The following is a 230,686-nucleotide window of genomic DNA, read 5'->3' as shown; positions in this document are numbered from 1 at the left end:
CGTGGTGATCGTTCCGCAGTACATCCTGTTCTCCCAGATCGGATGGGTGAACACGTTCTGGCCGCTCATCGTTCCCAAGCTGCTGGCAACGGACGCGTTCTTCGTCTTCCTGATGGTCCAGTTCATCCGCGGTATTCCGAAGGAGCTTGACGAGGCTGCCAGGATCGACGGCGCCGGTCACCCGAGGATCTTCCTCCGCGTCATCCTTCCCTTGATGGTCCCGGCCCTGGCCACCACCACCATCTTCACGTTCATCTGGACGTGGAACGACTTCTTCAGCGCGCTGATCTACCTGACGGATCCGGACATGTTCACGGTTCCTGTTGCCCTCCGCGCGTTCGTGGACTCGCAGTCCGCCACCAGCTGGGGATCGCTGTTCGCGATGTCCATCGTGTCCCTGCTTCCCGTTTTCCTGGTGTTCCTGTTCGGCCAGCGGTTCCTGATCAAAGGCATCGCCACCACGGGCATCAAGTAGACCAATCAGGCGCCCCGCCTGCGGGGAGGGACCGGTATGCGCCGGCTCCTCCCATGCAATCCAGCCAGCAAGAAATACTTGTCACACAAGCTTGTGACTTATATCATAAATTCAATGAGAAAACGCTTTCTCACCACAGTGGATCAAAGAGGATCGGAGACTACAGTGCCGTTATTTCCAAAGGGTGGAGCAGTCGCCCGCGCAGCATCGCCGGAGACGCGCGCGCAGGAGCCCAAGGCCAGGAAGTCCGGGCGCAAACTTCGCGCCTCCGCCATTATCGCAGCCACGGCGGCAGCCGTCCTGGCCCTCAGCGCCTGTGGTGGAGGGTCGGAGGCCAAGAGTGCCGACGGCAAGGTGGAGCTTCGCTTCTCCTGGTGGGGAGGGGACAAGCGCGCACAGCTGACCCAGGAAGCCATCAAGGCCTTCGAAGCGGAGAACCCGAATATCACCATCAAGGCTGAATACGGCGACTGGTCCGGCTACTGGGACAAGCTCGCCACGCAGGTGGCGGCCAACGACGCCCCGGACATCATCCAGATGGACGAAAAGTACATCACCGAATACTCCAGCCGTGGCGCGTTGCTTGACCTCTCCAAGTACCAGATCGATACTTCCAAGCTCGATGAAGCGGCCCTGAATGCGGGCAAGGGTCCCAAGGGCCTCACCGGCATTGCCGCCGGCATCAACGCAGCAACCATCCTCGCGAACCCGGCCGTTTTCAAGGCCGCCGGCGTGGAGCTCCCGGATGACAAGACCTGGACCTGGGATGACTTCGAGCGCATCGCCGCCGAGGTTACCGAGAAGTCCCCCAAGGGCACCTACGGTGCAGCAGCCTACGGCACTGACGAAGCGTCGCTCGGCGTGTGGCTGCGCCAAAACGGCAAGTCCCTCTACACCGAAGACGGCAAGCTCGGCTTCGAGCCGTCCGACATCGCCGGCTACTGGGACAACCTGAAGAAGTTGAGCGAGAAGAAGGCTGTACCGTCGGCGTCGGAAATCATCGAAGCTGAAGCCGCGCCGCTTGACCAGAGCGGACTGGCAACCGGCAAGAACGGCATGGCCTTCTGGTGGTCCAACCAGCTGCCCGCCTTGGAGAAGGCTTCCGGCGGCGAACTGGAGATCCTCCGCTTCCCGTCCAAGACCGGCAGGGCTGAGGATGTTGGGCTCTGGTACAAGGCTTCACAGTTCTGGTCTGCCTCATCGCGGACCAAGCACCCCGAAGAGGCCGCCAAGTTCATCGACTTCCTGACCAACAACGTCAAGGCCGGCGAGATCCTCCTGGCTGACCGCGGTGTGTACCCGAACTCGGATGTCCGCGAGGCGATCAAGACCAAGCTGGCTCCCGCGGACACCAAGGTGGTGGACTTCATCAGCGAGATCCAGCCGGAGCTCGGTGAAGCTCCCGCCGCTCCGCCGAAGGGCGCCGGTGCCATCCAGGAGATCATCAAGCGCTACACCTCAGAGGTCCTGTTCAACAGGCTCTCCACCGAGGAAGCGGGCAAGAAGGCTTCGGATGAAATGAAGTCCGCGATCGGGGCCTAGCTCCACCGCATCCCTCAGCGCACTTCCCTCAGCGCCCCGGGTGAATCGTAAAGATTCGCCCGGGGCGCTTTCGCGTCCCCAGCCCCAACCAGGTCGCATTAGAGCGCGTTGAGAACGTTCAGAACGCGCCCTGCTGCGACCTGCTTGGGTCAGTCTTCGGCAATGACAGCCACGGCTCCGGCAGGCACAACGCCCGTGAAGCGCTGGCCGCCCAGCAACTCCACGCCGTCGGACTTCACCGCCACGTCCTCCCGGCTGTGGTTGATGGCGAACAGGAAGTTGCGGCCGTCCGCGGAGCGGCGGCGGACAAGCTCGACGGCGGCAGAAGCTTCCGCTGCCGAGGTCACCTTTGCCTCCTCCAGCAAGCGCGCGGTGAGTGCATCGACGCCGTCCGCATCCGGGAGGGTCGCGAGGTACCACGCCGAGCCGGCGCCCGTGGCCCGGCGTGTCACGGCAGGTACGCCCTCGAGCGGGTAGTGCGTGAACGTGGAAAGGACCTCGGTGGCTTCGAGCGCCTGTACCTGTTCGCTCCACACCGAGCCGGCAGTTCCATCGCTCAAGGTCACCGGCGTGCCGGGGAAGAGCGGGTGGAACTCCTCGGTCCGGATTCCCAGCAGTTCCCGGAACGCGCCCGGGTAGCCGCCCAACCGGATGTGATCGCGTTCGTCCACGATCCCGCTGAAGTAGCTGATGAGGACGGTTGCTCCGTCGCTTGCTGCGGCGGCGACGGACCCGGCGGCTTCGTCCGTAACCGAGTACAGCGTGCAAACGAGGATGAGGTCGTAACCGCCCAGGTCCGCGGAGGGGTGGACAAAGTCGACGGTCACGCCGCGGAGGTACAGGGCGCGGTGGAATGCCCGCATTGTGTCCAGGTATTTGACGCCTTGGCTGGGGTGCGAGTCGAGCTCGGAAGCCCACCAGGCCTCGTAATCGAAGACGATGGCAACGTGCGAATCAACGCGCGAACCCTTGACCGGCTCCAGTCTGCGCAGGGCGTCCCCGAGGTCCACCACGTTGCGCCAGACCTGGGTGTTGCGGCCGCCGTGCGGCACCATGGCCGAGTGGAATTTCTCCGAACCGGCCTTGCTTTGGCGCCATTGGAAGAACATGACGGCGTCCGCTCCGCGCGCGACGTGGGCCAGTGAGTTGCGCAGCATTTCGCCGGGCATCTTGGGTTGGTTGTAAGGCTGCCAGTTCACGGCCGACGTCGAATGTTCCATGAGGATCCATGGGTTGCCGCCGGCGACGCCGCGGGTCAGGTCGGCGCTGAAGGCGAGTTCGATTTCCCGTTCGGGATCGGCGGCCACCAGGTAGTGGTCGTTGGCGATGACATCCATGTCCTTGGCCCAGTCGAAGTAGTCCAGGGTTTTGGTTGCGCTGGAGACCATGAAGTTGGTGGTTGCCGGGACATCGGGGGTGACCTCGCGAAGAACAGCCAGCAGCTCGCGGTAGTAGTCCATGAAGGCCCGGGAGTTGAAGCGTGCGAAGTCCAGTTGCTGGCCCGGGTTGAGCGTGGTGGGGGCCAGGCCCGGCGGGATGATCTCGTCGAAGGATGCGTAGTGCTGGGACCAGAAGGCTGTGCCCCACGCTTCGTTCAACGCATCGATGCTGCCGTAGCGGCGCTCAAGCCACAGGCGGAAAGCGGCTGCATCCTCCTCGCCGTAGAACTCGCCGACGTGGCAGCCGAGTTCGTTGTCGACGTGCCACAGTGCCAGCGCCGGGTGGTCCTTGTAGCGTTCGGCGATGACCCGCGTCATGGTTGTGGCGTACCGGCGGTACACCGACGACGACGGCGAGTAGTGCCGTCGCGAGCCCCGTTCCAGCCGGGTTCCTTCCGCAGTGACGGGAAGGATTTCGGGATGCTTGCGGGCAAGCCATGCCGGGGGAGAAGCGGTGGCGGTGGCCAGGGCAACCTTGATGCCCGCGCCGTGGAGATTGTCCAGGACATCATCAAGCCACGCGAAGTCGTAATTGCCTTCGCTTGGCTCAAGGAGGCCCCAGGAAAAGATGGCAACGCTCAGCAGGTTGACGCCGGCCTCTTTCATCAGATCGATGTCTTCGAGCCGGACGTGTTCGGGCCACTGTTCGGGGTTGTAGTCACCGCCGTACCCAAGCCCGGGGACGCTGCTCCAAACGGACGGACCGCGTGGTGTTTCAGGTGAAAGCAAGGGGACTCCTTCGTCGATTCTGCGGTGCTGACAGGGATATGCGGGGCATGGTGCGGCCGGAAACCTGAAAACCACCCTTCTTGGAAAACGCTTGCCCAGATCTCCGATTGGGGCTATTGTATCGTTTCAGAAAGAGTGTAAGCGAGATCACTGCCACGTTGGACGGATCACATGGGGCTTGCACCGACTGAGCAAGGAGGCTCTCATGATCAACAGAAGGAATTTCCTCACCACGGTGGCCATGGGCGCGGCATCGGCTGCGTTCCTCGCCGCCTGCGGGCAGTCTTCGTCGGCGGGACAGACCGGTTCTGCCGAGAATCCGGTGACCATCACCTACACGTGGTGGGGCAACGACGACCGTGCGGAGCGCACCCGCAAGGCCATAGCGCTGTTCGAGTCCAAGAACCCGGACATCAAGGTCAACGGCAACTTCACCGACTTCAACGGGTACTGGCAAAAGCGTGCCACGGAAGCCGCAGGCGGCGGTTTGCCGGACGTCATGCAGTGGGATTTGTCCTACCTGCGCGACTACGGCCAGCGCAACCAGCTCCTGGACCTCAGCACGGTCAAGATCAACACCGATGCCTTTGACAAGTCCCTTCTTCCCTCCGGGCAGATCCGCGGCAAGACCTTCGGCATCCCCACCAGCACCAACGCCTTCGCCGTCTACTACGACCCCGCAAAGCTCAAGTCCCTGGGCATCGCGGAACCGGACGGCAGCTGGAACTACAAGGAATTCAACGCCTTCCTCACGGAGGTCGGTTCCAAGGGCAACGGCACGCTGTTCGGAGGTACCGACTACACCGGGGTGTGGTGGAACTTCAACATCTGGCTGCGTCAGAACAACATCCAGGCCTTCACCGATGAAGGCAAACTGGGCTTCTCCAAGGACGACCTGAAGAAGTGGTGGAACCTGGCCGCCGACCTCCGCGGCACCGGGGCCATTGTGGGCGAGGACAAGGTGACCCAGTTGCTGCCGAAGTCTCCCTTTGGCTCCAATGTCACGGCAACCGAGGTCACGTGGGACAACTTCATGGCCGGATACCTCGCTGACAGCGGCGCCAAGGAACTGAAACTGGTTCCTGTCCCGTCGGACGATCCGGACAACCTGGGGCTCTTCCTCAAGCCCTCCATGCTCATGGTTGCCAGCGCGAAGACCAAGTACAAGGACGCAGCCGCCCGCTTCATCGACTTCATGGTCAACGACCCCGAGGTGGGGCAGATCTTCAAGACCTCCCGCGGTGTTCCGGCGTCGAAGACCCAGCGCGACGGCACCACGTTCGAAGGCACGGACAAGCTGGTGGTGGATTACGAGAAGTCCATCGAGAAGTACCTCAAAGATGCTCCCGAGCCGCCGATCGTCGGTTTCGGCACCTTGGAGACTTCCTTCAAGCGCATCAGTTCTGAACTGAACTACGGCAAGCTGACCGTGGACAGTGCCGCAGACGCGTGGTTCAAGGAAGCCGAAGACCTCATCAAGCAGAACGCCTGATACAGGCTTTCCCCAACCAACGGACGTAACTCGTGACTCAAAGCCCAACCCTGAGCAGGCGCCCCCGGACGTCCGCCGCCCCGCAACCGCGCAAGTCGCGGCGGCGCGGCGCGGATGCCCGCGCCGGCTACACGTTCCTTTTGCCCTGGTTGCTCGGATTCATCGCCCTCACCGTAGGGCCCATGATTTCCTCGCTCTACCTCTCCTTTACCAACTACAACCTCTTCGAAGCTCCCAAGTGGATAGGTTTTGACAATTACGCCACCCTTTTCCAGGACGAGCGCTTCCTGCAATCGGTGGGAGTAACCCTGAGCTACGTGGTCTTCGGTACCCCGTTGAAGCTCGCAGCCGCTTTGGCGATCGCCATGCTGCTCAACAGCAAGCGCAAGGGCCAGGGCTTCTACCGTTCAGCGTTCTACGCTCCCTCCCTGATCGGCGCGTCGGTCTCGATCGCCATCGTCTGGAAAGCCATGTTCGGTGACTCGGGACCCGTGGATCAGGGGTTGTCCTTCTTCGGGATCAACCTGGGCGGCTGGGTGGGCAACCCTTCCATGACGATGCCCATGATGATCCTGCTCACCGTCTGGCAGTTCGGTGCTCCGATGGTTATCTTCCTGGCCGGCCTCAAGCAGATCCCGGCGGATCTCTATGAGGCAGCGTCCATGGACGGTGCCGGGCCGGTGCGGAAGTTCTTCAACATCACTTGGCCCATGCTGTCGCCGGTGATCTTCTTCAACCTGCTGATGGAAACCATCCACGCGTTCCAGATCTTCGCCTCGGCCTACATCATCTCCAACGGTGAAGGCGGGCCTGCCGGCTCCACCCTCTTCTACACGCTCTACCTTTACCTGCGCGGCTTCAGCGATTTCCGGATGGGCTACGCTTCGGCGATGGCCTGGCTCCTGGTGATCGTGGTCGGCGTGATCACGCTGATCTTCTTCAAGACGTCCAAGCAGTGGGTCCACTACAGCGGTGATTCAAAATGACAACAACGGCAACTCCCATGCAGTCGGCATCTGCGCCCGCACCGGCTCCCGCCTACAACCCAAAGTCGGAATCCGGAACGGCAAAGCGCGTCAAGAGCATCATCTTCCACGTTGTTGCCCTGGCGCTGGTAGCGATCGTGCTGTATCCGGCTTTGTGGATGATTGCCTCATCCTTCAAGCCCAATTCGGAGATCGGCGGCGGCAACACAGCCCTGTGGTCCGCCAACTTCAGCTTCGACAACTTCATCACCGCCATGGACGGGATCGGCGGGGTCAGCACGCTGACGTTCTTCACCAACTCGTTGGTCCTGGCCGTCGGGGCGGTGGTGGGGACCATCCTCTCCGCCAGTGTTTCCGCCTACGCGTTCGCCCGGATCAACTTCCCGGGGCGCGGCTTGTTCTTCGGCATGATGATTGCCACCCTTCTGCTGCCCTTCCACGTGGTGATCATTCCGCAGTACATCGTGTTCCAGCAGCTGGGACTGGTGGATACGTACGTGCCGTTGCTGATCGGCAAGTTCCTCGCAGCCGATGCCTTCTTCGTCTTCCTGATGGTGCAGTTCATGCGGAACCTGCCTGCTGAACTGGACGAAGCAGCGCGCATCGACGGTGCCGGGCATGTGCGGATCTTCGGCTCGATCATGCTCCCGCTGATGAAGCCGGCACTGATTTCCACGTCCATCTTCTCCTTCATCTGGAGCTGGAACGACTTCCTGGGTCCGCTGCTGTACCTCAACACCCCGGAAAAGTATCCGCTCCCGCTCGCCTTGCGGTTGTTCGTGGACCAGACACAGTCCTCCGACTACGGCGCAATGATTGCCATGTCGGTCCTCGCCCTGCTGCCGGTGCTGGTGTTCTTCCTGATCTTCCAGCGCTACATCGTCGAAGGCGTTTCAACCCAAGGCCTCAAGGGCTAGGAGAAGGCACATGAGCATCATGGACACCACTGGACAGTCTTCGGACAAGCCGGGCATCCCGGTCAACCGCTTTGCCCTCTTTTCCGAAGCCATCCTCGCCGGCGTCATAGTGCTCCTGTTGTCCCTGCCGTTGGTGACGTTGCCCGCGGCCTATGCTGCCGGCGTCGCGCACCTCGAGAGGCACCTCAGCGGCAGGGACGATTCCCTCAAGACCCTGTGGCGGAACTTCCGCCTGGCACTGCCCGGCAGCTGGAAGTTCGGGATCACGACGGCGGCAGCCGGCGTCGTGATTGTCCTGAACCTGCTGCTCGCACTGGTGGGGCAACTGCCGGGACGCTCGCTGATCCTGCCGGCGACAGTCGCGCTGGCCGCCGTGGGCGCCGTCCTGCTGCTGAGGATCGCCGCGGGTTGGAGCGGCCGGGAAGAGATTGCAGGCCGGGACCGCTGGGTAGCCGCGTACTCGAACGCCAAGGAAGAAATGCTGCGCGACTGGTCGGGCACGCTGTTGCTGCTTGCAGCGATGGGCATGGCCGTGGTGTTCGTGTGGATGCTTCAGGCGCTCTTTGTGATTGTCCCCGGAACGCTCGTCCTCGCCGCAGCCGCCATCAAGATCCGATCCCGCTCATAGGAGCTGACCCCAGCCTTGCCGCCGCGCCCGTTTTCCCAGCGCTTCACTTCCCGACGTCCTGCTCCAACCGATCCTGATCCGGAGACGTGGCACTACCCGCTCCGGCAGCACAACTACCGCATCTTCGTTGCACTGACGCTGGCCGGCAGCGGCGGCGTCTGGATGCAGCGGCTCGCGCAGGATTGGCTGGTCCTGCAACTGACCGGAAGCCCCGCAGCGGTGGGGCTGGCCGTGGCACTCCAATTCCTGCCCATGCTGGTGGTGGGTCCGCTCAGCGGCGTGCTGGTGGATCTCTTTCCCAAACGCCGGATCCTGTTGGCCTGCCAATCGGTGGCAACGGTGCTGGCAGCGGGACTGGCCGCTTGGAGCGCAACCGGCGGAACCGACGTCGGGGTTGTCTACGCCAGCTGCATCATCCTTGGCGTCACCACCGCCATCGACGGGCCTGCGCGGCAGGTCTTCGTCAACGAGGTAGTCGGGGACCGGGGCCTGCCCGCAGCGATCGGGCTCAACAGCGCCATAGGACAACTCGGCGCAATGCTGGGGCCCGCCCTTGCCGGCGTCGTGATCGCCCAGGCCGGACCGGCGGCGGCGTTTGCGGCCAATGCGGGTGTTGGGGTCGCGGTCCTGGTCATGATTGTGGCGATTCGTCCCGCAGAGTTGCACCATGGTGCCGACAACCACAACCCGCTCCCGCGCACCAACGGCAGGGGGCAGATCCTGGCCGGCTTCCATTTTGTGTGTGCCCGTCCGCCGCTCCTCCTCACCATGATCCTGGCCGGTCTGATGGGTGCGTTCGGAATGAACGGGCCCGTGGTGCTGGCCGCGTTCGCTGACCGGGTGTGGCACAGCGGGCCCGCGGGCTTCGGCCTCTTCAACACGGTCAGCGCCTTGGGAGCGTTGACGGGGGCGTTGCTGGCTACACGGATCAAACGCTTCGGCCGCAAGGGAATCGTGGCCAGCGCCGGACTGTTCGGCCTGTCCCAGTTGCTGGCAGCCTTGATGCCCACCCAGGAATCATTCGTTGTGATGCTGGTGGTGGTGGGCTTTATGACCCTGTTGTTCCTGACAAGTGCCGCTACTGCGGTGCAACTTGAGGCAGGATCACACGTCCGGGGCAGGGTGCTGGCACTGTACTTTCCCCTCCTGCTGGGTGGGCATGCCGTGGGCGGCTTGCTGGCCGGATGGCTGACGGAGGAGTTCGGCGTTCGCACCGGACTGGTGGTCACGGGCGGATTGGGGATGGCCTCCGCCGTGGTGGTTGCCGTGTTGCTGCGCAGGCGCTCGCGAGCCTAGGCGACCAAGCCTTCGATCTCCTCTGGCGTGAGCGTTCCATCGCTGATCCAGACTGTGATGGTGCGGCTCAGGCTCTGGCCTGCAGCGAGGTCCACCGGTGAATCCCAGGCCAAGGCTGAACCCACCGCCGGGTATTGGTTGAGGCGCACGAACCACGGATCCGTGGACTCGGCGGGCGCGCCGAACACCAGAGTCGCCGGGCCGCCGTCGAAATCCCCGGTCCACGCCAGCCACGGCGCCACCGTACCGTGCACGTCAGGTTCGCCCTCGGCTGTGGAGGAGAAGACGCGGGCCGAACCGTTGGCGGGCAACCGCCAGAAGAAACCGCCGTAGCCGCTGCCGGCGGCGCCGTGCGAGCCCGGGCTGCCCAAGGAGCAATCAACGACGCCGGTCAGTTCGGTCCGGATGTCCAGTCGCCACGTGCGGTGGTCAATGGAAGTACGTGCAAAGCTCCGTTCTTCCCGGAGGAGAGTGGAACCGTCCGCGGCGATCCATTGCAGGGCCAGCGTGGTCTTGTCCGGTCCTCGATCGATGCTTTGGATGGCGATCCGGCCGTGGTCCTCGAGGTCCACGTACCTGCCGGCGCTGCGACGGTAGCTGCGGCCGCCCCAAAAATTGGTGCCATTGACGTCCTGGAGGGCGAACCCGGCGCCGAGATGCCACGCGTGGTCCACGGGCATGTGGTCGGTAACAACTGTTCCCGCAAGCGTGGAGACCGGGTGCAGGTAGGGCCGCGGTGAGAGCTCGTTCCAGAGCGTTGAACCGCGTTGCAGGGAGGCCTCCGTGGAATCCGTGAACAGCGGCTCTGTGCCGGTCGAATCCCGGCAGGCCCAGGAGACCCCGAGCTCGGAGAACGTGGCGTGGGCTTTTGTGGCCCGTTCCAGGATCTCTTCGATCCCGGGAAGTACCGCGTGGGCCTGTTGGCCCGTTCCCACCCAGTTCACTGCATCGGACGGGATGGCGGTTGGTGGTTCAGCTGTTCGGATGGCTTCCAGGACCTTCATGAAGGCGCCGCTGTGATCCAGCGGGCTCAGGAGCGGGGTGCCTTCGGAAAGATGGCTCAGGAGGTTCTCCGTCAGGTCGTCCCGTCCGAACTCCCGTGTTGCTTCGCCGGCCTCGGTGTGGACGGTCACGCGGTCCTCGGTGTAGTGGAACACCGCGGTTCCTTCAGTGCCGTGCAGGGTGACGTACGGTTCCACCGATTCTGAAGCGCAGAGCGTCAGGGCACAGGTGATCGGCAGCCCCTGGATGGTGCGCATGCGGATCACGGAGGTGTCGTCCGCTTCAATGTCGTTGGCCCGGTAAAGGTCGGTATCCACCGACTCCAGGTCGGCTGCGGTGCGGGCCCCGGCGATCCGCAGTGCCGTGGCAATGGCGTGGGCCAACGGGTTGGTTGCAACGCCATCCACCACGTCCACGCCATCCAGGCTACGTTTTCCGGCCCATCGTGACCGGGCGTAGTAGGCCCGGTCGCGCACCCAGCGGCCGGTAGCCGATATCCCTTTGAGCCTGCCGATCGACGGGAAGTCTGCGGTTGCTTCACCCTTGGCGAGCTGCTCCAGCGCCTTGAGGGCGTGGGAGCCAAGGCTCTGGAAGCCGATCTGGACACTCTTGCCGGCTTTCCCGGCAGCCTCCTGCAGGTGGAGGAAGTCCTTCATGGAAGCAACGGGAGGTTTCTCAAGGTAGAGGTGGGCCGAGGAAGCCAGCACGGACAAAGCAAGTGGTGCATGGGTCTGGATGGGGGTGGCAACAATGACGATGTCCGGCCTGTGGTCCGCGGCCAGAAGTGTGTCCAGGTCCGGATAGACAGCCGTTGTGCCGGGCAGGGTGCCTGCGGCGGGCGGGTTGGGGTCGGCCACGGCAACGAGGTCCACCAGCTTTTCGCCGCTGAGCCGCTCCAGGTTGTGCAGGTGGTGTTCGCCGAATCCGTGGACGCCAACCAGTGCAACCCGGGCAGTTCCGGAGGAGGCGGCGGGCACCTTCACAGACGAGGTTGGCGAATCGGTTGACGGCGTGCCCATGGGTCTCCTCTGGCGGTTCACAACAGCGGGCTGGACGAGGGGCGGATGACGCCATCGCCACGTCCGGAGTTGGTTCGGGCCTTCAGGTTATCGCCTCGGTGCCGGTCGCGGCAAGCGCTTTCCCGTAGGCGACCCTTGGAGCTGCACTGAAGCGACCTAGAAGATGTAACGATTCAAACAAGCCCTTGACCGGCATAGCGGGACGCGGCTAGATTGCCTGAAACCGTTTACTTTGTGATGCCGCACACGCGGCTGCCAATTCTGCAACGATGGAGAAAGGGGGGGTTTCCATGCCGTCTGGCGGACTCGGATTCCGGGCTTACACCTTCTTCGACACACTTCTCTGGATCGCCTGCCTCAACATTTTCTGGCTCACTTTCACCCTTCTGGGCGGGGTGGTCCTGGGTGTAGGTCCAAGCACAGCGGCTGCGCACATTCTGGTGCGCGACCGGGTTCGAGGAAACGCGGCGCCGCTGCTGAAGCGATTTGCGCGCGAGTACTTCAAGAACTTCCTCAAAGGGAATCTGCTGGGCGTTCCGGTGCTGTTGGTTGCCGCTGCCTTGTTCCTGAACTGGAGCTACTTCTCGGCCGGCTGGGACCTTGGATCGCAGGTGGCATCCATGGCCGTTCTCCTGCTGGTCCTGTTCGCTGCGGGCGCCCTCTGCCACCTCTTCCCGATGTTTGCCCGCTACGAGCTGACCATTCCCCAGTACTTCCTGATGTCTTCGCGCTTCGCCATGCGCCACCTGGCCGGGACGGCCATCCTGCTCTTTATGACGGTGGCCGCCGCGTTCGCGTGCCGCCAGGTTCCGGGGCTCATTCCGTTCTTCGGGGTCGGCGCCTGGCTGTACGTCACGGGCTGGTTGTGCGACCGCTTCTTCACAGCCAATGACGACGCCGTTGCCCAGGGAAGCGCGGCCGCTGATGGTGCCGCTGAGGTGCTGGCGCCGCCGGCCGCTTCCGGAGCAGCGTCACGTGTGACCGCTGCCCGGCCGGCTCTTGTTGCCACCGCCACCGCCGTGCCGGCAAACAAGGAGGCCAGCCTTGCGTGACCTTGGTCCCGAAGTGCCGGTAATGCGGCCTGATTTGCACCGGGCCCTCGATGTCGCGTCTTGGGATGCCGTGGGTGCAGCTCCCTCGCCTGTCCCGCCTGGGCAAGCCATCCCCGGCCGGTCGCCAGGAGGGGATCTGAACACTCTGTCCGGCTCTGGCGGCGACATTAATGAAACGTATCAAATTTTGGTGAGTACGCAGCTGTGGACCATCAAACGGTTCCACGGCGGCCGAAGCCTGGAACTCCCGACGGACACCAACCCCGAAGAAGTGGAAAAGGAACATCATGAACCGTAGAAGATCAACGCTCGCAGCCGCCGTCGTTGTTTCCGCCGCACTGGCGCTGACCGCATGCGGCGGGGGTGAGCCCCAAGCCGCCGACATGAAGAGCATCAGCATCATGGCGCCATTCCTTGAGGCGCAGCCGCCTTCCTCCGACGGGGCTGTACAGAAGAAGCTCGAAGAGATGACCGGCAAGGACATCACTATCTCGTGGGCACCGAATGCCTCGTACGAAGACAAGATGAACATCACCCTGGCTTCCTCGGACATTCCACAGGTGCTGGTGGTCCAGAGCAAGTCCCCGGGCTTCGTGAAGAACGCCGAGGCCGGGGCGTTCTGGGACCTGACGGACAAACTCAAGGATTACCCCAACCTCAAGACCACCTTCCCTGAAGTCCAACAGAACGCAAGCGTCAACGGAAAGGTGTACGGGGTGTTCCGGGCCCGCAACCCGATCCGCGCGGCCGTGATGTTCCGGCAGGACTGGCTGGACAAAGTCGGCATGAAGGCTCCTGAAACGGTGGAAGACCTTTACAAAGTTGCCAAGGCCTTCACCGAACAGGATCCGGATGGCAACGGCCAGAATGACACCTACGGAATCACCATCCCCAAATGGGGATCGCTGGGCACCAACAGCCCCTACGACCTGATGGAAACCTGGTTTGGCGCAGGCAACCGCTGGACGGAACGGGACGGCAAGCTGGTCCCGAGCTTCGAAACGGACGAATTCCTCGAAGCCGACCGGTTCATCAAGAAGATGGTGGACGAGAAACTCATCAACCCGGATTTCGCCACCTTCGATCCCACCAAGTGGAACGAGCCGTTCTTCAACGGCAAGGGCGGAATCATCGTCGACGTCGACTCCCGGGTCAGCGTGCTGATCAACCTTTTCAAGCAGGCCAACCCTGCTGACTTCCAGAACAAAGTGGGCTTCGTGGGAAGCCTGAAGGGCCCGGACGGAGAACTGCACGCCCACCCCACGGACGGCTACTCGGGATTCCTGGCCATCCCCAAGTCCAGCGTCCGCACGGAAGCTGAGCTGGATAACGTCCTGAAGTTCCTGGACACCATGAACAGCAAGGAAGCGGCCGTGCTGTTGAACAACGGCATCGAAGGCGTCAACTTCACGGTCCAGGACAACCTCGCTGCCAAGATCACGCCGGAGACTCCGGAAGGCAAAGAAATCAACACCGACGTCAAGAGCTACTCACAGCTTGGCACCAACGTCACCGGCAACAACTTCTACGACGTCAAGCAGGCCTCCGAGTACGAACAAAAAGTGTTCGAAGACCGCCAGAACGTGATGGCCGAGGACCTCAAGAGCGCCGTCTACAACCCGGCCGCGGCCTTCGTCTCGCCAACCTACGTTGCCAAGGGCGCCCAGCTGGACAACATCGTTGCCGACGCCCGCATCAAGTACCTCGCCGGCCAGATCGATGAGCAGGGCCTGAAGGACGCCATCAAGCTGTGGAACACCAGCGGCGGTGACAAGGTCAAGGAAGAAATCAACAAGCTCTGGCAGGAAAACAAGAAGTGACAGCGCCCGTCGTTGAGACCAAAGCTCCGGGGCGGGCGGCCACGCAGCCGCCCGCCCCGGCGCGGCGGCGCGGTTTTGCCGTCCACTTCGCCCACTACAAGTGGCTCTACCTGCTCCTGCTCCCGGGGCTCCTGTACTTTGCGATCTTCCGGTACGGACCCATGTACGGGGTGTCCATCGCCTTCAAGGACTACGTTCCTTTCCTCGGCGTCAACGGCAGCCCCTGGGTGGGAACGCAGCATTTCCAGGACTTCTTCGCGAACCCTGACTTTCCCCGGCTGCTCGGCAACACGCTGATCCTTGCCTTCCTCAACCTGGGCATCGCGTTCCCGCTGACCATCGTGCTGGCGCTGCTGCTCAACGAAGTCCGGCTCAGCATCCTCAAGCGCACCGTCCAGACGCTCGTCTACATTCCGCACTTCCTGTCCTGGACCATCGTCGCGTCCCTGAGTTTCCTGTTGTTCGCGCTGGACATCGGCCCGCTCTTCCAGTTCGTCAACGGACTCTTCGGCACCAACGTGGACATCCTCTCCGATCCCAACTGGTTCCGGCCGCTGATCGTGCTCCAGGAAATCTGGAAGAACACCGGCTGGGGAACCATCATTTTCCTCGCCGCGCTGGCAACCGTTGACCAGGACCAGTACGAGGCCGCAATCATCGACGGCGCCGGCCGCTTCCGGCGTGTTTGGCACATCACCCTTCCCGGCATCCGGTCCACGGTGATCGTGATGCTCATCCTGGCCATCGGACAGATGCTCAACACCGGCTTCGAGCAGATCTACCTCATGACCAACGCACTCAACCGCAGTGTGGCCGATGTCTTCGATACCTACGTCTACTTTGTTGGCATCACCCAAGGCGCCTACAGCTATAGCACCGCCGTCGGGCTTTTCAAGTCGCTGGTGGGCATCGTGCTGATCTTCGGCACCAACTGGCTCTCAAAACGCTTCAACCAGAGCGGACTGTTCTAATGAAGATTCACAACACCCGAGGCGGGCGGATCTTCGACGCCGCCAACTACGTTTTCCTGTCCCTGGTGGGGATCGTCACCCTGCTGCCGTTCGTGTACGTCCTTGCCGGATCGTTCGCCTCCGAAGCGGAAATCACCAGGCGGCCGTTCTTCATCTGGCCTGAACAGTTCACGCTCGGTTCCTACGAGTACATCTTCTCCACGCCTGCGTTCACCAAGGCCCTGCTCACCACGGTGCTCGTGACCCTGGTGGGCACCCTGATCCAGCTCCTGCTGACGGTGACCATGGCCTACCCGCTGGCAAAGCGCGGACTCCGGGGCCGGAAGCTGATCCTTTCCCTGGTGGTCTTTGCCATGGTCTTCTCCGGCGGAATGATCCCCACCTTCCTTCTGGTCAAGGACCTCGGCCTCCTGAACACATACTGGGCGTTGATCCTGCCGGCAGCCATCAACCCGTTCAGCCTGATCATCATCAAGAACTTCTTCCAGGAGCTACCCGGAGAACTGGAGGAGTCCGCCAAGATGGACGGCGCTACGGAGATTGGAATTCTCTGGCGCATCCTGCTGCCGTTGTCCAAGCCCGTGCTGGCCACGTTTGCCCTGTTCTACGCCGTCGGGATCTGGAACGACTTCATGTCTCCGTTGCTGTACCTCAGCGACAACAGTATGTGGACCCTGCAGATGTACCTCCGGCAAGTGACGGCGGCGTCGGACCTCCTGGGTACCGGCAATGTGGACCCCACCTACATCCCGCCCGAGCAAGGCGTGAAATTCGCGGTGATCGTCGTGGCCACCCTGCCCATCCTTATCTTCTATCCCTTCCTCCAGAAGCACTTCGCCAAGGGAATGCTGATCGGCTCAGTGAAGGGCTGAGGCTCACAAGGCTCACACCAAAGGACAAACATGAAAATCCTCCTCGCGGGCGACTCCACAGTGGCGGCCTGCCCAAGTTACGAATACCCCATGAGCGGTTGGGGCGCCCACCTTGCGCCCGAAACCTACTGGTGGGCGGCCGTGCACAACTACGCCAAGGGCGGCGCCACTACGGAGTCGTTCCGCGAGGAAGGCCTCTGGCACCAGCTTCTCCATCAGACGGTCCAAGGCGACGTGGTCCTGATCCAGTTCGGACACAACGACCAGAAGCGCGCCCACCTCGCCGCCCGGACAGGCTACGCGGGGAACCTCCGGCGCATGGTTGCCGAGGTGCGTTCCAAGGGCGGGATTCCGATTTTGTGTACCCCGGTGGAACGACGGCATTTCGACGGCGGCGCCCTTCAGGAGACGCTCGGTGAGTATCCCGCCGTCGTGCGTGAACTCGGAGGCGAGCTGGGACTGGACGTCATCGACCTGAACCGCTGGACCCGCGCACTGTACCTGGAATTGGGGGAGGAGGGTTCCACGGAGCTGTTCTTCCACTTCGCACCCGGGGAGCATGCGCATTGGGTTGGCGGCCTCGAGGACAACACGCACTTTCATGAGAAGGGTGCGCGGTTGATCGCGGCTCACGTGGCGGGCGAACTGGAAACGCTCGGGTTTGGTCTGCCGGTGTCGTTGAGCGCAGGGGTGCAGGCTTGAGCGTCGCTACTGTTTACGGGAACAAGCTCAGGGGACCCGACGACGTTGCCGACTGGATCGCCGAGGGGCCGGTCCGGTTGGAAACATACGACGACGGTCCAGGCGACGACGGCGGTGCAGGCGACGACGGCGGGCCGGCGCTGCTGCTTTCGGGCGCGCTTGATCCTGAAGTCCGCGGCGACCATGCCCACTGGACGCTGTGGTGTCCCCGCGAATTGCCGGACCACGTCCGCATCACGTGGGAGTTCAAGCCGATCGAAGAACCGGGCTTGGCGATGGTGTTTTTGCGGCCCGCGGCCACGGTGGCGAAGACCTGTTTTCCTCGGCCCTCACTCCGCGCACCGGGTTCTATCCGCAGTACCACTCCGGCGACATCGACGCCCTTCATATCTCCTACTTCCGGCACAAGTACGCTTCCGAGCGCGCGTTCCGCACCTGCAACCTCCGGAAGAGCGCCGGATTCGAACTCGTGGCGCAGGGAGCCGATCCGCTCCCGCCGGCCGAGGATGCGGATGGCTTCTACCGCATGGAAGTGGTCAAGGACGGGCCGGAGGTCCTTTTCTCCATCAACGGTTTGTCCTTGTTCGCATGGTCGGACCCGGCGGCCGTGCCCTTGGGCGGAGGCTACTTCGGGATCCGCCAGATGGCTCCGCTCCGGGCCGCCTACCGGAACCTGATGGTCGGGCCCCTAAGTGACGGAGACCACGCTGCCATGACGTAGGATGTCCTCAAACTGCGCTACCACCAACCCCTCTCTCCTTGGAACGGACCATGCCTCTTTTCGACCTTCCCCTCGAACAGCTCCGCGACTACACCTCCAGCGCCGTCCAGCCGGCCGACCTCCAACCGTTCTGGGACCGGACCATTGAGGAAGCGCGCCAATTTTCCCTCGATGCCACCTTCGAGTCCGTCGACAACTACCTCGCCGTCATCGACACCTTTGACGTCACCTTCTCCGGCTTCGGCGGCCACCGGATCAAGGGCTGGCTGCACCTCCCCGCACACCTCCAGCCCGGGCAGCGCCTGCCCGTTGTGGTTGAGTTCATCGGCTACTCGGGTGGCCGGGGGCTGGCCAACCAGAACACACGCTGGGCGCAGGCCGGATACGCGCACTTCATCATGGACTCGCGCGGCCAGGGCTACGGCGGCGTTTCGGGCGATACCCCGGATCCCCATTCCTCTGCTGGGGACGTGGCCTATGCCGGCCTGATGACCCGCGGCATCCGGCACCAGGATGACTACTACTTCCGCCGTGTCTATGTTGACGCCTTCCGTGCCGTCGAAGCGGCACAGAGCCATCCCGCCGTCGACCCTTCCAAAGTGGTGCTGACGGGCATCAGCCAGGGCGGCGGCATCACCGTGGCCACCGCGGGGCTGGCAGCGGGAAGGCTCGACGGCGTTATCGCCGCCATGCCCGACGTCCCGTTCCTGCAGGACTTCCCGCGGGCCATCGACATTACTCCCCGCGGACCGTACCCGGAGATCGCCTCCTTCCTCGGCCGGCACCGGGACCGCTACGAGGCCATGCTCGCCGTGCTGAACTACTTCGACGGCGTGCACTTGGGGAGGGCCGCCACCGTTCCGGCCCTCTTCTCCGGCGCCCAAATGGACGACATTTGCCCGCCGTCCACTGTTTTTGCCGGCTACAACAACTACGGCCTTACCGGCGGTACCCCGGAAAAGGACATTGAGGTCTACCGTTTCAACAACCACGAGGGCGGGCAGGAACACCACTGGATCAAGCAGTTGCAGTTCCTGCGCAAACTTTTGTCATCATGACGGACGCGATTTGCCGGGGTTGATTCGCCGCGGTTATGGTGTGGCTATGACTAAGCGTTGGTATGCGTATTTTTCGTTGGCTCTGGAGGGGCCCGCGTCTAACTGACACGCATCCAACTTTCCTTCAGAGCCAACAGGGCAGAGATGATTCTCTGCCCTTCGCCATATCCGGCGGGTTCTGAAAAGGGGCCCGCTCCGCCACCGGAACAGGACCCAGAAAATGACCAGCATCGCCCACGAAACCGCTGCAGCCGCCCACCCCGTTGATGCCCTTGGCGCCGCGCAGCCCGCCACCTCCAACCTTCGGGTGGCCCGTTTCGAGCCCCTTCCGGCACCCCAGGACATCATCGCGGAGTTGCCGCTGGACGCCCGCTCGGCTGCCGTCGTCGACCGTGGCCGCGACGAAGTACGCGCCGTCATGGACGGCGTCGACGACCGGCTGCTGGTGATCGTGGGCCCCTGCTCCATCCATGACCCCAAGGCAGGCCTCGAATACGCCCGGCGGCTGGTCAGCCAGGCCGAGAAGCACAAGGAAGACCTGCTGATCGTCATGCGGACCTACTTCGAAAAGCCGCGCACCACCGTGGGGTGGAAGGGCCTCATCAACGATCCCCACCTGGACGGCAGCCATGACATCGCCTCCGGCCTCCGCGCAGCCCGCGGCTTCCTGAAGCAGGTCACTTCCTTGGGGTTGCCCACCGCCACGGAGTTCCTGGAACCCATCAGCCCGCAGTACATGGCTGACCTGGTTTCCTGGGGTGCCATCGGCGCGCGGACCACCGAAAGCCAGATCCACCGCCAGCTCGCCTCCGGACTGTCCATGCCCATCGGCTTCAAGAACGGTACCGACGGCGACCTCCAGGTAGCCATCGACGCTTGCGGCGCCGCTGCCGCCGAACAGGCCTTCCTGGGAATCGACGACGACGGCCGGGCGGCTTTGGTGGCAACCGCTGGAAACCCGGACACGCACGTGATTCTCCGCGGCGGACGCAAGGGCCCCAACTACTCGCAGGATGACGTGGCCCATGCCTCGGAAAAGCTCTCTTCGAAGGGCCTGAACCCCCGGCTGATCGTCGACGCAAGCCACGCCAACAGCGGGAAGAGCCACCACCGCCAGGCCGAAGTGGCGCTGGAGATCGGCGCCCAGCTGGAATCCGATCCGGCCACCCCCATCGCCGGCGTCATGCTGGAAAGCTTCCTGGTTGGCGGAGCGCAGAGCCTGGACGTCGCCAAGCAGCTCGCGGGGGAACAGGACCTCGTCTACGGCCAGAGCGTCACGGATGCTTGCATGGAGTGGGACGTTACTGCTTCCGTTCTGGAGCAGCTGGCGGCCTCGGCCCGGAAGCGTCGGCTGGCGTCGGGGGAGTAGGCGGGAAGTACAGTCCCACTTTTCCCAAAGTGCTTTCACATTGGCACCATCAGCCTCTAGAGTATCTAGACATGGTTGTTTGATGGCTCAGCATCGGCACACCGTTCTGCTGGGGGTGTCCTATTGTCTGAGAGCAAAGGAATATGGGAAATGTCCGCGGAGACTAACTTCTCGAACGCGCGTTTCATGACGGTGGCCGAAGTGGCCGACGTCCTGCGCGTTTCCAAAATGACCGTGTACCGCTTGGTTCACTCCGGAGAAATGCCGGCCGTCAGGTTCGGCCGTTCTTTCCGTGTCCCCGAGGAGGCCGTCGCACAGTACCTGAAAGGTGCTGTTGTGGACGGGCAAACCGAGACCGCCTGAGTGCCGATTGTCCGCACAGCGGGCCGTGGTCATCGGGTACCTCTGCGAAGCGGTACCCTGTTAAGGAACGTTTTACGTCATTGTAAGAATCTGTCAGTTGTACTGTCTGCTGCTTTGTCCGCGGATCCGTTCCAACAGACAGGACCTTCATCTAGTTTGTAAGGAACTTTCGTGGGTTCAGTTATTAAGAAGCGCCGCAAGCGTATGGCCAAGAAGAAGCACCGCAAGCTGCTTCGCAAGACTCGCCACCAGCGCCGCAATAAGAAGTAGAAATACTTCATCAAGCGTGAATGCCCGTTGCCTCCAAGGTAACGGGCATTTCTGCATCCCCGCCCCTCCTGCATCCCTCTGTCACCTCCCGCGCCCTTTAGGGTGCCCCTCTATCACCTCCCGCCGGTTTCGGGGTGTTCCTCTATCACCTCCCGCCGGTTGTGGGGGGTGTTCCTCTATCACGTTCCGCCCGTTTCCGGGCGTCGATCTATCACCTCCCGCCGGTTGTGGGGGGTGTTCCTCTATCACCCCCGGGCAAAGCCGGACTCGACCGAAGGGTCCATCCACGCCGTCCGCAGTGCCTTTTTGATCTGCTTCGTTGCAGAGACGAAGTCTTCTCCCGCGTCGTCTTTGTCGAATACCAAAACGGTCCATCCGGCCGCCCGAAAGGCTTTATCCCTGCGCATATCGCTGAGGATCTGTTCCTCCTCAAGGTGATGGCCGCCGTCGTACTGTATGGCGAGCCGGCGGGCCCTGAAGCCCAGGTCGGTAGTCGGCGAGAAGGGATCCCCTACCCGAAGTTTCACTTGGAGTTCAGGCTCCGGGAGGCCAGCATCGAGCATGGCGAGCCGAAGCCGCGTTTCCGGTGCCGAATCAGCGCCGACGCGCAAAAGCTCGAGGGCCTCACGCGCGCGGACGACGCCCTGCCTTCTGCGGTGACGGTCCAGCAGTGTGCGCAGTTCAGCGAGGGTTGTGTATGGAGCAGTTCGTCCTTCCAACTCCGGCCTCGGCACGCGTATGAGCTGATCTCCAACGCAGATGAGGTCGTATAACGGTAGTTGTGTGGCCAAGTCGAGCCACGTCCTCGAACGCGTGGTCATCCGAATTCCCTGCGTCTCTTCGACTTCACCGTCAAAGGCCAACACGGTATGTCCGACCACTCCTTTGCGGCGCACAGGCGGAAGCTTCCTGGGTTTGCTGAGGTGCAGTTCGTTGGAATCTGACAACCACGGCGGAAGGAAAAGTCCCTGTAATCTTGCGGCAGTAACGTGTGAAATCCATGCGCCCGGGCTGGCGGCGGACAACGACCGCGCTGCCGCTGCAAGGTCGAAATCCCACTCCACCGGTCGATAGAGGCCCCTGCTGACAGGATCGATGTCAGCTCGCCGCCATAGCTCGGTCTGTTGTAACCCCGCAGCTTTGGCTTCATTCAATGTAAAGGGCGCGTAAGGCAGTCTAGGGCTGATGAGAGAAGGCTTTTCCATAAAGGCATTGTTGCCGGAAAGCCTCGATGCCCGCAGAAGTTATCCACAGGTCGGCGGTCGATCTGACCGGGTGATAGAGGAAGCCGGAAAACCGGGCGGGAAGTGATAGAGGAGGCCGGAAAACCGGGCGGGAAGTGATAGAGGAAGCTGGGAAAGGCGGCGGGAGGTGATAGAGGATCAGCGGGGGGTGCGGAAGCGGCTGAATCCCCGCCACAATCCATAAACAGCCCCACCCACCGTAGCGGCTTTGAGGCCGAGGGTCGCCGCGCGGCGACCGGAGCGGAAGTCGTAGACCGGCCAGTTGTTCTCGCGGGCGTGCTTGCGAAGCCGGGAATCAGGATTGATCACCACGGGATGGCCCACCATGGTGAGGAGGGGGATGTCATTGGCGGAGTCGCTGTAGGCCCAGCAGTGCTCCAAATCCAGGCCTTCCCTTTCAGCGACCAGGCTGACGGCGACTGCTTTGGCCGGACCATGCAGAATGTCGCCCACCAAACGCCCGGTATACATACCGTCCTCGATCTCACCGACGGTACCCAAAGCGCCGGTCAGCCCAAGCCTGGTGGATATCACTGTGGCAACTTCGATAGGAGTTGCAGTAACCAGCCAGACGGGTCGACCAATTCGAAGATGCTGCTCCGCCAAGGCCTTGGTGCCGGGCCAAATCCTGGACTCGATCATTTCGTCGTAGACCTCTTCGCCAAGTGCTTTGATGTCATCGACAGTGATTCCTGCGGCGAGCGTTAAGGCCGAGTCCCGGACGGCATGGACATCATCCAGGTTTTCGCCACGCAATACGAATTTGAACTGTTTCCAGGCAAACCCCGCCGCCTGGGACAGCGTGAAGGCCCTTCGTTCGTACATTTTCCGGGCCACATGGAAGAGGCTCGCGCCCTTCATCAAGGTGTTGTCCACGTCGAAGAAAGCAGCCTCACCGGTATTCGACTGCGCTAGGGCAGCCGCGGCTATGGCGGCGTTATTCTCCTCGGGCATGCATTGAGTCTAGTCAATTGCCGCCGCCCCTCGCTGGGAGGCGCGTTCACGCCGCCCCGCGGGTGTGGGGTTAGCCAACAGAGGCTAACCCCAGATGGGGGAAGCGGGTGGGATGTGGGAGAGGGATGGTCGGGTGGGGGTGGGATGTGGGAGAGGGATGGTCGGGTGGGGGTGGGATGTGGCAGAGGGATGGTCGGGTGGGGGTGGGATGTGGGAGAGGGATGGTCGGGTGGGGTTAACGTGGAGGCATGGCTACTCCCGACGTCGTCCTCCTCACCAAAGCTGACTGCCACCTCTGCACGGCGGCCCGCGCCGCCGTCGAACGCGTGACCTCCGGGCTCGGAGTGGCGTGGACGGAGCAACGGATCGAGGATGATCCTGAGCTGCAGCAGAAGTACGCGGAGGAGATCCCGGTGGTCCTGGTGGACGGCGTGCAGCGGGATTTTTGGACCATCGACGAACAGCGGTTGATGCGGATTCTCAAGAAGGCCCTGGCGGCCTGAGCGGCAGCAACCGGGAGGTAACGGCTTTTGTTGAGCGTGGCCGGGGGCCATAGAGTTGAACAACAAAGTGACGCAATGGAGAAAACCGTGACTGCGCTGGAACCGTCCCCTGAAGCAACAACGGGGGACCATGAATCTGCCACGAAGCAGATCCCGCCCGCGGCTGTGGCCCGGATGACCCTCTACTTGCGCGCGCTGAACTCGCTTCTGGCTGAAGGCGTGGAGCGGGTCTCTTCGGAGGCCTTGGCTGAGGCTTCCGGTGTCAGCTCCTCCACCCTCCGCAAGGACCTGTCCTACGTGGGGTCTTACGGCACCCGGGGGGTGGGCTACGAGGTGCAGAATCTCAGCCGCCACATCGCCGCTGCCATGGGGCTGACGCACGACTGGAAGGTCGCGATTGTTGGTGCCGGTAACCTCGGCAAGGCGCTGGCCCGGTACGGAGGGTTCGAGTCCCGTGGCTTCGATGTTGTTGCCATTTTCGACGCCGATCCCATGGTGATCGGCAACGAGGTGGGCTGGCTGCGGGTCAGCGATGCCGCCGAGCTGGAACGCGTCTTGGAGCGGACCCACGCCAACATGGTGGTGTTGGCGCTCCCTGCAACAGTTGCCCAGCAAGTCTGCGACCGGGTTATCGCCGCGGGGATCCGTAGCATCCTGAGCTTCGCACCCGTGCTCCTTCAGGTCCCGCCGCACGTCAACCTGCGGAAAGTCGACATGGCCACCGAGCTGCAGATCCTGGCGTACCACGCACAACGGGCACAGACTCCGGGCGAGGCCGTTTAGCCCGCCGGGTCCGTGCCCGTCGTTGAAAGTTCACGGCCTCTGACCGTGAAGTGATGGCCTAGCGGCCGTAAGGGTTCTGGTACGGGTTGCCGAAGGCCTGCTGCTTACGGAAGTAGGGAGCAGTAGCCGGCAGGTAAAGCAACACCATCGCGGCAACGCCGAGCAGGATGGTGATGGTGCCCACGCCGATCTGGGTCAGGCCGAGAAGCGAAATCGCAGCGAAGACCGTGCCCAGGATGCGGGCCCAGTTCTTGCCCTTGCGGATCTTGAAGGCGACCAAGGCATACAGCCCGGCCATGATGAGCGAAATGATGACCACGAACGTGATGGCAACGCCAACGATGCTGCTCACCGAGATTTCGCTTCCGCTGGTGCCCTGCGCATCAAGGGCGTCCTGAATCATGGACTGGCCTTCGCTGGAGTTCAGCAGGGCGATGGTTATGGGGATGGAGATCAGGGTCAGGATGCCGGCAGCAAGGATCATCCAGAAGGAAACGTTGACCAGTTGGGGGACGCCGCTGGGACCGGGCTGCTGGCTGGGCCAGTTGGTGTCCTGCCCGTACTGCGGAGCAGCTTGGCCGTAAGGCGAACCCTGCTGCCCATACTGGGGAGCCTGCTGCCCGTACTGCGGTGCCTGTTGACCATACTGTGGGGCTTGCTGGCCATACTGCGGCGTCTGCTGACCGTACTGGGGAGCCGCCGGCTGCCCGTACTGCGGCGCCTGCGGCTGGGACTGCTGGCCGTACTGCGGTGTTGAGGGCTGGGACCCCTGCTGCTCGGGGCCGGAGTCGCCCGGGTTCGAGGGCGGGTAGGGAGGGTTGCTCATGGCATTCCTTTGCTTGTTCGACTGCTGGTACGGCTACCGGGGTCCACAAAATACCCTGCCCCCAGCATGGTTCTGAATCCACCGTACCCCGACCGTTTGGCGGTGGGGACGAGCACACGCTGGAATTTCCCGCGTGTGGATAAATCATCATGTGGGCGTACAAAGACCGCGGGAAATACGCCTTCGTGATGAAGGCCGCGGCCCCCAATAAGGGCCGCGGCCTTCCGCGCTTGAGCAACGCCCGACGGCGGAACTGGAGTCCGGCGCCGGTCATAACGCCCGACGGCGGAGCATCGGTTTGGTCAGGCAGTGCCCTTGACTGCCTTGAACCAAAGTTGCGAGTTGGGAAGCCACATGAGGACAACGGCTACGGCGCTGACAAGGAAGCCGAACCAGTTGCTGCCCAGCCCGGTGCTTGGACCGCCCATGTTGATGGATCCGAAGATGGCGAGCACCAGTGACACGGCGGCAATGGCGGTGAGCGCCAGGCGCGCCCATTCCTTGCCTTCCTTCATCTTCATGGCCAGCACCACTTGGGCTGCGGCCACGGCGAGGCTCACGAGGAGCAGTACCAGTGCTACGGCTGCCAGGGCCGGAATGAAGGCGAAGGCCGCGATGATGGCGAAAAGTCCGATCAGCCCGAACAGCAACCCAACCAGGCCCGAGATCACCCAGATGAAATAGGACACTTTCAGCTCGGTGGGCAGGCCTTGGGTCTTGAACATGCCGGAGAAGCCACCCTGGGGGAGGACATCGTTGAAGCTCCGGGGACCGTCGGTGGGCATTTCGAAGTGGAACCCGCCGGGCTGGCCCGCAGCAGGCTGCGAATACTGGCCCGGCTGTGAATACTGGCCGGGCTGGGACTGCTGACCCGGAGACTGATAACCCGGGGGCGGCTGGTAGCCCTGGGGAGGTTGGTAGCCCTGCGGAGGCTGGTAACCCGCAGGAGGAACATTGCCGGGCTGCGGAGGCTGGGCGCCGGGCTGCTGTGGCTGTGGTGCTTCGTCTGGGTTACTCATGGCATCACTCTAGACCGCAGGGTGTACGAAACATAGGAAATTCCGGACCAACGATTTGGGTAGATACGCGCAGGTCAGCCAGCTATTGGCCCGGCGAGTTCCGAGCATGCGGAAACGGCGCCTCCGCCCAGCCCCGTGGGGGCTCACCTGATGCGGTGAGGGGGAGACGCCGTTCCGTGGAAAAGCGGGGAAATCAGGCAGCGGCCGGTGCGATGAAGGCGAGTTCGAGGTTGATGGCAACCTTGTCGCTGACCAGGACGCCGCCGGCCTCGAGCACGGCGTTCCACGTGAGGCCGAAGTCCTTGCGGCTGATGGTGGTTTCGCCGGAGACGCCGGCGCGGGTGTTGCCGAACGGATCTACGGCCACGCCGTTGAACTCGGTCTCGATGGCAACTTCCTTGGTGACACCCTTGATGGTGAGATCGCCCACAAGATCGAAGCCGTCTCCGTTGGCCTTGACGTGGCGGGAGACGAAGGTGATCTCCGGGAACTTCTCCACGTCGAAGAAGTCCTCGCCCTTGACGTGGCCGTCGCGGTTGGCGTCACCGGAGTCGAAGCTGGCGGTCTGGATGGTGGCGGTCACCTTGGAGTCCGTGAGGGTTTCGCCGACCTCCAGTGTGGCGGATGCGTCCTTGAACTGGCCGCGAACCTTGCTGATACCGGCGTGACGTACGGTGAAAGCGATTTCGCTGTGGGAGTTGTCGAGGGTCCAAGTGCCGGTGGTGACGTTGGCGGGGAGGGTCATCATGGTGGTGCTCCTGTGTGGTGGAAGGGATAGTGCTTACCCGGCTGAACCTGATTACTTGAAGCATCAACCGAGCTTCGTATCCAGTATAAACATGCATATGCATCTTTTATTCCGCCTCGCCGGAACATTTTTGGAAAACTTTGAGTTCTACTAGCGGTAGAAGATTTCAGATCGCTCCGTATCTTTGAGAAACTGGTAAACATGCCCCACGCAACTGTCCATCTGCTCCGCCATGGTGAAGTCCATAATCCCGATGGCGTCCTGTATGGTCGGCTGCCCGAATTCCACCTCTCCGAACGGGGCAGGGACATGGCCCGCATGCTTGCCGAGCACTTCACGGCGCGTGCAGGAAACGGCGCGAGGATCGTCCATCTGGTGGCCTCGCCACTGACGCGCGCCCAGGAAACTGCCATGCCCACGGCGGAAGCACTTGGCCTGGAGATCACTACCGACCCGCGCATCATCGAGGCGGAGAACCACTTCGAGGGGCTCCACCCGACCAAGAGCGAGTTCCTGAAGCCCAAGCACTGGTACTACTTCCGCAATCCGTTGCGGCCTTCCTGGGGCGAACCGTACAAGGAACAGGCGGCCCGCGTGTTCGCCGCGGTCCAGGATGCCCGCCTGAAGGCCCTTGAACTGGGCGGTGAGGGAGCAGAAGCAATCCTCGTCAGCCACCAGCTGCCCATCTGGGCTACCCGCCTGTCCGCGGAGGGCCGGCCGTTGGCCCACGACCCCCGGAAGCGTGAATGCACCCTGACGTCGCTGACGTCGTTGGTGTTTGACGAAGACGGCAAGATCCTCCGCGTCGAGTACAGCGAGCCCGCGGCAGTCCTGCTGCCCGGTGCTGCCAGCACCCCGGGGGCATGAAAGCGAATCATGGATAAGAAGAACCTCACGCGCCGCAGTGCGCTCGCTGCCGGCGGCGTCCTCCTGGCAGGGCTCACCATGGGCCTCTCTGCCTGTGCCCAGGAGGATTCCCTTGCCGAACAGGCGCGCAAAGGCGACAACAAGAACTACGTTGCAGGCGACGGCTCCGTGACCGAGTTTGCCAAGGCTGACCGCAGTGCACCTGTGGCGCTCAAGGGAACCCTCTTTGACGGAACGGCCGTAACCCCGGACGTCCTCAAGGGAAAAGTCACGGTGCTGAACTTCTGGTTCGCCGCCTGCGCGCCCTGCCGGGTGGAAGCGCCGCAGCTCGAAGCGCTGCACCAGGAGTACAAGGACCAGGGCGTCCAGTTCTTCGGGGTCAACCTGCGTGACGAAAAAGCCACCGCCGAAGCGTTCGACAAGACCTTCAACGTCACCTACCCGAGCTTCAATGACAAGGACGGGGCGGTCCTGCTCTCCGTCTCCGGCATTGTTCCGCCCGGCGCCGTACCCACCACCCTGGTGCTGGACAAGGACGGCAAAGTTGCCTCCCGTGTGCTGGGCGAGATCGAAAAGAGCACGCTCAAGGCCCTGATCGCTTCAGCCGTGGCCGAGTAGTCCCATGAACAGTCCCTTCGCCGAAACCATCCTGAACGGATCGTTGCTGCTGGCCGTGCCGGTGGCTCTTTTGGCGGGCCTTGTCTCCTTTCTTTCCCCGTGCGTGCTGCCGCTCGTCCCGGGTTACCTTGGCTACGTCACCGGGCTGACCGGCGTCGACCTTCAACGGCAGCGGCGGGGCCGCATGCTGGCCGGGATCGGCCTGTTCGTGCTGGGCTTTTCGGTCATCTTCGTGCTCCTGGGCGGGGCGTTCGGCCAGCTGGGCACAGTGCTCACCGGCAGCCAAAACGCTTGGATCACCCAGCTCCTGGGGGTCCTGGTGATCATCATGGGCGTCGTGTTCATGGGCGGCTTCTCCTGGTTGCAGCGCGACGCGAAGATCCACGCCAAACCTCCCGCTGGCCTGTGGGGTGCTCCGTTGCTTGGGCTGACGTTCGGCCTGGGGTGGGCCCCGTGCATCGGACCGACGTATTCGGCCGTGCAGCTGCTGAGCCTTTCCGGAGGATCGTCCGCGGCGAAGGGTGCGCTGCTCGCCTTCGTTTACAGCCTGGGACTGGGGGTGCCGTTCCTGTTGATCGCGCTGGCCGTCCGGCGTGGCATGGGCGTGATGTCCTTCTTCCGCAAGCACCGCCTGGCCATCCAGCGGATCGGCGGCGGCATCCTGATTTTGCTTGGCATTCTCATGGCCACAGGAGTGTGGGGTCATTGGGTGACTGAGTTGCAGTACTGGTTCCAAACCGACGTGAAGTTGCCGATCTGATGAGCGAGTCCGTGAAATCCACCAAGAAGTCTCCCGCCGAAGGACCTGACGCAGGCAAGCTCCAGCAAGCAAAGTCGGACGCCGCGCTGCCCACGTTGGGTGTTGGCGGCATGCTCCGTTGGGCCTGGACGCAGCTCACCAGCATGCGGACGGCCCTGTTCCTGCTGCTCCTGCTTGCGGTTGCCGCAGTGCCCGGATCGCTGTTCCCGCAACGGCCCGCGAACCCCGCAGTGGTGACCGACTGGATCAAGAACAACCCGACGTCGGGCCCGTTCCTGGATGCTGTGCAGATGTTCGACGTCTACTCCTCGGCGTGGTTCTCGGCCATCTACCTGCTGTTGTTCATTTCGCTGATCGGTTGCGTCACGCCCCGGGCCATTGCGCACTACAAGGCCATGAAGTCCCAGCCCCCGCGTACGCCCAAGCGCCTGTCGCGGCTTCCGGAGTACGGCACGCTGGTGTTGGCCGCCGACGCCGGGATCCCGGCGTCGAAGGCCATCACCGATGCCGCCGGGGTTCTGAAGAAGCGCGGCTACCGCGTTGAGGTCAGGGACGCCGACGGCGATCTGCCGAGCCTGGGCGCCGAGCGCGGCTTCATGAAGGAAGTGGGAAACCTGATTTTCCACACGTCGCTGATCGGCGTGCTGGTGTCAGTGGCCATCGGCGGGCTGTTCGGCTACAGCGGTCAGCGCATCCTTGTGGAGGGCGACACGTTCGTCAACACCCTGGTGGGCTACGACCAGTTCTCCCCGGGCACCAACTTCCAGAGCGGCTGGCTGCAGCCGTACTCGGTCCGTCTGGACAAATTCCAAGCGACTTTTGACAGGGAATCGCCCCGGAAGACCGGCCAGCCGATCGACTACACGGCCGAGGTGACCACCAAGGAAAACACGGACGCTCCCGAGAAGAAGGAGATCCTCAAGGTCAACGACCCCATCTCCCTGGGCGGAACCAGCATGTACCTCACGGGTAACGGTTACGCTCCGGTGGTCACTGTCCGCGACGGCGAGGGCAATGTAGCGTTCCAAGGCCCGGTTACTGCCAAGGTCCAGGGCGACAACTACTACTCTTCGGTGGTCATCAAGGTTCCGGACGGCAAGCCGGACCAGTTGGGTTTCAACGGCTTCTTCCTGCCCACCGCGTTCGAAACGGAAGAAGGGATCTCCTTCAGTGCCGATCCCGCCCTGGCCAACCCCCAGCTCACCCTCGACTCGTACTACGGCGATCTGGGACTGGACAATGGTGTTCCCCAGAACGTCTTCGAGCTTGACGTCAGCGACCTCACCCAGTTGAACGGACGCAAGCTCGAGGCCGGCGGCATCACGCTTGTCCTGGGCCAGACCGCAACGCTCCCGGAGGGCAAGGGAAGCATCACTTTCGACAGCGTCAAGAAGTACGTCGGTGTGGACATCCACCACAACCCGGGCCAGCTGTACGCGTTGATCTTCGGCCTTCTGGCCGTTGCCGGCCTGGTGACCTCGCTTTACATCAGCCGCCGCCGCGTGTGGGTCCGGACCGGAACCCACCAGGACGGCCGCACCATGATCGAGTACGGCCTCCTGGCCCGCGGCGAAGACCACCGCCTGGCCGGCGAAGCAGCGGCCATCAGGGAACTCCTGGCCAACGAATGGCAGATATCCCCGCACCCCAGTGACACTCCCGACACCGTCTCTTCCACAACCCAGAAGGACCAGTAATGCCCGCTATCAACGAAACCCTGGGCCAGTACAGTGAGCTCTTCATGCTGTTGGCCGCCGGCACATACACTATTGCGTTCCTTGCTTTCCTCTGGGACCTGGCCAAGAGCAGCAAGACCCTGCGTGCCGTTGACCTGAAGGCGGCAGCGGGTTCGACGACGCAAAAGGTTGCCGTTGCGGCCGGCCGAATCGGCTTGGGTGCCTCCGACGCCGCAGGGCCGGCGGACCGTGGCGAGCGTCCGACGTCGGGCCCTACCGTTGCTGAGTCGACGGCAGCGGGCGACATGAAGTACGCAGGCGAACGCCGGGCTGCCGCCCGGGTGGGCGTAGCACTGACCGTCCTGGGTGTCCTCATCCACGGTGCCGGCGTCCTCACGCGTGCGCTGGGTGCCGGCCGCGTGCCGTGGGGCAACATGTACGAGTTCCTCACCACGGGTGCTTTCGTGGCGGTGGCGGTCTTCCTTATCGCGCTGATCCGCAGGGACCTCCGCTTCCTGGGCACGTTCGTGGTTGGCCTGGGCATCATCATGCTCGTTGCCGCGTCCGTGGCTTTCTGGACTCCCGTGGGCCACCTCGTTCCCGCGTTGCAGAGCTACTGGCTGATCATCCATGTGTCCATTGCGGTGCTGTCCTCTGCGCTGTTCACCCTGACGTTCGCGATGTCCGCGCTGCAGCTGCTCCAGTCCTACCGCCAGAAGAACCTGGCCGCAGGCCGCGCGGACAACCTGGCGTTCCTGCGCGTGGTCCCCAACGCCTTGAGCCTGGAGAACCTTTCCTACCGGATCAACACCGTGGCCTTTGTCGGCTGGACCTTCACCCTGATGTTCGGTGCCATCTGGGCCGAAAAGGCGTGGGGCCGTTTCTGGGGCTGGGACCCCAAGGAAGTGTGGACGTTCGTCATCTGGGTGGTCTACGCCGGCTACCTCCACGCCAGGGCAACCCGCGGCTGGACCGGAACGCGTGCTGCATGGTTGTCGATCGTGGGCTACGCCTGTGTGATCATCAACTTCACGCTGGTGAACACGGTCTTCAACGGCCTGCACTCGTACTCAGGCCTCTAAAGCCGTACCGCCCTGCCGGCCGAATGTTGGCCGGCAAAGCCGCGACCATGGCCTGATCTGGGCTTTCTCCATCGAGTCGACTATCAGTTGAAGAAAGCTCCAAGGAAGCTGTGAAAAGTGCTTTTGCCCGCCGCCGGGCAAGTGCTACCTTGTGTGAACCCCGCCTGTGAAGAAGACCGCATGCGCCATGCCCATGTTCTTTTCGAGGTAACTATGAGCTATGTTCTCGCCATTGACGTCGGGACGAGTTTTACCGCGGCAGCCATTTACAAGGAGGGGCAAGGTACCAACCTTGCCCCCGAGATACTCCCGTTGGGTTTGCACGGCAGTGCTGTGCCCTCGGTGCTCTACTATGCCGACGACGGCAGGGTACTGGTGGGCGAAGCCGCCGAGCGCCGGGGCCTGGACGACCCCCGGCGGATGGTCCGGGAATTCAAGAGACGCATTGGGGACTCCGTCCCGATCGCCGTCGGGGAAGCCTGGATGGCGCCCGAAGACGTTTATGCCACGATGGCCCGCTGGGTGGTGGACAAGGCCCGGGAGCGCGAAGGCGGTCCGGCGGATTCAGTAGTCATGACCCACCCGGCTGCTTGGGGCCAGCATCGGACATCCACGGTCCTTGCAGCCCTGAATATGGCCGGACTTCCGGAAGTCACGCTGATCAGCGAACCGGAGGCCGCAGCACTCCATTACGCGTCCCAAACCCGTGTGGAGGATGGCAGCACCATTGCCGTCTACGACCTCGGCGGTGGCACCTTCGACACCGCTGTGCTCCGCAAGGCAGGAGCAGGACGCTTTGAACTACTGGGCCATCCCGATGGCATTGAAACCCTTGGCGGCGCCGATTTCGACGCCGCTGTTTTGCGTCACGTTGTGACTCACCTAGGCGAAGCCGTCACGGGCCTGGCGCCCGAGGACCCTGCAACGCTCGCCGCACTCTCGCGCTTACGCCGTGAGTGCCGGGAAGCCAAGGAAGCACTGTCCCTGGACAGCGAAGCAAGCATCTCCGTCTCCCTCCCGGGAACCCAACAGTCCGTCCGCCTGGTCCGCGCCGAGTTTGAGGCGATGATCGAACCCCACATCCGTGACACCCTGGATGCCTTGGAACGCAGCTTGGCTGAGGTCCGGTTGCAGCCGGAGGACTTGAGCGTGGTGCTGCTCATTGGCGGTTCGTCCCGGGTGCCGCTGGTTGCTGAACTGATCTCGGTTGAACTGGAGCGGCCCATCGCCGTGGACGCCGATCCCAAAGCCTCCATTTGCCTGGGTGCCGCGCTTTCGCTGAAGGGCACCCCCGACGCCGAAGCCGCTGCGCTTGCGGCTGTGTCTGTGGCCCCCGCCCAGGAACAACGCGAGGTGCCGCTGGAAACAGTGCCGCGCCCCGACGTCGTGCGTGGACGCCCGGCGCTGGCTGCGCTGAAGGCCGCGGCAGCGGGCGGAGCCAAAGCAGGCCGACACGCTCCGCGTTCGCGCGTCCGCATGGCCGCGGCTGCTGCGGCGGCCGCCACCGTCCTGACCGTGGTGACCGCGACGGCGGCGCAAAGCCCGGACGTGCAGGCGCTCTTCGGCTCACAGGCCGCGGACGTGATGCGCGACGGCGGTGCCCAGGCAAGCGGCGCTCAACCAGCCGGTGCGCAAGGCGGAGCCCAAGCGAAGGGTCAGGCCAGCGGCGGCGGGGCCGTTCCTCCTGCCGCCAAGGCCGGAACAGGACTGGACGCAAGCGCCAAGGGCGCCGCTGCCAGAACGTCCGCTGGCACCGGTCAGGGCGCGAAGAAGTCCACCACCGGCCCAGGTGCCGGCAGCGCCGGAACGGGCAGCGGCACTGCGGCCGGCGCGACCAGCGGCAACGCGGGCGGAACCACGACGCCGGGGACCACCACACCGGGCAGCGGCACGGGAACTGCCACTCCGGGGACGTCAACGCCGTCGTCGCCCCCTGCCTCGGAACCGGGTGGTGCAGCCAGTGGTCCAACCCCGACCACCCCACCGACGCAGCCTCCTGTGACGGACCCGACGCAGCCGCCCGTGACGGACCCGACGCAGCCTCCTGTGACGGACCCGACGCAGCCGCCACCCACCACAACGCCCGAACCGGACCCCGTGGTCCCCACGCCCGAGCCCACCGTCCAAGCGCCGGAACCCCCTCCAGTGACGCAGGACCCAGCGCCGACGGAACCGACAACGGAACCGTCCGTGGCGCCTGTTCCACCTGCAACGAGCCCGAGCCAAGAACCCGCACCGTCCCCGGAGGTGTAGGCATGAGGGGCCAGGGAAACGCGGAAGCACCCTCGGAAGACAAGTCCCGCCCGGCGGCTGCCACGCTGCCGTCGGACGGGACCAAGCTGCCTTCGGACGGGACCACGCAGCTGGCTGCGGCGACCTCATCGGCGTCGACCGCCTTGCCGGGCGGGACCGCGGCGGTACGGGAGTTGCTCCTGGCGTTGTCCGCGGGATTCACCCTGCCATCGCCGCTTCCGGACAACCTAGAAGGACGCAGCGATCTTCCCGGGATCATTGATTCGGCGATCGATGCACAGCTCCTGATGCCTGACGGATCTGTAGTGGGCACGGTGCGGCATGCCCTGCTCACCAGCACTCCAGTCCCAACCATCCACGCCCTGCAACGGGAATTGGTGGATAAGTTGGCTGCAGAGGGCAGACCCTTGGGGGAGTTGGCCCGTGACCTGGCCAGGGGCGGGCTGCAGGACTCTCGCGTGGCAGCCGAACTGGAGGAAGCCGCGGACAACGTGCTGGAGACCGAGCCCGCCATGGCCGCAGCTCTCTACGCGGAGTCGGTGCTGGCTGGCGCCAAGGAAATGCCGAAAGCGGCCTGCCGGGCCCAGGCCGCAGCGGGCATCGGTGATCTGGACTCGGCCGGCCGTTTGATAGACCGGCTGCTCGCGCTGCCGGAACCGCCGGACGTCCGGCGGGGAGTGGACGTTGCCGCCTCGGTGTGGGCCCAGCGGGGCATGATGTCCCGAAGTGCCGATACCTACTCGTGGCTGGGGCCTGGGAAGACGGCTGCCTCGGTGCCCCTTGCAGCAATTGCCATGATCGGCTCCGGAGACACTGCCGGAGCGGAGGCCATGGTGGCCGATGGCGGTTCGCGCCGGTCCCCGACCCACTTGGCGGTGGCGTTATCCCTGGCAAGCGACGGCCTGCGCCAGACCCTGGGCCAAAAGCCGCACTTGGGGTTACCGTCCTTGATCAGGGCCTCGGACATGATGAACGCCGCGGGCACAGCCATTCCCCTGCCGGAGGCACCGGCAGTGCTGGCGGCCTTGTGCGCCCTGCACAGCGGAGAGACCGCGGTGGCCGCTTCCGTGCTCAAGGCAGCAGTCGCCGCCGGGCAGGGCGGAGACTCGATGCGGCCCCGGCTGTACCTGTTGCAGGCCTGGTGTGCCATGCAGCAGGACAACACGGACGATGCCCGCCTGGCCATCAACGAGGCCAACAAGGCCAATCACTGGGCCTTGGCGCCCCGGGAGGAATTCCTTCTGGCGGCCCTTGAACTGGGTTTGGCGCGCCGCGGCGGAGAAGTCCACGAGCTGGTCTTGGCATGGGACAGGGCGCGGGAAGCCATGATGCACGTCTCCGTTGACCTGTACAGCCTCCTGCCATGGGGCGAGGTGCTTGTTGCCGCTGCACGTTTACGGGAATCACATCGGGTTTCGCACTACCTGCACGGGGCCTGGGACTTGCTGGAGCGGCTCGGGAATCCGCCGCTGTGGTCGGTCCCTCTGCACTGGGCAGCCGTCCAGGCCGCGTTGCTGAGCGAGAGTCCGGCGGACCTTGCACCACATGCAGCGGCCTTGGTCAGGGCTTCGGAGCATAGCCACTACGCGGGTGTGCTTGCCGCCGGAGGCAAGGCCTGGGTATCGGTCCTGGCAGGCAGGTTCGCCGCGGCCGACGTCGAAACGGCCGCCCGTGGGTTGGCCGCCGTCGGAATGCCTTGGGAAGGGGCGCGCCTGGCCGGGCATGCGGCAGCCCGTGCCGATGAACGACGGGACATGGTCAAGCTTCTGGCCTGTGCCCGGGACATCCACCCGCAGGGTGGCCACGCACCCGCGGAGACTCATGAGGAATCTCCCGCCTCCACCGCGCCGGCGCCCGAGCCGAACGGTTTGAGTGCACGCGAAATCGAGGTGGCAAGACTCATGTTGGAGGGAAAGACCTACCGTGAAATCGGTGAGGCCATCTACATTTCGCCCCGCACCGCCGAACACCACGTGGCCAGGATGCGGCGCCGGTTAGGGGCCGAAAACCGCTCTGAGCTGCTGGTTCGCTTGCGGATCGCGCTGGGTGAGGGGCACCCGCCCGGGGAGTGAACCCCTGTGCCCCTAACGGAGCCCGGCCGAAATCCCCTAATGGTGGGGTGCCGGATAGGGGGACCGGACCCGATGCCCCGGGCATCCCCCCGGCCATACGTTGAATGCAAGCCCGGCAAAGGCGCCGGGCGTTTTCCATCACCACAGAATTTGAGGGAGCGTTCCAATGCCAACACTCGCACAACAGCTCGTACAGTTCCTGATGAGCCTGTTCAACAACCCCGACGCAGCAGATGAGTTCGTCCGCAACCCCGAAGCTGCGTTGTCAGCCGCCGGGCTGCGGGACGTTTCCTGCGCTGATGTGGATGCCGCCCGGCCCGTAGTCCTGGACTACGCACCCATCAACGCCCGTGCCTCCTTCGACCGTGAGTACAACACCGGCGGCAACCACGCCTCAACCGGTGGTGGCGGCGAGCACCACGCTCCCGGCGGCGGTGGCAACACCGGCGGCTGGGGCGGCCGCGATGACGATCACGACGGCGGACACGGCCACGGCGGTGGCGGCGGCTGGGGTGGTCGTGACGATGACGACCACGACGGCGGACACGGCCACGGCGGTGGCGGCGGCTGGGGTGGCCATGATGATGACGACCACGACGGCGGACACGGCCACGGCGGTGGCGGGGGACACAACGGCGGCGACTGGGACGATCACGCCCATGCAGTCCAGCAGTTGGTCCATGTGGTGAACAACTACTCCTACACCACCAACATCGACGACCGCGACACCATCACGGACCAGTCCGTGAACCAGAACATCTGGGCCGACGGCGACGTCACCCAGCTGTTCAACCAGGACGCAGTCATCGCTTCGGGTGACGGAGCCATTGCCGCCGGCGACGACGTCGAGAACTCGGGCAACACCACAACCACCACGACCACCACCACAACCACCAACAACACCGACGACCACTCGCTGAACATCACCAACGGTTCCGGCGAAGTGAACGTCGGCAACACCGAACTGGATGTGGAGATCGAGGATTCGTTCAACGACAACTCGGATCATTCGGTGACGAAGGACTCCTACAACACGGACAACTCCACCCACACGGACGATTCGTACAACACGGACGATTCCTACAACACGGACCTGGACGTGGATGTGGAGATCGAGGACTCCTTCAACACGGACAACTCCACGCACACGGACAATTCGAACAATTCAGTGAACGTCACGGACTCGTTCAACGAGACGGACAACTCCACCGAACTCGAAGTGGGAGACGTGGACGTGGAGGTCATCAACGACTCCATCGTGGTCCAGGACAACGAACTGGAAGTGGACAACTCCACAGAGTACGACGTGGAAGACGTCCAGCTCAACTACGATTCCACGGTGATCCAGGACAACGAGGTCGAACTCGAGTACACCAACGTTGAGGACAACACGGTCATTGCCGACAACGAACTCGACGTCGAATACAACGACATCGACGACTCGCTGGTGGTAGCCAAGAACGATGTGGAAATCGACTAATACCGGGAGCCAACCGGTTTAGAGGCCAGCAAGGAAAGGCCCCGGCAGTGCCCGGCAGGCGGGAAACCACCTGCCGGGCACTTTCGCCGGACATTCACATACTTGAGGTCGCAAACAAAGGATCAGCTGTGACGGAAACCGAACGCATGGCCACTTTGGTGGAACAGGGCATGGAATTGGTGGGGGCAGGGGAGAGGAACGACCTTCGACGCCGGCTGGAGCAGACCCGGCGTCGTTTGCTTGACCCCAGCGTCCGCGTGATCGTGGTGGGCGAGTTCAAGCAGGGCAAGAGCCAGCTCATCAATGCCTTGGTCAACGCTCCGGTTTGTCCGGTGGACGACGACGTCGCCACCTCCGTGCCCACCGTGGTGAAGCACGGGGACGCGCCATCGGCCTCGGTGTTGGTGGCCAAGGGCCCGCAAGCACCGGAACAGGACCCTGCCACCCAAGCTGCCCCTGCGGGAAGTGACCAGCTGGAACGCCGGCCGGTCAACATCAACGAACTTGCCGCGTACGTTTCGGAAGCCGGCAACCCCGGAAACGCCAAGAACCTTGCGGCAGCCGAAGTCGCGCTGCCCCGCCAACTCCTCGCAGGCGGACTGACCCTGGTGGATTCCCCCGGCGTGGGCGGCCTCGGTTCCAGCCACACGCTCACCACCCTCACCGCCTTGCCGTCGGCACACGCAGTGTTGTTCGTCTCCGACGCCTCCCAGGAATACACCGAACCCGAAATCCGGTTCCTTCGCCAGGCCATGCGCGTCAGCCCGAACGTCCTCGCAGCGCTCACCAAGACCGACCTGTATCCCAGCTGGCGGCAGATCGAGGCGCTCGACCGGCAGCACTTGTCCGAGGTAGGGCCCGGAATTCCCCTGTTCCCCGTATCCTCGGAGCTCAGGCTGCAGGCTGCGCGCTTGAAGGATAAGGAACTCAACGACGAGTCAGGCTTCCCGGCGCTCATCACGTCGCTTCGCAACGACGTCGTGGGCAAAGCCGCCACGCTCCGGCGTCGTTCTGTGGCGCAGGACCTGTTGACCGTCACCGAACACCTCAGGCTCTCCCTCCAATCCGAACTGTCAGCGCTGGAAAACCCTGAAGGCACCCCGCAGATGATCGCCGACCTACAGGCCGCCAAACAGGAAGCCGACGCGCTCAGGAAACGCTCCTCCCGCTGGCAGACCACCCTCAACGACGGAATCGGCGATCTCATAGCGGACATGGAGTACGACCTCAGGGACAGGCTCCGGCGCATCCAACGCGAAGCCGAGACCGCCATCGACCAAGGCGACCCGGGTCCGGCATGGGATCAGTTCACCGTCTGGCTGGAGCAAAGCACGGCTGCCGCCATCTCCGACACTTTCATTTGGACCAGCGAGCGCTCCCAGTGGCTTGCCTTCCAAGTCGCCGAACACTTCTCCGAGGAAGTGGTCGCGCTGCCCCTGACCAACGTCGCAGATACGGGCGGGGTACTGGATCCGGTCGGCGAAATGCCCACCATGGAAGACGGGCGCCTGGGACCGCTCCAGAAACTCCTCATCGGCATGCGCGGCTCGTACGGCGGGGTGCTGATGTTCGGCCTGCTGACGGGCATCTTCGGCATGGCCCTGATCAACCCGCTGTCCGTCGGGGCAGGGCTTATGCTCGGCAGGAAGGCCTACCGCGAAGAGAAGGAAGCACGGCTCAAACGACGCCAGGCCGAAGCGAAGACTCTGGTCCGGAAGCAAATCGACGACATCGTCTTCCAAGTGGGAAAGCAGCTGAAAGACCGTTTAAGGATGGTGCAGCGGGAAACCCGGGACCACTTCACCGAGATCGCTGACGAACACCACCGTTCCCTTACCGATTCCGTGGCCGCCGCGCAAAAGGCCGCCGCCACCTACGCGGTGGAACGCGACCTGCGCATGAAGGAGATCCGGACCCAGCTCAAGACGGTGGACGCCCTGCACCAGGCAGCTACGCAGCTGCAAGGAAGTGCCGCCGACGCGAGGCACCCCGCACCGGAGAAGCGGCCGGCCGCACCTGAACAGCAGCAGGCTTCCCAAGCCACCGCGGTGCGGGCCGGATGAATGGTCAGGTGGTAGCCGACGCCGCAGTGTTGCTGCAGCAGGCCAGGCAGATTTACGACGGCGACGCCCGGGCGCTCGCGGTCATCGACGACCTGGCGGACCGCCTGGACGGGCCGCTGCGCATTGCGGTGGCCGGCATGGTGAAGGCCGGTAAGTCCACGTTGCTCAACGCAGTCATCGGCGAGGAGATCGCACCCACCGACGCCGGTGAATGCACACGCATAGTTACTTGGTACCGGTACGGAGCAACACCCCGTGTGACGCTCCACCCCCTTGCGGGCGAGCCCCGCACCTTGCCGGTCACCAGGGAAGACGGCCGGCTGGTCTTTCAATTGGGGGACATCCAGGCGGAAGATGTTGACCGCCTGGTGGTTGACTGGCCGGCCGCCAGCCTCAGGGACCTCACCCTGATAGATACTCCCGGCATTGCCTCCCTCTCCCAGGACGTCTCCGGACGGTCAACGGCATTCCTTCTTCCGGAGAACGCGCCGTCGTCTGCCGATGCCGTCATTTATTTGATGAGGCACCTGCACGCCTCGGACGTGCGTTTCCTCGAGTCATTCAAGGACAACGCTGCCGGGAAGTCCGGGACCGTCAACGCCTTGGCCGTGCTCTCGCGAGCGGACGAGATCGGAGCGGGCCGGATCGACTCCCTGATATCGGCCGCTGTGATCGCCGACCGCTACAGTCGGGACCAGAACCTCAAGCCCTTGGCCCTGGGCGTCGTCCCGGTGGCAGGCCTCCTGGCCCAAAGCTCCAGAACCATGCGTCAAACCGACTTTGAGGTCATGGTTGCCTTGGCCGGAATGGACAAGGCCCAACGCGACAAAACCCTGCTGTCCGTGGACCGTTTTGTCCGTTCACCGGAACCCGCCGGTGTGGAACAAGGCGCCAAGGCTTCCCTGGTTGCGCGGTTTGGGTTGTTCGGGATCCGGCTCGGGGTGGCGCTGATCAATGGCGGCATCAGCGACCCCACCAACCTGGCCCACGAGCTTGCCCGGCGCAGCGGCTTGGGCCAACTGCTTCAAACGGTCGCCGCGCTCTTCCAGACGCGGGCCGAGGCACTCAAGGCCAGGGCCGCCGTCGTGGGTTTGGAAGCTTTGCTCCGCACTGCCGGGACGGCCGGCGCAGCAGCGAGCGGGGATGCCGCCCGGCTGCTCACGGCCATGGAACGGTTGCAGGCGGGCGCGCACGAATTCCGGGAACTGAAGCTGCTGGCAAAGCTGAGGACCGAAGGCGCGGGCCTCACTCCGGAGCTCGCCACCGAAGCCGAACGGCTGGTGGGTGGCCGCGGGACCCTGCCGGCTCACCGGCTGGGAGTCGCACAGGACGCGGACGACGACGCCATCAGCGAGGCTGCGCGGGCGAGCCTGAACCGTTGGCGGCTGATCGCCGAGAACCCGCTCACCGAGCCGTCAGCCCTGGATGCTTGCCGCGTGGTGATCCGCAGCTGCGAAGGGATGCTGGCGGCTATTCCGGCTGCTGCTCCCGCCCGCTCCTGAGCCACGCCGTTGTGGCGGGGAGGAAGAGCAGGATCAGTCCGGCCGCGGCCAAAATGTATTGGGCGGCCAGCAGCACGGTGGCCAGGACACCGTCGGAACCCGGCGCAACGACGAAGTCCGAGATGATCACGGTGACCACGGCGTGCAGCAGGACCAAGGGTGCCAGCGCCCATCGTGCCCAGCTCCTGCGCTTGAAGATAATCGCCAGGAGGACGGCCTCCATGGCGATCACCAGCGCCAGCATGCACAGGCTTCCCAGGAAAACGACGGCGGTGGCGCCCTCCAGTGACTCAGCGTCACCAGCCGGGACCATGCCTTCGATGACGCCCTTGAGCCGTTCGAAATGGGAGTTCCTGCCGAGGAAATCCGTCACGATCAACGCTGCTCCGGCAACGAAGCTTGCCACCCACAAGGAGCGCGACACCTTGGCCGGACCAGGTGCCTCCGTAGCAACGGCTATGGGCGGTGGTGCGGAGAGCGTTACACCGGGACGTGGCGGAGGCGCTGGTGTGGCCATATTACCTACTTCAGCTCGTCGGTATCATGGGGGTCCGGCTCGCCATGCTTGGCCTCACCGGTAGCAAAACCTTTGCCCTTGGGCCCGCCCGTTCCCTCCGGGCCCTTGGAATCCTTGAGCTTGCGCTCCTTGGCGTCGAGCTCGGCCTTGAGCTTCTTCAGCCGTTCTTCTTCTGCCTGGTTCCGCCGGCGGAGTTCGAGGTTGCGGAGGAACTCGGGATCGTCGTCGGGGGCCGTGGGGTAGCGGCGGACGGGTTGTGCCGAAGGCTTGCCGTAGGGGCGGCCGAAGATAAACCAGAGAATGGCGCCAAGCACAGGCAAGACGATCATGACCACGATCCAGGCCGGTTTGGAAATCCCGCGGGTGGCGTGGCGGTCCGTACGGATGACATCCACAAGGGCGTACACGAAGACAACAAGGACGACGACGACGCCAACAACCCGGAGCATGCACCAAGTCTAGTCGCCCGGAGCGGTTCGCTGGATCCCCTCCAAAGGCTGTGATCAGAGTGCAATGAATCGGGCGGCTAAACTTGAAGGGTGGCTTTCCTGAAGTATTCCCTGATCCGTTTGGCGCTTTTCGTGCCTCTGTTCGTCCTTTTCCTGTTTTTGGGGACCGGAGTGTTCCTGGCAGTGATCTTTGCCGGGCTGATCGCCTTTGCCATCAGCTACCTGTTCTTCCAGAAGCAGCGTGACGAGGCCACGGCGGCCATGCGTGAACGTTTCTCCGGGCGTGCCAAACCCATGCGCACTGCGGGCGAAGTGGACGATGCCGCTGCCGAGGATGGCCTGGTGGAGCAGAACCCGGACGTATCCATCAACACGGACAAGCGGCCCAACGCCTAAATCCGGGTGAGGATCAGTCCGAGCGAGAACAGCAGGCTGTAGCCGAGGTTGATCAGGCCGGTCTGCTTGAGCACCGGAATGAGGCTCTTGCGCTTCTTGCCGTTGATCATGAGCCAGGCCGGCATGAGGCAAGCGGGGATCAGCAGCAGCACAATCAGCATCCACGGCTTGGTGGGTGCCAGCACGATGACCAGCAGGATCGCCACACCGAGCATCAGCACGTAGCTTTCGCGGGCGTGGCGGTCACCCAGCCGGACAGCCAGGGTGCGCTTGCCGGCGGCGGTATCCGTGGGAATGTCCCGCACGTTGTTGGCCATCAGCAGGGCGCACGCAATCAGGCCGGTTCCGATCGCACCTACGACGGCGGCGAGGCTCACCTGCCCTGCCTGGGTGTAGGTGGTTCCGAGCGTAGCCACGAGCCCGAAGAACACGAAGACGAACACATCGCCCAGGCCCATGTAGCCATAGGGGTTCTTGCCCCCGGTGTAGCCCCAGGCGGCCAGGACGCAGCCGATGCCCACCAGGATCAGCCACCACGCCTGGGTGATGATCACCAGGATCAAACCGCACAGCATGGCCAGCCCGAACAGCCCGAACGCGGCCCACTTCACTTGCTCAGGCCTGGCAACGCCGGAACCTACCAGGCGCAGCGGCCCCACGCGTTCCTCATCGGTGCCGCGAATGCCATCGGAGTAGTCGTTGGCGTAGTTCACGCCGACCTGGAGCAGCAGAGCCACAAGTGCGGCGAGGATGGCGTTCGGCAGCTTGAATGCCTGGAGTTCAAACGCCGCCGCGGAGCCGATCAGGACCGGCGCGATCGCCGCGGGCAGTGTTCGGAGCCTGGCTCCTTGAATCCATTGTGCAGCTGTCGCCACGTGCAGTACCTCGTGTGTTTCGCTTTGATCTTCGGTAGGGACGAATCTGTCCTATTGTCCCTGATGCAGCCGGTTGAGCTGTTCGGTCATGGCCATCCGGTCCGGTTTCCCGTTCGGCAGCATGAGCAGTTTCTTCTCCACCAGCACTGTTTTGGGGCTGAGGACTCCCAGGGCTGACTCGCGGCGGCCAGTGAAGCCCTTGATGCCGGCGGGCGTCGGATCCTCCATGGCTACATACGCTGCCACCGCCTGGCCCCACTCGCGCGAGGGGACGCCGGCCACGAAAGCTGCCGTGACGCCGTCGAGCTCTTCGAGCTTGCTTTGGATGTACGCGGCGGAGGCCTTGACGCCTCCGGTGATGATGACGTCGTCGGCGCGGCCCAGCACGGTGAGCTTGCCGTCGTCGGAGAGTTCGCCGAGGTCGCCGGTGACGTACCAGCGGACGCCGTCCTCCTCGAAGAACACGTCCTTTGCGGGAGAGCCGCCGTCAAGGTAGCCGGCCGCCACCGTTTCGCCGCCCAGCAGGATGCGCCCTTCAAGTTCGCCGGCGCCGATCCGGACCTGGACGCCGTCCAGGGGCTCGCCGTCGTACACGCACCCGCCGCACGTCTCGGCGGAGCCGTAGGTGGTGACCACCTTCAAGCCCTCACTGTGGGCGGTCGCGAGCAGCTCGGCGGAAGCGGGGGCGCCGCCCAGCAGGATGGCGTTGAAACGGCGCAGCGCGGCCAGGGCTTCAGGGGCGGGGGAGTCGAGCAGGCGCTGCAGCTGCGTGGGCACCAACGACGTGAAGCGGACCTTGTCCGTCAGCTCCTGCGCGGCGGCCGTGAACGCCTCCGGGGTGAAGCCGCTGGACAGGTCCATCACCCACGGCCTGGTGCCCGCATACAGCGAACGCACCAGCACCTGCACCCCGGCCACATACTGGAGCGGAAGTGCCAGCAACCACTGGCCCTCGGCGCGCAGCGTAATGGCCGTGCCCACGGACGACGCCGCGAGCGCATCGACCGTGAGGACGGTCGCCTTGGGTGTCCCGGTGGAGCCAGAGGTGCGGACCACCACGGCAGCTTCCTCGACGCCGGTTTCCACGGGTACGGCGCTGGGCCGGCCGTCCGCGTCGGTGACGATTTCGACGGCGGGGCCCTCGCCATGGAGGGCAGCGGACAGGGCCTTCAGGATGGGATCGATGTCCATGCCGGTCCTAGAAGTAGTAGGGGAAGTTGGACCAGTCGGGGTCGCGTTTCTGCAGGAAGGCTTCCTTGCCCTCCACGGCCTCGTCCGTCATGTAGGCCAGGCGGGTGGCTTCACCGGCGAAGACCTGCTGGCCTGCCAGTCCGTCGTCGGCCAGGTTGAATGCGAACTTGAGCATGCGGATGGCCTGCGGGGACTGGCGGGCGATGTCCGCAGCGTACTCCAGGGCTACTTCTTCCAGCCGTTCGTGGTCCACCGCCTCGTTGACCGCGCCCATGCGCACCATGTCCTCGGCGGAGTATTCGCGGGCCAGGAAGAAGATCTCGCGCGCGGCTTTCTGGCCGATCTGGCGGGCCAGCAGCGCTGAGCCGTATCCGGCGTCGAAACTTCCTACCGTGGCGTCCGTCTGCTTGAACTTGCCGTGCTGGCGGGAGGCGATGGTGAGGTCGCTGACCACGTGGAGCGAGTGGCCGCCGCCGGCCGCCCAACCGTTGACGACGGCGATCACCACCTTGGGCATGGTGCGCATGAGGCGCTGGACTTCAAGGATGTGGAGCCGGCCGGCGCGGGCGGGGTCAATGCTTTCTTGCGTTTCACCTTCTGCATAGCGGTAACCGTCCCGGCCGCGGATCCGCTGGTCGCCGCCGGAACAGAACGAGTGTCCGCCGTCCTTGGGGGAGGGGCCGTTGCCGGTGAGCAGCACCGTTGCCACGTCGGGGGTCATGCGGGCGTGGTCCATGGCCCGGTACAGCTCATCCACGGTGCCGGGGCGGAACGCGTTGCGGACTTCGGGCCTGTTGAAGGCGATCCGGACGGTGGGGAGGTCCCTGATTCCGTCAGCCGTGCGCTCAACCTGCCGGTGGTACGTCATGTCCTTGAAGTCGTCGAAGCCGGAAACGGTGCGCCAGCGTGAGGGGTCAAAGACGTCGGAAACCTTGGCAGGGAGATCGTTGTTCACAGTCCGAGTCTAGTAACGCTCCTCAGCTGATGCAGAACTCGTTGCCTTCGGGGTCGGCCATGGTGTGCCACTCGTGCGGCCCCTGGCTGGCGGTCCACAGATGGGTGGCACCGCGCGCTTCCAGTTCCTTGCGGACCACGTCCTTGTCCCGGCCGTCCAGGCGCACGTCCCAGTGCACCCGGTTCTTGACGCTCTTCGGGTTCGGGTCCGTCTGGAAGAGGATCCGCCGGCCGGTCTTGGGATCCTTGTCCTCGGCCGGAACGATCGCGCAGCCTTCGGCCCACACCAGCTTGCCGTTGTGCGTGATGGTTTGGTCCTCGGTTGCATAGCCCTTCCGGATCATGGACCGGATGAAGTCCTCGTCCTGCGGCTCGACCGTCCATTCGAGGGTCTCGGCCCACCAATCGGCGAGCTCGTGCGGGTTCTTGCAGTCCACTACCACCTGGATGTTGAGTGTCATGTGCTCCAAGCTAATCCCGCTGCGGGTGGCCGGGTAGGACTTTGCGGTCACCTTCCGTCCGGGTTCCCCCAACTGGGTCGCATTTGTGCGCGTTTTCAGGGCTGTCATGTCTCATGACCTTGTAGACACTTCATGTCTCATGACTTCGTGGACGGTTGTTGTCTCACGACTGTGTGGACACTTCGTCTTGGGACTTTGTTTGTCGGCCTCTGCGGGGCGGGTACTTTGTTCGTTTCTTGCGGGTGCCTTGTGGGTCTGCGACGACTCCTGAGGGTTTTCCGTTGCCGACGTAGGTGGTTCCGTGCGGAGGTCTGGGGTGAGTGATGATCTCGGTGCCTTGTGCTCCGAAGAACATGATGGTGGTGTCGTCGTAGATGATGTGCACGGTGGTGCCGGTGTGTTCTTTGCCCATTTTGAAGTGGGTTCCTAGGATCGTCACGGACCCGTTCCGGTTCACTGTTCGGTGCGCGCTTTGCCTGTCCGTTGCGGGCGTGACTTGCTCAGGAACGGTTGGCGGGGGCGTTTTCGGGGTGGCGTTCCAGGCCTCATAGGGCGTCGTTCCCGCGGGTAGGCCTTGATGTTCGCGTTCGTTGTTGTAGTAGAGATCGAAAGCGTCGACCTGCAGTTGCAGGGCAGCCATTGAAGGGGCCGGGAGTTGCCTGTGCAGGTATCGGTGCAGGGTTTGGTGGAAGCGTTCGTTCTTGCCTTGGGTGGTGGGTTTGTAGGGTTTGCCCGTTATCGGTTCGATGCCTTTGGCTTTGAGGAACTCCACGAGGGCCCCGGTGCGGCCGCGGCGGGTGGGATTCAGTGCCGAGCCGTTGTCGGAAAGGAACTTCTGCGGTGCTCCGTGGCGTTCGATGGCCTGGGTAACGACGGCGATTGCGGCGGCGCTGGTTTCGCCGGGTGCGACCAGGGACGCCAGCGCCAAACGCGAATGATCATCGATGAGTTGGAAGATGGCTACCTTCTTGCCGCTGGCGAGCTGCCATTCGGTCGAGTCGATTTGCCAGCACGCGTTGGGTTGCGGATAGACGAACCTTTTGTAGGCGCTTCGAGGCTTCTTCCGCGGTTCGGGCATCACGACACCGGCCCGGGAAAAGATCCTGGCCACGGTGGCACGCGAGGGCGGTGTGAAGCCTTGTCGTGAGAGCTTCGCGATGACAGAAAGCGGACCGTGGTCCTGCCCGCTCTCCTGCAGTTCCGCCCGGGTACCGAGCAGCAACTCGATCATCGCCTGTGGGGTCAGGGCCGGCATGGTTCTTGGAATCGTGGGCTTTTTCTCCAATGCCTTCACCGGCCCCACCTCGGCAGCCGCCGCCCGGACCCGGTAGAACCAGGCCCGGGAGACATTGTGCTTCCTGCAGAACGCAGTAACCGCGCCTCTGGGCGAATCCTCGGACCACGTTGCCACAGCATGCCGGATCTTGATGTCCGGTTGGGGTTTGCTCATGCATAGCAGCAAACCCGCAAGCTAAGTGTCCACGATGTCCTGAGACAGAGTGTCTACGAAGTCATGAGACAGAACTGTCTATTAAGTCATGAGACTCCACACGCGTTTTCAGGGCTCAAAACGTGCACAAATGCGACCTGGTTGGGTGGTTTGGGGGTGCGGTCAGTTGGTGAGGAGTTCCGCGGGGATTGCGTAGATCAGCACCACGGCGAGGAGGTTCTTGGTCGCATGGACGAAGTAGGCGAACATGAGGTTCTTGCCCGTCCAGACGTAGACGCCCACCAGGACCACGGCCATGCCAAGGTACGGCGCCAGCGCAGACAACTCCAGGCCCTCGCGTCCGATTGTGTGGATCGATGCGAACACCACGGTGGAGATGGCGCAGCACACCCAGATGTTGACGTACTTGGACAATTTCCCGATCAACAAATGCCTGAAGAGGTATTCCTCGACGAACGGTCCCACCAGCACCAGCAACGGAACCATCAGCCAAGCGGGCACCTGCTGCAGCAGGCCTTGGATCCCCAGTTGGTTCTCGGAACTCTGCGCGGTCCCCAGCGCGGCCACCAGGAGCGCGGTGAGGATCAGCATCGCCACCACCGCCAACGGCACCATGCCCAGCGTGAACCACGGCCGCGTGCCCAGGATTTTGAGGTCGCGACCGGCCACCCGCCAGGCAGAGGCTACGGCGAAAAGCCCGACGGCGGCATAGAAGACCGCGTTGACCGCGTAGGACGCTGTGGCCGGCTCGGGAAACAGCTGAAGCATCAGCCGCTCGACGGACGCGCCGAAGAACGTGAAGTACAGGGTAAAGCCCACGTATGCGGCAACGGCGGCAGCGTCCAAGGCATTGAACCTGTAGAGCCTTGTCTGCGTGGAAATTGTGCCCATATGAACAGCCTAGCTTTGCCGCCCGCAACCGGGGGCCGCTACAATTTTCGGTATGCCTAACTTTCCGTTTCGACTCGCCAAAGTTGTCCGCCGTTTCGTTGCTTTCCTGGCCTCCATTGCCGTGGTGCTGGGGCTCTCGGCCTGCGGTGGCAACTCCACTGCGAGCAACTCAGACAAGCCCGTTGTACTCACCACCTTCACGGTCCTTGCAGATATTGCAAAGAACGTCGCCGGAGACAAACTGCAGGTGGAATCCATCACCAAGGCAGGCGCGGAAATCCACGGCTACGAGCCCACGCCCGGGGACATCCGCAAGGCGGCGCAAGCGGACCTCATTCTGGATAACGGGTTGAACCTGGAAGCCTGGTTCGCGCAGTTCGTCGAAGGCCTGGACGTTCCCCACGCCGTAGTCAGCGAGGGCGTGAAAGTCATGGACATTGGCGAAGACAGCTACCGCGGCAAGCCCAACCCGCATGCCTGGATGTCGCCGGACAACGTCCAGATCTACGCAAACAACATGGCCAAGGCCTTTGCCGGCCTGGCTCCGGGGCATGCCTCCGAATTCGAAGCCAACGCCAAGGCCTACAACTCCCGGCTGCAGGAAGTGAAAGACGAGATGGTGTCCAAGCTGTCCGTCCTGCCGGAAAACCACCGGGCACTGGTCACCTGCGAAGGGGCGTTCTCCTACCTGGCCCGGGACGCCGGCCTCAAAGAGGTCTACATCTGGGCCGTAAACGCTGAACAGCAAGCCACGCCGCAGCAAATCGCCCGGGCAATCGGGTTCGTCAAGGACAACCAGGTGCCCGCAGTCTTCTGCGAATCAACCGTGTCCGATGCACCCATGCAGCAAGTGGTGGGAGCCACCGGAGCGAAGTTCGGCGGAGTGCTGTACGTAGATTCACTGTCTGAAGCGGACGGCCCCGTGCCCACGTACCTGGACCTGATCCGGCACGACGCCAAGATCATCACCGAGGCCCTCACGGGAGGAACGGCATGAGCAGCCCGGCTATTGCTGTTGAAAACGTCACCGTCCACTACGGCGAGGTGCTCGCGCTGGACTCGGCATCGCTGACCCTGGAACGCTCCCGCATTTGCGGCCTCGTGGGCATGAACGGCTCGGGAAAGTCCACGCTGTTCAAGACCATCATGGGCATGGTCAAGCCGGACACCGGGCGGGTCCTGGTCAACGGCCACCCGCCGGCAAAGATCCGCAAAGAGGCGGGCATCGGTTACGTTCCACAAAGCGAAGAAGTGGACTGGGCCTTCCCGTTGTCCGTCCGCGACGTAGTGATGATGGGCCGCTACGGGCATCTGGGTTTCACGCGCCGGCCCCGCAAAGCCGACCGCGACGCCGTCGAGCACGCCTTGGAACGCGTGGAACTGGCTGACTTTGCCGACCGCCAAATCGGGCAACTGTCCGGCGGGCAGAAGAAACGCGCCTTCGTGGCCCGGGGCATTGCCCAGGACGCCACCATGATGCTGCTCGATGAACCGTTCGCCGGGGTGGACAAACGCTCCGAGGCCACCATCACCCGGCTGCTCAAGGAATTGGCCGCCGATGGCGCCACCATCCTGGTCTCCACCCACGATCTCCATGCGCTCCCGCAACTCTGCGACGAAGCAGTCCTCCTCATGCGCAAAGTACTGATGCACGGAAGTCCGGACGTGGTGCTGCAACCGGAAAACCTGGCCATGGCTTTCGGCCTCGACGTCATGAACAGGGGCTGAGATGGAATTCCTGCTCGAACCCCTCAGCTACGACTTCATGGTCCGTGCCCTCGCCACCACGGCCATCGCCGCAGTGGTGTGCGCCGTGCTCAGCTGCTGGCTGGTCCTCATCGGCTGGTCCCTCATGGGTGACGCCGTGTCCCATGCGGTGCTTCCCGGCGTCGTGCTGGCCTACATCGTGGGTGCGCCGTTCGCGCTGGGCGCTTTGGTGTTCGCGCTCTTGGCGGTGACCCTCATCGGCGTTGTGCGGAACACCAGCCGGGTCAAGGAGGATGCGGCGATCGGGATCGTCTTCACCTCACTCTTTGCCTTTGGCCTGGTGCTGATTTCCGTGACGCCCAGCCAAACCGACCTGAACCACATCATCTTCGGCAACCTGCTGGGCGTAAGCGTCCCGGACCTGATCCAAGTGGTCATTCTCGGGGCCGTCGCCTTCGCTATTTTGATCCTCAAGAGGCGGGACCTGACGCTCTACGCCTTCGACCCCACGCACGCCCACGCAATCGGCCTCTCGCCACGGCTGCTGGGCGCCCTCCTGCTGGGATTGCTCGCCCTGACCTCTGTGGTTGCGTTGCAGACCGTCGGCGTCGTCCTGGTGGTGGCGATGCTCATCATTCCCGGCTCCACGGCCTACCTGCTGACGGACCGTTTCAACCGGATGCTGGTCATTGCCCCCGTGATCTCCGTGGTGTGCTCCGTGGCGGGCATCTACCTGAGCTACTACCTGGACACCGCCTCGGGTGCCATGGTGGTGGTCACCCAAGGTGCGGTGTTCGCCGTCGTGTACTTGTTCAGCCCGCGGCAGGGGCTCATCGGAACCCGGCTCGCGAAAGCCCGGCGGAAGCGGGCACTGGCCGTCTAAGGCCTTGACGCGCCCGCTTCCCAGCGGGCAGTCTGGACCGATGAAGTCTTGAGAGCAGCCACTATCCGGCTGCATCCCCCGTACACCCATGGCCACCTGCCTGCTACGGACTCGCGAGGACACCTCATGACTGACCACCTGCACCTTTCCGGCGTCTCCCACGGCTACGGGGACCGCCAACTTTTTGATGCCGTCCACCTGGTGATCCCCCACGGCGAGCATGTTGCCGTCGTGGGCGAGAACGGTGCCGGTAAATCCACGCTGCTCCGCCTTCTGGCCGGGGTCGAAACGCCCGACGACGGCGAAGCGGGCTTCTCCGGCAACCCCGCCTACCGCGTGGGTTACCTCGCGCAGACACACGGGATGGCGGAGTCGCTGACCGTGGGGGACGCCATCGACGCCTCCCTTGGTGCGCTCCGTTCCCTCGAAGCGCACATTGCCGAACTGGAACGCGGACTGTCCGAGGCCGACACGGAGACGCTTGAGCTCTACGGCAGCCTGCAAACCGAATACCAGCTCCGCGAAGGGTACGCCGCCGAATCCCGGGTGGAAGCAGCGCTGGACAAGCTGGGGCTGGGAGGCGTGGACCGCCGTCGAACGCTTGGCTCCCTGTCCGGCGGCGAGCAAGAGCGGGTAGCGCTCGCCTGCCTGCTCGCCGACCCCGCAGAAGCCCTGCTCCTGGACGAGCCCACCAACCACCTCGACGCCACCGGCACCGCCTGGTTGGAGTCCCGGCTGGCTGCGCACCGGGGAACCGTGGTGGTTGTCTCCCACGACCGCGTCCTGCTGAAGAAAGTTGCCAGCACCATCATTGAGGTGGATGCTGATCGTCGCTCCGTGAACCGCTACGGAAACGGCTACGACGGCTACCTTCGCGAGAAAGCTGCCGAACGCGCCCGCTGGGCCCAACAGTATGAAGGCTGGGTGGACGCCATCGCCGCCGAACGGCTTCAAGCGGCCACCGTGGCGGACCGCATGGGCTACGGGCGCAGGCGGGACAAGGACAAGATGGCCTTCGGCTTCAAGAGCGGCACGTGGCAACGGGCGGCCGCGAGCAAAGTCCGCAACGCCCAGGAGCGGCTCCGGAGGCTCGAGGAAAACCCGGTGGACCGGCCTCCGGTACCTCTGAAGCTTGCCGCTCCCTTGGGCTCGGTGGCCGTGGACGTCTCCGAGCCGGCCCTGGAAGCCCGCGGCGTCAGCGTTCCGGGCCGTCTCCAGCCCACCGACCTGCGGGTGGAAGCCGGGCAGAAGGTCCTCATCACCGGCCCCAACGGTGCCGGCAAATCCACCCTGCTATCCGTTCTGGCCGGTGTCCTGGAACCAGCCTCCGGTTCCGTGGCTGCACCAGGCAGGGTCGGCTACCTGCAGCAGGAACTCGACGTGCCTTCCCGCCCGGAGCTGCGCCTGCTCCCGGCCTTTGCCGCCGGGCTGGGCGGCACCATCGATGACCATGCCGAGGACCTGTTGCGGCTGGGGCTGTTCCGTCCCGCGGAGTTCCATGTGCCGGTTGGAGGGCTCTCGGCCGGGCAGCAACGCCGGCTTGCCCTCGCCCGGATCCTGCTGGGCGGCTACGACACCATGATCGTGGACGAACCCACCAACCATCTGGCTCCCGTGTTGGTGGAGCAGTTGGAGGCGGCGCTCGCAACCTTTTCGGGGACCGTGGTGATCGTGAGCCACGACCGTGCGTTGGGTGAGTGGTTCGACCGGTGCGCGGCAGGTGCGGGTGGCGCCGGTGCGGCCGGAACGTGGGTCCGGTACGGCATGCGGGACGGCGGGTTGTTGTAGTGGTTCCTGCCCTGCTCAGGAGCCCATTTGTTGCCTTCGTCACGGGTGCCGCGTCACATGCCGTAAGATAGACGGGTTGCGCGAACGTTCGACGTTCTGCGGTCCACGTCACAGAACGGGATTCCCAAAGGGGAAATCTCCGAATTTCCTGTGCCTAAACCGCCCGTGCTCCGGCACCGGGCGCAGCCCCCTACAGCAAGACCCCAACCCACAAGGAAACAGCTGTGCCGCAAAGTACCCCCACAGACCTCAAGCCCACGGCCCCATCCACGGCCGCAGGCTCCACCCTCAGCGCAGAGGGTTACCAGAAGACGCTCAGCCGCCGTCACGTGACCATGATTGCCATGGGCGGCGCGATCGGCGTTGGCCTGTTCATGGGCGCAGGTGGCCGTTTGGCTTCCACCGGCCCGGCTCTGATCTTCTCCTACGCCATTGCCGGCGTCATCGCCTACCTCCTGATGCGCGCCTTGGGCGAACTCATCATGTACCGCCAGACCTCGGGCTCGTTCGTGAGCTACGCCGGTGAAATGTTCGGCAAGAAAGGCGCGTACCTGTCCGGTTGGATGTACTTCATCAACTGGGCCATGACCGGCATCGCGGAACTGATCGCGATCGGCCTCTACTTCCAGTTCTTCTTCCCGAATGTTCCGGTTGAACTCTCCGCCATCGCAGCGCTGGTGCTGCTGGTGGCCGTGAATCTGTTCAGCGTCAAGGCCTTCGGTGAATTCGAATTCTGGGCTTCCTGCCTCAAGGTCGCCGCGATCGTGATCTTCCTGGCTGTGGGCACCTTCATGGTGGTCACCAACGCACAAGTGGGCGACGGCAACGCTTCCGTAGCCAACCTCTTCCACTCCGACGGCGGGATGTTCCCCAAGGGCGGCCTGGTGATGATCCTCGTCCTGAACGCCGTGATCTTCGCCTACAACGCAATCGAGCTCGTGGGCATCACCGCAGGTGAGATGGAGAATCCGGAACGTGAAGTTCCCAAGGCGATCCGCGCCGTCGTCTTCCGCATTGTGGTCTTCTACGTCGGTTCCGTGACCCTGTTGGCCATGCTCCTCCCGTCCGACCAGTACGTAGCCGGCACGTCGCCGTTCGTCACCGTGTTCGGTCAGATGGGCCTGGGCTGGATGGGCGATGTGATGAACATGATCGTCATCACCGCAGCGCTTTCTTCCTGCAACTCCGGCCTGTACTCGATCGGCCGCATCTTCCGCACCATGGCCAACAACGGGCACGCTCCGCAGTGGCTGACCCGGATGTCCTCCCGTCACGTGCCGTTTGCGGCCATCCTGGCGATCGGCGGCGTGTACCTGGTGGGCATCCTCCTGAACATCTGGCTGGGTGGTTCGCACGCGTTCGACCTCGCGCTGAACACCGCTTCCATTGGCGTGATTTTCACATGGGGTTCGATCTTCGCGAGCCAGATCGCGCTGCGCAAGAAGCGCGGTAACGTGTCCTCCCTGCCCATGCCGGGCTCGCCCTGGACCAGCTGGATCGGCCTCGTGGCGCTGCTGGCCATTACGGTCCTGATCGGCTTCGACACCGTCACGGACAAGACCACCGGCGACGTCTTCCTGCTGGGCCTCTGGACCTTGGCCACCATTCCGTTCTTCGCAGTGGTGCTGTGGCTCGGTTGGCAGAAGGTCAAGAACAACCAGCCCAAGAGCGAGCTGTTCTCCTAAGTAACTGACTGGCAATAGGGGTTGCTCCGGAGCCTCAGAACAACCCCTATTGCCAGCTACTTGGGCGTCCACCCGCGCTCCTGCATCGCGGCCAGCACCTTGGACACAGCAGACCTTGCGTCGTTGCCCATGTGCCGTTTGGATATCCGCACCAAGTGCCAGCCCGCACGGCTGTAGTCTTCCTCGCGCTCTATGTCCCGGACAATCTGCGCGGGCTCTGAATGCCCCTCGCCTTCGTACTCAACGGCGACGCGCTGTTCGCGGTAGCCAAGGTCGGGTTCACGTACGACGCCGAAACCCAGTTCCGTGGGATGGTTGAGTTCCGGTTCGGGCAGCCCGGCCCGCTCAAGTGCCAGCCGGAGTCGCGTCTCGGGCGCTGAATCGGCGCCAACCCTGGCCTGTTCCAAAGCCAGGCGCGCCTTGCGGATTCCGGGTGTTCCCTTGTGCCGGTCAAGCATCTCTTCCAGCTCCTCACGTGTGCAGTACGGTTCGCTTCGGTCCTCGAAGGCCGGCCTCGGCCTCCTGAGCAGATGATCGGCCACGACTGTGATTTCATCGATGGTCATCCGTCGGGCGCAGTCGAGCCATGTGCGGGGACGGGTGGTGATGAGCAAGCCATTGAGGTTGGTGATTTCATCGTCGAAGAACTGGCCCACATGCCCTTTGACTCCCTTGCGCCGCGGGATGGCCATGGTGTCCGGGCGTGAGATGTGGATGGTGGTTTCATGGCTGCCGGGCAGGAAGCCCGGAAACGCCCACAAGACAAATGCCGTGGCGTGCGAGGCCGCCGAAAAGGGAGTGATCACCGTGAAAGGCCGAACGATCTTCGGCAGCCCGACTTCACCGTTCGGAGGGGCCCGAATGCCCCTGCTTGGTGCCCCAAGCGCGCGGTGCCTCCAGCGCTGACGCGAGACGCCGGCGTCGAGCGCTTCCTGCCATGTGAACGGAACTGACGACAGGGCTTCCGGCAGTGGTTGGGGGAGTCGCATCTCCTCATGCTGGCAAACCTTCCGTCAGCGCGGGACGTTATCCACAGCCTTCGCGCACGGAAGCCCAACTGACTGGCAATAGGGGTTGCTCTGGAGCCTCAGAACAACCCCTATTGCCAGTCAGTTGGGAGTGTCAGTGCCCGGGTCTAGGCTCGATGTATGGAACACACCACCACGCTGACCCAGCACATCAATGCGAGCCCGGAGAAGGTTTGGGCGGTCGTCTCTGACATTCCCGGTTCTGCCGCCACGCTGTCCGGCATCGATTCCGTCCAGATGCTCAGCGAGGGCCCGTACGGCGAAGGAACCCGCTGGAAAGAGACCCGCACCATGTTGGGCAAGCAGGAAACCGTGGAAATGTGGGTCGCGGAAGCCGATCCTCCGCGGAGCACAACGGTCAAGGCACACCAGGGCGGTGCCGCCTACACCACGCGCTTCAACCTTGCCGGGCGCGACGCCGGAACGGACCTTACGGTGACCTTCGGGGCAGAGGTCCTGAAGCCGACTTTCTTGAGCAAGGTGGGCATGGCCCTCTTCGGCAAGCTCGGCATGAGCTTCACGCGCAAGGCGTTGGGCAAGGACCTTGCCGAGATCGCTGCCAAGGCGGAGTCGCTCTGATGGCGGCCGGCAAGGTTGCTGCACCCAAGGTCCCTCCGGTGCGGTTGGATGAACTGCGCGACGACGACGCCCCGGACTTCCAGCGTGGCGAACGGTATGACGGGATCCGGTTCACCCGGGCCTCCGCGGACGGGGAAGAGCTGAGCGGAGCGGACTTCATCGAATGTGAATTCAACGGTGTCTCCTTCAATGAAGCCCAGCTGCGGGGAGCAACTTTCCGCGACTGCATCTTAGCCGAGCCGTTCGCCCCGGTTTTCCCGGCTGCGAGGACATCATGGCAGGACGTGGAGATCACCAATCCCAGGTGGGGCTCGGCCGAACTTTATGAGGGAAGTTGGCGCTCCGTCCGAATCGACGGCGGCAAGCTGGACTTCGTGAACCTGCGCGGCTCCAAGCTGGTGGACGTCCAGATCTCCGACTGCATCATCAATGAGCTGGACCTGGGCGGGGTCACGGGAACCCGGGTGGCCTTGAAGAACTGCACCATCGGAACATTGGACGTCACCGGGGCCAGGTTCAAGGATGTTGACCTTCGCACTTCGGAGTTCCGCGGGATCAACGGGTTGGCCGGCCTGACCGGGGCGGTCATCGATGACTACCAGCTGAACTTGATGGCTCCTTTGCTCGCCAGTCACCTTGGAATCCGTGTGATTTAAGGAGGTGTGAGGACCGTCATCTGTTGACCGGCCGCGCCGGCCGTGTAATCTTTATAGAACGAACGGTCGGTATATTATTCCGTGCCGGCCCCTTTCACTTCGCGAAGGATGTTCTCATGGTCGAGGCTTTTCTTGTTGGTGGCGCACGGACGCCGGTCGGACGCTATGGTGGGGCACTTTCCTCTGTCCGGCCCGACGACCTCGCCGCCCTGGTGGTCCGGGAAGCAGTGGAACGCGCCGGCGTCGACCCCGACTCCATTGACGAGGTAATCCTCGGCAACGCCAACGGCGCGGGAGAGGAAAACCGCAACGTGGCCCGCATGGCCACCATCCTTGCCGGACTTCCCCTCCACATCCCGGGCATTACGGTCAACCGGCTCTGCGCTTCAGGCCTCAGCGCGATCATCATGGCCAGCCAGATGATCAAGTCGGGGGCTGCGGACATCGTGGTTGCCGGTGGCGTTGAATCCATGAGCCGCGCCCCCTGGGTCCAGGAAAAGCCCGCGACGGCCTTCGCCAAGCCGGGCCAGATTTTCGATACCTCCATCGGCTGGCGCTTCGCCAACCGGCGCTTCACCAAGGGTGATCTCTCCCGCGACGGCAAGATGACGTACTCCATGCCGGAGACCGCGGAAGAAGTCGGGCGCGTGGACAACATCTCGCGTGAGGACGCCGACGCTTTCGCCGTCCGCTCCCACGAGCGTGCGCTGGCTGCTATTGCCGGCGGCCGTTTCAAGGAGGAGATCGTCCCGGTGACGGTCAAGACGCGCAAGTCCGAGACCGTCGTCGACACCGACGAAGGCCCCCGCGAAGGCACCACCATGGACGTCCTGGCCGGGCTGCGCCCCGTGGTCCCGGGCGGTTCGATCGTGACCGCAGGCAACTCCTCCACCCTCAACGACGGCGCCTCGGCCATCATCGTTGCCTCCGAGGCCGCCATCAAGAAGTTCGGCCTAACGCCGCGTGCCCGCATTATTGACGGTGCCTCCGCCGGCTGCGAACCGGAGATCATGGGCATCGGTCCCGTACCCGCCACGCAGAAAGTCCTCGCCCGCACCGGCCTTTCCGTGGAGCAGCTCGGCGCAGTGGAGCTCAACGAGGCCTTCGCCACGCAGTCGCTGGCGAGCATGCGCCGCCTCGGCCTGGATCCGGACATCGTCAATAACGACGGCGGTGCCATCAGTTTGGGCCACCCGCTCGGTTCCAGCGGCTCGCGTATTGCCATTACTTTGCTGGGCCGCATGGAGCGCGAGCTCGCCTCCCAGACCGGCCCGAAGCTTGGCCTGGCCACGATGTGCATCGGCGTCGGCCAAGGTACGGCAATGTTGCTGGAAGGCGTGTAATGGCCCTCAACAAGGAAGACTTCAGCACCCTTCTGCTCGAGGAACGCGAGGACCGGCTCACCGTCCTGCTGAACCGCCCGGAAGTCCGCAACGCGATCGACCAGAAGATGGTGGATGAGCTTCACGCGGTCTGCGCCGAGCTGGAAAAGAATCCCAAGATCCTGATCATCGCCGGAACCGACGGAGTCTTTGCCTCCGGCGCGGACATTGGCCAACTGCGCGAGCGGCGCCGGGACGATGCCCTTCAAGGGATCAACTCCACCATTTTCGCCCGGATCGCCAAGCTGCCCATGCCCGTCATCGCCGCGCTTGACGGCTATTGCCTGGGTGGGGGAGCCGAGCTGGCTTATGCCGCCGACTTCCGCATCGGCACTCCGAGCGTGCGCATCGGCAACCCGGAAACGGGTCTTGGCATCCTCGCCGCGGCAGGTGCCACCTGGCGGTTGAAGGAATTGGTGGGCGAACCGAAGGCGAAGGAGATCCTCCTGGCCGGTACGGTGCTCCGCGCCGAAGAGGCATTGCGGATCAACCTCATCACCGAGATCCACGAGGCCCCGGAGCTCATGGACGCAGCCCACAAACTGGCGGACCGCATCGGCCGGCAAGACCCCCTGGCTGTGCGGATCACCAAGTCGGTCTTCCACGCACCGGCCGAAGCACACCCCCTGATCGACACCCTGGCCCAAGGGATCCTGTTCGAATCCCAGGCCAAGTTCGATCGGATGCAGGCCTTCCTGGATAAGAAGTCCGCCAAGGCCAACGACGCCACCTCTCAGGACAGGAACCGGAAATGACAACAACACCCGCCATCCCGAACGTCGTCGGAGTCCTGGGCGGTGGCCGCATGGGCGCAGGTATTGCCCATGCCTTCCTCATCAAGGGTGCCACCGTCGTCGTGGTGGAACGTGACCACGAGGCCGCTGCCGGTGCGCACAACCGCGTGGCCGAGGCCGTAGCGAAGTCCGCTGCCCGGGGCACCCTCACGGACTCGCCGGAAGAGGTCCTCGCCCGGTTCAGCACTTCCACGGACTACGAGTCCTTCATTCACTGTGGTTTGGTGGTGGAGGCCGTTCCCGAGGACTACAACCTCAAAGTCACGGCGCTGCGGTCCGTTGAGGAGCACCTGTCCGCGGATGCCTTCCTGGCCTCCAACACGTCCTCCCTCTCCGTGACCGGACTGGGCCAGGAACTCCGCCGTCCCGCCAATTTCGTGGGCCTGCACTTCTTCAACCCCGTGCCGGCGTCCACCCTCATCGAAGTGGTCCTCGGCAAGGAAACCTCGCCCGAGCTTGCTGCCGCGGCGAAAAGCTGGACCGAGGCACTTGGCAAGACCGCCGTCGTCGTCAATGACGCCCCCGGGTTCGCGTCCTCGCGGCTGGGCGTGGCAATCGCACTCGAAGCGATGCGGATGGTCGAAGAAGGCGTGGCGTCCGCGGAGGACATCGACGCCGCCATGGTGCTTGGCTACAAGCACCCCACAGGCCCGCTGAAGACCACGGACATTGTTGGCCTGGACGTCAGGTTGGGGATCGCCGAGTACCTGCACTCCACCCTCGGTGACCGTTTTGCACCGCCGCAGATCCTTCGGGACAAGGTGGCGCGTGGGGAGTTGGGGCGCAAGAGCGGCAAGGGCTTCTTCGACTGGACGGACTAGCCCGGGCCCACCCAACTGAGTCGCAGTTGCGCGCGTTTAGAGCGCTCTAAACGCGCGCAACTGCGACCTGGTTGGGTCCGTTAGGCTGACCGAGTGACTGCGATTGAACCGATCACCCTTAGAGGCCACTTTGTAACCCTCGAGCCCCTCGACGCCTCCCATCACGACGGTCTGGTGGAGGCCGCCCGCGACGGCGAACTCTGGAAGCTCTGGTACACGTCCGTGCCAACGCCGGAGGGCATGGCCGCCGACATCGATCGGCGCCTTGCCCTCCAGGCAGCGGGTTCCATGCTGCCGTTCGCGACGCGGCTGAACAGTACCGGCAAGCTCATCGGCATGACGACGTACATGAACATTGACGCCGACACTCCGCGCGTCGAGATCGGGTCCACCTGGAACGCGGCCTCAGCCCACGGAACGGGCACCAACCCTGATTCCAAGCTCCTGTTGCTCCGGCACGCTTTTGAAACGTTGGGATGCCCCGCGGTCGAGTTCCGCACGCACTGGCTGAACCACCAGTCCCGTGAGGCGATCGCGCGCCTTGGGGCCAGGCAGGACGGCGTTTTGCGGAGCCACTCCCGCAGCAAGGACGGCGCCCTTCGCGACACAGTGGTGTTCTCCATCCTCGAACACGAATGGCCGGCGGTCAGGAACGGCCTGGAGTACCGGCTCTCCATGCACCTGGCCCCGAGGGGTTAGCTCTCAGGCCTAAACACGCGCCAAAGCCGCGAGATCTCACCCTTCGGCACGGCTAGCATGGCTTCCATGGATGGGAACGCCGCGGCAGGCCGCTTACAGGCCGTCGATTGGGACGGTGCGGTCAATGCTTGGCGCATTGCCGGGGACGTGTACCGGATGGGGCGCCACGAGTGGGTAACGGAGGCCGGCTGGCGCCAAATGTACGACGACGGCGTCCGCACCGTGATCGACCTCCGCGCCTCCCGCGAGCGGCGGCAACGCGACACCGATCCCCAGGTTCCGGACGACGCGAAGGCGCGGATCGCCGTCGTACATTGCCCTACGGAAGACCCGGACCACAGCGACTTCGGCACCACCTTTGGCCCCTACCTCAATGAGCCCGGACAGTACGCGGAGTACCTGGCAATGTTCGGGGACAAGATTGCCCGCGTGTTCAAAGCGATCGCTGCGTCTCCGGGCAAGGTGGTGGTGCATTGCTCGGCAGGGCGGGACCGGAGCGGCATGATCGCACTGATATTGCAGCGGCTGGCCGGCATTGAGGACGGAGAGATCCTGCGCGGCTACGAGCTTGCGGCCCGCGGTATCAATGAACGCCACCGGACCCACGGTGCGCCGCATGCCCATGATCCCTACCTTCCGGACCGGGATTTGGAAGAGCTGTTGGAGCGGCGGAGGGATGCCCTGCGCCGGTTCCTGGACGAGCTGGACGCGCGCGCATACCTTGCGGGGCACGGCGTAACGGAGCAGGAAATTTCGGCCCTTGTTGCGAAGCTCCATTCCTGGCCCCAGCGCGCTGCTAGCATGCAGGATTGATCAACATCCCCAACTGAATGGACGAGCCATGACCGCCCGCATCACCATCGTGACCCGTACCAAGAACAGGCCGGTCTTCCTGGCCCGCGCGTTGGACGACATCTTTGCCCAGACTTTCCAGGATTTCGAGTTGGTCATCGTCAACGACGGCGGCGACCCGGCCGCCGTCGAACATCTCACCTCGCAGCGCTCACAAGCTGAGCAGGCGCGTATCACCACGCTTCACCATGCTGAGTCTGTGGGGATGGAAGCGGCGTCGAATGCGGGAATCAAGGCCGGCACCGGCGAGTTTGTGGTGATCCATGATGACGATGATTTTTGGGCGCCCACTTTCCTGGAGCGAACCGTGAAGTTTTTGGATGACCCGGCGCATGCCTCGGACGCGGGAGTCATGGTGCGGACGGAAATTGTCATCGAGGAGGTTGCAGACGGCAGGATCGAGCCCGTCCGGCGTGAGATCTTCTGGGCCGACCTGCGTCAGATCACCCTTGCGGACATGCTCCGGATCAACCGCGCGGTACCCATTTCCTTCCTGTACCGCAGGAGTCTCCATGACGCGGTGGGGTATTACAACGAGGATCTTCCCGTGGTGGGGGACTGGGAATTCCACTTGCGCGTGCTGAGCCATTCCCGCGTGGGGTTCATCGATGGGGAACCGCTGGCGTTTTGGTCGCAGCGGCCGGAATCGGATGGGCATGACGGCAACAGCATTTTTGCCAAGGCGGCGGAGCATGCCCGTTACGATGCCCTGGTCCGTGACGATCATCTGCGGAACGAGGTTGCCCAGGGCGGCATGGGGACGGTGCTCTATTTGTCCCGCGTGCTGGCCGAACAGGAGGAACTCATCCGGGCACAGGAGCGGCGGCTCGATGAGACCGTTGCCAAGCTGGACCAGGTCCTGGGGCGGCTGGATGCCCTGAACCAGACGATCATTACCCGGACCAGCGTGGGGGAGTTCCTGAAGAAGCCACTGCTGTTGGCACGGAAGCTGGGCAGCCGGAGCTGATCCTTCTCTCACATCCCGCCGGGTTCTGAGCGTCCCTCTCTCACATCCCGCCGGGTTCTGAGCGTCCTTCTCTCACATCCCGCCGTGTTTCGGGCAACCCTCTATCACAATGCGCGCAAATTCCCGCTGTACTCTCCGGGGCATTCATGTAGTCTGTATATATTACCGAACGGCCGGTCAGTAATGTTGGTCCATCCGACATTCGACCGTGCCGCTTTCATGTGCCTCGGAAGGACCCGTCGACGATGACCACTACAGCAGTCGCCCCGGAAACCACAGACGTTGCCACCGTCCCCAGCTACGTTCAGGACGCGTGGTGGACCCCGGCGCCCGAAGCCAAGACCGTGCCCGTGCGTGATGCCAGCACCGGCGAAGTCCTGGCCAACGTGAGCACCGACGGCCTGGACCTTGCCGCCGTCGTGAACTACGGACGCACCACGGGCCAGGCGGAACTCGGCAAACTGACGTTCCACCAGCGCGCCCTCAAGCTCAAGGAGCTGGCCCAGTACCTGAACGGCCGCCGCGAAGAGCTCTACGCCCAGTCCTCGCAGTCCGGCGCCACCAAGATCGACAACATGATCGACATCGACGGCGGCATCGGCGTGCTCTTCACATTCGGTTCCAAGGGCCGGCGTGAACTGCCCAACTCGCAGGTGATCGTGGACGGTCCCATGGAGGTCCTGTCCAAGGACGGTTCGTTCGCCGGCGAGCACATCTATACCCGCATTCCCGGCGTAGCCGTCCAGATCAACGCTTTCAACTTCCCGGTCTGGGGGATGCTGGAGAAGTTCGCGCCGTCCTTCCTCGCCGGCGTGCCAACCATCGTCAAGCCGGCAACGCCCACGGGCTATGTCGCCGCGGCTGCCGTCAAGGCCCTCGTCGAATCCGGCATCCTTCCCGCAGGTTCGCTCCAGCTGATCTCCGGTTCTGCCCGCACGCTCCTGGACGAACTCGATTACCGCGACCTCGTGTCTTTCACCGGTTCCGCCGCAACGGCCAAGTCGCTGAAATCGCACCCTAACGTGGTGCAGGGCGGCGTCCGCTTCACCTCGGAGACGGACTCGCTGAACGCGGCCATCCTCGGCCCCGACGCCCTCCCCGGCACCCCCGAGTTCGACGCTTTCGTCAAGGCCGTCGTCACCGAGATGACCGTCAAGGCGGGCCAGAAGTGCACCGCCATCCGCCGCGTGCTCGTCCCCAAGGAGTTGACCTCCGAGGTCGCCGCAGCCATCGGCGCCCGCATCAACGAACGCGTTGTGGTCGGTGACCCGCGCGCCGAAGGCGTCACCATGGGCGCCCTCGCCTCGCTGGAGCAGCTCGCCGATGTTCGCGCGGCCGTCCAGTCAATGCTCGACGCCGGCGGTGAGCTTGCGTACGGAAGCCTCGACTCGCCGTCGGTCACCTCCGTCGGCGGCACCGTCGGCGTAGTGGAGGACGGCGCCTTCATGGCTCCGGTGCTCCTCAGCTGGGCTGACGCGGAAGCCGAAGAAGTCCACTCCCTCGAAGCCTTCGGACCCGTCTCCTCAGTGCTTGGCTACACCGACCTCGCCGACGCCGTGCGCCTCGCTGCCCGCGGTTCCGGCTCGCTGGTGGCCTCCGTGTGCACCAACGATCCCGCAGTGGCCCGCGAACTGGTTACCGGCATCGCAGCCCACCACGGCCGTGTCCACATGCTCAACCGCGAAGACGCACGCTCGTCCACCGGCCACGGTTCCCCCGTTCCGCACCTTGTCCACGGCGGTCCAGGCCGCGCAGGCGGCGGCGAAGAACTGGGCGGCATCCGCTCCGTGCTGCACCACATGCAGCGCACGGCCATCCAGGGTTCGCCGAACATGCTCACCGCCGTCACCGGCCAGTGGCACACCGGAGCCGACCGGAACTTCACCATCGAAACCGAGGGTGAGCACCCCTTCCGCAAGCACTTGTCCACCCTGCGGATCGGCGATGCTGTTCGTTCCGAGCTCCGCGAGGTCACGCTGGAGGACATCGCGGCCTTCGCAAACTCCACCGGCGATACCTTCTACGCGCACACCAACCAGGAAGCCGCCGAGGCCAACCCCTTCTTCCCGGGCATCGTGGCCCACGGCTACCTGCTCCTGAGCTGGGCTGCGGGTCTGTTCGTGGAGCCGGCTCCGGGTCCCGTCCTGGCCAACTACGGCCTGGAGAACCTGCGCTTCATCACACCGGTGGCCGCGGGTGACTCCATCCGGGTGACCCTGACCGCCAAGAAGATCACGCCGCGTGAAACGGACGAGTACGGCGAGGTTGCCTGGGATGCAGTCCTGACCAACCAGAACGACGACATCGTAGCCACCTACGACGTCCTCACCCTCGTGGAGAAGTAACCCTCTATCACTTCCCGCCGGGTTTGAGGGGTTCCTCTATCGCTTCCCGCCGGGTTTGAGGGGTTGCTCTATCACTTCCCGCCGGGTTTGAGGGGTTGCTCTATCACTTCCCACCGGGTTTGAGGGGTTGCTCTATCACTTCCCACCGCGAACGACGAAACGCTCTCCCAACAAGGAGAGCGTTTCGTCGTTAATCTTTATAGCTGGTATTCGGCCTGCTGCCCGAGCGTTTCGTGGATGCAGAGGATGTTGTTCTCCGTGTCCATAAACCAAGCGCATTTCTCGGCTTCAGTAGTGCAAATATGGTTTTCCGTCTTGAGGCCGGGCTCGTCATAGTCCTGGAATGAAACGCCCCTGGCTTCCATTTCAGCGACCAATCGCTCGATGTCGTGGACCTCAAAACTCAGTGCGGTATGGCTTGAGTGCATGCCATCCGTGATGGGCAGCAACTGCAGCATCGCGCCGCCGTCGTTGCCGAACAAATCATTTCCGTCCCAGGTTTTCCCACGGTGTGGCAGGCCGAGCTTTTCCGCGTAAAAAGCGTGCGCGCGGCTCATGTCATCGACGGGCAGGACAGTTGTGGCTGTGTTGAGGGCTAGTTGCATGATGGCCACCTCCTACGCTGAAAATCCTACGCTCGCAACGGCTCCGGAGACCTTACGAATTTCTGTCGCGTCCGGGGCGGGTCGGGAAATGATAGAGGGGCGCCGGGAAGGGGGCGGGAGGTGATAGAGGGGCGCCGGGAAGGGGGCGGGAGGTGATAGAGGGGCGCCGGGAAGGGGGCGGGAGGTGATAGAGGGGCGCCGGGAAGGGGGCGGGAGGTGATAGAGGGGCGCCGGGAAGGGGGCGGGAGGTGATAGAGGGGCGCCGGGAAGGGGGCGGGAGGTGATAGAGGGACGCCGGGAAAGGGGCGGGAGGTGATAGAGGGACGCCGGGAAAGGGGCGGGAGGTGATAGAGGGTCAGGCGGCGGCGTGGAGGCCGTCGAACGCCATGGTGATCACGTCATCCGCGAGCTTCTCCGGGGACAGCGAGCCGCCGGGCTTGTACCACTCCACGATCGAGTTAATGGTGCCGAACAGGAGCCTTGTGACCGTGCGGGGATCGATGTCCTGCCGCAGCGAACCGTCCTCGCGCGCAGCCGAGATGAGCGCAGCCACCTTATGGTCAAAGGCACGACGGCGTTCCAAGGCGTCGCGCTCAATGTCGGTGTTCCCGCGCAGGCGCAGGAGCAACGTGACGAAGGGGAGCCGTTCCACGAGCACTGCAATGGTTTGCCGCAGCACGAATTCCAAGCGGGCGTCGGCGGGGCCGGTCATGGCCTCGGGTTGCTCCAGGATGGCCTCCAGGCCGCCGAGGGCGTGGTCCAAGGCAAGCTTCAGGAGGTCGCCCTTGGAGGGGACGTGGTGGTAGATGGCCGACTTCGAGATTCCGAGGTTTTCGGCCAGGATGCCCATGGACGTTGCGTCGTACCCGTGGCGGTTGAAGACGTCGACGGCGATGCGGAGCACCGACTGCTGGTCGTAACCGGGCCGTCCGCGCTTGGAGGTTGTCTCAGTTGGCATGGTGGCATTTTCTCACGATCAGTGGGCGGACCTGTCAAACCGAAGACGCCCCGTGAAGTACCCGGGGCGTCACCGGGAAGACTAGGCCTTGGGGCGAAGGTCGTAGATGCGGCGGAGCTTGCCGTTGGAGCGTTCAAGTGAACCGGGCTCAACGACGTCCACTACGCACGATGACCCGACGTGAATCTTGATCTGCTCGCGCAAGGCGTGTGCCGCCGTCGTGCCTGCTTCAACCGGAACGTTCTCGCGGCGCTCGATCCGTACCGTCAGGGAGTCCATGCGCTTGCCTTCGGGCCGCGTGAGCTCGAGCTGGAAGTGCGGGCTGAGCTCCGGGATCCTCAAAGCGATTTCCTCGATCTGGGACGGGAACAGGTTCACGCCGCGGAGGATGATCATGTCGTCGCTGCGGCCGGTGATGCGTCCCATGCGGCGGTGGGCCGGACGGGCCGTGCCGGGGAGCAGGCGCGTGAGGTCCTTGGTGCGGTACCGGATGATCGGCAGCGCTTCCTTGGTCAGGGACGTGAAGACGAGCTCGCCCGGTTCGCCGTCACCCAGGACGCGCGTGTGGTCGAAGGGATCGATGATTTCGGGGCGGAAGTGGTCTTCCCAGATGTGGCAGCCGTCCTGGGTTTCCACGGCTTCGCCGGCGACGCCGGGGCCCATGACCTCGGAGAGCCCGTAGATGTCGCAGGCCTTGATGTCCATGGTGACTTCGAGCTCGCGGCGCATCTCCTCGGTCCACGGCTCGGCACCGAGGACGGCGTACTTGAGCGACGTCGACTTGGGGTCGATGCCCTGTTGGGCCATGGCGTCGGCGATGGTCAGCAAGTACGTGGGCGTGGCCAGGATGGCATCCGGCTCGAAGTCCTGGATGAGCTGGATCTGGCGCTCGGTCTGGCCGCCGGACATGGGAATGACGGTGCAGCCGAGGGCTTCGGCGCCGGCGTGTGCGCCGAGACCGCCCGTGAACAGGCCGTAGCCGTAAGCGTTGTGGACCTTCATGCCGGGGCGCACGCCCGAGGCACGCAGCGAGCGGGCAACCAGCGTAGCCCAGTTGGCGAGGTCGTTCTTGGTGTAGCCCACCACGGTGGGTCGGCCGGTGGTGCCGGAGCTCGCGTGGATGCGGGCAACCTGGTCTTGCGGGACGGCGAACATGCCGAACGGGTACTCCAGGCGGAGGTCTTCCTTGGTGGTGAAGGGGAACTTGCCAAGATCGCCCAGTTCGCGCAGATCGCTGGGGTGGACGCCGGCTTCGTCGAACTTGCGTTTGTAGAGCGGCACGCGGTCGTAGGCGTAGGCGACAGTGTGCTGGAGGCGGCTGAGCTGCAGGGCCTCGAGCTCGTCGCGGGAGATGGTTTCCTCGCGGTCCAGTCCGGGAACAGCGGCTGCCTCCGGGGTGGCTGTTGCGGCGACGGTGTTCTGTGTCATGGCTTCCTACTTCTTGGAGATGGTGCGGCTGCGGCCACGGAACTCTGCAATGAGTTCGCCGGGTTCGGTGATGGTGGGGGAGGAGGACTCGTCAGCCGCGTAGAGCTGGATGTCGTACAGGCCGCTGCGTCCCGTTGTGGCACGGCGGTTGGCGACGGCGGTGATCACCTGGCCTTCGAAGGCCGGCTTAATGAAATTGATGTCGACGCCGGATGCAACCGTGATGGTGGCGGCCTCCTCGGGCGTCGGGCTGGCCGGGTTGCAGGCCAGCGCGAAGGCGGTGTCACCGAAGGCGAAGATCATTCCGCCGTGTGCCATGCCGAAGCCGTTGAGCATTTCCTGGCGGAGCTTCATCCTGATGGTGGCGTGTCCGTCGTCGACCTTGAGGACCTCGATGCCCATCCATTCGGACGCATAGTCGTTCGTCAGGATGTGGTGCGAAGCACCGGAGAGGGTTGTTTCAACCATGCGTCATTGCCTCCAGCTTTATTTACCGAATGTTCATTAGGTAATCCCAGATCGCGCCACGTGTCAAGACTGGACAAAGCTCCAGGGCCTGAACTGGACATCCTTTCGGACCGGCACTGTAGCCTCGAAGACATGCCCGATATCGCGCTCCCGATCATCACCAAACGCCTCATCTTGCGGCGCTTCGAGGCCGAGGACCTGGAACGCTTCCACGCCTACCAGTCCCTCCCCGACACGGCGCGGTTCCTTTTGCGTCCGCCCCTGAGCAAGACCAAAGCCATGGAGGTGCTGGGGCGCTACGCGAACTTCGAATTCAAGCAGGAGGGCGACTGGGTCTGCCTGGCGATCGAGCGGCAGGATGAGCCTGGGCTGCTGGGCGAGGTGGTGCTCAAGTGGTTGGAAGGGCCGGGGCAGGCAGAGGTTGGCTGGATCCTGCATCCTGATGCGAGGGGCCAGGGAATCGCCACGGAAGCCGCGGAAGCCGTGCTGGACCTGGCCTTCGGACTCCTTGCCTTCCATCGCGTCGACGCCAAGCTGGACGCCCTCAACCACGGTTCCGCGGCGATCTGCGAGCGCATCGGCATGCGGCTGGAGGCGTCCCTCGTGGACATCTGGCACTACAAGGGGCAGTGGGCCACCGAGAACATCTACGCCATCCTCGACTCCGAGTGGCGTGCCCGGCGCAACGGCGAGTAGCCCCAAACCGGCGAGTAGCCCCAAACCGGCAGCCGGCAACCAAGCCGGCAGGCCGCCGTCGTGCTCCTAGTTGTAGTTCCCATGGAGGTTGTGAACAGCGTGGCGTGATGTAAAAGGCGAAAGCCTCCGGTATCGATTTGGGTTACCACACTCATCTCGACGCCAGGAGGCTCTCGTTGTCCTACGTTACCCATGCCAACGCCGATCTGACACCTAAGGCCAGGGCGAAGCTGGCCCGTTTGGTCGTTGAGGAGGGCTGGACGTTGCGCCGGGCCGCGGAACGTTTTCAATGCTCACCAGCGACGGCCAAGAAGTGGGTGGACCGCTACAGGGTCCGTGGTGAGGACGGCATGGCTGACGCGTCCTCCCGCCCGCGGCGGAGCCCGAAACGCACCCCCGTACGCACCGAACGCCGCATTGTGGGGTTGAGGTTCAATCGGCGGTGGGGACCGCACCGGATAGCGGCCCACCTGGGCTTGGCCCGCTCCACCGTCGGCAAGGTGCTGACCCGGTACCGGATGCCCCGGCTGGCCTGCCTGGATCAGGGCACCGGTCTGCCCGTTCGCACACCTGCACCGCAGCGCTACGAGCACGAGAACCCCGGAGACCTGATCCACGTGGACATCAAGAAGCTTGGGCGCATCCCCGACGGCGGCGGACACCGCGCCCTCGGACGCGCCAAGGGGCAGCGGAACCGCCGTGCCGGGACCGGTTATGCCTACCTGCATCATGCCGTCGATGACCACACCCGGCTCGCGTACTCCGAAATCCTCAACGACGAAAAGAAGGAAACGGCCGCCGCCTTCTGGCTGCGAGCCGCCGCATTCTTCGCCGCCCACGGCATCACCGTCAAAGCGGTGCTCACGGACAACGGGTCCTGCTACCGCTCCCGGACCTTCGCAGCAGCCCTGGGACCGCACCTCAAACACCGGCGCACCCGCCCCTACCGACCCCAAACCAACGGCAAGGTGGAACGCTTCAACCGCACCCTCGCCACCGAATGGGCCTACGCCCGGCCCTACACCTCAGAAACCGAGCGCGCCGCCACCTACCCGGCATGGCTCCACCATTACAATCATCACCGAACCCATACCGGCATCGGAGGCAAAACCCCCATCAGCCGCGTTCACAACCTCAGTGGGAATTACACCTAGTCCGCCACCGGCCAGGTCTTGTGGTGCCTGAGCTGCTCAGTGAGTACTTCCTCCGAGAGCGGCCTGCTGAAGTAGTACCCCTGCCCGCTGGTGCAGCCGATGCTGAGCAGGTACCGGGCCTGGTCCCCGGTCTCGATGCCCTCCCACACGGCGCCGAGCCCGCAGGCGCGGATGAGTTGCAGTACGGCCGCCAGCAGTGCGGGTTGGGCGGGATCGCTGCCGAGTGCGGAGAGCAGGGAACGGTCCACCTTGACGGCGTGGACGGGCAGCCGGCGGAGGTAGTCGATGGACGAGTAGCCGGTGCCGAAGTCGTCGATCTCCATGCCGACGCCGAGCCGTTCCAGGCTGCTGAGGGTGTACCGGTCGAGGTCGTTGCCTTGGATGACGGCGCTCTCGGTCAGCTCCAGGACCAGCAGCGTGGGGTCGAGCTTGGCTGTGGACAGCGCGTCCCGGACGTCCTCCACGAATTCGAGCCGCTGCAGGTCCGCGGCGGAGACGTTGATGCGCATGTTGAAGTTGTGGTGCGCTGTCAGGGGATCGTTGCGCCAGCGCTGCAACTGCTCGACGGCGGTGCGCAGCACCCAGCCGCCCAGGTCGGAGATGAGACCCGTTTCCTCGGCGATGGGAATGAACTCGTCCGGCATCACCATGCCGCGCGTGGGATGGTTCCAGCGGACCAGGGCTTCCACGCCCTCGATTTCGCGGGTGTCCAACCGGACGATGGGTTGGTAGAACAGCACCAGCTGGTTGCCGGCGATGGCTTCCTTGAGCTCGTTGACCAGCTGGTTCCTCAGCTGCCGGGCATGCAGCATGGCCGGTTGGAACGACTTGAGGCGGCCGCGGCCCTCGGCTTTGGACTCGTACATGGCAATGTCCGCTTCCATCATGATTTCCTGGGCGCTCTGCCCGGGTGCGGCCATGCGAAGGCCCATGCTCGCTCCGCAGCGCACGTGGTGTCCCTCGATTTCCAGGATGCCGTCGACGGCGGCAAGCACCCGGTTGCCGATCGATGCGGCAATCGCCGGGGTCACGTCGTGCAGGAGGATGGCGAATTCGTCCCCTCCCATGCGGGCGACGATGTCTTCGTCCCGCACTGCGCCGGTGATGCGCCCGGCCACTGTTTCGAGGACCTTGTCGCCGATGGTGTGGCCCAGGGAGTCGTTGATGCCTTTGAAGCCGTCCATGTCCAGCAGGAGGATGGCCGGGCGCTGCCCCTGTGCGGCGGCTTTCTCCTGGGCGTCGGTGAGGGCCGCGGTGAACGCTGAACGGTTGCTGAGGCCGGTGAGGGAATCCGTCATGGCCATGTGCTGCATCTCGCGGTGCGCCTCGTGCAATTGCCGCGTTCGAGCGGCGACCCGCTGCTCCAGTTCCGCGTAGGCGATCTGCAGGTCTTCGGCCAGGAGGTTGGTGCCCATGATGACGGCGTCGATCTCGTCCCGGGCGTCCGAGACTTCCATCCGGGCGTCAAGGTCGCCGGCAGCAAGCCTGACGATTCCGTCCAGGAGCTTGCCCAGCCGTGGGTCCTTCCCGGCTATTGAGTCCTCCTGCGGCACCTGGTCACCCCCTGTGTTGGCCGCCCCGATCTTTCGCAGCACTGCCAACATTATCGCGGAGGTAGTCATGCACGGCAGAACTGCGCTCGGGCAGGGCTGATTGGTCGAAGAGACTCGCGGACTTATCGAACACCGCCTCGGCATCGTCCAGCCGGCCCAGTGCCAGCAGGGTCCTGCCGAGGAGGAAGTGTGCTTCGGCGGCTGTCTGGGTGGCAAGGATGGAGGATTGTGCGCAGAGCGGCTCGAGGATGGCCAGGGCTTCCTGCATGTCCTGGTTGAGGTAGTTCCAGCGGGCGCGGACCAGGGACATCTCCAAGTGGTCCCGCTCGGAGCCGCCCACAATGTCTGTGGCCATCTCCGCCCGCTCGATGCAGCGCAGGGTGGCAGAGTCCAGGAGCTTGGCCTGAAGCCGCATCTCCGCCGAGGCCCGGTTGAACCGCGCCCACAGGTCCACGTCCTTGGAGGGGGACAGGCGTTCGGCCGCGAGGTCGTGGTACATCCCGCCGTCGGCAACCCTGTCCGCCAGGAACGCGACGTTGCCGATGACCCAATAGCCCTTGCCTGCAGTGTCTTCGTCAACATCGGCCAGCAGGGTTTCCAGCTGCAGGCATTCGCGCCAGGCGTCCTCAAGCAGCCTGCTTTCGGCCAACGCCGCGATGAGTGCGCGCTGGGCGAGGATCTGGACGTGCAGCAGATCGGGGTCGCCGGCGGCCAGCTTTGCGGAGTCCGAGGCCATGGCAGCAGCCTCGGCCAGGCGGCCCAGTCCCTGGAAGGCGACGGCCACCATGGTCCCGGCCTTCGCGCCGCGCTCGGAGGAGGTGGATGTGAGTTGGTGGTTGTTCAGCTCGGTTGCGAGCCGCAGGTATTCTTCGATGCTGCCTTGGTCCCGGCGGCATTCTGCTTGGAGGTAGAGCATTTCCCACCACGTGTCGTCATCCCCGGCGGCAGCGGCCAGGTCAGCGGCGTCACCGGCGAGCTCGAAAGCCTCGTCGAATTTTCGCTCTTTCCATTTGGCACGTGCATTGAGCCCTGCTACAACGTGTGATGCCAGGTGGGGACTCTGCATAAACCCATTATCCATGTCATTAGCATTGAAAAGCTCGTATAGTTTGCCCCGTGACATTGTTCAAGTCACACACTCAAATTCGCATCAGAACGAAAGGGCACAGCGGATGAAGAAATTTGCGGCAACCCTGCTCATGGCGGCAGTCCTGGCAGTTACAGGATTCGCTGCTCCGGCTAACGCCGAGCCGTCGCAGGACTCCACGGCAATCGGCTGGTGGCCGAACAGCGTCACCACCAAGACAAACACCACCAGCATCGGATGGTGGCCGAACTAAATTGGGGGGACGCCTGAAAAGGCCCCATGACGCAATTTGATGCCCCGGGTTGTTACCCGGGGCATCTGTTTTGTTTCGATATGTGTCGCGGATTAGTGACCCTCACCGTCAGGACCGGCCGGAGTGCTTGACTGGGCTGTCACACGCCGAGGCAGGGGTAAAAACCGACGACGGCGGCACTCACTTGTTGCTTACGGCCCGCCGACAGGGAGCTCAATGGACACCGTGGTCCCTGCCCCCAGGGTGGAATCAAGGTTCAGCCGCCCCATGTGCCTGCTGATGATGTCGTGCGCGATCGCCAGGCCCAGCCCGCTGCCGGGTACGGCCGCCGATGTTGCGTTTGATGCCCGGTAGAAGCGGGTGAAGATGTGGGGCAGGTCGTGTTCAGGGATGCCAAGGCCCGTGTCCGCCACGCGCACCAGTGCCGCGTGTCCGCCGTCGTCCGTTTCCTCCAGGACGCTGGTAATCCCGACCCGGCCACCCTCCGGGGTGAACTTGATGGCGTTGGCCACGATGTTGGTGAAGACCTGCTCGAGTTTGGCTTCGTCGGCGGTGACCTCGATGTCTTCGGAGGCTTCAACGTAGGAGATGTCCACGTGCCGGGACTCAGCCAGGGGCCGGAGCGTGGCGACAACAACCTGCAGCAGTTTGTCCACATCCACGGGTTTGAGGTCCAGGTTGCTGCCGTCCTGCATGGAGACCGTCAGCATGTCTTCAATCAGCCGCCGCAGCCGGTCCGAGTTCCGGGCAATGACGTCCAGCATTTTCTTGATGCCGTCGGGGACCGGGCCGCCTGAGCCGTCGCGGATCATGTCCAGGTAGGCGGTGATGGACGTCAGGGGAGTCCGGAGTTCGTGGTTGACGGTGGCCAGGAAGTCCGTCTTGGCCTTGTCCAGCTGCCTCAGCTGCTGCAGGACCCGTTGCTGGGCGCTGATGAGGTGGCCCTGGATGAGTCCGTGGGCAACGTTCCCGGCCACGTGCTGCATCAGTGAGAGTTCGGGGCGGGTCCAGTCATGGATCCGGTTCTCGGTGCACAGGAGGACCACGCCCAGCGCCGAGGCGCCTTCGCCAACCGGGAGGATGACCGTGGAGACGGGCTGCAGTTCCGGAGACCATTCGCGCAGGGCCTGGGTGATCCTGGAATCGGGCTCCTCGCGGTGGTCCAGGACTGTCATGGCGTCCGCTTCGGTCCACAGGCGGTTGGATAGCTCTGCGATGGCGTTCTCGCTGTTGCCGAGCTTGGCGGGAAGCTGTTTGGTGCCGGGGGCGTTCCACTGTGCCCGGATGGAGGGGACGCGCTCGTCACGGAATGTGGCGAACCAGACGTGGTCCACGCCCAACGCTTCGCCGAAACCCCGGACTACGTGGTCGGCAATGAGCTGGGGGTCGTTGGTTTCACGGATCGCGGCGGACACGTTGCGCAGGTTTTCCCGCAGGGCCTCCATGTGGTTGCGCGAGCGGGAGCGTTCCCTGGACCTGCCGATGAGGGTATTGACCCTGTGAACCAGCTCGTCCGGGCGGACGGGGTTGATGACGTAATCCACCACCCGCCACGCCTCTGCTTCCTCGAGGTCCACGGAATCCCCGGCGTTCAACAGCAGCAGGACGGGGATCCCGGGACTGCGCAGTCCGTGGGCGAGGGCGTTCTCCACCACCACGATCGAGGGGTGGTTGTGTTCGAGGCTGATGGCCAGTGAATCAGGGTTTGAAGCAGGGAAAACCTGGAAGCCGGCAGCGGTGAGGGCGGCCGACGTCGTCGTCAACCGTCCCACGTCCGAATCCAGCACCACGGCCGTGAGCGGAACGTGCTGTACTTCGGCTCCGTTGTGAACCACTGAGCCCCTTCCGTTACAACTTTTGTTCCACGGTTTTACCAGATGTTGCACACCTTATCAGCGCATCCGCAGGTCACGGCCCGGCATGGCCAAATGGGTCGCGTCCCGCCTCTTTACTTTGGGCACGCGCTCGGGAAGTGTTGATGTGTCGGGGGAGGAACCAGCGGTGCCCCGGTTACGGAACGTCGAGGAGCACGGTGGAGCAGGCAGCAGCATCCCAGGATTACCAGCCCGTTGATTTTGAACTTGAGTTGGAGGAACCGGGCATTCTCCGGCTGACGTGGCCCCGGGGAGCGAGCATCAAGGAACGGGACGCCCAGCGGGCCATGGACCGCGTGAACGAAATTTGCGGCAAGGACCGGCATCCGATGATCGTGGACATGGCCACCACCAACGATGTCACCCGCGGCGCCCGGTCCGTCTTCGCGAAACCGTGCCAGGCCTCGCGCATCGCATTGTGGGGGTCGTCGCCGGTGGACAGGGTAATCGCCAATTTTTTCATCGGCATCATGAAGCCCCCGTGCCCCACCAAATTTTTCACGGACGAAACAGAAGCCCTCAACTGGCTGATCAACGCGTAGGCGCCCATATATTGGAAGGATGCTGACTGCTTTCCGCAAGTACCTGCTGGTTCCGCGCCTCATCAGGCTGTCCTCCGGGGCGCCCAAGGACCCGCAGACCGCATGGGACCAATACTGGGGCAAGGTACGTTCCACGGGAGCCGACGGCGATGTCCTCTGGGATTCAGGCAACAGCCATGAGGCCGAGAGCTACCTGCCCAAACTTGCCTTGCTGGATGCGGACCTTCCGTTGGTGGACGTCGGCTGCGGCAACGGCAGCTTCACCCGCCACTTCGCCCCGCATTTCCCGCACGCTGTGGGCGTGGACTACTCGGCAAACGCCGTTGAGCGGGCGCGGCGCGAATCGCATGAGTGGCCGACGACGTCGTTCGCCGTTGCGGACCTCACGGCACCCGGCGCGTGGCGAACCGTAGGGACGGCGCTGGAAGAGGCGGGCTTCAGCGGAGACGCCAACGTGTTCATCCGCGGCGTGCTCCATGTCCTGGACCGGAAAGGCCGGGCTGCTTTGGCAGCGAACTTGCTGCCGGTCGTGGGCCGGCGAGGAACGGTGTTCCTCGCGGAAACCAACTTCCGCGGTACCCCCGTGGACTACGTCAGCCACCTTGGCGCGACGCGGCATTCCATTCCCGCGCCGCTGGAGTGGGCCATCCGTGGCCTCCCCATGCCCGGGCGCTTCGGTGCCGCTCAACGGCGCAAGGCGTTTCCGCCGTCGGACTGGGACCTGGTGGAGGAGGGGGCGGCGAACATCGAAACCCGGCCACTCAGCAACCCCGGGCGCCCGGACGTGATCCCCGGCTATTTCGCCATCCTCCGCCCCCACCAACGCAACTAGGTCGCATTTGTGCGCGTTTTGACGGCTCTAAACGCGCACAAATGCGACCCAGTTGGGTGCCGGGGAGACTTACTTGAGGCCGGCGCCGGGGAGGAGTTCCGTCGCGCCGAGGGAGTCCGCCACGAACGCGTAGTCCCACGCACGCTCACGCCACTGGACGTACCTGCCGGAGGCTCCGCCGTGCCCGCCATCCATCTCGATCTTCATCACGATCGGCTCTGAACCCGTGGACGTCGACCGCAGCGCCTGCACCCACTTGGCCGGCTCCACGTACAGCACACGGGTGTCGTTGAAAGAGGTCACAGCAGCGATCTTCGGGTAAGCCACGGACCGCACGTTTTCATACGGTGTGTAGGACTTCATGTACGCGTAGGCCTCGGGGTCGGTGATCGGGTTGCCCCATTCTTCCCATTCCAGCGCGGACAGCGGGAGGTCCGGATCCAGGATGGTGGTCAACGCATCCACGAACGGCACCTGGGCCACCACGGCCGCGTACTTCTCCGGCGCCATGTTCGCGACGGCGCCCATGAGAAGGCCGCCCGCCGAGCCACCCATTGCGGCAATGCGGTCAGGGGCAACCCAACCGGAGGAAGCCAACCAATCCGTGGCCGCGATGAAGTCCGTGAACGTGTTCTTCTTGGTGAGTTTCTTGCCGTCGTCGTACCAGTGCCGGCCCAGCTCTCCACCACCGCGGATGTGCGCAATCACCATGACGATCCCACGGTCCAGCAGGGACAACCGCGCCACGCCGAATCCGGGATCCATGCTCACTTCGTACGAGCCGTACCCGTACACCAGGCCGGCGCCCGTTCCGTCCTGCTTGACCGAAACGTGCCGCAGCACGGACAGCGGGACCCGGGTGCCGTCGTCGGCGGTCGCCCACTCACGGGTGGCGACGTAGTCGGCGGCGGAGTAGCCGCCCAGCACGGGGCTTTCCTTGCGCAGCAGGAGTTCACCGGCGGGAGCATCCGAAGTGGGCAGCACAAAGTCGTAAACCCGCGACGGCGTGAAGTAGGACGTGTAGCCGATCCGGATGACCGGAGCGTTGTAGTCGGAGCCGGAGACACCCGCGGTGTAGAGCTCCTCGTCGAATTCAGGCTCCACCGGGGTAGCCTGCTGCGGCGTCCCCAGCCCGGCGAGCGGCAGGACCTGCACGCGTTCAATGGTGTCCTTCCGGATGGACAGCACCAGGTGCGTGGCGGTCACGCCGGCGCCGTTGACGCGCACGTCGTCTGAATGTTCGACGACGGTACGCCAGTCCTGCCCGGACAGCGGCTTGGCCAGTTCTTCAGGAACCACCAGGCTCACCATGGAGTTGATGGCGTCCTTGTTGTGGGTGAGCAGGATGGTCTCGCGACCGTCCAGGAGGAAGGGCTCGGCCTCGTAGAGAAGGCGCTCGTCACGGGAGATGACGGTGGTCAGCCCGGCGTCGTAGTCGTCGAAGCGGAGCAGACGGGTTTCGCTGTACTCCGAGCAACCGATGCTGAGCACAAGGTGGCGCCTGTCAGAGGCGAGGTCGAAGCCCAACCACATGGCGACGTCGTCCTCCTGGTACACCACCTCATCCTCGGTGACGGGCGTCCCCAGGACGTGGGCCTTCACCTGGTAGGGGCGCCAGGATTCGTCCACCACCGTGTAGAAGAGGCGGGTTCCGTCGGGGGAGAAGGCCACGCCGTAGAAGACGTTCTCGATCACGTCCGGGAGGAGTTCGCCGGTGCGGAGGTCCTTGATGCGCAGCGTGAAGCGTTCGTCGCCGGCGTTGTCCACGGCGTAGGCGTAGAGGTTGCCGTCGATGGTGACGGCGGCACCGCCAACGCTGAAGAAGGGCTTGCCCTCGGCCTCGACGTTGCCGTCCAGGAGGATCTCCTCGCCGGCAAGGGAAACACCGGGTTCAACCGACGGCGGAGTCCAGTCCGCCACGCGGTCTCCCGTGTCCTGGGCGCGGACGCGGCACTGGATGGTGTATTCCTTGCCCTCCACGGAACGGCTGTAGTACCACCACCCGTCCTTGCGGCTGGGCACGGACAGGTCAGTTTCCTGGGTGCGGCCCTTGATCTCCTGGAAGATCGCTTCGCGCAACGGCTCCTGGTGTGCGGTCACAGCTTCCTGGTAGGCGTTCTCAGCCTTGAGGTGTTCAACCACCTCCGGGGATTCCTTGTCCCGGAGCCACTCGTAGTTGTCCACGAAGACGTCGCCGTGGTGTTCGCGACGGGTGGGGACACGCTTGGCAACAGGGGGTTGGGGTGAGGAAGCCGGGGCAGGAGCAGGCGCGGAAGAAGTGTGGCTCATGTGGCCACTCTATCGCCCAAGTAACTGGCAGTAGGGGTTGTTCCCAGCGCTCAGAACAACCCCTGCTGCCAGTCAGTTGGGGAAGGAACTACGGCTCGCTACCGTCACCCGGTTCCGGCCGGATGCCTTGGCTGCGTACAGGGCGAGGTCGGCATCCTTGAGGAGCTGCTCTGTGCCCGAACGGTGCCCCTCGGCATAGGAAGCCACTCCGGCGCTGATGGTGAGGACGCCGTCAGGATCACCCGTGTGCTCGATCTGCAGCGCGTGCACCGCCGAACGGATGCGCTCCATGACACCCTCCGCGCCGTCCGCGTCCTGCCCGTGCAGGAGCAGCAGGAACTCCTCGCCGCCAAACCTGTAAACGCCGTCGGTCTCCCGCACCGCCCCGGCAAGCGTCGAGGCGATGGCCACCAGCGCCGCATCACCGCCAGGGTGCCCGTACAGATCGTTGTAACTCTTGAAGTTGTCCACATCCACCATCGCCAAGCAGAAATCGTGGGGCTCGGTCCGGTCCTGCAGCTCCGCGAGATCCTCGGTGAGCTTGAGCCTGTTGTGCAGCTTGGTGAGGGGATCCGTGCGTGCCTGCTCGGTGAGCGCCGAACGGTAACGCGCGAGGTCCGCGTGCAGCGAGGTGATCCGTTGCGCGGCCAGCAGCCTGATCCGCAGGTTGAACGGGTCCAACGGCTTGGTGACGTAGTCGTCCGCCCCTGCCTCCATGCCGGCCAGCACATCATCCCGGGAACCGTGCGAGGTCACAAGGATCAGGTAGGTGTAGGAGTCATCCTCCGACTCCCGGATGGCCCGGCACAGGTCCAGGCCGTTCAAACCCGGCATCATCAGGTCCGTCACTACAGCCCCGGGCTGGTGCACCTGATACAGCTCCCAGGCTTCGTCGCCGTCCACCGCCACCACGCAATCGTGCCCGGCCTGCTCCACGGCGGCTTTGGTGATCATCCGGGAAATCAGGTCATCGTCCGCGATCAGGACTTTCATGGGGCTCCCAACAACGTGCGCCCGAGTTCGTCTTCCGCCCGGGCCAATTCTGCTTTCAATTCCTCAAACACGGGACGGCCCATCGGCTCCAACGGGGCCGAGCCGGACCCGCCCAGCTGTTCCAACCGCTTGGACAACGCCGACGCCCCCACAGCACCAATGCTGCCCGCGGCACCGGCCAGCTTGTGCGCCGCCGACCGGAGCAAGCCTGCGTCGTTGCGGGACAGAGCCTGGTCCAGGACGCCGAGCGCCCGGTCCGCCTCCTCCCGGAAAGCCGCGACGGCGTCGGGCAGCAGCCCGGGGCCGAGCTCGCGAAGCAATTGCACACGGTCCGGGTCAATGGCCGGAGCGGCGCTCGCCGGGGGTGTAGCGCCCGCCTGAGATGTAGCGCTCGCTTGGGATGTGGCGCTCGACGGCGTTGCTGCCGCCGGCTGCTGCGGGTCGCCGGCCAAGGCCTGCGGCACCCACTTGGCCAGGGTCTGCCCGAGCGTGTCCACGTCCACGGGCTTGCTGATGTAATCGTCCATGCCGGCGGCGAAACAGCGCTCGCGGTCCTCATCCAGGGCCCCGGCGGTCATGGCGATGATGGGGACGCGTCGCCCGGCGGCGTCGCGGGCCCGGATGGTGCGGGTTGCTTCGAATCCATCCATGACCGGCATGTGGCAGTCCATGAGGATGGCTGCGTAGTCCTGGGTGAGGGTGGCAGCAACGGCTTGTTCGCCGTCGTCGACGATGTCCACCTCGTAACCCAAACGGTTCGCCATGCCGCGGGCCACCAGCTGGTTGACCTCGTTGTCTTCGGCCACCAGGAGCCTGCCAAGGCTCCCGGCCGCCGGCCTGGGAGAAGCGGCCTTCGCGGGTGCCGGGCCTGGAGTCTTCCCGGCAATGAGCCGGAGCAGCCGGTTGTAGAACTCGGAGCTCCGGACCGGCTTGGTGAGGTATTCGCGGATGCCTGCGGAGGTGAGTTCGGCTTTCTCCACGCCCATGGTGGAGGTCAGCAGGATGATGCCCGGAGCGTGTGTGCCGTTGCCTTCCGACGTGAGTTGGCGGGCGAGCTGCAGGCCGTTGGTGTCCGGCATGCACATGTCCACCACTGCGAGGTCGTAGGGTGAATGGGCATTGGCCGCCGCGCGGTATTGTTCCAAAGCGGTCCTGGCGTCCGGCACAGCCACCGGGACCATGCCCCAACTGGCCAGCTGATTCTCCAGGACCAGGCGGTTGGTGGAGTTGTCGTCCACTACCAGGACCCGGCGGCCTGCCAACGACGCCGGAACCGCCGCGGTGTCCGCGGGGACCGGGCCGATCGGCAGCTCCAGCTCGAACCAGAACCGGCTGCCGGCGCCCTCCTCGCTGGCCAGGCCGATTTCACCGCCCATGACTTCCGTGAGCCGCCGGGAAATGGCCAGCCCCAGGCCGGTTCCGCCGTAGCGGCGCGTGGTGGACGCATCCGCCTGGGCGAAGGATTCGAAAAGCCGTTGGTGGTCCGCTTCGCTGATGCCGATTCCGGTGTCCCGGACTTGGAAGCGCAGGGAAGCTTCACCGTCGTGCTCCTCCAAGAGGGACACCTGGATCTCCACCTCACCGGAGGGGGTGAACTTCACGGCGTTGGAGGCAAGGTTCAGCAGGATCTGGCGGATGCGTCCGGAGTCGCCCATGAGCCGTGGCGGGACGTCCGGATGGCAGTAGGAGATGAGTTCCAGGTCCTTGCTCTGCGCCGCTTCGGCAACGAGTCCGGCCACCTCTTCCACCAGTGCCCGCGGATCGAACGCGGTGACGTCCAGGTCCACTTTGCCGGCTTCCAGCTTGGAGAAATCAAGGATGTCGTTGATGAGGGTGAGGAGGACCTCTCCGGCACCTTTCACGCCCTGTGCGTATTGGCGTTGGGCTTCGTTCAACTCGGTGTCCATCAGGAGGGACGTCAGCCCGATGACGGCGTTGAGCGGCGTGCGGATCTCGTGGCTCATGGTGGCGAGGAACTCGGACTTCAAGCGGCTGGCTTCCAACGCCGTCTCACGTGCACACAAGAGCTCGGCTTCGGCGGCCCTGCGTTCGGTGATGTCCCGGGAGATGGTGGCGGCGCCCCTGATCCCCGTGGCACTGCGGACAGGGGACATCGTGATGGAGACGGGAACAAGCGTCCCGTCCGAACGCCGCCGGGTGGATTCGTAGTTCTGCACTGTGCCTTGCGCCGCCGTGATGGCGAGGGCCTCGGCTTCCTCCTGGCGGAGTTCGGCGGGGATGAAGAAATCGCTCTTCCTGCCGATGGTTTCCGACGCCGGATAGCCGTAGATGCGCTCGGCGCCCGGGTTCCAGCTGGTGATGGTGCCGTCAGGGTCCTTGCCGATAATCGCGTCGCCGGAGGAGTTGACGATCGCCCCCAGCCCTTCCAGTTCGGCGGTGCGTTCGGCAACTTTGCTTTCGAGCTCACTGGTGAGCGTGACGTTCTCGACGACGATCAGCACCTGGCGCACGATGACGAAACTAATAGTCACCAAGCCAGTGATGACCAGGATCGGCTCAAAGCCGATGGCCCTGCTCCTGGAGAAGAACACGGCACTGAAAACCGGCAGGTAGGGGAGCAGTTCCAGCATCGCCGCGTAGGCACGGCCGTCCTTACGCACCTTGTCCGACGCCGGAACAAGGGGGCTGAGGGCAATCAACAGCAGGGCGGTCACCCAGCCGAAAACCAAGGGCGAGCCCGTGACGCCGGTGACGCCTTCAAGGGTGAAGCGCACATAGATCAGGTCCGTGCCGGCGAGGATCCAGAAGCCCACCCCGAGGCAAAGCCACGGCAGCCGCCTTCCGCGCACCGCCCGCATGGTCAGGACGATGACCACGGTCACCATGAACACGTCCGCTATGGGGTAAGCCATCTGGGTGGCCTGGGCGAAGGGGTCCTGGTTCGGAATTCCTGCCAAAGGTCCCAGGACGGCACTCCACGCTATGAAGAACGTGGAGCTTGCCACCACGCCGGCATCCAGGATGGTCCGTTTGAGGGAGAGCCGCCGGCCCTTCCCCCTCAACAGCAGGGTCAGCCCAATGGCTGCGGGCAGGGCATACCCGATGAAGCCGATGTCGGCGATGGAGGGGAAAGGGTAATCGTGGTTAAGCGTGACGCCGTTGACGGTCCAGATGAGCTGGCCGGCAGTCCACAAAGCCAGCCCGGCAACAACGAACCACCGGCCCGTGGCGTGGCCCCGGCGTCGCACGGCCGCCAGGGTGTGGGCAGTCAGGGCAGTAAGTGCGGCAGTCAGTATTGCCAGGTCGCCCAGCAATTGCGCCGTGGGAGAACCGATGCCGCTGGCGAGACCGGCCGACAGGAGCACAAAGCATAAAGCTGCGGCCGTCGAGAAGAGCCGGATTGTTCGTGCGGTGACTCTGCGCGACGGCAGAACTCCTTGCTTCACTCCCGCCACTGAACCCCTGCCTTCGACCGTGGCCCCACCCAAAAGCGAACAATGCGCGTACAGTCCGTTGCGCTGTGGTGATCATACGTGGGTGGGCCAGCTTCTTGTGGGAATATGCGTCAAGATGTTCCCGCCTACTTGGGTGTTGGCGTTCCCTGCAGCAACTTGGCTAGCTCAGCGTTGGACAGCTTGGCCCACGCTGTCTCGGAGGACCCCTGCAATGCCGCCTCCGGGCTTTGAGTTTGCACCCACCATTTGGCCTCGAACACGTATGGGCCAAACATCACGCGATCGCCCTTCTTGTACACGGTTTCGGCCGACCATACAGGGTAGGTGCCGGCAGGAGCTGTGACCTCTGGTTGCGGGCGATCCCCCGGGAGGACGGGGCCGATCAGCTGCCAGGGAGCTGCCGTGCCGGCAGCTACGGGGTTGTTGGGGACATCGTTCTTGGTCCACCACTTCGCTTCATACACATTGCCGTGCCACACTGTGCGGTCCGACTTTACGTAGGCGTTGGTAGGTGACCAGATGGGGTACGGGCTGGTGGCGGGATCGTCGACGACGGGCGCTGCGGTTGTAGTGGTTGTCGGCTCCGGAGCGGGTGACGTTGCGGTGCTGACGGAATCCCGTTCCGCGCCAAGGATGCTCGAGAACAAGCCACCTGACTGCGCCACGCCGCTGCAGGCATCTGAGACCACCGTCAGCGTGGGGTAGTTCGGTCCGCATTCGACATCCCTGTTCAGGGACCACATGGACATACGCCCTACGCCTTTGCTTTCCGCGAAGTCGTGCAGGCCCTCCGCGTCGGCGACGGTGAAGACGTCGGCCACAATGTCATTTTGGCCGATCATGGGGGTAAGGCCGATCTTGCGCCACAGGGTTTGCGCACCAAGGTCTTGGTTGACCGACGAATAGATTTCTCCCAGTTGGGAGTGGGTTGCCTCTGCTGCGGCAATTGACGCCTGCAGCATGGTTTGCCCTGCGACGCGGCTGGCACCGTAGTCCATGGTCATGACGTTGACGCCCGCAAGGTCGACGCCGGCTGACAGCATCTGCTTGACGGCGGATGTCCCCTCGGCCGTCAGTCCCGTAGGAGCCACAGGGAGCGTCAACCATACGGAGAGGTCCTGGGCGTTTTCCCGGCGTTCCTTCTGGAGTTCGCTGATCACTTTGGCCTGCCGCGTGAGTGCATCGACGTCGGATAGTGCGGCTCCTTCGATATCCAGGTCGATGGACGTCAACTCGTATCGGTCCACTACTTGTGCATAAGCGGCCTTTAGCCGGGCGGCGTCCCTGCATGCCGTCGCCAGTTCCTTGTTCGACAAACCGCCGAACGAGACGGCTACGCTGCCTCCGGCCTGGCGCAACCTTGCAATACGGCGATCCAGGTCCAGGTCTTCCCCTGCCGCATCAAGGCTGTAGAACGTACCCCACGACGGCGTGCAGCCATCCTTCGGGTCGGCGACGATGAACGAGAGGACCACTGATTTGGTGCTCGCCGTCGATGCCTGCTCGAAGGCATACCTCGGGGTCGCCGTGACGTCGACATACCCCGCGAAAGTGGATGGTGAAGCAGCGGCGGCCCGGGCATCGGAATAGTTGTGCCACGTGGTGATGCCGGCAGCTACCAGCCCTCCAATGACGAGCGATAAAACGGAGAGCCGAAGGATGGACAGTTTCCGTCCAGGGAAGTATTTCGACATGGATCACCCAACGTTGACACTGAAGTTTGATGCGAAGCAGGGGCAAATGAATACCGTGAGGTTCCTAATAAGACCTCGATTGTCAAGCCTTAAAGACAGGAATCGACACGGCGCAAACCTCCATTAGTATAAGGGGTAAATCGATGTGACTTGACAAACGGACGATCACGTCTTTCCGGATAGCTGGCCTTGGCCTTGCATGCAATCTGATGGGGAACTATGACGGACCAACTGGTGGATTCACCTGACCTTGTGCCTAATTCGGGCACGGCTATCGATGAGCCATCGGAGGCTAAGGGGCGCAAACGCCAATGGGGATCGGAGCGCCGTTCCGAGCCGCTCCCGATTGTTCACCCAAAGCCTTCCGCCCGGAAGATCGTGCTGGGCCGGCTTGCCATTTTGGTCACTGTGGGCGCGTGGATGTATTACGTCGTTTCCACCATCATCCGCGAGTTCATTAATAACCCGAATCCTGGTTTCCGTTTCACCATCGAGTCCGTTTCCTATGTGGTGGTAGTAACTTTCCTGACGTTCTCGGCCCTGATGTACCTGATGGCCAGGCAGGGCGCCCTCTACCGCTTCAGGGAACACCGCAGGGTCCCGCGGGGTGAACTGGACAATCACTTTGCCGATTACCAGCACGGCATCACGGTGCTCGTACCTTCTTACGCCGAAGAGCCGGGGGTAGTGAGGGCCACGTTGTGGTCGGCAGCCCTGCAGGAATTCCCTGACTTGCGTGTGGTTCTGCTGCTGGACGATCCGCCCAACCCCACTGACCCGGAAAAGGCCCGGCGTCTTGATGAGACAAGGGCGTTGGCCGGCCAGATTGAGAGGGCGCTATCTGCACCAGCTGCCCGGGCCAACAGTGCCTTGGCGGCTTACCGCGCCCGCAGGAACGGGCCGGTCGATCCGGCTGCCGGCAGTGCGTCTCCTGCAACCAAGAAGACAGGGAAGCAAAAGGGCGCACAACAAAAGCTCCGGGACCTCGATGAGCTGGACTTGCTCATTGCCGAATACGAGGCTGCAGCCGAATGGTTGGAAGCCATGGCGGAGGCAGAGTCAGTCCACGACCATGTGGACGAGTTCTTTGTGGACCTTGTGATCATGGGCCTGGCGCGCGAATTGCGCTTGGTGCTCCTGGCCCTGACATCGGCAAAGGCCCAGGGAGCCCTGCCCGCACCTGAGCGAATGGAGCAGCTGTACCTCAGGCTCACATGGATATTCAATGGCCGCTTGGAGTCGTTCGAGCGCAAGCGTTATGCGAGCCTTTCCCATGAAGCCAACAAGGCCATGAACCTGAATGCCTACATTTCCCTCATGGGTCAGCGTTGGCGGAAGGAAGAAGCGGGCGGAGCCACATTGCTGCGTCCTGCTACTACGCCGCTCGAAGATGACCTTGTGGTACCGGACAGCACCTATTTGCTGACCCTTGACGCCGATTCCCTGCTGCTCCGGGATTATTGCCTCCGATTGGTGTATTTTCTCGAATCGGCAGGAAATGAACGTGTAGCTGTAACCCAAACTCCTTATTCGTCGTTCCGTGGAGCTCCAACGCGAATTGAGCGAATTGCGGGCGCCACAACAGATATCCAACACATCCTCCACCAAGGAATGTCCTATTACGGGGCAACTTTTTGGGTGGGAGTCAACGCCATTATCCGCAAACGCGCGTTGGAAGACATCGTGGAAGTGGAGACGGTTGGCGGCTTCGAGGTGCGTACCTACATCCAGGACCGCACTGTCATTGAAGATACGGAGTCGAGCATCGACTTGGGCGCCCACGGGTGGACCTTGGTCAATTATCCGGAGCGCTTGAGCTACAGCGCTACACCGCCGGATTTTGGTTCCCTGGTAGTGCAGCGGCGGCGCTGGGCCAATGGAGGCTTGCTGATCCTGCCCAAGCTGTGGAACCAACTGTCGCAGCGGCGACTCCAACGCGAGAGGATCCTCATTCGGGAAGTCCTCTTGAGGGTGAACTACATGGCCTCTATCTGCTGGGCCAGTTTTGGGCTCCTGTTCCTGCTGGCCTATCCCTATGACAGTCGCTTGCTCAGCCCTGCTGTGTTTGTTGCCGCCCTTCCGTACTTCCTCTGCATGGGATCCGATCTTCGCGACTGCGGGCACCGGTTCAGTGACATCTTCAGGATTTACGGTTTCAACCTCATCCTCTTGCCGGTGAACCTGGCCGGCGTGCTCAAGTCGTTGCAGCAGGGGCTCACGGGGGACAAGATTCCGTTCGTCCGCACGCCTAAGGTCAAGAACCGCACCGCTGCCCCGGCCATCTACGTCCTGATCCCATACCTCATTGTTGCCTTTTCCCTGTTGACCATCTGGCGGGACTGGCAGCAGGGAAACTGGGGCAATGTTGCGTTCGCTACGCTGAATGCGGTGCTGGCCATGACGTGTATCCAGGCCTACATAGGGCTCTGGAACTCGGTGGTGGATATCTCCTTGGGTGCACTCAACTGGCTCTACGTCAGTCCGAAGTCGAAAGCAGGCAAGGAGCCGGTGGTGGTACCCAAGTCGGCGGAGGAAGTGGATTGGGAGTCGATCCTGTACCACGGTGACCGCAGGCTCAACCGAGACCTCCGCGGCGGAACTGATCGTCGCCGCATCTCACTGCGATAGCCTTCCAGCAGCCCGGGCCCGGCACGTGCCGGTCCCGGGCTTTTTCGCGCCCACTGACGAAAATCTGCTGGATCATTTGGTCCGGCACGGACTGGTTCCTTGGATTCCCGGGGCTTCGCCTCAGCTAAGCCGCGGATGATCCGGCAAATTAAGGGCGAGCCCCACCAAGGCGGCCAAAAGCTTGACTGAAAACCTCCCCTCCGCATATTCTGAACGAACGGTCGGTAATTTATTAGGAGCAACCATGGCAACGCAGAATCTGCAGTCTGTGCCCGTTGAGCTGTCCCCGGAGGAGCAGGAACGGGAGGCGGCTGGTCAGGCGTACTTTGACCGCATTATCTCGGAGGACTCGCGCATTGAACCGCGGGACTGGATGCCGGCGGCTTACCGCAAGACTTTGCTGCGCCAGATCTCGCAGCACGCACACTCGGAAATCATCGGCATGCAGCCGGAAGCCAACTGGATCACCAGGGCACCGAGCCTGAAGCGCAAGTCCATCCTCATGGCCAAGGTCCAGGACGAAGCCGGCCACGGCCTTTACCTGTACTCGGCTGCCGAGACCCTGGGCCAGTCCCGGGACAAGATGACGGAAGACCTCATTGCGGGCAAGGCCCGGTACTCGTCCATCTTCAACTACCCCACGCTTTCCTGGGCGGACATGGGTGCCATCGGCTGGCTGGTTGACGGCGCAGCCATCTGCAACCAGGTTCCCCTCTGCCGTGCATCTTATGGTCCTTACGGCCGCGCAATGGTGCGCATCTGCAAGGAAGAGTCCTTCCACCAGCGCCAGGGCTTCGAGATCCTGCTGGAACTCTCCAACGGAACGCCGGCGCAGAAGCAGATGGCACAGGACGCAGTGAACCGCTGGTACGCGCCGTCGCTGATGATGTTCGGCCCGCCGGATGACGATTCACCCAACTCCAAGCAGTCCATGGCGTGGAACATCAAGCGGTTCAGCAATGACGAGCTGCGCAGCCGGTTCGTCGGCATGATGGTGGAGCAGGTCAAGGTCCTCGGCCTGACCCTCCCGGACAAGGACATCCGTTTCAACGAAGAAACCAAGAAGTGGGAGCACGGACCCCTGGACTGGAATGAGTTCAAGGAAGTCCTGGCCGGCCGCGGTCCCTGCAACTCGCAGCGCATTGAGCGCCGCCGTGAGGCACACGAAAACGGTGCCTGGGTTCGGGAAGCTGCCGCAGCCTACGCCCGCAAGCAAGCACAGAAAGCGAACGCAGCATAATGGCTCCCCACGGAAACCCGGAAGCTCCGGCCAGCGCCGCCGGCGAAATCAACAGCGAGGCACCCAAGGTCGCCGCTGCAAACAGCACGACGGCGGCACCCGCCCCGCGCGCGAACGTCACGTCCAGCGAGGCCAAGGAAGAAACCCCCTGGTCCCTCTGGGAGGTCTTCGTCCGGTCCAGCCGCGGCCTGTCCCACGTGCATGCAGGTTCCTTGCACGCACCGGATGCCGCCATGGCCCTCCGCAACGCCCGCGATCTGTACACCCGCCGCAACGAGGGCGTGTCCATCTGGGTTGTCCCGGCCGAGGCAATTGCCGCCAGCGATCCCGATTCCAAGGGCTCGTTCTTCGAATCCCCGCAGGGCAAGGATTACCGCCATGCGACGTACTACACCAAGAGTGAAGGCGTGAAGCACCTGTGACTGACAAAGCAACTGACTTCGCCATCGAAGGCCACGGCGATATCTCCGTGGGCGTCTCCGGTGCGGGGGCGTCCGGTGACGGTTCGGCCAGCGCCACCCGTATCACCCCGGGCAACGCCCTGCGTCCCGAGGACATCGCCCTTGAGGTCCGCCGCGGGGAAGTAAAGCCCAGCGAAGATGTGGCCGAGTACGCACTGCGCCTGGGCGATGACGGACTGATCCTCGCCCAGCGCCTGGGCCACTGGATTTCCCGTGCTCCCGAGCTCGAGGAAGACATCGCCCTCGGCAACATTGCACTGGACCAATTGGGCCACGCACGGTCCTTCCTGACCTACGCCGGTGCCGCTTGGGACAAGTCGGAAGACGACCTCGCCTACTTCCGCCGCGAGCACGAATTCCGTTCGGCCCACCTCTTCGAGCAGCCCAACGGCGACTTCGCGGTGACCATCGCACGCCAGTTCATTGTGAGCTTCTACCAGTACCAGCTCTACACGGCGCTCACCGCGTCCACGGATGCCACCATCGCAGCCATTTCTGCGAAGGCCGTGAAGGAAGTCGACTACCACCGTGACCACAGCGCCCAGTGGGTGCTGCGCCTTGCCGGCGGTACGGATGAGTCGCGCGAGCGCATGATCAAGGGCCTGACCCTCGTATGGCCGTACGTTGATGAACTCTTCGAAGACGATGAGCTCACTACGCGCCTCGCCGAAGCAGGCGTTGCCGTCCAGCCGTCCAGCCTGCGGGCAGAGTTCGACCGCCTGACCGGCGAGATCCTGACCGAGGCCGAGCTGGAGATCCCTGCCGTTCCGCAGGCTCCGGGTGGCGGCCGTCGCGGTAAGCACTCCGAGCACATGGGGTACATCCTGGCCGAGATGCAGGTCCTGGCCCGCGAGCACCCCGGCGCGAGCTGGTGACCACCATGGCCACGGTAAGCTCCTTGACCGCCGCGGAACAGCATGCGTGGGACGTCGCGTCCACCGTCTGCGATCCGGAGATCCCGGTCCTCACCATTGAGGACTTGGGGATCCTGCGCGGCGTGCGCGTTGTCGAGTCCCCCGAAGCAGCTGCTTCGGGAGGCGGGCACGACGGCGGCCCGGCGGCTTCCGCCGTCGAGGTCACCATCACGCCTACGTACTCGGGCTGCCCGGCCATGGACGCCATTGGCGATGACCTGCGGAAGGCTTTCGAAAAGGAAGGCTACGCGAAGGTCGACATCAACCTGGTCCTGTCCCCGGCGTGGACCACTGACTGGATGACCGAGTCCGGCAAGGCGAAGCTTGAGGAATACGGCATTGCGCCGCCCTCGGGCCGGGCCGCCGCCGGTGGCCATTCCGGTCCTGTCCGTTTGAACCTGGCCGTGAAATGCCCGCAGTGTTCATCGCTGAACACCAAGGAACTCACCCGCTTCGGTTCCACGTCCTGCAAGGCACTGTTTGTCTGCCAGGACTGCAAGGAACCGTTCGACTACTTCAAAGTCCTGTAAGGAAGAGCATGACCACCGAAACCCAGACGGCCAGCCGCCGTCGTGCGTCTTTCCACAACCTGACCGTCTCGGAAGTCCGGCGCCTTACGGACGACGCAATCGAGGTCACGTTTGCGGTTCCCGCCGAGCTGGCAGGCCAGTACGACTACCTGCCCGGCCAGTACGTTGCCCTCCGCGCGTCGCTGCCGGGTGAGGACGGTGAGCTGCACGAGGTTCGCCGCAGCTACTCGATCTGCGCCGAACCGCGTACGTTTGGCGACGGCAGCAGCGAGATCCGTGTGGCCATCAAGAAGGACCTTGGCGGCATCTTCTCCACGTGGGCCAATGCCGAGCTGAAGGCCGGGGACACCTTGGACGTCATGAGCCCGCAGGGTGCGTTCATTTCGCGGCACGGCAAGGACGGCGCGTCCGTGCAGCACAACGTCATGAACTCCATGAACCACCCGGAGGAACTGGCGGGGGAGCCGGGCAATTTCGTGGCCATCGCAGCGGGTTCGGGCATCACCCCGGTTATCGCAATTGCCCGCACGCTGCTGGCCGCCAACCCGGACACCACCTTCGATCTCATCTACGCCAACAAGGCCGCCATGGACGTCATGTTCCTGGAAGAGCTGGCGGACCTGAAGGACAAGTACCCCACCCGCCTGGCGCTTCACCACGTCCTGTCCCGTGAGCAGCGCATTGCGCCGCTGATGACGGGCCGCATCGATTCGGAGAAGCTGCAGGCGCTGCTGTCCTCCGCGATCCATGCCGAGGATGTGGATGAATGGTTCCTGTGCGGGCCGTTCGAGCTGGTCCAGTTGTGCCGCGACACCTTGGCTGCGCGCGGCGTGGAGCCGGAGCACGTGCGCTTCGAGCTGTTCACCACGGGCCGCCCGGACCGTCCTGAAGGCAACGCCGGCCGCCCGGTTGTGGAGGACGAGTCGCAGGAGACCTACAAGATCACCTTCAAGCTGGACGGCCTCACCGGCGACGTCGCCAGCCCCACCCACGCCCGGGAATCCATCCTCAACGCAGCCTTGCGCGTCCGCCCGGACGTTCCGTTCGCTTGCGCCGGCGGCGTGTGCGGCACCTGCCGCGCCAAGGTGGTTACGGGTACCGTGACCATGGATGAGAACTACGCCCTTGAGCAGGACGAGTTGGACAAGGGCTACGTCCTCACCTGCCAGGCCCACCCCACCAGCGAAGAAGTTACCGTCGACTTCGACGTGTAAGGAGTCCCCATGATCGAGCTCTCCATTGCCAACGGCATCGCCGAAATCGTCCTCAATGCCCCGCAGAAGCTGAACTCGCTGGACGAGGCCGCGCTGGCCGAGTTGGGCAAAGCGTACGACGACGCTGCTGCCGCCGCCGAACGCGGTGAAGTCCGGGCGCTGCTGCTTCGCGGCGAGGGGCGGGCCTTCTGCGCCGGGCGCGACATCGCCGGCGTGACCCCGGAGACCGACGACGCTCAGGCCTACCTGGGCGGGCTGGTGGAGCCGCTGCTGAAGAAGATGGCCGCGTTCCCGGCACCCACGTTCGCAGCTGCGCACGGTGCGTGCCTGGGCGTCGGACTCGGGCTGCTGCTGGCCACGGACGTGGTGTACGTGGCGGAGAATGCCAAGTTCGGCTCTCCGTTCGCCAAGCTCGGCGCAACGTTGGATTCCGGCGGGCACTGGTACTTCGCCGAGCGTTTGGGCATGCACCGCACCTTGGACCTGATCTACACTGCGGACCTCATTTCCGGGACCGAGGCCGTGGCACAGGGCATGTTCAGCAGGGCCATGCCGGATGACGCTCTGCTGCCTACTACCCGGTCCATCGTGGAGCGCGTGGCTTCCGGTGCGACCCAGGCGTTCGTCGCATCCAAGGAGTTGGTGGCCCACATCCGCGATCAGCGCCTTGGCCTGTGGGAGTCCATGGCCGAGGAGAACACGGAGCAGGCACGCCTCTGCAAGACCGATGACTACGCCGAGGGATTCCGGGCGTTCCAGGAGAAGCGGGCGCCTGTTTTCAAGGGGTAGTTCTTCTGTACGGATTGATTCCTCGCAGGGTTCTCCAAGGTCCGTCCGCCTACGATGGTCAGCATGGAATCCGTCCGTGAGGCCCGCTCTGTTGCCGTGGTGATCAATGCGGCTTCACGTCGTGGGGCCGCAGCCGCGACGTCCGCCGTCGATTTCCTCAAGCAGGCCGGCGTGCCGGTTTCCGCGGTCCATCCGGTGACCTCGGGCGCGGAGGTGACGGGTGTGCTCGATCGGGTGGCAGCGGAAGAGCATGACCTGGTGGTTGTGGGCGGCGGCGACGGCACGGTGAGCTACGCTGCCGGGTTGCTTGCCGGGACTGACACCGTGCTCGGCGTGCTTCCGCTGGGGACGGCCAATGATCTTGCCCGGACACTCGAGATTCCCAACGGCCTCGCGGAAGCCTGTGCCGTTATCGCCAACGGGAAAGTGGTGGACATCGACCTCGGCCGGGCCAACGGGCAGCCGTTTCTTAACGTCGCTTCCGTTGGTCTTTCCGTCGGTGTCACCCAGGCACTCAGCCCCGGGCTCAAGCGACGCATCGGTCCGTTGGCCTATGGCGTCGCCACCGTTCAGGCCTATGCCCGTCACCGGCCGTTCCGTGCCCGGCTGGAGTTCCCGGACGGCGACCACCCAACACTGGAGCTGGAGGACCTGCTCCAGGTCGCCGTGGGAAACGGCAGGCATTATGGCGGCGGCAATACAGTTTCCCCGATGGCCGGGATCGACGACCACACCCTGGACATCTACGCCATTCTTGCGGCGCCGCTGAGGGAACACGTGAAGATTGCGCGACTCCTCAAAGATGGAAGCTTTGTGGACCATGATCGTGTGTACCACTTGGAGACCAGAAACGTCCGGCTGGTCACCCACCCGTCCATGCCGGTAAACCTCGACGGCGAGATCGCCACGGAAACGCCGACGGACTTCACGGTCCAGCGCAACGCGGTCCATGTGGTGGTGCCGCAGGCGAGTACGGGGGCTACTTTTGAGGGGCCGTCAGGAAAAGCATGTCCAGCGTAATCCGGAGGTGGCTTCGCGCGGCCTTTGTTGCGTACTTGGTGCTGCTGGCCATTGTGGTATTCCTCCCGTCGAAGGAAGCCAGCACCGTTACCGGGTTCGTCGGTGTCATCGCTGGACGGCTTGCTGCACTGGGCCTTCCCTTCAAAGAAGCAGCCATTGGGGTGGAGTTCGTATCCAACATCGTCATGTTCGTCCCGTTCGGTTTGCTGGCCACTTTCCTTTGGCCGGGCCGTTGGAACTGGTGGCGGATGCTGCTTCTCGGCGCGGCCACGTCCACGTTCATCGAGATCACGCAGCTGATCATCCCGGGGCGTGTCACGGCCCTTTCAGATGTCATTGCCAACTCGGCGGGCGCGCTTATAGGTGCCGTTGTCGCCAGGCAGGTCTACCGGGGTTCCGAACAATAGGGGTGCTCGCAGGGGATCAGTACAAACGCCAAACCCCGGCGTCCGCTAAGCGGGCCGGGGTTTGCGGGGTAGTTGTTGCTGAGATTGACAGGGGGCTAGTTGCCTTTTTCCAGAGCGTGAGCGGTGACGTACGCGCCCAGTTGGTCCTTGGAAAGTGCCTCCGCAATGTCAGAGATGGCTTGGTTGTCGGCCACCACTATTGATTGGCCATCCGGGGAGCTGCCAGTCCCAAGGGTCGGGAGGGTAAACATGACGGTGTCGTTGGCTCGGAGGTCCTTCATCCCAACGGCCAGACTTCCAATAGCCCCAGCGTCAAAGCCCTTGTCCACGCTGACGAACGGGGACATGGCCGAGACCATGTTGTTGACGGTCACGGGGTTCGTGAGGGTGTCCCTCGCGATGATCTTGCTAATCATGGACTTGAGGTAAGCCTGCTGGTTACGGACGCGCTGGTAGTCGCCGTCGCTGAAGGACTTGCGTTCACGAACGAAGGCCAAGGCTTCGTCGCCGTTAAGTGTCAACTTTCCGGCATCGTAGAAATGCCCCTTCATGGGTCCTGAAGCCGGAGCGAATGGGATCTTGTTGTTTACTTCCACGCCGCCGAGGGCGTCGGTGAGGCCCTTGAAGCCTTCAAAGTCGACCATGGCGACGTGGTCAATGCGCTGCTTAAACAGCGATTCTACGGTCTGGACAACAAGAGGAACGCCTCCGTAGGTGAGGGCGGAGTTGATCTTGGACTGGCCCCTGCCGGGGATGTCCACCCAAAGGTCACGCATCAGGGAGACGGCGTAGACGTTTTTGCGGTCGGCAGGGATATGTACCAACATCAGCGTGTCCGACCGCTGGTCGGTGGATGCGTCGGTTTCCAAGTCAACCTGATCGGTTCCGCGGCTGTCGCTGCCCATGACCAGGATGTTCATGGCCGCCGTACCGTTGACCGGCTCAGCCTTTTGGGGTCGCGTTGACTCCTCGGGGAATGCCGCGTCAATCTTGGTGGTCCCGTTGTTGAAAGTCTGTGCAAGGTTGAAAAGGTACAGGCCACACACAAGTCCAATGACCACTACGGCGGCTGCGAAGCCCAGCAGGACGTTACGGGCGGTCTTGTTACCACCCTTTTGGCGTCGGGGGCGCGAGTCCGCCGGGGGGTTTTCGGTATTAGTAGGGAGCGTCATTTGTTCCTTGATGTTGGCAACAGCAGAGATGATTCTAGCAATTTTGTGGTATCGGGTTATCCGACGGCTGCTTTCGCAGGCGTTGGATGCACTGTTTCCGTTGAAGATCCCCGCTCGTTGGAGACCGAAATCTGGTAGGCGGTGTCCGTGGGTGGGGCAGTTTCTCCAAGGTCGATCGTCACCGATTGGAGTAGCGGATTGAGACCTTGGTCTCTACCAAAGGATGCCTTGACCACTGCCGGTTGGCCGGTGGTGCGATGCTTGTCGCCCTTTTTGTCGATGAATTCCAGGGCATAGGAAATCCCTTCCAGATTGAATCCGGTTACCTTTACCGCGCCGCCATTGGCCACATCACTTGAGATATCCGTAATGAGGGGAATGCCCAATCCCTTCTGGAGATCTTCCTTCAGCGGCGGATTCGTACCCGAGCAGGTGAAGTAGGGGTCCCACATGAAGGAGATGATTTTCCCGGCCGCTCCCATCTGCTGGAGTTGGCGATCGACCCTGTCTATCGTTGTTTGCCCGCGCAAGCTCTGCTCGCAAGGGTTTGCCTCCGTGGCCGGCGCCATGCCTTCCAAGTTGGCCCACAGTTCTGCTTGGGTGCCCTTGACACCTTCTGCAGCCGCCTCGAAGTATTCGCTGTTCGGTGCGGCGTACTTGCTTCCCCACGTTCCCCGGCCAACAATGCTGGCCGCAAAACTGTCCACCTTGCCCCCGGCTTCAGTAGCTCTGTAGGCCGCGCCCTTGCCGGTTCCCATTCCGTCTTGGATGGCTATGGACAGTTGCAGCCCGCTTGCAGTCCCGGCGAGTTTCCGAGCACCCCTGCGGGCGTCCGCTGGCGTGATGGCCGCGGAACTCCTCCGCGATTCAATGTAGGGGCTCACAATCGCGGACCGGTCAGGAAGCACGCGATGAATGGCTTTGTTCTGCATTGCGTAGAGCGACACCACGGGATCGAAGAAGGAGTTGTCCGTGACAGGCATCTCAAAGTGGTGATAAAAGCCCGCGAGGCCTGCCACGTCATTAAGATCGGCCTGGTAGCGAAGGAATCGTTCGGTAAACAGCTGGAGTGTGTTCTGGTAGCTGAGGTCGGGCAGGTACTCAAAATCTGTCCGTTTGGCGGGCGCCGGCAATCCGGCGTAGAACCGCATGTTCAACTTGGTTGCGGCTGAGGCCACTGAAATGGTGGGATCTGCCGCCGTTGAGGGACTGCCGCCTGCCACAACCAGGTCATAGACGCCGTCTTTGGCTGTGCAACCGCCATTGTTGGAAGGGAAAACCATCACAGTGTAGGTCCTGCCAGGTACCTCAACGAGTCGGTCATTCGGGCACTGGAGCGCAGGTTTGCCCCATTGGCCTCCATCCGAGAAGGTGAAGTACCGGCCGATTTTGAGCTTGGAGCCAATAACTTCCCCGCAGTTCTCGCCATTGATCTTGCAGTCCGTGGGGAGCGTCGCCAGTGTGGCGGGGGATAGCACCGAGCCGAACGTGATGACGGTGTCGCCGCCGACCGACTTGATCTCTTCCAGTTTCTTCTGGTTCCTGGCATCAGAAGGGGCTGAGTAGATGAAGTATCCGCTGATGGGGTAGTGCGGTAGTTGAACTGCTTGTGGGGCCTCGGCCTGCTCCGCGGGTGGGCCTTCAGGAGGGGTATGCCCACTCAATCCGTTGACGACCAGGAACACCGCGAGAATGGAAGCCAAGGAACCAGCGGCCAACCACCACCTGAAAGGACGCCTGTTCCTGCTGTAATCGCTGGTAGGGGGCATGCGTCCTTCGGTCTCCAGATCTTCGGCAAGTTGGTCGCAAAATCAGCGGAAACAAGATACAAATCGCGCTTCTTCCAGGCGGCAATAGCGCGGGCTTATAGCGGGCTGGAGGGATCCCCGCTGAGTCGGGATCTAATCCATACGATAAACTAACCCGGAGTGCCTTCCTGAATCGGACGATTCCCCGACCGCCTGTCTCAGCGGTCGGAGAAATAGGGCGCCGTAAAACGAGCTAGGTCAGGACTATAGGGGGAACGTTGAGCACCGGAATCAGGCGTGTTCGAGCCGCAGGGCTGGCCTTGCTGCTCGGTACCTTGGGTTTCTTGGGAACTCAGCCAGCATTGGCTACGGAAACCAACCCCGTTCCTGCACCGTCGGACTCCCAGAGTCCGCTTCCCGAACCGACCTTCCCCGAGGTGGTTCTTCCGCCTCTCACAGATCCCGTTCCCGTAGAGCCTCAGCCGGAGCCCAGCACAGACCCGGTACCCCCAGTCCCAAATGTTCCGGCTCCAGCAGAGCCCGTTCCAGCCCCCGTGGTGCCTCCTGCCGGTGAGCCCGCTCAGCCACCGCCCGTCGCACCGGCCACACCAGAGGTCCCCCCGGCTCCACCTGTATCAGAGCCTGGATCCTCTGAGCCGGAGAACTACATCGTCGAGCCCCTTGTCCCCACCGAGGAAACCAGTTCGGCTCCCGCTGTGACCACGCCGGCTCCGACGCAGTCGCCCACGAAGGCAGCGACGGCGCCTCTGGTGGCAAGCGCGGAGGTGGCGGGCCCCCTGAAAGCTGCCTTGGCTCCTGTCGCAGAGAACAATCCTTTCGTTCAGGCTTTGACTGTCGCTGTGCTGCTGCTCTTGGGCGCAGCCTACTTCCGTGCACTTCGTTCCAAAGGGATGCCCCGACCTCGTCTCAACGGCAAGTAGCTCATGAGTAGTTCCCGAACAGGGGACGGCAGTCTTAGCAACGATGTGCCGAATCCTCCGCGCCTTATGGTGCTCACACACTCTTACTGGCCGGAGCACAGCCCTCCGCAACGTAGGTGGTCGTCACTGACCCGTGAGTTCATCGGGGCTGGCTGGGACGTCGAAGTGGTGACGCCGGTGGCTCACTACCCGAACGGCCGCCGCGATCTTCCCCGCCGCCATGCAGGCTATGCCTTCGGCCGGCAATCAGGCCCGCACGGCGAACGGATACGGCGCGTCCCGTATCTGAGGCACTTGGGCAGGTCTCCTGTTGCTCGTCTTATTGACCAGCTATTTTCAGCGATCCTGTCTGTCCCGGTCGGCTTGGGAGGAAAGAAGCCGGACGCCATTCTTGCGACGGCACCCAGCCTTCCAACCTTGGCAACGGGATATGTTCTTTCCCGGTTCCGCAGGGTGCCCCTCATCGTCGAAATGCGGGATGCCTGGCCGGACCTCGCCCGGGATGCTCGCCTGGTGCAAGGCAGCGTGAAGAGCCTTGTAGAACGGGTCGTCGAATTTGTGCAGCATCGAGCGGACATGGTTGTCACCGTCACTGAGGGGTTTGCCCAAACGCTGCGTGACAGGGGCCTTCGGAACGTTGTTACGGTAAGCAACGGCTTGGACCTGCATACGGTTCCGTTTTTGGATCCTCCTGCTTTGGAGCGGGACGTCTTCCACGCCCTGTATTTGGGCAACCACGGCAAGAGCCAGCGTCTGGATATCCTTATCCGCGCCAGTGCCCTGCTAGGCGAGGGCTTCCACCTCACCCTGGTGGGTAGCGGAACCAACCGGCAACAGCTTGTGAAGCTTGCCCGGGAACTCGACGCTCCTGTCTCTTTCTTCCCCTCACTTCATGGACCCGCGGTGCTTGAGAAGTACAGTGAGGCCGATACCTGCATCGTGTCATTGCGCGACGACTGGAAATCCTTTGAGACCACCGTCCCGTCCAAGACTTACGAGGTATTGGCCGTGGGACGTCACGTGACGGCGATCGTGAAGGGTGAGGCCAAACGGATTATTGAAGACGCCCGGGGCGGAGACGTCGTGGGCGCAAGCCCTGAGGCAGTTGCCCAGCTCTGGCGCGATCTGTCCCAGGACCGTGCCCGGTTGGCCGCGGGGCGAAGTGGCCGTGAGTGGGTTAGGAACAACGCAGATTACGCGGAGCTGGCCCGCCAGTACATGGGAAACATTGCCAGTCTGCTTGGCCGTGACACCTGCATCCCAAGCCGGGAGAAGATTTCATGAGCATCTTGAGGAATGTCAGGCTTGCCGCCACCACAATCGCGGATCACCTGACTGAGGCTCCTTTCGTTCTGGCACTTCAGATACTTAGGCGTTTGCCTTCGACTATCGTGCGGCCAGCCGCGTCCGGACTGGCGTCTCTCGCTTCGCAGTCCAGCAGTGCTGCCTTCTTACTCGCCAGCCACGTTGCCGGTGACGACGCCGGACTGGAGCGCCGCTTTGACAATGCCTTGAGGTGTGGCACCACCCCAGAGCACGCGCGCAAGGCAGCCGAAGTGGCTCTAGCCGCCGGCCGGACCGAGTGGGCGGACAGGTTCCTTTCCTGCGCAACTGAGAGTACGCAGCTCGCGGCCACCACCGCACGGCGTAGGTGGTACGACGGCGACATGACCTCCGCCGTCGACGTCTTGCGAGGGCAGCCCGGAAACGCCTCCAAGCAGCGTCAACGGCTCGAATCGGAGCTCCGGGTTTTCCAGGGCTGGCGGCCATCCTTGGCCAGCACCAGCATGCAGCCGGAACCACGTCGGGTCCTTCATCTCCTGACGAATTCCGTGCCTCATACGGGAAGTGGTTACGCCCGACGCAGCCACTCGATCCTCAGCGCCCAGGCGCGGGAGGGGTGGGAACCCTTGGCGGTCACACGTCTGGGGTACCCGGTCCAGATCGGTGTGCTGAACGCCCGAGATGTGGACGTAGTGGATGGTGTCCGGTACCAGCGGCTTCTGCCTGCAGCCATGGCCAAATCGATGGACGGACGGCTGCAGCAGCAGGCCGAGGAACTTCTCCAAGTGGCCCGCGAGTTCCGCCCCAGCGTCCTTCACACCACCACGCACTTCGTCAACGGTTTAGTAGCACGTGAAGTCGCCAACGCACTGGGAATTCCGTGGGTTTATGAGGTCCGCGGCCAGTTGGCTGATACTTGGGCGTCCACTCGCGATCCAGAGGCAAAGTGCAGCGAACGATACCGGCTTTTCACTGATCGGGAAGCCGACGTCATGCGTAGTGCCGACCTGGTGGTCACGCTCGGAGAGTCGATGAAGCGCAACATTCTGGCAGCAGGAGTCTCTGAAGAGCGGATTCTGCTGTCTCCCAATGCAGTGGGCGGCGCCTACCTTGGTGAACCACTGACTCATGCGGAAGCCCGCAGCGCCTTGGGGCTTGAATCGGATGCCCTGTACATCGGAACCGTAAGCAGCCTGGTGGATTACGAGGGCCTTGAGGATCTGGTCACATCATTTGCTTTGCTGGCGCCGCGACTGCCAAAGTTGAAGCTGATTGTAGTGGGTGACGGGACGGCTGCGCCGGCCCTCCGCGATCAAGTCAGACGGCTGGGCCTTTTAGAGAGCGTCCTTTTCCCAGGACGGGTCCCCGCTGACAAAGCACAACTTTTTCATCAGGCACTCGACGTTTTCGTTGTGCCCCGGAAGGACCTGTTCGTGACCCGTTCCGTTACGCCGCTGAAGCCTGTTGAAGCTCTTGCTTCGGCGCGGCCCGTGGTGGCCAGCCGCTTGGACGCGTTGGAGGAGATAGTGCGCGACGGCGTCAACGGGCGGCTTGCCGAGCCCTCGGATCCCGAGGGGCTGGCTGAGGTGTTGTTGGATTTGCTTGAGGACAACGGCATGCGTCGGCGTCTTGGGGCGGCAGGCAGGCAGCAGGTTCTGGCGACCCGCACTTGGGAAGCGAACGCGAAGGCGTGCGTGCAGGCCTACGAAACTTTGGCGTCTAACTATACGAGGAGGGCCAGCTGATGTCGGCTAAGAAGGCAGTCATGCCAGAGCCAGCAGTGGTGCAGCCGTTGGCTGTCGACATGCGGCGTCTAACGCGCGTTGGCGCACGGCCGAAGTTCCTGGATTACTTGGTCCAGCTTTGGGATTTCCGCGATTTCATTTTCTATGATTCGCGGGCCCGGGTACAGAGCGGTACCCGCCGAGACCGCCTGGGCAGCGCCTGGTTGTTGCTCAACCCGATCTTTAGTGGACTCACGTACTACGTAATGTTTGGCCTGTTGCTGCAAACAGGCCGGGGTATCGACAACTACATCGGATATCTGGTCATTGGCGTCTTTATCTTCCAAGCCTCTGCTGGCGCCATCACCACCGGCGCAAGGTCGATCCATAGCAACAAGGCTGTGGTCCAAGCCTTCAACTTCCCAAGGGCAACCTTGCCCATCGGGGCAAACATCCGCGAGATGATGGCGAACGTCCCCTTGATTCTCGCAATGCTCTTGATCATCACGATCGTCCCGCCGGTAGAGAAGATTACCTGGCTTTGGCTCATGATTTTGCCCGCATTGGCGCTTCAGTCCATCTTCAACCTGGGAATCGGGCTCATCCTGGCGAGAATCATTTCCCGGGTCCACGACGCTACCCACCTTCTGCCGTTCTTCATTAGGGCATGGATGTATGGGTCAGCCATCTTTTACTCGTACGATCGCTTCATCACACACCCGGAAATCCTGGCGGCGATGAAGATCAACCCCCTCTTCAACGTCATCGATATCATTAGAAACTGCATACTTTACGCGCAGCCACCTACCTGGCAGTCTTGGGCAATTCTCGCTGTGTGGGCGCTGGCAGCCCTGATGATTGGCATGGTCTTCTTCTGGCAAGGGGAGGAATCCTATGGTCGTGGCTGAACAGGTATTGGATGTTGAGGGTCATCCTTGTGTAGTGGTGGACCGCGCAACCATGGAGTACCGGGTGGTAACTACGGACTCTGACGCGGTCGCCCAGGAACGCCGCGAGACCAGCTTCTTTCGGAGACTGACCCGCCGTCCAAACACTGTGACAGTCCGCGCCTTGCACGAACTGTCCCTTGTTGTGGAGCGCGGTGAGTCCGTGGGCATCATCGGCCGCAACGGCTCGGGCAAGAGCACGCTCATGAAGCTCATCAGCGGCCAGATAAGGCCTTCTTCGGGAGCGGTCTTTGCATCCAGTACACCGATTATGCTCGGAGTGAATGCCGCCCTCGTCGGTGATCTCTCGGGCCATCAGAACGTGGTTCTGGGTTGCCTTGCCATGGGTATGAGTAGGCGCGAGGTCAAGGAAAAGTTCACGAGCATCGTCGAGCTCTCCGGTCTCAGGGACTCCATCTACCTGCCGATGAAGTCCTACTCCTCCGGGATGGCATCGAGGCTGCGCTTCGCGATTGCTGCCAGCATTGACCCGGAAATTCTGTTGGTGGATGAAGCACTCAACACAGGCGACGCGCAGTTCGGAGACCGAAGCAAGCGCCGGATGGACCAGCTTCGGGAACAGGCCGGCTGCGTTTTCATCGTCAGCCACTCCCTAGAGACCATCACCAGCATGTGCAGCCGTGTCGTGTGGCTGGACATGGGGCACATGATCATGGACGGGGATCCGGAGGAAACCGTGAAGACGTACCAAGACTTCACGGGAAATCTTGCCAGGGGCAACGGCATCACAGCCGCAAGGATCCGGGATGAAGCGCGAGCGGCATTACAGATGACGGAAGTATTGGCCAGAAGCAAGATGCGTAGGAGCCGAGCATGATCTATACGGTTGATAACTTGCGGAAGGCTGCTTGGCACTTGCGATCCGGCGGTATCCGCCAGCTCCGCACGTGGCACAAGCGGCAGCGTGCTTTGTCTGCGGCTAAGGCGTCCAGGAGAAATATCGGTGCCAGAACTGCGAAGCCCAAGGTCGGCACGCAGACACGCCAGCTGACCTTTCCGGCCTATGACTACCCCAGCATTGCTGCGCGCAGAGCCGACCTGACAGTCGCGGTCATTTTGGATAACTTTTCTGCCAAAGCGTTTGCCTATGAGTGGAACCTTGTGTTCTTGGGCAAGGACCGCTGGCGTGAGCAACTTGAAGAAAATCCTGTGGACTTCTTGTTTGTGGAGTCGGCATGGGAGGGGAACGACGGGTCATGGCGCTACCAGTTAACTGGCGCGAGCGGTCCGAAACCGGAGTTTCTGGCTCTCATGCAGTGGTTCCGGGAAAACAACTTACCCACGGTTTTCTGGAACAAGGAAGACCCGCCGCATTTCGAAGATTTTCTGCCTGCGGCACGTGAATTTGACGTCGTACTTACTTCGGATGAGAACAAGCTCCCGGCCTACAGGGAAGCGCTGGGACACAATCGCGTTGACGTCCTACCGTTCGCTGCGCAGCCGGCCATTCACAACCCGGTGCGCCCCCTAAAAGGACGACACTCTCGCGACGTGGCGTTCGCAGGTATGTATTTTGCGCACAAGTATCCTGAACGGCGCGAACAGATGCAGGTGCTGCTTGAGGGGGCTATGGAGGGGTCGGACAGGGTCAAGCATGGCCTCGAAATCTTCTCCAGGCAACTCGGCGGTAACCCGGATTATCAATTTCCTGCCCCTTATGACTCACGCGTTGTGGGTTCGTTGAGTTACGACCAAATGTTGTCTGCCTATAAGGCCTACAAGGTCTTCCTGAATGTCAACTCAGTGATCGATTCGCCTAGCATGTGCGCTCGGCGAATCTTCGAAATCACAGCATCTGGCACGCCCGTGGTCACAATGCCGAGTCCTGCATTGCCGAGGTTTTTCCCGGCAAATGAGATTCACAGCGTAGAGACAAAGGACGAAGCGGCCAACATCATCAGGGCATTGATGAGGAGTCCGGAACTTAATGATCGTTCCGTACACAGGGCACAACGCCGTATCTGGGCCGAGCACACCTACGCTCACCGGGCTGAAAAAGTAATCGGGCTGGCACTGCCCCATAGGATTCGACCGGTAAAGCCTGAACTTGTCAGCGCTTTGGTGTCAACAATTCGGCCGCAGCAGTTGGAGCACGTGTTCCGTACAGTCGGCTCGCAGTTGGGTGTTGAGGTTGAGCTGGTGCTCCTGACGCACGGGTTCAAACCAGGTTGGTGGAAAATTCGTAAGTTGCGGCAAAAGTACGGTGTCTCACAGGTAAAGCTTCTCCAGGCACCTCGAACGCTTAGCCTTGGGGCATGCCTGAATCTTTGCGTGACCGAGTCAACTGGGGCGATTCTCACCAAAATGGATGACGATGACTATTACGGTCCGCACTACCTGAGGGATCAAGCCAATGCCTTAATGTATTCCGGGGCGGACGTGGTCGGTAAGCTTGCTCATTACATGTACATTGAGAGCCGGAACGCCTCGTTGCTGAGGTTTAAAGGCATGGAGCACCGCTTCCACCACATGGTGATTGGAGCAACCATCATGGCAAAGAAGTCGGTCTTCGAACGCCATCAATTCGAGGAAATCGGCCGTGGTGAGGACACCGCTTTTTTGCGCTCCGTTAGCGAGGGTGGCGGGACCATTTACGCATCCGATCGTTACAACTACTACGTTCAGAGGTCGGGATCCGGCCACACTTGGACTGCATCTGACGACCACCTCCTGTCCATTGGAGACGTCGAGTTTTGGGGTAACCCGACAGAGCACGTGACTGTCTGAATTCGTACTACCCAATGTTGGGAGCATTTTGAATACCATCAATCGTGTCGCCGTCATCGGGCTGGGTTACATTGGCCTCCCGACGGCCGCCATCCTGGCGACGAATGGCATCGATGTCGTCGGCGTCGATGTCAATGAGCGCACTGTCGAGGCGGTCAACGCTGGCGAAGTACCATTCGTCGAGCCTGATCTTGGAATCCACGTTTCCGGCGCGGTGAGCCAGGGACGCCTCAAAGCTACAACCTCCACTCCCAAAGCCGATGCCTACATTGTGGCTGTGCCGACGCCGTTCTACGAGGACCGCTCTGCTGACCTGAGTTACATCGAGGCTGCGGCACGCGGAATCGCACCTCAACTGCAAGGCGGCGAGCTCCTGATCCTTGAATCGACATCACCCCCCGGTGCCACCGAGCATATGGCCAACTACATTCTCAAACTTCGCCCGGACCTGAGCATTGATGGCTCGAATGGGCGACCGGCTATCCTCGTAGCTCACTGCCCTGAGCGGGTCCTGCCCGGGCGGGTGATGATCGAACTTGTAACCAATGACCGAATCGTCGGAGGCATGTCTCCAGAGGCCGCTGAAGCCGCCAAGAACCTGTATGCAGTCTTTTGCCAAGGAGAGATCCTCACGACGGACGGGGTTACTGCCGAGATGGCAAAACTGGTAGAAAACTCCTATCGCGACGTCAACATTGCCTTCGCAAATGAACTGTCGGTAATCAGCGACAAGCTTGGCATAGATGTGTGGGAACTTATTCGTCTTGCAAATCACCACCCGAGGGTAAATATCCTCCAGCCAGGGCCGGGCGTGGGTGGGCACTGCATCGCCGTAGATCCTTGGTTCATAGTCGCTGCGGCGCCTGAGGAAGCAAAGCTGATCAGAGCAGCGCGCGACGTAAACGACGCGAAGCCGGAGTGGGTGGTTCAAAAGGCCGTTTCGGCGCTTGAGGGGCTGGAGAGCACAGGAGAGGTCGCGATTCTTGGCTTGGCCTTCAAGGCTAACATCGATGACCTTCGAGAGTCTCCGGCCGTTCAGATCACAAGCATGATTGCGGACAGGCTGCCTGACCGGCGCATCAATGTAGCGGAGCCCCACATAAACATCCTGCCGCGGGCTTTGTCGCAGAGCGTCAACGTGGCGTTAACATCTCCAGAGGAAGCTATCGAACGTTCCGGCGTGATTCTCCTCCTTGTGGATCATGATCAGTTCCGGGGATTGGACACGGGGATCATCGCGGGAAAAAACGTGGTGGACACCCGGGGGGTCTGGCAGGACAGAGCCACGCGCTGATTGCTTCTCTTAAGCGGCTGGTGCTCAGTTGCCGTCCACCGCGGAAAGTGGACGCCAACTGAGCACCAAAGGAGCGGTACTACTCCCAGAGGACGTTTTTATGCGTGAGCAGAGGGGGCCGTCGGCATGCCAGAACCGATGCTGGCCCCAAGAACGTTCATGCTATAAAGAATCGGTTCTTAGCCGTGAGTTCGTCGAGGCGTTTGCACCATGCCGCTCGTGCCAATCCGTCTTCGGCGAGATCAAGCTCAGCTTCTAGCTTGTTTACGTCGATGACGAATTCATCGCGAGCATAGATGAAATCATCTTTTGGCTCGAAGGACGTGCGATCGGATTGGGCTTGGCTGTAGGCATGTACAGACGGCCGAGTCCAGAAAATTCCGGTGCCAACGACTCGGCCGGGAACGCCAGCCGCCGTTGAATTGGAGGGGACAGTTTTCGTAATCAACGCCCGCGCCGCCAAAATGCTTCCGGAACCTACTCGGGCACCCTTCAATAACAGAGTGTCTTCCCCGAGCCAGACGTGATCCCCCACCCAGATGGATGCACTCGGATTGATGCGTTGGTGGTTGCCAACGGCGTACACAAGATGAGGGTCTGCTGTTCGGAACGTTACCCTCGACGAGAACATTGCATCACTACCGATGATTACGTGCTTCCGCTCGGTAGGAAGAAAGCGCGCTTCGGATGTGAATGAAGCTCCAGGGCCTATGTACAACACAGACTCCTCGAAGACGGACGCGACCAAGCGGGCAAACCGCGGCGACTTCCGGATGTGGATAACGGCATTGCTCCCCAGGAATCGCAGCCTCGAGTTCCTGAGCTTCACGCCATCCTCAACATAAAGGACGTTACCAGTCCCTGCAAACTCAACTGTCGAATTAATAAACTCTGATTCGGGGGCCTGATTGAGGTGCACGTGGTTGTTGCTGATGTTAGCAACGTCTGTGTAGGACCTAATGACTTGTATCGTTTTCGGTGAGTCCGCCAAAATGGCAGAACCCTGGTTATCTTGCATTCGACAGAAGCGCTTCCTTCTCATGAAGCGCAGCACTGCTAGTACCGTTGGCTTCAGGCTGTGTTGGGGACGCCGCTACCACCTGAGAGTTCTTCCAGTCCACCTGTGACAGCAAAGCCATCGCCATTTGGCGCTTTGAACTGTCGTGGAGGACGATTCTCAGGCGCTCAGCGCCCGCCTTTATTACAAAGCGTAACGCAACCAAATCGGCCAGGTTCCAGTTAGCCAACGGCTCGACAACCGCTACATAGGACGTGCGGTTCTTTCCGTTGGCTTCGAGCATTGTGTCTACCGACAGGGCTGCATCCTTAACGAAATGGACTTCCATGGTGTCGCCGGCCGGGTCAACCTCATAACTGCGGTATCGGTACTTGCCATGGGTGTCACCATCGAGCACGACATATTCTCTGGGACTGGTGCTCGTGAGTACCAACTCGTCGAACGAAAGGACGGCCCCGGGGCTCTGCTTGGGGCCCCTCGTCAGCGGCTCGGGCAGACTGCTGGTCCAGCGGCTTCCGTTCGCTTCCAAAGCGGTGAGTCCGGACATAGCCTCGATCGGATCGTACGCAGCAGCAAGAACCTGCGAATCGGAGGTGAACTTAAGGAATTGGTATGAATGCTCGGTTAAGAGATGCATGAATTTGGTGCGTCCAAGAGAACCTTCCAGGTACCAATTAGCACCCCTGATCTTCGATGCTTGGTTATCGACGCGTGCCTGCGCAAGGACGTTTCCGCCTCGAGCGTAGGAACGGATGTTTTCACACCGGAAAGTTTTGTTCTTCGCGCCATGCAGGAAGTTTCGCATAATACCGAGCATGGACGGCAAAGCTGCCCTTGCGACGGCAGAGTGACCGCCGTCGACTCGGTACTTGGTCAGGTTAGGAACGTCATGGGCAAGCTCAATCAAAGAGTGGTTGCTGAGCTCATCTGAGTTGGTATAGAAATAATCAATTTTTCGACCCTCAGCGAAATACTGGCGCAACAAGCTTTCCGGTTGCTCAGAAGATCGGATGGCATTGTTCCTAAAAAGATTGTCCCTGAAGAAAGGCTTGTTGAAATAGTAAGGCAGATTCATCTGAGGAACAGCTAATAGCAAATGGGCTTGAGGGAAGTCTTTTGCATAGTTAATGGCAATGCTTCCGCCCTTCGAGGCGCCGAAGAAGAGCATCTGTGATTCGTCGATGTTATGTTCACTACGCAGGCCGTCAAGAACGCTCCAGACGCGTTCATAGAGCGAGCGCCCGGCGCTGTCGACCATCATGTATGAACCGGCCGCAAGATAGCGATCTTGGAAGCACACCATCATGGTGTCTCGCAGGTCAGCTTCCTTAATGTCCTTGAGGTAGCTGACGGCGTACGAGATGCGGGAAGTCGAAGGACCAAACCCTGGAAAAGTTATGAGCAACTTCTTGGGGTTGACGGTATTACCGCGAAGAGAATAAAAAACATCGCCATACTGTTTGACTCCGTACTGGGCGTCATACTTGACCTGCTGGGGAGTGGTAAATGCTCCCCGGCCGATCTTGAGTTCATAAGGAGCGTTGATATCTAGCTTGAACTCCGTTACGTCGCTGGACGTAACCACAATGTTTCTGTACTCCAAGGGGAACCCGCGTGCTGGGGGCTCCACTTCGTTGCCGTAGACAACCGAAGAACCTTGGAGCAACCGGAACGGTTTCCCACGATGTTTTTCCCATTGCTTTATGGTGAGTTTCGCGAAGTACAGGCCGGGCGGGAGGCTCTCCGAAGCTAGGCGCCTTACGCTGCCTTCCAGGCCTTTGGTCTTTACGTACTTGTGGACGACGCTGTCTGCAGGCGACGCAAGAATCCTGCGCGCGACGTCAGTGCCAAATTTTGAGTATGCCGCAGCCTTACCCAATTCGGATATGCGGTGCCGGGCTTCTCGGACTATCTTCATCAGAGACTCAACATCCTCTCTACGATCGTCGAATTAATTCGCGCGGGATCCACACCTTTGAAGAAGCGAGATCGTCGATGGGCGTACTGGTCATCCAATTGAAGGTAGTGCCCGTTTACGATGTGGTTAATCAAGTCAGAATGCTCCAGGAACACAGGTCCCAAGCCGTCTTTCTTGAAATCCAACCTACCTTCATAGGGTTGGTCGTTGAAAAAGTCGACAGCATCCCACTGGTAGTAGGCAATCGGTGTCCCAATGAACGCAGCGTCGATTACGGCGGAGCTGTAATCGGTGAAGACCATCTCTGCAGAAGAGATTGCCTCGCGGTAGCTAAGATCTGACTTGATGACACGGTCGGAGAACCGGAAATGGCTGGCGCGTTTCTCAACGTTTGGGTGCAACTTGACGTGCAGAGTTCGTCCCGTTCTTTCCAGGAACCGCAGAAGGGACGGATCCGACAAAATGGCATCGATGGACTTGAAGTAGCTGGACTGCGTGAAGTGTTCGGTGGATGACTGATGCAGGTTGAACCGCCATGTTGGCAGGAAGAGCAGATGTTGGTCGGTATGCTCGGCGCGGGCTAGTGATTCCATGCGGGGCAGACCCGAGTTGAGTGTCTCCACCGGTGCGAATTTGCTCAAATAGTCGGCTTCGACCTGACCGGTGGCCACGAATACGTCGAAGTACTTCGATAGGACCCAGTCGGTCATGTCGTTCAGTTGAACCCCGTGTTGAAGGTAAACGAACCGGGAGTTCGCGAAGGATTTTCCTTTGTATCTGATGTTGTAAATCTGTGAAGAGACAACAAGGTCTGAGATGAGGAACTTTTCATAGAACTCGGGAGTGAAGATGGGGATCAATTTGAACCCTTTAGCCCGCAACCTTTCCCAGTCCTCGGACTTGGGATTTATTGCAAAGTAAATTTCCTCGTACTCAGGATGATTTTTCATAAAGTATTCGTACAAATGTTCCGCATTATCATCCGCCTGAAGCGGGCGGTCGAAAAAGAGCATCGTGGAATACGTATCGATCGGGCGACTGTAAAAGTCATAGCTTGCAGGTCGAAAGAAGCCCGGTCTGTAATTGCGCGGAACATAGGCTTTTTCGATAGTAAGGATGTCATCCCCCAAGCGCAGTCGATACAGCTGAAGAGCTGATTCCTGGGCTTCGCCCTCACGGAAAACGAGATACGAATCCCCTTCGCTGAGCTGCTTGTAGAGGTATCTCTCTTCCGGTTCGTTCAGCCAGCGTAGCCAGGAGCCCTCGAACGGCTGGAGCGGATCTAGCAAGCTGGCGAACTCTGCGAGATCGAAAGCGTGTATGACATCGCGGAGATGAGCCAAACTGACGCCTGAGACTTTTTGTGCCCTGAGCCCCCGAAGAAACGCGGCGATGAAACGAACCAGGTGAAGGCGCACCTCGGTCGATGACGATGAGATGAGAGGCACCAATCTCGTTACGTCATCGCCAAGTTGGAGGCCGATGGCAGCTTTTGTCTCGGATGCGACGGAGAAGCCCGTGGGCAACGGCTTAATTACTCCCAGCGACCAATACAAGCGATAGCTGATGTAGAGACCGGCGCGGTCTATGTCACCGATGGCCTCCAGCGCATCCGCGAGTCGTCTGGTGTTGAACGCGGTTCCGAAAACATCTGTGTCCCGGCCGTAGTGGTAGTTCTGGTCGATTTTGGTGGCCGCTACGTTGTTTGGAATGGGGCCCGTGTAGACGACAGGTTCGGCGAGGTAAACCGTGCGGGTTCGGAGGTAATCGAGCATCGTCGTCACATAGTTTGTTGACAACTGGTGGGAGGTCCTCATGAAGACCACATACTTACTATCGATTTCGGCGCAGAGCCTCGCTATGCTCTTAGTGGTTAACGGCTCAGCGATGTGAAGAATCGTAAATTCAGATTCCAAGCGGAGCCGGGCAGACACGAGGCGTCTGTACATGACAGATTCTCTGTCTAGAGTGCCCGACTCTTCGAGGACGATCGTAAGCAAGGGTGATGAGTCGGCCATCTATGTCCTAGTGAATCGAGGGTGCGGGACGGGCGCCGAACTGTCTGTGCATTTTGTGGCGCCCGTGACTGAAAGCACGAAGGAACTCGCCAGTCCCCCAAGATGCGCAGTCAGCCTCGATTATACGTCATGTCGATGTTCGCTCCCTTGCCCAGCACGTTTCCCACGTAAAGGTGTGATCTGGAATACGCTTTGCCTAATCATTCCGTGGTCTAGGCCGAAGATAGGCTGCACCTGTTCACCCGACCTTCATTCACTGTTAGACGCCGCTACAGACTGCTTTGGGACTCTTTCCTCATAACCAAGCGATGAAGGGAAAGAAGATGCGAATTTTCCAAATCGGTGATCACTTCCCGTGGGAACTGTTGAGTGTCAGTGAGGAGTGCTCGGGCTCGTCGATGGGCCGGGGCAAGAAAGTCCTGTGTTCGCTCGCGAGCGAACATGATGGCCACCACGTCGCCGTGGACGCAGCATCGCGCCCGGAACTTGCGGGCACCGCCGCTGGGGGTGACCTCGTGGACTTCTGGGAGGAAGCCGCGTTGTCAAGCTTGACTGTTGTGCGGACTTGGCCGGCAGCTTGAAGCTAACAAGTGCGCTTCTTACCCGGCGCGCCCGCTTCGGATCCGATTGGTCGGCCGTCACGACTGGCGTATTCATTGATGAGGAGAGGCTGGCCGGACGTTGCTAGTCTAAGGGATGGTGCTCGACCACGACTCACATAGGGCGCACCGGCAATTTCGGGAGCCAACGCTCTGGATCAACGCGAACGCACGGTTTAGGTCGATGACAGCGCCCCGCTGTCATCGGCATAACGCGTCTTAGTTGTTCCAGGGGGTTCTGGCATGTGGAAGGAACCAGCCATCAAATCAATGCTGTCGAGGCTCCGCGGCCTCAGTGTCCAGGTGCAAGATCAAATTTCCAAGCCTCACGTCATAGCGGAATCGTTGCCGACCGTTTCTGATGACCCGGACGAGGTGTTTGGGGACCCGGCAGTGGACATGACTTTCGACTTCGCGGACACGTGCGCTTTACCGGATGGAGGCAGCACTCGTAAACCTCAAGTGGCGACTATTCTTGGCCCTCTGTCTCAGCAGCTGTGGTCCTATGAGTGGGACTGTGTCGCGGTACAGCCCGATACATGGCGAAAAACTTTGGATAGTGCTCAAGTATCGCTGCTCTTTGTCGAATCCTCCTGGCTGGAGACCAATGGCGCTTGGGCGAGCTCGCCCGGAAGCCCGACCGCTCGCCGACAACTCCTAACCAACATTATTCAGTGGTGCCGATCAAAGGGCATCCCGGCGGTGTATTGGTCACGGGACAGCCGGCCGAATCATGTAGACCTCACCCACGCGGTGGACGTGTTCGACAAGATATTTATGACAGACGGAGCGCTCCTTAAGGAGTACGGGGCACGCTTCGGCGATGAGCGATTCGAAGCCTTGGGATACGCGGCCCAGCCGCGGCTTCATAACCCTGTCAGGCTGCGGGGCCAGCATCAGAACCGGGGCATCGGGATAGTTGAGCGAACAGGTGCCAAATTGGCAGATACTGGTGTTGGATACCTCGTTGATGGGGCCAGCGACACTGCCGGCAAGTGGGGAACTACCCTCGAAACATTCTTTGAGCAGGGCCCGGACAGTGCGGTGTCCTTGGAAGTATCAGATGCAGTGGCAAACCTGCCTTATGAAAAGGTACTCACCGCCTATAAAGCGTTAAAGTGCCTTCTCTCATCAAACCCGCGCGAGATCATCGAGGCGACCGCTGTCGGAACCCCAGTGGTTGTTCCGGCCGGTACCGACTGTCTCGTACCGGTCGAGGAACTGCTCATCACGGAAGTCCATGACCAGGTTGATGCGGCCAACGCTACCCGTGCCCTCATTCGAAGCCGGGAATTACGCGATCGTGCCGTCCACTTGGGCCAGCGGAAAATCTGGCAGGGTCATACATACGCTCATCGGGCGGCGCAGGTCCTGGAATGCAGCGGCGTCCACTCCCGACCTCTTAATGGTCGCAGTATGACGGAGGTACCGCAGGTGTCTGCTATAGTCCCCACGATCAGGCCAGAACGGATCAGCGACGTACTAACGACGATTGGCCAACAGGCAGGTGTCGACATTGAGCTGGTTCTTTTGGCCCACGGGTTTGAGCCGGACGAGCATCAACTTCGAGTCGAGGCCGCTGACAAGGGCCTCGAAAACTTGGTCGTCCTCCAGCAGTCTCGATCGACGCCACTAGGAGCTTGTCTAAATTTGGCGATTTCAGCATCGTCGGGGACATACATTGCAAAAATCGATGATGACGATCTTTACGGCGCCAATTACATGCAGGACCAGGCCGCCGCGCACCGCTTTTCCGGAGCTGCCGTCACAGGCAAGCGGGCCCACTACATGCACCTTGGGGAAAGCAACGCAACCCTCCTGCGTTTTGCCGAGTTTGAACACCGCTTCACTGATTTCATTATGGGTCCCACGATATTTGCCACGCGCGAACTCCTCAGGGAGATTCCATTTGAGGAGTTGAACCGCGGCGAAGATTCGGAGTTTCTTAGGGCCGTCGTTAGGTCTGGGGGGAGCATTTACTCCTCCGACCGCTTCAACTTCGTACAGATGAGGTCTGGAGCGGGCTCAGAACATACTTGGTCCGCAAGTGAACGCGAGCTTTTGGCTACCGGAGAAGTCGTATCGTTCGGGCTCAACGAGCAGCACATGATGTTCTGAGCCGCGCAGCCCACGCATCAAATTATCGTTTGCCTACGTCTCATCAAGAGAGCTCGTTTCAGCCTTCAATCTTGGGGGTATGTGGGTGTTATGGAAAATTTGAATGAGGGCGACGTCGTCTCGCCGGATTTACTGAGCGTCACCATCAATTGCAGGTCCAGCACCGAGATAGGTAGTCAGACGTACACGTGTTCCCTGCAGGGGGAGCATGACGGGCTTCATTTGGCGGTGGATATACGGCCACTTCCGGCGGTATCCGGCGTCGATTCTTCACTTCCCGTGGAAGACCCAGTAGAACCCGCCAGCGACCCTGATGAACTTGTCGTCGTGAAGCGCTGGGCCTAAGCCCGAAGGCCGAAAATGCTGCCGAACTTCTCCTTATCAGGTCATCTGCTCACTTAGTGCTGGTCATGCCATCCAGTGAGTTGTTCGAAGATAGGAACGTCTTCAGCAGTGAGATTCCAGAATTGTTCGGTGGTCTCAATGCTGCTTGCGTCTGGCTTATACGCAGGTTTCGCCATAGAGAGGTGGGGGCGTTCCCAGGCCACATCTTTCCGGACGACCTGAGCAGGTGCTCCCACTGCGATGACATTATTGGGAATCGGCCCCGTAACAAGGCTTCGGAATCCAATGACTGAACCGTCCCCAACCCGCGCCCCGGCAAGAGCAACCGATTGGGCACCGAACCATACGTGGTTGCCGATGATGACATCCTTGGCGGGGTTGATGCGTCGGCCGGTCTTTACGTCGAAGATGGGATGGCCATCGTCGGTTCGGAACTGGTTACTGCTGGCGACCAGAACATCGTCGCCGAAACTGACAGTGGCTCCTTCGACGGCGGTCACCACGGGCATGCTGGTGGTAGTGAAATCGCGGCCAATCTTCACGGTCGCGTCTTCTCCTATACGAGCGTTCAAGCTAAAGGGACTCCGGCGGCTGGGACCTATGATCAAGGTCCCGTTGTCACAGTCGAAAACTACGCGGAGCGCAGCGATGCGAGCCCCCTTGGCAACCATAATGCGATTGTTGCGCCCTCGAAAAGTGACCTGGATATCGGTCTCGATCTCGTCGGGGCACTGGACCATGTTTCCCGACTCATCCGTATAGTCAACCAGCGAGGTAAGTTTCTTCACAGAGTGAAAGCGTACCGGGCATCCGCCCGGAGTTATTAATTGCCGTCACTGAGAGCGTCCTTGGGGCTCTGCGCTAACGAGATTCACCTGACCACGGGTCTTGTTACGCGAAGTCTGCAATTCTCGTGCCGACACCCAGCAGTTGGGCTACGGCAGCGATGGTCCGCTCGGCAGCTTTGCCGTCGCCGTAGGGGTTAACGGCGTTGGCCATGGCGTCGAAGGCGTCCTGCTGATTGAGAAGGCGGTCCACCTCTTTGACGATCGTTTCCTCGTCGGTTCCAATGAGCGCAACGGTTCCGGCGTGCACCGCTTCTGGACGTTCAGTGTTATCACGCATCACCAAAACAGGCTTGCCAAGACTGGGGGCCTCTTCCTGGACTCCGCCGGAGTCAGTGAGGACGATGTGGGCCACAGAAAGCAGGCGCGTGAATTCGCCGTAGGCCAAAGGTTCCGTCACCAGAACATTCTCCTTACCTTCCAGCGCAGGCAGAACGGCTTCGCGAACCGCAGGGTTCTTGTGTGCCGGCAAAAGCATCGTGTCGCCTTGGTTCTCACGACGGTGGGTGGTCACCAGGAGAATCCGCCGGCCGCTTGTAGCGAGCTCCTCAAGCTGCGGATCTCTGAACGGGATCTCCTTGTCGACGGTGGTGAGCAGGGCATCAATCACGGAATTACCGGTGACTACGATGTCCTCTTCTGCGATACCTTCCGAAAGCAGGTTGGCTTTGCTGGTGCTTGTCGGTGCCAAGTGGAGGCTGGCGATCTGGCTTGTGATTTTGCGGTTGGCCTCCTCGGGGAACGGAGAGAAAAGGTCACCGCTTCGGAGACCAGCCTCAACGTGGACCACCGGGATGCCGTGGTAGAAGGCGGCAATGGCGCCGGCCGTGGAAGTGGTGGTGTCACCTTGGACAATGACGGCGTCCGGCTTCTTTTCCGCGAAGAGCTCGTCCAGACCATCGATGGTCCGGGTCATGATGGCGGAGAGGGACTGCCGCTGCTGGAGGATGTTTAGGTCATGGTCCGGTTCGATGCCAAAGAGTTCGTTGACTTGGTCCAACATCTCGCGGTGTTGACCCGTAACAGTCACGATGCAGTCGAACTCAGCAGATTCTTTGAAAGCACTGACAATCGGAGCCATCTTGATGGCTTCGGGACGGGTGCCGAAGATTGGCATGACGCTGGGCATGGATTTCCCCCGGAGTTACTTTGAGTGACTCTTGATGCTACCTTGCCGCGATTGTCAGCCCGAATAGGTCACTGGGACTGCGTCGGTCTACTGTCCAAAGATCAAGGTCAGGGCGAGAACGGGGATGGTCACTGAGACAAGGACCACGATTGCCAAGGCAATTCTCCGTTTACGCTGCAGCGCTGCCTCTTCAGCTGAGACAGCGAAGTCATCGTGCTGAGCTTTCGGCGTCTGTCCCGTGACCGGTTGAGCCACTGCAAGGATCGCACGCCCATCGGCTTGGCCCTTCGTCCGGACTGCTGGGAGGAGGCGGGCCTGGGCTGTCGCTCCGAGCATCTGGGAGGCTGGGAGCTCGGCCCGGAGACGCCGCTTGCGGAGGTGCCGCGGAGCTGGCAGTACGGCTGCCGTTTGCCGGATTTCGTCCGTCACGTCGCACTCCTCAGCTATGGCGAATCAATCAGTACCATCACCAATTCTTGCACCAGAGCTATTGGTCGCGACAATCTCGGGTGCTGCTGGTGGCCCCGAGTGCGGCGCCACCAGCAGCACAAGCGTTACCCGCGATCGGAGTACAGGGCGTCGTTCTTGACGCCCGATCCATTCACGACGTCGATGAAATAATGCTTACCGATTCCCAGCGAGGTGTTGCCCAACTTAGCGGTGACGGACTCCAAGAGTGGGTTGATGCCGAGCTGCTTGCCGTAGGACGGGTTGTAGTTCGATGCGGTGACGGTCTTGTCTTGCACCCTGCCGTTGGTGTCCGTCCACTGAACCCTGATCGTGCCGCCGCTGAGGTTGTGGCCGGTGACCAGAACATCGCCGTTCCCGTAGAAGATGGAATCAGTGATGAGAGGCGTCGTACCGCCCGACTTGAGCCGATCAAGCATGGGGGTCCACGTTCCTGTGCAGGTGAAGTACGGATCCCACATGAATGAGATGACCTTCACCGGGGTGTTTCCCAGTTGTTGCACCTGCTTGTCGATTCTTGCCTTAGTGGTCTGTCCACGAGTGCTGTTGTTGCAGGGGTTCTGCGAAGTTAACGGAGCCATGCCCTCCAGGTTTGCCCACAGTTGGGCGTTCGTTCCGCGTACGCCTTCGGACAACGCCCAGAAGTAGTCCCTGGTGGGTGCCAGGTACTTGCTGCTCCAGGTGCCGCTGCCGACGATCGATGCCGCAAACGAGTCCACGTTGTTTTTGCTCTCGCTTGAGAAGAACGATCCGCCCTTGCCGGTGCCCATTCCATCCTGCACGGCAATCGCCATCTTGACGCCGTTTGAGGTCTTTGCGATCTTGTTGGCCGCATTGCGGGCCTGGCTGACCGTCACCCGACCCGAGAACGCCGACCGTGAGTCAATGTAGGGACTGACCACGGCTGTCCGCCCTGGTTGGTATTGGGCAATCCTGGAGTTCTGCATTCGGTACAGGCTGAGCACGGGTTCCCAGACCGCCCCGTCACTCAGCGGCATCTCCGTGTGGTGGTAGAAGCCCGCCAACCCTGGCACGTTGTTTACGTTTGATTGGTAGATCAGGAAGCGCGCAGTGAAGAGCGACAACGTGGCCTGGTACGACAGATCCGGGAGGTAGGTGACGTCAGTGCGATTGATGGGCGCAGGAAGGCCTGCGTAGTACTTCATTCCCAAATCAGTGGCCGCTTTCCCGACAGACACCGAAAGAGAGTTGGTTCCGCCGTTGATGACCACCACGTCGTAGGTTCCGCTTGGTGAATTGCATCCACTGCCTTCGACCGGCAAAACCATGATCGTGTAGACAACGGAGCCAGCTGTGACTGTCTTGTCCCTGGCACAAATGAAGGACTTTGCACCCCACGAGCTGCCATCTGAATAGGTGAAATACCTCTTCACCTTCACTCCTGAGGCTGCCGCTGTCGCGCAGTTGACCCCGGAGATTTTGCAGTCAGTTGGAATGGTGGAGAGAGTGGCTGGTTTCAAGCGCGAACCGAAGGTGATGACGGTGTCGCCGCCAACGGACTTGATATCAGTCAACTTCTTGATGTTTGCGGCGTCGCTGGTGCTTCCGTAAATGAAGTAGCCGCTGATCGGATATACCGGGGTAACGGCTGCGCGCGCCGGCTGCCCGTGAAGGAACCCCAGGAGAAGGGCAGACGCGGCCAAGGCGGCAGCGATGAAGTGACGGGCTCTTTGAGACGGAGGGCTGAATGACTCGGCTCTATATACGGCCACGGCGGATCCTTGGACTCGTAGGGCTGAGACCTTGGACCTATGCCAAAAAGAATGACTGCAGGGGTGGCAAAACTCAATGGTTTTACGGGATCCTTCAAGGTCCGGAAAAACTATTCGAAAGCCTGTGAATATTTGACTTCGCCTTCCAACCCGGTCAGGACGACGTGACAAGACCGGTCACCGCATTCAGCGCCCCGAGTCACACTCCGGCTGCATCCAGACGTCCAACAACCCGCCCGTTTCCACCACAAAACGGTCCAACCAAGCCCCGGCCGTCATGTCCGGTTCGGAGCCCACCATCTGCACATCCGCGGCCACGCATTGGTGCATCAGGGTGCCGGCGCGCATCACGTGATAATCGGAGGTGACCACCGTGATGGACTTCCAGTCGTACTTCACAGCGAGGCCCGCGACGGCGTCCGCTTCACCGCGCGTGTTGAGCGGCTCCGAGCGGAAGCATAGGAGATCCGGATCTCCTTTGCTCTCGCGGCACAAAGCATCGCCTTCGAGGTTGCCGGACAGCCCGGTGGTGGACACCACCAGCACGGGTATGTCCAAGTCCTGCTGTAGATCCTGGGCAACAGGCAAGCGCTCACGGCTCAGGCCACCCAGCACCACAATTGCGTCGGTGCGATGCGGGGACGCCTGGGGAGGGTTGGCGAAGAACTGGATCGCCAGAAGCAGCCAGAAAACAAAAGCCGCAGCAGCCGCCACAAGAAGCCGCGTTAGGACACGGGGCAGCGCGGCTGTTTTTGTGGGCACGGGGACAGTTTAGGGATACAAACTCGGCCTTTCCTGACAGCCAGCCGCCATGATCGGAACCTACCTCGTATCCACGTCCTCAAAAACAAGGAAAGTCTGCGTATCCAGCACGCCGTCCATGGACTGGAGTTGGTCGAAGATCACACGGCGCAGGTGAATGTTGTCCGTCGCCCGGACCAGGAGAATCACGTCAAAGTCACCACCCACCAGAGCGATGTGGTACACCTCCGGAATAGCGCGCAACTGCTCCTTGAGCTCGCGCCAGGAATGCTGCTGCACCTTCAACGTGACGTAGGCGGAGGATCTCAAGCCGGCCTTGATCGGATCCACCAAGGCCGTGAACTTGGTGATCACCCCTTCGCCGGTGAGCCGGGCGAGGCGGGAATATGCGTGGGCCCGGCTGATGTGGACGTTTTCGGCTACTTGGGTGATGGACATGCGCCCGTCCGTGGTCAGCTCCCGGATGATGTCCCGGTCCACGCTGTCCAGGGGGACGGCGGTCTGCTCCGCCTCGGCCTCGCTCATGGCACTCCAATTCGTCTACAGCAGCGGCTCGTAACCCAGCTCACATTTACAATTCGTCTTTCAGAATAGCCCTTCTGGACAACCTCTTCCATGATTCTGTCCAAAGCTGGATACGAAACATCCCGGAGGAACATACTGGAAGAACATAGTGCCCAGAGAAGGACGGACCAATGACGATCCATGCAGACCGCCCTGTGCCGGAAACGGCGGTGGAAGACCAGGCTGCTGACGTGCGGAGGAAATTCGGCATCAGCGTCGAGGATTACATGCTTCCCGCCCGTCACCAGATCCAGATGGTGAACCCCGACGGAACCCTCCGCTCCAAAGAGGAGCAGGGCACCGAACCCGGCCACGAGTACCCCACCCCGGACGATGCCGAACTGCTGGCAGCTTACGAGCGCCTCGTCGTCGGGCGTCGAGTCAACGACCAGAACTCCGCTCTGGTCCGGCAGGGCCGCATGGCCGTCTACCCCTCAAGCCACGGCCAGGAAGCCTGCCAAGTGGCCGCTGCCATGTGCCTCAGCGAAGGTGACTGGCTGTTCCCCACCTACCGTGACGCCGTCGCCGTCATGACCCGGGGCGTTGACCCCGTGGAAGTCATGACCATCTTCCGCGGCGACTGGCACGGCGGCTACGACCCCAAGGAACACAACGTCGGCATCCAATGCACGCCGCTCACCACCCAGCTCCTGCACGCCGTGGGTGTTGCGCACGCTGCGAAGCTGCGCGGCGAGAACACGGTAGTCATGGCCATGTGCGGCGACGGTGCCACCAGCGAGGGTGACTTCCACGAAGCCCTCAACTTCGCGGCAGTCTTCCACCTGCCCGTCATCTTCTTCGTGCAGAACAACAAGTACGCCATCTCCGTCCCGTTGAGCCACCAGTCGGTGGCACCGTCGCTGGCGCACAAAGCAGTCGGTTACGGCATGGCCGGTGAGCGCGTGGACGGCAACGACCTCGTGGCCCTGCTGGCCGTCATGGACCGCGCCGTGAAGCTGGCCCGCGAAGGTTCGGGACCACTGCTCATCGAAGCGCACACCTACCGCATGCAGGCACACACCAACGCCGACGATGCCACCCGCTACCGGCCGGAAAGTGAAGTTGCCGAGTGGCAGGCCAAGGACCCGCTGACGCGCATGAAGGCCTACCTGACGGACAAGGGCCTGTTGGACGACGACGCCAACAGCCGAATTGCCGATCACGCGGAAGCCGTGGCAACCCAGCTCCGGGAAGGACTGGGCGAGGACGTTCCCGTCCAGCCGATGGACCTCTTCAAGTACGTCTTCTCCAAGCCAACGCCGCAGCTCAAGGAACAGTCCGAGCTGCTCGCAGACGAACTCGCCCGCGAGGAGGGTGCAAAATGACCGTGACCACTTCCGCGAACGGAAACGTCAGCGCCGCCACCGCCAGCGCGGCAGCATCCGCCGCGGCCACTGCGGAAGCAGCTGGACCCCAATCGATCACCATGGCCAAGGCACTCAACACCGCCATGGCCGACGCCATGCGCGCCGACTCCTCCGTCCTCGTCTTCGGTGAAGACGTCGGAAGGCTGGGTGGCGTCTTCCGCATCACCGACAGCCTCATGGCCGAATTCGGCGAAGAGCGCTGCTTCGATACACCGCTGGCCGAGTCCGGCATCGTGGGCATGGCAGTCGGCATGGCCATCAACGGCATGCGGCCCGTCATCGAGATGCAGTTCGACGCCTTCGCCTACCCGGCCTTCGAGCAGATCGTCAGCCACGTAGCCAAGATGCACAACCGCACCAAGGGCAAGCTCAAGATGCCCATGGTCATCCGGGTGCCCTACGCCGGCGGCATCGGGGGAGTGGAGCACCACTGCGATTCCTCCGAGTCCTACTACGCCCACACGGCCGGGCTGAAGGTCTACACCCCCGCCACCGTGGCCGACGGTTACCGGATGCTGCGCGAAGCCATCGACTCCGATGATCCCGTGATGTTCATGGAGCCCAAGAAGCTCTACTGGTCCAAGGACCTGGTGGACCTGGATGCGCTCAGGGCAGAGCACGACGCCGGAACCTCCACCGAGGGCCGCGCCGCCGTCGCGCGTCCAGGCACTGACGCGACGCTGATCGCCTATGGCCCGTCGGTCCCCACCGCGCTCGCAGCCGCTGCGGCCGCCGCCGAAGAGGGTCGGTCCCTGGAAGTCATCGACGTCCGCACCATCGTTCCCTTCGACGACGAGACCGTCTGCGCGTCAGTACGAAAGACGGGACGCGCCGTCGTGATCGCCGAAGCGCACGGCTTCGCATCCGTGTCCTCCGAGATCGTGGCCCGCGTGCAGGAACGGGCGTTCCACTATCTGGCCGCGCCCATCCGCCGCGTCACCGGCTTTGACGTTCCGTTCCCGTCTCCCAAGTTGGAGCATTACTACCTGCCCAGCGTCGACCGCATCCTCGACGCCGTAGACGACCTTCAGTGGGAGGACTGACCATGAGCTCAGAACTGCAAGTGTTCCGCCTGCCGGACCTCGGCGAAGGCCTCACCGAGGCCGAGCTCGTGAACTGGCTGGTTGCCGTTGGTGACCAGATCAAGGTGGACCAGCCGATCGCCGAAGTCGAAACCGCCAAATCCATGGTTGAGGTGCCCTCGCCGTACGCGGGCACGGTTGCCGAGCTGCACGGCCAGGCAGGCGAGACGCTCGACGTCGGCAAGCCGTTGATCTCGATCGCCCCCGCCGGTGCCGCTCCGGCTGAGCCCAAGGCTCCTGCTGCCACCGAAGACGCCGTTTCCACCGGTGTTGTCACCGACCCGGCGGCATCCGCCGCTGCCGAGACGTACCGGACCGAGGAGAAAGCCGGCTCCGGGAACGTCCTCATCGGGTACGGGACGCCCGGTGGCGCTACCGGAGGCCGCACCCGTCCACGGAAGGGGAGCGTCGCGGTCGTTGATGCTGCCGCTGCGGAGGCTCCTGTTGCCGCTCCGGAAGCTCCCATGGAACCGGCCGTTGCCGGGACGCGCATTCCCGGAAAGCTCAGCGCCGTGATCTCGCCGTTGGTCCGGAAAATGGCGCGTGATCACGGGGTATCGCTGGAGGCTATCAACGGTTCAGGTGCCAGCGGCCTGATCATGCGCCGCGATGTTGAGGCAGCGATTTCAGCTCCTGAGGCACCGGCCGCAGCTTCGGCTCCTGCTCAGGCTCCTGCCGAGGCTGCTGCTCCGGCTGCAGCTTCAGGTGACGTTGATGGGCGTACAGGGCTTGCCGTTTCCGCCCGCACCCCGGTGCGCGGCGTGCGGAAGGCCGTCGCAGCCAACATGACCAAAAGCCGCACGGAGATCCCTGAGGCCACAGTGTGGGTGGACGTGGATGCCACCGCGCTGCTGGACATGCGGGCCGAGCTGAAGAAGCGCTCGCCGCACGATACCCCCGGGCTGCTGGCATTCATCGCTCGTTTTGTCACGGCCGGGTTAAAAAAGTACCCGGCCCTCAACACGCGGTTCGAAACCTGGGCCGACGGCTCGCAGGAAATCGTCGGGTTCGAAGGCATCAACCTCGGCTTCGCGGCACAGACAGATCGGGGATTGGTTGTCCCGTCCGTCCGCAACGCGCATCAGCTCAGCGCCCGCGAACTGGACGCAGAGATCCGGCGACTCACCGTCGTCGCGCGCGAAGGGAAGGCGACGCCCACCGAACTCGGCTCAGGCACCTTCACCTTGAACAACTACGGAGTGTTCGGTGTGGACGGCTCCGCGGCCATCATTAACTACCCCGAAGTGGCGATGCTCGGCGTGGGCCGGATCATCGACAGGCCCTGGGTGGTAAACGGTGAGCTTGCCGTCCGGAAGGTCGCCGAGCTGACCCTCGCGTTCGACCACCGGGTCTGCGATGGAGAGACGGCCGCCGGCTTCCTCCGGTACGTGGCGGACTGCATCGAGAATCCCGGCGGGGCGCTCGCGGATATGTAGCGGATGGCCGGCGTCAACAGGCGCCGGCCACTATGCATCCCGTGTCTAAGTCAATCCCTTTGTTAGCGCTGCGAACCGTCGAGCTGCTTCGGCGCGCTTGTCGATTGGATCTGCTCGGAACAATAGAATGGCTCGTTCAATCAGATTGAACAAGCAATGTTATTGAACACTTGCGTCGCCCCGTTCAATCACGCAGCAGTTATCTGCCTACAATTCGGTGGGGGTCAGCTGGTGGTCTCCAATCTGCCCGCGATCGGCCGCCATGGTTTGTCGCGCTGTCCCGAGGATGCCGAATCATGGTCACGACCCCCGCCAAGCAATCACTGAGGTTTATGGGGATGGCCACGGCCACGCTCCTTTTGGCGGGCGGGTTGGCCGGTGGGTTTGCCGTCTACCCGGCTCTGGCCGATGACGGAGACATTCTTCCGGCCGCACCGCAGGCGCTGCAGCCTGCCGCCGAGGTGAAGACCGACCAATTCATTGTTGGTATCAAAGACAACACCGTTCAAGCGGTCAAAGCCGCAGTGGAAGAAGCCGCGGGCAATGCGGCATCAAAACTGGGTGTAGCCGCAAAGGGCCTCCGGGACACGGCCGCCGGCGGACACGTCGTCAAGCTTGATGAGCCGCTTTCGGCAGTCGAAGCCGAGCAGTTCGTGCAATCCCTGCGGCTTGATCCGGACGTCGCCTATGCCGAGCCGGACACGGTCATGCAGATCGCTGCTGCACCGAATGACACGTATTTCAACGAACAGTGGAACCTGTGGGAGAGCCCGGGCGGGATCCGCGCTACAGGTGCCTGGGACTACACCCGCGGCGAGGGCGTTGTAGTCGCCGTAGTGGATACCGGCATCACGCAGCACCCCGATCTGGATGCCAACGTACTCCCGGGGTACGACATGATCGCCAACGCAGCCGACGCGCGCGACGGGAACGGCCGGGATCCCGATCCCACTGACATGGGTGACTGGGCTCCGGCAGATGAATGCGCGGTAGACAGCCCGGCCGAAAAATCTTCCTGGCACGGCACTCACGTGGCGGGAACCATTGCAGCGGCGGGAAATAACAACCGAGGCGTCACTGGCGTGGCTCCCGGAGCGAAGATCCTTCCCGTCAGGGCGATATCCTTCTGCGGCGGCTACACATCCGATATTGCCGATTCCATCGTCTGGGCTGCCGGTGGCGTGGTGGCGGGCGTGCCGGTCAACCCCAACCCGGCGAAAGTCATCAACCTGAGCATCGGTGGCGTCAGCACCTGTTCTGCCACCTACCAAAACGCAATCAATTTCGCTCACAATGCAGGGGCTGCCGTGGTGGTGGCGGTTGGTAACTCGAACAAGCCTGCAGCCAACTTCAGCCCTGCAAACTGCGAAAATGTCATTGCAGTTGGAGCCAGCGACAGGGCTGGTGCCCGGGCGTACTACTCCAACTACGGGAGTAACGTAGACCTCACAGCGCCCGGGGGTGACATGAGAACGGACGCTTTGAGCGGCATTCTGTCCACCTACAACACCGGTACCACCGGAAAGTCGGAGCCCGCCTACGCCTTCGTGCAGGGGACTTCCATGGCTGCCCCGCACGTGTCCGGTGTTGCCGCTCTCCTGATCTCTGCGCAAGGGGGCTCCCTGGCTCCGGCTACTGTGGAGCAGCAACTCAAAGACAGTGCCCGCCCCCTTCCCGGCGGTTGCACCGGAGGATGTGGAGCCGGGCTGGTGGATGCCGCGGCAGCCCTGATTGCCTACGATGGCAACCTTCCGGTGGCTCCTTCGCCGGCCAGCAAGATCACCGACTTCAATGGCGACGGTAAGGCCGACGTGTTGGCCCGCGACACTGCCGGTGCGTTGTGGCTGTACCCGGGTAATGGTTCCGGTGGCTGGCTTGCTGCCAGGCAGATTGGATCGGGTTGGAACGTCATGACAGCCATCGAGGCTCCGGGCGACTTCAACGGGGACGGCAAAGCTGATGTCATCGCCCGTGATTCCAAGGGTGCGTTGTGGCTGTACCCGGGGAACGGTTCCGGTGGTTGGCTTGCTGCCAGGCAGATTGGTTCGGGCTGGAACGTCATGTCCGCCATTGAAGCTCCTGGTGATTTCAACGGAGATGGTAAAGCCGATGTCATCGCCCGTGACGGTAACGGCGTCCTCTGGCTATACCCGGGCAATGGTAGCGGTGGTTGGCTTGCCGCCAAGCAGATCGGCTGGGGGTGGAATGTCATGACTGCCATCGACGGCCCGGGCGACTTTAACGGTGACGGCAACGCCGACGTCCTGGCACGAAACTCGTCCGGAGGGCTTCTGCTGTACCCGGGAAACGGGGCCGGTGGCTGGCTTGCTGCCAAGCAGATCGGTTGGGGTTGGGATGTCATGACTGCCATTGAAGGGCCGGGGGACTTCAACGGTGATGGCCAGATGGATGTGCTTGCACGGAATGCTTCCGGCAACTTGTTCCTTTACGAGGGCTACGGTTCGAACGGATTCTTCCGCTCATACCAGGTCGGTTCGGGCTGGAACATCATCAACGCCATCCTGTAGACCGCAAGGTCCGGGGGTGTCTGTTCCGCGATCTCCCAGCTTCGCGCGGGTAGAGTAGAGGCCTGAACATCGCCGGATTTGCATGGATACGGAGAACTCATTGTCAGCTTGGCTAGAACTCGGACCGGACCACTACGTCTTGGAAACCGAGGGGTCCTTACTCAATACCGGACTAGTGGTGGGCTCCGAGCTCGCCATGGTGATCGACACGGGTTGCGGGCCACGCCAAGGGCGCGAGATCCTCTCCGCTGTTCGTGAAAAGACCCAGCTGCCGTTGGTTGTGGTGAACACCCACGCGCACTATGACCACTTCTTCGGTAACGCAGTTTTCGCGGACGACGGCGTCACAGAGTTCTGGGCGCACGCCAACTGTGCGGCAACCATCGAGAAGGACGGCGACCTCCAGCGGCGTTTCGTCGCCACCAACGAGCCGGAGATGGCTGCGGGGGAGGGTGACGCCGTCGAGATCGTTGTCCCCAACGCGATTGTCCGCGACCAGCCCGTACTGGTGGACCTGGGCGGAATCACCGCCACCCTGTTCTACCTCGGCCGGGCGCACACCGATGGCGACCTCCTGGTGGGCACCAACTCGACCCTGTTCGTCGGTGACTTGGTGGAGCAGGGGGCACACCCGTCCTTCGAGGATTCCTACCCCGAGGAATGGGCGGATGTGCTGCGGCACATTTCAGCTCTGCGCCACCGTTATGAGCACTTGGTCCCGGGCCACGGAAAGCCCGCGAGCGACGAGTTCGTGAAGACCATGGCCAACACCATGAGCACGGCCGTCCGGCAGGCAACGCAATCCATCCGGGACATGCCCGCCGACGCCACCAAGGCAATCCCCGTGCTGCCATATGGGCCGGAACAATCACGCTGGTTCATCAAGCGGCTCCAGGAGACCCAGTCTGAGGGACGCGCAGCCGGTGGGTCACTTGCGTCTGCAGATTTCGGGCCGGAGAAAACGGGCTTCTACCCGTCGTAAGCAAAGGTTACTTACAAAAATTTCGCCTAAAACCCCCAAAAACCATGGACTAGCAGGCTGAGCCGGTCCTAGGATGAAGTCGACCATCGGTTTGCGACTACCTGGGGGGTGTCGAGATGAAGGCCATACACGCGTTTCCGCGTGCTGCTCGGATTCTCCGCTCCGTCATGATCGCAGGAGCCGGCGCTGCCGCTTGGGTGGCACTCTCCACCAGCGCAGCCAGTGCCGATACGGTCAACTCCGGCTCGCTCTTGGGTGAACTGACATCCTCAGTGACCTCCACCGTGTCGTCTGCCGGAGGCAGTGTCTCCGCGCAGCTGGACAAAACGCTGTCCGCGACAACAGGTGCGGTAAAGAGCAGCGGAGCAGCCGTCAGCGGCGTTGTGTCGCCGAAGTCGACGCCTCCAACAGTCAGCGTTCCAGTGCCCGACCTTCCTTTGCCGGCGGCCATCAAGCCCGCGGTACCCACCCGGGTCGCTGTGCCTGTTCCCGCGGTGACACCCGTGGTTGAACAGGTGGTTGCCTCTGCAGACAACGTCGTGAGCACCCTGCCGGTGGTCAACGAAGTTGTTTCGCCGGGCACCCTCGGCACAGTGGTGGATTCAACCGTTACGCCCGTGACGGGAACGGTGGATGACGCCGTCGGAGAACTGGTACCGACGGTCAACGAGGTTGTGACGCCCATAGGCCTGGCTCCGGTTACGGACGAAGCTTCGCCCGTTGTGCAGCCGATCGTGGACGTCGTGGACACCGTCCTTCCGCCGGTCGACGGAGTGATTCCGCCCGTTGACGGAGTCATTCCTCCAGTGACGGGACAAGGCCCGGCGCTCCCCGCTCTCCCCGGCACAGGCGGTTCCAAGCTTCCTTTGACCCCGACGGGTCCTGACGGAATCGCCTCGGCACCACCCGCCGTCGTGCTTCCTCCCGCCGCTGAAACGGCAAGTCCGGTAGCCCCGGAGACGGGCAATGCCGGACAAAGCGACACCTCGTTCCTTGCCGGAGGCTCAGCTGTTCCGGGTCTTCAGCGGTTCCCGATGACCTCCTCCTGGAACCAGGCAGCCGCGTCCGGCGGGACGGGCGCATCCGTACCTGCCGCCGTCGGCGGTGGTGTCCCGGGTGACCTTCCGGCCGGCACTGAGAGCACCCCTGCTTCCGGTGCCACAGCCGGCTCGGGAACCTCCTCCAACGGCCCTCCGAACCAGGCTGCAGCGGTCCTCGCGGGTGGCCTCATCATCCCTTCAAACCTTGTCTCCGGCCTCGCATCCGCAGGCGACCAGCAGCATCCCAAGCCGGTGTCTTTTGATCCCGGCTCATCTCCTGACTAGTTCCTCAACCGCGCCGTTGCTGCGAGCACGGCAGACGGGACATCGGACCATCCGGCAATCGGGCGGTCTCTGGGAACAAAGACCTTCAGGAGAAGATCACAATGAATGCAACATTCCGCAGGTGCCTCATTGGCACATGCTTTGCCGGGGGCCTGATCGCCGTCGGTGCTACAGCTGCAAATGCCGCCGATACGAGCGGCCAGGACGGAGTCCTTTCCGGAACACAAGTGGTGGCTCCGGTAACGGCCCCCATCAACGTGGGATCAACCGCTTTGGGCCTTTTGGGAGACTCGTCCGCGACGTCGACCGCTCCGGCTGCCGCCCCGGCACAAGGCGCATCGACGAGCCCCACCACCGACGGTTCGTCGTCAGTGGCCTCGGGGACACAGATTGTCGCTCCGGTTACGGCGCCCATAAACCTGGGCCCGTCATCAGTGGGTCTGCTGGGGGGCTCCACTGCGACGGGCCCAGCTACAACTGCCGCTCCGGCCCCCACAGGGCCGGCAGCGAGCACCAGCGGGTCGGATGGCATTGCCTCCGGCACGCAGATAGTTGCTCCGGTGACGGTCCCCGTGACTGTCGGTTCAACATCGGCGGGTCTGTTGGGGGACTCATCGGCGTCTACAACACCCGCTGCAACAACGGCTGCGCCGGCTCAAGCGCCAGCGCAGGCAACGACGTCGGGGGATGGCAGCATCGCGTCCGGCGCTCAGGTAGTGGCTCCGATATCGGTCCCTGTTAATGTCGGGGCCACTGCCGTGGGTGTAGGGGGCGACTCCTCCGCCACATCCGCCACGCCCGCGGGTTCGGCTCCTGCGGGGTCGGGTGCGACGACGAGTGGTTCTGATGGTGTTGCTTCCGGGACCCAGGTGGTTGCTCCGATCACGGCGCCGGTGACTGTTGGTTCGGTTTCGGCCGGTGTGCTGGGTGACTTGGCCGCTACTACCGGCGGTACGTCGGCGGCTCCGGCGGGTTCGGCTCCTGCGGCGTCGGGTGCGACGACGAGTGGTTCTGATGGTGTTGCTTCCGGGACCCAGGTGGTGGCTCCGATCACGGCGCCGGTGACTGTTGGTTCGGTTTCGGCCGGTGTTCTGGGTGATTCGGTCGTTACTTCGGGCGGTACGTCGGCGGCTCCGGCGGGTTCTGCTCCTGCGGCGTCGGGCACGAAAGGAACAACGTCCGGGGACAACGGGCTTCTCTCGGGAACGCAGGTCATCGTTCCGATCACCGCCCCGGTGACCCTTGGATCGACTTCGGTAGGCATTGGTGGCGAATCCGCTGGAACGGTAACGCCGCCGGTTGTGAACCCTCCGGTAGTTGAGCCGCCTGTTGTGAACCCTCCGGTCGTCGACCCGCCTGTTGTGAACCCTCCGGTCGTCGACCCGCCTGTTGATACTCCGCCGACCACCGGCGGTCCCAGAACCGGCGTTCCCGGCACTGAAGGCCCCTCAACCGGAGGTGGCAGCACCGGTGGAGTCGACACTGTGATCACCACCCCCGGTTCCGACACCGGTATCTCAGGCGCTACAGCCGGTCTCAACGACACTATGGTGGGCACCGTGACCGTAGCCTCCGCCAGCACCGAGGGTGCGATGGGCGCAGGGTCAACTGCCGCCGTCGTGAGTTCCGCCGGACTGGCAGCCACGGGGCTGAACCAGAGCTTCATCCTCTGGGCCGTTGGACTGGCTTTGCTCGGCCTGGTGCTCACTGTGGCGGGCCGTGTGAGGACCGCAGCGCTTCGTCGCTAATCCGCGGCTAGAGGGATAGTTGTTGCGGTCCCGGTCTCCGGGACCGCAACAACCGCGCTGCTAGGTCGTCGTGACTTCATCCGACCTGTAGGAGGTTATTAGAGGGTCACTTGCCCCTTCGATACTGATCTCTACCGTTACCCGGTCCTTGTGACACTCAATGACTTTCGCATCGAAAGTGCGCTTTCCGAACGGGACTTTGACCGAGCTGCCCAAGGTGAAGGCTTGGTTGGCCGCATGGGTCTTGCTCTTCGCGCTACCAGAGCGCCCGCGTGTTACTGACATATCGCGTTTATCCTCCTCACCAAGGTGCATTGCCGGTCAATGTCTCTAAGTATGCTCCAACCACTTTGTCCATGGCGGAAGCCAAACGGGACTGCCCCCTGTTTTGTTGACTCCTTGACCTAGCGAGCTTGTGCTCGTGGAAGGATGTTGACCATGCCCACGGCTTATGGGGCGGAGTTCCGCCAGGATGTTATTGATGTGGCCCGCAAGGGTGAGGCGACGCTGGCGCAGATTGCGAAGGATTTCGGGCTTTCGGTTACGACGCTGAAGCGCTGGATTGCCATCGCCGAACGTAAGGAATCCGGGGCCGGCCCGGCTGCGGCCGAGTCTGTGGAGATGCGGGAGCTGAAAAAGCGGAACCGCCTGTTGGAGCAGGAAAATGAGATTCTTCGCCGGGCAGCTGCCTATCTGGCCAGGGACATCAACCCAAAATGACCTACCCGCTGGTCACGGATCTTGCCGCCGACGGTGTTCCCGTGGCGGTGACCTGCAGGGTGTTGGGATTTAGCAAGCAAGGCTATTACCGGTGGCGGGCCAGCCCGGTGACGGAACGGGACTGGGTCGATGCCCACCTCGTCAACGCCGCCTTGGACATCCACGCGGATGATCCTGCATTCGGTTACCGGTTCATCGCCGATGAGCTTCCGGGTAAGGGCTTCACGGCGGGCGAGAACAAGGTCCAACGCCTGTGCAGGGACCACGGTATCTGGTCGGTGTTCTCTAAGAAGCGGGGCCTGAACCGCAGACCCGGGCCGCCGGTCCACGACGACCTGGTGGAACGGGACTTCACCGCAGCGGCCCCGAACGAGCTGTGGCTGACGGACATCACCGAACACCCCACCGCTGAGGGGAAGCTCTACCTTTGCGCGGTGAAGGACGTCTATTCCGGCAGGATCGTCGGTTACTCGATGGACTCGCGAATGAAGTCATCGCTTGCCGTCGCCGCGCTGGAGAACGCGGTGCGGGCTCGTCGCCCCGAAGGCACTGTGGTGCACTCGGACCGCGGGTCCCAGTTCCGGTCCCGCCGGTTCGTCGAATCACTCCGGCACCACGGGCTCACCGGGTCGATGGGCAGGGTCGGCGCATGCGCGGACAACGCCGCGATGGAGTCGTTCTTCTCGCTGCTGCAGAAGAACGTCCTGGACCGTCAGCGCTGGCTCACCAGGCGCGACCTCAGGTTGGCCATCACAACGTGGATCGAGCGGACATATCACCGCCGGAGACGGCAACGACGGTTGGGCAAACTCACGCCCATCGAATATGAAACAATCAACCGGACCGCGCTCATAGCGGCCTAAGACCCCGAGTCAACAAAAGCTGGGGCAGTCCCAACCGTTGAGGTGCGGTCCTAGGATGAAGGGGATGACAAGCACCCGAGCAGACCAGAACTTCAGCCTTCGCAGCGTCGCCCTCCCGGCCTTCGGGCCGGCCCTGCTGTTCTGTATCGGTGAAGGGGCTGTGCTGCCGGTCATCGCTCTGTCAGCGCGGGACCTGGGTGCTTCCGTTGCTGTCTCGGCATTGATCGTCACGTTGATCGGGCTTGGATCGTGGCTCTTCAACATTCCGGCCTCGATCATCACCATCAAGTTTGGTGAACGCTGGGCGATCGTCGGAGCAGGTGCGGCCGGGGCCTTGGCGCTGGGAGCAGCTGCTTTTGCACCCCAACTTGAGCACGGTATCTGGTTGCTCGCGGCGGCGATGACGTTGGTGGGTATGTGTTCCAGCGTCTTCAACCTTGCCCGGCAGAAATACCTCACCGAGGCCGTGCCCGTCATGTACCGTGCCCGGGCACTTTCGACGCTGGGCGGGGTCACCAGGATCGGTATCTTCATAGGTCCGTTCATCGGCGCTGCCGTGATGCAGTTCGCCGGAATCAGCGGAGCCTACTGGGTGGGCTTTGCCGGGATGATGGCGGCCGCAGCGTTATCGCTGACCATCCCGGACCTCGTGGCTCCCGGAACGTCCGACGGCGGACCGGTACCGCCGGCGTCGACGCTCCGGCAGGTTGCCGCGTCCCATGCCGGGGTGTTCCTGTCCGTGGGCTTCGGCATACTGCTGCTCAGCGCTCTGCGGGCATCACGGCAGGTGGTTATCCCGCTGTGGGCTGACCACTTGGGAATGGATGCGACTCACGCCTCGCTGATCTTCGGGTTGTCCGGCGCGATCGACATGCTGGTGTTCTATCCGGCGGGAAAACTCATGGATCGCAAGGGCCGGCAATGGGTGGCCGTGCCGTCCACCGTGATCATGGGCGCTGCACTGGTCCTGATCCCGTTCACGGGCGCGTTTGTTCCGCTGCTCCTGGTGGCACTCTTGATCGGCTTCGGCAACGGCATCAGCTCCGGGCTGATCATGACCCTGGGAGCCGACTTCTCACCGGACAACGGGCGGAGCCATTTCCTGGGGATCTGGCGCTTCATCGCTGACGCGGGGGCAACCGGTGGGCCCGTGCTGCTCTCAGGGCTGACGGCCGCCGTTTCCCTCGCAGCCGGGGTGTGGGCGACCGGTTTGTTGGGCTTTGCCGCGGCGATCGTTTTTGCCATTGCCATACCCCGGTTGAAGCACCGCAGGAACTACTAGCGAGCGGCCGCAGATCCACCTCTCAGTAGACCTGCAGCCGCCCGGGATTGAGTAGCAAAGGCTAGCGCACTGCCTTGCTGCCCTTGAACTCCATGCTCAGCTTTCCGCCCTTGCCGTTGGCCGTACCGTTGACCGCGGACTGCGTCATGGCGAACGTCAACGTAGCGTGGGCAACGGCGTCCGCCATTTGCTCCAGAACAGCTGTGTTGATGTTGTCGATGTCATCGCAGGCCTGGTGATAACAGGGGTCGTAGGCAACACCGGCCGTGCCACCATAGACGGCAGCTTGCTCGGCAGTCTTTATCTCCTCGGCGCCGGTAAACAGACCACCGGCAGGAATGCCGTTCTCGATGAACCCGAAGTAGTCCGAACGTCCGTCAAACTCTGTAGGTTCGGTAGCCAACCCTTGCGAGGCGAAGTAGTCCAGGAAGGTCTTTTCGATCTGCGCGGAACCGTTGGGACCGGCCGTACCGAGCTGCTTGCCGTCACCGTCGTAAACAAAGCGGACGGGGTTCGGCGAGGCAACCATGTCGAAGTTCAGGTTCAAGGCATGGTTCTTCAGGTCTGCCTTGCTGAGCTGCGCCACGTAGTAGTCGGAACCGATCAGGCCGTCCTCCTCGCCGCTCCACCAAGCAAACCTGACCCTGTTTTCGGGGGTGATTCCCAGCTTCGAGAACTGCAGGGCAGTCTCCAGGATGGTTGCCGAGCCGGAGCCGTTGTCATTGATGCCCGGGCCCTCGGCAACAGAGTCCAGGTGTGCGCCCACCAGCACGGTGCGGTCAGTCCGGCCCGTGGTGTCGGCCAGGACGTTGAAGGTTTTTATCGGCTCAGTGTCGCCGGAAACCATAACCCGTGCGGTGGCTCCCGGTAGCTCTGCCAGTTCCTCACCAACGGCAAAGCTCGTGCCTACCGTCGGGATGGTTACCTCCGGGTTATCCGCGGTCGGAGCACCCAAGGTCCCGTCAACCCTGTCCAGCCGGTCATCGGCGTCGCCCTGATTGAAGATGATGACCGCCGAGGCTCCGGCAGCTTGGGCGTTCACGGCCTTGGTGTTGAAGGGGCAGGTGCCGCGCTGGATGAGGGCGATATTCCCCGCTGTAAAGCCTGCGAAGTCAGCAGCTTCACAACCGCTGGTGGAAGCACGGTCACCAGACAAGTTGATATCTACTGCAGTTACGGTGCCGCTGACATCTCCGAAACCCGAGTAGGACATGGCCGCGAACTCGTCGGCCGTGTACGTGCGGGGTGTAGGTGTCAGGCGTTCGAAGGCTTCGCCGGTGAGGTTGAACTTCACGTAATCAAAGTATTGGCGCTGCGTGGTGTAACCGGCCGCCGTGAGTTGGGACTCGATGTACTCGGCAGAAGCCTCGTGGCCGGAGGAACCTGCGGTGCGGTTGCCGCCGTTGGCTTCCGCGATGGCCTGTAGCTGCTCAAGGTGATCGACGATTGCGCCTGCCGAGACGGCATCGCGTAACGCTTGTGTGTCCGTGGCTGTGGCAGCCAGTGCCGGCGGCGTGAGCGCTACAGAAAGAAGGGCCGACGTTGCCGCTCCGGCAGCGAGGACCCTGAACTTTTTCCTGGTTAGCAGATGGTGCGTTGTGTGCATTTCATGCATCTCCCTGATCGGACCCGGTATCTGGTGGCCGGGCGCGGTAGCGCAGAATCTACTACTCGGAAGTAATACGGTGAAGCCTTGTTATACTCGGTCGGATAGGCAAGGGCGGAACTTATGAACGACGCCCAACCACCCGCCGTCGTGCTTTGGCGCTTCCGCGCCGCCATTTCGAACAGCCAGATGCTGCCCAGCGATACCCGGCTGAGGCACCGCAGGAATTACTGAGCTTTGTTGGAGGTGTCACAGAGTTCGAGCAGGCCAGACAGCCGCAGTTAGACTACCGGGGTGCCAGAAAACCAAGCCCCTGAAACCGCCGAGTCCTTTACCTACGCGGATCTTCGAGGGTTCCTGTCCGCGGATGAAATCCCTGCCGGCCAAATTGAAATCCAGTACCAGGGGCTTCCACTGGAAATCCTGAACATTCCTGCCGAATCAGACACCACGCTCGTTTGCCTCCATGGAGCGGCAGAGAAGGACGTGCGTTTGCCGTGGTTCCTGGGCAAGGGAGTCACGGCAGGACTCCCAGTGAACAAGATCTTTATCTCGGATCCAAGCCTTCGAAAATCGAAGGACTTCAACATCGGTTGGTATGCGGGTTCAAAGCAGCAGCCGGACCTCCAGGAAATTCTCGCGGATGTTATTCGGCGGATCGTGAGGGAAACCGGTGGGTACAACGTAGTGTTCTTCGGCAGCTCGGCCGGCGGATACGCCAGTCTGGCACTGTCCAGGTTCTTCCCCACGTCCCTGGCGCTCGCAATCAATCCCCAGACCTCGATCTCGCGCTTCTATCCTGGTGCGGTAGGGCGTTACATGACAGAAGCGTGGGAAATGCCTGACACGGAGATGACTGCGCTCCCGGCTTCCGTGGCTCACAACCTGATCCCTGCTTATTCGGCGGGCTTCGATCACACGGTTGCCTTGGTACAGAACGCTAAGGACTGGTTCCACATCCAAAACCATCAACTACCCTTCGTGGACGCGGTGGGCGGCTCACCCAATCTGCACATGCTGATGGACCGTTGGGGCCCGGACACGGGGGATGGGCACACGCCTCCGCCCAAGGAACTGGTGCGTGCATGGTTCGAAGAGCTGGCCACTTGCCACGGCGATTGGGCTTCCGGGTTGGCCGCTGCCGGGTTCCAGTCGGAAACAACGCCGCCGGACGTAAAACGACGTGTTATAGATACAGCTCCGCCGAAGTCAGAGAAACCCTAGGCACCGATATCAACAGATAGAACTTGTGTCGCTCACACCCATCAACCGTGATGCCATGGCGGCCTTCCTCTACCGGATGCCGTAGCCCGGGAGCGCCGGCCCAGGGTTCGGCGCCGGAACTGTAGAACACCAAAGACGATGGCAACGATCCCCATGATGCCTAACGCCCATAACCGTAAGCTGCTGTGGCCGATCAGCAATTGACTGGCAGCCGTCACGCTGGCAACAACGCCGAAGGCGAGCAGTAGCCACCAGGGGCGTCTCATGTCTGCGTACTCATCGCTTCCTCGCCGCCATGCCGAACAGCCAAATGCTGCCCAGTGCGGAGAGGTAGCCGGCGAGCACAATAAAGGCTGTACCGACCCAGAAGTAGTCCACGGTGCTGTCCGTACTCAGCCCGGGCATCACTTGCAGCAGTGAGTATGCGGCAACGGCGCCTGCAGCCAGCACGGCAAAAACGGTGAGCATCACCCACAGCCGGGAGGACGCCCAGTGCTCTCCGTAACCACGCCACAGGTTCCATTGGTTCCCGCTGCGGAGGATGAGCCACCCGGCGGGGAGCATGACTGCGCCCACCACGAGGAAGGCCGCAACCACATCGGCGGGACGGTGCCACTGGTTGATGAGCGTCGAGACGCCGGTGGCCACCGCGAACGTGCTGCCAAGGAAACCGGCCAGGGGCCGCCAGCGCGGCGAAACCATGAGGAAGACAGCGGCGGCGGCTGACGCGGCCAAAGTAGTGTGCCCTGAGGGGAGTGAGTTCAGCTCCAGCGTCTGGACGCCACGGTCCGGGCGGTCCGGGATCAGGAACTTCAGCACCTGGGTTGCGACGTTGGCCGCTATGCAGGCCGCGACGGCGATGCCCGCGGCTGTCCAGCGTTGCCGGGCGACCGTCACGAACAAAACCACGACGGCGGCAATGACCAGGGAAGTGACTGGCAGCGCGTCCAGGAATCCCGTGGAAGCCTTGCCCGCCGAACCGCTCAGTTCCTTGGCCTCGACGAGGGCTGACTCGTCGATGAACTGCCCCATGGTGGTGCGGACAAAGAAGTAATACGTGGCAAACAGGCCGACCATGCACGCGACGGTCAGCAGGCAGAACAAGAAGCCCGTGCCCGCGCCTGCTGCACGCTCCTTGAGTGGCCGTTTGCTCGACCTTCCGCCTACCCGGAACTGCTGGGAACTCATTGTTCCTACATTGCCATAATTCGCTGGATGCCTCATGTGAGCCGCACGCACGCCGCGGAGGCGATGGTGAGATTCAGGCAACTTTCCTGTGACGCTTGACACGTGTTAGGTGGCAGGTCTACAGTTCCTAACACGTGTTAGGAAGGGAAATTCAGAATGCCGGGAACCAATGGCGCTTTGCGTCAATTCACACGCAGGACAGCCCTCACAGCCCTCGGTGCCGGGATTGTTGGAGTGACGGCGGCGTCGTGGCCGCGACTCACGGGAACAGACATCCCCGGCCGGGGAGACAACAGCCTCAGCATCGCCATCATGGGCACCGCAGCGGACGCCGCAGCCCGCCAGAAAGTCATTGACGCTTTCGCCAAGGTCCACCCCGAGATCAAAGTCAAAGTCCAGGCCATCCAAGCCGTGGACTGGAAGGACTTCTTTACCAAGATCCTCACCATGGTGGCCGCAGGCACCCCGCCGGACGTTGTGTACGTGGCAACCGAAGGCGCCCAGCTTTTCGCTGAGAAGCTCGCCCACCCCTTGGACGACTACCTTCGTCGCGACGCTGCGGACATGAAGGAATACTTCGAGGATGTCCACCCGAGCTTGGTGGAAGCGTTTATGTACAAGGGCAGCCTGTTCCAGCTCCCCATCGACTGGAACGCAGCCAACATGTACTACAACACTGCGTCCCTGCGCGCGGCCGGGCTGGAACGCCCCGCCGAGGACTGGACCCACACGGACTTCCGCGCCACCCTCGCGGCGATGAAGAAGGCCAAGCCGTCCGACTTCACGCCGTACTACTGGACCAACCGGCTCTTCGGCGGAGTGGTCCCGTGGCTCTACGCCAATGACACCAGCTTCCTCAAGGAAACAAAGTCCGGCGGCGGGGAATGGCTGTGGGACGGTTTCTACGGCAATGATCCCTCCCGCAGCCTGCGTTCCGGCGGCTACCAATGGCTGGAGCCCAACGCAGACGATCCCCGCGTCTTCGAATCCTTCGACTACCTCCGCGGACTGGTCAAGGACGGCCTCGGCGTCCGGCCCGAAGAAGGCGGCGGAAGCTCGCTGATCGGTCTCTTCGCCTCCAACCGCATAGGTACGACGCCGGCGGGCGGCTATTGGGTGCAAGGCCTCCACGAGGCGGGGATGACCGAGGACGGATTCGACGTCCAGTTCTTCCCCAAATGGCGGACCCAGCGGCACCAGTTCGGCACGGCCGGCTACGCGATCATGAAGACCGCCAAGGACAAGGACGCCGCCTGGGAGTGGGTGAAGTTCAGCGCCAGCCTCGAAGCCATGCAGATCATTTTCCCGACGCCCAACACCACCCCGGCCCGCCGGTCCATGGCCAACCAGCAGCTCTACGCCGGCACCGGACCCCGCCACTGGAACGTCTTCTACGACACCCTGGACAAGTTCCCCACAACTGGCCCCATTCCGGCGCCTCCCCAGCAGGCCGCCGTCGAGACCGCCCTCATGAAGAACGTATCCCTGGCTGTCAGCGGGGACGAGCGGCAACTCAAACAAGCACTCGAATCCATGCAACGCGATCTTGAACTGGCCTTGAGGAGGCAGCCATGAGCACTGTCACCCGTACCACAACGGGCAATGCCCGGGCCTCGGCCCCCGGAAGCGGTCCAGCTTCCAAACGGAGCCGGGTCCAGCAACGGTGGCTCCCGTGGGCCTTCCTTGCCCCGACCATCGTTGGCATGGGCCTGTTCACCCTCCTGCCGATCGTGGCCTCCATAGCGCTCGCGTTCTTCCGCTGGGACATCATCTCGGCCCCGACGTTCGTGGGTTTCGATAACTTCGCCGAGGTCGTCCAAGACCCCACGGTCCGGGTGTCCTTCCTCAACACCATCGTGTTCGTGGTGGTGGCCGTGGCCCTCCAGCTGGGGTTGGCTCTGGGCCTGGCGATCATGGTCCAGGAAAAGCTCCCGGCCTGGCTGCGGGTCTTCTTCCGCTCGGCGTTCTTCTTCCCGCTGATCCTGTCCGCGGCGTCGGTTTCCATCTTCATGCGCTACTTGTTCAACGAGCAGTTCGGCGTCGTGAACTGGCTGCTTTCGCTCATCGGCATCCCCGCGGTTCCGTGGCTGACGACGCCAGGCGGGTCTGCCGCCGTCGTGATTCTTGTCTACGTGTGGCAGAACTTCGGGTTCTCTTTCCTCCTGTTCATCGGCGGCCTCGCCTCGATCCCGGTGGAAACCTACGAGGCCGCGTCCCTGGACGGTGCCACCGGTTGGCGCAAGCACTGGTACGTCACCTTGCCGCTCCTGAGCCCCACCACGCTGGTGGCCTCCGTGATGGCGATCATCAACGCGCTCCAAGTCTTCGACCAGCCCTACGTGCTCACCCGGGGCGGTCCCGGCGACTCCACGCGGACAGCCGTGATGGTGATCTTCGAGTCCGCATTCCAGCGGCTTGAGTTCGGCCAGGCCTCGGCGATCGGCGTGATCCTCACCCTGATCATCATGGCCATCACGGCCCTGCAGTTCCGGCTCAGCAAACGATTCGTCTTCTACCAGTAAGGCCAGCCATGACCACCATTTCTGAACGTGTTGAAAGCACGGCCCGGCCTGTCCTGCGGAAGAAGCGCGACTGGTCCGTGGCCTGGCGGATCGTCGCCCTCCTGATCGCGTCCGTTTTTGTCCTGGGCCCCGTCCTCTGGACGCTGTCCACCTCGCTGCGGCCGCCGTCGGAATCCTTCAAACTGCCGCCCGCCTTCCTGCCGCTCAACCCCGACTTCACCTCCTACAGCCAGGTTTTCAAGCAGCTGAACATCCTGGGGCTGGTGCTGAACAGTGCGCTGGTGACCGGACTGATCGCCATCGGGCAGATGATCACGGCGGCGCTGGCAGGATACGCCTTCGCGCACCTTCGCTTCCGGGGACGCGGAGCGCTGTTCTCGATTGTGCTGGCCACCATGATGGTGCCGGCGCAGGTAACGATCGTTCCCGTGTTCATGCTGATCCGCGGCGTAGGCCTCTCGGACACTCTGCTCGCACTGATCCTTCCGGCCATCCCGACGGCGTTCGGTACGTTCCTGATGCGGCAATACTTCATGGGACTCCCGGCCGACCTCGCTGAAGCGGCAGCGATCGACGGCGCCTCGCCCTGGCGGACGTTCCGTTCCGTGTACGCGCCGCTGGCGATGCCCGGCCTGGCAATCGTGGGCATCCTGGCCTTCAACTTCCACTGGAACGAGTTCTTCCGGCCGCTCATCATGACCATCTCCGAGCAAAACTTCACGCTCCCGCTCGGCCTGGTCTCGCTCCAAGGCAACCTCGGCACAGGAAGCATCTCCGTGGTGCTGGCCGGTGTTGTCCTCTCCATGATTCCCGCGTTGGTGGTGTTCATGTTCGGGCAGCGTGCGCTGCAGGACGGGCTCACCGCAGGTACGGGCAAATAACCTCCACCTTGTGAAAGGCATTCCAATGACGGACCTTGCTCTTGTTTCCTCCCTCGCCCGTGCGGCTACGCACCCCGACCCGGCGTTCCCGCGCTTCCACCCTCGTCCGGCACAAGGCTGGATCAACGATCCCAACGGCGTCAGCTACATCGACGGCAAGTACCACGTCTTCTTCCAGTACAACCCGGACTCCGCCCGCCACCGGCTGATCCAGTGGGGACACGTCAGCTCCGCGGACCTGGTGCAGTGGGAAGAACACCCCGTTGCGTTGGTCCCCCAGGCCGGCGGGCCGGACTCGGCAGGATGCTGGACCGGCGTAGTCACGCTGGATGACGGGGTTCCCACGGCTGCGTACTCGGGCGTGCAGGATCACGGCGGCCACTCGCAGGTAGTGATCGCCCGCGGCTCTTCCGACCTTGTTTCCTGGAACCAGGACGGCCACGTTGCTGCCTCCATGCCGACGGACCCCATGGTGACGGCCGTGCGGGATCCGTTCATCTTCCGCTTCAACGGCGCCCGCTACGCCATCCAAGGCGCAGGCCTGGCGGACGGGCGGGCGGCATTGCTGCTCTACTCCGTGGAAGACATGGAGAACTGGGAGTACAAAGGCATCTGGTTGACCTCCTCCGACCCCGTGGCCGCGATGCACGCACCGGCAGAGATCTGGGAGTGCCCGCAACTGGTGGAGGTGCCCGTTGCCGGCGGCGGTCCAACGTGGGTCATGATGTTCTCCCTCTGGCTCTCCGGCGACGACCACGAGCACGCCAACGGCGTGGGGCACCTGATCGGCTCCCTTTCCCAGGATCCGGAAACCGGGCTGCCCGTGTTTACTGCCGCTACGGGTGGCAAGTCCGATCTGGGACGCGACTTCTACGCGCCGCAGATCGTGCAGCTCGCATACAGCTCCGCGGCTGCGTCTTCGGCCGCTGCCTCTGCCCTGATGTGGGGCTGGGCCAACGAAGGTCCCGGACGCGACGGCCGCCGGGGCCGCACCCAGGAGGAAATCGACGACGCCGGATGGTCGGGCGTGCTGACGCACCCGCGCCTTCTGTCTGTGGCTGATGGAGCACTGGTTGTTGCTCCCGTGCCGGAGGTTTCGGCTTACCGGGGTGCTGCCGTGGCTTCTGACGCTTCAGGCTCAGTGGATGTTCCGGCGTTTGCGGAGGTATTGGTGCGCGGCGCAGGGGAGGTTTCCTTGCGGCTCGGGTCCGGTGCGGATGAGCAGCTTGTGTACTCCGGAGCGGTTGCCGCAGGGGAGGAGTTGCGGATCTTCATCGACGCCTCGCTGGTGGAGGTGTACCGCTCCGGATCGGTGGCAACCACACTCCGGGCGTACCCGTTGGCCGGGGAATCATGGACACTGGAGCTTCCCTCCGGTGCCACCGCCGATGTGTGGGAACTGGCCCTGCCTAGCTAGGCCATGTCAGTTGAGGGGCCCGCGGCGGTTTCCGTTGCGGGCCTCGCTGTGTCCGGCCTTGCGGGCCTCGCTGTGGGTCCGCCTAGCGCGTTGCCGGTCCGGTGGACTCGCGCAAGACCAAGCGGCAGGGGACCATCGTCTCAACGGTGGGCTCCGCCGTCGTGGTTTTACCGTCCTCGATCGCGTCCAGCAACCTGGTCATCGCCTCGCGGCCAATCTCGCGCAGGGGGAGGGCCATGGTGGTGAGGGCGGGGACCATGGTGTTGGCGATGCGGTGTTCGTCGTCGTAACCGATCACGGAGAGGTCGCCCGGGATGCTGAGGCCGAGCCGCGCGGCGGCGAGGACCACCCCGACGGCGAGCCTGTCGTTCGCGCACATGATGGCGGTGGGCCGCTCAGCCGGGACTACGCCGTCGAGCAGTCGCATCGCTCCCTTGTAACCGTCGTCAATATCCCACCCGGCGTGCGCTATCCGCGCTTCGGTCACGGGGAGCTGCGCGGAGGCGAAGGCCTCGCGGTAGCCCTCGATGCGGAGGGGCGAGGCGGGGGAATCCTCGGAGCCGGCAAGGAAAGCGATGTCGCGGTGGCCGAACTGAATCAGATGTTCCGTGGCCTCGCGGCCGCCGGTGACTTCATCCGGGATGACGTGATGGAGACGGGGGCGCGGATGGGCGTCGTAGCAATTGGCAAGGACGGACGGCACGCGCTCCATGCCCGGCGGAACCTCAAGCGGTTTCAGGCCTACGGTCACGTACATCAAGCCGTCAACCTGCCGGTCGAGGAGCGTTTCGATCGCTCCCGCATCCCGGGCCGTATCGCGCTCGGTGTCCATGACCACCGTGACAAAACCGCGGCTGCGGGCGACGTCGTCCGCGCCGCCGATGATGTTGCCGTCGAAGGGGCTGACCACCACTTCATCGGACAGGATCCCGATCACCCGCGAACGCTGGTTCCGCAGGCTCAGGGCGATCGCGTTGGGGGAGTAGTTCAGCTCTTGCGCCGCCAAACGGATGCGTTCCTGGCTTTCCTTTGCGACGTTTCCATCGCCCCTGCCGTTGAGCACAAGGGAAACCGCGCTCCTGGACACCCCCGCCCTTTTGGCGACGTCCAGTGCGGTTGCCTTGCGGTTCATCGGGGTCCTTCCGTTCATGCCTCGATTAGCAGTCTACCTAACGCGTGTGAGGCTGTGGACGCCGCCCGTTCCGTGTTTATGCGTTGACCGAATAGCCGATCTGCGAGTAGAGCTGCGTCATGAAGTTGGAGAACCAGATAGCGGCCACGATGAAGGAGACCACTATCGTTCCGATGAGGACCCAGACGGGCGCCAAACCGCGGCCAGGAGCCACCTTGCGGACAATGACGGACCGGCCAATGACGTAGACGGTTCCGCTCAGGAAGCACCACGCCCAGTGGAAAGGCCGGACTACCCCGGAGCGGGAAAGGCGCTGGTAGTCCAGATAGGCCAGGAAGACACTCACGCCCCACACCAGGAAGCTTGAGATTTGCATCAGGAAGAAGCCCGGGGTGTACATGGACGTGGGGTCAAAAGTGGTCCCTTGCCGGGTGTTTAAATACCGGAACTCGGGCTGCCACGTCAGCAGCAGGAAGATTGCCACAAGCGGCAACAGGACAATAGCCCAAATGAAGGGGTTGTAAACCGGGGTCTCGTTGCTGACCAGCGGCCGCTGGACAGGCATATACTGCGCTGATCCCGGAGCCACATTCTGGGTCCACTGCACCCCGTCCCACCAGCGCATCTGCTGGGGCTGTGAAGGATCCGGGTACCAACCCGGAGGAGTTGCTGAGCTGTTGAAACCCTGAGTCATGAGTCCCCCTTTTTAAGTGTCGGATCGAGGATATCGCGGTTGCGTCCTCTCGCTTCACAAGCAGTTCTCCACATTGGCGGCAAGTCGGTGTATGCATTGATCATGACCTTCTTCGAGCCCGCTTCCGAGCCGCCGGAACGGTTTCATCAGTCCGCTCCGCAACGCCCGGGCTGGGCGGGACCGCCGTCGGACGAACTCCCCGGTGTGGTGCACGTCGGCGGGTTCATCTACGGCGACGACCGCATGGTGGTGGCCCTGAAATCCGCGGACGTCTACTCAACAGGTTGCGTTCTGGAATTCGTGTGGACGGCCCGCCGCGGCGGCAAGACAGGGAGCGAGTGGCGGGACACCATGGACCAGGCGTTCATCCCGCCGGGATCGCCGGTAGCCGCCGCATCCGGGCTGATGGTGGGAGTCGGATACGGGGACGGACGCAAGGCCCTCGCTTCAAGGCCGGGTCCCGCGCTGGCGGAGGGGGACGAGGTAGAAGGTCCGGTCTTGTCGGTGCTGGGCGGCGGGGGAGCCGGCGGCAACGACGAGCAGGTCCACGGCACTGCCAGATACTGGCTCTGGCCGCTTCCCCTCGAGGCCGGCACAAAAGTAGTGGTGAAGTGGGATGGGCTCCGGATGCCCGAAAGCTCATTCAACCTTCCGCACGAGCGCTTGGCTGCGGCGGTGGGCGACGTCCGGAAATTCTGGGTGGAGTAGTTCTCCACATAGCCTGGTTTGGCCGCCTCAACGCCAAAAACCCGCCGGTACAGTGGCACTATGCTCCCTTCGCTTGAAGAATTACAGGAATCTGCCCGCGTTGTTTCGCTGCCCATGCGGGTCAAGTTCCGCGGCATTATGCAGCGGGAGACGCTCCTTCTGAAGGGACCTCTTGGGTGGGGCGAATTCTGTCCCTTTCCCGAATACGGGGACGACGAATCCTCCCGGTGGCTCGCTGCCGCCCTGGAAGCCGGTTGGCAAGGATTTCCGCCGGCCCTGCGGGACACCATTCCGGTGAACGCCACCGTCCCGGCCGTTTCCGCTGATCGGGTACCGGGCGTGCTGGCCCGGTTCGGACGCGTGGACGCGGTGAAGGTCAAAGTGGCAGAACGCGGGCAGGACGTGGCGGAGGACATCGCCAGGGTCACCGCAGTTCGTGAAGCGTTGCCCGATGCTTCCATCAGGGTGGACGCGAACGGCGGTTGGGATGTTGACCAGGCCGTTGGCGCGTTGGGCAGGCTCTCGGCTGTAGGGCTCGAATACGCCGAACAACCTGTCCCCACCATTAAAGGCTTGGCAGAGGTGCGGCGCCGTCTTGCAGCAACGGGAATCCCCGTGCCCATCGCTGCCGACGAAAGCGTCCGCAAGGAAGAGGACCCCCTCCGTGTAGCAAAGGCCGGCGCTGCCGACCTGATAGTGGTCAAAGTGGCGCCGCTTGGGGGAGTCGCTCGCGCCCTGGACATCGTCGCCCAGGCCGGACTGCCCGCCGTCGTCAGCTCCGCCCTTGATACCTCGGTGGGAATCCGCGCCGGGCTCGCGCTCGCAGCCGCGCTGCCATCGCTGCCCTACGCCTGCGGCCTCGGCACGGTTTCCTTGTTCGCCTCGGATATCACGTTGAACCCCCTAGTAGCCGACGACGGCGCCATACGCCTTCGCGAGGCCGTCGCCGATCCCGGGCTGCTGGAGCAGTACGCAGCTACCGGGGAACGCCGGGACTGGTGGTTGGACCGCTTGGGCCGGGTCCATGCGGTCCTGGAGTCGGCCCCCGGAAATCTGTTCACCAAGCCTTAACCGGAATGTCCTTCCAGCGTTGGGTTCCGCTGAAAGGCTCAGCGGGAACCTCGTACAAGTCTGGAAGGTCCCCATGTCTGAAACAACCCGTCGCACGTTCCCGCTGTTGCCCATGCTCGGCCACACGAAGGGAAAGCGGAGCGCAGTCACGTGTGCCCTCAAGTGCGACAACGCTTGTGCAGGCGATGTCTGCAACACCAGCTCCAACGGTTACTTCCGCGACATCGCCTCAACCGCCATGTCCCGCCGCGCCGCCCTTGGCCTGGGCGCCGCCGGGGCGCTCGCCGTCGTACTTGGCGGAACGGGTACCGACGCCGCCGTGGCTGACTCCGGCAGCGGGCTTTCCGACGCTGCAAAGAAGGGATTCGGCAAGTCCAAACTCACGTTTGCTCCCATCAAGCCCGTGGACGCCTCGGTGGACGCGTTTATCGTGCCGGAAGGTTTCGAGTGGAGGCCGATCATCCGCTGGGGCGATCCGTTGTTCGCCGATTCACCGGCCTTCGATCTCAACAACCAGACCGCCGCCGCCCAGGCCCGCCAGTTCGGCTACAACAACGATTACACGGATATCCTCCCGATCCCGGGCTCCAAGGACCGCCGGGCAGTCCTGTTCACCAACCACGAGTACACCAATGAGAACCTCATGCTGCCCGTCGGCTTTGACGCGGCAGAAGCGCGGGCTATCGGCCGTGCCGCCCACGGCCTGGCTGTTGTGGAACTCGAGCGGAAGAACAAGAACAAGCCGTGGAACTACGTCAAGGGCGCACCCCTCAACCGTCGTTTCCTGACGGACACTATCTATGAACTTACTGGTCCCGCGGCTGGCACCAACCTGGTCTCCACCATCGATGACCCCGCAGGCCGGTGGATCAAGGGAACCCTGGGCAACTGCTCCGGAGGCACCACCCCGTGGGGCACTATCTTGTCCGGTGAAGAAAACTTCAACGGGTACTTCGCAGCGCCGGGATCCTCGGCAGAGGACAAGCGCTACGGCCTGGCCGCGAAGCCCACCACGCGTCAGTGGGAACTCGACGAACCCCGTTTCGATACCCGGAACCCCGGCTACGCCAACGAGTCCAACCGCTTCGGCTGGATAGTGGAAGTTGATCCTTTCGACCCCTCGTCCACCCCCAAGAAGCACTCCGCCATGGGCCGTTTCAAACACGAAGGCGCCAACGTGATCGTCGCCCCCGACGGCCGCGTGGTGGCTTACATGGGCGACGACGAGCGCTTCGACTACCTCTACAAGTTCGTGTCCAAGGGTTTCTATAAGCCCGGCGACTCAGCCGATGCGCGCAAGAACAACATGAACCTGTTGTCCGAAGGTGACCTGTACGTTGCCCGGTTCACCGGTGATTCCCCGGCCTCGGAGATCGACGGCACCGGCAAACTTCCCGCAGATGGTGCCTTTGACGGTACCGGTGAATGGCTTCCGTTGGTCGTGAACGGGCAGTCAGCTGTGCCGGGCATGTCCGTGGCCGAGGTACTCGTGTACACCCGTCTCGCGGCGGACAAGGTAGGCCCCACCAAGATGGACCGTTGCGAAGACGTGGAACCGAACCCGCTGACCGGCAAGGTCTACGTTGCCTGCACCAACAACTCGGACCGCGGAAAGACCGGCAAGGAAGGCGCCACGGAGGTCAATCCGCGCACACTGAACCGCGACGGTCACATCGTCGAGATCACCGAGGCTCCGGGCCAGACCGGCACGGCATTCAATTGGACCCTCCTGTTGGTTGCCGGCGATCCCGCAGCGAACGGGTCCACGTACTTCTCGGGCTTCCCGGCAGACAAGGTCTCGCCGATCTCCTGCCCGGACAACGTGGCCTTCGACTCCGTGGGCAACCTGTGGATTTCCACTGACGGTGCCCCATCGTCGATCGGCTACAACGACGGCCTGTTCAAGGTCACCCTCGACGGACCGGAGCGTGGAAAGGTGGAGCAGTTCCTCTCCGTCCCGCGCGACGCCGAGACCTGTGGCCCGATCATCCACGACGACGAGCGGACCGTGTTCGTAGCCGTCCAGCACCCGGGCGAAGACGGCACATTCGCGGCCCCCAACTCGCTGTTCCCGGACTACGTCGGTGCCGGATCCACCCCGGCGCCCGGTGCGGCCCGCGCCCCGCGACCCTCGATCGTCCAAGTGTCCCGCAAGTAGCCCCGGGTGATAGAGCGTTCCGGATTTGGCGTTGTTATGTGACAGAGCGTCCATCAATTCCGTTGCTCTATCACTTCCCGTCGGGTTTTGCCGGTTGCTCTTCCACATCTCGCCGGGTTTAACGGTTTCCTCTCGCACCGCGCCAGGAGACCCGCGCCCATAGACTGGAACGGTGACTTCGCAGATCTCCCTGACCTCCCTTGGCGCCGCCCGGATCGCTGTAACGGCACTGCTCGACGGCGGTGTGCGGCACGTGGTGGTGGCGCCAGGTTCACGCTCGGCACCGATGGCCTACGCCCTCGCCGAAGCCGAAGCCGCAGGGAGGGTCCACCTGCACGTCAGGATCGACGAGCGCGATGCCGGGTTCACGGGATTGGGCCTCGCCTTATCGACCGAAGCCCCCGCCGCCGTACTGACGACGTCTGGGACCGCCGTCGGAAACCTCCTTCCCGCCGTGATGGAAGCGAACCATGCGGCCGTGCCGCTGATTGTCATATCGGCAGACCGGCCGGCGGAATTGCACGGAACCGGGGCCAACCAGACCACCACCCAACTGGACCTCTTCGGCGATCACGTACGGTTCGCCGTCGACGTCGCTGCGGGTGACAACCCGCAGCGCGCGGTGGCCACGGCCCTGTACGCGGCCACGGGCGCATTGGAAGACACCCCGCCCGGTCCGGTCCAGGTGAACCTCGCCTTCCGTGACCCCCTGGTGCCGGAGGCCGGCGACGCCCTCCCGACCGCGGCGGGTCACGGACTGTTCCATTACGACGCCGGTCCGCAGGCGCTTGATCTTCCCGAAGCATCCGCCGGGCTTCCGGAGCGGCGCACGGTGGTGCTTGCAGGGCACGACGCCGGTCCCGTCGCCGAAGCTTTCGCGCGGGCCCACGGGTTGCCGTTACTGGCGGAGCCATCCTCGAATGCGCGGTTCGGGCCGAACTCCGTGGGCCCGTACCGGCTGCTGCTTGAGCACTTCGGTCCGGAATCGCCGGCGCCCATTGAGCGCGTCGTGCTGTTCGGCCGGCCCACGCTGTCCCGGCCCGTGGGCGCACTCTTGGCGCGCGAAGGCGTGGAATCGGTGATTTACCAGCCTGTTCCCGTCGCCTGGTACCAGGAAGGACGCCGAAGGGAAGCGCCGGTGGAAACGCTGCCCGGCTTGGGCGAATTCGCAGGCAGGGGCTCCTCGGAATGGCTTGATTCCTGGCTGCTGGCCGGTGCCGCAGCCCAGCACGCCCTTGACGGTGTGCTGGCCGAAGAAGCGGCCGCCACAGGGCCGTCGATCGGCGCAACTGTGTGGAAGCACGCCCGCGGAAAACTGGTGCTCGGCTCCTCCAACGGCATCCGCGACGTGGACCTTGCCGGTCAACCGCACCCCGACCCCATCGCAACGGTCTACGCCAACCGCGGACTCGCCGGCATCGATGGAACCTTGGCAACAGCCACCGGAATTGCCCTCGGCAGCGGACGCGAAACCACCGTCCTCCTGGGAGACGTCACCTTCCTCCACGACGTCGGCGGCCTGCATCTGGGCAAGGGCGAACCGACTCCGGACCTTCGCATCGTGGTCCTCAATGACGCCGGCGGGGCCATCTTCGGGCTGCTCGAACACGGGGCAGTCGAGGACTCAGGCGCCTACGGCACCGCCGTCGAACGCCTTTTCGGCACCCCGCACGCAGTGGACCTTTCGGCGCTCGCGGCGGCTTACGGCGTCGGGCATCAAGCGGTGAGTACGACGGCGGAACTTGCCGAAGCGCTGAAGGCGCCGCTCAAGGGACGCAGCATTGTGGAAGTCCGCGCAGACCGGGTGGGACTGCGCGGACTTCATGCCCGGATCAAGGACGCTGTCTCGGCTGCGGTTGGTAAGGTGCTCGCTGCCTGAGGAGCGCCCGAAACCCGTCGGGATGTGACAGAGGAACGCCCGAAACCCGTCGGGATGTGAGAGAGGAACGGAGGGGTTAGTCCTCTTCGACGCCGATGTGCGTGGGATCCAGGACCCGGCGCAGGAATTCCTTGGTCCGCGGCTGGGTGGGGGCGCTGATGACCTTCTCGGCCGGGCCTTCCTCCACCACAACGCCGCCGTCCATGAACACGACGCGATCGGCGACTTCGCGGGCAAAGCCCATCTCGTGCGTGACCACCAGCATGGTCATCCCTTCCTGGGCCAGCTTGCGCATGACGGCCAGGACGTCGCCAACGGTTTCCGGGTCCAGCGCGGAGGTGGGCTCGTCGAAGAGCATCAGCTGCGGGTCCATGGACAGGGCGCGGGCAATGGCCACGCGCTGCTGCTGCCCGCCGGAGAGCTGGTCCGGGTAGCGCTCGGCGAGGTGTCCCAGGCCCACGCGTTCCAGGTTCCGCCGGGCAACCTCGCCTGCTTCGGCCTTGGAACGCTTGAGGACCTTGATCTGGGACACGGTGCAGTTGTCCAGGACGCTCAAGTGCGGGAAGAGGTTGAAGTGCTGGAACACCATTCCCACGCTTTGGCGCATGCGGTTAAGGTCGACGTCGGGATCGGTCGCCTCGAACTTGCCCACGTTGATGACGCCCGCGTTGGGCTGCTCAAGGAGATTGACGCAGCGCAGCAGGGTGGACTTGCCGGAACCGGAAGGCCCGATCAGGCACACCACCTGGCCCGGTTCGACGGACAGCGAGATGCCCTTGAGGACCTCGTTGCTGCCGTAGGACTTGCGGAGGTCCTTGATGGTCACGCCCGCAGCGTGGACTGTAGCGGAGTTAGTCATGACGGTCCTGCCTATCGCTTGGTCCGCGCGGAGCGGCTTTCGAACTTCCGTGCCAGGAGGCTCAAGGGGATGGTGATGATCAGGTAGAAGGCACCTGCCACGAGCAGCGGCGTCAAGCCGGCGCCGAGGCTGGAGATACCGTCCCGGCCGAACTTGGTCAGTTCGTACTGCGATGCAGTCAGGCCCAGTACGTAGATCAGCGACGAGTCCTTGGTGAGCAGGATGATCTCGTTGGTCAACGGCGGGAGGACGATCTTGAACGCCTGGGGGATGACGATGGTGACCATCGCGCGCCAGTGCGGCATACCCAGCGAACGGGCGGCCTCCATCTGGCCCTTGGGCACGGCCTGCAGGCCTGCGCGGAGTGTTTCAGCGATGTAAGCCGCGGCCACCATGCCCAGGGAGACCATGACGATCACGTTGACGTCCCACTGGATCCCGAAGGCCAGCGGAACACCGTAGCCGAAGGCGATGAAGACCAGCAGCGCGGGGACGCCGCGGAAGAACTCGATGTAGCCGGTGGCGATCCAGCGGTACAGCGGGAAGGAGGAAAGCTTCATCAGGGCCAGCAGCAGGCCGCCGGAGAGGCCGACTATGAAGCCAAGGGCCGTGTAGATGAGGGTGTTCTTGAGGCCGATCAGGAAGATGCCCGGGAACATCGGGCCGATCTTGGCGAAGTTGAAGACGCTGTTTCCCACCGTCTTCCAGTCCACGGCAAGGATCACGGCGGCCAGGACCACTACGAAGATTCCGGCCTGGACGTACAGACTGACTTTGGCGCGTTGACGTGCAGTCATTGCCATGCTGTTCTCACATTCATGTTGCGCAATTGGGGCCCCGTACGAGTTGTCCTTTGCTGAACATCATCGTGACGGGGCCCCGCTTGCGTGGATCTTGGGGAGCCGGGGCTCGGAACTACTTGGCGGCCTCGCCGAACCAGGTGGTCTTGAACTTGTCGAGCGTGCCGTCGTCCGTGATGCGCTTCAGGGTTCCGTTCACGGCGTCGCCCATGGCGGTGTTGCCCTTCTTGTAGGCAATTCCGAGCTTCTCGCCCGTGGCGTAGTCTTCAACGCGCTTGAGGTTGGACTCGTCCTTGATGGCGTAGCCAAGCACGGACTGGTTGCCGACTGCTGCATCAATCGTGCCTGCCTTGAGGGCCTGGACCAGGAGGCCGGAGTCCTCGAACTGCTGGGCATCGATTCCCTTGTCCTTGGCGTACTGGGCGCCGGTGGTTGCCTGCTGGACGCCCACCTTCTTGCCCTTGGCGCCGTCCAGGTTGGTGATTCCGGAGGAGGAGGAAGCCACGAGGGTCAGGTCGTCATCCATGTACGGGTTGGAGAAGTCCATGACGTTCTTGCGGACATCGGTGATGGAAACCGAGGAGATGGAGACGTCGCAGCCAGCCAGTGCGGTTCCGGTTTCGATTGCTTCGAAGGAGCTGTCCACAACGTTGAGTTCAGCCTTGAGGTCCTTGGCGAGCTCTGCGGCGATGTCCATGTCGAAGCCGACGTTCTTGCCGTCCTTCTGGAATTCGAAGGGCTCGTAGGGAATGTCCGAGCACACCGTGAGCTTGCCGGCGTTGATGAGCTGGGGGCCCGAACCCGAGGAAGCGGCCGGAGTGGACGAGCCACCGCAAGCGGTCAGGGCAAGGGCGCCTGCTGCGAGCACGGCTGCCACCTTGGTGCCGGACAGAACCGAACGGGAGATCTGCATGTTTTTTTACCTTTTGTTGCAGTGGATGCTGAACTGAGTCGGTTTTAGTGTAGCGCCGAACATGAGATGTGCATCACAGGAAACGAAGTTTCACTATTAGATAACCAGTTTAGCCAAGATACAAGTATCCTTACAGACCCTGTGTCCGGGATACCGGATTTACCGCCGGATACCCAGAGCTTCCAGCATGGGCCGGAACTTCGCCCACGTCTCAGCAAGCTCGGCCTCGGGCTGGGAACCCTCCACGATCCCGCACCCTGCGTACAGCCGGACGGTGTTGGCGTCCTCAATCACTGCCCCGCGCAGGGCGATGCCCCATTCGCCGTTCCCGGCAGCGTCGAGCCAGCCGACCGGTCCGGCGTACGGGCCGCGGTCCAAGTGCTCGAGTTTGCGGATCAAAGCTCCGGCAACCTGGGTTGGCGTTCCGCACACTGCGGCGGTGGGGTGCAGCGCATTGATGAGGGCCAGGCAGGTGGGCACGTGCCCCTCGATATCGGCCAGCTCCGCCTTCACGTCCGAGGCCAGGTGCCACACGTTGGGCAGCTCCAGGATGAACGGCTCGCTGTGGGAGTTCATGGCCTCGGAAAAGGGTGCCAGCTGCCGGGTCAGGGAATCAATGGCAATCTCGTGCTCGTGCCGCTGCTTCTCGGAACCGGCCAGGACGCGCTCGGCGTACTCCATGGGGGAGCCCTCAACGCCCTCGGCATCCCGACGGTCCAGGGTTCCGGCAAGTACGCGGGCCTGGGCGGTGCGGCCCTCCACCTGGATCAACATCTCCGGCGTCGCCCCCACCAAACCGTCAACGCCGTACGTCCAGCATTCCCGGTACCTGGCCGCGAGCTGGCGAAGCACCTCAGCTGCGCTGACGCCTTCCGGCAAGTTCGCAACAACGTCGCGCGCCAACACCAGCTTCTCCAGCTTACCGGCGCGAATTTCCTCCACGCCGTTGGTGACGGCCTCCATCCACGCGGTCTCGCTCAAGGAACCGCGGCCAAGCGAGCCCCGCGAACCGTTGAGCGCAGCAACCTCAGGCGAGGGCCCGACGTCGGACCCTCCCGCGGCGGGCTCGTCACCGCTGGCGTCGGACAGCCAGCGTTCCAGGGCCGCCAGCACGCCCGCCTCGGTGAGCGGGGCGTCGTCGAACGTCAGCTGCGTGGCCCAGGCCCGGCCGTCACGCATGCCGACCACAAGTTCGGGGAGGATGAGGCGCGAAACGTGCGGAGACGTCTTGGAGAAAGCGAACGAGCCGAAGGCGACCGGACCCGTACCAGGAAGCTCCACCTGGTCTGTGATATCGGCCTCAAGAATCAGATGCCGCCACCACATATCGGCCTCGAGGAAACGGTCAGGGCCGGTGGCGCTGAACCGGGTCAGCTCGCCATAGCCCACCAACCCGGCCTCGCGGCGTGACCAGCAAAGCACGTCATCGCGCACCAAAAACGACGGCAGCCCCCCTGAGGATGAATCAACATCGAGGGGGACTGTCAAAGTACGCAGAGTGCTGGTCATGATGGAACTACAGTACTCCCGGCCGCAAGCTGAACCCGCGCCGTCTTCTACAGCGCAGCAAACTCCGCGGAATGTCTGAGACAATTGCAGGGTGAACCGAGCATCCTTGGAAAAGCGTCCGGACGAAGTTGCGACGATGTTTGATGATGTCGCCCCAAAATACGACGTCGTCAATGATGTCCTCTCCATGGGGCAGACCCGTCGGTGGCGCCGGATCGTGGTGGATGCCATGGACGTCAAGGCAGGCCAGCGCGTCCTGGACCTCGCGGCTGGAACGGGCACCTCAAGCGAGCCCTACGCGGACGCCGGCGTGGACGTCGTCGCCTGCGACTTCTCCCTGGGGATGCTCAAAGTAGGCAAGCGCCGCCGCCCGGATATCGACTTCATCGCCGGGGATGCCACCAACCTCCCGTTCGCGGACAACAGCTTTGACGCCTCCACCATTTCCTTTGGCCTGCGCAATGTCGTGGAGCCGCGCAAGGCCTTGGAAGAGATGCTCAGGGTCACCAAGCCCGGCGGCCGCCTGGTCATCGCCGAGTTCTCCCAGCCGGTCATTCCGCTGTGGCGCACCATGTACACCGAATACCTCATGCGCGCCCTGCCGGCGATCGCCACCAAGGTCTCCTCCAACCCGGACGCCTACGTGTACCTGGCCGAGTCCATTCGCGCCTGGCCGGACCAGGACCACCTGGCCCAGTGGCTCGCCGACGCCGGCTGGACGAACATCACCTACCGCAACCTCAGTGGCGGCATCGTGGCCGTGCACCGCGCGCAGAAGCCGGCGGAGCACCGGGAAAGCGTGCCTGTCGCGAAGCTGCGCCGCCAGATCAAGCCCCGCCGTACAGGCGCACAGTCCGGCTAAGTTGCTGATTTAGGACAACGTGAAAGTACTCATAGTTGGCGCGGGTCCCGCCGGATCCACCGCCGCGTATTACCTCGCCCAGGCAGGCATCGACGTCACGGTGCTCGAAAAAACGGCCTTCCCCCGGGAAAAGGTGTGCGGCGACGGACTCACGCCGCGCGCTGTCCGTGAGATCCAGAAGCTGGGACTCCCGCATTCCGAGGACGCCGGTTGGCGGCGGAACAACGGCCTTCGACTCATTGCAGGCGGCCGCACCATCGAGCTGCCCTGGCCCGAGGTCTCCGATTTCCCCACCTACGGCCTGATCCGTACCCGGCTGGGCTTCGACGAGTCCCTCGCCCGGCACGCTGAGTCCGCGGGCGCCGTCGTGCTTGAACGCCACAGCGTCACCAGCGCACTGCAGGACGACGACGGCCGGGTCATCGGCGCGCGCGCCGCCATCCTGGACGAGTCCGGACGGAAGACGGGGGAGACGCGCGACTTCCTTGCCGACGTCGTACTGGCCGCGGACGGCAACTCGACGCGGACCGCAGTGTCCCTTGGAATGCACAAGCGCGACGACCGGCCCTTGGGCGTGGCCGTGCGCACCTACTTCACCTCGCCGCGCCATGACGACGACTGGATGGAAGGGTGGCTGGAGCTGCCCGGCAAGTCCGGAAAGCCGCTGCCCGGGTACGGCTGGGTCTTCGGCGTCGGCGACGGCACGTCCAATGTGGGCCTTGGGATCCTGAATTCGTCCAAGGAATTCGGCAAGCTCGACTACAAGCAGGTCCTGCGCGAGTGGACCGCCGGCATGCCTGCCGAGTGGGGCTTCACCCCGGAGAACCAAGTGGGGGAGATCCGCGGTGCCGCGCTGCCCATGGGCTTCAACCGCACACCCCACTACTCGCCCGGCATACTCCTGCTCGGGGACGCCGGCGGAATGGTTTCCCCCTTTAACGGTGAGGGCATTTCCTACGCCATGGAATCGGCGCGGTTCGCTGCGGAGTTTATTGTCGACGCCACCGCGCGTTCCGCTTCCGCCGGGTGGACAACGGACGACGCCGACGCGCACCTGTCGCGGTACGCGGACTACGTCCGGGACCAGTGGGGTTCGCACTTCACGCTCGGAAGGGCGTTTGCCTTCCTGATCGGCAAGCCTGCCGTGATGAAGCTGGCCCTGCGCACGGGCATGCCCATCCCGGTGCTGATGCGCTTTGTGGTTCGCCTGCTGGCAAACCTGACTGATTCGTCGGCCAAGGGTTTTGAGGACCGTGTGATCCGGGTCCTCGAAATGCTTGTTCCGCCGACATCCAATACATCCTCCGGCCGGTCTTTGACGGCGGCAGGGTCTGACACCGCGGTTTCCGCACCAACTAGTTAGGGTTAATCCGTGACGAACTCTGCCGAACACAGCTGGACCCACGCCGGGCACGGCCTGCCGGACCCCCAAGAGCCTGCTCCCAACACCACCGCGATCGCCACCGGACTCCAGCTGCCCGCAGGATTTGCCGCCATCGCAGGTGATCCCGAGCTGGGGCCCGCCATCACCACCAACCTTGCCCGGGTTGAGAAGAAGCTTCGCGAGGCCATCTCCAATTCCGATCCCCTGGCTGACGCGACGTCGCGGCACCTGGTGGAAGCAGGCGGCAAGCGCATCCGTCCCCTGTTGACTCTCCTGTGTGCCCACCTCGGCGACGCTTCACGCCCCGAGGTGGTCCAGGCCGCCGTCGTAGTTGAACTGACCCACCTGGCCACCCTGTACCACGACGACGTCATGGACTCCGCACCCTTCCGGCGCGGTGCCCCCACGGCCCACGAGGTATGGGGCAACTCCGTGGCCATCCTCACCGGCGACCTCATCTTCGCCCGTGCATCGATCCTGGTTTCCGAGCTGGGTTCGCGTGCGCTTGGTATCCAGGCCCGTACCTTCGAACGCCTGTGCCTCGGCCAGCTGCATGAAACCGTTGGTCCCCGCGAGGACGAGGACGCCGTCGAGCATTACCTCTCCGTCATCGCAGACAAAACCGGCTCGCTGGTTGCCGCTTCGGGGCAGCTGGGCGCGATCTTCGCCGGCGCTGACGCTGCGTTTGAAGATGTGCTGGTGGAATACGGCGAAAAGGTGGGCGTTGCCTTCCAGCTGGCCGACGACGTCATCGATGTCACCGGCGTGAAGGTAAAGTCCGGCAAGTCCCCGGGCACCGACCTCCGCGAAGGCGTGCCTACGCTGCCCGTCCTGCTGCTGCGTCGTGATGCTGCAGCCGGCGATGCCTCGGCCAGCGCCCTGCTGGAACTGGTGGACGGAGACCTGACTTCCGACGCCGCCTTGGCTGACGCCGTTGCCGGACTGCGCGAACACCCTGTCACTGCGGAGTCCTGGAAGATCGCCCGCGACTGGTCCGACCAGGCCATCGCCGCCTTGGCGCCGCTGCCGGAGGGCGTTGTGAAGGCGTCCCTGACCAACTTTGCACACGCCGTGGTGGACCGTAGCAGCTAGGTTATTAGTGTTCCCGGCAGGCACCTGACCCTTATGGGGGAGGGTGCCTGCTTTTTTGTTGGCGGGGGTGCCGGTGCCGGGTGCCGGTTGGGTTGCTTGCTTGGAGGTGTAGCCGGTTTTGTGCTGGGCGGGCCGCGCCGGGGTGGGTGTGGACGGGCTGGGCCGGCTGGCTGGGGTGGGCTGGGGTGGGGCGGGCCGCCACGACCAACTTTGGTTGCAGATAGGAATGCTAGGCCCCGTTTATGCGGCGTGTCCTACCTTGGCGGCTTCAATGTGGGGTTATAGGACAAAACGTGTGTAACGGAGGGGCTTGCTTCTCAGTATCGGCGGGCGAAATTCGGGGTAGCTAAGCTTTTGGAGCTTAGTGTGGCTGGGGTGCTTGCATATCTGGGAAATGTTTGGTGTGTGGCCAAACGCTGGTTCGGAACGGGAAAACGTCAGCGGGCAAACAACGCTACCGGTGCCTGAACTGCGGGTCGAGCCGCTCTGGTGAACGCCCGGATGTCAGTCGCAGGGCCGAGTTGGAAGCGTTCCTTGGCTGGTTGATGGGCACCACCGGCCAGGCCGCTGCTGCCTCGTTTGGCACGGCCCGGTCCTTCCGTCGGCGCACTGCCTGGTGCTGGAACATCGTCCCGCGGATCCCTGCCACCGGTGAGGTCCATGACCAGATCCAGGTCGATGGGATCTACGTCGGCTCGTGGTGCTGTTTGATCGCTGTTGCCGGGGAACATGTGCTGGGCTGGCAGTGGTGTGACACCGAGAAGAAGACCGCGTGGGCGGCGTTGCTGCAACGGTTCCCGGCACCACGGGTGGTGATCACCGACGGCGGGTCCGGGATCGCCGCTGCCCTGTCGGAGTGCTGGTCCGAAACCGCGGTCCAACGCTGCCTGGTCCATGTCCAGCGGAACGTCCGCACCTACCTGACCAGCCGGCCCAGAACAGAGGCAGGCAGGGCATTGCTGCGGCTAGGACGGGCGCTGACACGGATCAACGCCCCGGCCGAAGCAGCAGCATGGCTGGCAGGGCTCAATGCCTGGCACCAGGAACACGGGGCCCTGGTCAAAGCCCGCACCTACCGCGCCGCGACGGCCGTTGCTCCGGGATGGGTCCGATCGAATCAGGCCTGGTGGTACACCCACGACAGGCTCCGGAAGGCCTACCGGCTGCTCGAACGCCTCGGCCAGGCCGGCACGCTCTTCACCTACCTGAGCCGTGAATACAACGGGCTGGACATCGCCTCGACAACGAACAGGATCGAAGGCGGCACCAACGCCCAACTCCGGCTGATCCTGCGGACTCACCGCGGCATGGGCGAGGAACACCAAAAGCGAGCGATCGAGTGGTACCTCTACCTACACAGCGAGCAACCCCGCCCACCGGCCGCGCTCATCGAAACGAGTTACTACCGACCAGCCAAGAGAACAACCCAGACCCTGCAGGAACAAGAACCAGGCCCAGAGCTCTACAGCACCGGCCTCAGCCCAGACGAAGGCCTCTGGCACCGCACCGGCTGGGCAGGACGCACCTAACACGCCCGGGATTTACACACGTTTTGTCCTATAACCCTCAATGTGGGTGGTGGCGGTACGCATCCTTCGGAACATTGTGCTCCCCATCGGATTGCTGAGCTCCCCATCGGACTGCTGGATTCCGAGTCGGATTGCTGGGCTCTTAAACGGAATGGCCCCGGCTCGCTGCAGCGTTACGAGTCATACGCTGCACCGAACCGGGACCACAATCTCCGTTCGCATCAGACCCACCGGAGGCATTTAGTGGATCCGTGAATAGCTTATGACAACCCTGTCATATTTGCAACTTGGATGGTCAATGATTTTTTCCCTGGTGTGCAGCGATTTACAGATCCCAAACTCAGGGTCCCGACTGCGTGCCGCCACCACCCCACTTTGCCGCCCCAAACAGCTGACACGCCGTCATTGGAGGGGTACTGGTCCCCAAATCCCCGCAATGCAGGTCGTAGTGCTCCGGCAAAGTGGGTGCGGCAGCCCGCAATGCGGGTCGTGGAGGCCCGGGAGGGTTATCCACATAGCCCGCTTTGTGCCCACCGGGCTCCTTCTGCGGACCTAACCATGGCCATATGGACATCGTTGATTTTCTCCGCAGCCGTCATGGGGCTGCGACTACCAAGACCCTTTACACCGCTGGCTTCAGCCGCCGAGCCTTGGCCAAGGCAGTAGGATCAGGCCGGATCGCCAGACTGCATCGCGGCGTGTACGTGTCCAAGGGCGCCGATCCGGACATTGTGGCCGCGTTCCGTGCCAACGGGATGCTGACGTGTGTTTCGGCGGCCCGCTTCTACGGGCTCTGGACCCTGCATGATGTCGCGGACCTCCATCTCAGCTGCGGCACGGGGTTGGCCCGGCGGCGCATAGTTCACCACGGCGAGTGCATACATCCTGATCATCCCTACTTGCCGGTGGCCGGGGTTGCCGATGTACTGCTCCATGCCCTGAGGTGCAGGCCCGAACTCGAAGCACTGGTCATGATGCAGGCTGCTGTCAGCCAGGCCCTGCTGGGCCCGGACTTTCTTCGGAGCAAACTGCCTGGCAATAGAAACGGACGGCTGAGGGCCATAGTTGATCTGGTCCTGCCAAGGGCCGACTCACTTCTGGAAGTGCTGGCCCACACGCACTTCACACGGGCCGGCCTTAAGGTTCAGATGCACGCGGATGTCCCGGGCGTGGGTGAAGTTGACTGCTTGATCGAGGATTGCCTGATCGTCGAATTGGATGGCGAAACACACTTCGAGGCGAAACAGGTCAAAAAGGACCATTACCGGGACAACGCCTCCATCCGGGGCGGACGACTGAGCTTGCACTATTACTATGCGGACGTGGTCTATCACCCGCGGCGGATGGTGGACGAAGTCCTTGAGGTGCTGGCGAACAGGGAAGCAGGTCGCTTCGGCCCCTTCCGCTACATAGCCGGGCCGCCGCCGTCGTGATTGACACCGGCCGCCAGGGCGCCAGGGGCCCAACAATAAGGCCCCGACGCCGTGCCGTCACCACCAACTTTGGAACGGCAAGCTGCTCGAAACCCGCCTAGGACGGCATGTCGCCGGGTTTCGCGGCTCAAAGTGGGTCGTGGCGGCAGGTCGCTTCGGACCGTTCCGTTACATAGCCGGGCCGCCGCCGTCGTGATCAAAAACCAGACGCCAGGCCCCACAATAAGGCCCCGACGCCGTGCCGTCACCACCAACTTTGGAACGGCAAGCTCCCGGAAACCGGCCTGCAGCGGCATGTCGCCGGGTTTCGCGGCTCAAAGTGGGTCGTGGCGGCAGGTCGCTTCGGACCGTTCCGTTACATAGCCGGGCCGCCGCCGTCGTGATTGAAACCAGACTCCAGGCCCCACAATAAGGCCCCGACCGCGTGCCGCAACCACCAACTTTGGAACGGCGAGCTCCCGGAAACCCGCTTGGGACGGCGTGTCGCCGGGCATCGAGGCTCAAAGTGGGTCGTGACGGCACGCCGCCCCCGCACCCGGCAAACCGGCAACCCCAAGCAAAGCCAAACCAAAACGGCCCCCGCCAACCACAAAGGCTGCGCGGGGCCGGAGGCCGGGGGCAAAGGACGCTGGGAAGCCCTAGTCTTCGTCGTTGAAGGCCCAATCGAACATGTCGAAGACGAACTCGGAGAAGGTACCTTCTTCGCTCTTCCACTGGCCGCGGGCGTTGTTGCGGCGGTAGACGATGGGGTCCGGGATGCCGAGGTCCGCCACGCGGAAGCCCCAGGTGAATTGTTCGTCCTCGTCCTCAAGGAACATGAGGAAGCCCTCGTCATCAACTTCCAGCTCCTCCGGGTCCCAGAAGTAGTGGTAGGCCTCCATGAGGTCCTCGCAGCCACCCAAAGCAAGGTAGAACTCGCGGAGAACCAGGGGGATGGTGAAGGAGTGCTCGGACAGGGCGTCGTCCAGTTCCTCAGGCGTCAGGCCGTCTTCTTCCTGCCATTCATCCTCGAGATACTTTGGGACCAGCGCGCGGAACTTCTCGAGGAACATGTCAGTCATGCTCCCATCCTAGCTAATCCCGGAGCACGGAATTTCCGCCGGATCCAGCCCCCGCGCGGTGCCATCCGCGGACCGCCAAGGGTACGTACCAGCCGCGTCGCCAGGCCGTCACGCGGAAGGCAAAAACGACGGCGGCGATTACACCGGCGATCAGTCCGCTAAAGACGCCGAGGTGCCAAGCCAGGGTGGTCAAACCAGCCCCGACGAACGCCGGCAAGGCGTAGATATCGCGGTTGTCGAACAGGGTGGGGATCTCGTTGGCCGTGATGTCCCGCAGAAGCCCGCCGCCGACGGCAGTGGTCACGCCCAGGAGGATGCAGGTCACCGGGTTCATGCCCGCAGTGATGGCTTTCAAAGTTCCGGTGATGCAGAACAAACCCAACCCTGCGGCGTCGAACAGTATCAGCAGGGACGTGAAGCGTTGGACCGAGGAGAAAAGGAAATAGACCAGCCCGGCAGCCAGGAGGGGCGGGGCCAGGTAGGCGGGGTTGGTGAAAGCGACAGGGGGAGCGGTGTTGAGGATGACGTCGCGGATCACGCCGCCGCCCAGGGCCGCGATGGACGCGAGCAACACCGAACCGAGCACGTCGAACTGTTTCCGCGCCGCCAGCAAGGAACCGGAGACGGCGAAGAAGAACACGCCCACGAGGTCGAGCCAGAGAAGAACAATGTCAATGGGAATCAACTGAACGGGTTCTTTCTTGAGCGGGCTTCTCAACAGGTGCTGGCTCAACGTTACGCTAGCTCCCATGAACAGCCCCGTCTTGATCGCCTGTGCCCATGGAACCCGCAACTCAGAAGGGCAGGCAGCCATCCGCAATGTCATGGCTGAAATCGGGGAACTCCGTCCGGGGCTGCAGGTCCTTGAGGCGTACGTCGACGTCCAGGAACCGGAGCTGTCCGGGGTGGTGGAGGGCATGCCCGAGGGGGCGGCCGCCGTCGTCGTGCCTCTTCTGCTGTCCACCGGTTTCCATATCAAGGTGGACGTCCCCAAGGCGATCAAGAGCCGTCCCGAAGTAGTGGCCGCCAGGCCGCTGGGTCCGGACCCCCGGCTCGCCGAACTGTTGGCCAAGCACCTGCGCGCTGCGGGCCTGCAGGACAACGACGGCGTCCTGCTGGCTGCCGCTGGATCGTCACTTCCGGACGGGTCGGTGGACTCGGAAGAGCAGGCGCGCCTGCTGGCTGAACTGCTGCCGAACAAAGTCCGGGTTGCCTATGGTGCCAGCGCAGAACCGAACGTGCCCGACGGCGTCGCCTCCTTGCGTGCCGAACTCGCGCAGGACGGTGGCCGGGTCTTCATCGCGTCCTACTTGCTGGCAACCGGGTATTTCCACGACCAGTTGTTCAAGGCCGGCGCCGATGTTGTGACTGCTCCTTTGCTGCCGTCGCCGGTTCTGGCCGAGATTGCTTTGGAACGGTACGACGCGGTGCTGGCAGACCGCTGAAGCCCTCCCGCGGCGGGCAGCACGAACCTGCACAGGAAGACCGCCTGGACAAGGCCGCAGCGGTGTTCATGACGAAGTGTTTCCTTAGGTGACTCAACATTTCCCGACCTTTGCTGGCGAAATCGGGCCACCCCTAACCTCGAAATATGACAGATACAGCTGTAGTCGGTGCGCCCACGGACACCGCCAAGCGCCCGGCACGCTCCCGCCCTGCCGCAAAGCCCCACGGCCAGTGGAAGGTTGACGGCACCACGCCCCTCAACGCCAACGAAACCTGGAAGCAGGAAGACAACGGGCTGAACGTCCGTGAGCGCATTGAGTCTGTCTACGCCAAAGAAGGCTTCGACTCGATCGACGGCACGGACCTCCACGGCCGCTTCCGTTGGTGGGGCCTCTACACGCAGCGCAAGCCCGGGATCGACGGCGGCAAGACGGCAACGCTGGAACCGCACGAGCTCGAAGACAAGTACTTCATGTTGCGCGTGCGCATCGACGGCGGTGCCCTGACAACCGAGCAACTGCGCATCATCGGCCAGATCTCCGTGGACTTTGCCCGCGGCTCGGCCGATCTCACTGACCGCCAGAACATCCAGCTCCACTGGATCCGCGTGGAGGACGTCCCGGAAATCTGGCGCCGCCTGGAGTCCGTTGGCCTTTCCACCACCGAGGCTTGCGGCGACGTTCCCCGCGTCATCCTGGGTTCCCCCGTCGCGGGAATTGCCAAGGACGAGATCATCGACCCCACGCCGCTGATCCACGAACTCTCCGAGCGCTTCATCGGCGACCCGGAACTGGCCAACCTGCCGCGCAAATACAAGACAGCCATCACGGGGCACCCGTCCCAGGATGTGGTGCACGAGATCAACGACTTCGCCCTGGTTGGCGTCGTCCACCCCGAGCTGGGCGCCGGTTACGACCTCTGGGTTGGCGGCGGCCTGTCCACCAACCCGCGCCTGGCTGAGCGCTTGGGGGTGTTCGTTTCTGCTGACGTTGCAGCCGAAGTGTGGCTGGGCGTCACCAGCATCTTCCGTGACTACGGCTACCGCCGCATGCGCACCAAGGCCCGCCTGAAGTTCCTCCTGAATGACTGGGGCCCTGCCAAGTTCCGCCAGATCCTCGAAGACGAATACCTCGGCTTCAAGCTCCCGGACGGCCCGGCTGCGCCCAAGCCGAGCGCACCCGGCGACCACATCGGCGTACACGAGCAGAAGGACGGAAAGTTCTTCATCGGCGTCACGCCCACGGTTGGCCGCATGTCCGGTGAATCGTTGGTGAAGCTGGCTGACACCCTGGAGCAGCACGGCACGAACCGCTTGCGCACCACCCCGCACCAGAAGCTGGTGATCCTGGACGTCACCAAGGAGCAGGTGGAGCCGCTGATCGCCGAACTGGACACACTGGGCCTCTCCGCGCGTCCCTCCGTGTTCCGCCGCGGCACCATCGCCTGCACGGGCATCGAGTTCTGCAAGCTGGCCATCGTGGAAACCAAGGTCACCGCCGCTACCGCCATCGCCGAGCTGGAACGCCGCCTGGCCGACCTCGTGGAGACCAAGCAGCTGCCGCAGGCCCTGTCCCTCCACATCAACGGCTGCCCGAACTCGTGCGCCCGCATCCAGACCGCTGACATCGGCCTCAAGGGCATGATGCTGCCAACGCCCGACGGCGACCCCACCCCGGGTTTCCAGGTCCACCTCGGTGGCGGGCTGGCCAACAACGAGCGTGAGGAAGCCGGTCTGGGCCGTACCGTCCGCGGCCTCAAGGTCACGGTCGATGACCTGCCCGACTACGTGGAGCGTGTGGTCCGTAAGTTCGTCGCCGTCGGCGCCGAGGGCCAGACCTTCGCCGAGTGGGCCCACTCCGCCGACGAAGGAGACCTGCAATGACCTTGGCCCTCAAGCGCTCCAACGAAGAGCTCAAGGCACTGGCCGAAGCCGGCGCCGCAGAGCTTGGTTGGAACCCTTCATCTGCCGACGTCATCGCCTGGGTTGCGCGGAACTTCGAGCTGCCGGCCATCACGGTTGCCTGCTCCATGGCCGACGCCGTACTTCCGGCTTTGGTCGCAGACCAGCTGCCCGGCGTCGACGTCTTGTTCCTGGAGACCGGCTACCACTTCAAGGAGACCTACCAGACCCGGGCCGAGGTTGCTGCCAACCTCCGCGTCAACGTGGTGGACGTGCTCCCGGAACACACCGTGGAAGAGCAGGACACTTTGCTTGGCAAGGACCTCTTCGCCCGCGATCCCGGCCAGTGCTGCTCGCTCCGCAAGGTCCAGCCCCTCCGCCGTTCGTTGGCAGGCTACGAAGTGTGGTTCACCGGTGTCCGCCGCGACGAAGGACCCACCCGCACCAACACCCCGGTGGTCACCTGGGACGAAGGCTTCGGCCTGGTCAAGGTGAACCCGATGGTCGACTGGAGCTTCGACCAGTTGGTGGAGTACTCCGAGGACAACATCCTTCCCGTCAACCCCCTCCTGAGCCAGGGCTACCCGTCCATCGGCTGCCAGCCCTGCACCCGCAAAGTGGCCCCGGGCGAAGACCCCCGCGCCGGCCGCTGGGCCGGATCCGACAAGACAGAATGCGGACTACACACATGAGCACCCAAATCACAACGGACGCCTACGCAGCAGATGCCGCCCCCGCCCCTTCGCTGGACGACAATGCTGCAAGCAGCATTGCGTCCAGCTTCGACAGGCCCGATGCCACTCCCGGGGCGGCATCTGCTGCTTCGGCTCAGCGGTCGGCTCGCCTTTCGTCTTTGGACACCCTCGAGTCCGAGGCCATTCACATCATCCGTGAAGTTGTTGCCGAGTTCGAGAAGCCCGCCCTGCTGTTCTCCGGTGGCAAGGACTCCGTGGTGATGCTGCACCTGGCTACCAAGGCGTTCTGGCCCGGCAAGGTACCTTTCCCCGTGCTGCACGTGGACACGGGCCACAACTTCCCGGAGGTCCTCGACTTCCGCGACCGTACCGTGGAGCGCCTGGGCCTGAAGCTCGTGGTCGGTTCCGTGCAGGAGTTCATTGACCGCGGCGAATTGGCCGAGCGTGCTGATGGAACCCGCAACCCGCTGCAGACCGTTCCGTTGCTGGACGCGATCCAGAAGAACAAGTTCGACGCCGTCTTCGGTGGCGGACGCCGCGACGAGGACAAGGCCCGGGCCAAGGAACGCATCCTGAGCCTTCGCGACGAGTTCGGCCAGTGGGATCCGCGCAACCAGCGTCCCGAGCTGTGGAACCTGTACAACGGCCGCCACACCGTGGGCCAGCACGTGCGCGCGTTCCCCATCAGCAACTGGACTGAACTGGACATCTGGCGCTACATCGAGCGCGAGAACATCGAGCTCCCCGGCCTGTACTACGCCCACGAGCGCGAGGTCTTCGCCCGCGATGGCATGTGGCGTGCAGTCGGTGAAGTTTCCCAGCCGCTCCCGCACGAGGAAGTCATCACCAAGACGGTCCGTTACCGCACGGTGGGCGACATGTCCTGCACAGGTGCCGTCGAGTCCGACGCGTTCACCGTGGCCGACGTCGTTGTTGAAGTCGCTGCCTCCACCCTGACCGAACGTGGCGCCACCCGCGCAGATGACCGCATCTCCGAGGCAGCCATGGAAGACCGCAAGAAGGACGGCTACTTCTAAATGAGCACCGAAACAGCATCCCTCATCGCCGCCACAGACGGCCTGGAGTCCGCTCCACTGCCGTCAACGCTCTTCCGTTTCGCCACTGCCGGATCGGTCGACGACGGCAAGTCCACTTTGGTGGGCCGCCTCCTCCACGATTCCAAGGCGATCCTTGCCGACCAGCTCGACGCCGTTGCCCGCACCTCCGCGGACCGCGGCTTCGGCGGCGACAAGGGCGGCATCGACCTGGCCCTCCTGACGGACGGCCTGCGTGCCGAGCGTGAGCAGGGCATCACCATCGACGTTGCCTACCGCTACTTCGCCACTGACCGCCGCAGCTTCATCCTCGCGGACTGCCCCGGCCACGTTCAGTACACCAAGAACACGGTGACGGGCGCGTCCACTGCGGATGCCGTCGTCGTACTCATCGATGCCCGCAAGGGTGTCCTGGAGCAGACCCGCCGGCACCTGTCCGTGCTGCAGTTGCTGCGCGTGGCGCACGTGATCGTCGCCGTCAACAAGATCGACCTCGTGGACTTCAGCGAGCAGGTGTTCCGCGACATAGAGGCCGACGTCCGCAAGGTAGCCCAGGAACTTGGCCTTGGTTCCGATGGCGTCTCCGACCTGCTCGTGGTGCCCGTCTCTGCCCTCGACGGCGACAACGTCGTGGACCGCTCGGAGCGCACGCCCTGGTACAACGGACCTGCGTTGCTGGAAGTCCTCGAGACCCTTCCTGCCGCCGATGAACTCGAAGCCGAACTGGAGAGTTTCCGCTTCCCCGTGCAGCTGGTCATCCGGCCGCAGGGTGCGCTGGCACCGGACGCCGTAGCTGCCGGCTTGGACGTCGAGGCATACCGGGACTACCGTGCCTACGCCGGCCAGATCACCGAAGGTTCGGTCAAGGTGGGCGACGAAGTCACCGTACTGACCCCCGGCCACGAACCGCGGACCACCACGGTTGTGGGGATCGACTTTGCCGGCCGGTCCTTGGAAGAAGCAGCCGCCCCGCAGTCCGTCGCCCTTCGCCTGGCCGACGAACTGGACGTCGCCCGCGGTGACACCATCGCCGCGGCAGGCACGGTCCGCGAAGCCTCCGCAGATCTCTACTCGTCCCTGTGCTGGCTCTCGCCCAAGCCGCTGCGCGAAGGCCAGAAGGTCCTCGTCAAGCACGGCACCCGCACGGTGCAGGCCTTGGTCCGCACGGTGTCCGGGAAGCTGGACCTCGCCACGTTCAAGGTGGAACCGGCGTCGAGCCTGGAACTCAACGACATCGGCCACGCCCAGTTGCGTCTCGCCGCTGCGCTGCCGTTGGAGAACTACCTCCACCACAGGCGCACGGGCGCGTTCCTGGTGATCGACCCCATCGACGGCAACACGCTTGCCGCCGGCCTGGTCAAGGACCACCCGGGCGACCACGAAGACGAACGTTACGTCATCTAGGGACACACACAGTCACAAAACCGCAGCTTGTTCGCGGAACCCCACGCCGTACGGCGGGAGTCCCCGGACAAGCTGCGGTTTTCTATTGCAGGAGTACGCATGCCGGAAAACACCACCCTCAGCACGCTTTTGGCAGCCGGTGGGGACCTGATCCTGGACGGTGCCCTGGCCACCGAGTTGGAGGCCCACGGCTGCGACCTGGAGGACGCGCTCTGGTCCGCGAAGGTCCTGTTCGAACAGCCCCACCTGATCAAGCAGGTCCACCGCGATTACTTCGACGCCGGTGCCTCCGTGGCAATCACGGCCAGCTACCAGGCGACGCCACAAGGGTTTGCCCAGCGGGGTTTGTCGGTGGAGGAATCAATCGAACTCGTTTCGCGGAGCGTCCGACTGGCCGATGAAGCCCGGCAGGAGTACTTCGCAGCCAACCCCGGGTCACGCCCATTGTTGGTCGCCGGCTCGGTGGGACCCTACGGTGCCTATCTGGCCGATGGTTCGGAGTACCGCGGCGATTACACGCTCTCCGCCGCGGAATTCCGGGATTTTCACCGGGCACGGATCGCTGCCCTGGTTGAAGCCGGGGTGGATTTCCTGGCGTGCGAGACGCTGCCGTCGTTCGCCGAGGCTGAGGCGCTGCTGGACTTGGTGGTGGAGTTCGACGTCGAAGCCTGGTTTACGTTCACGCTGCGGGACAGTGCCCGCATCAGTGACGGAACGCCCCTTGCGGATGTCGCTGCGCTGCTCCGCGCGGAACCGCGCGTTGCCGCCGTCGGACTTAACTGCGTACCGCTGGACCTGGTGACGGCCGCACTCGGAACCCTTCGGAAAGCAACGGGTTCCCCGCTGGTGGCGTACCCGAATTCGGGCGAGGTTTATGACGCCGTCACCAAAACCTGGGGGCCGGCTGCGGGCGGTGCCCAGACGTGGACCTTGGCCGGCAACGTATCTGACTGGCGGGAACAGGGGGCCCGTCTCATAGGTGGGTGCTGCCGCACAACCCCGCGCGACATCGCACGCCTTGCCGCCAATATGACGTCACGTGAACCTTCATGAACCTTGATTTCTACGGGATTGAAGCGGAAATATCACTGTCCCTACTGTGAACTCATGACCACTTCGGAACGGTCCTTCCTTGCCTTCGACGGGCGATGTTAGGGGCCCGATCTTCGCCCCGAACCGCATCCCCAAACTTTCAAGGACCCCACCCAATGGCTAATACCCCTGAGTCACAGAAACCGACGTCCGGCACCAAACGCATTGTTGCGGGACAGAAGCAGCCCAAAGCCAAGCGCCGCCGTGTGCTGGAAATCGGATTGGCTGCCGGCCTCGTCCTGCTGATCGGCGCAGGTGCTGCCGTGGCATCCGTTGTTTCGAACAACAACCAGGCCGCACCCGTTCCCTCCGCGACGCCCGCCGCAGAACTTAAGCTCGGCTACTTCAGCAACGTCACCCACGCCCCGGCACTGGTAGGTACCAGCAAGGGCATCATCGCCAAGGAACTCGGAGAGACCAAGCTCAGCACCCAAGTCTTCAACGCAGGCCCCGCAGCCATCGAGGCACTCAACGCGGGTGCGATCGATGCCACCTACATCGGACCGAACCCCGCCATCAACTCGTTCGTGAAGAGCAACGGCGAATCCGTCAGCATCATCGCGGGCGCCGCCTCCGGTGGCGCGCAGCTGGTGGTCAAACCGGAAATCAACTCCGCCGCCGACCTCAAGGGCAAGGTCCTTGCATCTCCGCAGCTTGGCGGGACCCAGGACGTCGCATTGCGCGCCTGGTTGCTGGAACAGGGCTTCAAGACCAACACCGACGGCAGCGGCGACGTCAACATCAACCCCACCGAGAACGCCCAGTCGCTGAAGCTCTTCCAGGATGGAAAGCTCGACGGCGCGTGGTTGCCTGAGCCGTGGGCGTCCCGCCTGGTGCTCGAAGCCGGAGCGAAGGTCTTGGTTGATGAGAAGGATCTGTGGGAGAAGGGCGACTTCACCACCACCATCCTGATCGTGAACAAGAAGTTCGCGGCTGAGCACCCGGAGACGGTCAAGGCTTTGTTGAAGGGCCACGTTGAGTCCGTGAAGTGGCTGAACTCCGCTTCGGCCGAGGAGAAGGCGTCCACCATCAACGCCGTGCTCAAGGACACTGCAGGCAAGCCGCTTCCGGCGAATGTGATCACCCGGGCCCTGCAGAACATCAAGTTCACCACCGACCCGCTGGCCGGAACGTACAAAAAGCTCCTCGATGACGGCGTCAAGGCCGGCACCACCAAGGAAGCCGACATCAACGGCATCTTTGATCTTCGCGCCCTGAACGAGGTGGAGGGCAAGAAAACCTCCGCCGCCGGACTCGGACAAGACTAAGCACCCCCGGGCCGGTCCGCTCCCGCACGCAGGGAGCGGACCGGCTTCAGCTACATCCATCACAGCAACAACGAAGGACGGGACCATGCCAGTCGTACTGGAGAACCTGGGCAAACGCTTCGGTGACGGGGCTCCCGTCCTGGACGACGTCAACGCCACCATCGCCCAGGGTGAGTTCGTGGCCCTCCTTGGTGCGTCCGGCTGCGGCAAGTCCACCCTGCTGAACATCATCGCGGGACTGGAGCATCCGACGTCGGGCGCTTTGGAGGTCCCCAGTGACGGCGCGGCCTTCATGTTCCAGGACTCGGCGCTGTTCCCTTGGCTGACCGCCCGCGGCAACATCGAACTTGCGCTGCAGTTGGCGGACAAGTCCTCCAGCAAAGCCAGCCGGAGGGCACGTGCCACCGAACTCCTTGAACTGGTGCACCTGGGTGGTGCCGGGGACAAGCGTCCGCACGAGCTGTCCGGTGGCATGCGGCAGCGGGTGGCGCTTGCGCGATCGTTGGCCCAGGACCGGCAGGTATTGCTGATGGATGAGCCGTTCGCCGCCCTCGATGCGATTACCCGCGACCTGCTCCACGACGAGCTGGAGCGCATCTGGAAGGAAACCGGACGCACCATCATCTTCGTCACGCACAACGTCCGCGAAGCCGTACGCCTGGGGCAGCGCGTCCTTCTCCTGTCCTCGCGGCCGGGCCGGGTTGTTGCTGAATGGGCCGTCACTGAAGAACACCGCACCGACGCCGGCCGGGCCGGGGAGCTGACCGGCGTCATCACCCGACGACTTCGCGAGGAGATCCGCCGCCATGCCAAGTAACCAGACCACTGAAGAGCGGACCCTCCCCGTGACCGATTCCAACCACATCACCTCCCCGTCCCTCAAGGGCAACCCCTCGGAATTGCGGGATCTCGAAGCCGGCTTGGACAACCTCCAGTCGGACACCTCCCGCAAGGCAGGAATCGACTGGAAGCGCGTCCTCCTTCCCGTCGCTGCCCTCGTGTTCCTCATCCTCGCCTGGCAGTTCTACGTTTCGCTGGAGCTCAAGCGGCGGGACTTGGTTCCCGGTCCCGTGGACGTCTTCAACCAGTTCCTCACGCTGTGGGGGGACGGCAAGCTCCAGGAATCGGTATGGACGTCGTTGCAGCGCGGGGTTGTCGGATTCCTCATCTCGGTTGTCATTGCGACTCCGGTGGGACTGATCCTTGCGCAGGTAGCTCCTTTGCGCCGTGCCTTCGGGCCCCTTATTTCCGGCCTGCAGGTGCTGCCGTCCGTCGCGTGGGTTCCGGCAGCCATCATCTGGTTCGGCCTCACTGACGCAACGGTGTACTTCGTGGTGTTCATGGGCGCGATCCCGTCCATCATCAACGGGCTGATCTCCGGTGTGGACCAGATCCCGCCGCAGTACCGCAGCGTCGGAACCGTGCTGGGTGCCAACCGCCTGCAGATGGCATTGCAGATCGTCCTTCCGGCTGCACTCCCGGGCTACATCGGTGGTTTGAAGCAGGGGTGGGCGTTCTCGTGGCGTTCCCTCATGGCCGCTGAGATCATCGCGGTTGGTGGCACCATCGGCTTCGGGCTTGGCTCGTTGCTGGACCAGGGCCGGGTGTTGTCCGATATGACCGTGGTGATGTCCGCGATCCTGCTGATCCTGTTTGTGGGAATCCTGATCGAGCTCCTGGTCTTCGGGCCCATCGAGAAGCGCCTCCTGCAGCGCCGGGGGCTCCTGGCCGGCAGCTCCCGTTAGGTCTACCGCGCCTCTTGGGGCGTCCCTCTATCACTTCCCACCCGCTTCGGGGCGTCCCTCTGTCACGTCCCACCCATTTTGGGGCGTCCCTCTGTCACGTCCCGCGGGTTGTGGGGTGTTCCTCTGTCACGTCCCACCCGTTAGCGCCGGATGCTCCCGTTCTCGCTCGACGCACCCTTTCTTCGCCCGGTGCGCACCAGTTCGCGCCGGCCGCCCCCGAGGTTACGGGTGCGACCGGAGGAAACGGTTGCGACGCCGCCCCTTCCCTTGTCCGCCGACCCTTCCGCCGCCGTCGCGCGTAAACCTAAGCAGCCCGGCGGTAGTGCAGGGCGACAACTCCGTTGCTGAGCGGCTCTGCCGAGACCAATCCGAGGCGGCGGGTGCCGGGCAATCCATCCTGGAAGAGGGTTGGACCGTGGCCGGTGATCATAGGTTGGAGCAGGAATCTGTACTCATCTATCAGGTCCAGCCGGTCCAGCTCGGTGGCGAGTTTGCCGCTGCCGACCAGCACGCCGTCGGGAGTCCGATACTTAAGTTCCTGCACGGCGCCTTGTAGTTCGCCGGTCAGTTGGTGACTGTTGGTCCATGGGAAGTCTGTCCGCGTTGCCGAAACGACGTACTTCGGTTTGCCTTCCAGCGTGACGGCCCAATCCCGGATGGCCGGGGGAGCTTCCACTTCGCCCCGGGCGACCGCAGGCCAGTAGGCCTCCAATAATTCGTAGGTGGTTCGGCCCCAGAGCATGGCGCCGTTCTCCTCGAGAAGCCGGGTGAAGTAGGCATGAGTTTCGTCATCCGCGATGCCCTCCCGGTGGTCGATGCAACCGTCCAGAGTGACATTCATGCTGAAGGTTAGGAGCCCCATTGGCTGATTCTAGCCCCGCTGCGCCCATGCATTGACCCTTCCACCCTTGACGCCTTACTTGCATTTTGCAAGTATGGGGCGCATGAGCCTCTTCATCACCTGCCCCGTCGAAGACGTCGAGCGCGCAACTGCCTTTTACACAGCCCTTGGCTGGACCCTTAACCCCGAGATGTCGGACCACAGCGTGTCATGCTTCGCGATTGCGCCGGATCAATACGTCATGCTCGGCAGCCGCGAAATGTACGCCAGCGTCGGCGGCTCCGAGGAACTGATCGGCGGACCCGGGACGCCTTCGAAGGTCACGGTCTCGTTTGACCTTGGCAGCCGTGAAGCAGTCGACGAGTTGGTCGAGCGCGCCCGTGCCGCCGGCGGGCGGATCGGTGACACCGACGACTACCCATTCATGTACCAGCGCCAGTTTGATGACCCTGACGGATACCACTACTCGCCGTTTTGGATGAAGCCCGACGCCGATACGACTGAGTGAGCGATCTGGCCGGGGCGCTGGAACTTGTTGGAGCACGGTGGGCCCTGCTCATCGTGGAGCGGCTGCTCGACGGGCCGCAACGTTACGGGGACCTGCAGCGCGACCTTGGAATACCGACAAACATTCTCGCTACCCGCCTGCGCGAGCTCGAAGCGGCCGGAGTATTACTGCGCCTGCCGCTCCGGCACAACACCCGGGCCTATGCGTTGACCGATCGCGGACTTGCCCTGCGCGAGGCAATCGTCGCATTGGGACGCTGGGGCAGCGAGGAGCCCAAGGCCTAACGGTGACTACCCGGCTCTTTACCGGGTACGTCCCGGGCAGGACACTAATGGAGTGAACCTTCATGAGTGGTGGCCCCGGGTCAGCCCCGAAACCCGAAGCTGGCTGATCGCGCACAACGGGGAACCCCTGACCCCGCTGGTGACCAGCGAGATTATGTCCGCAACAGGAGGCGCCACGGAGCCCGGGTGGTGGGCCGGCGACTCAACAGACGGACCCCACCTGACCGACGGCGCGGTGGACTGGATCGAAGCCATCGCCAACGGGGAGGATCCTCCGCCGGTAGCTTAGTAATGCCGCTCTCGACAAGAGCCACACGCTCTATCACATACCAACCCCTCCCCGGCTTCCCTCAATCACCTGGTGATAGAGGGACGGGATAAAGGGGGCGTTATGTGAGAGAGGGATGCGATAAAGGGGGCGTTATGTGATAAAGGGACGGGGCGCGGGCTGGGTGGAATGACCAGGCGCAGCCCGGCGTTGTGCTCGACATGCACAAGAAACGGATCGGGTTCCTCTCCTTCGGCCACTGGGCCCGCGTACCGGGTTCCCGTGTTCCCACCGCAGGCGAGGCGCTGAAGCAGGGAATTGAACTCGCGGTCGCCGCCGAGGAGGCAGGCATCGACGGCGCTTTCTTCCGAGTGCACCACTTCGCCCGGCAGCAGGCCTCGCCCTTCCCGCTTCTGAGCGCCATTGCGGCACGCACCAGCCGGATCGAGATCGGCACCGGGGTGATTGATATGCGCTACGAGAACCCTCTTTACATGGCCGAGGAGGCTGCCGCCGCGGACCTCATCAGCGACGGCCGCCTGCAGCTCGGAGTGAGCCGCGGTTCACCCGAGCCCGCCCTCAACGGTGCCGCCAACTTTGGCTATGTCCCGGCCGACGGCGAAGACAGCGGTGACATGGCGCGCCGGCATACGGCATTGTTCCGCAAGGCCATCGCAGGACACGGGGTAGCCCAAGCGGATCCGCACTACGCCGGGGGAGCCACCGGGCTGTTGCCCATCCAGCCACAGTCGCCCGGGCTTCCGCAGCGGATATGGTGGGGCGCCGGCACGCGCAAGACGGCGGTCTGGGCGGCGGAACAGGGCATGAACCTGATGAGCTCAACACTGCTGACCGAAGATACGGGTGTTCCCTTCGACCAGCTTCAGGCCGAGCAGATCCGGATGTTCCGCAATGCGTGGACCGAAGCCGGTCACGACTTCGAACCGCGGGTCTCTGTGAGCCGCAGCGTGATCCCCATCGTTGACGCCGAGGACAACCACTACTTCGGGCTCCGTGCACAGGCGGACCGCGAAGATCAGGTGGGCATTCTGGACGGTGCGTTGTCCCGCTTTGGCAAGAGCTACATCGGCGAACCGGAGCAACTGGCGGAAGAGCTCGCCCAGGACGCTGCGGTGCAGTCCGCCGACACCCTGCTGCTCACGGTTCCAAACCAGCTGGGTGTGGAATACAACGCCAAACTCCTGAGCAATGTCGCCAAGCACATTGCGCCTGCTATCGGCTGGACGCCAGCGGTCATGGGGGCTTAGCCCTGAACGCCGGTAGAGTTGCTGGCTGTGCGCTCCCGAGGGAACACCTCCGGCGCATCTGTATGCCCCTTCAATGAGGAGGGGGCTGACCAAGGCAGCCCTCAGCTCGGCGCAGTGGAACCGAACCAGTTCGGGATCTCACTGGTCACCAGGGAAGGTGAGGTCTTCTCAGCCGGGGATGCCCATGTGGAGTTCTCCATCCAAAGCATCTCCAAGGTCTTTGCCCTGGCCTTGGTGCTATCCAACGACGGCGATGGCATTTGGAAGCGCGTTTTCCGTGAGCCGTCCGGCAACCCCTTCAATTCACTTGTTCAGCTCGAGAGCGAGAACGGCATACCCCGCAACCCGTTCATCAACGCGGGAGCCATTGTCGTCACGGACAGGTTGCTGAGCCTGACCGGGAACGCTGCAAGAGCAGTGCGGGAGCTGATGCGGCGGGAATCCGGGAACGCCTCGGTAGATACGGACCACCGCGTGGCGGCATCCGAGCTCGGCAGGGGACACAGGAACGCTTCCTTGGCCCGCTTCCTGGCGTCCAATGGACTTGGCGCCGACGGAACGCTGGTGCTCTCGCCGGCCCAGACCAAACGGGTCAATGCGGTCATGCTGACGTGCGGTGCCTATGACGCGGCGGGTGAGTTCGCTTACCGCGTCGGCCTGCCGGGCAAGAGCGGCGTCGGCGGCGGCATCGTGGCCGTGGTTCCCAACAAGTGTGCAGTCAGTGTGTGGAGCCCAGGCCTGGGGAGGTCCGGGAACTCAGTGGCAGGTGTGGCTGCACTGGATGAATTCACTACCCGTACCGGCTGGTCGGTGTTCTAGGACGCTGTTTGTGACGCCGCATTACCCAGCGTTACCGGGTGTGTCCGGGCCTTTGAAGCGTGTTACGGCGCCGCCCTACAGTTTTTTCATGGCAATACAGGACATCTACCCCACCGCGCTGCGCCTTCTCGGCCGCCCGGTGCTGGTTGTGGGCGGCGGGCCCGTCGCGGCACGCCGCGCCAAGGGACTGCTCGACGCCGGCGCGAAAGTTACGGTGGTCGCTCCCGTTGCCTCCGAAAAACTCCGCGCCCTGGTGGATTCCGGGCTGCTCGCTTGGGAGCCCCGCGAGTACCGCACTGAAGACCTCGACGGCGTCTGGTTCGTTCAGACTGCAACGGGGACTGCCGCTGTGGACACCCGGGTAGCCGCCGACGCCGAGGCGCAGCGCATTTGGTGCGTCAACGCTTCCGACCACGAAGCTTCCGCTGCATGGACCCCGGCCGTGGCCGAGGTGGACGACGTCAAGATCGCCATCAACGCCGGGGGAGACCCGCGCCGTGCAATGGCCCTGCGCGACGCCGTTGCCACCGCCTTGGAAACGGGCGATCTTCCCCTGCGCCGCCACCGCAAGCCCGAAGACAAGGGTTCCGTAGCCCTGATTGGCGGCGGACCTGGCGACTCGGGACTCATCACAGTCCGCGGTCGGCGCCTCCTGGGCCAGGCCGACGTCGTGGTTGCTGATCGTCTTGGACCGCGCGAGCTGCTGAAGGAGCTTGCCCCCGACGTCCGCATTATTGAGGTCGGCAAAACACCGGGCCACCATCCGGTTCCACAGTTGGAGATCAACCGCATCCTCGTCGAGGAGGCCTTGAAGGGCAACCGGGTGGTCCGCCTCAAAGGCGGTGACCCCTATGTCCTGGGGCGCGGCGGTGAGGAAGCAGAATTCTGCCGGCAGAACGGCGTCGGGGTTGAAGTGGTGTCCGGCGTAACCTCCGCGATCTCCGTTCCCGCTGCCGCCGGTATTCCGGTCACGCACCGCGGACTGGCCAAGGGCTTCAGCGTCGTGACCGGTCATGAAGAGCTGTCCGAAGTCCCCGCACGCCCGGACCATACTGTGGTGTTGCTCATGGGAGTGGCGCAATTGCGTGATTCTGCGGCGGCGCTGGCTGCCTCGGGTCTGCCTTTGGACACTCCAGTAGGTATCGTAGAAAAGGGCTATTTGCCGGAACAGCGCGTCACGATCGGCACGCTGGGTACCATCGCCGACCAAGCGGAAGCCGTGGGCGTGGCTAATCCAGCGGTCATTGTCATCGGCGATGTTGTCCGCGTCAGCCCCTTCGCCCCGGAACATTTCAAGACCGCTGACTACAGCACCATTACCCCCAACCGTCCCCGCGTCCGCACCAACTAGCCCCCGGCCCAACCAGGTAGCACTTAAGCACGTTTTGAGCCCTCAAAACGCGCACAATTGCGACTCAGTTGGGTGGACAGAGAAGAAGGAACACAGCCGTGTCAATTAGCACCCCCGTAGGTTCTGCGGACCGTCCGCTTCGCGTCGCCGTCATCGGCTCCGGCCCGGCCGGCGTGTACGCAGCTGACATCCTGACCAAGAGCGAGGCCGTCAAGAGCGGCGAACTCAACGTCAGCATTGACCTCTTTGACCGTTACCCCGCCCCGTACGGCCTCATCCGCTACGGCGTTGCACCGGACCACCCCCGCATCAAGGGCATCGTCAATGCCCTCCACAAGGTGCTGGACCGCGGCGACATCCGCTTCTTCGGCAACGTTGACTACGGCACTGACCTCTCCATCGAGGACCTGCGCAAGCACTACGACGCCGTCATCTTCGCCACGGGCGCCATCAAGGACGCGGACCTGAATATTCCGGGCATCGAGCTGGAGGGCTCGTTCGGCGGCGCCGACTTCGTTTCCTGGTACGACGGCCACCCGGACGTTCCCCGCGAATGGCCGCTGGACGCCAAGGAAATCGCCGTCCTCGGAAACGGCAACGTGGCCCTGGACGTGGCCCGTGTCCTTTCCAAGCACGCCGATGACCTCCTGGTCACCGAAATCCCGGACAACGTCTACGCCGGCCTGAAGAACTCCCCGGTCACGGATGTCCACGTCTTCGGCCGCCGCGGCCCGGCGCAGGTGAAGTTCACCCCGCTGGAGCTGCGTGAACTGTCGCACTCCAAGGACGTGGACATCATCCTCTACGCCGAAGACTTCGAGTTCGACGAAGAGTCCGACCGCCAGATCCAGACGAACAACCAGACCAAGACCATGGTTGGAACGCTCACCAACTGGATCGCCGAGCAGCCCGAGGACCTCTCCGAGCTCACGGCTTCCCGCCGCCTCCACCTGCACTTCCTGCACAGCCCGGTGGAGATTGTCGATTCCCCGGAAACTCCGGGCAAGGTTGCCGGCATCAAGTTCGAGCGCACCGAGCTGGACGGCACGGGCAACGCCCGCGGCACCGGCGAGTTCATCGACTACCCGGTCCAGGCCGTGTACCGCGCCATCGGCTACTTCGGTTCCGCCCTGCCGGACGTCGAGTTCGACCACAAGAAGGGCGTCATCACCAACGACGGCGGCCGCGTGTTGGACGCTGACGGCCAGCACGTTCCGGGCCTCTACGCCACGGGTTGGATCAAGCGTGGTCCTGTGGGCCTCATCGGCCACACCAAGGGTGACGCCCTGGAAACGGTCACCTACCTGCTCGAGGACCGGGAAAACCTGCCGCTCGCCGAGGTTCCCGAAGTCGACGCAGTGGTGGAACTCCTGGAGGCCCGCGACGTGAAGTTCACCAGCTGGGAAGGCTGGCTGGCACTGGATGCCCACGAGCTCGCCCTCGGCACAGCAGCCACCGAAGCCGGCGGTTCGCACGGTGTGGAGGTTACTCGTGAGCGCATCAAGGTTGTGCCGCGCGAGGACATGGTGGACATTTCCCGCGACGGTGTTTCCGCGCAGGTCTGAAGCACAGGTTCAGCGCAGTTCTGAAGCTCGCTGATTCAGCGGGGCCGCTCTGGTTGAGTGGCCCCGCTGTTGGCTTTAAGTCCCGCTTAAAGCCCTCCCAACGCACCGCGGCGGTACCCTGAATCATGGACGTCGTCGTCATCGAAACGCCCCAGTTGGGTGACCGCACCTACCTCGTCCACGACGGCTCAGTTGCGTTGGTGATCGACCCCCAGCGCGACACCGACCGCGTGGAGGAAGCCGCGCGCACAGCGGGTGTCCGTATCACGCATGTGGCCGAAACCCACCTCCACAACGATTACGTCACCGGAGGCCTGGTCCTCGCCGGGAAGCTCGGGGCCGAGTACCTGGTCAACGCCGCAGACAACGTTTCCTTCAACCGTTCTCCGGTCTCCGACGGGCACGTGCTGCAGGTGGGCAGGCTCACCGTGCGCGTGGTTGCGACGCCGGGGCACACGCACACGCACCTGGCGTACGTGGTGCGGGAGGACACGCACGACGGCGGCATGGAGGCCGTGTTTTCCGGCGGCAGCTTACTTTATGGCTCGGTGGGGCGGACGGACCTCGTCTCTCCCGAGGACACCGCGACCTTGGCCCACGCTCAGTACTCGTCGGTGCGGAAACTGGTGTCATCAGCTGCTCCGGAGGCTGCGCTGTATCCAACCCATGGTTTTGGATCGTTCTGCTCCATTGGACCGGCGAGCCGTGCGAATGCCTCCACCCTCGCGGAGCAGTCCGCCTCCAACCATGCCCTGACGGACCCGAGCGAGGAACATTTTGTGGCCGAGCTCCTGGAGAACATCACCGCCTACCCTGCCTACTACGCCCACATGAGCCCGCTCAATGCTGCGGGTCCGGGTCCTGCGGAGTTGAGTGTTCCGGACTCGGTGGACCCGGAAGAACTCGGCCGACGGCTCGGCTCGGGGGAGTGGGTGGTGGATCTCCGGCGCCGGATAGCCTTCGCGGACGACCACTTGAACGGCAGTGTGGGGTTCGAATACGGGAACGACTCCAACTTCACCAGCTACCTCGGCTGGGTAATCCCGTGGGAACAGCCCTTGACGCTTCTGGGATCACGCACCGAGGTCGAAAAGGCGATCCGCGATCTGGCGAGGATCGGCATCGACAGCCCGGATGCCGCCGTCGGGCCTGACGGGGACGCCGGCAACGGGCTCAGCAGACTTGCCCCGGGCGTCCCGCACTCCTCCTATCCGCACGGCGACTGGACCGTGTTGTTGAGGGAGAGGCAGCCGGGGGACCTGGTCCTGGATGTGCGCAGGCCGGACGAATACAAGGCGTCGCACGTGGATGGTGCCATCAACGTCCCGGTGTATGAGCTGCTGCGGCGGATGGACGGATTGCCGCAGGCCAGGATCTGGGTGCATTGTGCCACGGGGTACCGGGCAAGCGTTGCCGCGAGCTTGTTGGACCGGGCGGGCCGCGACGTGGTGCTGGTTGATGCCAAGTATCGTGATGCTGCGGCGGCAGGAGTCCCGCTCAGCCGGCAGGATTCAGTCTGACGGGCTCTTGTCAGCGCAGAAGTCCAGGTTCCGGTAGACGGTAGCTACAGCGGCCTCCGGATCCCGGGCTTCGATGGCCTCAACCAGTTGGTCGTGGCCTTCGGTGGGCAGACCGTTGAAACCGTCGTTGCGCTGCTGGCGGAGGAGATCGTTGTGGAACACGCCCCCGAACGACGCGTACAACTGATGAAGCAGCGGATTGCCGGAAGCCTTGGCCACGCACTCGTGGAATTCCCAGTCGGCACGGGCCCACGCGGCGTAATCCCCGGAATTCCAGGAATCATGCCGGACGGACAGGAGCCGGCGCATCTCGGCGATGTCCCCGGCAGTGGCGTGCTTGGTTGCCAGCCGGGCCGCTTGGGTGTCCAGGCCGAGCCGGACTTCCACGATGTGTTCCTGCGTGTGCTCGCGGTAGATCCGCTGGGCAGCACCGAGGATCTCGCTGTTGGCCCGCACGTAGGTGCCGTCGCCGCGGCGGACTTCCAGCATGCCGGTGTGGGCCAGCGCCTTGATGGCTTCGCGCAGTGTTCCGCGGGAGACCCCCAGGGTGGCCATGAGCTCAGGTTCGGCGGGGATCCGCTCCTGCAAGGGCCATTCGCCGGACTTGATCATGTCCCGCAGCTTGGCGGTAACCTCGTCGGCGAGGACCGGTCGGTGCGACGGGGTGAGGGTCATGCCGTCCTCGCTTGGGTCTTGGTGGTTCGCTTGCTCGTCAACATGTGGCTGGTGACCATGAGCCCCAGCGCCACCAGGGACAGCAGGCTCATCGGCAATACCCAACCGCCGGTCACACTGTGGAGGAGCCCCATCCCGAACGGTCCGATTGCCGCTATCAAGTATCCCAAAGACTGGGCGATGGTGGAGAGCGCGGTGGTTTCCGCCGTCGAACGGCCGCTCCGGCTGATAATCACCAAAACCAGCGGGAAGATGCCCAACCCGAATCCGAACAGGACCGCGGGAATCACAGCCAACGACGTCGGCAGCCACACCATGGCGGCGATGGCCAACAGGGTGGAGCTGCTGGCCGTATACAAGGCAGGCCGCAGCATTCCGGGCCGGGAGCCGAAGGCAAGGAGGATCATGCCCGACGCCACGGAAACCAGCTGCATGACGCCGAACTGCACGCCGCTCTCCGAAGCGCTGAGGCCCTGGGACGTCAACATGTACGCAAACCAGCTCATGACGGCGTAGGCCAGGAAGGCCTGGAACGTGAAGATGGCGGTGATGAGGATGCCCAGCCGGGTGCGGAGCAGGGGAAGCATGGGCACGCGCGGCTGATCGGTCTTGGTGGAGTTGCGGTGGTTGTGCAGGACCACGGGCAGGAATCCGAGCAGGGCAGCCACGCCGAGGAGGCCCCACGCGGCAAGGCCCATGGACGGCGACCCGAGCTGCTGGGCCAGGGGAACGCTGATGACGGCGGCAAAAGTGGCACCGCCGGACATGGTGAACGTATAGAGGCCCGTCATCATGGAAGTCCGGTCCGAGTAGTGTTCGCGGATCAGGGACGGCATGGCCACGTTGCAGACGGCCAGGCCGGACATCGCGAGCACTGTGCCCCCAAGGAGCGCGCCCGTGAACGGCACGGCACGGACCAGGAGACCGGCGGCAAGGAGTGCCAGCGCAATGAAGATGGCCTTTTCCACGCCAACGCGCCGGGTGAGCCACGACGTTCCGAGACCCGCCACGGCAAAGCAGAGCAGCGGAATGGAGGGAAGGATGGAGGCCACAAGGGCGCCGTATCCGAGGACCTGCTGCAGGTCATGGAAGAGTGCGGCGGCGCTGGTGATGCCGGCCCGAAGGTTGAGCCCGATGAGCACGACGGCGATGATCCCGAGTACGACGACGACCCTGGACTTCGGCGCGCTGCCCTGCTTGGAAGCGGCAGCGGCGGGGGAGATCGTAGGGATGTTTCCTGTCGTTGTCGTAATCGGTGTCGTCGCCATATTTAAAGGTTAGACGTTTGACGTCTAACGTAAAGAGTTCTGTGGTGAAACTCTCCTGCGAGGAAAAGCGAGCTGCGGAACCGCCGTCGTTCTTCCTACCGCGGGTTGCGGGCACCCAGCCGCTGCACCGCGAGGGCCAGCCACAACTGAACGCGGTCCTGCGTCTGCGAGGGGTCGTACCCCGTCAGCTCGGTGATCTGGGCAAGGCGGTAGCGCACGGTATTGCGGTGCAGGGTCAGCGCCTCGGCAACAGCCGCAACCGAGCCGTTGTGGTTCAGGTAGCTCTCGAGCGTGGCCACGAGTTCAGAGCCGTGGGCGGCGTCGAACTTCCGCAGGGGAGTGAGCGACTCACTTGCCATGTCAGCCAAGGGGACATCTTCGCTGGCCAGCAGGAGCGAGGTGAGACTCAGGCGCTCCGGCTCATTGACCGGCAAGCCGTGCGCCACGGCATCGCGCGCTTCGAAGTAGCTCCAGCGCAGGCCGTTCGGCTTCGTGTATGCCCCGCCGATGCCGATCACGGCGTGGATCCCCGCCTCCTGCAAGTGGTCGCTGAGGCTCTTCGCGAGTGCGGTGGCCGAGCTGCCGTCGTCGCTGATCACGGTCACCAGGTCCTTGCCGACGACGGCGCTGACGCCACCTTCCAGGGACTGGGGCAGGGAAATGGAGACCAGTTGTTTGTGATGGGCCGTGGATTCAGCAACCAGCACCACGTTCTTCCGCGTGCTGTTGATGCCCACCCCCGCCAGGCGCCGTGCTGCCTCAATGGTGTCCAGGGTTCCATGGATGACGTCGTCCAGCACCTGCCCGGCCATGGCACGCTGGGCCTGGCGTTGCTTGACCATGTTGTTCAGTTCAACGCTGATGAGGTTCTGGGCGTAGCTGACGATCCCGGAATCGATGAAGGGCTGGCGCAACCACAGCGTGCAGGCATCCCGGCGGCCGGTGGGGATCGGGTACGACGCCCACCCTTCGGCCGTCGGCGCCGGCTTCCCGGGGACGCTGTTGTAGAGCTGGGCACTGAACTGGGTGAGGACCACATCCGTGCGCAGCATGCTGCCCAGTTGCTTCAACAGCTCGGCGAGGCCGCCACCGGTGAGCAGCGCCCGGGCAAGGATCTGGTGCCCGGCAAGCAGCCGTTCGAGGTTGGAGTAGTGGTCCGCCGAATGGGACTCGGCAACCAGCTTGCCGATGGCGATGAACGGGATCTCGTAGGGGACCTCCACCAAGGGCAGTCCCCAACGGTTGGCTTCCGCGATGAGGGGCTCGGGAACGGACTCGTGGGTGAGACCCGTGCCGAAACCGATGCCTACGGCGCCCGCCCGCTGGACCTGGCGCACAAAGCGGCGCTGGTCGGCCGCACTCTTGAGCCGCAGGCCCGTGGTGAGCACCAGTTCCCCGCCGCTGAGGAAACGCTGCGGGTCTTCAAGCTCCGTCACGGCCACCCAGCTGATGTCCTGGTTCCACGTGGTTTCCGCCAGCCCTGTTTTGCGGAGTTTCAGGGAGGGTACAGCAACGAGTGAAGCGAGGGTGATGGCCATGCTGAAAGGATAACCCGGCGCTGGTCAAGCGCACTAAGCGCCTGCGTCGTCTGTGTGCAGTTGGCTATTCCTTGGTGCACCCCTCTGGAATAGGCTCTGATCAGCTAAAAAGCCATGCCAACACACCGAAAGAGGGTTGCACACCGTGGTTCAAACCTTGCAGAACTTCATCAACGGCGAGTTCGTCACGCCGTCAGGTACGGGTCTCCTGGACATCGTCAACCCCGCCACCGGGGACGTCGTGGCCAAGTCTCCCGTTTCGGTGCAGGCAGATGTTGACGCTGCCATGTCCGCAGCCAGCGAGGCTTTCAAGACCTGGAAGCACGTCACACCGGGACAGCGCCAGCTCATGCTGCTGAAGCTGGCCGACGCCATCGAGGCCAACAGCGACGAACTCGTCGAAGCCCAGCACCGCAACACCGGACAGGTCCGTTCCCTCATCGCGTCCGAGGAAGTTGCTGCCGGCGCCGACCAGCTGCGCTTTTTCGCCGGTGCAGCACGACTCCTTGAAGGCAAGTCCGCCGGTGAGTACTTCGAGGGCCACACCTCTTATGTGCGCCGCGAGCCCATTGGCGTCGTAGCCCAGGTTGCTCCGTGGAACTACCCGTTCCTTATGGCCATCTGGAAGATCGGCCCCGCCCTGGCCGCAGGCAACACGGTAGTCCTGAAGCCCTCCGATACCACCCCTGAATCCACCCTGGTCCTGGCACGCCTGGCAGGGGAGATCTTCCCGGCCGGCGTCCTCAACGTGGTCCTCGGCACCGGTGAGACCGGCGCGATGATGGTGGAGCACAAGGTTCCCGGACTGGTGTCCATCACCGGTTCCGTCCGCGCAGGCATTGCCGTGGCCAGCGGCGCCGCGAAGGGCCTCAAGCGCGCGCACCTGGAACTGGGCGGCAAGGCCCCGGCCATCGTCTTCAAGGACGCCGACATCAAGAAGAGCGCCGCGGCCATCGCGGAATTCGCCTTCTTCAACGCCGGGCAGGACTGCACGGCCATCACCCGCGTGCTCATCGAAGACGAGATCCACGACGACATGGTTGCCGCCCTGGTGGAACACACCAAGACCCTTCAGACCGGCTCGCAGAACGACGAAGACAACTACTTCGGCCCGCTCAACAACGTCAACCACTTCAACGCCGTGACCTCCGTGGTGGAGAACCTCCCGGCGCACTGCCGGATCGAAACCGGTGGACACCGCGCAGGGGAGAAGGGCTTCTTCTTCGAGCCCACCATCATCTCCGGGGCCAAGCAGAGCGATGACATCGTCCAGAAGGAAACGTTCGGGCCCGTCATCACGGTCCAGAAGTTCAGCTCCGAAGCCGAAGCCCTCGAACTGGCCAACGACGTCGAGTACGCCTTGGCTTCCAGCGTCTGGACCACCGACCACGGCACGGCCATGCGCATGAGCCGCGACCTCGACTTCGGCGCCGTGTGGATCAACACCCACATCCTCCTGACCGCAGAGATGCCGCACGGTGGCTTCAAGCAGTCCGGTTACGGCAAGGACCTCTCCATGTACGGCGTGGAGGACTACACCCGCATCAAGCACGTCATGAGTGCACTGGACGCATAAGTCAGCCGCCCGGCCCCCACTCTCCAACCTCGCTCCGCGCCGGCCTGCAACCCTGCCGGCGCGCGCCGCAATCAACAAAGAAGGACATTCCCATGACCGCAACTGCGAACGAACTCTCGTACCGCATCGAGCAGAAGCGCAACATCAACGGCACGTTCCCCGGACCCAAGTCGCAGGCACTGGCTGAGCGCCGCTCCGCCGTCGTTGCTGCCGGTGTGGCTTCCGGCGTTCCTGTCTACGTAGAAGACGCCGACGGCGGCATCATCCGCGACGTCGACGGCAACTCTTTCGTCGACCTCGGCTCGGGCATCGCCGTCACCAGCGTCGGCGCTTCCGATCCCGCCGTCGTCGCCGCTGTCCAGGAAGCCGCCGCGCACTTCACGCACACCTGCTTCATGGTGACGCCGTACGAAGGCTACGTCGCCGTCGCCGAGCAGCTGAACCGCCTCACCCCGGGCAACCACGCCAAGCGCACCGTGCTCTTCAACTCCGGCGCGGAAGCCGTGGAGAACGCCATCAAGGTTGCCCGCCTGGCCACCGGCCGCGACGCCGTCGTTGCTTTCGACCACGCCTACCACGGCCGCACCAACCTGACCATGGCACTGACCGCCAAGGCCATGCCGTACAAGACCAACTTCGGACCGTTCGCGCCCGAGGTCTACCGCATGCCCATGAGCTACCCGTTCCGTGAAGAGAACCCGGAGATCACGGGTGCCGAGGCTGCCAAGCGCGCCATCACCGCGATCGAGAAGCAGATTGGCGGCGACCAGGTTGCCGCGATCATCATCGAACCCATCCAGGGTGAGGGCGGCTTCATCGTCCCGGCCGAAGGCTTCCTGCCGGCGCTGTCCGCATGGGCCAAGGAAAAGGGCATTGTTTTCATCGCCGATGAGGTCCAGTCCGGTTTCTGCCGCACCGGTGAATGGTTCGCCGTCAACCACGAGGGGGTTGTTCCGGACATCATCACCATGGCCAAGGGCATCGCCGGTGGCATGCCGCTGTCCGCGATCACCGGCCGCGCTGACCTGCTCGACGCCGTCCACCCGGGCGGTCTCGGCGGTACCTACGGTGGAAACCCGGTTGCGTGTGCAGCAGCACTGGCAGCAATCACCACCATGGAGGAGCACGATCTCAACGGCCGTGCCCGCCACATCGAGGAACTCGCCCTGGGCAAGCTCCGCGAACTGGCCTCCGAAACGTCCGTGGTGGGCGACATCCGTGGCCGCGGCGCAATGCTGGCCATCGAGCTTGTTCAGCCCGGCTCCAAGGAACCGAACGCTGAGCTCACCAAGGCTGTTGCAGCCGCTTGCCTCAAGGAAGGCGTCATCATCCTGACCTGCGGTACCTACGGCAACGTCATCCGCCTGCTCCCGCCGCTGGTGATCAGCGATGACCTGCTGCTGGACGGCCTGGAAGTACTCGCGAACGCCGTCAAGGCCAACGCATAAGGTCTGTTTTCTACAAAAAAGCAGGGCCGGGGAGCTGGAATACACCCCGGCCCTGCTTTTTCGTGTCTGCCGCGTTCGCCGTGTTCGTCGTGTTCGCCGCAACGCTGCTTGTTCGTAGGGAAGGCTCCCGCGACTCCGCACGTTTCCCGCGAACCCGGGCACCTGTCCGCCGACGTCGTGGGAAGCCTGCTTGTTCGTAGGGAAGGCTCCGGCGACGCAGCAGGTTTGCAGCGAACACGGCGCAAACCCGGCGCAGCGAACTCTGCTACACCTCCGCGAGCCGGGCCTTTTTCCGCAGCGCCGAGTTTTTCCGGGCGGTCCGGAGCATGTCGATGGTCAGCAGGATCAGGGCCAGCCAGACCACGCAGAAGCCGATCCACCGGGCCGTGGTCATGGCTTCGTTGAACACCGTCAGTGCCACGATGAACTGCAGAACCGGGGCAAAGTACTGCAGCAGGCCGATGGTGGTCATGGGCAAGCGGCGTGCTGAGGCACCGAAGAACAGCAGCGGTACAGCAGTGATGATGCCCGAGGCGAGAATGAGCCAGAAGTGTGCGGGTCCTTCGGTGGTGAGCGTTGCCATCCCCGTGGCCCCGAGGACCACCATGGTAATGGCCGCGAACGGTGCCAGTACCACTGTTTCGACCGAAAGGCTGGTCAGGGCGTCCACCCGTGGTCCTACCCTCTTTTTCACGAAGCCGTACAGGCCGAAACTGAAAGCCAGCAGGAGTGCAATCCACGGCGGTTGGCCATAGGAGAAAGTCAGCACACCCACAGCAACGAAGCCGATGCCCACAGCGGCCCACTGGAGCGGACGCAGCTTTTCCTTCAACACGAAGACGCCCAGCAGCACGGAAACCAGCGGGTTGATGAAGTATCCGAGCGACGTCTCCACGGCGTGGCCGGTAGTGACGCCGAAAGTGTAGGTGAGCCAGTTGATGGCAATGAGGGCGGCTGCCAGGGCCAGGGGTCCCATGATGGTGCGGTCCTTCATCGCCGAGCCGAAGACCCGCCAGGCCCGGGTGATGGTGATCAGAAGCGCGCAGAAAACCAGGGACCATACCACCCGGTTGGCCACGATCTCGATGGCTCCCGCGGGCTGCAGCACAAAGAAGTAGAGGGGGAGCAGGCCCCACAAGCCGTACGCGCCGATGCCGAACAACACACCCGTGGTGGTTTCGCTCCGAACCGGCTTAACCAAAGAACCGCCGCCGCCGCTACCGCCGGAACCGCCAGTGCCGCCCCCGGGTGCCGTCGTCGTGGGCTGGGTTGAAGCGGTGGAGGCTGCGGAGATCTGCTCGGGTGTGGACACAATGTGCCCAACATCCCTGCCGTCTGCAATATTCCGCAATATAGACAGCGAATTGAGGAAATCCTGTGACTCCTGCCATATGGGCGGGCGCGGGTAAGGTCGGTATCTAGAATTGGAAACCTGCGTCCCAACAATGGCGTGGCTTACTGCTTCGGAAGGGCAAACGGTGTCTGACTCAGCCGCAACCATCCCCAATCGTCCGCTTCGCGTTGCGATCGTCGGCGCAGGTCCGGCAGGTGTGTACGCCGCGGACATCCTGACCAAGTCCAACGAGGTCAAGGACGGCCACGTCGAGGTCAGCATCGATCTTTTTGAGGCCTACCCCGCTCCCTATGGATTGATCCGGTACGGCGTTGCACCTGACCACCCCCGCATCAAGGGGATCGTGAACGCCCTGCACAAGGTGTTGGACCGCGGCGACATCCGCTTCCTGGGCAACGTGACGTACGGCAAGGATCTGACCCTCCACGACTTCCGGGCTTTCTACGACGCGGTGATCTTCTCCACGGGAGCCATCAAGGACGCGGACCTGAACATTCCGGGCATCGAGCTTGAGGGTTCCTTCGGGGGAGCGGACTTTGTCTCCTGGTACGACGGCCACCCGGACGTACCCCGCGAATGGCCGCTCGAGGCCAAGGAGATTGCCGTGATCGGCAACGGCAACGTGGCCTTGGACGTGGCGCGGATGCTGGCCAAGCATCCCGAGGAACTGCTGGTGACGGAGATTCCGGACAACGTGTACCAGGGCCTCAAGGCCTCGCCGGTGACGGACGTCCACGTGTTCGGTCGTCGTGGTCCTGCGCAGGTAAAGTTCACCCCCTTGGAGTTGCGTGAGCTCTCCCATTGCAAAGATGTGGACATCGTCCTGTATCCCGAGGACTTCGAGTTCGATGAAGCTTCCGACCAGGCCATCCGGACCAACAACCAGATCAAGACCATGGTCAACACGCTGACCAACTGGTTGGTGGAGGAGCACGCGGAATCCGAGGAGCCCTCTTCCCGCCGCCTCCACTTGCACTTCCTGCACAGCCCGGTGGAGATCCTCGATTCCCCGGAGACCCCCGGCAAGGTAGCCGCCATCAAGTTCGAACGCATGGAGCTGGACGGTACCGGCAATGCCAAGGGCACCGGGGAGTTCCTCGAGTACCGGGTCCAGGCGGTGTACCGGGCCATCGGCTATCACGGTTCGCCGCTGGATGAGCTGCCGTACGACGCCCGCCGCGGCGTCATTCCGAACGACGGCGGCCGCGTCCTTGATGCCGACGGCAAGCCCGTCCCGGGAATCTACGCCACGGGCTGGATCAAGCGCGGGCCGGTAGGCCTGATCGGGCACACCAAGGGCGACGCCCTGGAGACCATCGGCTGCCTCCTGGAGGACCGGCTCAACCTCCCGCCGGCGGAGAACCCCGATCCGCAGGCAATCATCGATCTCCTCGAAGAACGCGGCATCGAGTACACCACATGGGACGGCTGGAACCGGCTCGACGCCCATGAGGCCTCCCTTGGCGCCGCCTGGACCGCGGACGGTGCCAAGGACGGGGAAGGCGCGGGCGACGGAATTGTCCGTGAGCGCATCAAGGTTGTTCCGCGCGAGGAAATGATTCGGGTCTCCCGCGGCTGAGCTGTACCTGCCGCGGCAAAGCCGGGTCTCCCATGCCGGAGCTCATGCCCCGCCCGGGCTTCCCGGCGGTACCCAAAGCAGGGACGCCACACTAGACTGGCGCCTACCGTCCGCTGTTTGTGCTGTCTGTCCTGCCGCCAGGAGTTCAATGAGGAACCCGATCCATCCGCCGCTTCCGGGCTCGGATGCCGCCCAACTGCTGCAGCGTCGTGCCTTGAACGGTCACGAGCACTTGGACGGGGTGGCGCTCGGCGCCGACCATGTCCCGGGGCTTCGCAGGCTGGTCCGGGAGTCGTGGCAGCGTTCTGCGCAGTTGAAAGCGAACCCCGATGCGGCCGAGGCTCCGCTTGCCATGGACAGTGACGAGTTGGAGGATTACCGGCGCCAGCACCCGCTCGCCACCATCATGCCGGTGATCCGCAAGCTCCTCATCCAGCCAAGCCACGAGAGCGGTTTGCTGGTCGCGGTGGGAGACGAGGTCGGCCGCCTCCTGTGGGTGGACGGCGACCCCGTGATGCAGCGGCGCGCGGAGGGCATGATGTTCGTTGCCGGTTCGGACTGGTCCGAGGCTTCGGTGGGGACCAGCGCCCCGGGGACCGCACTGGCCCTTGACCGCAGCATCCAGATTTCCGGGGCTGAGCACTTCAAGCGTTCCGTGCATCCGTGGAGCTGCACCGCTGTCCCGTTCCACGATCCCGATTCCGGTGCCCTGCTGGGGGTCGTCGACATCACCGGCACCGAGGCGGCTGTTGCTCCCCATACGCTCTCGCTGGTGGAGGCCACTGTTGCCGCAGCCCAGGCGCAGTTGCGGATCGAACGTCTCCAACTCGCCGCTGCGGCCTTCGAAAAACCACGACGCCGGAGCTCACCCCCGGGTGCTGCGGTCACCGGCGGAGGGGTCAAGGACAGGAACACGCTGTACCGCAACAGCCTGCAACTGCTGGGCAGGGACCAGGCGTTATTGAGTCTCGGTGGCAGGAGCGTCACGCTGTCGGCGCGGCACAGCGAAATCCTGGCGATCCTCGGAAACCACCCGGAAGGTCTGAGCGCCGACGAGTTGTGCGCACGCCTCTACCCGGGCCAGGGATCGGCCGTGACGCTGCGCGCGGAGATGGTCCGGTTGCGCAAGGTGGTGCAGGAACTGAGCCCTGAAGCTGTTCCCGAATCCCGTCCGTACCGGCTTCCCGTTGAGCTGCTGCCTGATTCGGACCAGGTCCTGAGCTGCCTGCAACGCGGCGCACACCGCATCGCCCTGGAAATTTACAAAGGTGCCGTTCTTCCGCGTTCGGAGGCTCCCGGCGTCGTGCAGTTGCGTGAGCGCGTTTCGCACTTGCTGCGCGAGGCGCTGCTTACCGACGGCAGTGTGGATTCGCTCCTGAAGTACGCCGCGTTGCCGGAGGCAAAGTACGACGCCGACCTCCGCCTTGCGATCCTGAGGCTCCTGCCGCCGCGCTCGCCCAAGCGGGCTGCGATCGTGGCAGACCTTGAGCGGCTTGAGGATGAACTGGGCGCGTGACCTGGACCACATAGTTGCAACGTTGCTGCAACCTTCCCGCTCCTAGGCTCGGACCAATGGCAACAGCCACCGTGATTCGCAGCAAAGGAGCTAGCAATGACTGTTTATGCACAGCCAGGTGCCGAAGGTTCGAAGGTATCCTTCAAGGACCGGTACGAGAACTGGATTGGCGGGGAATGGGTTGCCCCGGTCAAGGGTGGCTACTTCGAGAACATCACTCCGGTGACGGGCAAGGCTTTCTGCGAGGTTGCGCGGGGTACGGCCGAGGACATCGAGCTGGCATTGGATGCCGCGCATAAGGCGGCACCGTCCTGGGGCAAGACCTCAGCCGCAGAGCGCGCAGCCATCCTGAACAAGATCGCGGACCGCATTGATGAGAACGTTGAGCTTCTGGCCGTCGCCGAAACCTGGGACAACGGCAAGCCCATCCGCGAAACCCTGAATGCGGACATCCCCCTGGCGGCCGACCACTTCCGCTACTTCGCCTCCGCCATCCGCGCCCAGGAAGGCCACCTGTCCCAACTCGATGACGACACCACCGCCTACCACTTCCATGAGCCGCTGGGTGTCGTGGGACAGATCATCCCCTGGAACTTCCCCATCCTCATGGCCGTGTGGAAGCTCGCTCCCGCGCTGGCTGCCGGCAACGCCGTGGTGCTCAAGCCCGCCGAGCAGACGCCGAGTTCCATCCTGGTCCTGATCGAACTCATCGGTGACCTGCTGCCCGCGGGCGTGGTGAATGTGGTCAACGGCTTCGGCGTGGAGGCGGGCAAGCCGCTTGCGTCCAGCTCCAGGATCCGGAAGATCGCGTTTACCGGTGAGACCACTACGGGCCGGTTGATCAGCCAGTACGCCTCCAACAACCTCATCCCCGTCACGCTGGAACTTGGCGGGAAGAGCCCGAACATTTTCTTCGACGACGTCGCTGCGCAGAACGATGCGTTCTATGACAAGGCCCAGGAAGGCTTCACGCTCTTCGCTTTCAACCAGGGCGAAGTGTGCACCTGCCCCTCCCGCGCCCTGGTGCAGGAAGGCATCTACGACACTTTCCTGGCCGACGTCATCGCCCGCACCAACAAGATCATCCAGGGCAACCCGCTGGACACCGACACGCAAGTCGGCGCGCAGGCTTCCAACGACCAGTTGGAGAAGATCCTCTCCTACATCGACATTGGAAAGCAGGAAGGGGCCAAGGTCCTCACCGGCGGCGCCCGGGCCGAGCTCTCCGGGGACCTGGCCGGCGGCTACTACGTCCAGCCCACCATCTTCGAAGGACACAACCGGATGCGGATTTTCCAAGAGGAGATCTTCGGTCCCGTGGTGTCCGTGACCAAGTTCAGCGACTACAACGATGCGATCGGCATTGCCAACGACACCCTCTACGGCCTCGGTGCCGGGGTGTGGTCGCGCAACGGCAACGTCGCCTACCGGGCCGGGCGGGAAATCCAGGCCGGCCGCGTGTGGGTGAACAACTACCATGCCTACCCGGCCGGCGCGGCCTTCGGCGGGTACAAGTCATCCGGCATCGGCCGTGAGAACCATGCCATGATGCTCGACCACTACCAGCAGACCAAGAACCTGCTGGTCAGCTACAACGAGAACAAGCTCGGCTTCTTCTAGACAACCAAGCGCGGCAGGTGCCCCCAAGGACGTTTCCTTCGGGGCATCTGCCGTGACTACGTGGCATCACCAGGAGGTTCAATGGCCAGCGTGGAAGCATCGAGCACGATTCCGGGAGAGGAGTTCTCGCGGGTGTCGCTCACGGAAGAGTCCGTAGCGCTTTTACGGAAACTGTGGGAGCAGCACGGACCCCTCATGTTCCACCAGTCCGGCGGTTGCTGCGACGGTTCGGCACCCATGTGCTACCCGGCCGGTGATTTCCTGACCGGTGACTCGGACATTCTCTTGGGCAGGTTCCACATCTGGCCGGGAGACGATGAGCAGCCCCTTGAGTTCTGGATGTCCAAGGAGCAGTTCAACTATTGGTCACACACCCACCTCACGGTGGACGTCGTGACCGGCCGGGGGAGCGGCTTCTCGGTGGAAGCGCCGGAGGGAAAGAGGTTTCTGATCCGATCCACGATCATGGACTGGGATGTGCGGGTGTCTGACAGCTAACGAGGCACGGTGTGGTGGAGGCCACGTTCCGGGTAACTGCAGCAACACCTGCCCCAGTGGTGTAGGCGGCGTCTCATTATTTGGGACAAATATGGCCGTCCATTGGCCGGACCCTATCCTTGATAGGTCCTATACCACCCCCATCCAGAATGTGGCATCTTTATGAACATTTTCAGGACCAAGCCCGTCGAGCAGTCGATTGCCGACGCTGACGAACCCGGTCGCAAGCTTAAGCGCAGCCTCAGCACCTGGGACCTGATGATCATGGGTGTTGCTGTCGCTGTTGGCGCCGGCATCTTCTCCGTCGGTGCGAAGGCCGCAGCGAACTTCGCCGGACCCGCCGTCACCATCTCCTTCGTTGTCGCAGCCATCACCTGCGCCCTCGCCATCATGTGCTACGCGGAATTCGCCACGGCAATCCCGGTGGCCGGCTCCGCCTACGTCTTCACCTACGCCACCATGGGCGAGGTCCTTGCCTGGATTATCGGCTGGAACCTCATCCTTGAACTGTTCACGGCGGCGGCAGTGATCGCCAAGTATTGGGGCATCTACCTCAGCACCGTGTTCGGGCTCATGGGCGTGGAACTCCCGCCCTCCATCCCGCTGGGTGGGGTGGAACTCTACTGGGGCGCCTTCCTGATCGTCGCGATCTTCACCGTGCTGCTGGTGCTGGGGACAAAGCTGTCCGCACGCGTCGGCAACATTTTCACGCTCATCAAGATCGGCGTGGTTCTGTTCGTGATCGTTGTGGGCTTCACCTACGTGAAGTTCTCCAACTACACCCCGTTCGTCCCGGCCTCCGAACCGACCGGCGGTTCCGGCGTGGCCGACGTCATGAAGCAGTCCTTCTTCGGCTTCCTGACCGGCGCTGCACCGGCCCAGTACGGCACGCTGGGCGTGTTCGCCGGCGCAGCCCTGGTGTTCTTCGCTTTCATCGGCTTCGATGTGGTGGCCACCTCCGCCGAAGAGGTCAAGAACCCGCAGAAGACCCTGCCCCGTGGTATCTTCGGTGGCTTGGCGCTGGTGACGCTGCTTTACATCCTGGTGTCGCTGGCACTGACAGGCATGGTGTCCTACACCCAGCTGGCGGAAGTGAAGAACCCGACGTTGACCACCGCCTTCGAAGCTGTGGGCAACACGGACGCCGCCAAGGTGATCGCCTTCGGCTCGCTGATCGGCCTCACCACGGTGATCATGGTCCTGCTCATGGGCTTGGCCCGTGTTGTGCTGGCCATGAGCCGCGACGGCCTGCTTCCGCGGGCACTGTCGAAGACCAGCGACAAGCACGCTACCCCTGCCCGCTTGCAGATCATCTGCGGTGCTGCAGTGGCCGTGGTGGCCGGCGTGACCCAGGTTGACCTCCTCGAAGAGATGATCAACATCGGAACGCTCTCCGCGTTCGTCATGGTGAGCCTTGGCATCCTGGTGCTCCGCAAGAAGCGCCCGGACCTGAAGCCCTCGTTCCGGGTGCCGTTCGGCAAGGTCCTGCCATGGGTCTCGGCAATCCTCTGCCTCTACCTGATGACCAACCTGGCCGTGGAAACCTGGCTCTTCTTCGCGATCTGGCTCGTGGTGGGCATCATCATCTACTTCTCTTACGGGCAGCGCCACTCCCGCCTCAATGAGAAGTTCGCCGCAGCCAAAGCCTCGATCGCTAACAAGCCCGGCGATGAGGACACCTTCACCAAGGTTTAGCCCTCGGTGGGGAGGCAAATGCCCCCCACGCGGCTCCACGCGGCCCCACGCGGCCCAGCGCGACCTCGATGGCGCTCACACATGCGCCCGGAATCTGTATGGTTCCGGGCGCATGCCTGTTTCCCGACAACGATCCACATTTCTCCACCGTTACGGCGCCGCGTGCTCGCCCACCCATTCCACCAGCGGCTGCAAGTCCCGCCACCGGGCAGTAATCTCCTGCAAGGCTCCCGGTGTGGACAGCCACGCCGGCTGGCCAAGATCGAGGGCAGCCGACAACGATTTGTGTTTCAGCAGTTCTGCCCGCGGATGGTCCTTATCGAAACCCCGGGGAACCGTCTTGAGTGTTTCGCCCTCGATGGAGAACCCCGCGGCGGCAAGGGCATCGACGATCCGCTCCAGTTCACTGCCGCTGGCCGGCGCGTCCACCGCTGCACGGTAGCGGGCCATTGCGCCGGACTGTGCGCAAAGAACCCGCCGCTGACGCGAAACCCGTCCGCGCTGACCTGGACGTAATAGCCAACGCGTTCATGGCGGGCTGCAAACCCGCCCTGAGCCGTCTTGTAGGGCGACTTGTCCTGCGAAAAACGGACGTCGCGGTTGGGCCGGAAGACCTTCGCCGACCCGAACTCCGGTTCCAACTCCGCAAGGAGGGCTGTCAGCGGCTCCCGCACGCCGGCGTCGTACGCGCTTTTGTGCTCCAGCCACCACTCACGGTTGTTGTTCTCTTCAAGTTCTTCGTAGAAGCGGAAAGCGGCCGTGGGGATCCCTTGGAAGGTGCTCATATAAGGATCCTATGGACGGCGCTGCACAGGCAGCCACAACCGGAAGATGCTATGTGGAAAAGAAAATCACCCCGCCGCGGAAGAACCGCGACGGGGTGATTTGGGTAAAACCGGAAACGCTTAGAGCTTGTTGGCTGCTTCTGCGTCGGATGCGCGCTGGCCTGCGCCGAGGTTGGCGCGCAGCTTGGCGCCGAGGTCGGCGTCAACGTTGGTCCAGTACTGGATGGCGCGTTCCTTGATGTCGGCGCTCTTCACGCCGCCGACTGCACCGGTGATGGTGTCCAGGAAGCGTGCCTTGGCAGCCTCGTCGTACACCTCGCGGTACAGGGTGCCTGCCTGGCCGAAGTCGTCGTCCTCAGCGTGCAGGGAGTGGGCGGAGAGGGTGAGCTCGCCGTCGTTCTCCCAGCCACCTGCGGGGGAAGCCGGCTCAACGGCAGCCGGGCCGCCCACGGTGTTCGGTGCGTACACCGGGGTGGTCGGGGCGTTGAAGAGGTAACGTCCCTGGCCGTCCTGGCTGTAGTTGTGAACCGGGCTCTTGGGCTGGTTTACCGGGATCTGTGCGTGGTTGGTGCCAACGCGGTAGCGGTGAGCGTCAGCGTAGGAGAAGATGCGGGCCTGCAGCATCTTGTCCGGGGAGGCAGCAATGCCCGGTACGAAGTTCGACGGCGCGAAGGTGGCCTGCTCGATCTGCGCGAAGTAGTTCTCCGGGTTCTTGTTCAGCTCCATGGTGCCCACGTGGATCAGCGGGTAGTCTGCGTGCGGCCACACCTTGGTGAGGTCGAACGGGTTGAAGCGGTAGGTCTTGGCGTCCTCGTAAGGCATGACCTGGACGTGCAGTTCCCAGGACGGGAAGTTGCCGGCTTCGATGTTCTCGTAGAGGTCGCGGATGTAGAAGTCTGCATCCGAACCGGCCAGTGCCTCGGCCTGCTCGCCCGTGATGGAGTTGACGCCCTGGTTGGACTTGAAGTGGTACTTCACCCAGAAGCGCTCGCCTGCAGCGTTGATCCACTGGTAGGTGTGCGAGCCGTAGCCCTGCATTTCACGCCAGGAAGCCGGAAGACCGCGGTCACCCATGAGCCAGGTGACCTGGTGGGCGGACTCGGGGGAGAGGGTCCAGAAGTCCCACTGCATGTCAGCGTCACGCAGGTGGCTGCCCGGGAGGCGCTTCTGGGAGTGGATGAAGTCCGGGAACTTGATGCCGTCGCGGATGAAGAACACCGGGGTGTTGTTGCCGACGAGGTCGTAGTTGCCCTCGGAGGTGTAGAACTTCACGGCGAAGCCGCGGGGATCGCGCCAGGTGTCAGGAGAACCGTTTTCGCCGGCAACGGAGGAGAAACGGATCAGCATGTCCGTCTCGGCGCCCGGCTGGAGGAAGGCTGCCTTGGTGTACTTGGAAACGTCCGACGTGGTCTTGAACGTACCGAATGCGCCGCCGCCCTTGGCGTGGACAACACGCTCCGGGACGCGCTCGCGGTTGAACTGTGCGAGCTTTTCCACCAGGTAGTGGTCGGTCAGGATGATGGCACCGTCTGCGCCGACGGACTTGGAGTGCGCGTCAGAGGTAACGGGGGCACCAGACTGTGTTGTGGAAATGGCAGTCATCGTTCTCCTATTTCTTGGTTACTGGTAGTACGGGAAGCTGTTGTTTGGCTTGGCAGTCCTGGCAGATCCCCTGGTACAGGACATCTGCGATCTGGATGGTCATCGGCTTGGTGTGTTCGTCCCAATGCGGAGTGAGGCACGGTGCGTGTCCCACGGCGCAATCCACGTCCTCCACCTTGCCGCAGCTGATACAGACGGCGTGATGGTGATTGTCGCCCACCCTGGTTTCGTACAGCGCCGGGGAGTGCGGGGGTTCGAAACGCCGCAGCATCTGCAGGTCCGTGAGATCGCTGAGCACCACGTAAACCGACTGCGCCGTCAGTTCCGGTAGCTCCTCACGGGCGGCAGCGAGAATACCCTCTGCCCGGGAGTGCGGATGATGCTGGACCGCGGCCAATACTGCCAGCCGCTGTTTGGTCACGCGCCGTCCATGGGAACGCAGGGCGGCTGCCCATGCGTCCTGGTCGGCTGTGTGATCGATCATGCATCCATTGAAGCATTTATTTTGAGAAGTTCACAATAAGGCGAGGTTAACTTCCGGGAACGTGAACAAAGCCGGGAGGGGGCTCTCCGTTTCGGCGCCCGAACGCCCCACCGCATGAATCCGGACGGAGCCTTCATCGCTGGCGGCTTCCACCGCAACGCAACTGAAGCCGCTCACTCCGCCGGGCAGCGGCAAGGCGCCCAAAGTTGCGGCGATGGCCACCATGTCGGCGGGTTGCAGTTCGGCAATCTCCCGGGCGCTGCCGGGCGGTTCGATCACGCAGTGCGGTTGGGCTGCGTCCAAGGACACCAGCCGCGGGCCCTCCTTTGGATCGCGTACGACGCCGGAACCCGGCTCCCGCGAAGACGGGCCGCTTGGGCGCGGGGCAGGGCGGGCGCCGGATGCTTGATGGGCATCAGACAAGGGACCCGACGCAAAGAACCTGATGGATTGCCGCAATTCCATATCCACGGCTTCCAACGCGTGCTCCGGTTCGGCCACGCGTCGGTGGGAGGGCAGCGACAGCTGGCGTCCCGGCGTCGTGGTTTCACCCTCCCAGCGCGCAAACAGATGGAACGTCGGCGTCGAGGACTCCGCAACCGGTTCTCCCACCGCGGAACCGAGCGGATGCCAACGGTGGGCAAACATCACGGCACACCTGCCGGCGCCCAGGACGTCTTGCAGCGCAGCACGGGCGAGGTGATGGCAGTGGAGCCAGTCGGCCGCCGAGGACTCGTTGAATTCCGTGGAGGGGTCGGACAAGCGGATCAGGATATGTCCGGCAGTCAACGGGTGCCGTGGCCGGGCCAGTTCCCAAATACCGGAGCGGAACAGCAACTGCCGTGATAGCACCATGGTGGACTCCTTCCCCCGGGTGAGCCTACCAAGCGCCTCGTCCCCAGGGGAGACGCCATGCGAGATGCCGTGTTCCGGTACTGTCTGCGTGACTGGTTAGGGTTACACCGTGGCAAAACTCCTGGCAGACATCACTCCCCTGAAAGAGAGCCCGGCTTTCCGGCGGCTGTGGCTGGGAGCATCAGTGGCTGCCATCGGCACCCAACTCACGCTGGTGGCCGTCAGCCTGGAGGTCTACCGCCTCACCCAGGAAAGCTTCTACGTGGGTCTGCTGGGAATCTTCGCACTGGTGCCGCTGGTCATTGCCGGGCTGTATGGAGGCTCGGTGTCCGACGCCTACGACCGCCGCAAAGTGGCCCTCGCGGCATCCCTGGTCTTGTGGGCAACCACTGCCGGCCTGGCGTTGCAGGCGTGGCTGGAAGTCGGCAACATCTGGCTGCTCTACGCCCTAGTGGCCGTGCAAAGCGGTGCGCAGGGGATCAACGGCCCGGCCCGCAGCGCCATTATTCCCCTCCTGGTCCGGAAGGACCTGCTCCCGGCCGCAAACGCCTTGAACATGCTCACCTTCGGGTTGTCCATGACCGCGGGCCCGCTGTTGGCAGGTGTCCTGGTGGCAACCATCGGCTTCGGATGGACGTACACCATTGACGTTGTCAGTTTCACCTTCGCTTTGTGGGGGCTCTTCAAACTTCCGCCCCTGCCGCCGTCCAAGGAAGCCCTGCGCCCCGGGCTCCGCTCGGTGGTGGAAGGCTTCCGGTTCCTGGGTACCCGGCCCAACGTCCGGATGACGTTCATCATCGACCTCATCGCCATGATCTGTGCCCAACCGCGGGCGTTGATGCCCGCCATCGGAGCGGTCATGATCGGCGGCGGCGAAACCACCGTGGGCGTCCTGCTTGCAGCTACGGCAGTCGGTGCGTTCCTGGCAGGGCTGTTTTCCGGGCCGCTTGGCAGGGTCCGCCGCCAGGGCATCGCAGTGGTGGCGTCCGTGGTGGGTTGGGGCGCCTCCATTGCAGCATTCGGCGGAGTGGTCCTGTTGGCCGGGGATTCCGGACGCGATGGAGTAACGCTGTGGCTGATCCCGGCTGCGGCCTGCTGTGCGCTCGCAGGGATCTCGGACTCCGTCAGCGCCGTCTTCCGGACCACCATCCTCCAAGCAGCCACACCGGACCACCTCCGCGGAAGGCTGCAGGGCGTCTTCATTGTGGTGGTTGCCGGCGGTCCCCGCGTGGGCGACATGCTGGCCGGCGGCGTCACCCGGTTCCTCGGCGAAGGGGGAGTGCTGCTCATTGGCGGCGTCCTGTGCATGGTCCTTGCGTGGGGTGCTGCCCGGCTGCAACCCGGCTTTGTGGCCTACGTCGCCAAGCACCCGCTACCGTAGCGCGAGCAGCACGGCGGTTGGTGCGGGCCGTACGGAACATGCCAACCGGCGTCGGCGTTTATCACTACAGAACATCAACAAACGGGCGACGAAAGCGAAAGAACAACCGTGCACAAACACAACAATGGACTCAAAACCGCAGCACTCTTTGGTGTCCTGTGGGCTGTGCTCTTGGCTTTGGGCGCCCTCATCGGCGCTGGCACCCGCAGTTCGGCGCCCATCTGGATCATGGCACTGGTCGGCGTGGCCACCACGGCCTACGGCTACTGGAACAGCGACAAGATCGCCATCAGGTCCATGGCCGCCTACCCCGTCACCGAAGCCCAGGCGCCGCAGCTTTACCAGATCGTGCGGGAACTCTCCGTGCGGGCCAACCAGCCCATGCCACGGATCTTTGTTTCGCCGACCATGACACCCAACGCGTTCGCAACGGGCCGCAATCCCAAGAATGCCGCGGTGTGCTGCACCGAGGGCATCCTCCGCATGCTGGATGCCCGGGAGCTGAGGGGCGTCCTGGGCCATGAGCTCATGCACGTCTACAACCGGGACATCCTCACATCCTCGGTGGCCGCCGCCGTGGCGGGCGTGATTACGTCCGTGGGCCAGATGCTGCTGTTCTTTGGCGGTGGAGACCGCCGCAACGCGAACCCGATTGCGACGATCGCCATGGCGTTGCTGGCGCCCTTCGCAGCATCCCTGATCCAGATGGCCATTTCGCGGACCCGGGAATACGACGCCGACGAGGACGGTGCCGAGCTGACCGGAGACCCCCTGGCGCTCGCTTCGGCGCTGCGCAAGATCGAATCCGGGGTGACGCAATTGCCGCTGCCCCAGGACCAGCGCCTGGTGAACGCCTCGCACCTCATGATCGCCAACCCCTTCCGGGGCGGAGGAATGCGGCGGATGTTCTCCACGCATCCGCCCATGGCTGAGCGGATTGCGCGACTGGAGCGAATGGCCGGGCGGCCGCTGGGCTAAGTTCCCTTTCGGGTTGGCCGTAGACGCTGGGCAGCCTTAAAACCACTGCGCAGCCTTAAACAGGGAAAGCCGGGGTTCTTCGCCCCGGCTTTCCCTGTTTAAGGCGTGAGCTGCAGAAGTACTAGCTGCGGAAGTTCACGAACTGCAGGTCGGCTTCCTCGAAGTTCTTGAGGATCGCCATCGTCGCCTGCAGGTCATCACGGGACTTGGAGGTCACGCGGAGTTCGTCGCCCTGGATCTGGGACTTGACGGACTTGGGCGCTTCGTCGCGGATGATCTTGTTGATCTTCTTGGCGATGTCCTGCGCGATGCCTTCCTTGATGGTGCATTCAAGGCGGAATTCCTTGCCCGACGGGTAAGGCTCGCCCTGCTCAAGGGACTTGAGTGAGATGCCGCGCTTGATGAGCTTGGACTGGAAGACGTCCAGGACGGCCATGACGCGGTCTTCGGAGTTGGCCTTCATGAGGATCTTCTCGCCGCTGAAATCGATCTCCGCGCCGACGCCCTTGAAGTCGTACCGCTGCGCGATTTCCTTCTGGGACTGGTTGAGCGCGTTGGCGACCTCCTGCTTGTCCACCTTGCTGACGACGTCGAATGTTGATTCGCCTGCCATGACTCTCCTTAGGTTGGGGGCCCGGTAAGGGCGGTTTGCCTGCCAATAAGCCTAGTACGTATGCGGGATGTTGGAGCCGGGAAACCCTTTCACAGTTCGCTCACAGCACACGCCCGGTGGGAACCGAGCAAGCTGCCCAAGAGTTGTACCTGTTGGTTAAGCCACCCGGAGGTAAGCATGAACAGCAAGGCCGTCCACTACGTCAGCAAGTCCGCTTCGGCTGCGGCCGGTTCCATCGGAACTGCAGCAGTTGCAGCAGCCAGTGCCGTTGCAGCGGCGGCCGTTGCAGCCTCGATCGTCCTGAGCCCCGTACCGGATGCTACGGCCCGTATGGACGGCGTCCGCGCGGACTTGCAGAAGGCGGTGGAACTGAACCAGATCACGGCCGAACAGGCGGCCCGGTTCGAAGCCAAACTCGCCGGACGGATCCTCGGGGAAGCCTGATAAACCAAGGGAATCCGGCCTGTTGGTTCCCGATTAGATTCTTGGCCGGAAGTTCTGTAAGGTTGTCTCTGCCTTCGGTTACCGGATCGAAAAGAAACGGTCTTCCGGAAGTGATCTTCTTTCGAAGTTCGGCAGATTACCCGAGCGGCCAAAGGGGGCTGACTGTAAATCAGCTGGCACTGCCTACGGGGGTTCGAATCCCTCATCTGCCACCCAAACGGGAAATCCCCGGAACCACTGGTTCCGGGGATTTTTCGTTGCACCAGGGGTTCCGTCGGGGCCTAAGTGGCGACTACGCGGGCCACCCCGCTCAGCGGCTCTCCGAGATCTTCCGGAGTTCCGCGATCTCAAGCCGCAGGGCGGCGATTTCGGTCACCAGGTCAGCCACCTCAGCGCGGACAGGTTCCTCGGCAGCGGCTGCTTTCTCTCCGGCGGCGGCTGCGACGTCCTCGGCGTTCTCCTCAATCCGCTGAACGAGCCACGAAGCGATGGACGCCGTCACAATACCGAGGACGGCGATGCCACTCATCATGAGAGCTGCGGCCACGATCCTGCCGATGGGAGTCACCGGGTAGAGGTCTCCGTAGCCAACGGTGGTGATGGTGGTGACAGCCCACCACGCGGCGTCGCCGAAGGACAGGATCTTGGCGTCAGGGGCGTTCTGCTCTACGTCCAGCACGGCGAGCGCGCCGACGAGGATGAGCATGGCCGCCGCGCCGGCAACATAGGTGGCCACCCGGCCGCGGAGGGTTTCACCAACGGTGCGCTGCAGGACGGACAGGAGGGTTACCAGCCGCAGCAGCCGGAGGGGCCTGAAGAAGGGGAGCACCACGATCAGGAGTTCGTGGAGGTTCCACAGGAACCATCGCACTCGGTCTTCGGCCAGCCAGAGGTTCACGACGTAGTCAAGCGCGAAGATGCCCCAGGTGATCCACAGGATTACCTCGAAGGGGAGGGCCGCAGCACCATTGACGCGACCGATGACCTGCCAGGCGTAGGCGGTGAGGAAGATCAGTGCCGTGGCCATGAGGGGCCACTCGACGAGGTCCCGGTATCGCGCTTGTGTCATACGGGAATACTAGTCAGCATGGGCAGTTCCGCCCGGAATGAACTCCATCAGGCTGCGGTGGTCTCCAGCCAGTAGCCGTCCAAGTGGTGAATCAGTTGCCGCCCCAGCCCGCCCTTAAGCTGGATCCACAAAGTGCTGCGATCATCGGTCATGCCGTCAATGGTTCCTTCAATGCGGTTTCCCCTGGCATCGCGGAGGGCAACCTCCTGGTGCGCGTCCAGATGCGGCCAAAGTTCGCCGGCGGTTCTGGTTTGGTCGTTCAATAGGGTCTCCTCGAATTGCTGAATGGTCACAGGGTTTGTCGTTATTCTGCATGCTTTCGGTAAACCGGCGGTAAACGTATGTGCAATCGATGGACATAAAGCTGGCGGCGGGCGGGCGTCCATCATGCGGTCGACCGCCACACGGCAAGTTACTCATGGGTAACATGGACCCATGCACCTGCTTCTCCGCACCATCATGCTGCTCTTCACGTCCGCCAAACGGTCCCCGCTCTCTGCTTGGGGTACGTCCTCGCTGCCCATGCGTGTCCTGCCCACCGACATCGACATCGCCTTGCACGTCAACAACGGCATGTACTTCTCGTTGATGGACCTCGGCAGGTTCGATCTCATGGTCCGCAGCGGAACGTGGCGCAAGATGCGCAGGAAGGGATGGAGCCCGGTGGTGTCAGGCGAGACCATCTCCTTCCGGAAATCCCTGCAGCTCTGGCAGCGCTACACCATCGAAACCCGCATCATCGGTTTGGACTCCCGGGCCATCTACCTTGAGCAGCGCATGGTGGCAAACGGCGAAATCTACGCCCGCGCCCACATTGCCACCCGTTTCGTGGCCAAAGGCAAGCCGGTCAGCCAGGAAGAAATCATCGCCGAGTTCGGAGAGCCACCGGCAGGTGTTGAACTGCCCGACTGGATCCACGAATGGCGGGAAAACAACGCGCTTCCGGGTGCCCGTCGGCCCGCTCCGCACGTCTGGCACTAGAACCGGCGTCCACGTGCCCGGACGTCCTTGTGCAGGTGCTAGACCCCCACATCCCGGCGCTGCAAGGCCGCAGCGCCCACGGCGACCAATCCTGCGGAGATGGCCAGCAGCCATGCGGCAACTCCCCAGTCGGCCCCGTTGGCCACCGGCGAGTTGCTGTAGGCCCAGTGGTAGGGCGAGAAGTTCAGCAGCCATTCGACGTTTGAACTTTGCCGGCCCACGGCGTTGAAGACATACCCGAGGACGGCAACGGCCGCCCCCGCGGCAATCCCGTAGACCTTCCGCCCGGTCATCGCCCCCACGCAGAGGGCGGTGGTGCCGGTCAGCAGCGCAAGTCCGGCGAACAGCACCGCGGCCCCGGTGAGGTGCCCGACGTCGATATTTAGTTTGGCGGGTTCGTTCAGAACCAGCACCAGGACGAAAACCAGCATGGAAAGAGCGGCAACGCGGACCACCAGGGCGGCAGCGCGTTCGAGCACCACTTGGACGCGGGTCACGCTGTGCGCAAGCGTCAGTTCCAGCAGGCCGGATTCTTCGTCGCCGCCCACGGCCCCCGCACCCCAACTTACGGACGCCATGGACATGAGCAGGAATCCGATCAACCCGAACAAGGTGGCCTGGGTGTATCCGGGGCCGGAGGCGATCTGGTCGTAATTGAGCGCTTTGGTCATGCCTTCGGGGAGCGCGTCGATCATCTGCTGCATCTGCTCGCTGCCGCCGATCGACGGGTAGAGCGGCAGATACAGCATGATCGCGCCGGCGAGTCCCAGGGCCCACGCGAGGGTGGAGCGCCAGGAGTCCGTCAAGGCCTTGGCGAAAAGCGGCAGCGGCTTAGACATGGCGCACTTCCTTCCGTGCCGGCGCGGGCGAATCTTCGGTGTAGAGGGTCAGCACGGCTTCCTCCAGGTCCGGCTCATCAAGGACCAGGTCCGTCAGGTTGAGCCGGGCCAGTTCACGCACCAGCGGCTGGACGGTGCCGGACAGGGTGGCGGTGGCTTCCAAGGTTCCGGCCGAATCCCCGGGCACGTCGCGGATTGCCACATTGGCAACGCCCGGCACCCTGGCCAGCAGCGCACCGACGTCGTGCGTTTCGGCTCCGGCCACCCGAAACTTTAGCTTCCGGAGGGCGGCATCCCGCAACGCTTCCACCGTGGAGGTGGTGACGATGCCGCCGTCCCGGAGTATCGCCACCGAGTCCGCGGCCTGCTGGACTTCGCTGAGTACATGGGAGCTCAGGAAGACCGTGGCTCCTTCGCCCACGGCTTCGCGGACCATCGCGTGGACCTCCTGCTGGACCAGCGGGTCGAGGCCACTGGTGGGCTCATCCAGGATGAGCAGCTCCGGCCGGTGCATGAACGCCTGGAGCAAGCCCAGTTTCTGCTTGTTGCCTTTGGACAATTTGCGGGTCTGCCGGTCGAGGTCCAGGTTGAGCCGGTCGGCGAGTGCGTCCACGTGCCGGGGATCCACGGGGCCACTGATCGCTGAGAAATGTTCCACCACCCGGCGTCCGGTTGTCCGGTTTTCCAGGTGCAGCTCTCCGGGCAGGTAGCCGATCCTTCGGCGCAGTGCAGGGCCGCCGTAGCGCGGGTCTTCGCCGAGCACGGAGATGGTGCCTGCGCTGGGGCGGATGATGTCCAGCAGGCAGCGCATGGTGGTGGTTTTCCCGGCACCGTTGGGCCCGATGACTCCGAACACCGTGCCGGCGTCGATCGTGAAGTTCAGGCCGTGGAGGACTTCGTGGTGGCCGAACTTCTTACGCAACCCCTGGACGACTATTGCGTGGTTCACGGGGCATGCTCCCTTCAGGTTTGCGGGTTTGCAGGACTTCGCGGGCGGCATCGAGGAAACGGGTATCGGCGTACAGGCCGTGGGTGTAGATGTCCAGCGCGGGAAGCGTGAGTTTCCTGAGCATTTCCGGCCCGATTCCGTGCGGTCCGTTAACGGGGGCGCCCAGGGCCCGGGACGCGTGGCGGCCCAGCATCAGGAGGGACAGGCTGTTGGAGGCGATGACGACGGCGACAGCCCGGAGATCGTCGACGTCGCGGATGGTGCCGGCTTGGATTCCGGAACGGAGGATGTCCTCGGTTTGGCTGACGACTGCATCGAAAAAGGCGTCGCCGGCACTGGACTCGTCGCTCAGCGTCCGGCGTATGTAGGTGATTTCGCTGGCGTAGTGGTCCGGATGGTCCAAATAGTCCTGGATGAGGAGCCGGGTGCCGTCAGGGTCTGTTTTTTCCTTGCCCTGCCCCGCCGTTTGGCGCAGCACGTGCTGGTCGCAGGCTTCCCGGAGGGCGGCTTTGCTGCCGAAGTGGTGGATGACCAGGCCCGGGCTGACTCCTGCCTGGGCGGCCACCGAGCGGATGGTGGCGCGGGAAAATCCGTCCCGTCCGAAGAGGACGATCGCTGCGTCCCGGATACGCGCCCGGGTGGTCAAGTCATCTGCGACTGAACGCATGTTCCACATGTTAAACAGCTGTTTAGTGGCAAACAAGATGCGGAAAATAACGATGTGGCAGCATCGGCCGCGTCGTGTGGCGCGTCGAATCCGCCGTCGAAGATACTTGCCTGACTGTTTCCGTTCAGGGAAGCAGGGACAAAACATCCCGCAAGGGTTTTTCATGGGGTAGCGGTATGCGTTTTTCAGGGTCTCAGCCAGGCGGATTTGGAGCTGCATCCTCCGTCGCGGCAATGGTGTGTTTCGTGCTGGCCTGCCTGTTCGGTGTTTCATCCGCGGCGCAGGCGGCGCCCGCCCGGGTTCCCCTTGCCACACCTGCGGTCGGCGGAGCGATCGGCCACCTTTACAACACCAGTTCCTGGGCACGCAGCGTCCTCCTTCGCCCCACATCCGCCGAGGAGTGCACGGCGTCCGGATGTATCCAGCGGTTCGCCGGGGGAGACATCGCCTGGTCGGCCCGGACGGGTGCGCGCGTGGTGGTCAACGGACCCGTCAGGACTGCGTGGTGGGATAGCGCAGGCCCGGCTGGTTACCACGGATACCCCACCACGGACACCGCCAGCGGGTTGCGCAACGGTGGTTCCAAGCAACTGTTCGAACGCGGTGCCATCACATCCTCCCCGAGCCTCGGTGCCCAGCACACTACGGGCGCCATCCACATGGCCTGGCTCAGGACGGGCTCGGAAAACGGATACTTGGGCTACCCCGTCACGGGAGAACGTACGGGACTGCCCGACGGCGGCGTGTACCAAGCGTTCGAGCGCGGCTTCATCGTGTGGGCGCCGGGCACGGGAGCACATCCTTCCATGGGTGCCATCCGTGAGCGCTGGCGGCAGTCCGGGCTGGAGCGCGGAGAACTAGGCTACCCCACCTCCGATGAATCCCTCGGACTCCGCAACGGGGGCGCCGCGCAGCAGTACCAGCGCGGGACCATCGTGTGGTCGCCCGGCACAGGCGCCAAGATCCTCACCGGTGCCATCAGGAACTACTGGTCTGCCACCGGAGGCCAGAACGGGGCACTGGGATACCCCGTCAGCGAGGAACACCGGCAGTCCACGTTCGTGTACCAACAGTTCCAAGGCGGAACCGTGTACTGGTCTGCGGCTACGGGCGCCCATTCCACTACCCATGGGGACATCCATAACCGCTATGTTTCCCTGGGCGGAGCGGCAGGGACCCTCGGACTGCCCTTGACTGACAAGCTTCCACGCGCCGGTGGCCTGGTCCAGCAGTTCGTCAACGGCTGGCTCGTGTGGGGTCCGGCCACCGGAGCCCGGATCGTCGGCCACCCAACCTACAAGGTGTGGTCGGTAAACCCAGGGGATTTCGGCTGGCCGTTGAAGGACACATGGACGGACGCGCGTGGTGCCCACGTTGCATTCCAGAACCTGGAAACCATCTGGAATGACGCCACCGGGGAGCTGTATTCGGCCGAAGCCGTGGACGCGTCCACGGTGGTGTTCCTGGGGGACTCCCAACTGGACCTGGATTCCTGGGGTGAACAGGGTGCGCGCGCCCGGGGCTACACCCGGCAGGTGGTCCGCAGCATCGGGGGAATGGGTTACGTTTCCAGCAGCCCACTGGTGGGCGGCTCCGGGACGGATGCTTTGATCGGGGACCGGATCCTGTTGCCGCAAGGCAATCCCGGCTTGGTGGTGGTGACGCTGGGCGGTAACGACGCCAGGATTTTCGCCTCCGATGCCGCCATCCTCTCCCAGGCAAACCGTCTGTGGGACGAACTCCGCCGCAAGTACCCGCGCAGCACCATCCTGGTCAACGGGGTGCTGTCGCGTTACGACGGCAGCCACTTCCAGCGCCGATGGGTGGACGGCCTCCTGACCCGCGAAGCCGCACTGCGGGGTTGGCCGCGCATCTCCATGGCAGGCACAGCGACCATCGCAGGCGCTGACGCCAATTACCTGGATGGCGTGCACCTGAACCAAACGGGCCACAACAAGGTGGCACCGCTTTACGCCTCTGCCTTGAAGCTCGTCCTGGGCAAGTAGGCCCGTTTATTCCCCGTGACGCGGGAAGCGAACAGGGGCCGGCTCCACGGGACATCGCGTGCGGGGTCGCGTACCGTGGAAGCATGGCTACAGTTGACATCACTGGAGAACAGTTCGCATCGACCATTGAGGGCAATGACATTGTCCTGGTGGATTTCTGGGCCGAATGGTGTGGCCCGTGCCGCCAGTTCGCGCCCGTCTACAAGGCGTCGTCGGACAAGCACTCCGACGTCTTCTTCGCAAAGGTGGATACCGAAGCTGAGCAGCAGCTCGCCGCCGAAGCCGGAATCACGTCCATCCCCACACTGATGGCTTTCCGTGAAAAGGTCCTGGTGTTCTCGCAGCCGGGCGCCCTCAACGGTCCGCAGCTGGAGCAGGTCATCGAAGCCGTGAAGGGCCTGGACATGGAAGAAGTCCACGCCCACGTTGCCAAGCAGCGCGCCGCCCAGGCCGAGGAAAACTAGGCCCCACGTTCACGAACAGCGGGAAATGCATCGAGGTCGCCGGAAATTTCCGGCGACCTCGATGCATTTCAGCGAAAGTGGGGTCAGAGGCGTTCGAGCTGGATCGGCTCGGCCAACAGCGCGCTCAGTGACTCGTTCAAATCCTGGACGGCAGTTCCCTTGGAGTGCTTGTCCAGCAGGTCCTCGGACTCCCAGCGCTCAGTCAGCACGAGCTTTTCTTCAGTTGCTTCGGTCAGTTCGTAACGGATGCAGCCGGGCTCGTTGACTACCTCGTCAATCGCGATCTCAAGGGCGAGCTTCACGCGGAAAAATTCGCCTTCGTTGGGGATGAACGTGGCTTTCAGGTCGATGGGTTCACTCATGCGTCCCACCCTACCGGGAGGACGCGCTCACCTTGCGCTGTTTACGGCTCTGTTGCGGCGGGGGCTTGGATCAGGCTTTGTACCAGTCGAAGCGACGGATCAGTGGGCGCGGTGGTCCTGGACAGTCATCCGCGGGCCGAAGGTGGGCTTGCGGAAACCGCTCAGGTACAGCATGCGTACCAGCCGTTGCCTGTGACCCCGCCACGGCTCCAGGAGTTGGAGCATTCCGGCGTCATCGGTCTTGCGGCCGGTCAGCGCATATCCGACGTAGGCCGCCAAGTGATAGTCCCCGACGGAGATGGAATCCGGGCAGCCATGGGTACGTTGCACCACCTCGGCCGCCGTCCAGATCCCGACGCCGGGAATCGTCTGCAGTTTGGCTCCGGCTTCCGTCGCGTCCAGCCCGGCCAGGCGTTCAAGTGCGACGGCGGACTGCAGCGCCCGCATCACGGTTGCCGAGCGCTGCGGGCCGACTCCCGCTTTGTGCCATTCCCACGAAGGCACGGCCAACCATTGCCGCGCGGTGGGTGGAACAAGCAGGCCTTGCGGTGCTACGCGACCGGGGGCCTTGGTTCCGTAGCGGTACATCAAATACCTGTAGCCGCGCCGGGCCTCCAAGGTGGTGACCTTTTGTTCGAGGATGGTGGGCACCAGCGAGTCAACCATCCGCCCGGTGGACGGCAGGCGCACAGCCAGGTTCCGGCGTCGTGATTCAGTCACCAGCCGCGGAAGGGTGGAATGGAAAGCGGGTTCGTCGAAGGCGGACCAGTCGTCCCCGGCACCCAACAACCGGGGGACGCCGGCGATCGCTGCTTCAGCGCCCGGGCCCCAGGCCTGCGCATCGACGAATGAATCCGCACCCGAACCCCCGGCCGAGAGCCGCAAAGTCACCGGCCCGGACGCCGTGGTGAAGGCAAGCCAGAAGCCGCTGGGGTGGACGGCGAAAGATGGGTCTCCGTTGCCGCGCTGGAGCGGAAAAAGGGTCTGGTCGAGGCGGTAAGCGGCACCCGGATGCCACCTCAGCGATGCGTCCGCCGCGGCCGCGACGAGCGGCAGGGCTTCTGCAATGGTCATGTTTTCATGGTCCCACGCCCCGCTGACATTTCGCTCCACGGGGCCTTACGGCCGTTGTCCTCCGAGGCTAGACTCCGTGATGTGGCGCGGGTGGGCCGCGCCCCAAATCCTGAAAAGTCAAAGGAGCGCGGACCATGGGTGGAGTTGTGCATTTTGAGATTCCCACGGAGGACAGGGAACGGGCGAACTCGTTCTATGCGAGTGCTTTCGGCTGGAACCTGAGCCCCATGCAGGGGATGGACTACACCATCGCCCTTACTGCCGAGTCAGACGAACAGACAGGGGCACCCAAGGAGTCCGGCGTCATCAACGGAGCGCTGTTTTCGCGCACCGACACCCTGAAGAACCCCATTCTTACCATCGACGTTGATGACATCGACGCCGCGCTGGCTCACGTGGAGCAGTCCGGCGGTTCCGTGGTCCAAGGCAAAGACGCCGTGCCCGGAATGGGGTACTACGCATACTTCAAAGACACCGAGGGCAACATCCTGGGGGTGTGGCAGACGGACGCGTCAGCCGGAAGCTGACCGCGGAGGCTCCATGGGCGCGTTGCCCGGTCCGGTGGTGCAGCGGGCAGACGGTAACTTTGTACCTATGAAGTACGCCCAGTCCGTGTTGGACCTCATCGGCAATACGCCCCTCATCAAGCTCAACCACGTGGTGGAAGGCATCAAAGCCACCGTCCTGGTGAAGCTTGAATACATCAACCCGGGCGGCTCCATCAAGGACCGCATCGCCGTGAAGATGATTGAGGATGCCGAGAAGGACGGCCGGTTGAAGCCGGGCGGCACCATCGTGGAACCGACGTCCGGGAACACCGGTGTGGGCCTTGCGCTGGTAGCCCAGCAGAAGGGCTACAAATGCATCTTCGTCGTCCCGGACAAGGTGGGCGAGGACAAGCGTGCCGTTCTCCAGGCCTATGGCGCCGAGGTAGTGGTGACGCCAACCGCCGTCGCCCCTGACAGCCCGCAGAGCTACTACGGTGTGTCCGACCGTCTGGTGCGGGAGATCCCGGGCGCTTTCAAGCCGGACCAGTTCTCCAACCCGGCCGCGCCAGGAAGCCATTTTGAATCCACCGGCCCGGAAATCTGGCGGGACACCGACGGCCGCGTGACCCACGTGGTCATCGGTGCAGGAACCGGCGGCACCATCACCGGCACCGGGCGGTACCTCAAGGAGGTGTCGGCAGAGCGTCCGGAGTCCGACGGCGGCCCGGTCAAGGTCATCGGGGCGGACCCGGAAGGCTCGGTCTACTCCGGCGGGACCGGCCGTCCGTACTTCGTCGAAGGCGTTGGCGAGGACATGTGGCCGGACAACTACGACCGTTCCGTACCGGACGAGGTCATTGCCGTCTCCGACGCCGACTCGTTCGCCATGACCCGGCGCCTGGCCCGTGAGGAGGGCCTCCTTGTGGGCGGTTCCTCCGGCATGGCGGTGGTGGCGGCGCTGCAGGCAGCCAAGGACCTGGACGAATCCGCCGTCGTAGTGGTCATCCTTCCCGACTCCGGGCGCGGCTACCTGGCCAAGATCTTCAATGACCAGTGGATGCGCTCCTACGGCTTCCTGTCCGGCGGCGAAGAAGCCTCGGTGGGCGAAGTCCTCAAGTCAAAGACGGGGGAAATGCCGGACCTGGTCCATATCCACCCGAACGAGACCGTCCGCGACGTCATCAACATCATGAACGAGTTTGGTGTCTCCCATATCCCGGTCCTGTCACAGGAACCACCCGTTGTGATGGGCGAAGTGCTGGGTGCCGTGGATGAACGCAGCCTCACCAGCAAGCTGTTCCGCGGCGAGGCCAAACTCACGGACAAGATCTCCGAGCACATGGGCGATCGGCTGCCCGTCATCGGATCCCTCGAAACCATTTCCGCCGCGCGCGAGCTGCTGTCCGACGTCGACACCGTGATGGTGACGTTCGTCGGGGCTCCGGTGGGAATCCTCACCCGCCACGACCTCCTGGCCTACCTGAGCAACTAGCGCCGATCCCCAGCACTGACGCCGATCCCCAGCACTGACGCCGATCCCAGCACTGACAAAGGAGCTTCCATGTCTGCCAACAACACTGCAGGTTTCAATACCCGTGCCGTCCACGCCGGGCAGGAATTCGAGCCACGCACCGGCGCCGTGGTGCCGCCGCTGCACTTCAGCACCACCTACGCCCAGGACGGCATCGGCGGCCTGCGCTCCGGTTACGAGTACGGTCGCGGCGGCAACCCCACCCGCGACGCGCTGCAGGAGCAGCTGGCCGCCCTTGAAGGCGGAACTGCCGCTTTCTCCTTCGGCTCGGGACTCGCCGCCGAAGATTCGCTGATCCGCGCCATCGCCCGTCCGGGCGACCACATCGTGCTGGGCAATGATGCCTACGGCGGGACGTACCGGCTCATCAACCGGGTGCTCGGCGACTGGGGGATCGGCAACACCCCCGTGGATATGTCGGACCTCGACGCCGTAGCCCGCGCCGTGGCCGCGAACAAGACGCGCATCGTGTGGGTGGAAACGCCGTCCAACCCGATGATGAAGATCACCGACATCGCGGCGCTCGCCGAGGTAGCCCACGACGCCGGGGCCCTCCTGGTAGTGGACAACACCTTCGCGTCTCCCTACTTGCAGACGCCGCTGGCCCTGGGGGCCGACGTCGTGGTCCATTCCACCACCAAGTACATCGGTGGCCACTCCGACGTCGTCGGCGGTGCAATCGTGGTGAAGGATGCTGACCTGGCGGAGAAGATCGGCTTCATCCAGTTTGCTGTGGGTGCGGTCTCCGGGCCGATGGATGCTTTCCTGACGACGCGCGGGCTCAAGACCCTGGGTGTCCGCATGGACCGCCACAGCGAGAACGGGCAGGCTGTGGCCGAGTGGTTGCTGCAGCGTCCCGAGGTGGAGGCTGTGCTGTACCCGGGGCTCCCGGACCACCCGGGCCATGACCTCGCAGCCAAGCAGATGAAGAAGTTCGGCGGCATGGTTTCCGTGCAGTTCAAGGGCGGTGAGGCAGCTGCGCGCAAGGTGGCTGAATCAACGTCCGTCTTCACTCTGGCCGAATCCCTGGGCGGCATCGAATCCCTCATGAACTACCCGTCGGAGATGACCCACGCCTCAGTGAAGGGCACGGAACTGGCAGTACCGGTGAACCTCCTGCGTCTGTCCTGCGGCATCGAGGATGCCGAGGACCTGATTGCCGACCTTGAACAAGCCTTCGCCAAGATCAGCAACGGCTAGGGTCGTGTCCGCAACAACAAAACCCGTGGTCTCCTCAACGCGGCGCGGCTGGATCCTCACCAGCGCAGCCGCTTTCACGCTGGCCGTCGCCATATGGTTCCTCTACACCGATTACGAGCCGTTCCTGAATGACTTCGAGGTCTATTACTACGGCGGCGGCAAGGTTCTTGAGGGCGGCGATCTCTACGCAGTCCGCGACGGCCTGCCGTTCACCTATCCGCCGTTCGCCGCCCTGTTATTCACGGGTCTGGCCGCTGTGGGCTTCTTCGGTGGCAGCCTCGTCTTCATCCTGGCGGCATTGCTGGGGGCGGCGATTGTGGCAGCATGGCTGGCCCGGCACTACTTCTTCGGCCTCACTTCATGGCGGGTGGCGTTCGCGGACTACCGGTTCCGGACCACTGCGTTGCTGGGAACAGGAGCCATCCTGCTGCTGGGTCCTTGGCGGGACACGTTCGTCTTCGGACAGATCAACATCGTCCTGATGGGAGTCATCCTTACCGACTTCGCCTTGCACGGAAAAGCAAGGGCAGGTCTGATCCGGTGGCCGGCCGGCTTGTTGATCGGCATGGCTGCGGGTGTGAAGCTCACGCCCCTGGCGTTCGGGCTCTACTTTCTGGTGCGGAGGGATTTCAAGGCGCTGGCCTGGATGGCAGCCGGGTTCTTCGGCTCGATCGCCTTCGCGTGGGCCATCCTGCCGCAGGCGTCAGTGGCCTTCTGGACCAAGATCCTGCCTGACACCGGGCGGATCGGGGGACCGGGTTATGTGGACAACCTCTCCTTGAAGGGCCTCCTCCTTCACTTCGGCATGCCGGACTCGTCCATGACCAGCCTTGTGTGGCTGGCGCTCTCCCTGGCACTGACCGTCCTCGCTGCCTTGATCATCAAGTGGGCAGTGGACGTGGAGGAGAACTTCATTGCCGTCTCCACCACCGCCATCCTCATGCTCCTGATCAGCCCTGTTTCCTGGTCGCACCACTGGGTTTGGGTTGCCGTGGCGCTGCCGAGCATGGCCTTCGCCATGCACAGGGTCCCGTCAAGGAGTGGTCGCATGAGGATCGCCGGCTGGGTCATTGTGGTCTTCTCCACGATCGCCTTCTACATGACGCCCAAGAACTTGGCGGTCTGGGCCGGCGCTGCCGAATGGGGCAAGGATCCGCAAACGCAGTGGCAGTTGATGGTCTCCAGCCTCGGCGTGGTCTGCGGGATCGCGATGCTGGTCTACTGGGCTTTCGCCTACCATCCTGCCCGGGCGGGACTGAAGAACGCGGCTGCTCCCGCCGTCGGAAAGCAGTAGCCTAGCTTTCTTTAGAAAAGTCAGCTACATTTCTGCTCATGCCATTGCGTTCTGACTGGTCAGCCCGGTCCTGTAGCCTTGCCCGCGGCCTCGATGTGCTCGGCGATCCTTGGGGAAGCCTGGTCCTGCGCGAGGTCTTCTTCGGAAACGGCCGGTACGACGCCATCAAGAAACGCCTCGAAGTAGCGGACAACGTCCTCAGCAAGCGGCTGGCCTCGTTCGTGGAGGCCGGAATCCTTGCCCAGCGCCCCTACAAGGACGGCAACCGGACCAGGCAGGAGTACGTGCTCACGCCCAAAGGCGAGGACACCCTCCCGGTCCTGAACGCGATCATCATCTGGGCCGAGAAGCATATGGATGCCCCGGACGAGGTCTCGCACATGCGCGTCATCCACACCGACTGCGGCGAACCGACCTCCTCAGCCGACACATGCACCCAGTGCGGCGCCCGCCTCACAGCGGCCAACACCAGCTGGCACAGCCTTAAGCGCAGCGACGGCCCGGTATCCCTCGCCGTCGCCCCCGACAACGCGAAAGCGGCCCCTGAAGACGTGAAAGAGATCCAAGCATGACCGCTCCCGACACCACCAAGACCGTTCCTACCGGCAGGCGCCGCCGCCTGCACCCCGCGTGGATCGTCGCCGCGGTTGCGTTCCTTGCCTTAGTGGGGGCGGCGGGCTTCCGGGCTGCGCCCGGGGTGCTGATGGTGCCGCTGCAGCAGGAGTTCGGCTGGTCCACCACGGTCCTGTCCCTGGCCGTGAGCATCAACCTGGTGCTCTTTGGCCTGACCGCGCCCTTCGCAGCCGCGCTCATGGAACGCTTCGGAATCCGCAAAGTCACGGCGATAGCGCTGTGCCTCATTGGATTGGGCTCGGCGCTGACGGTCTTCGTGAACCAGTCCTGGCAGATCCTCCTCACCTGGGGCCTGCTGATCGGCCTGGGCACGGGATCCATGGCGCTCGTCTTTGCCGCCACCATCGCCAATACGTGGTTTGCCAAGAGCCGGGGCCTGGTGATCGGCATCCTGACTGCGGGCAGTGCCGCCGGGCAGTTGGTCTTCCTGCCCTTCATTGCCTTGCTTGCGCAGGACCCCGGGTGGCGCGGGGCCTCGCTGCTGATTGCCGCAGGTGCGCTGGCGGTGGTGCCGCTGGTACTGCAGTGGCTGCGGAACTCACCCGCCGACGTCGGGGTGTTGCCTTACGGGGCTGAGCAAGAGTCCGCAGAAAGTACGACGCCGGTCCCCGCCCCCGCGGCGAGCGCTGCGGTCCCGGTGGACTCGCCGAATGCTGCCGTCCGTGCGCTCCAGGTCCTCAAGCGGGCCAGCAAAGTCCGCACGTTCTGGGCGTTGGCTGCCGGCTTCGCCATCTGCGGAGCAACCACCAACGGCTTGATTGGAACGCACTTCATTCCGTCGGCGCACGACCACGGGATGCCCGAAACCACAGCGGCAGGCCTGTTGGCCGTCGTCGGAATCTTCGACATCGTGGGAACCATCGCGTCGGGGTGGCTGACAGACCGTTTCAACCCGCGGGTCCTGTTGGCCGTCTACTACCAGTTCCGGGGGATCGGGCTGCTGGTGCTGCCGCTCCTGCTGGGCTCAACGGTTGAGCCGAGCATGATCATCTTCGTGGTGGTCTACGGCCTTGACTGGGTGGCCACCGTGCCCCCGACGGCGGCCATCTGCCGGCAGGTGTTCGGGGCGGACGGTTCCGTGGTGTTCGGTTGGGTGTTCGCCGCGCACCAACTGGGCGCAGCAGTGGCGGCACTGCTGGCCGGCTACATCCGGGATGCCACCGGGCATTACAACTACGCCTGGCTGGGAGCTGCCGCGATGTGCACGGTGGCGGCGGTGATCAGCGCAACGATCCGGAAGGATGCTGCGCGGAAAAAACCCGCGGCTGTATGACCGGGCTGCGGGGCCGCCCTGCGTTCTCCAAAGAACGCAGGGCGGCCCCGGCAATGCCTAGCGGGACGCCTCCGAGATGCGGAAGACCAGCGTCCTCGCCTCCGGCCGCAGCATGAAATCGGGCCACACATCAGGTCCGCAGGCCCGCGAGCCGAGCCCGTGCTGGGCGGCGTCCAGGTAGAGGTAGCTTTCCTCGCCGGCCGGCAGCTCGTGGGGGTGGGCGGCTGCCGAGACCTGCTGGGCCGTGTGCCGGGACAACGTGAAGCCCGGCAGGCGGCCGCGTGAATCGGCTACTGCTTCCAGCTCCAGCCACGGGGAGCCGGACTGCTGCAGCTCCAGGCGCCGGACCGCGGAGCGGTGGCCTGTTTCCTGGGGCTTGGCGTAGGCGACGGACAACTCCTCGATGCCCGCACGGTAACTTCCCACCAAAGCCGAATGGAGGCTGTCAGGGTAGGACTCCCGTGGTCCTGCCCCGAACCAGGCGGCACCGTCAACGGTTCCGGGCAGATCGAACCGGACTCCCACCCTGGGCCACACCAGATCCCACCCTGAACTTGGCTCGATATCGAGGCGCAGCCAGAGACCGTCGTCCGCCAGTTGCCACTCTTCGGCAACGGACACCCAGTGGGCACTGTTTGCCGCGGCATACTTGGTCCGGACCTGGACGCAGTCCTTGCCCGCTGATACGGATTCAACCCTGCCTACCAGTCGATCCAGGCCTTCCGCACGCCACATGGCCTCCATCGAAGGGGCCGGGACGCCGTTGCCGTTGCCGGACCATGGGTCTGCGAGGTCGTAGCTTCCCCGGCCCGCTCCGGCGTCGTTGTCCGTCGGTGCGCGCCACAGCTCAAGGCGGGGTCCCGAGACCGCCAGCCCGGCCAGTTCAACCAGGCTGCCATGGTCAAAGCGGGCAGGACCCACGGAGAAGCTGCCGGCCGCGGCGGCCGCGGAGAGGGAAGCAGCCGGAAGGGGCCGCGGCGTGGACGGACGTTTGAACGTGCCGCCGAGTTCCACCTGTGCAGCCGAGATGACGTGCCCGGCCTCGGCCCATTCGGTGTCCTTGCGCAGTACCACCTCGGCCGTGAACCACTGTTCTCCCTCGCCCGCGGAGATAGGTTCCGGAAGATCAAAGCGTGCTGATTCGCCCGGTGCCAGCGGGGTGCCCGTGGCGGAAACAACGTCGAACTCGCCCGAGGAGGTCAGCTTGCCGTCCGTCTCACACCGCCATCGGATGACGACGTCGGACGCGTCAGCCGAGTGCCGCACATTGGCGAGCGTCAGGACCCGGCCAGGGCCGCCGTCGTGCTTTTCCGGGGAGAAGCCCAAACGGAGGGGAGCCACAATCTGCTTGTACTCGAAGAGCCCCGGGCTGGGCGTGGAATCGGACAGGACCATTCCGTCCATCACGAAGTTGCCGTCGTGGACCACCTCGCCGAAATCGCCGCCGTAGGCGAAAAACTCCGTTCCGTCGGCTGCCCGGGTGCGGATTCCATGATCCCGCCACTCCCAGACGAAGCCGCCGTGCAAACGCGGATACCGGTCCACCAGGTCCTCGTACTGGTCGATCGCGCCGGGGCCGTTGCCCATGGCGTGGACGTATTCGCACAGGATGAAAGGCTTGGTGCGCTGGCCGGCGGACTCGGCGGCGGAACATCCCAGCAACAGGGACCCGGCGTCGTCCCGGCCAATGGATTCGGTCTCCGGAACGGATGAGTACATCCGCGAGTAGACGTCCGTGTAAGCGCCGGTGTAGTCACCCTCATAGTGGACCGGCCGGCTGGTGTCCCGGGCATGGGTCCACGCGGACATGGCTGCGAGGTTGGAGCCGGTGCCGGACTCGTTCCCCAAGGACCACATGATGATCGAGGCGTGGTTCTTGTCCCGCTCAACCGTGCGCTCCATCCTGTCCGCAAGGGCTTCGCGCCACGCGGGATCGTCACTGGGATTACCTGCCCAGCCCTGCGCTTCAAAGCCGTGCGTTTCAAGATCACACTCCAGGACCACCCAAAAACCCAACTCATCCGCAAGATCCAGGAGGCGCGGATGGGGCGGGTAGTGGCTGGTACGGATGGCGTTGACGTTGAACCGCTTCATCATGGCCAGGTCCTCGCGGGCGAACGCCTCATCGAACACCCGGCCCCTGTCCGGATGGGTCTCGTGGCGGTTCACCCCGTGGAACACCACCCGGCGGCCGTTGACCAGGAAACGGTCGCCGCGGATCTCCACCGTGCGGAAACCCAAACGGAGGGAAACCGTCTCCGCCCCGCTGCTGACGGTGGCCGAATAGAGCCGCGGCACCTCTGCCGACCAGGGTTCGACGGCGGCGATCACCACAGGGGCGACGTCGGCCGGGGAGTCCCACAGGACATCGACGTCCAGCTCAGGCACGCTCAGGCGGATCGGGAAAGCCTCACTGGCAGCGACGATTTCCGGGTCGATTGTTCCCCCGCTGTCCGCCCGGTAACCGGTGCGGAGCCAGACGTCGTCGATGCCGCCGTGGGGCCTCGCCTGCAGTGTGACATCCCGGAAAATGCCCGGCATCCACCATTGGTCCTGGTCCTCCACGTAGCTTGCTGCCGACCACTGGTGGACCCGGACGGCGATCAGGTTGGTCCCCGCGCGCACCGCCTCGGTGACGTCGAATTCCTGCGCAAGCCGGCTTCCGGTGCCTACACCGATCTCCGTCCCGTTCATCCACACTTTGTAGCGGGACTCGACGCCATCGAAGCGAAGGATAATGCTTTGGGCATCGTTCCAGTCCTCGGGGATCTCAAAGGACCTCCGGTAGTCGCCTGTGGGATTCGCGTCAGGAACGAACGGCGGATCGATGGGGAAGGGGAACTGCACGTTCGTGTAGATGGGCCGTCCGTACCGGCCATCGCCTTCCAGGACCCAGTGCGCGGGAACCGCGATCTTGTCCCACGTTGAATCGTCCAGCTCTTCGGCTGCTACGCCTTCCTGGTCCTCGCCCTGCGGAAGGACACCCCTGCCGCCCGGGGTACCCGGAGCCCCGGGCAGAAGGCGGAAACGCCACTGCCCGTTCAGTGGCAATGTTGGTGCGTCGGTATGCAGCCACGAGCGGGCCGGCACTCGACGACCGGATCCGGGGCCGGTATCCGTGACGTAGCCGGCTACTGGGGAATGGGTCATTACTTGACGGCTCCTTCTGTCAGCCCGCCGCGCCAGAAGCGCTGCAGGACAACCATTGCGATGCTGAGCGGGATGATGGACAGCAGCACCCCGCCGGTGGTCAGTTCGTAGAATTCGGGCAGGCGGTCCACCTGGCTGAGCCAGTTGTTCAGGCCGAGCGTGATGGGATACAGCTCGGAATCGGACAACATGACCAGTGGCAGGAAGTAGTTGTTCCAGATGCCTACCAGCTGGAACAGGAAGACAGTGACCAAAGCCGGAGTCAGTACTTTGAGGCCGATCGTATGGAAGATCCGCAGCTCACCTGCCCCATCGATCCTGGCCGCCTCGATCAGTGCCGTGTCCACGGTGGCTTCGGCGTAGATCCGGCACAGGAAAAGGCCAAACGGTGAGACCAGGGAGGGCAGCAGGACACTCCAGTACGTGTTGGCCAGGCCCATTTGGCTGAAGAGCAGGAACAGCGGCAGGGCAGTCGCCGTTCCGGGTACCAGGACTCCGCCAAGGATGGTGCCGAACACCAGGTTCCGCCCGCGGAATTGGTACTTGGCCAGGGCGTAGCCGCCCGCCGCGGCGAAGTAGGTGGCCAGGAGCGCGCCCACTCCGGCGTAGATGGCCGAGTTCAGGAACCACCGGCCAAAGATTCCGCCGTCATAGCTGAGGACTTTGAAGAGGTTTTCGGTCAGCGCGAAGGTGGGGGCGAACCAGAATCCGTTGGTGGAGAAGAGGTCTGCGGTGGACTTGGTGGACGCTACGAACACCCAGTACACGGGGATCAGGAAGTACAGGGCGGCCACTACCAGGATCGCCGTGACGATGATGGTGGAGGAACGACGGCGGCCTGCCGTGCGGTCTGTGCCGGTCGCCGGCTGCTTGGCCGCCTGCCGTGGCGGTGCCGACGGTGTTTTGCTGGTGGTTGCTGTGGTCATGAGGACTTCCTGTTCGTGAATGCGAGGAAGGCGAAGGACAAGGTAAAGGCCGCGACTGCGATGATGACGGACTGCGCTGCGGCGACGTTGTAGTCGTTGTAGGCGAACGCGGTGGTGTAGGCGCTCAAGTTGGGTGTGTATTGGCTGTCAATTGCCGGCGCGACTGTTTTCAGGATTTGGGCCTCGGCGAACAGCTGGAGGGTACCGATGATGGAAAAAACGGTGGTCAGGACCAGTGCGGGGCGGATCAGGGGAAGCTGGATGCTCCGCGCGACCCGCCAACTGGAAGCACCGTCCACTTTTGCCGCCTCGTAGAGCTCACCGGGGATCGCCTTCAATTGGGCCACGATGATCAGCATGTTGTACCCGGTGTAGCTCCAGGTGACGATGTTTGCGATGGACCACAGGACGCTGTTGGCACCGAGGAAATCCGGGGTTATGCCAACGAGCTTTGCGGCATCGAACAGGGGGCTGAGTCCCGGGACGTAGAGGAAGGACCAGAGGATGGTGGCAATGACGCCGGGAACGCCATAGGGCAGGAAGTAGGCCGCGCGGAAGAAACCGGGCCAGCGGGCTGACGCGGATTCGAGCAGCAAAGCCAGGAAGGTGCAGAGGACGATCATCACCGGCACCTGGACGACGCCGAAGAGCAGCATGCGGCCAATTGAGGCTATGAAAGCGCCATCGCCCAATGCCAGGGCATAGTTCGAGAACCCTGCGAACCCGCTGGTGACACCGGCTTCGCCGAAGAGGCCGCTGCGGGTGACCTTGGTAAAGCTTGAGCCGATGGCGGCCAGGATGGGCAGTACGAAAGTCAGGGCAAAGAGAGCCAGGAAGGGAGCCAGGAGGAGCCAAGGTGCCCTGGCCGCCGCGCCGTTCCGACCGTTCCGGGACCTGTCTGTCCCTCTGCGTTCGGCTGTGGGGGCAGTACGGGTGGTCGTCATGCCGCTTCCTTCCGGATGGTGAGGCCTTTGTTCTTGAAGACCGTGATGATCTGCTGTTCGGCGGCAACTACTGAATCCACCAGGCTGGTTCCGAACGCCTTCTCGCGGAATCCGTCGCTGAGGATGTTGAAGGACTGCTGGGTGACCGGCCACCAGGACCATTCGGTGTTCTGCTGCCGGGTGGCCGGTACGAAGACTTCCTCGTTGTACCGCTGGCCGCCGAAGAAGGCCGAAGGCTTTTGTCGATCAGTTCCGATGAACTCCGGGTTCGGTGACCACCCGATGCCGCTGTTCTTGATCTCGGCGTCGATTCCTTCTTTGGACGTGGTGAGCCATACCGCGAATTCAAGGGCTTCCTTGGGGTGCTTGCTGTTGGCCAGGACTGCCGCCGTGGAACCCCCGAGGTAGCTCGACCCGTATCCGTCGCCGCCCCATGTGGGCATGGGGGCCACCCGCCATTTTCCGGACGCTCCGCTGACCCCCTCAATGAGGGCGTCTCCCCAGCTTCCGGTGACTGTGGAGGCGATGTTTCCTTTGGCTGCCGCGGCAAACCATGCCGGCGAAAAGGCGCCGTAGGCCGTGTTGACGATGTCGTCGTCGATGGCCCTGTCGAAAAAGCGGGCAGTGTTGAGGGTGGCCTCATCGGTCATGTTGATGACCCAGCCGTCTGTTTCCGGCCGCAGCCAGACGGCCCCGGCCTGTGCTGCACAGGAAGCGAACGGTGAGGCGTCGCTGATCGGGAAGCAGTCAATGTAGACATCCTTGGCCCGGAGCTCCTTGCCGATCCCTGCCCAGTCGTCCCAGCTTCTTGGCAGGGCCCCGCCGGCGGCTTCCAGCACAGCAGGCTGGTAGAACAAGGCCATGGGGCCGGAGTCCTGGGGAATGCCGTAGACGCCGCCGGCATAGCTGACCTGGTTCCAGAGGGTCTTGTCGTAAAGATGCGCGTGGTCCTGCGCGCCATAGCGGGACAGATCCACGAGTCCGTTCACCAGGAGGAACTCAGGAATGGACCGCAGTTCCACCTGCGCCAAGTCGGGGCCGCCGCCTGCGGCAAGCGCTGAGTACAGCTTTTGGTATCCACCCGAGTTTCCGCCGGGAATCCAGACCACCTCCACCTGTATCCCGCGGTTCTGCGCATTCCAAATGTCCGCGACCTTCTGAAAGTCCTTGAGCCAGGCCCAGTAGGTGAGCTTCACCGGTCCGTTCGCGGGCGGGATGGTGGCCGCTGAGTTGACGGACTGTGTGCCGGGGGTAGCGCAGCCTGCCATCAGCCCCATGGCGGCAGCCCCGAGGCCGGTGCCCAGCAGTTGTCTTCGCGTGAGAAGGGTCATGTGCCTTCACCTCTTTGTGTCGGTTCCTGAGGCCGTTGAGCGTTCAAGGAAGCTCATCCGACGGCCGAGTGTGACCACGCTAACACAAATTTCGAGTATGTACTCGAAATTCAAAAGGCATGACTTTGCCGCTGTACACTGGCTAGCCATGACCACCAAGGACGGCAACCGTGCGGGACGACGCGGCCCCTATGCCAAATCGGAAGCGCGGCGGCGCGCAATTCTGGATGCTGCCCACGCGGTTTTTGCCTCCCGCGGTTACCGGGGAGGGTCGCTGCAGGACGTCGCAGACCAAGCGGGGATGAGCCAGACCAGTTTGCTGCACTATTTCCCGTCGAAGAGCGACCTGCTCATGGCCGTGTTGGCCCGCCGCGACGAGATTACGGAGAAAGCCAACCCGGCGGACATGGCCGAAGGCCTCGCCGAAGTGGTCTTCAGGACCGCCAAGTACAACGAGGACATTCCGGGGGTCATCGAGCTCTATACGGTGCTGTGCGCAGAGTCCCTGACAGAAGGCCACCCGGGCCGGGAGTACTTCGCTGACCGTTTTGACCGGCTTCGGCAAAGCTATGCGAGGCGGTTTACGGAACTCCAGTCCGAAGGGAAGCTGCGGCCCGGCGTCGATCCGCAGCAGGCAGCCACGTCACTGGTAGGCCTCTGGGATGGCCTGCAAACGCAGTGGTTGCTGGCTCCGGACGAGGTTGACGTGGCCGGGAGCCTCCGCGGCTTCTTCGACCTGGTGACGCTGCCATAGAGCGCCTGAAGCGCCCGCCGGACTCAGGAAACAGAGGGTGTCCGGGTTTACTCCCCGCGGACAATCCCCATATCGGCGTGCTCCTTGGTGAAGTAGCCGCGTGTGGAGGGAGCGAAGCGGCACACTACAGCCAGGACCACGCCGAGGGCCAACAGCAGCACACCGCTCACAAACGCGCCGCCAATGCCGAAGATCTGCGTGTCCCCGTAGGCCGAATCCCACATCTGGACGGCGGAGACGAAGAACGCAACCGTCAGCGTTACGCCGCCAAGGAACGGGAAGATCCCGCGGAACCAGAGGTTGCGGGCCGAGTCCCGCAGGGTGGCACGGAAGAACCACACGCACGCGAACCCGGTCAGGGCGTAGTAGAAAGCGATGAAGAGGCTGATGGCACTGATGGAGTCGGCCAGCAGGTCTTCGCTCAGGAAACTCATGGCCACGTAGTAGGCCGCGGCCGCGATTCCCATGACCAAGGTGGAGAAGCCGGGGGTCTGGAAGCGTTCGTGCACTGTGCCGAACCGGGCGGGGAGGGCGCCGTGGACACCCATGGACAGCGTTCCGCGGGCCGTGGGAAGGATGGTGGTCTGCGTTGAAGAGAGAACCGACGCAAGGACAGCCAGCACGATCAGCCAACCCCACGGACCCAGCACAACGTCCTTCATGGCCAGGAAGACGTCATCCTGGTTGGCCTCGTTGCCCAGCCCGATCCCGTCCGTGCCGATGGTCGCGTACATCATCACCAGCAGCGCCACGGAGACGTAGATGGCCATCAGGACCAGGGCCGAGATCACTGCACCGCGCCCGGGAGTCTTGGTCGGATTCTCCGTTTCCTCATTCAAAGCCAGGCACGTATCCCAGCCCCAGTAGATGAACAGGGCCAGCAGGACGCCGTGGACCACGGCACCGGGATCATTGAACGCGCCCACCGGGTTGAACCACTCAAAGGTGAATGCCTGGCCTTCCGGCGCTCCGCCGGCCACCCGGACGATGATCGCCACCGCGAAAATGCCCAGCGAAATGTACTGGATGTAGGTCAGGGTCCTTTGCACGTGCTCGCCGAGGCGGATGCCGCGGTGGTTCACGAACGTCATGAAGGCGATGAAAAGAACCCCCGTGGCGGTTACCAGCCATTTGTTGCCGGCCAGGGAACCGTCGCCCACCAACATCCAAAGGTAGGACCCCGCTACTTGGGCAAGGTTGGCCAGGACAACGACGCCGGCCAAGGCAACGCCCCAGCCGCCCAGCCATCCGGCCCACGGACCAAATGCCTTTCGCGCCCAAATGAAGGTGGTGCCGCAGTCGGGCAACGCACTGTTCAGCTCGCGGAAGGCATAGGCGATGAACAGGACAGGGATGAATCCCAGGACCAGGATCAGCGGGGTGTAGTTACCGTTGACGGCGACGATCAGGCCCAGGGTCGCGGCCAGCGAATAGACGGGCGCTGTGGAGGCCAGGCCCAGCATGACGGAGTCGCCCAGGTCCAGGATTCCTGCCCGCAGGCCTTTGGACGGGACGACGGCGGTGCCGTTGCCGCCCGTGCTGCCACCCGGCGTCGAGGTTTCTGTGCTCATAGTACGGCTCCATAAGGGGAAGTCGGAGGGGCGCCCTGGGGTGCGGGTGCGTCGATGGTGTTGGGGACAAAACGGCAGAAGTAGTCCGTGATGGGTCCGTCCGATTCACGGATACCGCACCCCACGGACTCGCCATCCACTACCCAAAGACCCAGCACTGGATGGTTTCCGTCAAAGTCAGGGAGTTGGTGGTACTGCTGGTAGCACCAGCCCTCGCGTCCGTAACCGCCGTCCTGCGCAATGTCGATGCCGGGCGCGTGGATCTTGATGTTGTCGCCTTCGCGGCCGTGCAGGGGCTTTGCCACCCACTCCTTGAGTGGACCGGGACCGCCCAGGTAGGCCGGAAGGAGGTTCTCGTGACCGGGGTAGAGATGCCACAGGGCCGCCAGAAGGGCCTTGTTGGAGAGCAGCATCTTCCAGGCCGGCTCGATCCATCGCGGGTTATGGGCGCGGGTCAGCAGGCGATGCCCGAAGGGTTCCTTCATCATCAGTTCCCACGGATACAACTTGAAGATGGTGCTGATCATGAAGTTGTCCAGGTCCACGAAGCGGTTGAGGTTCGGGTCCCAGCCAATGTCCGACATGTTGATGCCGATGGTGGTCCATCCGCCCTGGCTCGCCACGTCCCGCATGTAGGCCGCAGTCATCCAGTCCTCACCGGACTCCTCTGCCTCCGAATGGGCCACGTGCAGGGTGCTCATTCCCGTGCGGAACTGCAGCTTCTGCCACTGCCGGATGAGTGCCTCATGGATGCCGTTCCACTGGTCCTTGTCCGGGAAGGCGTCCTGCAGCCAGAACCACTGCGCCACTGATGCTTCGATCAGGCCGGTAGGAGTGTCTGCGTTGTACTCCAGCATCTTGGCCGGGCCGCCCTGGCCGTCATAGATGAAATCGAAGCGGCCGTAGATGTCCATGTCTCCGGCCTGGAGAGATTCGGCCGCAAGCTCCAACGCCTGCATCCCGATTCCGATGTCTCCCATCGCGCCCGTGGCCAGGTACTTCGCAGCCTCCAGGCACATGGCGTGCATGTCCTCGGCCGTCTTCTCGAGGGTTTCCACCTCGTCCATGGTGAATTCGTAGTAGGCCGATTCGTTCCAGTATTCGATCTTCCGGCCATCGGGCATGGTGGTGGTGGAGAAAACCAGGCCCTGTTCTTCGATCTTGTTCTTCCAGCCGGGCCGGGGTGTTGAGGGCAACCGCCGCACGCCTAGCCCCCCGAGCTTCCGCTTTTGGAGCTGCTGCCAAAGCCGCCGCGGCTGACCGTGCCGCCCTTGGTGCTGTATCCCTTGGAGGTTTTGGCTCCCTGCGGGGCTGTCTTGGTGTAGCTCGGGTACGAACTCCGGTTCTGCCCCACGGCAGGGACGGAAGCGCCCCGGGAGTAGAAGTACCAGGCATAGACGCCCGAGCTGCGTCCTGCCGAGCTGCTGTTGTTGCACTGATCGTCGTTGACGCGCTCGCCGGTTTCCTCGTTGAAGCAAACCTGTGCGTAATCGGCTTCAGCCTCGTTGCTGGCGACGATTGCCGTAATGGTGCCGGCAAGGAGCGCGGTAACGCCCAAACCTACGACGACGGTGCGGCGCTGGGAGCGCTTCTTCCTCGCCGCTTCCCGGTGTGCTTCCCGTTCGCGTTCCTTCTCGAACGGGTTGACGACGGGCAGGAAACCACCCGGGGCGTCCTGGTTCTGGCCCTGTCCCTGACCGGGTTTGCCCTGATTGGGCTTACCCTGACCGGGGTTGCCCTGCGGGGACTTGCCTTGCCGGGGCTGTCCTTGGCCGTTGGTGCCCTGCGGGGGCTGCGCCAGACCGGGATGCAGCTCCGGCTTGGGTACTTGCCACGGCGGCGGCTTTGGCTGATTCCTGCCGGTACCGGGATCGCCGTTACCGCGCCCGTCGCCGGCGTTGGGGCCGGTGCCGTCAGGGCTGTCTTGCGGGTCCATGTGTATCCCCCTGGATAGACCGTTGGAGTGTCCGGCGAGGACCGGAGCGGAATGCTGAAAGCAAGCCTAGTCCCTGCGTCCGTCACTGGCATTCCTGACATCCGGGTGTGGGTAGAACTACCCGTCCCTTCACCCGCGGTGGTGGCTGAACGCCCCAAAACCAAGCCAGCCGCCGTCGTTATTCACTGCGCCGCCCTACCGCGCACCGCTATTTACTGCGCACCGCCTTGACCTGGTCCACCATGCGGTGCCGCCACGACCCACTTTGGGGGGAAAAGGGCCGCCGGAAGCCTCTTGGGCCGGCGTGTCTCCGGGTTTCGCCGCGCAAAGTGGGTCGTGGCGGAACGTCGGCAGGGCGCAACACAACGCATTGAAAAAGCATCCCCGCTCCCGACGGCGCTGCACAGGGTGTCCGGGGGCGTGGCTTCCGTAGACTGTTCCCCATGAAAACTGCTTCCGTTCTTGCTGTTTGCCGCGTGCACCAGTTGTTGCCGGACCTCGAAGGCGGCGTTGGGGTGACGGCGATCGACAAACGTCCTGTGGACGGACCGGTCAAAGTTCACAAGCTGGGTGTCCACGGGGACGTTCAGGCCAGCCGGAAGCACCATGGGGGAGAGGACCAGGCCCTCTACGCGTACTCCCAGGACGACGCCGACTACTGGTCGGGGGAGCTGGGGCGGGATATTGCCCCGGGGACCTTCGGCGAAAACCTGCGCGTGGCAGGAATCGAAACCACGGGAGCCGTCATCGGGGAACGGTGGAAGATCGGCCTGGACCTGGAAGTGGAAGTGACCTCGCCCCGGGTCCCTTGTGCCACCTTCCAACGCGTGCTGAAGGAACCCGGGTGGGTGAAGCGGTTCACCGAGGCCGGCCGGGTGGGGACCTACCTGAGGGTCACCAAGACCGGCAGCGTGTCCGCGGGCGACTACATCCACCGCACTTTTGTACCCCGGCACGGAATAACCGTGGGCCAGTGGTTCAGCGAGCCCACCCCGGAGATGGTCCAGGCCTTGCTCGACGCCGAGGCTGACGGGGAGATCCGGTTGCAGGACGATTACCACAAGGAGTTCGCGAAAGTCCTGCGACGCAACGGTCTCTAGGGTCCTTCGGGCGGCCTGCTCGGGCAAGCCGGAGGGGGAGTGTGCGCAAGCTCTCACGCCCGCAGGCCCTTCACGGGTCGCGGAGTGGCTGCCGCGTACCCTACACTGGATATATCCCCCACTCCGGAATTCCCTTTTTCCTGCCCAATTCTTGAGGCAGGACTGGTAAGTGTTGGGGCCCGCAAACTGTGTGCGGGCATTTTCATAGGGAGCGCCGGCTAAAGAAAACGCTGTACAGACTGCTGGGATAGCAGCCAAGAGATGCAGCGCGAAGTCCTGCCATGGGATTGCGACAGCGCCGGACTTCTGCGAGAGCAGGGCACCCTTGCTTGGCTTTCGCGTGTACTGCGGCCAAGCCCAACCGGGCCGCGCCGACTGCCCCTATGGATGAGGAATTTCCCCCTAATGCCAGACACTCTCAACGAGAACCTCGACGCCGCCACTGAATCTGCCGAAGCAGCAGTGACCACCGCTGACGCTGCCGAAACCGCCGAAACGCAGCCGGCCGCCGTCGAGACCCCCGCTTCCGCTCCCGCCGCAGAGTCCGCTCCCGCAGCAGAAGACGAGGAAGAGGGCGTTCGTTTCACCGACCTCGGCCTTGACGGTCGCGTGCTCGCAGCCCTTCAGGACGTCGGCTACGAGAAGCCGTCGCCGATCCAGGCTGCCACCATTCCGCTGCTGCTCGAAGGCCGCGACGTCGTCGGACTGGCCCAGACCGGTACCGGCAAGACTGCAGCATTCGCTGTTCCCGCCCTTTCCCGCCTGGCTGAGCTGCACGACCTCAACGGCCCCTCACGCAAGACCCAGGCCCTGGTCCTGGCCCCGACGCGTGAACTCGCCCTCCAGGTTGCTGAAGCCTTCACCTCCTACGCCAAGCACATGGACGACTTCACCGTGCTGCCCGTCTACGGTGGTTCGGCCTACGGTCCCCAGCTCGCAGGCCTTCGCCGCGGTGCCCAGGTTGTTGTGGGCACGCCGGGCCGCGTGATCGACCACATCTCCAAGGGTTCCTTGGACCTTTCCGAACTCCAGTACCTGGTGCTGGATGAAGCCGACGAGATGCTGCGCATGGGCTTTGCCGATGACGTGGAGCAGATCTTCCAGGAGACCCCGGAAACCCGCCAGGTGGCCCTGTTCTCCGCGACCATGCCCGGCCAGATCCGACGCATGTCCAAGCAGTACCTGAACAACCCGGCGGAAATCTCGGTCAAGTCCAAGACCTCCACGGGTTCCAACATCCGCCAGCGCTACCTGCAGGTCATGGGCCCGCACAAGCTGGACGCGATGACCCGCATCCTCGAGGTTGAAGAATTCGACGGCGTTATCGCCTTCGTGCGGACCAAGATGGCTACCGAGGACCTCGCCGACAAACTGAAGGCCCGCGGTTTCCAGGCCGCCGCCATCAACGGCGACATTCCCCAGCAGCAGCGTGAACGCACCGTTGACGCCTTGCGTGAGGGCCGCATCGACATCCTGGTGGCTACCGACGTCGCCGCCCGTGGCCTCGACGTGGAGCGCATCAGCCACGTGGTGAACTACGACATCCCGCACGACACCGAGTCCTACGTCCACCGCATCGGCCGTACGGGTCGCGCAGGACGCAGCGGTGACGCCATCCTCTTCATGACGCCGCGCGAGAAGTACCTGCTGCGTGCCATCGAGAAGGCGACCCGCCAGCCTGTCGAGCAGATGCACCTGCCCACGGCCGAGACCGTCAACTCGCTGCGCCTGGGCAAGTTCGCCGAGCGCATCACGGAGACCCTCGAGTCCGAGGACGTCTCGCTGTTCCGCGACCTGATTGCCTCCTACGAAGAAGAGCACAAGGTCCCGGCCGCAGAGATCGCTGCAGCGCTGGCAGTCATGGCACAGGGCGGCCAGCCGCTCCTGGTCAAGGACCTTCCCGCTGCTCCCGAATTCCAGAAGCGCGAGCGTTCCAAGGACGGCTTCAACTCCCGCGGCCCGTCCCGCACCCTCACCGAGGGTAACGCGACCTACCGGATCGCGGTTGGACGCCGTCAGCGCGTGATGCCCGGTTCCATCGTGGGCGCCATTGCCAACGAGGGCGGTATCTCGTCCTCGCAGATCGGTGGCATCGACATCCGCTCTGACCACTCCCTGGTTGAACTGCCTGCAGACCTCAGCCCGGAGCAGCTGCGCGCCCTGTCCCGCACCCGCATCGGCGGCGAACTGATCCACCTCGAGCTGGACACGGGACGTAAGCCGAACCGTGACGGAGACCGTGGCGGTCGTGGCGGCAACTTCAAGGGCAACGGCGGCTTCAAGAAGGAGTTCCGCCGGCACGACGGCGAGCGTTCCTCCGCTGACCGCGGCGGCCGCTCCTACAGCGAGCGTACGTCCGGTAGCTACGGTGACCGTGACCGCGGCCAGTCCGGCGGCTCCCGTTTCGGCGGCCATGGTGACGGCGCCCGCAAGCCCCGCGGCGGCGGCGAAGGCGGCCACCGCGATTTCAACCGCAAGGGCAAGTGGTAAGCACTACTGAATGATCCAAGGGTCGGCTTTCGAGCCGGCCCTTGGTCGTTTAAGGTGGTCCTCCAACGCCCGCACACGGGTTCACAGCCGGCAGGCCCCGCGCTTAAGATCGAGCCATGGGATTCCTGGATAACGTGAAAAAGAACCTCGGCCTCGGCGGGAAAGATCACGGCGGGAAGGATCACGGCGGGGAGGCATCGGCCGGGCGCCAAGCGGCAGAGGATAGTGCCGCCGTCGAGGTTTCCGCCTCGGACCGCGAGGCAGCCGAAGCCGCGGCAGCCCAGGCCACAGAGCAGCAGGAGGCAGCGAACCGGGCTGCGGCGGAGCAAGCGCATCAGGCGGGCGTGGAACCGCAGGATCCGGAAGTCCGCCCGGAGGCCCGGGAAACGGCTGCTACGGCCGCAGCGGAGGCGGGACAACAAGGGCCGGTGGCACCGCAGGTCACAGAGGTTGTGGTGGAGCCCGGGGACACCATGCGGGGGATCGCAGCGCAGTTCG

Annotated in this window: 199 protein-coding genes, 1 tRNA gene and 2 pseudogenes (2 of these 202 only partly in view); 130 read left to right on the top strand and 72 right to left on the bottom strand. The window is 63.3% G+C overall.

Annotated features, from left to right (window positions below):
• Window positions 1–475 carry the 3' portion of a carbohydrate ABC transporter permease gene (locus AUR_RS06050; RefSeq protein WP_021474329.1) on the top strand. Its footprint begins 458 nt before the window's first position, so 475 of the gene's 933 nt are visible here — the last part of the coding sequence; its start codon lies beyond the left edge, outside the window; its stop codon occupies window positions 473–475.
• Between the two features lie 165 nt (window positions 476–640).
• Complete coding sequence (locus AUR_RS06045) at window positions 641–2,017, top strand: ABC transporter substrate-binding protein (RefSeq protein ID WP_062097812.1); 1,377 nt, start codon at window positions 641–643, stop codon at window positions 2,015–2,017.
• Between the two features lie 149 nt (window positions 2,018–2,166).
• Here AUR_RS06045 and AUR_RS06040 read toward each other — a convergent pair whose 3' ends face one another.
• A complete protein-coding gene (locus AUR_RS06040) occupies window positions 2,167–4,185 on the bottom strand; it encodes a beta-galactosidase (protein WP_062097810.1) in 2,019 nt (672 codons plus the stop codon).
• A 205-nt stretch (window positions 4,186–4,390) separates the two neighbouring features.
• Here AUR_RS06040 and AUR_RS06035 point away from each other — a divergent pair, with 205 nt between their 5' ends.
• Genes AUR_RS06035 through AUR_RS06015 form a run of 5 tightly spaced genes read left to right on the top strand, consistent with a single transcriptional unit; the run spans window position 4,391 to window position 9,504 of the window.
• Complete coding sequence (locus AUR_RS06035; protein WP_021474332.1) at window positions 4,391–5,677, top strand: ABC transporter substrate-binding protein; 1,287 nt, start codon at window positions 4,391–4,393, stop codon at window positions 5,675–5,677.
• 32 nt (window positions 5,678–5,709) lie between these two features.
• Window positions 5,710–6,663 (top strand): carbohydrate ABC transporter permease, encoded by a 954-nt coding sequence (locus AUR_RS06030; RefSeq protein WP_021474333.1) that lies wholly within the window; start codon window positions 5,710–5,712, stop codon window positions 6,661–6,663.
• Complete coding sequence (locus AUR_RS06025; RefSeq protein WP_031217162.1) at window positions 6,660–7,580, top strand: carbohydrate ABC transporter permease; 921 nt, start codon at window positions 6,660–6,662, stop codon at window positions 7,578–7,580. Before AUR_RS06030 ends, AUR_RS06025 begins: the two co-directional genes overlap by 4 nt.
• Before the next feature lie 10 nt (window positions 7,581–7,590).
• Window positions 7,591–8,208 carry a hypothetical protein gene (locus tag AUR_RS06020; RefSeq protein ID WP_062097808.1) on the top strand — a complete coding sequence of 206 codons (618 nt, stop codon included), beginning with the start codon at window positions 7,591–7,593 and terminating at the stop codon, window positions 8,206–8,208.
• 15 nt (window positions 8,209–8,223) lie between these two features.
• Window positions 8,224–9,504: an MFS transporter gene (locus tag AUR_RS06015; RefSeq protein WP_079941201.1), complete on the top strand. Its 1,281-nt coding sequence runs from the start codon at window positions 8,224–8,226 to the stop codon at window positions 9,502–9,504.
• Here AUR_RS06015 and AUR_RS06010 read toward each other — a convergent pair.
• A complete protein-coding gene (locus AUR_RS06010) occupies window positions 9,501–11,525 on the bottom strand; it encodes a DUF6807 family protein (RefSeq protein WP_062097806.1) in 2,025 nt (674 codons plus the stop codon). The genes AUR_RS06015 and AUR_RS06010 overlap by 4 nt on opposite strands.
• 290 nt (window positions 11,526–11,815) lie before the next feature.
• Here AUR_RS06010 and AUR_RS06005 point away from each other — a divergent pair, with 290 nt between their 5' ends.
• The 10 genes and pseudogenes from AUR_RS06005 (at window position 11,816) to AUR_RS05960 (ending at window position 20,723) form a co-directional block, all read left to right on the top strand.
• A complete protein-coding gene (locus AUR_RS06005; protein ID WP_082694564.1) occupies window positions 11,816–12,577 on the top strand; it encodes a YesL family protein in 762 nt (253 codons plus the stop codon).
• A gap of 287 nt (window positions 12,578–12,864) precedes the next feature.
• Entirely contained in the window at window positions 12,865–14,397 is a 1,533-nt protein-coding gene (locus AUR_RS06000; RefSeq protein ID WP_062097805.1) for an extracellular solute-binding protein, read from the top strand.
• Complete coding sequence (locus tag AUR_RS05995) at window positions 14,394–15,368, top strand: ABC transporter permease (RefSeq protein WP_062097803.1); 975 nt, start codon at window positions 14,394–14,396, stop codon at window positions 15,366–15,368. The genes AUR_RS06000 and AUR_RS05995 overlap by 4 nt, the downstream gene beginning before the upstream one ends.
• Entirely contained in the window at window positions 15,368–16,240 is an 873-nt protein-coding gene (locus AUR_RS05990) for a carbohydrate ABC transporter permease (RefSeq protein WP_021474343.1), read from the top strand. Before AUR_RS05995 ends, AUR_RS05990 begins: the two co-directional genes overlap by 1 nt.
• Before the next feature lie 30 nt (window positions 16,241–16,270).
• On the top strand, window positions 16,271–16,942 hold the full coding sequence (locus AUR_RS05985; RefSeq protein WP_062097801.1) for a rhamnogalacturonan acetylesterase: 672 nt from the start codon (window positions 16,271–16,273) through the stop codon (window positions 16,940–16,942).
• Window positions 16,939–17,663, top strand: a pseudogene (locus AUR_RS05980) (DUF1961 family protein). Before AUR_RS05985 ends, AUR_RS05980 begins: the two are co-directional and overlap by 4 nt.
• 50 nt (window positions 17,664–17,713) lie before the next feature.
• Entirely contained in the window at window positions 17,714–18,721 is a 1,008-nt protein-coding gene (locus AUR_RS05975; RefSeq protein ID WP_062097799.1) for an acetylxylan esterase, read from the top strand.
• Between the two features lie 220 nt (window positions 18,722–18,941).
• Complete coding sequence (locus AUR_RS05970) at window positions 18,942–20,090, top strand: 3-deoxy-7-phosphoheptulonate synthase (RefSeq protein WP_062097797.1); 1,149 nt, start codon at window positions 18,942–18,944, stop codon at window positions 20,088–20,090.
• Window positions 20,091–20,240: 150 nt separating this feature from the next.
• Window positions 20,241–20,453: a helix-turn-helix domain-containing protein gene (locus tag AUR_RS05965; protein ID WP_021474348.1), complete on the top strand. Its 213-nt coding sequence runs from the start codon at window positions 20,241–20,243 to the stop codon at window positions 20,451–20,453.
• Window positions 20,454–20,624: 171 nt separating this feature from the next.
• Window positions 20,625–20,723, top strand: coding sequence for a 30S ribosomal protein bS22 (locus tag AUR_RS05960; RefSeq protein ID WP_003792170.1), 99 nt, complete (start codon window positions 20,625–20,627; stop codon window positions 20,721–20,723).
• 245 nt (window positions 20,724–20,968) lie between these two features.
• Here the strand turns inward: AUR_RS05960 and AUR_RS20775 are convergent, their stop codons facing one another.
• Together AUR_RS20775 and AUR_RS05950 are read right to left on the bottom strand one after the other, a co-directional pair.
• Window positions 20,969–21,544 (bottom strand): endonuclease domain-containing protein, encoded by a 576-nt coding sequence (locus AUR_RS20775; protein WP_310649511.1) that lies wholly within the window; start codon window positions 21,542–21,544, stop codon window positions 20,969–20,971.
• Window positions 21,545–22,105: 561 nt separating this feature from the next.
• On the bottom strand, window positions 22,106–22,921 hold the full coding sequence (locus tag AUR_RS05950; RefSeq protein ID WP_021474351.1) for an HAD family hydrolase: 816 nt from the start codon (window positions 22,919–22,921) through the stop codon (window positions 22,106–22,108).
• A gap of 248 nt (window positions 22,922–23,169) precedes the next feature.
• Between AUR_RS05950 and AUR_RS05945 the strand changes: the two genes are divergently transcribed.
• Window positions 23,170–23,424: a glutaredoxin family protein gene (locus AUR_RS05945; protein WP_021474352.1), complete on the top strand. Its 255-nt coding sequence runs from the start codon at window positions 23,170–23,172 to the stop codon at window positions 23,422–23,424.
• Window positions 23,425–23,499: 75 nt separating this feature from the next.
• On the top strand, window positions 23,500–24,207 hold the full coding sequence (locus AUR_RS05940) for a redox-sensing transcriptional repressor Rex (protein ID WP_021474353.1): 708 nt from the start codon (window positions 23,500–23,502) through the stop codon (window positions 24,205–24,207).
• Between the two features lie 58 nt (window positions 24,208–24,265).
• Here AUR_RS05940 and AUR_RS05935 read toward each other — a convergent pair whose 3' ends face one another.
• The 3 genes from AUR_RS05935 to AUR_RS05925 form a co-directional block, all read right to left on the bottom strand.
• Window positions 24,266–25,033, bottom strand: coding sequence for a hypothetical protein (locus tag AUR_RS05935; protein ID WP_062097793.1), 768 nt, complete (start codon window positions 25,031–25,033; stop codon window positions 24,266–24,268).
• Window positions 25,034–25,335: 302 nt separating this feature from the next.
• A complete protein-coding gene (locus tag AUR_RS05930) occupies window positions 25,336–26,052 on the bottom strand; it encodes a hypothetical protein (protein ID WP_082694565.1) in 717 nt (238 codons plus the stop codon).
• Between the two features lie 193 nt (window positions 26,053–26,245).
• Window positions 26,246–26,797 carry a YceI family protein gene (locus AUR_RS05925; protein WP_031217168.1) on the bottom strand — a complete coding sequence of 184 codons (552 nt, stop codon included), beginning with the start codon at window positions 26,795–26,797 and terminating at the stop codon, window positions 26,246–26,248.
• Between the two features lie 204 nt (window positions 26,798–27,001).
• On the opposite strand from AUR_RS05925, the gene AUR_RS05920 reads away from it, so the two are divergent.
• The 10 genes from AUR_RS05920 to AUR_RS05875 all read left to right on the top strand — a co-directional run bounded on the left by AUR_RS05920 (window position 27,002) and on the right by AUR_RS05875 (window position 41,173).
• The gene (locus AUR_RS05920) at window positions 27,002–27,667 is read left to right on the top strand and encodes a histidine phosphatase family protein (protein WP_062097791.1); all 666 of its coding nucleotides are present in this window, start codon (window positions 27,002–27,004) and stop codon (window positions 27,665–27,667) included.
• Between the two features lie 9 nt (window positions 27,668–27,676).
• Entirely contained in the window at window positions 27,677–28,285 is a 609-nt protein-coding gene (locus AUR_RS05915; protein ID WP_021474359.1) for a TlpA family protein disulfide reductase, read from the top strand.
• A 4-nt stretch (window positions 28,286–28,289) separates the two neighbouring features.
• The gene (locus AUR_RS05910) at window positions 28,290–29,045 is read left to right on the top strand and encodes a cytochrome c biogenesis CcdA family protein (protein WP_021474360.1); all 756 of its coding nucleotides are present in this window, start codon (window positions 28,290–28,292) and stop codon (window positions 29,043–29,045) included.
• A complete protein-coding gene (gene resB, locus AUR_RS05905) occupies window positions 29,045–30,742 on the top strand; it encodes a cytochrome c biogenesis protein ResB (RefSeq protein ID WP_062097790.1) in 1,698 nt (565 codons plus the stop codon). Before AUR_RS05910 ends, resB begins: the two co-directional genes overlap by 1 nt.
• On the top strand, window positions 30,742–31,803 hold the full coding sequence (gene ccsB / locus AUR_RS05900) for a c-type cytochrome biogenesis protein CcsB (RefSeq protein ID WP_021474362.1): 1,062 nt from the start codon (window positions 30,742–30,744) through the stop codon (window positions 31,801–31,803). The genes resB and ccsB overlap by 1 nt, the downstream gene beginning before the upstream one ends.
• A gap of 213 nt (window positions 31,804–32,016) precedes the next feature.
• Window positions 32,017–34,056, top strand: a complete 2,040-nt coding sequence (locus AUR_RS05895; protein WP_062099317.1) for an Hsp70 family protein — start codon at window positions 32,017–32,019, stop codon at window positions 34,054–34,056.
• 2 nt (window positions 34,057–34,058) lie between these two features.
• Complete coding sequence (locus AUR_RS05890; protein WP_082694417.1) at window positions 34,059–36,128, top strand: LuxR C-terminal-related transcriptional regulator; 2,070 nt, start codon at window positions 34,059–34,061, stop codon at window positions 36,126–36,128.
• A gap of 166 nt (window positions 36,129–36,294) precedes the next feature.
• Window positions 36,295–37,608, top strand: coding sequence for an IniB N-terminal domain-containing protein (locus tag AUR_RS20245; RefSeq protein ID WP_062097788.1), 1,314 nt, complete (start codon window positions 36,295–36,297; stop codon window positions 37,606–37,608).
• A 146-nt stretch (window positions 37,609–37,754) separates the two neighbouring features.
• On the top strand, window positions 37,755–39,671 hold the full coding sequence (locus tag AUR_RS05880) for a dynamin family protein (protein ID WP_206616265.1): 1,917 nt from the start codon (window positions 37,755–37,757) through the stop codon (window positions 39,669–39,671).
• Window positions 39,668–41,173, top strand: coding sequence for a dynamin family protein (locus AUR_RS05875; protein WP_062097786.1), 1,506 nt, complete (start codon window positions 39,668–39,670; stop codon window positions 41,171–41,173). The genes AUR_RS05880 and AUR_RS05875 overlap by 4 nt, the downstream gene beginning before the upstream one ends.
• Here AUR_RS05875 and AUR_RS05870 read toward each other — a convergent pair.
• Together AUR_RS05870 and AUR_RS05865 are read right to left on the bottom strand one after the other, a co-directional pair.
• Entirely contained in the window at window positions 41,142–41,690 is a 549-nt protein-coding gene (locus AUR_RS05870) for a hypothetical protein (RefSeq protein WP_062097784.1), read from the bottom strand. The genes AUR_RS05875 and AUR_RS05870 overlap by 32 nt on opposite strands.
• Window positions 41,691–41,695: 5 nt before the next feature.
• Window positions 41,696–42,139 (bottom strand): PLD nuclease N-terminal domain-containing protein, encoded by a 444-nt coding sequence (locus AUR_RS05865; protein ID WP_021473844.1) that lies wholly within the window; start codon window positions 42,137–42,139, stop codon window positions 41,696–41,698.
• 90 nt (window positions 42,140–42,229) lie between these two features.
• Between AUR_RS05865 and AUR_RS05860 the strand changes: the two genes are divergently transcribed.
• Window positions 42,230–42,535: a DUF4229 domain-containing protein gene (locus AUR_RS05860; protein WP_021473845.1), complete on the top strand. Its 306-nt coding sequence runs from the start codon at window positions 42,230–42,232 to the stop codon at window positions 42,533–42,535.
• Here the strand turns inward: AUR_RS05860 and AUR_RS05855 are convergent.
• From AUR_RS05855 to AUR_RS05830, 6 genes are all read right to left on the bottom strand, one after another.
• The gene (locus AUR_RS05855) at window positions 42,532–43,410 is read right to left on the bottom strand and encodes a 1,4-dihydroxy-2-naphthoate polyprenyltransferase (RefSeq protein ID WP_062097782.1); all 879 of its coding nucleotides are present in this window, start codon (window positions 43,408–43,410) and stop codon (window positions 42,532–42,534) included. The two genes, AUR_RS05860 and AUR_RS05855, sit on opposite strands and share 4 nt — an antisense overlap.
• A 51-nt stretch (window positions 43,411–43,461) precedes the next feature.
• Window positions 43,462–44,601 carry an AMP-binding protein gene (locus AUR_RS05850; RefSeq protein WP_062097781.1) on the bottom strand — a complete coding sequence of 380 codons (1,140 nt, stop codon included), beginning with the start codon at window positions 44,599–44,601 and terminating at the stop codon, window positions 43,462–43,464.
• Between the two features lie 7 nt (window positions 44,602–44,608).
• Window positions 44,609–45,556 (bottom strand): 1,4-dihydroxy-2-naphthoyl-CoA synthase, encoded by a 948-nt coding sequence (locus tag AUR_RS05845; protein ID WP_021473848.1) that lies wholly within the window; start codon window positions 45,554–45,556, stop codon window positions 44,609–44,611.
• A gap of 22 nt (window positions 45,557–45,578) precedes the next feature.
• Window positions 45,579–46,016, bottom strand: a complete 438-nt coding sequence (locus AUR_RS05840; protein ID WP_062099312.1) for a VOC family protein — start codon at window positions 46,014–46,016, stop codon at window positions 45,579–45,581.
• A 163-nt stretch (window positions 46,017–46,179) separates the two neighbouring features.
• Window positions 46,180–47,466, bottom strand: coding sequence for a DDE-type integrase/transposase/recombinase (locus AUR_RS05835; RefSeq protein ID WP_062095146.1), 1,287 nt, complete (start codon window positions 47,464–47,466; stop codon window positions 46,180–46,182).
• Window positions 47,467–47,628: 162 nt separating this feature from the next.
• Window positions 47,629–48,357 (bottom strand): CPBP family intramembrane glutamic endopeptidase, encoded by a 729-nt coding sequence (locus tag AUR_RS05830; protein ID WP_021473850.1) that lies wholly within the window; start codon window positions 48,355–48,357, stop codon window positions 47,629–47,631.
• 52 nt (window positions 48,358–48,409) lie between these two features.
• On the opposite strand from AUR_RS05830, the gene AUR_RS05825 reads away from it, so the two are divergent.
• The 5 genes from AUR_RS05825 (at window position 48,410) to AUR_RS05805 (ending at window position 54,420) form a co-directional block, all read left to right on the top strand.
• Window positions 48,410–49,354, top strand: coding sequence for a metal ABC transporter substrate-binding protein (locus AUR_RS05825; RefSeq protein WP_021473851.1), 945 nt, complete (start codon window positions 48,410–48,412; stop codon window positions 49,352–49,354).
• Window positions 49,351–50,085 carry a metal ABC transporter ATP-binding protein gene (locus AUR_RS05820; protein WP_021473852.1) on the top strand — a complete coding sequence of 245 codons (735 nt, stop codon included), beginning with the start codon at window positions 49,351–49,353 and terminating at the stop codon, window positions 50,083–50,085. The genes AUR_RS05825 and AUR_RS05820 overlap by 4 nt, the downstream gene beginning before the upstream one ends.
• Window position 50,086: 1 nt before the next feature.
• Window positions 50,087–50,947, top strand: a complete 861-nt coding sequence (locus tag AUR_RS05815) for a metal ABC transporter permease (RefSeq protein WP_021473853.1) — start codon at window positions 50,087–50,089, stop codon at window positions 50,945–50,947.
• Between the two features lie 126 nt (window positions 50,948–51,073).
• Window positions 51,074–52,735, top strand: a complete 1,662-nt coding sequence (locus AUR_RS05810; protein ID WP_062097779.1) for an ABC-F family ATP-binding cassette domain-containing protein — start codon at window positions 51,074–51,076, stop codon at window positions 52,733–52,735.
• A gap of 224 nt (window positions 52,736–52,959) precedes the next feature.
• On the top strand, window positions 52,960–54,420 hold the full coding sequence (locus AUR_RS05805; RefSeq protein ID WP_021473855.1) for an amino acid permease: 1,461 nt from the start codon (window positions 52,960–52,962) through the stop codon (window positions 54,418–54,420).
• A 56-nt stretch (window positions 54,421–54,476) separates the two neighbouring features.
• Here the strand turns inward: AUR_RS05805 and AUR_RS05800 are convergent, their stop codons facing one another.
• Window positions 54,477–55,409 carry an endonuclease domain-containing protein gene (locus AUR_RS05800; protein ID WP_062097776.1) on the bottom strand — a complete coding sequence of 311 codons (933 nt, stop codon included), beginning with the start codon at window positions 55,407–55,409 and terminating at the stop codon, window positions 54,477–54,479.
• A 159-nt stretch (window positions 55,410–55,568) separates the two neighbouring features.
• On the opposite strand from AUR_RS05800, the gene AUR_RS05795 reads away from it, so the two are divergent.
• The 9 genes from AUR_RS05795 to paaZ all read left to right on the top strand — a co-directional run bounded on the left by AUR_RS05795 (window position 55,569) and on the right by paaZ (window position 64,543).
• Complete coding sequence (locus AUR_RS05795) at window positions 55,569–56,027, top strand: SRPBCC family protein (protein ID WP_062097774.1); 459 nt, start codon at window positions 55,569–55,571, stop codon at window positions 56,025–56,027.
• Entirely contained in the window at window positions 56,027–56,683 is a 657-nt protein-coding gene (locus AUR_RS05790) for a pentapeptide repeat-containing protein (RefSeq protein WP_021473858.1), read from the top strand. Before AUR_RS05795 ends, AUR_RS05790 begins: the two co-directional genes overlap by 1 nt.
• Window positions 56,684–56,799: 116 nt before the next feature.
• Window positions 56,800–58,026 (top strand): thiolase family protein, encoded by a 1,227-nt coding sequence (locus AUR_RS05785; RefSeq protein ID WP_021473859.1) that lies wholly within the window; start codon window positions 56,800–56,802, stop codon window positions 58,024–58,026.
• A complete protein-coding gene (locus AUR_RS05780) occupies window positions 58,026–58,820 on the top strand; it encodes an enoyl-CoA hydratase/isomerase family protein (protein ID WP_021473860.1) in 795 nt (264 codons plus the stop codon). Before AUR_RS05785 ends, AUR_RS05780 begins: the two co-directional genes overlap by 1 nt.
• On the top strand, window positions 58,817–59,680 hold the full coding sequence (locus AUR_RS05775) for a 3-hydroxyacyl-CoA dehydrogenase family protein (protein WP_062097772.1): 864 nt from the start codon (window positions 58,817–58,819) through the stop codon (window positions 59,678–59,680). Before AUR_RS05780 ends, AUR_RS05775 begins: the two co-directional genes overlap by 4 nt.
• A gap of 93 nt (window positions 59,681–59,773) precedes the next feature.
• On the top strand, window positions 59,774–60,379 hold the full coding sequence (locus AUR_RS05770) for a GNAT family N-acetyltransferase (RefSeq protein ID WP_062097770.1): 606 nt from the start codon (window positions 59,774–59,776) through the stop codon (window positions 60,377–60,379).
• A gap of 66 nt (window positions 60,380–60,445) precedes the next feature.
• Window positions 60,446–61,192, top strand: coding sequence for a tyrosine-protein phosphatase (locus AUR_RS05765; protein ID WP_062099311.1), 747 nt, complete (start codon window positions 60,446–60,448; stop codon window positions 61,190–61,192).
• 28 nt (window positions 61,193–61,220) lie between these two features.
• Window positions 61,221–62,198: a glycosyltransferase family 2 protein gene (locus AUR_RS05760; protein ID WP_241650872.1), complete on the top strand. Its 978-nt coding sequence runs from the start codon at window positions 61,221–61,223 to the stop codon at window positions 62,196–62,198.
• A gap of 245 nt (window positions 62,199–62,443) precedes the next feature.
• Entirely contained in the window at window positions 62,444–64,543 is a 2,100-nt protein-coding gene (gene paaZ, locus AUR_RS05755; RefSeq protein ID WP_062097768.1) for a phenylacetic acid degradation bifunctional protein PaaZ, read from the top strand.
• A 197-nt stretch (window positions 64,544–64,740) separates the two neighbouring features.
• Here paaZ and AUR_RS05750 read toward each other — a convergent pair whose 3' ends face one another.
• The 4 genes from AUR_RS05750 to AUR_RS05735 all read right to left on the bottom strand — a co-directional run bounded on the left by AUR_RS05750 (window position 64,741) and on the right by AUR_RS05735 (window position 68,002).
• Entirely contained in the window at window positions 64,741–65,148 is a 408-nt protein-coding gene (locus AUR_RS05750) for a VOC family protein (RefSeq protein WP_062097766.1), read from the bottom strand.
• A 355-nt stretch (window positions 65,149–65,503) separates the two neighbouring features.
• Window positions 65,504–66,106: a TetR/AcrR family transcriptional regulator gene (locus tag AUR_RS05745; RefSeq protein WP_021473867.1), complete on the bottom strand. Its 603-nt coding sequence runs from the start codon at window positions 66,104–66,106 to the stop codon at window positions 65,504–65,506.
• Window positions 66,107–66,187: 81 nt separating this feature from the next.
• The gene (gene paaK, locus AUR_RS05740; protein ID WP_021473868.1) at window positions 66,188–67,534 is read right to left on the bottom strand and encodes a phenylacetate--CoA ligase PaaK; all 1,347 of its coding nucleotides are present in this window, start codon (window positions 67,532–67,534) and stop codon (window positions 66,188–66,190) included.
• Window positions 67,535–67,540: 6 nt separating this feature from the next.
• A complete protein-coding gene (locus AUR_RS05735; RefSeq protein WP_021473869.1) occupies window positions 67,541–68,002 on the bottom strand; it encodes a hotdog fold thioesterase in 462 nt (153 codons plus the stop codon).
• 132 nt (window positions 68,003–68,134) lie between these two features.
• On the opposite strand from AUR_RS05735, the gene AUR_RS05730 reads away from it, so the two are divergent.
• Together AUR_RS05730 and AUR_RS05725 are read left to right on the top strand one after the other, a co-directional pair.
• Window positions 68,135–68,698, top strand: a complete 564-nt coding sequence (locus tag AUR_RS05730) for a GNAT family N-acetyltransferase (protein ID WP_062097764.1) — start codon at window positions 68,135–68,137, stop codon at window positions 68,696–68,698.
• 176 nt (window positions 68,699–68,874) lie between these two features.
• The gene (locus tag AUR_RS05725) at window positions 68,875–69,852 is read left to right on the top strand and encodes an IS481 family transposase (protein WP_062096667.1); all 978 of its coding nucleotides are present in this window, start codon (window positions 68,875–68,877) and stop codon (window positions 69,850–69,852) included.
• Here AUR_RS05725 and AUR_RS05720 read toward each other — a convergent pair.
• Both AUR_RS05720 and AUR_RS05715 read right to left on the bottom strand, forming a co-directional pair.
• On the bottom strand, window positions 69,849–71,405 hold the full coding sequence (locus tag AUR_RS05720; protein ID WP_062099308.1) for a putative bifunctional diguanylate cyclase/phosphodiesterase: 1,557 nt from the start codon (window positions 71,403–71,405) through the stop codon (window positions 69,849–69,851). The genes AUR_RS05725 and AUR_RS05720 overlap by 4 nt on opposite strands.
• A gap of 4 nt (window positions 71,406–71,409) precedes the next feature.
• On the bottom strand, window positions 71,410–72,471 hold the full coding sequence (locus AUR_RS05715; protein ID WP_062097762.1) for a tetratricopeptide repeat protein: 1,062 nt from the start codon (window positions 72,469–72,471) through the stop codon (window positions 71,410–71,412).
• Between the two features lie 106 nt (window positions 72,472–72,577).
• On the opposite strand from AUR_RS05715, the gene AUR_RS20240 reads away from it, so the two are divergent.
• Window positions 72,578–72,745 (top strand): hypothetical protein, encoded by a 168-nt coding sequence (locus AUR_RS20240; RefSeq protein ID WP_021473873.1) that lies wholly within the window; start codon window positions 72,578–72,580, stop codon window positions 72,743–72,745.
• A gap of 191 nt (window positions 72,746–72,936) precedes the next feature.
• On the opposite strand, the gene AUR_RS05710 is transcribed toward AUR_RS20240, so the two are convergent.
• Complete coding sequence (locus AUR_RS05710) at window positions 72,937–74,580, bottom strand: ATP-binding protein (protein WP_062097760.1); 1,644 nt, start codon at window positions 74,578–74,580, stop codon at window positions 72,937–72,939.
• 197 nt (window positions 74,581–74,777) lie between these two features.
• Here AUR_RS05710 and AUR_RS05705 point away from each other — a divergent pair, with 197 nt between their 5' ends.
• Both AUR_RS05705 and AUR_RS05700 read left to right on the top strand, forming a co-directional pair.
• A complete protein-coding gene (locus AUR_RS05705; RefSeq protein WP_062097758.1) occupies window positions 74,778–75,161 on the top strand; it encodes a DUF7793 family protein in 384 nt (127 codons plus the stop codon).
• Window positions 75,162–75,180: 19 nt separating this feature from the next.
• Window positions 75,181–75,993, top strand: coding sequence for a class I SAM-dependent methyltransferase (locus AUR_RS05700; RefSeq protein ID WP_062097756.1), 813 nt, complete (start codon window positions 75,181–75,183; stop codon window positions 75,991–75,993).
• 69 nt (window positions 75,994–76,062) lie between these two features.
• On the opposite strand, the gene AUR_RS05695 is transcribed toward AUR_RS05700, so the two are convergent.
• From AUR_RS05695 to AUR_RS05680, 4 genes are all read right to left on the bottom strand, one after another.
• A complete protein-coding gene (locus AUR_RS05695; RefSeq protein ID WP_062097754.1) occupies window positions 76,063–78,282 on the bottom strand; it encodes a S9 family peptidase in 2,220 nt (739 codons plus the stop codon).
• Window positions 78,283–78,354: 72 nt separating this feature from the next.
• Window positions 78,355–79,275: a GGDEF domain-containing protein gene (locus AUR_RS05690; RefSeq protein WP_062097752.1), complete on the bottom strand. Its 921-nt coding sequence runs from the start codon at window positions 79,273–79,275 to the stop codon at window positions 78,355–78,357.
• Window positions 79,272–82,682, bottom strand: coding sequence for a hybrid sensor histidine kinase/response regulator (locus AUR_RS05685; protein WP_241650871.1), 3,411 nt, complete (start codon window positions 82,680–82,682; stop codon window positions 79,272–79,274). Before AUR_RS05685 ends, AUR_RS05690 begins: the two co-directional genes overlap by 4 nt.
• Before the next feature lie 134 nt (window positions 82,683–82,816).
• On the bottom strand, window positions 82,817–84,385 hold the full coding sequence (locus AUR_RS05680; protein WP_069695869.1) for a chitinase: 1,569 nt from the start codon (window positions 84,383–84,385) through the stop codon (window positions 82,817–82,819).
• A 219-nt stretch (window positions 84,386–84,604) separates the two neighbouring features.
• On the opposite strand from AUR_RS05680, the gene AUR_RS05675 reads away from it, so the two are divergent.
• From AUR_RS05675 to AUR_RS05635, 9 genes are all read left to right on the top strand, one after another.
• The gene (locus AUR_RS05675; protein ID WP_128397077.1) at window positions 84,605–87,013 is read left to right on the top strand and encodes a glycosyltransferase family 2 protein; all 2,409 of its coding nucleotides are present in this window, start codon (window positions 84,605–84,607) and stop codon (window positions 87,011–87,013) included.
• A 244-nt stretch (window positions 87,014–87,257) separates the two neighbouring features.
• Window positions 87,258–88,253, top strand: coding sequence for a 1,2-phenylacetyl-CoA epoxidase subunit PaaA (gene paaA / locus AUR_RS05670; protein WP_062097748.1), 996 nt, complete (start codon window positions 87,258–87,260; stop codon window positions 88,251–88,253).
• Complete coding sequence (gene paaB / locus AUR_RS05665; RefSeq protein ID WP_062097746.1) at window positions 88,253–88,675, top strand: 1,2-phenylacetyl-CoA epoxidase subunit PaaB; 423 nt, start codon at window positions 88,253–88,255, stop codon at window positions 88,673–88,675. Before paaA ends, paaB begins: the two co-directional genes overlap by 1 nt.
• Window positions 88,672–89,589: a 1,2-phenylacetyl-CoA epoxidase subunit PaaC gene (paaC, locus tag AUR_RS05660; RefSeq protein WP_062097744.1), complete on the top strand. Its 918-nt coding sequence runs from the start codon at window positions 88,672–88,674 to the stop codon at window positions 89,587–89,589. The genes paaB and paaC overlap by 4 nt, the downstream gene beginning before the upstream one ends.
• A gap of 5 nt (window positions 89,590–89,594) precedes the next feature.
• Window positions 89,595–90,158 carry a 1,2-phenylacetyl-CoA epoxidase subunit PaaD gene (paaD, locus tag AUR_RS05655; RefSeq protein WP_206616225.1) on the top strand — a complete coding sequence of 188 codons (564 nt, stop codon included), beginning with the start codon at window positions 89,595–89,597 and terminating at the stop codon, window positions 90,156–90,158.
• Between the two features lie 8 nt (window positions 90,159–90,166).
• Complete coding sequence (paaE, locus tag AUR_RS05650) at window positions 90,167–91,372, top strand: 1,2-phenylacetyl-CoA epoxidase subunit PaaE (RefSeq protein WP_062097739.1); 1,206 nt, start codon at window positions 90,167–90,169, stop codon at window positions 91,370–91,372.
• Window positions 91,373–91,381: 9 nt separating this feature from the next.
• A complete protein-coding gene (locus AUR_RS05645) occupies window positions 91,382–92,161 on the top strand; it encodes an enoyl-CoA hydratase/isomerase family protein (RefSeq protein WP_062097737.1) in 780 nt (259 codons plus the stop codon).
• Between the two features lie 63 nt (window positions 92,162–92,224).
• Complete coding sequence (locus AUR_RS05640; protein WP_062099306.1) at window positions 92,225–93,181, top strand: lipid kinase; 957 nt, start codon at window positions 92,225–92,227, stop codon at window positions 93,179–93,181.
• On the top strand, window positions 93,169–93,588 hold the full coding sequence (locus AUR_RS05635; protein ID WP_062097735.1) for a VanZ family protein: 420 nt from the start codon (window positions 93,169–93,171) through the stop codon (window positions 93,586–93,588). The genes AUR_RS05640 and AUR_RS05635 overlap by 13 nt, the downstream gene beginning before the upstream one ends.
• 95 nt (window positions 93,589–93,683) lie before the next feature.
• On the opposite strand, the gene AUR_RS05630 is transcribed toward AUR_RS05635, so the two are convergent.
• Together AUR_RS05630 and AUR_RS05625 are read right to left on the bottom strand one after the other, a co-directional pair.
• The gene (locus tag AUR_RS05630) at window positions 93,684–94,760 is read right to left on the bottom strand and encodes an LCP family protein (RefSeq protein WP_062097733.1); all 1,077 of its coding nucleotides are present in this window, start codon (window positions 94,758–94,760) and stop codon (window positions 93,684–93,686) included.
• Between the two features lie 56 nt (window positions 94,761–94,816).
• Window positions 94,817–96,529 carry a hypothetical protein gene (locus AUR_RS05625; protein WP_128397076.1) on the bottom strand — a complete coding sequence of 571 codons (1,713 nt, stop codon included), beginning with the start codon at window positions 96,527–96,529 and terminating at the stop codon, window positions 94,817–94,819.
• A 986-nt stretch (window positions 96,530–97,515) separates the two neighbouring features.
• Between AUR_RS05625 and AUR_RS05620 the strand changes: the two genes are divergently transcribed.
• From AUR_RS05620 to wecC, 6 genes are all read left to right on the top strand, one after another.
• A complete protein-coding gene (locus AUR_RS05620) occupies window positions 97,516–98,733 on the top strand; it encodes a glycosyltransferase family 4 protein (RefSeq protein ID WP_241650870.1) in 1,218 nt (405 codons plus the stop codon).
• Window positions 98,734–98,825: 92 nt separating this feature from the next.
• Window positions 98,826–100,478: a glycosyltransferase family 4 protein gene (locus tag AUR_RS05615; RefSeq protein WP_241650869.1), complete on the top strand. Its 1,653-nt coding sequence runs from the start codon at window positions 98,826–98,828 to the stop codon at window positions 100,476–100,478.
• Between the two features lie 20 nt (window positions 100,479–100,498).
• The gene (locus AUR_RS05610; protein WP_164888698.1) at window positions 100,499–101,365 is read left to right on the top strand and encodes an ABC transporter permease; all 867 of its coding nucleotides are present in this window, start codon (window positions 100,499–100,501) and stop codon (window positions 101,363–101,365) included.
• Window positions 101,352–102,242, top strand: coding sequence for an ABC transporter ATP-binding protein (locus AUR_RS05605; RefSeq protein WP_062097725.1), 891 nt, complete (start codon window positions 101,352–101,354; stop codon window positions 102,240–102,242). The genes AUR_RS05610 and AUR_RS05605 overlap by 14 nt, the downstream gene beginning before the upstream one ends.
• Window positions 102,239–104,152, top strand: a complete 1,914-nt coding sequence (locus tag AUR_RS05600; protein WP_062097723.1) for a glycosyltransferase family protein — start codon at window positions 102,239–102,241, stop codon at window positions 104,150–104,152. The genes AUR_RS05605 and AUR_RS05600 overlap by 4 nt, the downstream gene beginning before the upstream one ends.
• Window positions 104,153–104,180: 28 nt before the next feature.
• Window positions 104,181–105,446, top strand: coding sequence for a UDP-N-acetyl-D-mannosamine dehydrogenase (gene wecC, locus AUR_RS05595; protein WP_062097721.1), 1,266 nt, complete (start codon window positions 104,181–104,183; stop codon window positions 105,444–105,446).
• Window positions 105,447–105,603: 157 nt separating this feature from the next.
• Here the strand turns inward: wecC and AUR_RS20390 are convergent, their stop codons facing one another.
• The 3 genes from AUR_RS20390 to AUR_RS05580 all read right to left on the bottom strand — a co-directional run bounded on the left by AUR_RS20390 (window position 105,604) and on the right by AUR_RS05580 (window position 110,157).
• Entirely contained in the window at window positions 105,604–106,032 is a 429-nt protein-coding gene (locus AUR_RS20390) for an acyltransferase (RefSeq protein ID WP_206616224.1), read from the bottom strand.
• 421 nt (window positions 106,033–106,453) lie between these two features.
• Complete coding sequence (locus AUR_RS05585; RefSeq protein ID WP_128397075.1) at window positions 106,454–108,382, bottom strand: hypothetical protein; 1,929 nt, start codon at window positions 108,380–108,382, stop codon at window positions 106,454–106,456.
• A complete protein-coding gene (locus tag AUR_RS05580; RefSeq protein ID WP_206616223.1) occupies window positions 108,382–110,157 on the bottom strand; it encodes a CDP-glycerol glycerophosphotransferase family protein in 1,776 nt (591 codons plus the stop codon). Before AUR_RS05580 ends, AUR_RS05585 begins: the two co-directional genes overlap by 1 nt.
• A 566-nt stretch (window positions 110,158–110,723) precedes the next feature.
• Between AUR_RS05580 and AUR_RS05575 the strand changes: the two genes are divergently transcribed.
• Window positions 110,724–110,981: a hypothetical protein gene (locus tag AUR_RS05575; protein WP_062097713.1), complete on the top strand. Its 258-nt coding sequence runs from the start codon at window positions 110,724–110,726 to the stop codon at window positions 110,979–110,981.
• 771 nt (window positions 110,982–111,752) lie between these two features.
• Complete coding sequence (locus tag AUR_RS05570) at window positions 111,753–113,117, top strand: glycosyltransferase family protein (protein ID WP_164888662.1); 1,365 nt, start codon at window positions 111,753–111,755, stop codon at window positions 113,115–113,117.
• A gap of 398 nt (window positions 113,118–113,515) precedes the next feature.
• Here AUR_RS05570 and AUR_RS05565 read toward each other — a convergent pair whose 3' ends face one another.
• From AUR_RS05565 to AUR_RS05540, 6 genes are all read right to left on the bottom strand, one after another.
• Complete coding sequence (locus AUR_RS05565; RefSeq protein ID WP_128397074.1) at window positions 113,516–114,250, bottom strand: acyltransferase; 735 nt, start codon at window positions 114,248–114,250, stop codon at window positions 113,516–113,518.
• Window positions 114,251–114,353: 103 nt separating this feature from the next.
• Window positions 114,354–115,436 carry a non-hydrolyzing UDP-N-acetylglucosamine 2-epimerase gene (gene wecB, locus AUR_RS05560; RefSeq protein ID WP_062097707.1) on the bottom strand — a complete coding sequence of 361 codons (1,083 nt, stop codon included), beginning with the start codon at window positions 115,434–115,436 and terminating at the stop codon, window positions 114,354–114,356.
• An 87-nt stretch (window positions 115,437–115,523) separates the two neighbouring features.
• Window positions 115,524–115,865 carry a hypothetical protein gene (locus AUR_RS05555; RefSeq protein WP_062097705.1) on the bottom strand — a complete coding sequence of 114 codons (342 nt, stop codon included), beginning with the start codon at window positions 115,863–115,865 and terminating at the stop codon, window positions 115,524–115,526.
• A gap of 125 nt (window positions 115,866–115,990) precedes the next feature.
• Window positions 115,991–117,637, bottom strand: a complete 1,647-nt coding sequence (locus tag AUR_RS05550; protein ID WP_128397073.1) for a hypothetical protein — start codon at window positions 117,635–117,637, stop codon at window positions 115,991–115,993.
• Between the two features lie 186 nt (window positions 117,638–117,823).
• The gene (locus AUR_RS05545; protein WP_241650867.1) at window positions 117,824–118,399 is read right to left on the bottom strand and encodes a YdcF family protein; all 576 of its coding nucleotides are present in this window, start codon (window positions 118,397–118,399) and stop codon (window positions 117,824–117,826) included.
• Window positions 118,400–118,459: 60 nt separating this feature from the next.
• A complete protein-coding gene (locus AUR_RS05540; protein ID WP_021472251.1) occupies window positions 118,460–118,924 on the bottom strand; it encodes an Lrp/AsnC family transcriptional regulator in 465 nt (154 codons plus the stop codon).
• A gap of 170 nt (window positions 118,925–119,094) precedes the next feature.
• Here AUR_RS05540 and pdhA point away from each other — a divergent pair, with 170 nt between their 5' ends.
• The 9 genes from pdhA (at window position 119,095) to AUR_RS05495 (ending at window position 132,296) form a co-directional block, all read left to right on the top strand.
• On the top strand, window positions 119,095–120,288 hold the full coding sequence (gene pdhA, locus AUR_RS05535) for a pyruvate dehydrogenase (acetyl-transferring) E1 component subunit alpha (protein WP_062097701.1): 1,194 nt from the start codon (window positions 119,095–119,097) through the stop codon (window positions 120,286–120,288).
• Window positions 120,285–121,373, top strand: a complete 1,089-nt coding sequence (locus AUR_RS05530; protein ID WP_062097699.1) for an alpha-ketoacid dehydrogenase subunit beta — start codon at window positions 120,285–120,287, stop codon at window positions 121,371–121,373. Before pdhA ends, AUR_RS05530 begins: the two co-directional genes overlap by 4 nt.
• 2 nt (window positions 121,374–121,375) lie before the next feature.
• A complete protein-coding gene (locus tag AUR_RS05525; protein ID WP_062097697.1) occupies window positions 121,376–122,848 on the top strand; it encodes a dihydrolipoamide acetyltransferase family protein in 1,473 nt (490 codons plus the stop codon).
• A 296-nt stretch (window positions 122,849–123,144) separates the two neighbouring features.
• Entirely contained in the window at window positions 123,145–125,376 is a 2,232-nt protein-coding gene (locus tag AUR_RS05520) for a S8 family serine peptidase (RefSeq protein WP_241650866.1), read from the top strand.
• 82 nt (window positions 125,377–125,458) lie between these two features.
• A complete protein-coding gene (locus tag AUR_RS05515) occupies window positions 125,459–126,358 on the top strand; it encodes an MBL fold metallo-hydrolase (RefSeq protein ID WP_062097692.1) in 900 nt (299 codons plus the stop codon).
• Between the two features lie 167 nt (window positions 126,359–126,525).
• Window positions 126,526–127,683, top strand: a complete 1,158-nt coding sequence (locus tag AUR_RS05510; RefSeq protein WP_062159931.1) for a hypothetical protein — start codon at window positions 126,526–126,528, stop codon at window positions 127,681–127,683.
• A 101-nt stretch (window positions 127,684–127,784) separates the two neighbouring features.
• A complete protein-coding gene (locus AUR_RS05505) occupies window positions 127,785–129,431 on the top strand; it encodes a cell wall anchor protein (RefSeq protein WP_128397072.1) in 1,647 nt (548 codons plus the stop codon).
• 438 nt (window positions 129,432–129,869) lie between these two features.
• Window positions 129,870–131,014, top strand: a protein-coding gene (locus tag AUR_RS05500; RefSeq protein ID WP_128397071.1) for an IS3 family transposase whose coding sequence is annotated in 2 segments (ribosomal slippage) — window positions 129,870–130,146 and window positions 130,146–131,014 — 1,146 coding nt in all. Because the reading frame shifts where the segments join, the coding sequence is not laid out codon by codon here.
• 64 nt (window positions 131,015–131,078) lie between these two features.
• On the top strand, window positions 131,079–132,296 hold the full coding sequence (locus AUR_RS05495; protein ID WP_062097679.1) for an MFS transporter: 1,218 nt from the start codon (window positions 131,079–131,081) through the stop codon (window positions 132,294–132,296).
• A 61-nt stretch (window positions 132,297–132,357) separates the two neighbouring features.
• Here AUR_RS05495 and AUR_RS05490 read toward each other — a convergent pair whose 3' ends face one another.
• Window positions 132,358–133,902, bottom strand: a complete 1,545-nt coding sequence (locus AUR_RS05490) for a M28 family peptidase (protein WP_062097677.1) — start codon at window positions 133,900–133,902, stop codon at window positions 132,358–132,360.
• A 294-nt stretch (window positions 133,903–134,196) separates the two neighbouring features.
• On the opposite strand from AUR_RS05490, the gene AUR_RS05485 reads away from it, so the two are divergent.
• Window positions 134,197–135,126 (top strand): hypothetical protein, encoded by a 930-nt coding sequence (locus AUR_RS05485; protein WP_021472262.1) that lies wholly within the window; start codon window positions 134,197–134,199, stop codon window positions 135,124–135,126.
• A 276-nt stretch (window positions 135,127–135,402) separates the two neighbouring features.
• Here the strand turns inward: AUR_RS05485 and AUR_RS05480 are convergent, their stop codons facing one another.
• Complete coding sequence (locus AUR_RS05480; RefSeq protein WP_206616222.1) at window positions 135,403–136,314, bottom strand: phosphatase PAP2 family protein; 912 nt, start codon at window positions 136,312–136,314, stop codon at window positions 135,403–135,405.
• 156 nt (window positions 136,315–136,470) lie between these two features.
• On the opposite strand from AUR_RS05480, the gene AUR_RS05475 reads away from it, so the two are divergent.
• Genes AUR_RS05475 through AUR_RS05460 form a run of 4 tightly spaced genes read left to right on the top strand, consistent with a single transcriptional unit; the run spans window position 136,471 to window position 141,134 of the window.
• Window positions 136,471–137,889, top strand: coding sequence for an ABC transporter substrate-binding protein (locus AUR_RS05475; RefSeq protein ID WP_062097673.1), 1,419 nt, complete (start codon window positions 136,471–136,473; stop codon window positions 137,887–137,889).
• Entirely contained in the window at window positions 137,886–138,836 is a 951-nt protein-coding gene (locus AUR_RS05470; protein ID WP_062097671.1) for a carbohydrate ABC transporter permease, read from the top strand. The genes AUR_RS05475 and AUR_RS05470 overlap by 4 nt, the downstream gene beginning before the upstream one ends.
• Before the next feature lie 8 nt (window positions 138,837–138,844).
• Entirely contained in the window at window positions 138,845–139,717 is an 873-nt protein-coding gene (locus AUR_RS05465; RefSeq protein ID WP_062097669.1) for a carbohydrate ABC transporter permease, read from the top strand.
• Between the two features lie 25 nt (window positions 139,718–139,742).
• Window positions 139,743–141,134: a glycoside hydrolase family 32 protein gene (locus AUR_RS05460; protein WP_062097667.1), complete on the top strand. Its 1,392-nt coding sequence runs from the start codon at window positions 139,743–139,745 to the stop codon at window positions 141,132–141,134.
• 82 nt (window positions 141,135–141,216) lie between these two features.
• Here the strand turns inward: AUR_RS05460 and AUR_RS05455 are convergent, their stop codons facing one another.
• Window positions 141,217–142,266 carry a LacI family DNA-binding transcriptional regulator gene (locus AUR_RS05455; RefSeq protein ID WP_062097665.1) on the bottom strand — a complete coding sequence of 350 codons (1,050 nt, stop codon included), beginning with the start codon at window positions 142,264–142,266 and terminating at the stop codon, window positions 141,217–141,219.
• A 76-nt stretch (window positions 142,267–142,342) separates the two neighbouring features.
• Entirely contained in the window at window positions 142,343–142,960 is a 618-nt protein-coding gene (locus tag AUR_RS05450; RefSeq protein ID WP_062097663.1) for a DUF2510 domain-containing protein, read from the bottom strand.
• A 102-nt stretch (window positions 142,961–143,062) separates the two neighbouring features.
• On the opposite strand from AUR_RS05450, the gene AUR_RS05445 reads away from it, so the two are divergent.
• From AUR_RS05445 to menD, 4 genes are all read left to right on the top strand, one after another.
• On the top strand, window positions 143,063–143,668 hold the full coding sequence (locus tag AUR_RS05445) for a hypothetical protein (RefSeq protein WP_128397069.1): 606 nt from the start codon (window positions 143,063–143,065) through the stop codon (window positions 143,666–143,668).
• A 60-nt stretch (window positions 143,669–143,728) separates the two neighbouring features.
• Window positions 143,729–144,739, top strand: coding sequence for an o-succinylbenzoate synthase (locus tag AUR_RS05440; RefSeq protein WP_062097659.1), 1,011 nt, complete (start codon window positions 143,729–143,731; stop codon window positions 144,737–144,739).
• Between the two features lie 73 nt (window positions 144,740–144,812).
• Window positions 144,813–146,897 carry a PhoX family protein gene (locus AUR_RS05435; RefSeq protein ID WP_062097657.1) on the top strand — a complete coding sequence of 695 codons (2,085 nt, stop codon included), beginning with the start codon at window positions 144,813–144,815 and terminating at the stop codon, window positions 146,895–146,897.
• A 172-nt stretch (window positions 146,898–147,069) separates the two neighbouring features.
• The gene (gene menD, locus AUR_RS05430; RefSeq protein WP_128397068.1) at window positions 147,070–148,776 is read left to right on the top strand and encodes a 2-succinyl-5-enolpyruvyl-6-hydroxy-3-cyclohexene-1-carboxylic-acid synthase; all 1,707 of its coding nucleotides are present in this window, start codon (window positions 147,070–147,072) and stop codon (window positions 148,774–148,776) included.
• A 76-nt stretch (window positions 148,777–148,852) separates the two neighbouring features.
• On the opposite strand, the gene AUR_RS05425 is transcribed toward menD, so the two are convergent.
• The 4 genes from AUR_RS05425 to AUR_RS05410 all read right to left on the bottom strand — a co-directional run bounded on the left by AUR_RS05425 (window position 148,853) and on the right by AUR_RS05410 (window position 152,857).
• Entirely contained in the window at window positions 148,853–149,635 is a 783-nt protein-coding gene (locus AUR_RS05425) for an amino acid ABC transporter ATP-binding protein (RefSeq protein ID WP_021472275.1), read from the bottom strand.
• A gap of 11 nt (window positions 149,636–149,646) precedes the next feature.
• Entirely contained in the window at window positions 149,647–150,438 is a 792-nt protein-coding gene (locus AUR_RS05420; protein ID WP_021472276.1) for an amino acid ABC transporter permease, read from the bottom strand.
• Window positions 150,439–150,550: 112 nt separating this feature from the next.
• Entirely contained in the window at window positions 150,551–151,348 is a 798-nt protein-coding gene (locus tag AUR_RS05415; protein ID WP_062097653.1) for an ABC transporter substrate-binding protein, read from the bottom strand.
• Window positions 151,349–151,507: 159 nt separating this feature from the next.
• The gene (locus tag AUR_RS05410) at window positions 151,508–152,857 is read right to left on the bottom strand and encodes an isochorismate synthase (protein WP_062097651.1); all 1,350 of its coding nucleotides are present in this window, start codon (window positions 152,855–152,857) and stop codon (window positions 151,508–151,510) included.
• A gap of 91 nt (window positions 152,858–152,948) precedes the next feature.
• Between AUR_RS05410 and AUR_RS05405 the strand changes: the two genes are divergently transcribed.
• From AUR_RS05405 to AUR_RS05385, 5 genes are all read left to right on the top strand, one after another.
• Window positions 152,949–153,719, top strand: coding sequence for a demethylmenaquinone methyltransferase (locus tag AUR_RS05405; protein WP_082694408.1), 771 nt, complete (start codon window positions 152,949–152,951; stop codon window positions 153,717–153,719).
• A 19-nt stretch (window positions 153,720–153,738) separates the two neighbouring features.
• Entirely contained in the window at window positions 153,739–155,082 is a 1,344-nt protein-coding gene (locus tag AUR_RS05400; RefSeq protein WP_128397067.1) for a geranylgeranyl reductase family protein, read from the top strand.
• A gap of 9 nt (window positions 155,083–155,091) precedes the next feature.
• On the top strand, window positions 155,092–156,195 hold the full coding sequence (locus AUR_RS05395) for a polyprenyl synthetase family protein (RefSeq protein ID WP_062097646.1): 1,104 nt from the start codon (window positions 155,092–155,094) through the stop codon (window positions 156,193–156,195).
• A 401-nt stretch (window positions 156,196–156,596) separates the two neighbouring features.
• Complete coding sequence (locus AUR_RS05390) at window positions 156,597–157,724, top strand: IS1249 family transposase (protein ID WP_164888660.1); 1,128 nt, start codon at window positions 156,597–156,599, stop codon at window positions 157,722–157,724.
• Between the two features lie 566 nt (window positions 157,725–158,290).
• Window positions 158,291–159,157 carry a type IV toxin-antitoxin system AbiEi family antitoxin domain-containing protein gene (locus AUR_RS05385; protein ID WP_062097642.1) on the top strand — a complete coding sequence of 289 codons (867 nt, stop codon included), beginning with the start codon at window positions 158,291–158,293 and terminating at the stop codon, window positions 159,155–159,157.
• Window positions 159,158–159,795: 638 nt separating this feature from the next.
• Here the strand turns inward: AUR_RS05385 and AUR_RS05380 are convergent.
• Together AUR_RS05380 and AUR_RS05375 are read right to left on the bottom strand one after the other, a co-directional pair.
• Window positions 159,796–160,218, bottom strand: a complete 423-nt coding sequence (locus AUR_RS05380; protein ID WP_021472283.1) for a hypothetical protein — start codon at window positions 160,216–160,218, stop codon at window positions 159,796–159,798.
• A 13-nt stretch (window positions 160,219–160,231) separates the two neighbouring features.
• Complete coding sequence (locus AUR_RS05375) at window positions 160,232–160,903, bottom strand: trimeric intracellular cation channel family protein (RefSeq protein ID WP_062097640.1); 672 nt, start codon at window positions 160,901–160,903, stop codon at window positions 160,232–160,234.
• 64 nt (window positions 160,904–160,967) lie between these two features.
• Here AUR_RS05375 and AUR_RS05370 point away from each other — a divergent pair, with 64 nt between their 5' ends.
• The 9 genes from AUR_RS05370 to AUR_RS05330 all read left to right on the top strand — a co-directional run bounded on the left by AUR_RS05370 (window position 160,968) and on the right by AUR_RS05330 (window position 170,823).
• The gene (locus AUR_RS05370; RefSeq protein WP_062097638.1) at window positions 160,968–161,663 is read left to right on the top strand and encodes a sirohydrochlorin chelatase; all 696 of its coding nucleotides are present in this window, start codon (window positions 160,968–160,970) and stop codon (window positions 161,661–161,663) included.
• A 146-nt stretch (window positions 161,664–161,809) separates the two neighbouring features.
• On the top strand, window positions 161,810–163,546 hold the full coding sequence (locus AUR_RS05365; protein WP_062097636.1) for a nitrite/sulfite reductase: 1,737 nt from the start codon (window positions 161,810–161,812) through the stop codon (window positions 163,544–163,546).
• Window positions 163,543–164,256, top strand: a complete 714-nt coding sequence (locus AUR_RS05360) for a phosphoadenylyl-sulfate reductase (RefSeq protein WP_062097634.1) — start codon at window positions 163,543–163,545, stop codon at window positions 164,254–164,256. Before AUR_RS05365 ends, AUR_RS05360 begins: the two co-directional genes overlap by 4 nt.
• Window positions 164,253–165,296: a sulfate adenylyltransferase subunit CysD gene (gene cysD / locus AUR_RS05355; RefSeq protein WP_375338537.1), complete on the top strand. Its 1,044-nt coding sequence runs from the start codon at window positions 164,253–164,255 to the stop codon at window positions 165,294–165,296. Before AUR_RS05360 ends, cysD begins: the two co-directional genes overlap by 4 nt.
• Window positions 165,297–166,718, top strand: a complete 1,422-nt coding sequence (locus tag AUR_RS05350) for a sulfate adenylyltransferase subunit 1 (protein WP_062097632.1) — start codon at window positions 165,297–165,299, stop codon at window positions 166,716–166,718.
• Window positions 166,719–166,817: 99 nt separating this feature from the next.
• On the top strand, window positions 166,818–167,771 hold the full coding sequence (gene mmuM / locus AUR_RS05345) for a homocysteine S-methyltransferase (RefSeq protein WP_062097630.1): 954 nt from the start codon (window positions 166,818–166,820) through the stop codon (window positions 167,769–167,771).
• Between the two features lie 155 nt (window positions 167,772–167,926).
• Window positions 167,927–169,078: an ABC transporter substrate-binding protein gene (locus tag AUR_RS05340; protein WP_062097628.1), complete on the top strand. Its 1,152-nt coding sequence runs from the start codon at window positions 167,927–167,929 to the stop codon at window positions 169,076–169,078.
• 85 nt (window positions 169,079–169,163) lie between these two features.
• Window positions 169,164–169,895, top strand: a complete 732-nt coding sequence (locus AUR_RS05335; protein WP_021472292.1) for an ABC transporter ATP-binding protein — start codon at window positions 169,164–169,166, stop codon at window positions 169,893–169,895.
• Window positions 169,885–170,823 (top strand): ABC transporter permease, encoded by a 939-nt coding sequence (locus tag AUR_RS05330; RefSeq protein WP_062097626.1) that lies wholly within the window; start codon window positions 169,885–169,887, stop codon window positions 170,821–170,823. Before AUR_RS05335 ends, AUR_RS05330 begins: the two co-directional genes overlap by 11 nt.
• 304 nt (window positions 170,824–171,127) lie before the next feature.
• Here the strand turns inward: AUR_RS05330 and AUR_RS05325 are convergent, their stop codons facing one another.
• Window positions 171,128–171,685 carry a dihydrofolate reductase family protein gene (locus tag AUR_RS05325; RefSeq protein WP_062097624.1) on the bottom strand — a complete coding sequence of 186 codons (558 nt, stop codon included), beginning with the start codon at window positions 171,683–171,685 and terminating at the stop codon, window positions 171,128–171,130.
• A gap of 82 nt (window positions 171,686–171,767) precedes the next feature.
• On the opposite strand from AUR_RS05325, the gene AUR_RS05320 reads away from it, so the two are divergent.
• The 8 genes from AUR_RS05320 to AUR_RS05285 all read left to right on the top strand — a co-directional run bounded on the left by AUR_RS05320 (window position 171,768) and on the right by AUR_RS05285 (window position 179,247).
• Window positions 171,768–172,172, top strand: coding sequence for a VOC family protein (locus AUR_RS05320; RefSeq protein ID WP_062097622.1), 405 nt, complete (start codon window positions 171,768–171,770; stop codon window positions 172,170–172,172).
• Window positions 172,169–172,456 carry a winged helix-turn-helix transcriptional regulator gene (locus AUR_RS05315; RefSeq protein ID WP_128397065.1) on the top strand — a complete coding sequence of 96 codons (288 nt, stop codon included), beginning with the start codon at window positions 172,169–172,171 and terminating at the stop codon, window positions 172,454–172,456. The genes AUR_RS05320 and AUR_RS05315 overlap by 4 nt, the downstream gene beginning before the upstream one ends.
• A 52-nt stretch (window positions 172,457–172,508) precedes the next feature.
• Entirely contained in the window at window positions 172,509–172,745 is a 237-nt protein-coding gene (locus tag AUR_RS05310) for a hypothetical protein (RefSeq protein ID WP_062097618.1), read from the top strand.
• 200 nt (window positions 172,746–172,945) lie between these two features.
• The gene (locus AUR_RS05305; RefSeq protein ID WP_128397064.1) at window positions 172,946–173,992 is read left to right on the top strand and encodes an LLM class flavin-dependent oxidoreductase; all 1,047 of its coding nucleotides are present in this window, start codon (window positions 172,946–172,948) and stop codon (window positions 173,990–173,992) included.
• Window positions 173,993–174,019: 27 nt separating this feature from the next.
• Window positions 174,020–174,811, top strand: coding sequence for a glutaminase (locus AUR_RS05300; RefSeq protein WP_241650865.1), 792 nt, complete (start codon window positions 174,020–174,022; stop codon window positions 174,809–174,811).
• An 88-nt stretch (window positions 174,812–174,899) separates the two neighbouring features.
• Window positions 174,900–176,162 (top strand): uroporphyrinogen-III C-methyltransferase, encoded by a 1,263-nt coding sequence (gene cobA / locus AUR_RS05295; RefSeq protein ID WP_021472300.1) that lies wholly within the window; start codon window positions 174,900–174,902, stop codon window positions 176,160–176,162.
• Between the two features lie 98 nt (window positions 176,163–176,260).
• Window positions 176,261–177,727 carry an FAD-dependent oxidoreductase gene (locus tag AUR_RS05290; protein WP_062097614.1) on the top strand — a complete coding sequence of 489 codons (1,467 nt, stop codon included), beginning with the start codon at window positions 176,261–176,263 and terminating at the stop codon, window positions 177,725–177,727.
• A gap of 125 nt (window positions 177,728–177,852) precedes the next feature.
• Window positions 177,853–179,247: an MBL fold metallo-hydrolase gene (locus AUR_RS05285; protein ID WP_062097613.1), complete on the top strand. Its 1,395-nt coding sequence runs from the start codon at window positions 177,853–177,855 to the stop codon at window positions 179,245–179,247.
• On the opposite strand, the gene AUR_RS05280 is transcribed toward AUR_RS05285, so the two are convergent.
• From AUR_RS05280 to AUR_RS05270, 3 genes are all read right to left on the bottom strand, one after another.
• Window positions 179,239–179,922: a FadR/GntR family transcriptional regulator gene (locus AUR_RS05280; RefSeq protein WP_062097611.1), complete on the bottom strand. Its 684-nt coding sequence runs from the start codon at window positions 179,920–179,922 to the stop codon at window positions 179,239–179,241. The two genes, AUR_RS05285 and AUR_RS05280, sit on opposite strands and share 9 nt — an antisense overlap.
• A complete protein-coding gene (locus AUR_RS05275) occupies window positions 179,919–181,190 on the bottom strand; it encodes an MFS transporter (protein WP_021472304.1) in 1,272 nt (423 codons plus the stop codon). Before AUR_RS05275 ends, AUR_RS05280 begins: the two co-directional genes overlap by 4 nt.
• 95 nt (window positions 181,191–181,285) lie before the next feature.
• Window positions 181,286–182,728: a PucR family transcriptional regulator gene (locus tag AUR_RS05270; protein ID WP_062097609.1), complete on the bottom strand. Its 1,443-nt coding sequence runs from the start codon at window positions 182,726–182,728 to the stop codon at window positions 181,286–181,288.
• Between the two features lie 145 nt (window positions 182,729–182,873).
• Here AUR_RS05270 and AUR_RS05265 point away from each other — a divergent pair, with 145 nt between their 5' ends.
• Together AUR_RS05265 and gabT are read left to right on the top strand one after the other, a co-directional pair.
• Window positions 182,874–184,304: a gamma-aminobutyraldehyde dehydrogenase gene (locus AUR_RS05265; protein ID WP_043427485.1), complete on the top strand. Its 1,431-nt coding sequence runs from the start codon at window positions 182,874–182,876 to the stop codon at window positions 184,302–184,304.
• Window positions 184,305–184,396: 92 nt separating this feature from the next.
• Window positions 184,397–185,752 carry a 4-aminobutyrate--2-oxoglutarate transaminase gene (gabT, locus tag AUR_RS05260; protein ID WP_062097607.1) on the top strand — a complete coding sequence of 452 codons (1,356 nt, stop codon included), beginning with the start codon at window positions 184,397–184,399 and terminating at the stop codon, window positions 185,750–185,752.
• Window positions 185,753–186,017: 265 nt separating this feature from the next.
• Here the strand turns inward: gabT and rarD are convergent, their stop codons facing one another.
• Entirely contained in the window at window positions 186,018–187,103 is a 1,086-nt protein-coding gene (rarD, locus tag AUR_RS05255) for an EamA family transporter RarD (protein ID WP_128397063.1), read from the bottom strand.
• 94 nt (window positions 187,104–187,197) lie between these two features.
• On the opposite strand from rarD, the gene AUR_RS05250 reads away from it, so the two are divergent.
• The 5 genes from AUR_RS05250 to AUR_RS05230 all read left to right on the top strand — a co-directional run bounded on the left by AUR_RS05250 (window position 187,198) and on the right by AUR_RS05230 (window position 194,014).
• Window positions 187,198–188,685: an FAD-dependent oxidoreductase gene (locus AUR_RS05250; protein ID WP_375338538.1), complete on the top strand. Its 1,488-nt coding sequence runs from the start codon at window positions 187,198–187,200 to the stop codon at window positions 188,683–188,685.
• Window positions 188,686–188,833: 148 nt separating this feature from the next.
• A complete protein-coding gene (locus AUR_RS05245; protein WP_062097603.1) occupies window positions 188,834–190,201 on the top strand; it encodes a GAF domain-containing protein in 1,368 nt (455 codons plus the stop codon).
• Window positions 190,202–190,297: 96 nt separating this feature from the next.
• The gene (exaC, locus tag AUR_RS05240; RefSeq protein ID WP_062097601.1) at window positions 190,298–191,821 is read left to right on the top strand and encodes an acetaldehyde dehydrogenase ExaC; all 1,524 of its coding nucleotides are present in this window, start codon (window positions 190,298–190,300) and stop codon (window positions 191,819–191,821) included.
• A gap of 81 nt (window positions 191,822–191,902) precedes the next feature.
• Entirely contained in the window at window positions 191,903–192,319 is a 417-nt protein-coding gene (locus tag AUR_RS05235) for a DUF779 domain-containing protein (protein ID WP_062097599.1), read from the top strand.
• A gap of 162 nt (window positions 192,320–192,481) precedes the next feature.
• Window positions 192,482–194,014: an APC family permease gene (locus tag AUR_RS05230; RefSeq protein WP_062097597.1), complete on the top strand. Its 1,533-nt coding sequence runs from the start codon at window positions 192,482–192,484 to the stop codon at window positions 194,012–194,014.
• A 150-nt stretch (window positions 194,015–194,164) separates the two neighbouring features.
• Here the strand turns inward: AUR_RS05230 and AUR_RS05225 are convergent.
• The 4 genes and pseudogenes from AUR_RS05225 to AUR_RS05210 form a co-directional block, all read right to left on the bottom strand.
• A pseudogene (locus tag AUR_RS05225) lies at window positions 194,165–194,799 on the bottom strand (DUF2461 domain-containing protein).
• A gap of 120 nt (window positions 194,800–194,919) precedes the next feature.
• A complete protein-coding gene (locus tag AUR_RS05220; protein ID WP_062097594.1) occupies window positions 194,920–196,401 on the bottom strand; it encodes a catalase in 1,482 nt (493 codons plus the stop codon).
• Window positions 196,402–196,408: 7 nt separating this feature from the next.
• Entirely contained in the window at window positions 196,409–196,885 is a 477-nt protein-coding gene (locus AUR_RS05215) for a Fur family transcriptional regulator (RefSeq protein WP_062097592.1), read from the bottom strand.
• Window positions 196,886–196,915: 30 nt separating this feature from the next.
• Entirely contained in the window at window positions 196,916–197,740 is an 825-nt protein-coding gene (locus AUR_RS05210) for a hypothetical protein (protein ID WP_062097590.1), read from the bottom strand.
• Between the two features lie 109 nt (window positions 197,741–197,849).
• Here AUR_RS05210 and AUR_RS05205 point away from each other — a divergent pair, with 109 nt between their 5' ends.
• Both AUR_RS05205 and htpX read left to right on the top strand, forming a co-directional pair.
• The gene (locus tag AUR_RS05205) at window positions 197,850–199,121 is read left to right on the top strand and encodes an MFS transporter (RefSeq protein ID WP_062097588.1); all 1,272 of its coding nucleotides are present in this window, start codon (window positions 197,850–197,852) and stop codon (window positions 199,119–199,121) included.
• A gap of 108 nt (window positions 199,122–199,229) precedes the next feature.
• Window positions 199,230–200,099, top strand: coding sequence for a zinc metalloprotease HtpX (htpX, locus tag AUR_RS05200; protein WP_021472319.1), 870 nt, complete (start codon window positions 199,230–199,232; stop codon window positions 200,097–200,099).
• 121 nt (window positions 200,100–200,220) lie between these two features.
• Here htpX and AUR_RS05195 read toward each other — a convergent pair whose 3' ends face one another.
• On the bottom strand, window positions 200,221–200,712 hold the full coding sequence (locus AUR_RS05195) for a YajQ family cyclic di-GMP-binding protein (protein WP_021472320.1): 492 nt from the start codon (window positions 200,710–200,712) through the stop codon (window positions 200,221–200,223).
• A 177-nt stretch (window positions 200,713–200,889) separates the two neighbouring features.
• On the opposite strand from AUR_RS05195, the gene AUR_RS05190 reads away from it, so the two are divergent.
• A complete protein-coding gene (locus tag AUR_RS05190; RefSeq protein ID WP_021472321.1) occupies window positions 200,890–201,156 on the top strand; it encodes a hypothetical protein in 267 nt (88 codons plus the stop codon).
• Between the two features lie 130 nt (window positions 201,157–201,286).
• A tRNA-Tyr gene (locus AUR_RS05185) sits at window positions 201,287–201,368 on the top strand.
• Window positions 201,369–201,466: 98 nt separating this feature from the next.
• Here the strand turns inward: AUR_RS05185 and AUR_RS05180 are convergent.
• Both AUR_RS05180 and AUR_RS05175 read right to left on the bottom strand, forming a co-directional pair.
• The gene (locus AUR_RS05180) at window positions 201,467–202,225 is read right to left on the bottom strand and encodes a potassium channel family protein (RefSeq protein WP_062097587.1); all 759 of its coding nucleotides are present in this window, start codon (window positions 202,223–202,225) and stop codon (window positions 201,467–201,469) included.
• A 47-nt stretch (window positions 202,226–202,272) separates the two neighbouring features.
• On the bottom strand, window positions 202,273–202,488 hold the full coding sequence (locus AUR_RS05175) for a hypothetical protein (protein WP_021472323.1): 216 nt from the start codon (window positions 202,486–202,488) through the stop codon (window positions 202,273–202,275).
• A 172-nt stretch (window positions 202,489–202,660) separates the two neighbouring features.
• Between AUR_RS05175 and AUR_RS05170 the strand changes: the two genes are divergently transcribed.
• Window positions 202,661–203,206: an acyl-CoA thioesterase gene (locus tag AUR_RS05170; RefSeq protein WP_062097585.1), complete on the top strand. Its 546-nt coding sequence runs from the start codon at window positions 202,661–202,663 to the stop codon at window positions 203,204–203,206.
• A gap of 38 nt (window positions 203,207–203,244) precedes the next feature.
• On the opposite strand, the gene AUR_RS05165 is transcribed toward AUR_RS05170, so the two are convergent.
• The 3 genes from AUR_RS05165 to AUR_RS05155 are packed head-to-tail and all read right to left on the bottom strand — an operon-like array spanning window position 203,245 to window position 205,661.
• Entirely contained in the window at window positions 203,245–204,045 is an 801-nt protein-coding gene (locus AUR_RS05165; RefSeq protein WP_062097583.1) for an ABC transporter permease subunit, read from the bottom strand.
• Window positions 204,038–204,994: an ABC transporter ATP-binding protein gene (locus AUR_RS05160; protein ID WP_128397062.1), complete on the bottom strand. Its 957-nt coding sequence runs from the start codon at window positions 204,992–204,994 to the stop codon at window positions 204,038–204,040. Before AUR_RS05160 ends, AUR_RS05165 begins: the two co-directional genes overlap by 8 nt.
• Complete coding sequence (locus tag AUR_RS05155) at window positions 204,960–205,661, bottom strand: TetR/AcrR family transcriptional regulator (RefSeq protein WP_128397061.1); 702 nt, start codon at window positions 205,659–205,661, stop codon at window positions 204,960–204,962. Before AUR_RS05155 ends, AUR_RS05160 begins: the two co-directional genes overlap by 35 nt.
• 233 nt (window positions 205,662–205,894) lie before the next feature.
• Between AUR_RS05155 and AUR_RS05150 the strand changes: the two genes are divergently transcribed.
• Window positions 205,895–207,667, top strand: coding sequence for an SGNH/GDSL hydrolase family protein (locus AUR_RS05150; RefSeq protein WP_062097580.1), 1,773 nt, complete (start codon window positions 205,895–205,897; stop codon window positions 207,665–207,667).
• An 83-nt stretch (window positions 207,668–207,750) separates the two neighbouring features.
• A complete protein-coding gene (locus AUR_RS05145; protein WP_021472329.1) occupies window positions 207,751–208,131 on the top strand; it encodes a thioredoxin family protein in 381 nt (126 codons plus the stop codon).
• 83 nt (window positions 208,132–208,214) lie between these two features.
• On the opposite strand, the gene AUR_RS05140 is transcribed toward AUR_RS05145, so the two are convergent.
• Both AUR_RS05140 and AUR_RS05135 read right to left on the bottom strand, forming a co-directional pair.
• Window positions 208,215–208,493, bottom strand: coding sequence for a putative quinol monooxygenase (locus tag AUR_RS05140; RefSeq protein ID WP_062097575.1), 279 nt, complete (start codon window positions 208,491–208,493; stop codon window positions 208,215–208,217).
• 99 nt (window positions 208,494–208,592) lie between these two features.
• Window positions 208,593–209,567 (bottom strand): DNA-3-methyladenine glycosylase family protein, encoded by a 975-nt coding sequence (locus AUR_RS05135; RefSeq protein WP_128397060.1) that lies wholly within the window; start codon window positions 209,565–209,567, stop codon window positions 208,593–208,595.
• Window positions 209,568–209,701: 134 nt separating this feature from the next.
• Between AUR_RS05135 and AUR_RS05130 the strand changes: the two genes are divergently transcribed.
• From AUR_RS05130 to AUR_RS05105, 6 genes are all read left to right on the top strand, one after another.
• The gene (locus tag AUR_RS05130) at window positions 209,702–210,094 is read left to right on the top strand and encodes a VOC family protein (RefSeq protein ID WP_062097571.1); all 393 of its coding nucleotides are present in this window, start codon (window positions 209,702–209,704) and stop codon (window positions 210,092–210,094) included.
• Window positions 210,095–210,161: 67 nt separating this feature from the next.
• On the top strand, window positions 210,162–211,547 hold the full coding sequence (locus AUR_RS05125; RefSeq protein WP_062099296.1) for a cystathionine beta-synthase: 1,386 nt from the start codon (window positions 210,162–210,164) through the stop codon (window positions 211,545–211,547).
• Window positions 211,548–211,616: 69 nt separating this feature from the next.
• On the top strand, window positions 211,617–212,786 hold the full coding sequence (locus tag AUR_RS05120; protein ID WP_021472334.1) for a cystathionine gamma-synthase: 1,170 nt from the start codon (window positions 211,617–211,619) through the stop codon (window positions 212,784–212,786).
• 4 nt (window positions 212,787–212,790) lie between these two features.
• Window positions 212,791–214,080 (top strand): glycosyltransferase 87 family protein, encoded by a 1,290-nt coding sequence (locus tag AUR_RS05115; protein WP_062097569.1) that lies wholly within the window; start codon window positions 212,791–212,793, stop codon window positions 214,078–214,080.
• Window positions 214,081–214,118: 38 nt separating this feature from the next.
• A complete protein-coding gene (locus tag AUR_RS05110) occupies window positions 214,119–214,652 on the top strand; it encodes a winged helix-turn-helix transcriptional regulator (protein WP_062097566.1) in 534 nt (177 codons plus the stop codon).
• Window positions 214,649–215,986: an MFS transporter gene (locus AUR_RS05105; RefSeq protein ID WP_062097564.1), complete on the top strand. Its 1,338-nt coding sequence runs from the start codon at window positions 214,649–214,651 to the stop codon at window positions 215,984–215,986. The genes AUR_RS05110 and AUR_RS05105 overlap by 4 nt, the downstream gene beginning before the upstream one ends.
• Before the next feature lie 57 nt (window positions 215,987–216,043).
• Here AUR_RS05105 and AUR_RS05100 read toward each other — a convergent pair whose 3' ends face one another.
• Genes AUR_RS05100 through AUR_RS05085 form a run of 4 tightly spaced genes read right to left on the bottom strand, consistent with a single transcriptional unit; the run spans window position 216,044 to window position 222,337 of the window.
• Entirely contained in the window at window positions 216,044–219,136 is a 3,093-nt protein-coding gene (locus tag AUR_RS05100; RefSeq protein WP_062097562.1) for a glycoside hydrolase family 2 TIM barrel-domain containing protein, read from the bottom strand.
• A complete protein-coding gene (locus tag AUR_RS05095; protein ID WP_021472339.1) occupies window positions 219,136–220,062 on the bottom strand; it encodes a carbohydrate ABC transporter permease in 927 nt (308 codons plus the stop codon). The genes AUR_RS05100 and AUR_RS05095 overlap by 1 nt, the downstream gene beginning before the upstream one ends.
• Window positions 220,059–221,006: a carbohydrate ABC transporter permease gene (locus AUR_RS05090; RefSeq protein ID WP_062097561.1), complete on the bottom strand. Its 948-nt coding sequence runs from the start codon at window positions 221,004–221,006 to the stop codon at window positions 220,059–220,061. Before AUR_RS05090 ends, AUR_RS05095 begins: the two co-directional genes overlap by 4 nt.
• Window positions 221,003–222,337, bottom strand: coding sequence for an ABC transporter substrate-binding protein (locus tag AUR_RS05085; protein WP_062097559.1), 1,335 nt, complete (start codon window positions 222,335–222,337; stop codon window positions 221,003–221,005). Before AUR_RS05085 ends, AUR_RS05090 begins: the two co-directional genes overlap by 4 nt.
• 148 nt (window positions 222,338–222,485) lie before the next feature.
• On the opposite strand from AUR_RS05085, the gene AUR_RS05080 reads away from it, so the two are divergent.
• Window positions 222,486–223,091, top strand: a complete 606-nt coding sequence (locus AUR_RS05080) for a TetR/AcrR family transcriptional regulator (protein ID WP_021472342.1) — start codon at window positions 222,486–222,488, stop codon at window positions 223,089–223,091.
• A gap of 47 nt (window positions 223,092–223,138) precedes the next feature.
• Here AUR_RS05080 and AUR_RS05075 read toward each other — a convergent pair whose 3' ends face one another.
• From AUR_RS05075 to AUR_RS05065, 3 genes are read right to left on the bottom strand one after another with little or no spacing between them, the layout of a single operon-like run.
• The gene (locus tag AUR_RS05075; protein ID WP_062097557.1) at window positions 223,139–224,662 is read right to left on the bottom strand and encodes an APC family permease; all 1,524 of its coding nucleotides are present in this window, start codon (window positions 224,660–224,662) and stop codon (window positions 223,139–223,141) included.
• The gene (locus tag AUR_RS05070) at window positions 224,659–225,867 is read right to left on the bottom strand and encodes a glutathionylspermidine synthase family protein (RefSeq protein WP_031216532.1); all 1,209 of its coding nucleotides are present in this window, start codon (window positions 225,865–225,867) and stop codon (window positions 224,659–224,661) included. The genes AUR_RS05075 and AUR_RS05070 overlap by 4 nt, the downstream gene beginning before the upstream one ends.
• A 2-nt stretch (window positions 225,868–225,869) precedes the next feature.
• Window positions 225,870–226,598, bottom strand: a complete 729-nt coding sequence (locus AUR_RS05065) for a hypothetical protein (protein ID WP_062097555.1) — start codon at window positions 226,596–226,598, stop codon at window positions 225,870–225,872.
• Between the two features lie 443 nt (window positions 226,599–227,041).
• Here AUR_RS05065 and AUR_RS05060 point away from each other — a divergent pair, with 443 nt between their 5' ends.
• The 3 genes from AUR_RS05060 to AUR_RS20700 form a co-directional block, all read left to right on the top strand.
• Entirely contained in the window at window positions 227,042–227,698 is a 657-nt protein-coding gene (locus AUR_RS05060) for an MOSC domain-containing protein (RefSeq protein ID WP_062097552.1), read from the top strand.
• A gap of 405 nt (window positions 227,699–228,103) precedes the next feature.
• Window positions 228,104–230,188, top strand: a complete 2,085-nt coding sequence (locus AUR_RS05055; protein ID WP_021472347.1) for a DEAD/DEAH box helicase — start codon at window positions 228,104–228,106, stop codon at window positions 230,186–230,188.
• A gap of 116 nt (window positions 230,189–230,304) precedes the next feature.
• Window positions 230,305–230,686 carry the 5' portion of a LysM peptidoglycan-binding domain-containing protein gene (locus AUR_RS20700; RefSeq protein ID WP_062097550.1) on the top strand. Its footprint extends 92 nt past the window's final position, so only the first 382 of its 474 coding nucleotides appear in the window; the start codon lies at window positions 230,305–230,307; its stop codon lies beyond the right edge, outside the window.

The organism is Paenarthrobacter ureafaciens (assembly GCF_004028095.1).
Lineage (GTDB): Bacteria > Actinomycetota > Actinomycetes > Actinomycetales > Micrococcaceae > Arthrobacter > Arthrobacter ureafaciens.
This window is presented reverse-complemented; position numbering and strand designations above follow the sequence as displayed.

Coding starts and splice junctions, on each gene's coding strand:
- AUR_RS05750 (WP_062097766.1), bottom strand. CDS start 65,148: ATGCAACTAGCCCTCAACACAGCCACAACTGTCCTGCCCGTCGATGAC.
- AUR_RS05330 (WP_062097626.1), top strand. CDS start 169,885: ATGCCAAGTAACCAGACCACTGAAGAGCGGACCCTCCCCGTGACCGAT.
- AUR_RS05410 (WP_062097651.1), bottom strand. CDS start 152,857: ATGACCAGCACTCTGCGTACTTTGACAGTCCCCCTCGATGTTGATTCA.
- AUR_RS05525 (WP_062097697.1), top strand. CDS start 121,376: ATGAGCTCAGAACTGCAAGTGTTCCGCCTGCCGGACCTCGGCGAAGGC.
- paaB (WP_062097746.1), top strand. CDS start 88,253: ATGGCTCCCCACGGAAACCCGGAAGCTCCGGCCAGCGCCGCCGGCGAA.
- AUR_RS05810 (WP_062097779.1), top strand. CDS start 51,074: ATGACTGACCACCTGCACCTTTCCGGCGTCTCCCACGGCTACGGGGAC.
- AUR_RS05645 (WP_062097737.1), top strand. CDS start 91,382: ATGATCGAGCTCTCCATTGCCAACGGCATCGCCGAAATCGTCCTCAAT.
- AUR_RS05350 (WP_062097632.1), top strand. CDS start 165,297: ATGAGCACCGAAACAGCATCCCTCATCGCCGCCACAGACGGCCTGGAG.
- AUR_RS05195 (WP_021472320.1), bottom strand. CDS start 200,712: ATGGCAGGCGAATCAACATTCGACGTCGTCAGCAAGGTGGACAAGCAG.
- AUR_RS05250 (WP_375338538.1), top strand. CDS start 187,198: ATGGCGTGGCTTACTGCTTCGGAAGGGCAAACGGTGTCTGACTCAGCC.
- AUR_RS05215 (WP_062097592.1), bottom strand. CDS start 196,885: ATGATCGATCACACAGCCGACCAGGACGCATGGGCAGCCGCCCTGCGT.
- AUR_RS05795 (WP_062097774.1), top strand. CDS start 55,569: ATGGAACACACCACCACGCTGACCCAGCACATCAATGCGAGCCCGGAG.
- AUR_RS05635 (WP_062097735.1), top strand. CDS start 93,169: ATGTCCAGCGTAATCCGGAGGTGGCTTCGCGCGGCCTTTGTTGCGTAC.
- AUR_RS05130 (WP_062097571.1), top strand. CDS start 209,702: ATGGGTGGAGTTGTGCATTTTGAGATTCCCACGGAGGACAGGGAACGG.
- AUR_RS05935 (WP_062097793.1), bottom strand. CDS start 25,033: ATGAGCAACCCTCCCTACCCGCCCTCGAACCCGGGCGACTCCGGCCCC.
- AUR_RS05915 (WP_021474359.1), top strand. CDS start 27,677: ATGGATAAGAAGAACCTCACGCGCCGCAGTGCGCTCGCTGCCGGCGGC.
- AUR_RS05335 (WP_021472292.1), top strand. CDS start 169,164: ATGCCAGTCGTACTGGAGAACCTGGGCAAACGCTTCGGTGACGGGGCT.
- AUR_RS05445 (WP_128397069.1), top strand. CDS start 143,063: ATGACCTTCTTCGAGCCCGCTTCCGAGCCGCCGGAACGGTTTCATCAG.
- AUR_RS05840 (WP_062099312.1), bottom strand. CDS start 46,016: ATGACACTCAACATCCAGGTGGTAGTGGACTGCAAGAACCCGCACGAG.
- pdhA (WP_062097701.1), top strand. CDS start 119,095: ATGACGATCCATGCAGACCGCCCTGTGCCGGAAACGGCGGTGGAAGAC.
- cobA (WP_021472300.1), top strand. CDS start 174,900: ATGGCAATACAGGACATCTACCCCACCGCGCTGCGCCTTCTCGGCCGC.
- AUR_RS05075 (WP_062097557.1), bottom strand. CDS start 224,662: ATGAGCACAGAAACCTCGACGCCGGGTGGCAGCACGGGCGGCAACGGC.
- AUR_RS05730 (WP_062097764.1), top strand. CDS start 68,135: ATGCCCGATATCGCGCTCCCGATCATCACCAAACGCCTCATCTTGCGG.
- AUR_RS05270 (WP_062097609.1), bottom strand. CDS start 182,728: ATGGCCATCACCCTCGCTTCACTCGTTGCTGTACCCTCCCTGAAACTC.
- AUR_RS05675 (WP_128397077.1), top strand. CDS start 84,605: ATGACGGACCAACTGGTGGATTCACCTGACCTTGTGCCTAATTCGGGC.
- AUR_RS06000 (WP_062097805.1), top strand. CDS start 12,865: ATGAACCGTAGAAGATCAACGCTCGCAGCCGCCGTCGTTGTTTCCGCC.
- AUR_RS05435 (WP_062097657.1), top strand. CDS start 144,813: ATGTCTGAAACAACCCGTCGCACGTTCCCGCTGTTGCCCATGCTCGGC.
- AUR_RS05765 (WP_062099311.1), top strand. CDS start 60,446: ATGGATGGGAACGCCGCGGCAGGCCGCTTACAGGCCGTCGATTGGGAC.
- AUR_RS05120 (WP_021472334.1), top strand. CDS start 211,617: ATGTCTGCCAACAACACTGCAGGTTTCAATACCCGTGCCGTCCACGCC.
- AUR_RS05450 (WP_062097663.1), bottom strand. CDS start 142,960: ATGACTCAGGGTTTCAACAGCTCAGCAACTCCTCCGGGTTGGTACCCG.
- AUR_RS05950 (WP_021474351.1), bottom strand. CDS start 22,921: ATGCCCGAGGAGAATAACGCCGCCATAGCCGCGGCTGCCCTAGCGCAG.
- paaK (WP_021473868.1), bottom strand. CDS start 67,534: ATGACACAGAACACCGTCGCCGCAACAGCCACCCCGGAGGCAGCCGCT.
- AUR_RS06010 (WP_062097806.1), bottom strand. CDS start 11,525: ATGGGCACGCCGTCAACCGATTCGCCAACCTCGTCTGTGAAGGTGCCC.
- AUR_RS05320 (WP_062097622.1), top strand. CDS start 171,768: ATGAGCCTCTTCATCACCTGCCCCGTCGAAGACGTCGAGCGCGCAACT.
- AUR_RS05065 (WP_062097555.1), bottom strand. CDS start 226,598: ATGGACCCGCAAGACAGCCCTGACGGCACCGGCCCCAACGCCGGCGAC.
- AUR_RS05700 (WP_062097756.1), top strand. CDS start 75,181: ATGCTGACTGCTTTCCGCAAGTACCTGCTGGTTCCGCGCCTCATCAGG.
- exaC (WP_062097601.1), top strand. CDS start 190,298: ATGACTGTTTATGCACAGCCAGGTGCCGAAGGTTCGAAGGTATCCTTC.
- AUR_RS05865 (WP_021473844.1), bottom strand. CDS start 42,139: ATGCTCCGGGTTGTTGGCGTCGTCGTCGTCCTTGTTGTCTTCGTGTAC.
- AUR_RS05925 (WP_031217168.1), bottom strand. CDS start 26,797: ATGACCCTCCCCGCCAACGTCACCACCGGCACTTGGACCCTCGACAAC.
- AUR_RS05165 (WP_062097583.1), bottom strand. CDS start 204,045: ATGTCTAAGCCGCTGCCGCTTTTCGCCAAGGCCTTGACGGACTCCTGG.
- AUR_RS05830 (WP_021473850.1), bottom strand. CDS start 48,357: ATGGGCACAATTTCCACGCAGACAAGGCTCTACAGGTTCAATGCCTTG.
- AUR_RS05305 (WP_128397064.1), top strand. CDS start 172,946: ATGCACAAGAAACGGATCGGGTTCCTCTCCTTCGGCCACTGGGCCCGC.
- AUR_RS05055 (WP_021472347.1), top strand. CDS start 228,104: ATGCCAGACACTCTCAACGAGAACCTCGACGCCGCCACTGAATCTGCC.
- AUR_RS05605 (WP_062097725.1), top strand. CDS start 101,352: ATGGTCGTGGCTGAACAGGTATTGGATGTTGAGGGTCATCCTTGTGTA.
- AUR_RS06005 (WP_082694564.1), top strand. CDS start 11,816: ATGCCGTCTGGCGGACTCGGATTCCGGGCTTACACCTTCTTCGACACA.
- AUR_RS05940 (WP_021474353.1), top strand. CDS start 23,500: ATGGAGAAAACCGTGACTGCGCTGGAACCGTCCCCTGAAGCAACAACG.
- AUR_RS05895 (WP_062099317.1), top strand. CDS start 32,017: ATGAGCTATGTTCTCGCCATTGACGTCGGGACGAGTTTTACCGCGGCA.
- AUR_RS05715 (WP_062097762.1), bottom strand. CDS start 72,471: ATGCAGAGTCCCCACCTGGCATCACACGTTGTAGCAGGGCTCAATGCA.
- AUR_RS05170 (WP_062097585.1), top strand. CDS start 202,661: ATGCACCTGCTTCTCCGCACCATCATGCTGCTCTTCACGTCCGCCAAA.
- AUR_RS05100 (WP_062097562.1), bottom strand. CDS start 219,136: ATGACCCATTCCCCAGTAGCCGGCTACGTCACGGATACCGGCCCCGGA.
- AUR_RS05520 (WP_241650866.1), top strand. CDS start 123,145: ATGGTCACGACCCCCGCCAAGCAATCACTGAGGTTTATGGGGATGGCC.
- AUR_RS05230 (WP_062097597.1), top strand. CDS start 192,482: ATGAACATTTTCAGGACCAAGCCCGTCGAGCAGTCGATTGCCGACGCT.
- AUR_RS05480 (WP_206616222.1), bottom strand. CDS start 136,314: ATGAGTTCCCAGCAGTTCCGGGTAGGCGGAAGGTCGAGCAAACGGCCA.
- AUR_RS05775 (WP_062097772.1), top strand. CDS start 58,817: ATGACAACAACACCCGCCATCCCGAACGTCGTCGGAGTCCTGGGCGGT.
- AUR_RS05930 (WP_082694565.1), bottom strand. CDS start 26,052: ATGAGTAACCCAGACGAAGCACCACAGCCACAGCAGCCCGGCGCCCAG.
- AUR_RS05275 (WP_021472304.1), bottom strand. CDS start 181,190: ATGGCGACGACACCGATTACGACAACGACAGGAAACATCCCTACGATC.
- AUR_RS05495 (WP_062097679.1), top strand. CDS start 131,079: ATGACAAGCACCCGAGCAGACCAGAACTTCAGCCTTCGCAGCGTCGCC.
- AUR_RS05910 (WP_021474360.1), top strand. CDS start 28,290: ATGAACAGTCCCTTCGCCGAAACCATCCTGAACGGATCGTTGCTGCTG.
- AUR_RS05220 (WP_062097594.1), bottom strand. CDS start 196,401: ATGACTGCCATTTCCACAACACAGTCTGGTGCCCCCGTTACCTCTGAC.
- paaZ (WP_062097768.1), top strand. CDS start 62,444: ATGACCACTACAGCAGTCGCCCCGGAAACCACAGACGTTGCCACCGTC.
- AUR_RS20245 (WP_062097788.1), top strand. CDS start 36,295: ATGCCAACACTCGCACAACAGCTCGTACAGTTCCTGATGAGCCTGTTC.
- AUR_RS06020 (WP_062097808.1), top strand. CDS start 7,591: ATGAGCATCATGGACACCACTGGACAGTCTTCGGACAAGCCGGGCATC.
- AUR_RS05850 (WP_062097781.1), bottom strand. CDS start 44,601: ATGGACATCGATCCCATCCTGAAGGCCCTGTCCGCTGCCCTCCATGGC.
- AUR_RS05425 (WP_021472275.1), bottom strand. CDS start 149,635: ATGACTAACTCCGCTACAGTCCACGCTGCGGGCGTGACCATCAAGGAC.
- AUR_RS05630 (WP_062097733.1), bottom strand. CDS start 94,760: ATGACGCTCCCTACTAATACCGAAAACCCCCCGGCGGACTCGCGCCCC.
- AUR_RS05125 (WP_062099296.1), top strand. CDS start 210,162: ATGAAGTACGCCCAGTCCGTGTTGGACCTCATCGGCAATACGCCCCTC.
- AUR_RS05280 (WP_062097611.1), bottom strand. CDS start 179,922: ATGACCCTCACCCCGTCGCACCGACCGGTCCTCGCCGACGAGGTTACC.
- AUR_RS05140 (WP_062097575.1), bottom strand. CDS start 208,493: ATGAGTGAACCCATCGACCTGAAAGCCACGTTCATCCCCAACGAAGGC.
- AUR_RS05690 (WP_062097752.1), bottom strand. CDS start 79,275: ATGAAAGTCCTGATCGCGGACGATGACCTGATTTCCCGGATGATCACC.
- AUR_RS05235 (WP_062097599.1), top strand. CDS start 191,903: ATGGCCAGCGTGGAAGCATCGAGCACGATTCCGGGAGAGGAGTTCTCG.
- AUR_RS05210 (WP_062097590.1), bottom strand. CDS start 197,740: ATGGTGCTATCACGGCAGTTGCTGTTCCGCTCCGGTATTTGGGAACTG.
- AUR_RS05530 (WP_062097699.1), top strand. CDS start 120,285: ATGACCGTGACCACTTCCGCGAACGGAAACGTCAGCGCCGCCACCGCC.
- AUR_RS05150 (WP_062097580.1), top strand. CDS start 205,895: ATGGTGTGTTTCGTGCTGGCCTGCCTGTTCGGTGTTTCATCCGCGGCG.
- AUR_RS05090 (WP_062097561.1), bottom strand. CDS start 221,006: ATGACGACCACCCGTACTGCCCCCACAGCCGAACGCAGAGGGACAGAC.
- AUR_RS05945 (WP_021474352.1), top strand. CDS start 23,170: ATGGCTACTCCCGACGTCGTCCTCCTCACCAAAGCTGACTGCCACCTC.
- AUR_RS05825 (WP_021473851.1), top strand. CDS start 48,410: ATGCCTAACTTTCCGTTTCGACTCGCCAAAGTTGTCCGCCGTTTCGTT.
- AUR_RS05515 (WP_062097692.1), top strand. CDS start 125,459: ATGGATACGGAGAACTCATTGTCAGCTTGGCTAGAACTCGGACCGGAC.
- AUR_RS05110 (WP_062097566.1), top strand. CDS start 214,119: ATGCCATTGCGTTCTGACTGGTCAGCCCGGTCCTGTAGCCTTGCCCGC.
- AUR_RS05455 (WP_062097665.1), bottom strand. CDS start 142,266: ATGAACCGCAAGGCAACCGCACTGGACGTCGCCAAAAGGGCGGGGGTG.
- AUR_RS05800 (WP_062097776.1), bottom strand. CDS start 55,409: ATGCGACTCCCCCAACCACTGCCGGAAGCCCTGTCGTCAGTTCCGTTC.
- AUR_RS05890 (WP_082694417.1), top strand. CDS start 34,059: ATGAGGGGCCAGGGAAACGCGGAAGCACCCTCGGAAGACAAGTCCCGC.
- cysD (WP_375338537.1), top strand. CDS start 164,253: ATGAGCACCCAAATCACAACGGACGCCTACGCAGCAGATGCCGCCCCC.
- AUR_RS05965 (WP_021474348.1), top strand. CDS start 20,241: ATGTCCGCGGAGACTAACTTCTCGAACGCGCGTTTCATGACGGTGGCC.
- AUR_RS05155 (WP_128397061.1), bottom strand. CDS start 205,661: ATGCGTTCAGTCGCAGATGACTTGACCACCCGGGCGCGTATCCGGGAC.
- resB (WP_062097790.1), top strand. CDS start 29,045: ATGAGCGAGTCCGTGAAATCCACCAAGAAGTCTCCCGCCGAAGGACCT.
- AUR_RS05510 (WP_062159931.1), top strand. CDS start 126,526: ATGATCGCAGGAGCCGGCGCTGCCGCTTGGGTGGCACTCTCCACCAGC.
- wecB (WP_062097707.1), bottom strand. CDS start 115,436: ATGCCCAGCGTCATGCCAATCTTCGGCACCCGTCCCGAAGCCATCAAG.
- AUR_RS05285 (WP_062097613.1), top strand. CDS start 177,853: ATGGACGTCGTCGTCATCGAAACGCCCCAGTTGGGTGACCGCACCTAC.
- AUR_RS05095 (WP_021472339.1), bottom strand. CDS start 220,062: ATGACCACAGCAACCACCAGCAAAACACCGTCGGCACCGCCACGGCAG.
- AUR_RS05695 (WP_062097754.1), bottom strand. CDS start 78,282: ATGAGCCACACTTCTTCCGCGCCTGCTCCTGCCCCGGCTTCCTCACCC.
- AUR_RS05490 (WP_062097677.1), bottom strand. CDS start 133,902: ATGCACACAACGCACCATCTGCTAACCAGGAAAAAGTTCAGGGTCCTC.
- AUR_RS20240 (WP_021473873.1), top strand. CDS start 72,578: ATGAAGAAATTTGCGGCAACCCTGCTCATGGCGGCAGTCCTGGCAGTT.
- AUR_RS05880 (WP_206616265.1), top strand. CDS start 37,755: ATGGCCACTTTGGTGGAACAGGGCATGGAATTGGTGGGGGCAGGGGAG.
- AUR_RS05325 (WP_062097624.1), bottom strand. CDS start 171,685: ATGGGGCTCCTAACCTTCAGCATGAATGTCACTCTGGACGGTTGCATC.
- AUR_RS05985 (WP_062097801.1), top strand. CDS start 16,271: ATGAAAATCCTCCTCGCGGGCGACTCCACAGTGGCGGCCTGCCCAAGT.
- AUR_RS05620 (WP_241650870.1), top strand. CDS start 97,516: ATGGTGCTCACACACTCTTACTGGCCGGAGCACAGCCCTCCGCAACGT.
- AUR_RS05505 (WP_128397072.1), top strand. CDS start 127,785: ATGAATGCAACATTCCGCAGGTGCCTCATTGGCACATGCTTTGCCGGG.
- gabT (WP_062097607.1), top strand. CDS start 184,397: ATGACCGCAACTGCGAACGAACTCTCGTACCGCATCGAGCAGAAGCGC.
- AUR_RS05190 (WP_021472321.1), top strand. CDS start 200,890: ATGAACAGCAAGGCCGTCCACTACGTCAGCAAGTCCGCTTCGGCTGCG.
- AUR_RS05790 (WP_021473858.1), top strand. CDS start 56,027: ATGGCGGCCGGCAAGGTTGCTGCACCCAAGGTCCCTCCGGTGCGGTTG.
- AUR_RS05135 (WP_128397060.1), bottom strand. CDS start 209,567: ATGACCATTGCAGAAGCCCTGCCGCTCGTCGCGGCCGCGGCGGACGCA.
- AUR_RS05600 (WP_062097723.1), top strand. CDS start 102,239: ATGATCTATACGGTTGATAACTTGCGGAAGGCTGCTTGGCACTTGCGA.
- AUR_RS05340 (WP_062097628.1), top strand. CDS start 167,927: ATGGCTAATACCCCTGAGTCACAGAAACCGACGTCCGGCACCAAACGC.
- AUR_RS05875 (WP_062097786.1), top strand. CDS start 39,668: ATGAATGGTCAGGTGGTAGCCGACGCCGCAGTGTTGCTGCAGCAGGCC.
- AUR_RS05580 (WP_206616223.1), bottom strand. CDS start 110,157: ATGCTCGATTACCTCCGAACCCGCACGGTTTACCTCGCCGAACCTGTC.
- AUR_RS05585 (WP_128397075.1), bottom strand. CDS start 108,382: ATGAAGATAGTCCGAGAAGCCCGGCACCGCATATCCGAATTGGGTAAG.
- AUR_RS05475 (WP_062097673.1), top strand. CDS start 136,471: ATGCCGGGAACCAATGGCGCTTTGCGTCAATTCACACGCAGGACAGCC.
- AUR_RS05815 (WP_021473853.1), top strand. CDS start 50,087: ATGGAATTCCTGCTCGAACCCCTCAGCTACGACTTCATGGTCCGTGCC.
- AUR_RS06035 (WP_021474332.1), top strand. CDS start 4,391: ATGATCAACAGAAGGAATTTCCTCACCACGGTGGCCATGGGCGCGGCA.
- AUR_RS05820 (WP_021473852.1), top strand. CDS start 49,351: ATGAGCAGCCCGGCTATTGCTGTTGAAAACGTCACCGTCCACTACGGC.
- AUR_RS05835 (WP_062095146.1), bottom strand. CDS start 47,466: ATGAGCAAACCCCAACCGGACATCAAGATCCGGCATGCTGTGGCAACG.
- AUR_RS05105 (WP_062097564.1), top strand. CDS start 214,649: ATGACCGCTCCCGACACCACCAAGACCGTTCCTACCGGCAGGCGCCGC.
- paaE (WP_062097739.1), top strand. CDS start 90,167: ATGACCACCGAAACCCAGACGGCCAGCCGCCGTCGTGCGTCTTTCCAC.
- AUR_RS05540 (WP_021472251.1), bottom strand. CDS start 118,924: ATGAGCGAGGCCGAGGCGGAGCAGACCGCCGTCCCCCTGGACAGCGTG.
- AUR_RS05745 (WP_021473867.1), bottom strand. CDS start 66,106: ATGCCAACTGAGACAACCTCCAAGCGCGGACGGCCCGGTTACGACCAG.
- AUR_RS05780 (WP_021473860.1), top strand. CDS start 58,026: ATGGCCCTCAACAAGGAAGACTTCAGCACCCTTCTGCTCGAGGAACGC.
- AUR_RS05975 (WP_062097799.1), top strand. CDS start 17,714: ATGCCTCTTTTCGACCTTCCCCTCGAACAGCTCCGCGACTACACCTCC.
- ccsB (WP_021474362.1), top strand. CDS start 30,742: ATGCCCGCTATCAACGAAACCCTGGGCCAGTACAGTGAGCTCTTCATG.
- AUR_RS05415 (WP_062097653.1), bottom strand. CDS start 151,348: ATGCAGATCTCCCGTTCGGTTCTGTCCGGCACCAAGGTGGCAGCCGTG.
- AUR_RS20775 (WP_310649511.1), bottom strand. CDS start 21,544: ATGACCACGCGTTCGAGGACGTGGCTCGACTTGGCCACACAACTACCG.
- AUR_RS05470 (WP_062097671.1), top strand. CDS start 137,886: ATGAGCACTGTCACCCGTACCACAACGGGCAATGCCCGGGCCTCGGCC.
- AUR_RS05245 (WP_062097603.1), top strand. CDS start 188,834: ATGAGGAACCCGATCCATCCGCCGCTTCCGGGCTCGGATGCCGCCCAA.
- AUR_RS05735 (WP_021473869.1), bottom strand. CDS start 68,002: ATGGTTGAAACAACCCTCTCCGGTGCTTCGCACCACATCCTGACGAAC.
- paaA (WP_062097748.1), top strand. CDS start 87,258: ATGGCAACGCAGAATCTGCAGTCTGTGCCCGTTGAGCTGTCCCCGGAG.
- AUR_RS06025 (WP_031217162.1), top strand. CDS start 6,660: ATGACAACAACGGCAACTCCCATGCAGTCGGCATCTGCGCCCGCACCG.
- AUR_RS05420 (WP_021472276.1), bottom strand. CDS start 150,438: ATGGCAATGACTGCACGTCAACGCGCCAAAGTCAGTCTGTACGTCCAG.
- AUR_RS05440 (WP_062097659.1), top strand. CDS start 143,729: ATGCTCCCTTCGCTTGAAGAATTACAGGAATCTGCCCGCGTTGTTTCG.
- AUR_RS05785 (WP_021473859.1), top strand. CDS start 56,800: ATGGTCGAGGCTTTTCTTGTTGGTGGCGCACGGACGCCGGTCGGACGC.
- AUR_RS05625 (WP_128397076.1), bottom strand. CDS start 96,529: ATGCCCCCTACCAGCGATTACAGCAGGAACAGGCGTCCTTTCAGGTGG.
- AUR_RS05680 (WP_069695869.1), bottom strand. CDS start 84,385: ATGTCGAAATACTTCCCTGGACGGAAACTGTCCATCCTTCGGCTCTCC.
- AUR_RS05990 (WP_021474343.1), top strand. CDS start 15,368: ATGAAGATTCACAACACCCGAGGCGGGCGGATCTTCGACGCCGCCAAC.
- AUR_RS05920 (WP_062097791.1), top strand. CDS start 27,002: ATGCCCCACGCAACTGTCCATCTGCTCCGCCATGGTGAAGTCCATAAT.
- AUR_RS05385 (WP_062097642.1), top strand. CDS start 158,291: ATGGACATCGTTGATTTTCTCCGCAGCCGTCATGGGGCTGCGACTACC.
- AUR_RS05085 (WP_062097559.1), bottom strand. CDS start 222,337: ATGACCCTTCTCACGCGAAGACAACTGCTGGGCACCGGCCTCGGGGCT.
- mmuM (WP_062097630.1), top strand. CDS start 166,818: ATGCCGGAAAACACCACCCTCAGCACGCTTTTGGCAGCCGGTGGGGAC.
- AUR_RS05870 (WP_062097784.1), bottom strand. CDS start 41,690: ATGGCCACACCAGCGCCTCCGCCACGTCCCGGTGTAACGCTCTCCGCA.
- AUR_RS05460 (WP_062097667.1), top strand. CDS start 139,743: ATGACGGACCTTGCTCTTGTTTCCTCCCTCGCCCGTGCGGCTACGCAC.
- AUR_RS05575 (WP_062097713.1), top strand. CDS start 110,724: ATGCGAATTTTCCAAATCGGTGATCACTTCCCGTGGGAACTGTTGAGT.
- AUR_RS05760 (WP_241650872.1), top strand. CDS start 61,221: ATGACCGCCCGCATCACCATCGTGACCCGTACCAAGAACAGGCCGGTC.
- AUR_RS05145 (WP_021472329.1), top strand. CDS start 207,751: ATGGCTACAGTTGACATCACTGGAGAACAGTTCGCATCGACCATTGAG.
- AUR_RS05365 (WP_062097636.1), top strand. CDS start 161,810: ATGACAGATACAGCTGTAGTCGGTGCGCCCACGGACACCGCCAAGCGC.
- AUR_RS05465 (WP_062097669.1), top strand. CDS start 138,845: ATGACCACCATTTCTGAACGTGTTGAAAGCACGGCCCGGCCTGTCCTG.
- AUR_RS05380 (WP_021472283.1), bottom strand. CDS start 160,218: ATGACTGACATGTTCCTCGAGAAGTTCCGCGCGCTGGTCCCAAAGTAT.
- AUR_RS05370 (WP_062097638.1), top strand. CDS start 160,968: ATGAACAGCCCCGTCTTGATCGCCTGTGCCCATGGAACCCGCAACTCA.
- paaD (WP_206616225.1), top strand. CDS start 89,595: ATGGCCACGGTAAGCTCCTTGACCGCCGCGGAACAGCATGCGTGGGAC.
- AUR_RS05180 (WP_062097587.1), bottom strand. CDS start 202,225: ATGACACAAGCGCGATACCGGGACCTCGTCGAGTGGCCCCTCATGGCC.
- AUR_RS05640 (WP_062099306.1), top strand. CDS start 92,225: ATGGAATCCGTCCGTGAGGCCCGCTCTGTTGCCGTGGTGATCAATGCG.
- AUR_RS05610 (WP_164888698.1), top strand. CDS start 100,499: ATGCCAGAGCCAGCAGTGGTGCAGCCGTTGGCTGTCGACATGCGGCGT.
- AUR_RS05970 (WP_062097797.1), top strand. CDS start 18,942: ATGACCAGCATCGCCCACGAAACCGCTGCAGCCGCCCACCCCGTTGAT.
- AUR_RS05360 (WP_062097634.1), top strand. CDS start 163,543: ATGACCTTGGCCCTCAAGCGCTCCAACGAAGAGCTCAAGGCACTGGCC.
- AUR_RS05060 (WP_062097552.1), top strand. CDS start 227,042: ATGAAAACTGCTTCCGTTCTTGCTGTTTGCCGCGTGCACCAGTTGTTG.
- AUR_RS05080 (WP_021472342.1), top strand. CDS start 222,486: ATGACCACCAAGGACGGCAACCGTGCGGGACGACGCGGCCCCTATGCC.